This is a genomic window from Burkholderia sp. Ax-1724 (assembly GCF_011752995.1).
Classification (GTDB): Bacteria; Pseudomonadota; Gammaproteobacteria; order Burkholderiales; family Burkholderiaceae; genus Paraburkholderia.
The window spans coordinates 56,695-287,380 of the sequence record NZ_VWWL01000005.1 but is presented as its reverse complement, the minus strand read 5'-3'; the positions used below and the strand labels follow the sequence as shown (position 1 = coordinate 287,380).

The following is a 230,686-nucleotide window of genomic DNA, read 5'->3' as shown; positions in this document are numbered from 1 at the left end:
GCGTCGGGCTGATTTCCGCGCCGCTGCTCGGCACGACCGCAATCGGGGTCGGCGTGTTCCTGTGGTGGGACCTGATCGGCGCCACGCTGTGGGCCAGCGCATGGGTCATCGGCGGCGGCGCGCTGCACGATCAGATCGTGCAATTGATGCTGCTCGTGCGGCGCAACGGCGGCACGATCGTCGATACGTTCGCGGTGATCTTCGCGGTAGCTCTGCTCTATCGCTGGTTGCGCCGTTTGCAGTTTCGCCGCTGGCTCGCGCATACGCGCATTTCGCCCGACCAGCTCGACGAGATGATGAAGTCGAACGAGCCGCCGCTGATTCTCGACGCGCGTCCACACACCGTGCGCGAAAAAGAATCGCACCGGATTGCCGGCGCGCGGCCGCTCGACCTCGATTCACCCGATCCGATTCATCCGGACTTTCTGAAGCGGCCGATCGTCGTCTATTGCGTGTGTCCCAACGAGGCGACGGCCAAGCGCATCGTCAAGCAACTGCATCGCAAGAACATTCATCATGTGCGCGCGCTGAAGGGCGGCCTCGATGCATGGGAAAAGCGCGGCTATCCGGTCGAGCCGTTGCCGCCCGACTTCAATACGGCCATGGCGCATATGCTCGAAGACAAGGGCAACGAGGGCGAATATACGGTGCGCGCGCGACTCGCGGAATAGCTATTGACAGCCCATCACACCACTCCTGTCATCGAGCGTCACCCACGACATAACGCGCGCGCTCACGATTCCGGCTGAGCACCGCTCAGGAGGACTCGGCGCTCTCTGCATGGCGCGCCGCGCACCACCGCCACGCAGACCTCGGCGCGGCGACCGGCTCCACGACATCGCGCCACCAGCGTTCGCCGCGATGCACCGCGTTCAGATCGAGCCGCTCGCCCATGCGCGGGGTCGATAGCGCAACCCCGCGCGCCAGCGCCAGTCTTGTCACTCTTTCGAACGGCTCCTGCCAGCGATGCATCGCGAGGTCGAAGGTGCCGTTGTGAATCGGCACGAGCCAGCGGCCGCGCAGATCGATATGCGCCTGCACGGTTTCTTCGGGCTGCATATGAACGTACGGCCACATCGGATCGTAAGCGCCGGTTTCGACCAACGTGACGTCGAACGGTCCGAGGCGCTCGCCGATCATGCTGAAGCCGTCGAAGTAGCCGGTGTCGCCGCTGAAGAACACGCGCAGATCGTCATCGGCGATCACCCATGAAGCCCATAACGTGCTGTTGCCGTCGAACAGGCTGCGCCCGGAAAAGTGCTGGGCCGGCGTCGCGGTGAACTCGATGCCGTCGACCCGCGTACCCTGCCACCAGTCGAACTGCTGCACCCTGTCCGCGTCGATGCCCCATTCGATCAACCGGTCGCCGACGCCGAGCGGCGTCAGAAACACCCCGGTGCGCTGCGCCAGCGCGAGGACCGTTTCGCGGTCGAGATGGTCGTAGTGGTCGTGCGAGAGGATCACGCCGCGCAGCGGCGGCAAATCGTCGAGGGCGATCGGCGGCGCATGAAAGCGCTTCGGACCGAGCCTGCGAAACGGCGAGGCTCGCTCGGCGAACACCGGATCGGTCAGCCAGAACTGGCCGCGCAACTTCAGCAGCAGTGTCGAATGACCGAGCCGGTAGAGGCTGCGGTCGGGCGCCGCGTCGAGTTGCGCGCGCGTCAGCGTTTCGACGGGCAATACCGCTGCCGGCACGGTGCCGCGCGGCTTGTTGAACAGCACCGTCCACGCGAGCCCGAGCGTCTTGCGCAGGCTTTCCGCGGGACGCGGCCTGACGTTGCGAAAGCGCTCGCCGTCATGCTGCGGCGAGTGGCCGAACGTCGCGCGGCTATGTTGCGCGGCGCTCACGCCGAGCATACGGCCGACCAAAGCGGGAAGCGACATGATGAGTTGACCTTCAAAAAATGTACACTCGGCAGTGTAGTTTATTTTCGAGAAAAGTAAACTGGCCAGTGTAAAATCTTTCCATGGAATCGACTGCCCCACCCCAACGTCTGACGGACCGCAAGCGTGTCGCGATCGTCGGCGCCGCGATCGAGGAATTCCTCGCGGCCGGCTACGACGCGACCAGCATGGACCGTATCGCCGCCCGCGCGAACGTCTCGAAGCGTACGGTCTATAACCATTTTCCGAGCAAGGAGGCACTGTTCGCGGCGATTCTTCATCAGCTATGGGATGTGAGCCAGGGCGGCGATGCGCCCGCCTATCGGGCCGACAAGCCATTGCGCGGGCAGTTGCTCGATCTGTTGCAGCGCAAGCTGCGGCTGCTCAACGACGAGTCCTTCCTGTCGCTGGCACGGGTGGCGATCGCGGCGGGCATCCATTCGCCGGAGCGCGCCCGCGACATGGTCGCTCGCATGGGAGAGCGCGAGGAAGACCTGACGGCCTGGGTCCGCGCGGCGGCCGCCGACGGTCGCCTCAAGACCGGCGATCCCCTCTTCGCGGCGCTGCAGTTGCAGGTGCTCGTCAAGGGTTTTGCGTTCTGGCCGCAGGTGACGATGGGGCAAGTGCCGCTCGATGCCAAAGAGCAGAAGCGCATCGCGGAAGCAACGGCGGATATGTTCCTCGCGCGGTATGCGTGAGCCGGTTCGTCAGGCTCACGCGCAACGCCCGTGTCTCATGATGTGCCTCACGCGGCCATCGCGTGCAAGCCGCTCGCCGGCCTGTCGATTTTCAAGCGTATCGTTCGTCGTATCTGCGTACCAATCGTGTCCGTAGACCTGGAGAACATCATGCGCAAGCTCACCGTTTCCACGTTCATCAGTCTGGATGGCGTCACCCAATCCCCCGGGGCGCCAGCGGAAGACACCAGCGGCGGATTCCGTCTCGGCGGCTGGATGGTTCCCTATGCTGACGAAGCCATTGGCCAAAACTTGTGGGACATGCTCTCGCAGCCGTTCGAGCTGCTGCTCGGGCGCAACACCTACGACATCTTCGCCGGATACTGGCCGCACGTGCCGGCGGATTCGAACAGCCGCGCCATTGCCGACCTGTTCAATAGCGTCCCCAAGCACGTGGCCACGCATCGCGCCGATACGCTCGGCTGGCAAAACAGTCACGCGTTGCAGGGCGATCTCGCCGATGCGATACGCGCGCCTCTACGCGAAGACGGTGCCAATCTATTGACGTTCGGCAGCGGCGAGATGGTGCGCCAGTTGCTCGCGGCGGGCCTCGTGGATGAACTTCGCTTGCAGGTGTTCCCCGTCATGCTGGGACGCGGCAAGCGCCTGTTCGGCGACGACGCGTCCGCCTCCGCCTTCACGCTCGCGCACTCGGTCAGCACGCCGGGCGGCGTGTTGATTACGCGCTACCTGCGCGACGGCGAGGTGCGCACGGGCGAGTTCGAATAAGCCGATCGACTTCAGGTGCGTCGCCCGGCGCGCTCAATCGTCCGCCAGAAAATCCGGATGACTCGTGCGAATCTGGTCGATCTGGTTCAGCGTGCCCGATAGATGCTTGCGCAGCGCGGCCTGCGCGGCCGGCACATCGCCTTGGTCGATCGCATCGACAATTTCCGTGTGATCGCGCACCACCGCCGCCGTCTTGCCCGCCACCGGCAGATGCAGACGACGCAGCCGGTCGATATGGCCGCTGCGCCGGCGCACGAGGTCCCACAGTTGCGGCACGCCCGCCGCCTCGTACATCTGGCGATGAAACGCCTGATCGAACAGCGCGAAATGCTCGTAGTCCTTCAGATCGAGCAGTTCCGTCTGCTTCGCGATGGTGGCGCGCAACTGGGCGATCAGCCCCGCATCGCGTTGCTCCGCGAGCGTGCGCACGACTTCGAGCTCGATCGAGCGGCGCAGGAAATGCGCCTGCAAGGCCGAGGTCACGTCGATCTGGCTCACGACGGTCGCGTGCTGCGGAAAGATGTCGACGAGCCCTTCTTCGCCGAGCTTCATCAGCGCGTCGCGCACCGGCGTCTGGCTCAGACCGTAGCGGTTCGCGAGCTCGGTGCGCGAGAGCACCGTGCCGGGCGTCAGTTCGAGGGAAAGGATCATGTCGCGCAGTCGTTCGAACACTTGCGGCGCGGCGTGGCGGGACCGGTCGAGCCGGGTCACCCCTGACGAAATAGCGTGGTTTTTCATGACGGAAACTGAAGCGCTGAAACGTGGACGCAAACGCAACCGGCTGCGGCCGCGCACTGAAACATTAGAACTATAGCCGACGCGAGCCCCTTCCAGCGGGCTTCCCGGCCGCCTCGCACCGAACGGGGACTGGGTAGTTTCCCTACTGACGCACTAATATATTAGTGCTTTACTATGCCGCCATCGACCTTTTAACCTTTCATCGCCCATTTCCGACCATGACTCGCGACATCACGATCACGCAGGTTCGCATTACGCCGATAGCCTTCCGCGACGGCCCGCTGCTCAACGCCGCCGGCATTCACGAACCCTGGGCCTTGCGCGCCATCCTCGAACTGGAGACGAGCGACGGCCGCGTCGGTATCTCCGAGACTTATGGCGACGAACCCATGCTGCGCGTGCTCGACCAGGCGAAGTCGCTCGTGGTCGGCCTCTCGCCGTTCGACCTCAATCGCATGGAAGAACGCGTGCGCGGCACGATCAAGGCGAGCACCGGCGCGGTCGAATTCGAACTCGCGCCCGGCTCGCATTCGGCCAAGAACGCGCCGAAAGTCATCAGCGCCCTCGAAGTCGCGATGCTCGACCTGCAAGGGCAGATCGTCGGCGCGCCGATCGTCGACCTGCTCGGCGGCAAGGTGCGCGACGCGGTGCCCTACAGCGCCTACCTGTTCTTCAAGTACGCCGAACACATCGAGAAGCCCTATGCGCCCGACGCCTGGGGCGAAGGCCTGAGTCCCGAACAGATCGTCGCGCAGGCGCGCCGCATGATCGATCTCTACGGATTCCAAAGCATCAAGCTGAAGGGCGGCGTGTTCGAACCCGCGCATGAAATCTCCTGCATGAAAGCGCTCGCGAAGGCGTTCCCCGGTATGCCGCTGCGGCTCGACCCGAACGCGAACTGGACGCTCAAGACGAGCATCGAGGCCGCGCCCGAGCTCGACGAGATTCTCGAATACTACGAAGACCCGTGCCCGGGACTCGCAGGCATGGCCGAGTTGCAGAAGCATACGAAGCTGCCGCTCGCGACCAACATGGTGATTACGACCATGGACGATTTCCGCCGCGGCTGCGAAATGGGTTCGATCAAGGTATTGCTGTCGGATCACCACTACTGGGGCGGCCTGCGCGCGACGCAAACGCTCGCGCGCATGTGCAGGCTGTGGGACCTCGGCATGTCGATGCACTCGAACTCGCACCTCGGCATCAGCCTCATGGCGATGACGCACGTCGCGGCCAGCATCCCGAACCTGACCTACGCGTGCGACACGCACTATCCGTGGCAGGAAGAAGAAGTCATCCAGGGCGGCCGCGTGCAATTCGACGACGGCTCGGTCCGCGTGCCGACGACGCCGGGCCTCGGCGTCGAACTCGATCGCGCACGGCTCGCCGAACTGCACGCGCAGTACCTGTCGTGCGGCGTGCGCAATCGCGACGACCTCGCGCAGATGCGCAAGTACGACCCGGGCTTCAGCGGCAAGAACCCGCGCTTTTGATCCGCACTACTGATCCGTACTGCCGATCCACAACACACCGACCCGGCACGCCACACGCACTGCCACCGAAGGAGACAGGCTCATGAGTAGAACCATCCCGGACGCGCCGCGCCACGACCCGGCCGGCGTGCTGGCGAGCGCGGTACACAAGATCAAGTGGCGCGTGCTGCCGCTCTTCGTGGTGATGTTCATCGTCAACTATATCGACCGCGTGAACATCGGCTTCGTGCGCCAGCATCTGAGCGCCGATCTCGGCATCGGCGCGGCGGCGTATGGTCTCGGCGCGGGGCTCTTCTTCGTCAGCTATGCGATCTTCGAAGTGCCGTCGAACATGCTGCTGCAGCGCTTCGGCGCAAAGCTATGGCTGGCGCGCATCATGCTCACATGGGGGCTCGCCGCGGCCGGCATGGCCTTCGTGCGCGGCGAGATGTCGTTTTACGTGATGCGTCTCGTGCTCGGCGCGGCCGAAGCCGGCTTCTTTCCCGGCGTCATCTACTACTTTACGCAATGGCTGCCGGGCAAGGAGCGCGGCAAGGCGATGGCGATCTTCCTGAGCGGCTCGGCGCTCGCCTCGGTGCTGTCCGGGCCGATCTCGGGCGGGCTCATGCTGATCAATGGCGCGGGGCTGCGCGGCTGGCAATGGATGTTCCTGATCGAAGGCATGTTCTCGGTCGTGCTGGCCGGCTTCATCTGGCTATGGCTCGACTCGAAGCCGCGCGACGCCGCCTGGCTCACGCGCGCCGAGCAGGATGCGGTGATCGGCGACATCGAGGAAGAGCAGCGGCAACGCGAAGCGGTGCATGCGGTCAAGCCGTCGCTGTGGAGTCTGCTGCGCGATCCGCAGATTCTGATCTTCTGCGTCATCTATTTCGCGGTGTCGCTGACGATCTACGGCGCGACCTTCTGGCTGCCGAGCATCATTCGCAAGATGGGGCACTTCAACGACTTGCAGGTCGGGCTGTTCAATTCGATTCCGTGGCTGATCTCGATCGCGGCGATGTACTTCTTCGCGATGCTCGCGGCACGCTTCAAGTTCCAGCAAGCCTGGGTCGCGTGCGTGCTGCTGATCGCCGCACTCGGCATGTACGCGGCCGGCCAGGGCGGCCCGCTGTTCTCGTTCGTCGCGATCTGCTTTGCGGCAATCGGTTTCAAGGCCGCGTCGTCGCTCTTCTGGCCGATTCCGCAAGGCTATCTCGACGCGCGGATTTCCGCGGCGGTGCTCGCGCTGATCAATTCGATCGGCAACCTGGGCGGCTTCGTCGCGCCGGCCGCCTTCGGCTTTCTCGAACAGAAGACCGGCTCGATCGAAGGCGGCATGACCGGACTCGCGGTGATGTCGGTCGTGGCCGCCGGGGTCGTGTTCTTTTCCCGCATGGCGCCTCGCGAGGGCGTGCCGGCTTCCGCGCATTAGGGGGTGTAGGGAGAGCTCGCGCCAGGCGAGCCGCAATCGGGTCGAGACAAATGGACTATCTGAACGCGGCGGCTTCTCGCAACGACAGGCAATCCGCTTTCTTCATCCAACCCAACACAACTACCGACGCACCTTCGCCTCGCTCCACTCCGGCTCGCGCGCGGCCTTCACGAAGGCCGCCAGATAGTCGATCTCGTCGTCGGCCTCGCGGGTGCCGAGAAAAATCTGTTTGGCGATGCCCTTCCTGCCGAGTTGCAGCGGCGTGATCGGCATCCAGCCCGCGTACTCTTCCGCGAGCCAGCGCGGCAGCGCCGCGACGCCCCGGCCGCTCGCGACCATCTGCAGCATGATGTCCGTCGTCTCGATCACCTTGTGGCGCCTCGGCACGACGTTGGCCGGCGTCAGAAACTGCGTGTAAATGTCGAGCCGGTCGGTCTCGACGGGATAGGTAATCAGCACTTCGCTCGCGAGCTGTTCGGGCGTGACGTACGCTTCGTCCGCCAGCGCATGTCCGTCGGCGACGACCAGCACCTGTTCGTAGTCGAATACCGGCTGGAAACGCAACCCGGGCCGCTTCAGCGGATCGGGCGTAACGAGCACGTCGATTTCGTAGCCGATCAGCGCGCCGATGCCGCCGAACTGAAAGCGTTGCTTCACGTCGACATCGACGTCGGGCCAGCGCGCGAGATACGGCGACACCACCTTGAGCAGCCACTGATAGCACGGGTGGCATTCCATGCCGATGCGCAGTGTGCCGCGCTCGCCTTGCGCGTACTGCTTCATGCGTTCCTCGGCCAGCTCGAACTGCGGCAGCATGCGATTGGCGAGCCCGAGCAGGTACTGCCCGGCCTGCGTGAGCCGCATCGAGCGGCCCTCGCGCGTCCATACCGGCGTGCCTAGCTGCTGCTCCAGCTTCTTCACCGCGTGGCTCAGGGCCGACTGCGTGAGATTGAGCGTATTCGCGGCGGCGGTGAGCGACCCCAGACGCTCCACCTCGCGCACGACCATCAGGTGACTGCGCTCCAGCATGCCTCACTCCATGAACAAAATCGATCCTTGTATGAAATAAATCCATTTTTATTCATACACGGAAAATTCTATCATCGCTGCCAGTTACTTCTCCTTTGAACGGCACACGCAACATGGTCACTACGCACAACCTCGGTTTTCCGCGCATCGGCGCGCAACGCGAACTGAAATTCGCCCTCGAAAAATACTGGAAAAACGAATCGTCGCGCGACGAACTGAAAGCCGTGGGCGCGCAGCTTCGCGAGCGTCACTGGCAAGACCAGGCGCGTCTGGATTTCGTGCCCGTCGGCGATTTCGCGTTTTACGACCAGGTGCTCGACATGAGCTTCACGCTCGGCAACCTGCCCGAACGCGTGCGCGGTTTCCACGGCGACACGCTCGACAACTACTTCCGCGTCGCGCGCGGCCGCTCGGCGCAAAGCGCCGAAGATCACGGCGGATGCTGCGGCGGCGTGGCCGCCGGTGAAATGACGAAGTGGTTCGATACGAACTATCACTACATCGTCCCCGAGTTCGATGCGAACACGCAGTTCTCGCTCGACCCGTCGCGTCTGCTCGAACAGCTCAACCAGGCCCGCGCGCTCGGCGTGAATGCGAAGCCCGTGATCGTCGGTCCGGTCACCTATCTGTGGCTCGGCAAAGCGAAGGACGACTCCGACAAGCTCGCGCTGCTGCCGCGCCTCTTGCCCGTCTACGCCGCCCTGCTCGACTACTTCACGGCACAGGGCATCGAGTGGGTGCAGATCGACGAGCCGGTGCTCGTGACGGAACTCGACGCGACGTGGCGCCAGGCGTTCCGTACGGCGTACGAAGCGTTGTCGGAGCGCCGCGTCAAACTGCTGCTCGCCACCTACTTCGGCCAGTTGCAGGACAACCTCGAACTCGCCTGCAAGCTGCCCGTCGACGGCCTGCATATCGATGCGATCAACGCGCGCGATGAAATCGTCAAGGCCGTGGCGCAATTGCCCGCGACCTCGGTCGTCTCGGTCGGCGCAATCAATGGCCGCAACATCTGGAAGACCGATTTGAGCGCCGCGCTGGAATGGCTCGAACCGCTGCATCGCACGCTCGGCGAGCGGCTGTGGATCGCACCGTCGTGCTCGTTGCTGCACACCCCGGTCGATCTGAACAGCGAGCAGAAGCTCGACGCCGAAATCAGATCGTGGCTCGCGTTCGCGCTGCAAAAGCTCGACGAACTGAGCGTGCTGGCCGGCGCGCTGAACCACGGCCGCGCCTCGGTCGCCGATGCGCTCGCCGCCAACGCGAAGGCCATCGAGAGCCGCCGCACCTCGCCGCGCGTACACAACCCCGCCGTCAAGGCCGCCATCGCGCGCATCGATGCGTCGCTCGGCAAGCGCGCGAGCGCCTATCCGCAACGCGCGCAAAAGCAGTCCGCGATTCTCAACCTGCCCGCCTTCCCGACCACGACGATCGGCTCGTTCCCGCAGACCAGCGAAATCCGTCACGCACGCAGCCAGTTCAAGGCGGGCGCACTCGATCAGGCCGGCTACAAGGCCGCGATGGAGCGGGAAATCACGCGTGCCGTGAAGGAGCAGGAAGCGCTCGGTCTCGACGTGCTCGTGCACGGCGAAGCGGAACGCAACGATATGGTCGAATACTTCGGCGAGCAGCTGGACGGCTATGCGTTCAGCCAGTTCGGCTGGGTGCAGTCGTACGGTTCGCGCTGCGTGAAACCGCCGATCCTGTTCGGCGACATCAGCCGCCCGAAGGCGATGACCGTCGAGTGGATCCGCTACGCGCAGTCGCAAACGACGAAGCCGATGAAGGGCATGCTGACCGGCCCCGTGACGATCCTGAACTGGTCGTTCGTGCGCGACGACCAGCCGCGTTCGGTATCGTGCCATCAGCTTGCGCTGGCGATCCGCGAAGAAGTGCTGGACCTCGAAAAGGCCGGCGTGCGCGTGATCCAGATCGACGAAGCGGCGCTGCGCGAAGGGCTGCCGCTGCGTCGCGCGCAATGGAGCGAGTACCTGCAATGGGCCGTGGAATCGTTCCGCATCACCGCGAACGGCGTGCGGGACGAAACGCAGATCCATACGCATATGTGCTATTCGGAGTTCAACGACATCATCGCGTCGATCGCCGAGATGGATGCGGACGTCATCACGATCGAAACCTCGCGCTCCGACATGGAGCTGCTCGATGCCTTCGACGACTTCAGGTATCCGAATGAAATCGGCCCGGGCGTGTACGACATTCACTCGCCGAACATTCCGAGCGAGGAGCATATCGTGAACCTGATGAAGAAGGCCGCCGAGCGCATTCCGGCCGGGCGCCTGTGGGTCAATCCGGACTGTGGCCTGAAAACGCGCGCGTGGGCCGAAGTGATTCCCGCGCTGACCAACATGGTGGCGGCCGCGAAAACGCTGCGCCAGCCGGCCTGAGCGTAGTGGCCCGCGCCGCGTGAAGTGAGCGCGGCGCGGATTCGCTCGATGTCGTTCGCCACTGCACGAAACTCGCCTGCCACGGAAATTTCGTTTAGCGGGCCGCGATACGGAACACCCGGGCAGTTCGGTTAGCGCTCGGTCACCGGCCTGCCGGCAGCGTCACGCAGAAAGATCGACAACGCAACCGCATCGAGCGCAATCGACGGCCTCGCCGCGTTTCACTTTGCCGAGGCTTTCCGGCGCGGCGCGGGCTTCGACGCATGCGGCCCGACCGCCGGCGACAAACCGCCCGTCAGCAGTTGCAGCGCCGGCCGTCTGCGCGTGGAGCTTTCCGCATGCGGTGTCGGCATCGCCTCGGACTTCGGCGTCGCGCTGAGCCAGAAGGCGAGTTCGGCCGACTTCACCGTATTGTCGGCGGCGAAATAGGCGTCCTGCCACGTGTCGTCCGAGGCGAGGAAATGCCACGCTTTTTCCTTGCGCTTCTCGAGCCAGTAGCGCCACGCGTAATGATCGTAGACGTCGAGGCAATGCGCGGCATAAGCCTCGGCCGCGGCGCGGTGTCCCTTGATGATGTTCAGGTTCTCGTCGTTGTTGTACGAGGCCTTGTAACCATCGTTGTGACTGCCCGTTGCGACGATGCAGTTATCCGTGAACGGATCGATGACGACGATCTTGTCATGCACGACCGCATTGCCCGCCTTGTTCAACTCCTGCTTCCATTGCGAGAACGCATCGCCCTTGGTCACGCCCGCCGTATGAATCACGCGGAAATCCTCGGGCAGCGGCGAGTCGCCTTTTTTAGGTGCTTTCACGGGCACCTGGCCATCGTGAAGCGCCGCATAGAACTCGCCGGCCGCGTTCGCCGCCGTGACGGCGCCGCGCACGAACAGCGTGGGGCGCGCCTTTTGCGCGGCCGCGATCGCATCGACGATGCTCGGATAACCGGGCTCGAACACGAGAAAAATAATCGACTGCCGTGCCTTGCCGATCAGATCGAACAGTTCCTGCAGATCGGGCGGACACGCTTCATCGGCCGGCGGTTTGCTCGCTCTCGCCTTCGGCGTGTTCGGCGAGAACCAGATGTCGAGGGTGCCGCTGCCGTCTTCGAGATCGATCGTGACGGGGCCGCTCGCATCGGCGGAACGCAGGGGCTTGGCCTGCGGCCCGGTTACCTTGGGACCCGGCGCCAGGGTGTCTTTTTTCAGGCGCGTCCAGTAGCCGCTATAAGCATTCGCCACCGCCGGCGAGCGGGCGATGATCGTGTTGTTGGTCTGCGCGCACAGGCCATGCGCGGTCACGTTGGTCGAGCCGAACAGAGCGGCCGTCGGTTTGCCGTCTTGCAGCAGCACCTGAAACTTGTTGTGACCGATATGATTGCTCGCCATGAAGCGGTCGGTCACCTTGACGCCCGCCGCTTTCATGTCGGCGCGCTCGGCCGAATAGACGTCGTTGGTTTTCTGACCGTTCGCGTCCTTGCCCGGCATGTTCGAGAGAATCAGATTCAACGAGCGCTGCAAGGGCTTCAGACACGCAATCACTTCGGGATCGTCGAGCTCGTAGAACGCGCACTGCAAGGTGCCGCCCGTTTGCGCGGCTTCTTTCGGCAGCGTGGTCAGCGCCTCGATCATCTCGCCGGCCAGATCGTTGCGAAGCGGATCGCCGATCGTGTAGATATGCTTCTGCAGCTTGTCGACGAGCTTGCCGCCGCCCGGCGTCGCTTCGAGCACGCTCGCGGTGGATTGCGTCGCGAGAATGCCGCGATTGAAATAGACCGACAGCGCGCCGTAGTCGGCCGTCAGCTGAATCTGATTCGACAGCAGCGGACCATAGGGCAACGGTTTCAGATTGCCGGGCGTGCCGCCCATCGGCACGATCCGGTAGCGGTAGGTACGGCCGCGAATCGCGGTGACGTCCTTCCAGAAGAACTTCTGCACCGGGTCCACGAACGTGGTGCGCCCCGCGCCGGCCGTCTGCCCCTTGAACGTCGCCATCGCGGGAAGCGGCGTTTCCGTTCCGGTCTGTACGTCGATGCGGGAAATGGCGAAGCCGAGACAGTCCTTCAGCTTGCCGCCCAGGGTCCATGCAATGACCGCAATATCGTTGTTCGAAAAGGCAATCGCTTTCACCCACCCTCCGTGCTATTCGACTGGCATCTCTCGGTTCGGATAACGTCATGGAATCCGGATAAAAGCACCGGCGTGCGCGTTTCATCGCATCCTTGCGCGCCCTTCTCCACTTACGCTCCCGCGATCACGAAGGCCTCATCTAGCCTCGATAAACGTTGCAGGCGTGTGACACCGGATGCGCTTGTTTATCGTTCGGCGTCGCCTTATGCTTGCCGCTCAACTTCAGCAAGGTTCTTCAGCCATGAACGAATACTGCATGTTCAAAGGAACGCTGCTGCGCGCGGCGCCTTTCAAGGACACCTATGTCGGGAGTCCGCACTATGTGATTACCGTGTCGGGCAACGACGACAATCCATTCAATCTCGTCGTGAATTCGGCCTCGACCGACCCTGCCCCCAATGGCAGCGACGACGTGTATTTCTATGCCGACCTGAACTTCGACGACCCGCTGACCGCAAAATTGCAGGGGCTCGATCCGGGTCTGTACACGAGCGGTTTTCCGCGGCTCGACTACTGGCAGGACAGCAGCCTGCTCGACATCCATCGGATGCGGCCGGTTCCTTACGAAGATGAAGACGGCAATCGCTCCGATGTCAACGACATCATCAACGAGGTTCTAAGCATCGACGAAACCCAGACGCCGGAAAGCCTTCCGTACGACAACGGCAGCGGGCAATTGCACAACCGCGATTTCTGGACGCCGACCACGGCGGGCATCGTGGTCTACGGGTTCGGCTTCCTGTTCCTGCCGAAGAAAGACGGTCTGCACGAAACCCACATGAATCAGGGCAATCCGCCCGGCAAGCACTACAAGGAGAATGGCGCGTTCCAGGACGGCGCGGTCATCATTCAGCGCGCCGATGGCTTTGCCGCGCTGTTCACCGCGTTCCAGACGCAGCGTTTGCCAACCAATGCGAACGGCAATCCGACGCCGAACTCGCGCCCGTTGCCGGAGTTTATTCAGGGGAGCTGAGTGGCCTGATTAAACGTGCAGGCTGAGCGCGCAGCTTGAATGCACAAGTGCGCGCTCAGCGATTTTGCGTGGCGATTTTTTGCGGTCGTCGTCGCGCTCAGAACGGATAGTGACGCGGCGCCGTTTGCAGCGTGACCCAGCGCAGGTCGGTGAATTCTGCGATGCCCGCCTTGCCGCCGAAGTGGCCGAAGCCGCTTGCCTTCACGCCGCCGAACGGCATCTGCGCTTCGTCGTGCACGGTCGGGCCGTTCACGTGACAGATGCCCGACTCGATGCGCTTCGCCACATTGAGCGCGCGCGCCGTGTCGCGGCTGAACACCGCCGCCGAGAGCCCGTATTCGTTGTCGTTCGCGCAGGCGATGGCGGCCGCTTCGCCGTCCACGCGCACGATCGCCTTGACGGGGCCGAACGATTCGTCGCGATAGATGCGCATGGCTGGCGTCACATGGTCGAGCAGCGTGGCGGGCATCAGCGTGGTCTCGCTCCTGCCGCCGCACACGAGCGTCGCGCCTTTCGCGAGCGCATCGTCGATCAGCGCGTTGCAGCGCTCGACGGTGCTCATATCGACCACCGAGCCGAGCACGACCGGGCCCTTGCGCGGATCGCCGAGCGGCAAGGCGCACGCACGCGCGGCGAGCTGAGCGACGAACGCATCGGCAATGCGGGTGTCGACGATGATGCGCTCGGTCGACATGCAGATCTGCCCGGAATTCGCGAATGCGCCGAACACCGCCGCATCGACCGCCGCGCCGAGGTCCGCATCGTCGAGCACGACGAGCGGCGCCTTGCCGCCGAGTTCGAGCACGGACGGCTTCAGATGACGCGCGCAGGTTTCGGCGACGATGCGCCCCACGCGCGTCGAGCCCGTGAAATTCACGCGGCGCACGCGCGGATGCTCGATCATCGCCTCGACGATGCGCGCGGCGTCGGCCGGTGCGTTGGTCACGAAGTTCACGGTACCGCGCGGCAACCCCGCTTCCTGCATCGCCTCGATGATGAGCCCGTGCGTCGCGGGGCAAATCTCCGAGCCCTTCAGCACGACCGTGTTGCCGCAGGCGAGCGGCAAGGCGATCGCGCGGACCGCGAGAATCACCGGCGCATTCCACGGCGCGATGCCGAGCACGACGCCGGCCGGCTGGCGCACGCCCATCGCGAGACTGCCGGGCACGTCGGACGGAATCAGTTCGCCGGCGATCTGCGTCGTGAGCGCGGCCGCCTCGATCAGCCCCGCCGCCGCGAGGTGCACGTTGAAGCCGGCCCAGATGCCCGAGGCGCCGGTTTCGGCGGCCATCGCGGCGGCGAACGCGTCGGCCTTCGCTTCGAGCGCGTGCGCGGCCTTCGTCAGCAGCGCGCGGCGCTCGCCCGGCCCCAGCGCGGACCACACCGGAAAGGCGGCCGCGGCGGCATCGACGGCGGCCACCGCGTCTTCGACGGTCGCGGCCGGCGCGCGCGTCGCGACTTCGCCGTCGAGCGGGTTGCGGCGCTCGAAGATCGCACCGTTACGCGCCTGCACCTGTTCACCGCCGATCAGCATCGCTACGTTTTTCATCGCTTGTCTCTCTGTCTTTTGAATGGGAATTACATGTGATGTGACGCTCAGGTAACGCTCAGGCGGCGATCAGGCGACGCTCACTTCGACGAGCGTCGGGCCGCTTTTCACCTCATGCGTCGAGAGCGCCTTGCGCAACACGCCGGCGAGTTGCGCCGCCTCGCCGACGCGTTCTCCAGGGCAGCCCATGCCCGCCGCGATCGTCACGAAGTCGAGCCCCGGCAGATCGGTGCCCTGCACCGGCTCGTGCGGCGCGAAACCGAATACGGGTGCGAAGTCCTGCAACGCGGCATAGCGCGTGTTGTTCAGGATAACGAATGTAATCGGCAGGCGTAGCTGCACCGCGCTCCAGATCGCCTGGATCGAGTACATGCTCGAACCGTCGCCGATCAGCGCGATCACGCGCTCGCCGGGCCGCGCGAGCGCCACGCCGACTGCCGCGGGCATGCTGTAGCCGAGGCCGCCGCTGTCCATCGTCATGAAAGTGCCGGGACGCACGATCGGCAGATAGATTTGCATTGCCGGACGCGCGCTCGGTGCTTCCTCGACGATGATGCCGTCGGGATCGCGCACGTCGGCAAGCGTCTGCAACGCGAACGCGGCCGACATGCGCGCGCCGGCCACGGGCGGCAACGCGCGCGGCGGCACGGCGCGCGGCGCGGGGAATGCGCGTTCCCTCGGCGCGGCGCGCGCCAGCAGGTCCTGCACGCCGAGCCGCACGTTGCCGACCGCGGCGATGCCCTGCGGCGTCCATGCGGCCACACCCGGATCGTCGATCAGTTGACATAGCTGCGCGCCCGGCGGCACATGCGGGCCATGTCCTTCGATGTGATACGTGAACGCGGGCGCGCCGATCACGAAGATCGCATCGTGCCCGTCGAGCAGGTCGACGATGCGCTCGCGCATCGCGGGCAAAAAACCGCCGAACAGGCGATGCGTTTCGGGGAAGCTGCAACGTGCGCTCATCGGCGCGACATAGACGCGCGCGCGATGGCGCTCCGCCAGTTGCACGACGTCCGCCGCCGCATCGGCGCGATCGACCGCGCCGCCGACCACGAACGCGGGCCGCTCGCACGCGTCGAGCAACGCGCCGATGCGGGCGAGCATTGCCGCATCGGGGCGCATGACCTGCGCGACCTCGCGCTCCGGCAAGCGTTCGGCGGGCTGATCCCAGTCGTCGGCGGGAATCGACACGAACACCGGACCGCGCGGCTCCTGCATCGCAATCGCGTAGGCGCGCGCGATCGCGAGCGGCACGTCCTGCGCGCGCGCGGGCTCGATGCTCCACTTCACATAGGGCTTCGGCAATTCGGTCGCCTGGGTCGCGGCGAGAAACGGATCGAACGGCAGGATCGAGCGGGCCTGCTGGCCCGCCGTGACGACGAGCGGCGTGCGGTTGCGAAACGCCGTGAAGATGTTGCCCATCGCATTGCCGACGCCCGCCGCCGAATGCAGGTTCACGAGCGCCGCGTTGCCGGTGGCCTGCGCATAGCCGTCGGCCATGCCGACCACCACGGCTTCCTGCAGACCGAGCACATAGCGGAAATCGGCGGGGAAATCGCGAAACATCGGCAACTCGGTCGAGCCCGGGTTCGCGAAGATCGACGTCATGCCGACGCGGCGCGCGAAGTCGATGACCGCGTCGCGCACGGTCCATTGCGGGTGATTGCCGGGATTCTGCTGCGCAGCGTGGGCTGTCACGTGGGCTGTCATGCGATGTCTCCTGTTTTTTATAAGTACAACACGTCGGCGCGAAAAATCGGCGCAACAAAACGAACGGCCATTATCCCGACGGTATGGGTAGCCGGAAATTGCCTTATTTGGAAAAAGGCATTACCTTTTGGCATGACTTACAACCTGCAGCAACTTCAGGCGTTCGCGGCGATCGTCGCAAGCGGCAGCCTCGGCCGCGCGGCGGATGCGCTGCACGTCACGCAGCCCGCGCTGAGCCGGACCATTCGCCGTCTCGAGGAACAGGTCGGCGCCCCGCTGTTCGAGCGGCATTCGCGCGGCATGCATCTGACCGAGGTCGGCGCGGTGCTGCTGCCGCATGCGCTTCTGTTGCAACGCGAGGCCGAACAGGCGCGCGAGGAAATCGACGCGCTGCGCGGGCTCGCGCGCGGCACGATCCGCGTCGGCGCGGCAGGCAGCATCGCGAGCCTCGTGCTGCCGCTCGCGGTGGGCCGCGTGCTCGACAAGTGGCCGAATCTGCGCGTGGAGATCATCGAGGGCGTGTGGGACCGTCTCGCCGACGCGCTCGTCAGGCGCGAGATCGACCTCGCGCTCAGCGTAGCCGTGCCCGATAGCGACGAAATCACGGCGATCGCCGATTGCCGCTGGGAAGACGCGAGCTATGTGGTCGCCGCGCCCAATCATCCGCTGCGGCGCAAGCCCGACCTCACACTCGCCGATACGCTCGGCGAGCGCTGGGCGATTCCGCCGCGCGGCACCGGGCCGTTCGAGCAGATGCAGAGCGTGTTCGCCGAGCACGGGCTCGGGCTGCCGAACGTGGTCGTCGAAACGCGTTCGATCACGGTGCTGAAGAGCCTCGTCGCGCGTTCGGGTTTTCTGGGCTGGATGGCTGCGCCGATGTACGTGACCGAGAGCAAGGCCGGCGTGTTCGATACGCTCGGCCTGCCCGGCGTGGCCGGGCGCCGCACGCTGACCGCGTTTCGGCGCCGGCAAGGCATTCTGCCGAGTCCGGCCGTGAAGCTGCTCGAACAGTTGCGGCAACTGACGGCCGAGGAAATCGGCGTGGAGTGACGGTGGGGTTGGCGAATCTTGGCGTTTACCCTGTGAAAATATTTTCTCGCCTATTTATCGATAAATTATCGTGCTAGATTCCGTCGCCGTGCCGGCAGGCGCGCGGGCTCGCTGATCGCCGGGCCATCGTTCATCCGCCGCATCGTCATCGCGCAACGCGCCGGTAACCGGGCGTCGCCGCAACCAGAAGGAGAGCCGCATGTGGGTTTTGATTGGCGTGCCGATCGTGGTGCTCGGCTTCGCATTGCGCTTCAACGCGCTGCTGGTGGTCACGCTCGCGGGCATCGCGACCGGGGTGGCCGGCGGCCTGCACCCGGTCGAGATCGTCAGCGCGTTCGGCAAGGCCTTTGCCGATAACCGCTACATGGGCCTGATCTGGCTCACGCTGCCGGTGATCGCGCTGCTCGAACGCAACGGCTTGAAGGAACAGGCGCGGCATCTGATTTCACGCCTGCAGGCCGCCACCACCGGCCGCGTGCTGATGCTCTACTTCGTGATCCGCCAGATCACGGCGGCGCTCGGCCTCACCTCGCTCGGCGGCCACGCGCAAATGGTACGGCCGCTGATCGCGCCGATGGCCGAAGCCGCCGCCGCGAACCGTCACGGCGAATTGCCCGAGGCGGTGCGCCAGCAGATTCGCGCGAACGCATCGGCGGTCGACAATATCGCCGTGTTCTTCGGCGAGGACATCTTCATCGCGATCCAGTCGATCCTGCTCATCAAGGGCTTTCTCGAACAGAACGGCGTCTTCGTCGAACCGTTGCAGGTCTCGGTGTGGGCGATTCCGACCGCGATCGCCGCGCTCATCATTCACGTGATCCGCCTGATCCTGCTCGACCGCAATCTGTCGCACAAAATGAGCGCCTACAAACGGAGCGCCGCGCGATGATCAAGCTCGAATCCCTCTACGTCCTCGCCGGTTTGATGTTCGCCGCGTTCGCGCTGTTCAATCTGCGCGACCGCTCGAATCCGCGCCGCGTCATCAACTTTCTGTTCTGGGGCATTTATGCGGTCACGTTCCTGTTCGGCGCGGAATTGCCGCACTTCGTGACAGGCTGCCTCGCCATCGCGCTCGCCTTGATCGCGGGCTCCGGCAAGCTCGGCAAAAGCCACAGCGACAGCAACAGCGAAGCCGCCGCCGCGCGCCGCGAAGCGAACGCGCGGCGCTTCGGCAACAAGCTGTTCGTGCCGGCGCTGCTGATTCCGCTCATCACGCTGGCCGGCACGCTCACGCTCAAATACGTCCCCTTCGTCGAGACGAAGAACGTCACGCTGATCTCGCTCGTGCTCGGCACGCTGGTCGCATTCGGCGCGGCGCTCTTCATGCTGCGCGACTCGCCCGTGCATGCGCTGAAAGATGCGCGCCAAACGATGGACACGGTCGGCTGGGCCGCGATCCTGCCGCAGATGCTCGCCGCGCTCGGCGCGCTGTTCGCGGTCGCGGGCGTCGGTCACGTGGTGTCGGATCTCGTGAAGACGTGGATTCCGGTCGACTCGGCGTTCGCGGTGGTCGCGGCCTACACGTTCGGCATGGCGATCTTCACCATGATCATGGGCAACGCGTTCGCCGCGTTTCCGGTGATGACGGCCGGCATCGGCCTGCCGCTGATCGTGCATCAGTTCAACGGCAACCCCGCGATTCTCGGCGCGATCGGCATGCTGTCCGGCTTCTGCGGCACGCTGATGACGCCGATGGCCGCCAACTTCAACATCGTGCCCGCCGCGCTGCTCGAACTGAAAGACCAGAACGGCGTCATCAAGGCACAATGGCCGACCGCTTTACTCCTGTTGGTCGTCAACACCATACTGTTGTACCTGTTCGTATTCCGCTTCTGAGGAGCCGCCGATGACCGCGCCGTTGCCGCAACAACTCACCCGCGAATTCGCGTCGAAATTCGCCAACCTCGCGCTCGCCCACCTCACGCGCGAGTATCCGAACAAGCTCACGCACGCGCTTGCCGGCGCGCAGGACGTGCAGGGCCCGCGCGCGCTGCACCCGATCTTCTACGGCAGCTACGACTGGCATTCGTGCGTGCATGGCTACTGGCTGGTTCTGCATCTGCTCGAACGCTTCCCCGATCTGCCCGAGGCCGCACGCATCGTCGCGGTGGCCGACGAGCATTTCACCCACGCGAACGTGGCCGGCGAACTCGCGTATCTCGACCTGCCGCACAACCGCGGCTTCGAGCGTCCCTATGGCTGGGCATGGCTGCTCGCGCTGAGCGCGCAGCTCGAAGCGCTGAAGATCTCCGAGGCTGCGCGCTGGTCGAAGACGTTCGCGCCGCTCACGGCCACCTTCGTCGAACGCTTCGAGGAGTTTCTGCCGAAGGCGACTTATCCGCTGCGGGTCGGCACGCACTTCAACATGGCTTTCGCGCTGGCGCTGACACTCGATTTCGCGCGGCAAACCTCGCGCACGTCGCTCGAAGCGCTGATCGTCAGCACCGCCGAACGCTGGTTCCTCGACGACGTCGCCTGCCAGGCATGGGAGCCGTGCGGCGACGAATTTCTCTCCCCTTCGCTGATGGAAGCGGAACTGATGCGGCGCGTGCTGCCGTCCGCGCAATTCGTCGACTGGTTTGGCCGCTTTCTGCCGGACCTCGGCGCGAAGAAGCCCGCGACGCTGTTCGAGCCCGCCATCGTGACCGATCGCAGCGACGGCAAGATCGCCCACCTCGACGGTCTCAATCTGAGCCGCGCGTGGTGCCAGCGCTCGCTCGCGCGCGTGCTGCCGGCTGGCGACGTACGCCGCACGGTGCTGTTCGAAAGCGCCGAGCGCCATCTGCATAGCGCGCTCGCGCACGTGGCCGGCGACTATATGGGCGAGCATTGGCTCGGCACGTTCGCGACGCTCGCGCTCGAAGCCTGAGCGGGTTTTCCGTTCGACGTGCCTTGCGCAGGCGCGCCGCCTGGTCCGTTTGGTCCGTTTGATTCACCTGGTCCATTCAGGAGCGCCTTTTTTATTTCGCCCGTTTAACGCAGGCCGTTGCCTCACCTGCACGACTTCGTTTTACTGCGTCGCTCTACATCCGCACTCCGCGCCCTTCTTCGGCCATCGCGGCCAACGCTTGCGGCGGTAAAATCGCACAAGGCGATCAAGCCCGTCGAGAGGTAGAGCGAAGAGGCGTAAAAGAGGTGCGAGTTTGACTGAGTTCGAGCAGGGTTTCATTTTGACCCGGCATTGGCGGGACACGCCCGCCGGCACGGAAATCGAATTCTGGCTGGCCACGGATAGCGGGCCGCGCCATATCCGTTTGCGCCTTCAGCCTTCGGTCGCCTTCATTCCCGGCGAACATCGCGAGCGCGCCGAGACGATTCTGCGCGAGGACAAGCAGCACGAACTGCGGTCGCTCGAATTGCGCGACTTCCAGCAGCGTCCGGTGATGGGGCTTTACTGCCCGCAATACCGGCAGTTGAAGGGCCTCGAAAAACGCCTGAAACAAGGCGGTATCGACGTCTACGAAGCCGATATCCAGCCGCCCGAGCGCTACATGATGGAGCGCTTCATCACCGCGCCCGTGTGGTTCAGCGGCGAGCCGCAGCCCAAAGGCCCGCTTCTGAACGGCGAATTGAAACCGGCCAACGGTTATCGTCCGCCGTTGAAGCTCGTGTCGCTCGACATCGAAACGAGCGTGCATGCCGAGCTTTATTCGATCGCGCTCGAAGGTTGCGGCGAGCGCCAGGTGTATATGCTCGGCCCGCCTAATGGTAACGACAGCGACGGCGACGCGGGCGCGCTCGACTTCAGGCTCGAATACTGCGAAACGCGCGCCCAGCTGCTCGAAAAACTGATCGCGTGGATGGAGTTGCATGATCCCGATGCGATCATCGGCTGGAATCTCGTGCAGTTCGATCTGAAGGTGCTGCAACAGCATGCGCAACAGTATCGCGTGCCGTTGCGCATCGGCCGCGGCGGCGCCGTGATGGAGTGGCGCGAGCACAGCGTCACGCGCAATCACTTTTTTGCGGGCGTGGCGGGTCGTCTTGTCATCGACGGTATCGAGGCCTTGCGCTCGGCGACGTGGAGCTTTCCGTCGTTCAGCCTCGAATACGTGTCGCGCTCGGTGCTCGGCGAGGGCAAGGCGATCGACAACCCGTATCAGCGCATGGATGAAATCCAGCGCCGCTTCGACGAAGCCAAGCCAGAACTCGCACGCTACAACCTCAAGGATTGCGAACTGGTTACGCGCATCTTCGCGAAGACCGAACTGCTGTCGTTTCTGCTCGAACGCGCGAGCGTGACCGGCCTCGCCGCCGATCGCAGCGGCGGCTCGGTCGCGGCGTTCACGCATCTGTATATGCCGCGCATGCATCGGCAAGGCTATGTCGCGCCGAATCTCGGCGACGTCGCCGGTGCCGCGAGCCCCGGCGGTTTCGTGATGAATTCGCGGCCCGGCCTCTACGACTCCGTGCTCGTGCTCGACTACAAGAGCCTCTATCCGTCGATCATCCGCACGTTTCTGATCGACCCGCTCGGTCTCGTCGAAGGCCTGCTGCATCCCGACGACGCGCACTCGGTGCCGGGCTTTCTCGGCGCGCGCTTTTCGCGCACGCGCCACTGCCTGCCGTCGGTCGTCGCGCAGGTCTGGGACGCGCGCGAAGCGGCCAAGCGCGAGCACGACAAGCCGCTCTCGCAGGCCCTGAAGATCATCATGAACGCGTTCTACGGTGTGCTCGGTTCGACCGGCTGCCGCTTTTTCGATCCGCGTCTCGCATCGTCGATCACGATGCGCGGCCATGAAATCATGCACACGACGCGCGAATGGATCGAGGCGCAAGGCTACGAAGTGATCTACGGCGATACCGATTCGACCTTCGTGTGGCTCAAGCACGCGCGCGACGAGGACGCCGCCGCGCGCATCGGCCGCGCGCTCGTCGACCATATCAACGCGGCGTGGCGGCAGACCTTGCAGGCGCGCTTCGGACTCGACAGCGCGCTCGAACTGCAATTCGAGCGGCACTACCGGCGCTTTTTCATGCCGACCGTGCGCGGCACCGAAGAAGGCAGCAAGAAGCGCTATGCGGGTCTCAGCGTGGCCGCGGACGGCAGCGAGGAAGTGGTCTACAAGGGGCTCGAAACCGTGCGCACGGACTGGACACCGCTTGCGCAACAGTTTCAGCAGGAGCTGTACCGGCGCATTTTCAAACAGCAGCCGTATCAGGATTACGTGCGCGACTATGTGCGCGATACGCTCGCGGGCCGGCTCGACGATCAACTCGTGTATCGCAAGCAGTTACGCCGCCCGCTCGCCGCCTACGAGCGCAACGTGCCGCCGCACGTGCGCGCGGCACGCGTCGCCGATGACTTCAATCGCGCGCAGGGACGTCCGCTGCAATATCAGAACGGCGGCTGGATCAGCTACGTGATGACGATCGCCGGGCCCGAGCCGCTCGAAACGCTGCGCTCGGCGATCGACTACGAGCACTATCTGACGCGGCAATTGCAGCCGGTTGCCGACGCGATTCTGCCTTTGCTGCGCGACGATTTCACGAGGTTGATGTCGGGGCAAAGGGAGTTGTTCTGAGTGGCGATGTTGCGGATCTCGCGCGGCTGCGAGGCTATCGCACCGCGATCATAAGCCTCGCGCAATACGCTTTCCAGCTGGCGCCACCTGCGCCTCGCATTGCGCGAGATCGATCAGCGGCAACTGCCAGTCGTGCCGGTTGCCGAATGCGATCAGGTCATCGGCGATCACCGACTTCTGCCCGCCGCCGCTGCGCAGATGCGCCCACGCGCTCAATTCGGCCATGCTGTCGATCACTGCCATCAGACCTGCCCGTATTCGAAGGCCCTGCATCGAAGCTTGGATGTGCAGACCGCGCTGGTTTGATGCGCTTTTCAGAAAGCGCTGCCCTCAGGTCCACCTGAGGGGCCACCTAAGGATCGACCTGAAAGTCCACCCGAACCTCACAGCCCCTAAACCGGCATTGCGCAATCCTGACACCACCCGGATCGCGCAATCCGCCGCCACCCGGCACTCAACCTGCGTCCCGCGCCCCAAACTTGCGCCGGTACGCCCCCGGGCTCGTCAGCGCAATGCGCCGGAAATGCCGCCGCAGCGATTCTTCCGAGCCGAACCCCGCCAGCTCCGCGACGCGCGCCATCGGCAACGGCGACGGCGCCTCGAGCAGTTCGCGCGCAATCGCGACGCGCTCGCGCACGAGCCAGTCGTACGGCGCCATGCCGGTCGCGTCGCGAAATTGCCGTTGCAGCGTGCGCGTGCTCATCGCGGCACGCTCGGCGAGCGAGCGCAGCGTGTGCGGCTCGGTGGGATGGCGGCGCACCCAGTCCATCAGCTTCGCGAGACGCCCGCTTTCGTCGTGCGGCACCGGTCGCGGCACGAACTGCGCCTGCCCGCCCTCGCGATGCGGCGGCACCACGAGCCGTTGCGCGACGCGGTTCGCGATCGCGCTGCCGTGGTCGCGCCGCACGAGGTGCAGCAGCATGTCGAGCCCGGCCGCCGATCCCGCCGACGTGATGATCCGCCCTTCGTCGACATAGAGCGCGTCGGGTCGCACGCGCAGATGCGGATAGCGCTGCTGCAGTGTCTCCGCATAGCGCCAGTGCGTCGTGACAGTCTTGCCGTCGAGCACGCCCGCTGCCGCGAGCACGAACACACCCGAGCAGATCGAGCAGAGTCGCGCGCCACGCTCGTAGGCGGCGCGGATTGCGCTCAGCAGCGCGGCGGGCGGTGCTTCGTCCGCGTCGCGCCAGCCCGGAATCACAATCGTGTCGGCTTGTGCGAGCAGCGTCAGCGTATGCGGCGCGCCGATCGTAATGCCGCCCGCCGCGCGGATCGGCCCCGGCTCGGCCGCGCAAACCGCGAAGCGATACCAGGGCACGCCGAGTTCGGGACGTTCGAGCGCGAACAGTTCGGTCACGCAGCCGAATTCGAAGGTGCAGAGCCGATCGTAGGCCAGCGCGACAACGAGATGGTTTTGCATGGCGCGATGTTACCGAAGATTGACGATTACGCCACTTATCCGCGTACGGGCCGAGCGGCACAATCAAACCGCCTGATCGCACCGCAGCCCCGCCCGCCGACAGGCCATCCGCTCAACCCTGCCATCGCGCCTAGCCATGTCCGACACTTCCATGCCTTCCAGCCGCGCCGCCGACAGCGACGGCCCCAACGTCACCAACCGCGCCAACGCCGTCACCGCGATCCCCGCCGCCGACAGCACCGCCGCGCTCGCCCACTTCCAGGCGTCGCTGCAATTCGAAACCGATTGTTCCGACGTCCACGCCGCGCTCGCGAGCGGCACGCCCGGCTTCGTGCTGCTCGACGTGCGCAGTCCCGCGCTGTTCGCCCAGGGCCACGTGCCGGGCGCGCTCAATCTGCCGCATGGCAAGATCGTCGCGTCGAAGCTGGCCGGCTATCCCGCCGACACGCTCTTCGTCACCTATTGCGCGGGCCCGCACTGCAACGGCGCGGCGCGCGGTGCCCTGCGGCTCGCGCAACTCGCGCGCCCCGTCAAGCTGATGGCCGGCGGCGTCACCGGCTGGCTCGACGAAGGCTTCGCGCTGAGCCGTCCCGAGGCAGCCCTGCCATGACGCGCCGCCGGGGCTTGCTGCCATGGTCCGCCAGCGCGATCTGCGAGCGTGATTCGCCGCCGCGACTCGCCCCCGTGATCCACCGCTGAAACACGCCGCAAAGCCCGGCCCGGCCGTCATCCGCGCCCAATCGGGCCGGCTCGAGAATGCATCTCGATTTGTCTAAATAAAAGCCGCGAGCTGCCGATAACAGGTCAAACCGCCCCTCTCCCGACGGTTGGACCCCATATGCTGAGTTCCCACCTTTTCTGGTTCGTCGCTATTTCGTTCGTAGCCGTGGCGCTGGCGTCGTCCGGCGCGCCCGAACTGACGGACCGCATGTTTCTGCTTGCGCCGATGCCGCTGCGGCACGCGTGGCGGCTCGCCGACGCGCTCGCGGCGACGGCCTGCCCGCTCGCGCGCGCCACCTCGACGGCCACGCCGCGGATCGCGCGCGCGCCCGGCAAGCCCAACCCACTCGATCTTTCGCGCAAACGTTTCGCTGCCGCGCTCGCACATCCTTTCGAAATAGCAACACGGGCCGCGGACGTCGAGACGAAATCGCAGGCCGACCAGCCGCCCTCGACGACGCGCAACGCCAGCAACACATGCAACGCAATGCCAGGCGTCCTGCCCGGCCAGCCAGTCAACGCGGGCGACTTCGGCGCCATGCTCAGGGGGAGAACAATGGCCGCGTGAGCACGCCACGCGTTGAAACGAGCTTCGCAATGACTTTTCAGAATGATTTCCCCGAAACGACTTCGGGATGACATAAAAGCATGTTGTCGTCAGCGTTCATGACGATTGGGCAGACGCCCAGCCGCTACGACGGCAACGCACAAAACAAAACAGGCAAGGTGTTGGAGATTTCATGACTTTCGACGTAGCGACGTATACCTCGTTGTGGCTGATCACGTTCCTCTGCTGTGCGCTCATCACCACGGCGCTGTCGCGCATGTTCCCGCAGGTCGTCGCATTCCGTTTCTGGGCCATCGGGTTCTATCTGAACGGCGCGTCGTCGGCCTGCTTCGCGTTGCATCTGACGTGGCGGCACGGTGTGTTTCTCGTACTCGGCGCAACGTTCGCGCTGCAATGCCGGATCCTGATCTGGTGCGGCCTGCGCAAGCTGCTCGGCATTCGCGCGCCATGGCGCACCGGGCTCGCGCTGTCGCTGCTGTTCTGCGCGCTCTATGGCGGCGCGCTCGCGTATCCGCTGCCGATTCTCTTCCGCGCGGCGCTGCTCGCGCTGTTCTTCCTGCCGTGCCGCCTCGGCACGCTTTACGACATATGCCGGCCGCGCCGCACGCATCTCAGCCCGGCACGCTCTATCGCGGCGACCGGCGCCATGCTCGCGTCGCTCAATACAATCCTGCCGCTCGTGCTCGCGCTGCTGAACCGCACCAACCTGTCGCTCGTGCTCGCCAATCCACGCACGACGTCGGCGCTGTACGCCTTCGTCTTCGCCGGCGACCTGCTGCTCGCGAGCGGCCTGATCGTGCTCGCGTTCAAGCTGCTGAGCGTCGAGCGCAACATGCTTGCCACGCTCGATCGCAGCGCGTCGGCGCACCGCGCGGCACGCCGCGCCATGCGCGCGCTGCGTCAGTCGAAGGAGACGCTCGGGGCGGCCCGCGTGCATCACGACGATGTCGGATATGCGCCGACGGCGGCCGGCACGATTTGAGAAAGCACGGGCCGGGTGTGTGCCGGGTGTAGGCCGGCCAGCCCGTGTTTCGCGGCTTCGGATCACCGCTTTACGCCACGGCCGCGCGTCGCGGCTTCGTGCCGCGACCTCATGCCGCCACCTCGCCCCGCCGCTTTACTTCCGCTCGCCCTCTGCGCTCGCGACGAGCGCTTCGAGCCGCCGCGCCAATGCGTCGCTCGCAGGCGTCATCGGCATGCGCAACTCGTTGCGGATCCAGCCTTCGGCCGCAAGCATCGCCTTGACCGGCGACGGATTCGGCTCGACGAACGCAAGCTCGATCTGCGGCACGAGCGCCTGAAAAATCCGCCGCCCGTCGTCGAGCCGCCCATCGGCAAGCGCACGATGCAGCGCGACGAAACGCTCGGGCCGCACATGCGCGGCTGCCGCAATCGCCCCGCTGCCGCCAAGACACAGCGTACTGAAGATCTCGAGGTCGTTGCCGGCCAGCACCTGCAAGCGACCGTCGCGAATCAACGCAAGCGTTGTGTCGAGCGAGCCCGCGCAATCCTTGATCGCCCGAATCCGCGGATGTGCGGCCAGCGTGAGCAGCGTGTCGAGTTCGAGCCGCACACCGGTGCGCTGCGGAATGTCGTACAGCACGACGGGTTGCGCACTCGCGTCGGCCAGCGCGCTGAAATGGCCGACGATACCGGTTTGCGCAGGCCGCGTGTAATACGGCGCGGCAATCAGCACACCCGCGATCGGCAGCGGATTCAACTGTTCGATGCGCTCGCGCATGCTCGCCGTGCCATTACCCGACACGCCGACCAGTACCGGCAACGCGTGCCGCTGCGGGGTCGCGTCAGCGGCAACCTGCACCGCGTCGAGAATCGTCGCGAGCACGGCATCCTGTTCGGCGGCGTCGAGCGTGGCCGGCTCGCCGGTCGTGCCGAGCGCGACGAGACCGGCCACGCCGGCGTCGGCATAGCGGCGCACGAGCGCGCGCAAGGCGGCGTGATCGACCGCGCCGTCGGCGAACGGCGTAATCAGCGGAATCCAGATACCCGAGAAATCAGACATGTTTTCTACCTCGATGACGACCGTATCGAATCCGGTCAGCGGTGCGAGGAAGAAAGGAGAAAGCCGGGGGGCGGTCAACCGGTCGTTCCGTCGCACATCTGACGACGGAACAGCGTGCTCCGGTCAGATGAGCGGCTGTTTTTTGGCTTTGGCGTGCACGTTGAGCGAAGCGTCCATGCGTGCGAACGCCACGCTCGCGAAAGCGGTGCGGACGGAGGTCGACGGACGGAGTCGGAACGTGGAGCCGGAGTGCATGAACCGCAGTGTAACCGCGATAGCGCCACAGCAGGTGCAATCCGGCATGGCATGCGGGTTCGTCTTCGCCGGTGACCTGCTGCTCGCGAGCGGCTGGATCGTGCTCCCGTTCAGGCGGCCGAGCGTCGAGCGTGACATGCTCGCCACGCTCGGGCGCGGTGCGTCAGTGCATCGGTGCGTCAGTGCATCGGTGCATCGGTGCATCGGTGCATCGGTGCGTCAGTGCGTCGGCACACCGCGCCGTGCGCGTGCTGCGTCAGCCGAAGGAGACGCCCGGCGAGGCGTGCGGACACCAGGCCCGGCATCACCCCCGCTCAGCCTTCGACGGAGACGGTTTGAGTTCGGCGGGGCGAACTTCGCGAGGTTCGCTCTCGCGCAGCATGACCCGCACCGGTTCGCTGCCTGCGGCCGGACGTGCCAGCAGCGGCTGAGCCGGCTCGCATTTCTTGAGCTTGCCTTCGACCGAAGCGCCGCAATCCATCTGCAACTGCTGGTAATAGATATTGCCGGTCACATGCGCATTACCCTGCAGTTCGACGAAGTGATCGGCCGTCAGATCGCCCACGATCCGGCCATTGACCACCACGTCATAGCAGTGCACGTTGCCCTCGATCGAGCCTCGATCGCTCAGGACGAGCAAGGTCTGACTGCCGGCCGCGCCGCTGACGTTGCCTTTGATATGGCCGTCCATGCGCAACCCCTCGCTGAACTGAAGATCGCCGGTAATTCGCACGTCTTCTGCGATCAACGTGGCAAGCCTCGAGCGCTCGATACCTGCGTTTTTTTTCTTGCTGAACATCACGGTTTCCCCGAAAAAAGCCGCCGCTCAGGCTTTGGCGACGGCGACTCGACTCCACTACAGCACGGCATCATGGTCATGCCGCGCCTCTGCGGCAGCCGTGCATTGTTTCGCTCAGCGACGCGGCGCCGTCGCGCGGGCGGTGCCCTGCTCGCGCAGAAACGCCAGCTCGGCGCCGAGCCTCGCGACCTCGGCGGCGGCGCTGTCGGCCGTCTTCTGCACCGCGCCGCGCGCCGCCGACTCTTCGGCCAGCGCGAGCCTCAGGCGAAGCACTTCCGCCTGCCGGCTGCCGGCGTCCGCGCTCGCCACGGCGCATCGATCGCACGGCTCGTGCGGCCCGCGAGCCTGGCCCATCTGCCACGCCTTCAGCGCGAACGCGCCGGCACACGCGCTCAGCATGCAGACCACGGCCCAGACGGCCATGCGCCACGCCAGCGGCCGCGTGGGACGCAGCGTATAGCCGTGGCGGCTCAAACTCATCGTCACGCGCGAGGTGTGACCGCCCATGCGCCGCTTAACCATGAGCCGGCGGCGCAAACAGCGCGAGATAAGCGACGGGATTGACGACCTCGCCATTGACCCGTACTTCGAAATGCAGATGCGGACCGGTCGAGCGGCCGGTCGAGCCGACATCACCGATATGCTGTCGCGGCAGCACCAGTTCGCCCGCATGCACGACGAGCCGCGAGGCATGGCCGTAACGCGTGACGAACCCGTTGCCGTGATCGATGTCGATGGCGTTGCCGTAGCCCGATTTTTCGCCGGCGAAGATGACGCGGCCGCCGGCGGCCGCGAGGATCGGCGTCCCCGTGCCGGCGACCAGATCGACGCCGGGATGGAAACTCAAACGATGCGTGAACGGGTCGCTGCGATTGCCGAACGGCGAGCCGAAGCGCGCTCCGTCGACCGGCATGCGGCCGGGAAACGCGGCATAGACGACGGCATGCCGGGCCGTCTGCCGTTCCAGTTGCGACAGCGTCGCGTCGATGCAGCTCAGTTGCTCGCGCGTGCGCTGCGCATCGGCACGGCCGCGTGCCTGCCCGGCAAGTTCATCGCAGCGGCGCGGCGGCAATGCGGGACCGCCTTCGCCGTCGGTGGCGGACATGTCGGATTCGCCATCCGATGCGGCACTGGCCGGCGCGGCGGAGCGTGGCATGGCCGGGCGCCGGGTCGGCTGCAGCGTGCTCAAACGCGTTTCGAAGTCGCGCAGCGTATCGACCTCGGCGGTGAGCCGCGCAATCCGCGGTTCGATCTGCGCGACCGACGCGTTCAGTTCGCCGAGTTGCGCGATCCGGTAGTCGCGTTCGACGTGATTTTCCTGCGGGACGACAGCGGCCTCATGAACCGGCCAGTGCATGCCGATCGCGATACCCGCGCCAACGGCCACGACGGCGGTGCCGCACGCCGCGCCCAACGCGAGCGATAACGCGGTACGACGCGTGACGAATCGCAGCGAGCCGCTTGCCAGTCCGCTGCCCAGCCGGAACGGGGCGGCCATTAGCGACGCCCGGCGCGCGTGCGGCCTCGCGCGCGAAGCGGCGCATGCGCGAGACCTCGCATGCGCGGAAACAGCCCAGCGGCATTGGATTCATACGGTATCGGCCGAATAAAAACGGAGGCGATAAAAGACGAAGCTGGCGATTATCACCTGGGATTGCCAGGCTCTATCTCAAATACAGGACGGGGCCTGGAGAGGCATGCGCGATGCGCAGCGAATGGAGCAACGCGTGGCGTTCGAAGCGTGTGTTGCGCGCTGCGCCATGTCGCGCGGTACGAGCCGATGCGCGTTCGCGTCGGTCGGCACACGGGCATGACCGGCGATGCGCCGCTGCGCGTGCAAGGTGCAAGACCGCGCGGTAATCGGCGGCGCCGTTCGGGCGGCGGCCCGCCCCGCGAGAAAACGCTTGACTTCTGGCGCCCAGAAATTAATATACGCAACGCGTATATTTTTACCTCACCCTTCCCGCCGATTCCTTTTTCCGACAGGTGCCCTCATGAGCGTTCCGCAACAAGCCTTCCTACGCGATGCGATGCGTCGCCTGAACATGACGCGCGATACGTTCGCGAGCCGTATCGGCGTATCACGGCGGGCGCTCGATACGTGGCTGCTGCCGGACGACTCGCAGGAATCGCGTGCGATGCCGGAAATCGTCGAACGCTTCGTGTCGGAAATCGTCAACGCGGAGCCCGGTGAAAAATATACGCAAAGCGTAGACTCGCAATCGCTGGCGAGCCAGATGCTGTTCGAGGGCAGGCCGCAGTTGCTGTCGGTCGATCAGTTCTCGCGCGACTCGGTCGAGGCGCTCTTTCGCGTCGCCGACATCATGCAGCCCATCGCGCGACGCCGCAAAATCTCGCGCGTGCTCGAAGGCGCGGTGCTCGGCAATCTGTTCTTCGAAGCCAGCACGCGTACGCGCGTGAGTTTCGGCGCGGCGTTCTGCCGGCTCGGCGGCTCGGTCTGCGACACCACGGGCTTCACGTTTTCGTCGATGGCGAAGGGCGAATCGATCTACGACACGAGCCGCGTGATGAGCGGCTACGTCGACGCGCTCGTGATCCGCCATCCGGAGCAAGGCTCGGTGGCCGAATTCGCGCGCGCGACCAACGTGCCGGTCATCAACGGCGGCGACGGCCCCGGCGAGCATCCGAGCCAGGCCCTGCTCGACCTCTACACGATCCAGCGCGAGTTTTCGCGCCTGGGCAAGATCGTCGACGGCGCGCATATCGCGCTGGTCGGCGACCTCAAATACGGCCGCACCGTGCACTCGCTCGTGAAACTGCTCGCGCTGTACCGTGGCATCAAGTTCACGCTGATCTCGCCGCCGATGCTCGAAATGCCGGGCTACATCATCGAGCAGATTTCGCGCAACGGCCATGTGATCGAGCAGACGCACGACCTGCGCAACGGCCTCGCCGGCGCCGACGTCGTGTACGCGACGCGCATCCAGAAGGAACGCTTCACCGACGAATCGTTCGAAGGCTACACGCCCGACTTCCAGATCAACCAGGCGCTCGTCGACAGCATCTGCGGCGCCGACACGCTCATCATGCATCCGCTACCGCGCGACAGCCGGCCCGGCGCGAACGATCTGAGCGTCGACCTCAACCACGACTCGCGGCTCGCGATTTTCCGGCAAACCGACAACGGCATTCCGGTGCGGATGGCGATTTTCGCGGTGCTGCTCGGCGTCGAAAAGCAGGTTCAGCATTCGATGCGCGATGCCGCATGGCGCCCGCCCGTGTATCTCGGCCCGGATGACGCGGTGTTTCACGGCATCGACTGAGAGCGAGCCCGCTGCCGGTTCTGCTTACGGCATCATTGGCGAATCAGGCTGCTGCGCCCGCTTGCGCCGCGTGTCTGAACATGCCGGCAAAGAACAGCACCTGATACTGCACCGCGTTCGACCAGTACTGCCAGGTATGTCCGCCTGGCCGCTCGGCGTAATCGTGCGGCACGCCGAGTTCGACGAGCCGCTCGTGCAGCAGCCGGTTCGATTGCACCAGCGAATCGTTGACGCCGCAGTCGATCGTCAGCGCGATATGCTCGCGGCCGAAATCCTGCGCGCTCGCGACGATCGCTTCGCTGTTCCAGAAGTCGGCATCTTGCGACGGATCGCCGAAAACCTGGTCGATGCCGGGTTCGTCTTCGCAGCCGCGCGGGTCCACCGCGCCGCTGATGCTGCCCGCCGCACCGAATTCGCCGGGCCGGTCGAGCGCGATGCGCAGCGCGCCGAATCCGCCCATGCTCAGGCCCGTGATCGCGCGCGCCTGCTTCGCCGCGATCGTGCGGAAATGTCCGTCGATATAGCTCACCACTTCGGTGCCGACATAGGTCTCGTAACGGCTGCGAGGATCGACGGGACTATCGATGTACCAGCTCTCGTGCCCGCCGTCGGGCATCACGAGAATCACGTGATAGCGGTCGGCCAGTTTGCCGATATGCGAATTCGCGGTCCAGTCGGTATTGTCGCCGCCCGAACCGTGCAGCACGTAGACGACCGGAAAGCGCTTGTCCGCATTGCCGCGCGCGTACTGATCGGGCAGCACGACCGTCGCATCGAACGAACGATGCATCGCCACGCTCGGAATCGCGACGACGCGTGTCTGAAATGCCCATACCGGCGACGCGATCAGCATCAGAATGAGCCAGAACGCACGAACTGGATTCATGGTGGGTCGCTCTCCGCTTCGCTTTCATTCGTCAGGCATGCGAATAAAGTCATTGCGCATGCGTCGGCCAATGTCTCCCGACGACTTTAGCAAGAGCGACTTACAACCGTATTTCAGCGAAACATACGGTCCGTCAGGGGCGGGGCGTTGTGGGACAGGTCGTGCCAGAGATCTTCGGTGTTCGGCGTATTTCGGGCTTTGTGGACGGGCGGTGACGCTGCGCATCAAAATCGTCCCATTAAATGGAAACACGGCAAGACGACAGACACGCCCCTCATAAATAGGCATTTGAAATCGAGATAGACAGCGTTTTTGTCAGTCTTTGTGAAAATCGTTCTATCTCGATTTTTCCGTGTTGACCCGATCGTTTTTCCATGATGAGGTAGCGGACTTCTCAAGCTGCCTGGGAATCAAACTTGCGCAGCCGGATATCGATATTCACGGCTGTTGACGTTACCCATAGTGAGGCAAAGTGAAGCGCTACGTACTCAGGAAAGGAGACAAATCGACCAATGGCGGCATCGTTACGGAGGGAATTGAAAACTGCACCGATCATGGTGTGCCGATAACCTATCTTGGCGCCCAGGTCTGGTGTAACGGTTGCCAGTCTGTTGGTCATATTGAACCAACGGGGCCGCGCCACCGCGCAGTCAGATACGGCAAACAGGAAGCACTAGACGGGGACATTTGCCTGTGCAAATGCTGCCCGCCCCCCATCCTTCATGCATCGCAAAGCCACTCGTTGTACGGTTTCCAAGCTCATGGACTGGAGGCAGTGGAATATGACGCTCGCGGTCAGGCACTGCCAACCGATCCAACCGGCGATTTTGACGAGCGAGTACGCATCATCGACGCTAACGGTCGAGCACTCGTCGCGACGCCGTATCACATACGAACGGCGAGCGGCGCAGTCTACCAGGGTGTAACGGATTCTCTTGGCTACTGTCCACGCATCTATACCAACAACATATCGCGACTCGATATTGCAGTCGGGATTCGTGCGCTGGAGCGCTGGACAATCGCTTCATGACTAAAGTGCCGGAGCACTGAAGATAATGGGAAATTACGTTTATCAAACCAACACCAATCGGAGAGCAAACTCTCAATACGATGTGCTTGGGCATCCTATGCCCGCAAAGGTATTCATCTTTGTCGTCGTTGACGAACCTGGACAGGATGGTTTTCTCGTTCGCCAATGCTACGCTGACGTTGACAACCCCTATCTGCAAGAGTTGAAACTTGGTGAGTTGGGAAATTTGCGGGAGGTGTACCCGGAAAAATATGGGCTATGGGGAAAGGACCTGGCTCGGGTGCAACGATCGCAAAGCATGTAATGGGTGAAGAAAGAGTCACAAGCTTTTCCTCTACAAGCTCAGACTTTCCGGGTGGTGCAACCCGTTTTGATGGGAAAACAGTCTATATCGACATCGCAAAGGCGAAGCGCTCCGGCGCGCGACTTGTTACCGGTCAACAAATTCGTGCCGCACTGGACGAATACGCCCAACAGAATCCACATTTGAAGAAACGAATAGAGACGATACGCGGCTATTCGGAAGCCCTGGATAGGGAAATCCTGATACAACCCCATCCCAGCGTGCCGCCATCAGGCGTGTTCACACCGGAGGGATTGGGTGGGACGCGGGGCCTCGTGAAATACGTGCGCGTGGTACAGGTATTTTGCATTGCATTCACCGCTGATGATCTTTCGGTGGCAATCGGGCAATCGTTTAAGACAACGTCGGTTCGCCCCATCGAAAAGGAAGTTGTGCGACAGATGGGCGGCTGGGGTGGCGCGATAGCTGGTGCCAGGATCGGTGCAATTGCCGGGACCATGATTGGTGTCGAGACAGGACCGGGAACCGTGATTACGGGTCTGATTGGCGGAATAGTTTTCGGAACGATAGGCTATCTCGGCGGAAGCTTCGCCACCACGAAGATGCCGACGCATTAACAGGGAAATCAGCGTGTTCTCATTGCAACGAATAATCGACGATATCGGTCGCAAGCGGCAAGAGCGGCGCTTTGCTTCGCAGTCGCAAAACCGGCTGACGGAAGTCATCGAGCACGTCTTCGGAGCCGATATCGACAAACTGAAGGAGATATTTCCATCGTCCGGCATAGTCACGATTCTCGACGACTTCCCCGCTTACATCGAGATTCGCCCTCTTCGCGATATCGGCGTCAATGCCTTTCTCGTGAGTCAGACTATCGAGGTTGCCCAAATGCCGCGTTACGTCATGACTATTCGCAACGGTCGCGAGGAAACAGAGTGGCAACACTATAACAACGACCATCTGCATACTTTCCTCAAGCACGACCAGGAACTTGCGGGATTCAATATGCGGCTCCTGACCAACGACATTGCCTTGATCCGGCAACTCGCTGACGCACGATTCAATCCCCCTTGCCCATGGATCGCATTCTATGAGCTTGGCCCGATTGCAGGCTCCTTGCAGGGTAACGCCGAATACTGGTATCACCACGTCTGGGACCGGTACTGGGAAGCGCTCAGTCTCCACGAACAGTCTGAGTTTCTTGCAAGGAAGCGACAGGAAACCATTAGCTACATGTCCGAGAGTGAATGGCGGGATTGGATAAGCGGACTCAGATTCCGCGATCCAAGAACACGCGACTCACCATGAATGGCTCGGCAAGAACGTCAGGCACATCCCGCTTCCCGCATTCAACCGAACCCGCCCCATCATGCACGCCATGCATAGTCATCTTGCAAGAGTTTCCCTTCTTCGGCGCACACGCCTGTGGCATCGTCATATCGCGCTGCAACGTATCGAGCTTCGCACTTCCCCCAGGGAAGAGGTGAGCGCGCCGCGCTCCACATGTCGAATGCTCATGACGATCAATTCAAGGAGAAACCAGCATGTCCCACCCCCAACAATTCAGTGGCAAGGATGAACTTATCGCCCGTTGCATCCCCTTTCTGGAAGAGGTCAAAGACATCACGACGAGCACGGAAGTCGAACAATGGCTGAATACCCGCTATGGCGTGGATAGCGAGTTGTACCAGGATCTGTCGCGTCTGATCCGGCTCGGCGTGAAGGAAGGCTGGGCGGCCGACGTCGAAGTCGGCGGCCCACGCTATCGCCGTGCCCGGCTCGTCACGCCCTCCGCCGAGACGTTCTATTTCAGCATCACCGCGGTTCTGATAGACAGCTCGGACAACACCCAGAACAATCCCGAAGGCAGCTTTCGCGGCGACTACCACGCGCATCCGTATGGCGAGTTCAACATGGTCGTGCCGCTCGACGAAGGCGCCGCGCTGATGGGCCCGAACGGCTGGTGCCACGCCGGCTGGACAGCCCCGGCCCCGGGCAGCAGCCACTATCCGGAAGCGAGAGGCGGCGCCGTCATCGCCCTGTTCTTCCTGCCCTCGGGACGGATTTCCTACGATGCAAAGCCGCCGCAAGCTCGAACGTCAGACGCGCTTCACGTCTGAACCTCGCTGACCACGTCCTCGATCTGCCGCCTGAGCCACTGTAGTGCTGCGTCGTTGTCATTGCGCTCGTGCCAAACGACTCGTACCTCTTCGCTCGGGCACGCGTAGGGCGTCGCGTGCGTCGTCAATTCGCCCTGGCTCTCCATCTCGCGCCCGAGTGGCGATGGAACAAGCGCGAGCATGTTGCTGGAACGCAGGAGTGCCGGCATGGCCAGCGCGTGCGCGACCGCCACGCGCACGCGCGGCGACTCGCCGCGCGCCGCGTAGGCACGATCGAGTGCATCGCGGTTGAACATCTCGGACTGCCTGGCAAGACCGCGTTCGAGAATAAAGCCGCTTACCGCGCCCTCTTCTTCCCCGCCGAGCGAGATGGTCGCGAGCGGGTATTCGAGCAGATCATCGAGCGTAAGCGGCCGCCCGGCGAGCGGATGATCGCGATGCATCAGCAAAACATCGGTCTGCTCCCAGATCGTCATCCAGCGCAAGCGCGACGGAATCTCCGCGAAGATGCCGACCGCGATATCGATGCGGCCCACATCGATCTGGCCGGCGAGATCGAGGCGTGTCGACGGCCGGACGACGAGATCCGTCAGCGGCGCTTGCGCGCTCAGACGCTGGCTGAGTCGCCCGAGCAACAGCGAGGTGATGTAGTCGTTGGCCGCGACGACAAACTTGCGCTGCGCGTCGGCCGGTTCGAATGCGGCGACGCCCAGCGCCAGCTTGATCTGCTGAAGCGCACCGCGCAACGGGCCTGCCATGTCCATCGCGCGCGCGGTGGGCTGCATGCCCTTGCCGGTACGCACGAAAAGATCGTCGTTGAGGACCTGGCGCAGGCGTGCCAGTGCATGGCTCACTGCTGACTGGCTCAGGTGCAGGCGCTTGCCCGCAAGCGCGAGACTGCGCTCCTCGAATACCGCGTCGAAGACGCGCAGCAGGTTCAGGTCGATGTTATCCAGAGACATCATGCGGCTCCGTGCGCTGGCCGGCCGGTAGGCACTGCCCTAGCATCGTTGACGTTCGGCATGGATTCAATGCGGCACGCTGCGTCCAGCAGCGCCCTGTACGGCACGCAGGCAGCGCCGCCATCTGCGGCAGAAATCAACGCGTCGCTCGTGCGCGCGAGCACGTCGAGTTCGCCGCGCTCGCCATCGTGTGGCACGTAATTGACGATAGGCATGACATCTTTTCCTGGTCGACTGAAGCAAGCGCGTCAGCTTACCAGGATTCCATGCAAAGCGAGCGATGGGAACACCATCGGCATGTTTCGACATATCCCCGATGCTCCCACCCGGTAACGTCCAGACGAGATTGCGGCGGATGTCTATCTCGACGCGCACGGGCGCCCCGAGCCTCGGCACGAACTGCTGTCCCACACGTGCCTGCGCGGGCAATTCTCCGGCGGCGCGACGCCGACCTCATACCTCGAACGCGAGAGCGAACTGCTGCAATGGCATCCGGGCGGACCACTGCTCGTACAGCCGGGCGCGGCGATCGACCTCGCGGTCAGTTGCGCTCTCGCGGGTATTGGCATCATTCATCTGTTCGAGGAGATGCTGCGCGCACATATCGCCAGCGGCGCGCCCGAACCAACTCTCGAACCGTGGCGGCTGCGCTTTTCGGGGCCGTTTCTGTATTACCCGAGGGCATCGCCACGTGCCCGCGCCGCTGCGCGCATTCGTCGACTTTCTCAAAGACGACGCACAGGCATCCTGATGATTGATGCCGAGCCGGCCGGGACATGAGCAACATGCCGCCTCAGCGATCGCCCCTGCACAGACGCGCGATCATCGTCAGAAAATATTCCACGCCACTCGGCTTGCGCAGGTAAAAACTCCAGTTGCGCGCCTCGCCTTCGGACGGCGGCACGGCCGTGTGCAGCAGAATCGGCACATCGGCGAGTTGCGGCATCGCCTTGAGGCTGCGGCACAGCTCGGCCCCGTCCATGACCGGCATCGTCCAGTCGGTGACAATCAGGTCGGGAACATGGGCACGCGCGCACGCGAGCGCTTCGGCGCCGTTGTTCGCACAACTCACCTCATACCCCTCGCGTTCCAGCATCAGGCACCACGCGGCCAGAATTTCCGGCTCGTCGTCCACCAGCAGGATTGAGCGCGTCATCGTCTGCGAACTCGTTGCTTCGATTGCCCGACGAGATGGCGCAAGAGGTGTTCCACATGCGGCAATTGCGGCGATAATGGGCGCCATCTTCGGCTCTCTCCGGGCCCAGCCGGACACCGGGCGCCCGTGCATACGCTGCACAACGACGCGATGGCGCGATGGCACGACGCCAAGGCCCACGGAGCCGACGGGAGTAATGCGATCGGGCGAGTTCGTACGTTCGTATGTTGTAGAAATTTCCTGGGCGCATTCATCATGACCGACACACGCATCAGTCCGCTGCGCAATTTCGCCGACTACGTCCGGGCGGAACGCAGCCGTCTCACGCAGCAATGGATGGATGCCGTTGCCACCGACCTCGATCTCGTCGAAGCCGACAAGCTCACCTATCAGCAACTCGCCGATCATCTGCCGGAAATTATCGAAGGACTCTGCGCCGCGCTCGATGTGGAAGACCTCGAACAGGTCGAAACGTCGATCGAGCGCAACGCGAAAAAGCACGGCAAGATTCGCTGGGATCAGGGCTACCGCATCGAAGAACTCGTGCGCGAACTCGATCTTTTCCGGCGCGTGCTCGCCGAAGCGCTCGAGGAATTCGCCGCGCGCGAGAGCAGCTTCACGCGGCGTCACGAAAGCCGCGCGCGGCGGCTCATCGCCGAAGCATTCAGCATGGTCACGTACACGTCGATCAAGGAAGTGGTCAACGAGCGCGATCGCAAGATCGACGAGTACACGGGGCAGCTCGAACGCGCGAATCACGAGTTGATGCTCAAGCAGCAACTGGTCGGCGCGCTGCACGAGTCGCGCATGCAGATCACGCGCAGCGTCGTGCACGATCTGCGCAACTTCCTCAACGCGTTTTCGATCGCGCTGCAACTGATCGCGCGGGCGCCGTCGAAAGCCGAGACCGCCTTGACGCTCGCCAACCGCCAGGCCGCCGACATGAAGCAACTGGTCGACCAGATGGTCGAGTACTCGGTCGTGCTCGGCGACGCCACGCCGCTCGTGCCCGAAGCGGTCGATCTGCGCGAGCTTTACGAGGAGCTCGTCGCATCGTCGCGGCCGCTCGTCGAAGCCAAAGGGCTCAGGCTGCTCGCCTCGATCGATCCGGCGTTGTCGGTCGTCACGTCGAATCGCCTGAAGCTCAAGCAGATCGCGGTCAATCTGCTGTCCAATGCGATCAAGTACACGAAGTCGGGGCAGGTCGAATTGCAACTCGCGACCGCCGGCACCGACCACTGGACGATTCGCGTGACGGATACCGGCGTCGGCATCGCACCCGCGGATGCGGATCGCGTGTTCGACGAATTCGAGCGCGCCGCCGGCGAGGACATTCCGGGCACGGGGCTCGGGCTCGCGATCGTCTGCGAGCTATGCCGCGTGCTGAACGGCCACATCGGGTTTGCGTCGCGCGAAGGCGTCGGCACGACGTTCGAGATCCGCTTTCCGTTGCGAAGCGAGTGACCTTCGCGATTGCCGTGCGGCACGTTCGCACGATCCGCTACACTGCGCGGATCGATACATCTCCCCATCGACCCACAGCCTCATCGCCTTATCGACCGCGCATGATCCATCTGCAAACCGCCCGCTTTCCTGAACAACTCGACATCGTGCGGACCATTTTCCGCGAATATGCCGGGAGTCTCGGCATCGATCTCGGCTTCCAGCAGTTCGACTCCGAACTGGCCGGCTTGCCCGGCAAATTTGCCGAGCCTCGCGGCCGCGTGCTGCTCGCAAGCAACGACGCGGGCGAGATTGTCGGCTGCGTCGCAATGCGTCCGCTCGACGAAACGATCTGCGAAATGAAGCGCCTTTACGTGCGCCCCGCGGGACGCGGCCTGCATGTGGGCCGGCAGTTGGCTACGCGCATCTGTGCGCTGGCGAAACAGGCCGGCTATCGGCGCATGCGCCTCGACACGCTGCCGACGATGCAGGCCGCGCTCGGACTCTATGCGTCGCTCGGCTTCGAACCGATCGACGCTTACGTGTTCAATCCGATTCCCGGCGCGATCTTTCTCGAATGCGATCTGACGAAGCAGCACGAGCAATCGGCGTAGCCGGCGCCATCGCGCGCGCCGGTTCTGCTCAGCGCGCGGCATGAATGAGGTTAGCGCCGCCGTGGATGGCGTGGCCCGCGGGCAGGCATGCGCTCATCGCGCCGCCGCCCTGCCCGCTCAGACCGCGCACGATCACGTCCGCCGATTGGCCGTCGCGCCGCGCGAGTTCCGCGAGATCGAGCAACGCGGCATATCGCGCGGAACAGTCCTGCGATGCCGCGTCGAAGCGGTGGCCCGCGACATCGGCCGCCGATGCGACCCAGGTGTCGATGGCCGGCAGCGCCGCCACCACGAGCATCGCCAGTGCGGATACGGTGCAAATGGCGCGTATCGACGACACCCCGGTTCGCGCCCGACACCTCGCGGTTTCTCGCCCGGCACACGTTGCATCGCTCGCGACCTCATACGCCGCCTCGCATTTCCTGGCACGCCGGAAGCGCATGAATCCACCGCATTTGACGAGTCGCATCGCCACGTCCGTCACGCGCATCACGCCCAGTGCGCCGGCACCCAGACACGCCCGACCCAGTGGCCCGGCACCCACACGGCCGCACGCCGCACCGGCGCGACGTACACGGGACGCGGCGCGACATAGTAGACGGCACGCGGCGCGGGCCGCGCCACATAGACGACCGGGGGCGGCGGCACATAAGCCAGCGGCGGCGTCACCACTACGGGCTTCGGCGGCACATACACGACCGGCGGCGGCACGACGGCCGGTGCCGTCGCCACGACCACCGGTTTCGGCGCCACATACGCGACCGGCGCCGCAGCGACCACCGGGTTCGGCGCGACGACCACGGCCGCGCCGCCCACCGTCGTGCTGCTGACTGTCGCGCTGCCGGCCGTCGCACCGCCCGCGACCACGACGCCGCCCGTGACCACGGTCCCGCTCGACGTCACCGTGCTGCCGTGCGTGCCGGTCACGCTCGTCGACGTCGTCACGACACCCGGCGCGACGCGCGTCGCCGTGCCCGAGTGATAGACGCTGCCGTTATCGGGGCCCGTCACCGTACCGGAGCGCGAGCAGGTCGAGCCCGCGCAATTCGTCGCGGCCGAATGGTCGTAGGTATTGCCGTTCGCCCCCGTCACCGTACCCGACGACGAATACTGGCCCGGCCCGTTGCGCGTAACGTCGCCGGACGTGGTGGCCGTCTTGCCGTCCGGTCCGGTCAGCGTGCCGGTGTGCGCGCAGGTGCCGCCCGCGCAGCTGGTATCGCCCGAGTGCTGCACCGAGTTGCCGTAGCGCCCGGTCGCCGTGCCCGAATTCGAGAACTGGCCGGGCGCCGTGCGCGTCACCGTGCCGGTGTTGCTCGCGAAGCCGCCGTACGGACCGGCGACGCCGCCCGCGTGCGAACAGCTGCCGCCGCCACACGAACCATAATGCGCGCCGTTATAGACCCCGTGCGACGTGTAGGCCGTGCCATGCCCCGACCATGCGAACGCCGAGGCGCTGCCGAACTCGAAGACGGCAGCGGCCGCGCCGAGCAGGAATGTGCGCAGCACGCGGCGCATCGATGCGCCAGCCGGCGCGGCAACGGAAGCGAGGTCGGCGCGCTGCGCGCCCGTCTGAATTGAAGCTGCGAATAAACGATTTTTCACGAGATGTCCTTACTGGATTCGGGCCACTTGCGTCACTGCCGCGTGGCGACGAACGGACTATAGAAGGACATGCCGGGTAAATCATCGGCGAAGATATGTCGCGCCGTGTCACCGCGGCGACGCCCCGCCGCACAAGGCCTGGCAGGCGTTTCGCGGCGCGCGCGACATATTTCGACATAGTTTGCGTCGCCTCTTCGGGGCGCTCACTGCCCGAGCGGCGTCACCTGCACGGCCGCCGCCGAGACGAACACCGCGTACAGCGTATCGCCGACCTTCACGTCTTATAGGCGGCCGTGTGGATGGCTCGATCGCGTGATCTCGCGCAAAAAGAAACAGCCCCATCGCCAAAGCGAGGGGGCTGTCGCCAAACCACCGTGGTCATCGAAGCGCGAGCGGCCGGGGCTGGCCGTGGCCGAGCGCGCGCCGCGCTACCCGCGTTCGCTCATCACACGCGTTCGATCGCGATTGCGATACCCTGGCCGACGCCGATACACATCGTGCACAGCGCGAAGCGGCCTTGCGTGCGTTGCAGTTGATACGTCGCGGTCGTGACCAGACGCGCGCCGCTCATGCCGAGCGGGTGACCCAGCGCGATCGCGCCGCCGTTCGGGTTCACACGGGGATCGTCGTCGGCGACGCCGAGCGCGCGCAGCACCGCGATGCCTTGCGAGGCGAACGCTTCGTTCAGTTCGATCACGTCGAACTGGTCGATCGTCATGCCGAGGCGCGCGAGCAGTTTCTGCGTGGCGGGCGCCGGGCCGATGCCCATCACGCGCGGCTCGACGCCGGCGGCAGCGACGCCGAGCACGCGGGCGCGCGGCGTGAGGCCGAAGCGCTTCGCGGTTTCCGCGTTGGCGAGCAGCAGCGCGGCCGCGCCGTCGTTCACGCCCGAGGCGTTACCGGCCGTGACCGTGCCGTCCGGACGCACGACGCCCTTCAGCCTGGCGAGCGTTTCGAGGCTCGTTTCGCGCGGATGCTCGTCCTGCAGCACCGTGATCGGATCGCCCTTCTTCTGCGCGATCGTCACGCCGACGATTTCCTGCGCGAGCGTGCCGTCCTTCTGCGCGCGAGCCGCCTTCTGCTGGCTACGCAGCGCGAACGCGTCCTGGTCGGCGCGGCTGATGTTGTAGTCCGTCGCGACGTTTTCGCCGGTTTCCGGCATCGAGTCGACGCCGTACAGCTTCTTCATCAGCGGATTGACGAAGCGCCAGCCGATCGTCGTGTCGTGGATCTCGTTCTGACGCGTGAACGCGCTGGTCGCCTTGGGCATCACGAACGGCGCGCGGCTCATGCTTTCGACGCCGCCCGCCACCATCAGCGCGGCCTCGCCCGACTTGATCGCGCGCGCGGCGATGCCGATCGCGTCCATGCCCGAACCGCACAGACGGTTGACCGTCGAGCCCGGCACGTCCTTCGGCAGGCCTGCGAGCAGCAGCGACATGCGCGCGACGTTGCGGTTGTCGTCGCCGGCCTGGTTCGCGCAGCCGTAGATCACGTCGTCGATGGCGCTCCAGTCGACGTTCGGGTTACGCTCCATCAGCGCCTTGAGCGGCACCGCGCCGAGGTCGTCGGCGCGCACCGACGACAGCGAACCCGCATAGCGGCCAATGGGGGTGCGAATCGCGTCGCACAGGAATGCTTCGGTCATGTGATGTCTCCAGTTGAGATGCTACGTGCGCTGCGCCGCGCGCCGGTTTTCCGTGGATGACGCGAGCCCGATGCATCAGCACATCGACGCATCGGCCCGGCGGCCCTCACGGCAAATGGCGGCAAGCTGCGGGACGCCGCAGGAAAGCGGCGGCGCGGCGGTCACCACGGGCGGTCGCCACCTCAAGGCAGCTTAGCGCAGGATCGTGAACGATGGGCTTGGAATCGACGACAGTTGCCGCAACCGCGGCGTGCCTCGGCGTGGTTTCCTCACCCGGCCTTATGTTCTATATACGAACACAAGGTCATATATCGAACAAACAGGCTCGATGATAGGCGCGTGCGCGAAACCGTGTCAAGCACGGACGAAGCCGTGCCAGCGGATACCAGGGAATACGCGCAGGGAGTAGTTCTCAACTGGTCTTCAATGCAAGCCGATTCCTTGAGGAGTCGGCGGCACTGAAGAACGATCAGGTAAACGGCAGAACGAGAGGCAAAACGAACGATGAATCGCGACGCTCAACGCGCCGCGTCGAGATAAGGCCGCAGCCATCCGAGCCCCGCCGAGGTCGCCGCGCGCGGCCGGTATTCGCAGCCGATGTAGCCATCGTAGCCGAGCGAATCGATCAGATCGAACAGGTACGGATAGTTCAGCTCGCCGATGTCGGGTTCGTGACGCTCGGGCACGCCCGCGATCTGGATATGGCCGATGCCGGCCCTATCGCGCTTGAGCTTCATCGCCAGATCGCCCTCGACGATCTGGCAGTGATAGCAGTCGAACTGCACCTTCAGATTCGCGGCGCCGACTTCGGCGCAGATCGCCTGCGCGTCGTCCTGGCGATTGAGGAAATAGCCCGGCATGTCGCGCGCATTGATCGGCTCGATGACGATCATGATCTGCTCGGCTTGCGCGGTCTGCGCGGCGTAGGCGAGATTCTTCAGATACACGTCGCGCAGTCTTTCGCGCGGCTGGTCCTGCGGCGCGAGGCCCGCCATCACGTGCAGCTTGCGGTTGCCGAGCACGCGCGCGTAGTCGAGCGCGGTGTCGATGCTGCGGCGGAATTCGTCCTCGCGGCCCGGCAGGATCGCGATGCCGCGCTCGCCGCCGTTCCAGTCTCCCGGCGGCGCATTGAAGAGTGCCTGCGTGAGGCCGTGCGCATCGAGTTGCGCTTGCAGTTCGTCGGCGCGAAAGTCGTACGGAAACAGAAACTCGACCGCTTTGAAACCGTCGCGCGCGGCGGCGGCAAAACGGTCGAGAAAAGCGTGCTCGTTGTACATCATGGTCAGATTGGCGGCGAAGCGAGGCATGGCGACAACTCCTTGAAAACAGTGTGTAGGGCGCGCGATGCATGCGCTGAGCACGCGTGCGCCGATAAAAATAAACGAACGGACGGGAACGTCGACGGCAACGCAGGGTGCCGACTTCGCGGAGCCGAGCGGCGCGGCACATGCGTCTGCGCGAGACGCAAGCTATACCCGCATAATCAGCACCCGCGCCGCCTTACCAGCGCGCGCCGAACACCGCGCGCAGTTCTTCGAGCGCGGCTTCTTCGAGCGGCGCGGGACGCGGCTGCGTCATAAGCCACAGGCGCGCGGTCTCCTCGAGTTCTTCGAGCGCATACGACGCATGCGCGACCGAGCGCTCCCACACCACCGGCCCCAATCGGTCGAGCAACACCGCACGCACGCTGTCGGCGAGCGCGGCGATCTGCGCGGCCACTTGCGGATCGCCGGGGCGACGGTAGCGAATCAGCGGGACGTGTCCCACTTTCATCACGTAGTACGGCGTGATCGGCGGCAGCACGTCGGTCTCGCTCCAGACACCCGCGAGCGTCAGCGCGACGAGATGCGTCGAATGCGTATGGACGATGCCGCGCGCTTCGCGATTGCGCGCATAGATGCCCTGATGAAGCGCGAGCGTTTTCGACGGCTTGCCGCCCGACACCGCGCGCCCGTCGACGTCGACCTTCGCGATGTCCGTAGGGTCGAGCCGGCCGAGGCACGCATCGGTCGGCGTGATGAGCCAGCCGTCGTCGAGCCGCGCGCTGATGTTGCCGGCGGTGCCGACCGTATAGCCGCGCTGGTAGAGGCTCGCGCCGCAGGCGCAGATTTCCTCGCGCACGCGCGCTTCGTCAGTCGTGCGGAGTGCGGGGGTGGATACAGGTGCAGCGGTCATCGTAGGGTTCCATCCAGATGGCGTAATGCCTTGAAGAAATCGGTCATGGGCTAACTCATCCCCGCCTCGGCCAGCCGGCGCGCCGCGTTATACAGATGCGTCTGCGCAGCCTCGCGCGCCGCCTGCGGATCGCGCGCGCGGATCGCGGCGGCAATCGCCGCATGCTCGTCGCGCACCTGCCGCGAGAAATCCTCGCGCAGCGCCTCGTTGCGGCGCGTGACGACCACACCCGCTTCGAGATATTGATTGAGGAACGTCAGCGTCTTGAGGAAATACGGATTGCCGGTGGCCGCCGCGATCGCGCGATGAAACGCGACGTCTTCGGCGACGCCGTCGTCGCCCTCGGCCACCGCCTCGTCGATGCGCGCGAGCGCCGCCTCGATCGACGCCATCTCGGCGTCGCCGCGCCGCAGCGCGGCTTCGGCGGCGACCTCGGCCTCGATCGCGCGGCGCAGCGCGAGAATCCGCACGACCGAGCCCGGCTCGGCCGCTTCGGCGTAGTCGATGCGCAGCGGCCGGATCGCGCCGTGCCCGGCGACGAACACGCCGCTGCCCTGGCGCGGCTCGACCACGCCCTCGTTCTTCAGCCGCGAAATCGCCTCGCGGATCACCGTGCGGCTCACGCCGAACTGCTGCGCGAGCACGGCCTCGGTCGGCAGCTTGCCGCCGCGCACGAAAGCGCCTTTGTCGATCTGCACGAGCAGTTGCTGCGCGACCGTGTCGCTCAACGCCCGCGCGGGAATCTTGTCGAACATGAGGTATCGGATGGCTGCGGATGAGCCGAATTAGTCAGGTTATCGGGTCATCATACAAATTTCACGCGTTCAGCCCTATCCACGCAAACCCTGGCATTTTTGAGAGAACGCGCGTCATTTGGCGAAACAGAAGGCTTAAGCTATCGTCACGCCTTTGCGCCACAATGCGCGGCATCGAATGGCGCACGCCCGCGCGCCTTCATCCGCATCTTTTCCGAACGCACTTTTCAAGGCCCATGAGCAAAGCCCTGCCGTCGTCTTCCGCCGTTCCCGCCCACGCCGAGCCGGCCCCGGAGAAACCGGGCGACTCGTACGTGCAGTCGTTCGCGCGCGGTCTCGCGGTGATCCGCGCGTTCGACGCGACGCGCCCCGAGCAGACGCTCACCGACGTCGCCGCCGCGACCGGCCTCACGCGCGCGGGCGCGCGCCGGATTCTGCTGACGCTGCAGACGCTCGGCTACGTGGAAGCCGACGGCCGCCTGTTCCGCCTGACGCCGAAGATTCTCGACCTTGGCTTCGCCTACCTCACGTCGATGCCGTTCTGGAATCTCGCGGAACCGGTCATGGAAAATCTGTCGTCGCAGGTTCACGAAAGCTGCTCGGCGGCCGTGCTCGATCGCACCGAGATCGTCTACGTGCTGCGCGTGCCGACGCACAAGATCATGACGATCAACCTCTCGATCGGCAGCCGCCTGCCTGCGTATTGCACGTCGATGGGCCGCGTGCTGCTCGCCGCGCTCGACGACGACGAGCTCGACGTCACGCTGAACTCGGCGCCGCTCTACGCGCACACGCCGCGCACGGTCACCGACAAGGAAGAGCTGAAGAAGCTGATCGCGCAGGTGCGCCGCCAGGGCTGGGCGATCGTCGATCAGGAACTCGAAGGCGGCCTGATTTCGCTGTCCGCGCCGATCCGCAACCGCCAGGGGCGCGTGATCGCGGCGCTGAACATCAGCGGCAACGCGCAGCGCAATTCGGCGCGGCAAATGGTGAAAGCGTTTCTCGAACCGCTGCAGCAGGCCGCGCAGACGGTGTCGGATATGGTGGCGCGGCGCGGTTGAGGCGTGCGCTCAAGGGCTGCGCTTAAAAAACGCGCCTGAAGAACGCCCTTAAAGAACGCTCCCACGGAACGCCCCTAAGGCGCACAGATCACCGCGCGGCCGGCGGACGCGGCAACGGGCGCGAGGCAGCGCCCCTGCCTCGCCCGATCGTTCAATCGCCTAGCCGCCCAATCGCCCAATCACTCACTGCGCGAGATAACGCTCCACGAGCCGCGTCCAGAACGCCGCACCGATCGGCAGGTTGTGGTCGTTGAAGTCGTAATGCGGGTTGTGCACCATGCAGCCGTCCTCGCCGACGCCGTTGCCGATACGCAGGAACGTGCCCGGCCGCTGCTGCAGCATGAACGCGAAGTCCTCGCTGCCCATCAGGATATCGGTCTGCTCGACCACCTTGTCGTCGCCGACCAGTTCGCGCGCAACCTGCACCGCGAAATCCGTTTCGGCCTCCGTATTGACGACGACCGGATAGCCCTCGATGTACTCGACATACGCCTTGCCGCCGTAGCTCGCGGCCTGCGACTCGGCCAGTTCGGTGATGCGCCTCTTCAGCAACGCGCGTACCTCGGGGCTGAACGAGCGCACGCTCAGCTCGAGCCGCGCGCTGCTCGAAATCACGTTGTTCGCGGTGCCCGCGTGCATCGAGCCGATCGTCACCACGGCGGGCTGCGCCGGATCGACGTTGCGCGCGACGATGGTCTGCAAGGCCATCACGATGCTCGCGGCCACCACGACCGGATCGACGGTCAGATGCGGACGCGCCGCATGGCCGCCGACGCCCTCGATCGTGATGATCGCCTTGTCGCCCGCCGACATGAACGGCCCCTTGCGGAACAGCAGCATGCCCGGCTCCGCGCCCGGATGGTTATGCAGGCCGAACACGGCGTCGCACGGGAAGCGCTCGAACAGGCCGTCCTTGATCATCTTCAGCGCGCCGCTGTCGATGCCGCTTTCCTCGGCCGGCTGGAAGTACAGATGCACGGTGCCCGAGAAATTGCGCGTGGCCGCGAGCCGTTGCGCGGCGCCGAGCAGGATCGTCGTGTGGCCGTCGTGACCGCATGCGTGCATCTTGCCGTGCGTCGCGCTCGCGTAGGGCAAGCCGGTCTGCTCAAGAATCGGCAGCGCGTCCATGTCCGCGCGAATGCCGATGCGGCGCGCGCCGTCGCCCACTGTCAGCGTGCCGACCACGCCGGTCTTGCCGACCCCGCGCGTGACCTGCCAGCCCCATTGTTCGAGCCTCCCGGCCACGAGTTCGGCGGTCTGCACTTCCTCGTAGGCGAGTTCGGGATGGCGGTGAATGTGATGGCGAATTTCGCGCAGGCTCGCGACGGCGGGTTCCAGATCGGATACTTCGGTCAGACGCGGGGTCTCGTTCATTATCGTATTGCTCCATGAATTCGGGCCAGGCCGGCCAGGCGAGTCGGCAACGGAAATGGCCCAACGTACCGCAAAAATGGCCGCATAGGGTAACGCACGCGCTACAGGTTCGCATGCTCCCTCAGCACCGCGATCAACGCATGGCCGGCGTCTTCGAGCGCGCCGGAGTTGTCGATCGTCGTGCAACGCACGCCGTCGGGCAGCGAAAACGGCGCGCGCCGCGCGAGCCGCGCCGCGACCTGCTCGGCCGATTCGCGCGCCCGCGCGCCGAGCCGCGCTTCAAGAATATGTGCAGCCGCGTCGACGTGGACCACTTCCGCCTGCGGATAACGCGCGAGCGCATGCTGCACATACTGCCGCGAACCGTTGACGACCACCGTGCAGCCGCGCGCGAGCCACGCATCGAGTTCGATGCCGATGCCGTAGCGCAGCGAATGGCTCGACCATTCGAGCGCGAACAGCCCCAGCACCGAACGCGCGGCGAATTCCTCGACGCTCAGCGCGACATGCACTTCGCCATGGCCGCTCGGCCGCGTGATGTAGCGATGCGCGAACACGATCGGCTCGCCCATCAGATGCTCACGCGCGAAGCCGAGCAGCGAGTCCTTGCCCGCGCCCGACGGCCCCATCACATAAATCAGACGCCCGTTCATCGCCGCGTCACCTGCGGGACCGCGCCGTCGTTCGGCCCGTCGGCGCGAAACGGCAAACGCTGCCACAACACGAACGGCTCGTCCGGCGCCGGCTCGACGAACAGCGCGGCGTGATCGACGCTCAACGGGCCGAGCGCGGGCACACGCTGCCGCCACCAGGCGAGCAGCGCCGCGCGCTCGCCGGCATCGTCGAGCGAATTCGACAGCGTCATATGGAAACGGAATTCGTCGAACACGTAAGGATAGCCCCATTGCAACAGCAGGCTGCGTTGTCGTTCGCTCAGCGGCGCGGCGAGGCGGCGCGCGAGATCGGCCTCGGACGGTTGCGCGCGCAGCGCATCGAGCGCTTGCAGCGCGCTCGCCGCGACGTCGCGTATGCGGGCGTCGCCATGCTCATCGGCGGGACGCAGCGCGACGAAATCGCCGAGCGTCGCGGCTTCCACCGGCAGGTCGAACGCGTGTTGCGTGAGCGCCCACGTGCGCGCTGTGGCGAGCACGTCGTCCGGCGCGAGGCCGGGCGCGAGACGAAACGGCGCGACCAGCGTGCCGTGCCAACCATAGCGGCGCGGCGCTTCGGTCAACTCCGCAAGCGCACGCGCGAGGCTCGCCGGCTGCGGCGCCGCGCAATGCTCGCCGCTTTGCGCGTCGCGCCCGAGCCATGCCGAGCCGGCCTGCCACCACGCCGACTCCCGCGCGGGCGCGTAGTACACCGCGAAGCGCGTCCGCGCGTCCCATGCCGTGGCCGCTGCCGTGGCCGATGCAGTGCCGCTCACAGGTCGTGCTCCACGTACAGTTGCACGCGGTCCGCCGCGAAATGCGTGAAGCCGTATTTGATCGGCGTGCCTTGCAGGTCGACGTCGACGTTTTCGACCCACAGCACCGGCTGCTGCCGGTTGATGTTCAGACGCCGCGCGACTTCCGGCTCGGGCAGCACGCTGCCGATGCGGCTCCACTTGCGCAGATAATCGCTCACGCCGAATTCGGCGAGCGCCTTCGTCACGCCGCCGACGCGCTGCGCGACTTCCGGCAGATCGGCGAAACGCGTGGCCGGATACCAGCTGCGCGCGAACGTGAGCGGCACGCCGTCGGACTCGTTCAGCGATTCGATGCGATACACCGCCGCGCCGGCGCGCAGGCCCAGCGCCTTCGCGACGCCGGCCTCGGCCTTCACGCGCGTGGCCGCCAGCATCGTGCCGGCCGGCGCGTGATGCTGCTGGCGCAGGTTCTCGGTGAAGCGCGTGCGGCGGCCGATCGTATAGTCGATCGCGCCCGGCTGCACGAACGTGCCGCGGCCCTGCTCGACGCTGACGAGGCCGAGCGCGGCGAGGCCGAGCATCGCGCGGCGCACGGTGTGGCGGTTGACGTCGAAGCGCCTGGCGAGTTCGCCCTCGCTCGGCAGGCGCCCTTCCTCGCCGAAACCGCTGGCCGCGATCTCGGCGGCCAGAATCTGTTCGATCTGCCTCCAGACGGCCACGCCCGCGCCGCGCTCGAGCATCGTGGCCGGTGTCGCGCTGTCGTTCGATGTCATGGTGCTGTCATTCCCCTAGGTTCAAATGATCGCCGTGAGGTGCATTGTAGTGCGCGAGCCATGATGGAAATATGAAAACGTGCCTGCGTACAACGAATCCTTCAACTGCGCCTTTAAACGTCTAGACGTTTAGATGAATAGATGCTCAAATGTCCACTCGATGGATCGACAGGAAACCCGATGAGCGCCACTTCCCTTTCGCCCGGCATGCCGTCTTCCGCCGCGTCGCCGGCGCGGCGCGCCTGGATGGCCGTGCTGGCCCGCACGCCGCGCGCCGATCTCGAGGCCACGCTCGCGCAGGTGCTGCAAGAGCTTCCCCAGCCCGTCTACGACTGGCTGCGCCCGCCTGAAATCGGCCTTGCGATGGTGCGCGGGCGCGTCGGCGGCAGCGGCGATCCGTTCAATCTCGGCGAAGCAACGGTCACGCGCGCCACGCTGCGCCTGCGTGCCGATGGCGCGGCCCCGGCAATCGTCGGCGTGGCCTGTCATCTGGGACGCGACCGCCGCCGCGCCGAACTCGCCGCGCTCGCCGACGCGCTGCTGCAAATGCCGGAGCATCACGACGCGATGCAGCGCCGGCTGATCGGGCCGTTGGCCGCCCAACAGCAGGCACGCCGCGCACGCCGGCAGCAGGACGCCGACTCCACGCGCGTCGAATTCTTCACGATGGTCCGGGGCGACTGATGGAAACCTCACCGATTGCATTGTCCACGCTGACCCCGGGTTTCGCCGATCCGGTCCACGACACCCAGGCGGTGTTTCGCACGCTGCTCGATGCGCTGTCGCGGCCGGGCACGCCTGGCGTCGTCGGCGACCGCCTGCCCGGATCGAGCGAAGCGCACGAAACGCACGAAGCGCGTGCCGAGCCCGCCGCGTTCGCCGCGCTGCTCACGCTGTGCGACTACGCGACGCCGATCTGGCTCGCCCAGGCCGATATCGCGCTCGCTTCCGCGCTGCGCTTTCATACCGGCGCGCCGCTCGTCGAGACGCCCGCTGAAGCCGCGTTCGCCTATATCCACGATGCCGACGCCTTGCCGCCGCTCGACAGCTTCGCGCTCGGCAACGCCGAGTCGCCCGAGCAATCGGCCACGCTGCTGATCCGCGTCGCGTCGCTGACGGGCGGCGCGCCGGTCGTGCTGCGCGGCCCCGGCATTCGCGAGACCGCGACGATTGCGCCGGCCGGCCTGCCCGCGCGGTTCTGGCGCGAACGCGCGGCGCTCGCCCCGCTCTTTCCGTGCGGCATCGACTGTTATCTGGTTTGCGGCACGCGCCTCGTCGGCCTGCCGCGCACAACTGAAGCGAAGGTGAACTGATGTACGTTGCCGTCAAGGGTGGAGAACGCGCGATCGAAGCATCGTGGCGCATGCTCGACAAGGCGCGCCGCGGCGATACGCGCGTCGCCGAACTCAGCGTCGCGCAGATTCGCGAGCAGTTGCGTCTCGCGGTCGCGCGCGTGATGACCGAAGGCTCGGTCTACGACGAAGAACTCGCGGCGCTCGCGATCAAGCAGGCCGCCGGCGATCTCGTCGAAGCGATCTTCCTGCTGCGCGCTTATCGCACCACGTTGCCGCGTTTCGGCTATACGCGTGCGATCGATACCGAAGCGATGCAGGTCGAGCGCCGCATTTCGGCGACCTTCAAGGACGTGCCGGGCGGCCAGCTGCTCGGCGCGACTTACGATTACACGCAGCGTCTGCTCGATTTCGCGTTGCTCGCCGAGGGTCATGACGAAGGCAAGCATGACGCAGACGACATGGCGCACGGCGGCGCATCGGGTTCGGACGAAGCATCGACAAAGCAGCCGGCCGGGGAGCCCATGCCGCGCGTCGTCGCGCTGCTCGACAAGGAAGGGCTGATCGAGCAGGAACGTCCGTCGCCCGACGGCGCGGAACCCGGCGATCTGTCGCGCGAGCCGCTCGCGTTTCCGGCGAGCCGCGCGACGCGTCTGCAGAATCTCGCGCGCGGCGACGAAGGCTTTCTGCTCGCGATGGGTTATGCGACGCAGCGCGGCTACGCGCACTCGCATCCGTTCGCGGGCGAGATCCGCTTCGGCACGATCGCGGTCGAAATGGAACTCGACGAACTCGGCGCGGCGGTCGAGATCGGTGACCTCGACATCACCGAATGCCAGATGATCAACCAGTTCGCGGGCAGCGGCTCGGTGCCGCCCGCGTTCACGCAGGGCTATGGCCTCGCGTTCGGTCACTCGGAGCGCAAGGCGATGGCGATGGCGCTCGTCGATCGCGCGCTGCGTGCCGAGGAACTCGGCGAAACGCTCGCCTCGCCGACGCAGGACATCGAGTTCATGCTCTCGCATAGCGATAACGTGGAAGCGTCGGGCTTCGTGCAGCATCTGAAGCTGCCGCATTACGTCGACTTCCAGTCCGAACTGGAACTGGTGCGCAAGCTGCGCGCGCAACATCGCGCTCTGGACGAAAACGCGTCAAACCACGACGCGGCAACCGGGGCCCACCCCGCCACCGACAGGGAGCAAGCAGCATGAACGCGCCGGATACCGCTCTTTCGAACACCGCCGCCACGGGCACCTCGCACGACAGCGCCGCGCACGGCTACAACTTCGCGTATCTCGACGAGCAGACCAAGCGCATGCTGCGCCGCGCGCTGCTCAAGGCCGTCGCGGTGCCGGGCTACCAGGTGCCGTTCGCCTCGCGTGAAATGCCATTGCCGTTCGGCTGGGGCACGGGCGGCATTCAGGTGACGGCCGCGATCATCGGCAAGGCAGACACGCTGAAGGTCATCGATCAGGGCTCCGACGAAACCACCAACGCGGTCAACATCCGCCGCTTCTTCGCCCGCACGACCGGCGTCGCGACCACGCGCCGCACGGCCGAGGCGACGATCGTCCAGACCCGCCACCGGATTCCCGAAACGCCGCTGACCGAGAAGCAGATTCTGGTCTACCAGGTGCCGATGCCCGAGCCGCTGTACCGGCTCGAACCGCGCGTCGCCGAATGCAAGAAGCTGCATGCGCTGGCCGATTACGGCCTCATCAGCGTGAAGCTCTATGAAGACATCGTGCATCACGGCAGCATCGCGACGACCTACGACTATCCGGTGATCGTCAATCATCGCTATCTGACCTCGCCCTCGCCGATTCCGAAGTTCGACAATCCGAAGATGCATATGAACCCCGCGCTGCAACTGTTCGGCGCGGGCCGCGAACGGCGCATTCATGCGATTCCGCCCTATACGCCGGTGCGCAGCCTCGACTTCGACGATCATCCGTTCGAGGTGCAGAAGTGGCAGCATGCCTGCGCGCTGTGCGGATCGAAGGAGAGCTTTCTCGACGAGATGATCGTCGACGATGCGGGCACGCGCATGTTCGTCTGCTCCGATAGCGATTACTGTCACGAGCGGCGCGGCGACGGCGATATCGAATCGCCGGCCCCGCTGCTGCCCACCGCGCGCCAGGGAGAATCCGCATGACGCCGCTTCTGAGCGCCCGCGCGCTGACCAAACAATACGGCGGCCGCAACGGTTGCCGCAACGTGAGCTTCGATCTCTATCCGGGCGAGGTGCTGTGCATCGTCGGCGAATCGGGCTCGGGCAAGACCACGCTGCTCAACACGCTGGCGCTGAAAACCGAGGCCGATAGCGGCTCGCTTCACTACACCGCGACACATGGCGACACGCTCGATCTGCGCGCGCTCTCCGAGCCGCGCCGCCGGTTGCTGATGCGCACCGAGTGGGGCTTCGTGCAGCAGAATCCGCGCGATGGCCTGCGCAGCGGCGTGTCGGCCGGCGCGAATATCGGCGAGCCGCTGATGGCGGTCGGCGCGCGCCACTACGGCGAGATTCGCCGCGCCGCGACGCAGTGGATGGAGCGTGTCGAACTCGACGCGACGCGCATCGACGAATTCCCCGCCGCGTTTTCGGGCGGCATGCAGCAGCGTTTGCAGATCGCGCGCAATCTCGTCACCGGTCCGCGCCTCGTCTTCATGGACGAACCGACGGCTGGGCTCGACGTGTCCGTGCAGGCGCGTCTGCTCGATCTGCTGCGCACGTTGACGTCGACGCTGCATCTGTCGGTGCTGATCGTCACGCACGATATCGGCGTGGCGCGTCTGCTCGCGCATCGGCTGATGGTGATGCAGGCGGGTGAAGTCGTCGAGGCGGGCCTGACCGATCAGGTGCTCGACGATCCGCAGCATCCGTATACGCAAACGCTGGTTTCCTCGGTTCTGCCGGTTTGAGGCTCACGATGCAATCCATTGAAGCAGACCTGCAAGCAGGCAGCGCAGCGCGCAGCAGCGCCCCGGCTTTCGCCGCCCGCCCCGCGCTGATGCTGCGCGCGACCGGCATCGGCAAGACCTTTACGCTGCACGGCCAGGGCGGCGTGCAGATCGAAGCGCTCGCGGACGTGTCGCTCGACGTCGAACGCGGCGAATGCGTGGTGCTGGTCGGGCCCTCGGGCGCGGGCAAGAGCACGCTGCTGCGTTGTCTGTACGGCAACTATCTTGCGAGCACCGGCTCGATCGAGATTCGCGACATGACCGATCAGGGCCGGCCCGTGTCGATCGTCGGCGCCGAACCGCGCGACGTGCTGCGTCTGCGCCGCGGCGTGGTCGGCTACGTGAGCCAGTTCCTGCGCGTGATTCCGCGCGTGCCGACGCTCGCGCTCGTCGCCGAGCCGCTGGTGTCGCGCGGCGTCGCCGAAGACGAAGCCCGCGCGCGCGCCGCCCGCCTGCTCGCGCGGCTGAACGTGCCCGAGCGGCTCTGGACGCTGGCGCCCGCCACCTTTTCGGGCGGCGAACAGCAGCGCGTGAACATTGCGCGCGGCCTGATCGCGGAGCATCCGCTGTTGCTGCTCGACGAGCCGACCGCCTCGCTCGATGCGGAAAACCGCGACGTGGTGGCCGATCTGATCGTCGAGGCGCGCGAGCGCGGCGCGGCGATCGTCGGTATCTTTCATGACGAAGAGACGCGCAGCAAGGTCGCGACGCGCCGCGTGGAACTACAGCCGCCGCGGCGCCACGCCGTACTTGAGATCGCATGACAGGAAGCAGTGGCAGACTGCCAGGCACTACCCCTTCAGGCCCGACTGACTACGGAGCAAGTCGATGTTGATCAGGAACGCTCGCGTCGTGACGCGAGACGAAGTATTCACCGGCGTGGTGCGCGTCGAAGACGGCATGATTCGCGACGTCGAGCGCGGCTCGAGTTCGGCGCGCGAGGCCGAGGACTGGGACGGCGACTATCTGCTGCCCGGTCTGATCGAGCTGCATACCGACAATCTGGAGAAGCATCTCGTGCCGCGGCCGGGTGTCGAGTGGAATACCGACGCCGCCTTCGTGATTCACGACGCGCAGGTCGCGGCCGCCGGCATCACGACCGTGTTCGACGCGCTCGCGATCGGCTCGCGCTTTAACGTCGGCGTGCGCGGCCGCGATCTGCAGACGAAATGCGCCGACTCGCTGCTGCGGCTCGCCGCGCACCGGCTGCTGCGCGCCGAGCACTTTCTGCATTTGCGCTGCGAGATCGCGACCGCCGACGTCATCGACATTTTCGATTCGTTGTGCGCCCATCCGCTGCTGCGGCTCGCCTCGGTGATGGATCACACGCCGGGCCAGCGGCAATGGCACGACCGCGAGCAATGGCGCCGCTACCAGGAGCGCAACGGCAAGATGAGCGACGAGCGCGTCGCGACCGCGCTCGCCGAACTGGAAGTCGAACAGGAGCGTTATGCGGATACGCATCGCCACGAACTCGTCACGCGTTGCAAAACGCTCGGCATTCCGGTCGCGAGCCACGACGACACGCTGATCGAGCACGTCGAACAGGCCAAGGCCGAGGGCATCGTGCTCGCCGAATTCCCGACCACGCGCATTGCCGCGCAAGCCGCGCGCGAGCATGGCATCGCGACGATCATGGGCGCGCCGAACATCGTGCGCGGCGGCTCGCATTCGGGCAACGTGTCGGCGCTCGAGCTTGCACGCGCGGACCTGCTCGACATTCTCTCGTCCGATTACGTGCCGTCGAGCCTGCTGAGCGCCGTGTTCGAACTCGTCGACAAGGCGGACTGGACACTGCCGCGCGCCATGCAGACGGTCTCCGCCGAGCCGGCGCGCGCCGCCTGCCTCACCGACCGCGGCGCGATCGAGCCCGGCCTGCGCGCGGACTTCGTGCGCGTGACGATGCTCAACAAGTTGCCGGTGCCGCGCGCGACTTACCGGGGCGGCGTGCGGATCGTGTGAGGCAATCCGCACGATCGGGATCGAAGGCGCCTCGAACCACCTGCTCCGCCGCGCGCCCGATCGCACCTTCTACTGCGCTTTTTACTGTGCTTCCGCCGGATCCTCCGCGGCATTCTCGTCCGCCCGCGCCGGCGCGGGTCCGTTCTTCGCGGCCGTCCCGGCCTGCTCGTCGAGCAGGTCCCGGTAACGCAGGTACGCGCAACGTCCACCCGATTTCGCCGCGTACATCGCCGCGTCGGCATTCAGCAGCAGTTCCTCGGCATTGCCGCTGTCGTGCGGAAATTCGCTGATGCCGATACTCGCGCCGACCGTCATGCCGTGGCCGTCGATCACGAGCGTTTCGTTCAGCGCGTCCATGATGCGCGCGGCGATCTCGGTCGTGACGTCCGCCGCGCGCTGCCCCTCGATCAGCACGATGAATTCGTCGCCGCCCAGACGCGCGACGACATCGTCGGCACACAGCACGCCCTTGAGTCGCCCCGCCACCGCAGCCAGCACCTTGTCGCCGACCGAGTGGCCGAACTGGTCGTTGATCGGCTTGAAGCGGTCGAGATCGACGAACAGCACGGCCAGCCCCGCGCCTTGCTGCTTCGCGGCCTCAAGCGCGCTTTCGAGCTTCTGCATGAACAGCATGCGGTTCGGCAAACCGGTCAGCACGTCGTGCGTCGCGAGATGCGCAAGCTCGCTCTGCTTGCTGTGCAACGCATCCATCTGCGCGCGGATTTCGCGGCGCAAATGGTCGAAGCAGCGCGCAAGCACGCCGATTTCGTCGGTGCGCTTGAGCGGCAGCGGATTCATCGCGTGCTCGGCGAACAGGTGCGTCGCCGCCTGCGCGAGCAGATGCAAAGGCTTGGTCACCGCGCGCGCGGACAGAATAGCCAGTAGTACGGACAATGCGCTGAACACCAGCACCATGCGGATGATCCGCGTGCCGAGCTGATTCGCGCCGGCCAGCACGTCTTCCAGCGGCTTGGCGAGACCGAGCACGATGAAGCGGTTGCCTTCCGAGTCGCCGAACCGTCGGCGCACGAACGCGAGCACCTGGCCCGCCGCCTGGCGCGGCCGCATGAGACCGTTCGCGAGCACTTCGCCCTGCGTCTGCGCGAACAGCGGCTTCGTCACGGGGAAGCTGTCCTGCATCAGCACGCGCCGGCCACGATCGAAGCCAAAGGTTTTCGACGGGTCCGGATGCACCAGGAAGTCGCCCCATTCGTTCGCGAGATAGACCTGATAGTCGCTCGGCAGATCGCTTTGCAAACGCCTGAGCATGATGGCGAGATCGATGTCGATCACGACGACGCCCACCACGGTTCCATTCGCGTCCGCGACCGGCGTGCCGATCCGCAACGTCGGCTTGCCCTGCGCCGCGTGCGTGCCGTATTCGTGATTGACGACGATCGGCGACGTATAGATGCGTCCCGGCGCAAACGCGAGCGTCTCGAACACATAGGGAAACTGACCTTTCTCCTGCAGGTCCTCGCCGTCGACGCGCACGAGACCGTCGCTGTCGCGATCGAAGCGGATCAGTTCGAGCCCATGATGCCGGCGCGCAATCAGCCGCACCTGCAGATACTCCGGGTGATGCAGCATGAAGCTCGAATACACCTGCGCGAGCCGCTCGCGCGGCGCGTTCGCGCCCACGCCGTCGTCGGTTTCGGCGACGTTCGCCGACGAAGGCATGGTCGCGAGCACGAGCGCGTCGGACGCGGTGTCGTCGATCGAGAACGCGATGCGCTGGCCGAGCAGTTCCGTCGAGGTCAGCAGGCTGCGCTCCGCTTCGTTGACGAGCATCGTGCGGTTCGCGTGATACGCGTAGTAACCGGTCGCGCCCGACGCCAGCACGCCGATGCACGCGAGCAGCACGGACAGCTTGAAGGTCAGGCCGCGCCGTAGCATCAGAAGCGCTCCGAGCGATCGCCCGATTCGATTCGCGTCCACAGTGCCTCGCGCTGCTGGATATTCTCGACCGGGCCGATCCAGACGATATGCGCGTTCGGACTCGTTTCCGCGGGTTCGCTCAGCGTGTTCGCGAGTCCCTGGCGCCGCGTGAGCAACGCGCTCACGTCGGGCTCGAGCATGTAGTTGATCCACGCGAGCGCGAGCGGGCGGTCGCTCGCGAAACGCGTCATCGACCAGCAATCGAGCCACGCGAGCGCGCCTTCGTCGGGAATCACATAGCCGACGTCGGCGCCCGCGCGGCGCAGCAGCTCGACCTGCTGCGTGCCGTAGTTGCCGAACATCAGCGCGGCCTTGTGCTCGATGAAGTACGCGGTCGCCTCTTCGGGCAGCGTGTAATACGTGAGCAGATTGCGGCGCAGTTCGACGAGCTTGCGCGCGACCGTGCGCATCTGCTTGCGATCGAGCTGGAACGGATCGGGATAGCCGAGCGCGAGCGCGGTGAACGAGAAGTTGTGCTGCGCGCTGTTGAAGTCGAGCACCTTGCCTCGATAACGCGGGTTCCATAGTTCGAGCATCGAATGTGGCGCGACCGGAACCTGCTTGCGGTCGTAGATGAGTCCCATCGACGAATAGGTGAACGGAATCGCGTACACCTTGCCCGCCGACGTGAGCCCCTCGATCGAACCGAGCGCCCGGAAGCGCGGCAACTGCCTGCGCGTGTTCGGCAGACTCGCGAGGTCGAGCGGCGCGAGCAGATTCGCCTGCGTATAGCGGTGGATTTCGGCGGTGTTGGCCGCGAGCACGTCGAATTGCCCGGCATCCTTGCCGTGCATCTGCGACCACAGCGCCTCGTCGGAATCGACCAGCGTGACTTCGACCTTCGCGTTATAGCGCGCCTCGAATGCCTTGACGACGTCGGGGTCCGCGTAGCCGGGCCACGCAAGCACGTGCAGGACCTTGTCGGCGGCGCGGGCGGAGGTGGCCGCGCTCAAACCGATGCAGCACAGGGCGGCGATCAGCAACGCCGAAACGGGGGACCGGAAAACCGGCGATACCGCGACTAATGCAGAGGGAATAATCGTGCGGAAAAAACCGCGAAAAAGGTCGCCACGCATCGAGAACGCGCGGACCGGCGCGCCAACGCCCGCGACTTGCCGCTGAAAAAGCCGAATGCCACTGCCTGTTTCATCCGCCGTCGACATCGTGTGCATGAATAACACCGTTTAGCAGAAGGCCCTTTGAGCGAGCTCAAACATGCGGTATTGAAAGCCGGCGTGGCGCACGACGACTTGCAACGGACTGGCCCGCCCGTTGCGCCGGCAAGCCCTTCGAGAAAGGCCGCGACGAACGCAAGGAGCATCGATGATAGCGCCAAAGCAGCGTTTTTTGTCTCTGGCTCAAGCTGCATCGAAAAACAGTCTGATGACGGCAACGGATTCCAGCTATGCACAATGCGTTATCGGCAAATTGCGTGAAATCTTGAGCGCGCCGGCTCCCGTTCGGGAGCGGCGATGGCATGGCCGGCGGCATTGAAATCGCATGCGCAAATCGCATGCGGAAGTCGCGGCGCTCGCGGCCGTTTTGTCCCACAATCTGGACTCGCCCCGGCAGCCGGATTCGTCCGCGGGCCCCGCCGCGTGCGCCATCCGGTGTTTTACTAGCTTCCCAATCTTTTTGAACTGATAAGCTTGGCGCGCGTTGCAGGCCAGCCCGGCTTGCAACCTGGACCAGGCCCGGCCGCAAGTCGTGCCGGGCAGACCGCGGCGGCACAACCGCAGGCGGTCGTAATTGAACTACACCGAGGAGTAAAAACAGTGAAAAAACTGCTAGCGGCTTTGACGGTTGCTTTGCTTGCCACCGTCTCGATTGGCGCACACGCTAAAGATTGGTCGACGATCCGTTTTGGCGTTGACGCCAGCTATCCCCCGTTCGAGTCCAAGGGCGCGGACGGCAAGCTCGTTGGCTTCGATATCGACCTCGGCAACGAAATCTGCAAGCGCGTCGGCGCGAAGTGCGTGTGGGTCGAAAACGACTTCGACGGCATGATCCCGGCACTGAAGGCGAAGAAGTTCGACGGCGTGCTGTCGTCGATGTCGATGACGCCGCAGCGCGCCGAGCAGGTCGCGTTCTCGGCCAAGCTGTTCAACACGCCGACGCGCCTCGTCGCGAAGAAGGGTTCGAGCCTGCTGCCGACCGCCGATTCGCTGAAGGGCAAGTCGGTCGGCGTCGAACAGGGCACGATCCAGGAAACCTACGCGAAGACCTACTGGGAGCCGAAGGGCACCAAGGTCGTGCCGTATCAGAACCAGGACCAGGTGTATGCCGACCTGATCTCGGGCCGTCTCGACGCGGCGCTGCAGGACGCGGTGCAGGCTGAGCAGGGCTTCCTGAAGACGCCGCGCGGCGCGGGCTTCGTGTTCGTCGGCCAGAACCTCGACGATCCGAAGATTCTCGGCACCGGCGCCGGCATCGGCATGCGCAAGGAAGACACCGATCTGAAGACGAAGGTCGACAAGGCGATCGCCGACATGATCAAGGACGGCACCTACAAGAAGATCGAGCAGAAGTACTTCGACTTCGACGTGTACGGCAGCTAACGCCACGACGCGCGCCTCGCGGCGCGCCGGCCGGCTGGCTCTCGAACGGGCTCCGCGATGCGGAGCCCGTTCTGTTTTGTGCCGCGCCTGTATTCCGCCTGGGTTCTGCCTGGGTGCCGCCTTTATCCCGCCTGGGCCATGGTTGCACCGCGCTCATGCCACCGCCCCGCCCGCTCATCTGCGCTCTTCGAGCCACATCGTGTGGCATATCGGCTAAGATCGTGCACAAACGTGGCGCCGCCCGCAGTACCGCCGCCCGTGGTCCGCGCCCGCGGGCCGTCCCCCGGCAGCATGCTTTCTCCATTGCAACCAACCCCATCACGCGGCCTGCACCTGTGAGCCGCGGCTTTCGAAAATCATGCAAACGCAAACCCATCCGCTGATTGCCCCGTCGCTCGGCACCGCCCGCAGCCTCACGAGTTTTCACTACGGCCCGGCCGGCGGACAGAAGATCTACATCCAGTCGTCGCTGCATGCCGACGAACTGCCCGGCATGCTGGTGTCGTGGGCGCTGCGCCGAAAGCTGGCCGCGCTCGAAACCGCGGGCAAGCTGCGCGGCGAAGTCGTGATCGTGCCGGTGCCGAACCCGATCGGCCTGAACCAGCACCTGCTCGGCCATCTGATGGGCCGCTTCGAAACCGGCACCGCGCAGAACTTCAACCGCAATTTCCACGATCTCGCGGCGCTCGTGCTGCCGGACATCGAAGGCCGCCTGACCGGCGACATCGACGCGAACCGCACGGCGATCCGCGCCGCGATGCGCGAGGCGCTCGACGCGCAGCAGCCGGCCACCGAACTCGCCTCGCAGCGCCTCGCGCTGCAAAAGCTCTCGTACGACGCCGACGTCGTGCTCGATCTGCACTGCGACTGGGAGGCCGCGATGCACCTCTACACGAACCCCGATCTGTGGCCCGAAGTCGAACCGCTTGCGCGCTATCTCGACGCGAAGGCGTCGCTGCTCGCGCTGAACTCGGTCGGCAATCCGTTCGATGAAATCCACAGCTTCTGCTGGTCCGATCTGCGCGGCCGCTTCGGCGAGCGCTTCCCGATTCCGAACGGTTCGGTCTCGGTCACGATCGAGCTGCGCGGCCAGCGCGAGGTGTCGTACGAGTACGCGGAACACGACGCGCAGGCGATCGTCGAGTACCTGACCTCGCGCGGCGTGATCGACGGCGAGCCGGCCCCGCTGCCGCCGCTCGAATTCGCCGCCACGCCGCTCGCGGGCACGGAGCCGCTCGTCGCGCCGATCAGCGGCGTGCTCGTGTACCGCTGCGAAGTCGGCACCTGGGTCGACGCGGGCCACGAAATCGCCGACATCGTCGATCCGCTGACGGATCGCGTCGTCACGATCAAAAACAGCGTGGCCGGCGTGCTGTACGCGCGGCATCTCACGCGCTTCGCGACGGCCGGGCTCGAATTCGCCCGCATTGCCGGTGCCACGCCGTTCAGAAGCGGTTCGCTGCTGAGCAACTGATAACAGCGCCTTAGTCGCACCAACTCCCGATAAAAAAGGGGATCGCCTGCCGACACGGCAGGCGATCCCCTTTTTCTCTTTATCGGCCCGCACACGAGCAAAGTGTCGCGTCGATACGACAGATTGGCAAAAATTTTTCACTGTCACATAGCCTACTCAGCGCCCCCTTAAATTGCCGGCAATCGCGCGACTTTGCCGCAGAGCAGCGCGTCGCGATCATCCAATTTTCAACCGGAGAATGTTTTGAACAAGAAAATCCTGACCGCCGCTACCTTCGCCCTCTTCGCAAGCGCCGCTCACGCACAAAGCAGCGTCACGCTGTATGGCGTGATCGATGCGGGTATCAGCTACGTCAACAACTCGAAGACGTCGACTGGCCACGACAGCCTCACGAAGTTCGACGACGGCGTTGCGCAAGGCAGCCGCTGGGGCCTGCGTGGTACCGAAGACCTCGGTAACGGCCTGAAGGCACTGTTCGTGTTGGAGAACGGCTTCAGCAGCGCGAACGGCACGGCCGGCCAGGGCGGCGCGATGTTCGGCCGCCAGGCGTACGTCGGTCTGTCGCAAGACAACGTCGGCTCGCTGACGTTCGGCCGCCAGTACTCGTTCTCGACCGACGTGCTCGGCTCGAACTACTCGACCGGCGGCAACACCGTCGCGGGTAACTACGCGTACCACATCAACGACGTCGACCAGCTCACGTCGAGCCGTATCAACAACGCGGTGAAGTTCTCGAGCGCGAACTTCTCGGGCCTGACCTTCGGCGCGATGTACGGCTTCTCGAACACGGCAGGCGGCTTCGCCGGCACGCCGGCTGTGGGCACGACCGCAGGTTCGTCGCGTGCTTACAGCTTCGGCGCGAACTACGCAAACGGCCCGTTCGGCCTTGGCGCTGCTTACACGGACATCCGCTATCCGGGTCAGGCTTCGCCGGCTTTCTCGACCTCGCTGGCTAACGTGAGCTTCGCGACGACCGGCGTCGGCCAGATCCAGGATCTGCGCACGTTCGGCGTCGGCGGCCGCTACACGATCGGACCGGCCATGCTGTGGGCCCTGTACACGAACACGCGCCTCGCCCCGATCTCGGGCCAGTCGACGACGTTCGCCGCATACGAAGCAGGCGCGAAGTACGCGATCACGCCGGCTATCACGGCAGGCGCGGGCTACACGTACATGCACCTGAGCGGCGCGAACGTGGGTCACTGGAACCAGGTGGACCTGAGCGGCGACTACGCGCTGTCGAAGCGCACGGACGTCTACGTGCTCGGCATCTACCAGATCGCCTCGGGCCACAACGGCACGCAGGATCTGCAAGCTCAGATCGGTTCGAGCACGAGCTACTTCGGCACGTCGGGTACGGCCGACAACCAGCTGGCGTTCCGCGTCGGTCTGCGTCACAAGTTCTAAGCGGCTTGTTGCCGGCAAGGAGCGCATGCGCTCCTTGCCGGGTTGCTGCGATGAATGCTGTAGTGGGAAACGCCTCTCTGTGAGGCGTTTTTTGTTTGGGTGGGGGTGTTTGCGTGGAAGTTTGCGTGGAATCTGGCGGTGCCCGGTTATCGAGCGGATAGGTCAACGGTTCAACGACTCCTGCATCGCGCGGCACGGCAATGTACGGCCTATCCATCGACATACAAGCCGTTGTATTTTATTTTTCCGCACATGAAGGCAAATCCCACGGCATCTTGCAGACCTTCGTTGACCCCGCCCACTATCAATGCTGCCGGCGCGCTGCGAATTGCCATGCCGATCAGATCCGGCTTCACGATTGCCATGAGAAGAAGATCCGCGTGGATGCCGAGAAGCATGAATGAGCCTGTGCCGCCAAACAGATAACCGGCGGCCCCTTCCAGATAGATCGTTCCGCCTTCGAGGCTTTGCGGATTCGTCAAGTCATTGCCTTTAAACGAACGAATCCGTCAGATACAGTCCGCCCCTGCTGATGAAGTCGGCCGTCGAACCTGATCCGCTCAATTCGTCGCTTTTAACGAGGACCTTCGGCAGTGCGAGTCGCGGGATGCGAAGCAGCGTCGCAAGCCCACGGGATGTGCCGACTCCAAAACCGCTGTAAATATACTCGTACGTTTGACCCGACGGCGCATCGAGCGCAAACATACCGCTTTCTGAATTGAACGCGCCGAAACCAATTCCGATGCCCGCGCTAGTATTGAATCTCCAGTGACTCTCTCGCAAAACCATTATCGCAAGCCCTTTCCAAGTGCCTCGCCTCTAAACCCCGCATCGAGAAAACCCACGGCGAGAATCAACAGGAAAACGGATGGAGCCCATAGATCGAACGCACTATCGATCATGGCCGAGCGGCCCGGGTTCCCGGGGTTGTAGCGAATGAGAACAGCCTGGCCGACTTCGAACGACCTGATCGTGCCGGTCGGCAATTCATAGTGCTGCCCATTCTTTGCATCGAAGGCTATCCGCGGGTGATGCCCACCGGAATTCAGGCTGACGACAGTTCCCGCCGTCGCGACGGATGACAGACGAAATTCGATGGTTGAGTAAATGGAAAACGCGGCCGCAATGGATGCAGCCACCCCAACGGCGAGCGCGTAATAGTTAGGGCGCTTCACCGCTCGAGGTTCTCTCTGATGTCAAAACTGGCAGTAACCGCTCCCGCGCTTCCCCCCGTTGGACTTTGAAGCGTGTATTCGTTTTTGACCCGGGCGAATGACAGCGTGACGTGCTCGTAACAACTATCACCAAACACAATAGGCTCGACCGCGGTAACGACTACGTCGCCCAGCGCAATTTTCAGAAAATCCATCGGAATACCGCCTGACTTGCGCGTACTGAGTACCGCCTTGGGTATATGCCTTCCGGTAAGGCAGTAGCGCATCAGATTCGGACTCGCACGGTCGATTTGATGAACGAACTCCAGGTCGTCGACTGTTGCCTTGCCTACGCCACGACCAGAGCCCGTCATCACCTGGGATTGCTGCGACATTTTCCACCGCCAACTGCTGACCTGTATTTCCCCAAGATGCAGTTCATCACGAGACTCTCCTGCAATCCCATCGATCTTGATAAAAATATCTTGCGCCGCCCTTCTTACCTTTTCGGACCAGACAACGTTGAAGTAAACGCGCGTGCAGCGCGTGGACTACGAAACCGCAAACAGGATTCGTATCGTGAATACTCAACGCTACAGTGGATTTCCTCTCGATACAGTCAAACAACGCTTAAATCTGCTTGCAGAGCAGACGAAAAAGGTCATGCACCATTTCTGCACTTTCTTTTATTTCGAATGTGTGCGGACAAAGCACCCGGCGAGACGTTGAATGTCGGAGTTCGTAGTGGGATTTGAGCTACTCGATCATTCCGAAGAGAATAAAAGATTCGGGATGCCAGGAGAAACCGGCATCGACAACGGCAAATACCTGCGGGCACTCATGCGTATCACGTAGCCGAACCACAGATAGGGAGCGTCGCACACGACTGCTCAACAGGAAGACGAGCGCCGCCCGTGTTGAAAGCCTCAATGCGAATGCCGCGGCACCACCGCCCCCCGGCACCCGACGAGAAAGTCGAGGTCACAGCCCTCATCGGCCTGCAGCACGTGATCGATATAAAGACGCCGATACCCGCCGCCCTCGGGCGGCTGCGGCGGCAGGTGCTGCGCGAGACGGCGCGCGAGTTCCGCGTCGCTGATGTCGAGATGCAGCGTGCCCGCGTCGCAATCGAGTTCGATCCAGTCGCCGTCCTGCACCGCCGCAAGCGGACCGCCGGCCGCCGCTTCCGGCGTCACGTGCAACACGACCGTGCCGTACGCGGTGCCGCTCATGCGCGCATCGGAAATCCGCACCATGTCTTTCACGCCCTGCTTCAGCAGCTTCGGCGGCAATCCCATGTTGCCGACTTCGGCCATGCCCGGATAACCCTTCGGCCCGCAGTTCTTCATCACCAGCACGGAGTTCGCATCGACGTCGAGCGTTTCGTCGACGATGCGCGCCTTGTAGTGCTCCAGGTTCTCGAATACGACCGCGCGTCCGCGATGCCTGAGCAAGCCGGACGTCGCCGCCGACGGCTTGAGCACGGCACCGCGCGGCGCGAGATTGCCGCGCAGCACGCGGATGCCGCCATCGGCGACGAGCGGTTTGTCGAGCGGACGGATCACCTCGTCGTTAGTGCTCGGCGCATCCTTCACGTTGTCCCATAACGATTTGCCGTTGACCGTCAACGCGCCCGGATGCGGCAGCAGGTTCGCTTCGCCGAGCCGGCGCAGCACCGCCGGCAGGCCGCCCGCGTAATAGAACTCTTCCATCAGGAAGCGGCCAGAAGGCTGAAGATCGACGATGGTCGGCGTATCGCGGCCGATGCGCACCCAGTCGTCGAGTTCGAGATCGATGCCGATGCGCCCCGCGATCGCCTTCAGATGAATCACTGCATTGGTCGAGCCGCCGATCGCCGCGTTGGTGCGGATCGCGTTCATGAACGCTTCGCGTGTGAGGATCTTCGAGAGCATCAGGTCTTCGAGCGCCATTTCGACGATACGGATTCCTGACATATGTGCGAGCACGTAGCGGCGCGAGTCGACGGCGGGAATCGCCGCGTTGTGCGGCAATGACACGCCGAGCGCTTCGGCCATGCAGGCCATCGTCGACGCGGTGCCCATGGTGTTGCAGGTGCCCGCCGAGCGCGACATGCCCGCTTCGGCCGCGAGGAATTGATGCAGGTCGATCTCGCCCGCCTTCAGCGATTCGTGCAACTGCCACACCGCGGTGCCCGAGCCGATGTTCTTGCCGTCGAGCTTGCCGTTCAGCATCGGGCCGCCCGTCACGACGATGGCCGGCACGTCGCAACTCGCCGCGCCCATCAGCAGCGCGGGCGTGGTCTTGTCGCAGCCGCATAGCAGCACGACCGCGTCGATCGGGTTGCCGCGAATCGCTTCTTCCACGTCCATCGCCGCGAGATTGCGCGTGAGCATTGCGGTCGGCCGCAGGTTCGATTCGCCATTCGAGAACACCGGGAATTCGACCGGAAAACCGCCCGCCTCGTACACGCCGCGCTTCACGTGTCCCGCAAGCTTGCGGAAATGCGCGTTGCACGGCGTCAGCTCCGACCATGTATTGCAGATGCCGATCAGCGGACGGCCGTCGAATTCGTGCTCGGGAATGCCCTGGTTCTTCATCCAGCTTCGATACATGAAGCCGTTCTTGTCAGCTGTACCGAACCACTCGGCTGAGCGCAATTTCCGCTTTTTTTCCGACATGCTCTGTCCTTGATGCATGTGCCGGGACACCGCGCCGGCCGGTTTGACCGAACCAGCGCCACGCGACCGGCACGATGACGGAAGGCCTCTCTCAGGCTCTGGGGATGGTGAAGTGTACGGAGCGGGTTGATATCTTTCCAATTATATTTTTGGCGATATCGATATCAATTCCGGTATTCGATCGATGACGACACGGTAGTGCGCCGCCCGCCTTGCCCCGCCTCGTTTATCGCCCGAGGCCTGCTTAGCCGGCGCGTTCGGTCGGGCTATGCATCCTCGCCCTTCTTGCCCCGCGTATTCTTCTTCAGATGCGCCCGGTTGTACTCGATCGCCGCGCGCACCAGCGCCTTGAGCGCCCGTTCATCGACCTTGTCGCCTTCCAGAAAGTCGATCGCGCGCCGCGCATTGCCTTCGAGACCCGCGTTGAAGAGCCGGTCCGGATCGGCGAGTCCCGCTCCGTGCGCGAACGTCACCTTCACCTTGCCCTTGTGCGCATTGGCGACCGCGATCATGCCGTCGCGCGACCAGACCGGGCTGCCCATCCACTTCCATTCCTCGACGATGCCGCGATCCGCCGCGAGCATCGTCTTGCGGATGCGTGCGAAGGTTTCACCGCGCCAGTCGGTGAGAGCCGCGATCATCTGGTCGATACGTTCGGACGGGTTCGATGGATTCATGGGATTCTCGTGCCTCGCGAATAGTAGGATGCCGTATCAATCGGACCATTGTAATCCCGTGCCCCTCACAGCCAGCCTTCGCATCGAGCGGGTCGGCACTCACCCGGTGGCGTCGAAATGGGTCGCATCGCTACCGTCCTTTTGCGTGAAGAGAGGCGTCCCCCGTCAATGACTGATCGTACGGGTCTTCATGGATTAGGGTCTCGTGTGGTTTCGACTCGATAGAAACACTCAGCCCCACGCACGGCCTCGCATGACGCGCGAACAACTCGAGAAGCTCCGGGCGCAGTCCATCACCACGTTGCGCCGCGAGAGCATGAAGCGAGAGAAGCGGCATCGGCATTGTTCGACTCCTTGCTATCGATGAGCGACGCAGCGGAATGGCCGCGTCTGGAGTGAACGATATGAAGCGGAAAATGTACTCGCCATCCGCTTCTTGCGCTGACATTCGCGCGAAGTATTGCGTCGTCGCCCGGTATGCAAAACGAACTCGATTTCGCCGATAATCGTTCATCGGCAACCCCGGAGGTGACGATGAACACGATTCACGAGGTCTATCCGTATCTGCGCGTGCGCAGCGCCGCGCAGGCCATCGAGTTCTACGCGCAGGCGTTCGGCGGCGTCGAACAGTTTCGTCTGACCGAACCGGGCGGCCGGATCGGCCATGCGGAAGTGAAAATCGGCCCGGCGATCGTGATGCTGTCGGACGAATATCCCGAGCACGGCATGCTCGGGCCGAGCGCCGAGAGCAGAACGAGCGTGCTGCTGCATATCCATTGCGACGACGTCGACCCGCTTTTCGAGCAGGCGGTCAAAGCGGGTGCAACCGTGGTTCGCCCGCCGACCGATCAATTCTATGGCGAACGCTCGGCAACCGTACGCGATCCGTTCGGCCACGAATGGATGCTCGGCTCGCAGATCGAAGCGGTGGCGCCCGAAGAAATGCAGCGCCGGTATACGGCGCTGTTCGACAAGTAGCGGCGCGCAGCATCTACATCGCAGCGCGCCCTTCGCCGACCCCGAGCCCGAGAACGCTCTGCACCGCTTCGATGCGCGAACTCACGTTGAGCTTCTCGAAGATATTCCTCAAGTGCCACTTGACGGTCTCGGGCGCGAGCTTCAACGAGCGTCCGATTTCCTTGTTCGACAACCCGAGCGCCACGCAATTGACGATCTCCAGTTCCCGCACGCTGAGGATCTCCGACGACGACGTCATCACTCTGAGCGGCCTCGCGGCACCTGATCGCGACGAGCTATCGAGTTCATCGAACGCGGCGAGCAATCGGTCGGCATAGGCCACCTCCGTGCTTGCAGCGTCGCCCGCGTTCTGGCGAAACTGCTGTAACAGCGCGCGAATCGGCGCTCCTTCGTCGACGAAACTGTTGACGAGCCCAATCTCGACGCCGATGCGCAGCGCGCGATTCAATGCGTCGAACGATTTTTCGGCGGCATCGCATTGCGCGCACGCTCGCGCCAGCAGCAGCGCGACGAGCGCTTCCAGAGCACGCCAGCCCATTTTGACGAGCGTGTCGAGCTGGCGTTCGAGAATGGCAGCGGCTTTATCGGCGAGATTCTCGGCAAGCAGAACCCGTGCCTGCAGAACGCAATAACTCGCCCACGTCTCCAGCACGGACCCGCCCCGCCCTTCGCATAGCGCCGGTACGCTCGTGCTTAGTTCGTCGGCGATCTGCCTTGCTTCCGCCAACTTGCCGTCGTCGATAAGCAGTCGTACCGTTTCGGCGTCGCACGCGAGCTTCAGACGCAACCAGTGCCGGTTGATCGCCACCTGGCGGCCGTCTTCGAGCACGGCCAGCGCCGAACCCATCTCGCCGTCACGCCACAGCAGACGTGCCGCCGAAATCGTGTGCCGCACGAGCGAACCGAGCGGCGCAGTCTCCAATGCAATGTTCGTGCGGCCCGCAATCGCTCTGCGGGCCTTGTCCAGTTCGTTGCACTCATAGTAGATGCTGGCAAGGCAACTCGCCACGCCGGTCACGCCCGCGGATAAAGGACTCAACGCGGGTTCGGCGAGTTGCAGCGTGGCTTCGAACGTGCGTTTCGCCTCGGGCAACTCGCCATGGATCAGCGCGGCGAGACCGTACATCGCGTCGCGCAGCAAGACCGAGTAATGCCGCGCGGGCCCCGTCGTTTCCACGCGGTTCTTCATGCGCTCCCGGATGAGAGCGATCTGATCGAATCTGCCGCGATACAGAAGCCCGAAGAATTGCGCCGACTGCGCATAACGCGAGATCCACGGCGCCACCTCTACGCCCGACGCCCCGACCGTGCTTCCGAGTTCCAGCGCGCGTTCGCTGTCGTCCGAAATACCGGCAGTCAGTGCGCCGACCGCGTTGATTTCTTCCAGTACGACTGCGTCGATCACGCGGCCCTCTTCGCGACGCATGCGATCGAATTCGTCGATGACTGCGCCAATCTCCTTCGACGCCCGCGTCGTCTGCAGCGAAAACGCGAGCCCCCATACTTTGGCGAGACGCAAACTCAAGCGTCCCAGCACCACATCGGGCGGCAATCTGTTGATCCAGCCCAGCAACGTGTACGGATCACCGCGCTCGATCATATCGCTCGCACAGTTCTCGACCCATTGAGCCGCGAGATCGAGATCGCCGGCGGCAAGAGCATGCCGGACCGCTTCGGGCCACAAGCGCTCGCGTGCAAACCATTGGCATGCGCGAAGATGCAGCACGGGCACCTCCTGCGGCATCTGGCGCATGAGACGCTGCCGCAGCGCATCGGACAGCAGTGCGTGATAGCGATACCAGTCCCGCTTTTCGTCGAGTGGTCGAATGAATACGTTGTGCCGTTCGAGCCAGTCGAGCTTCTCTCCGCTTTCGCCGGCCTCGTCCATGATCGCATCGCACACGCCAGGCCCGAGCCGTTCGAGAATCGACGTGCAGAGCAGAAACTTCAGCATCGGCGGCGGCAAATGCGCGAGCACCGTATCGTTCAGATAGCGGTCGATTCCCGAACTCGGCCCCGCGAGATTGCGCGCAAGCTTGGTCGCATCGCCCACCTGACTCAAGGCGAGCGAAGCAAGCTGCAAACCCGCGACCCATCCTTCGGTCGCCTCGTTCAGCAGTTCTACGCTGTCCCGATCGAGCGGCACGGTACCCGCGCGATGGAAGAACGCTTGTGCATCGTCGATGGAAAAGCGCAGATCGTCGGCATTGACGCGCATCAGTTTGTCCGGCGAGCGAAGCTGTGCGAGCATCAACCCGGGTTCGCCCCGCGCGCCGAGCAGGACGTGCATGTTATCGGGCGCATAGCGCAGCAGGCGCGAGACCACGTCGAGAACCGGTTTTGCGGTGAGGCGATCGACGTCGTCGAGCACGAGAAAAACGTTCCGGCCGCACGCGGCGATTCCATTCAACAGCACGGAAAGAACGGTTCTGATAGGGGTCAGCGCGTCGTTGTTCAGGAGTTGCTGCGCTTGCGACGCGATGTCTTCCGACGCACGCGAAAACGCCGCGACAAGATACGCGCCGAACTGCTGCGGGTCGTCGTCCTCTCCGTCGACGCTAAGCCACGCAACCGGATGCTTGCTGCCCGACAGCGCCTCGCTCCAGCCCGCCAGCAGCGTCGTCTTGCCGAAACCGGCAGGCGCGGTCACGACAACGATGCTGTTCGGCCGGCGCGTATCGATCCGGCCGAGCAAGGCGAGCCGTTGCACGCAGCCGGGCGGCAGGCGTGGCGCCATCATCTTGGTCTGGATCAGCGACACGCTCCACTCGCGACCGGTACTGCCCGAAGATGCTTCCATGATCGTTCCTCTCCCTGAATTGCCGCTTGCAGGAGGTTGCCATTATCTCAACGAGATATTTTGATGTATATGTTGAACCTATCCGATGTTCAACGCGGATTGCCATGACTCTGTTCGCTACGAACAGGCACGTTTGCTCAGGTTCGCCAACTATTCGAATGGCCGCTGACATTGGTCGTGCGGTACTGCACGTGCAATATCCATGCACGGAATGACGACGCTTCCGCACACACGCCAATGACGTCGGAACCTGAACGAAACGGGGAAATTGGAGCAAGGGAATCACGTATGAGCAACCGATTTCTCGACAGCCCGGATCGCGACTAAAGACCTTCTGCTACTCGCCACTTTTCATCGAGCACCGGCATTCGTGGCTCATAGGTATTGCACCGGATTGAATTGCCTCTCATCGAGCGTATTTCGAATACAGCGGCGTATTGCTTTGGCATGCACATGAACTCAAAGTCTGGGATAAGAGCCGCGAATGCGGACGGTTGCCCTTGGGACGCAACGTCCGCCTTCGCAAATACTGAAACAGGAGAAAGTCGGGAGTCCCGCAGAGAATCATCGGCCGGCAGCCGTGCGTCCAGAGTTCGCGCAAACGTCACCATCACGTTCGGCAAACATCGCGGATCGCGCGGCTACCTGTGCTTCGCTCATGCGTTCGCCGCACACGCCGTTGCTTCCGGTGCCGGGGCAGGCGCGTCGGCTGCCTCAACCGTGTCGGTCACCGCCACCTCGTCGAGCCGGTATCCGTGCGTATAGACGGTACTCAAACGCACACCGTTGCGGGGATGCAGGGCCAGCTTGCGGCGCAGCCGGTAGATATGGGTATCGACCGTTCGGGACGTGGCCTCCAGTTCACGTCCCCATGCGAGTTTCACCAGCAGGTCTCTCGATACCGCTCGTCCGGCATTGGCGAAGATAAATGACGCAACGTCGAATTCCTTCGCGGTCAGTTCTATCGCATTGCCATGCAGCGTGACGCTGCGGCGGGCCGGATCGAAAACATAGGGCCCGACCGAGATCACACTTTCAGTCTTTTCATTGGGGTTCGTGCGGCGCAGCAATGCACCGACTCGTGCAACAAGTTCGATCGCGCGGAACGGCTTGACGATGTACTCGTCGGCTCCGGCATCGAGCGCACGCAAGATGTCGACTTCAAGAACCCTGCTTGTGAGGAACAGGACCGCCGGCTCCCGCCCCAGATTGTCGCGTATCCAGTGCAGTACCTCGAACCCGGCTACACCGGCCAATTGCCAGTCGAGCACCACGAGATCGACTTCATGGGTCATGAGATAACGTATGGCACTCTCGCCTGAGTTGGCTTTGCTTATTGTGTGCCTCGACTGCTGCATGGTCTTTTCGACAGCCACGGCTTGCGCAGGATCATCTTCCACCAACAGGATATTCATATATCACCTCGCTCTTTCGGGCCAACCGGACAGCAAATCCGGCACCACGGAAAACGGAACGAATGGACGACACGAACCGGACCGCAATGCCGCGAATTGCGAGGTCAGACTGGCGCGAAACCCTCATCCTGAACGATTGTGTGGCGCATGGAAGGATTGATGCCCCCAACAGGCGCCGTCGTTCGCCTCGTTTTGTGAACTGCGGGAAATCAAGATAGACTGTGCCAGGCGGCAACATAGCCCCCCATTCGGGGGGGCGAGAGGTGTATTCGATGGGGTGGCTGCAATCATATGCAAACGGCATAGCGCGTGTGCACGATGATCGAGCCTGTCCCCATCGATTCATCCATGAATGATAGGGAGCATCGCAACGCAATACGTCAACAAACGTGAACGGAAGGGATCGCGGTAAAGACGGTGAAGTATTCGCGACAGCCGAGTCAGCAATGACCGGCTACGGAAATACCAGGATGAGAATCAGATGAAGGAAGCCCCACACGAACAGCAATGACAGCGGAATCGCGCCGAGTGCCAGCAACATGAGCCAGCGCTTGCGATAAGGTGGTTGGTTGTCCACATCATCGGACCGGCGCGTAAGTGCCTTTGCATCGAGCAGCCCGCGCTGGATGGTCACTTCTCGTCGCATGGATGAACGTCCCCGTGAAAACATCTGGATTGATTGGCGCCTGGCACGCACTCCGTGCCAGGCGGCGAACGCAGGCACTCTATCCGCGAGATGCGAAATAGTCTGTCAAGCTTTGTCAATCCATGAAGCGGGGATCAGAAAACCACGATTCGCGACAGGCATCATTCGCTGCGTCTGCCTGGAGGCGCGAGGCGCGATAACACCGCAGAGTGCAAAGAAGCACGTTCGGCGAGAACGCCGATAAGTACCACCCCGGTTCAACAGAACATCACTGCCCGTTGGCGTGCGCCCTGAGAAACGCCACATAGCCGTTCTGGGTCTTCAGGATCTTATCGGCGCATTCGTCATAGTCAGAGCCTTTCTCGCTATCCTGACCATACATGTCCCGGCACTGAGCGAAGAGCGAGAGCGTCGCGCCGCCGCTGCTCTTTGCGGCGCGAGTCGCCGAGAAGGCGACCTTGCCCGAATCGTCCGGCACGTCGGTATCGATTGCGATTGCATCGGCACGCGTGATGTGGGTATCGGAATGCTGCTCGATATAGCGCTTCGTCAGCGCCCATGCAACATCGCAATTGTCCGGCGAGCAATCGACAACCGCGTTGCGTTGCGCCGCGGCGAGGTTCGGTTCGCTATGAAGGATGTCCTGCTGGGCGCGCTTGACCTGCTTTTCTTCCGACGAGCAGGCAGCGAGGGCAAACGCAACGAGTGCAAGGGCGGCGATCTTTTTCACGATTCAATTTCCTGGCCATATTCGTGCGCGATTATAGCCGTGCGGAGAAGAGGCTCGCAGATTCGGCGGCATACCGTCCCTTTAACGACGACTACGTACGCGCCACCAGCAACTCCTCCGCATTCTCGGGCGGCCGCAGCCCATCCGTCCTGCCCGCGAAATAACGCTGCGTCAGATCAACCGCCGACACATGCCGCGCCTCGCCAAATCCGGCTTCGAGCGCCATCGCCTGGATCTGTTGCGGTGTGAAGAAGCTGATGAAAGGCGTACCACTTGCGCGCGCCCCCTTCTCCGCCATGTCGAGTCCGGGGCGTACGTCGGGACTCGCCATCTCGAGCGGCAGCAGAAACGTCATCGCAAACGTCGACCCACGCGCGAGCGCCGCCACTTCGCGCAGCGTGGCCGCATTCGCCTCCTTCGTCAGATACATGCTGACGCCGGTCGAGACGACGACAGCCGGCTTGCTCTCGTCGAACCCCGCGGCAACGAGCCGTTGCCGCCAGCTCTCGCCCGCTTCGAAATCGACGGAAACGAAACGCAGCCAGTCGGGCACGCCGAAACCCAGTTCGATCAGACGCTGCCGCTTCCACGCTTGCGGTCCGGGCGGATCGACCTCGAACACCGTAAGCCGCGACGCCACCTCCGGCCTGCGCTGGGCAAAGCTATCGAGACCGGCACCGAGAATCACATACTGACCGACGCCGAGCCCTATCTGCTCGATGACCAGATCTTCGATAAAACGCGCGCGCGCGACGATCGACGCACGAAACGGCCGCGTGAATTGCGGGTCCATGTCCCCGCGATTACGCCAGCTTGCATCCGGTGCCAGCAGTTGCAGGCCGACCTCGTCTTCGAGCACGTGCGGCACCGCGTCGACATGCACATGCAATGCGCGCCACAGCGCGACACGCGCGGCCGTGCTATCGGGCGCGACTTCCTGTTGATCGTTCATGACTCTCCTGATCCTTGCTTGAGAAATCGGCAATCGCATCCCTCGCTTGCCGGTGAAGCCAATGGAATTGCTCTTTCGTGGAGCATCGCATAACCACGCTTCGCAAGCATTCCCTCACAAACTACCTCAAACTGCCTCAATGAAAGAACGGCAACGCGAGAAACAGCTTGATGACGATGGCATTGACGATGTCCATGAAAAACGCGCCCGTCATCGGGACGACGAGGAACGCGATATGAGAATGGCCGAACCGGTTCGTGATGGCCTGCATGTTCGCGATGGCGGTCGGCGTCGCGCCGAGCCCGAGTCCGCAATGCGCCGCGCTCAGCACGACCGCGTCATAGCTGCGGCCCATCAGCGGGAACGTCACGAATACCGCATAGAGAGCCATAAGCAGCGTCTGTGCCGCGAGAATCGTGATGACCGGCACCGCGAGCGCGGCCAGCTCCCACAGGTCGAGCCGCATCAACGCCATCGCGAGAAAGAGCGCAAGGCTCACATTGCCGACGAGCGCGACCGCATGCTGGTCGAGCCGCACGCGCACGAGCGAAAGCACGTTGTTGAGGATCACGCCGACAAACAGCACGCACACAAAGGTCGGCAATTCGAATACGGTTCCCGCGAGGCAGTCGCCCAACGCTTCGCCGCCCGCGAGGCAGAGGGAAATCAGCGTGAGAGTCGTGATGAGCGCCGCGGGCGTGGTCGGCTGCTCGGCTTTCGGCGCTTCGAAAACCAGTGTGTCGTCATCGTGATTCTCGATGTGCCGCATATCGGCACCACCGATCTTGCGCATCAGCAGACGCGCGATCGGACCTCCGAGCACACCGCCCATCACGAGCCCGAACGTCGCGCAGCCGATGGCGATTTCGGTCGCCGACTGTAGCCCATGATGTTCGCTGAAGACCTGACTCCACGCCGCGCCCGTACCGTGGCCGCCCGACATCGTGACCGAGCCGCCGAGAATGCCGTACAGCGGATCGACGCCGAGCGCGAACGCCAGCAGAATCCCGATGACGTTCTGCAGGATCAACAGCCCGCTCACGAGCGCGAGAAAGCGGATCAGTACCGGACCGCCCGCCTTGAGGTTCGAGATGTGCGCATTGAGGCCGATCGTCGAAAAGAACGCGAGCATGAGCGGCGCCTGCAACGTGGAGTCGAACCGGACCTCGACGTGCGTCGCGACGCGGATCAACAGCACGCATACGGCAACGACGAGCCCGCCCGCCACCGGCGCCGGAATCGAATAGGTACGCAGCACGCCGATCCACTGAATGAGCTTTTCTCCGAGCAGCAGCACGAGCGACGTCGCGACCAGCGTTGCGTATACGCCGATAGTCATGAGTAGCCTCCCGGCCGGAGCGCGATCAACTGCCATCTTAGTCAATCCGTCCGCGCAAAGTATGATTTTCCCTGGCCCGATGCCATCCGCACATGACATCGCGTCACTGCCGGGCGTCGAAGTCTGCTACGCTGCGCCCTTCACCACCCTTGCTCTCAATCGATGGAAACCCCTTTCAACGATCGCGGCGTGTCCGTGACGCGCAATGCGCTCTCGTCAGCCGGCCAGGTCTTTCCGCTGCGCGACATCGTCGGCGTGCAGGTCGTCACCGTACGCAAGAACAGGGTCGTGCCGCTCGCGATCTCGATCGTCGGCGTGATCGGCGCGATTGCCGGCGCCATCCTGCACTCGGCGGCGGGCCTCGTGTGCGGGATCATGCTCGCGGTGGTCGGCTGGCTCACCTGGGCGACCCAGGACGTCACGCATCGGCTCATCGTGCAAACGGCCAATGGCGAGCGCGAGGCACTGATGAGCACCGACCGCGAATTCGTCGAGCGCGTGAATGTGGCCGTGCAACAGGCAAAATCGACGGCCGCGAGCGCGGCACAGGCGTAAAGCCGGGTCTGCCTGCGTTGACATGAGCGTAACGTCAGTGGTCAATGCGCGACCGGCAGTAAGAAAAGCCGTGCGCGGCTCCCCGAGCCGGCACGGCTTTTCATTCGCTTGGCGAACCCGAGATTGAACGTGCCGATTGAACACGCTCATCGAACACGTTTAGCGAACCCTCACCCCGAACCCGACGGCTACGGCACCACGCCGCCGCTCACTCGATATCGAGCGGATTCACGCGCCAGATATTGCGTGCGTATTCGCCAATCGTGCGGTCCGACGAGAACTGCCCCATTCCCGCGATGTTCTCGATCGCGCTTTCGGTCCATGCGCGCCGGTCGAGAAAACGCGCATCCACTTCGTCCTGCGCCTTCGCGAACGCGGCGAAATCGGCCAGCACCATGTAGTGATCGCCCCAATCGACGAGCGTGTGGAAAATCTCGGAGAAGCGCAACGGATCGTCCGGCGAGAAGAAGCCCGAACGAATCTGATCGAGCGCGATGCGCAGTTCTTCGTTCTCCTCGTAAATCTGCCGGGGGCGGTAGCCGCTTGCGCGCAGATGGTCCACCTCGTCCGCGGTATGGCCGAAGATGAAGATGTTCTCGCGGCCCACCGCGTCGCAGATCTCGATGTTCGCGCCGTCCATCGTGCCGATCGTCAGCGCGCCGTTGAGCGCGAGCTTCATGTTGCCGGTGCCCGACGCCTCGGTGCCGGCCGTCGAAATCTGCTCCGACAGATCGGCCGCCGGAATAATCAGCTCGGCCACGCTCACGCCGTAGTTCGGCACGAACACGACCTTCAGCCGATCGCCGATCAGCGGATCGTGATTGACCTTCTGGCTCACGTCGCCGATCAGCTTGATGATCGTCTTCGCCATCCGGTAGGCGGACGCGGCCTTGCCCGCGAACAGCACGACGCGCGGCACCCAGTCGCGTTCGGGATTCTCGCGAATCCGGTTGTAGCGCACGATCACGTGCAGCACGTTCAGCAACTGCCGTTTGTATTCGTGAATGCGCTTGACCTGCAGATCGAACAGCGCATCGGGATCGAACGCCAGCTTCGTGTGATGCGCGAGCCGCTGCACGAGCCGCAATTTGTTCTGCCGCTTCGCCTCGCGGAAAGCCTCGATGAATTCCTCGTCCTTGCGCAGATTGCGCAGCTGTTCGAGTTCGAACAGATTGCTGCGCCAGTGCGTGCCGATGCGCGCGTCGATCAGCGAGGCCATCGACGGGCTCGCCTGCGCGAGCCAGCGGCGCGGCGTGATGCCGTTGGTCACGTTCGTGAAGCGGTCCGGATAGACGCGCGCGAAATCGGCAAAGATATTGCGCGTCATCAGTTGCGAATGCAGCTTCGAGACGCCGTTCACCTTGTGACTCGCGACGATCGCCAGATATGCCATGCGCACGCGCCGCTGCCCGTATTCGTCGACGAGCGAAATGCGGCGAATCATGTCGCCATCGTGGCCCGACTGCTCGCTGACGTGCTTCAAGAACTGCGCGTTGATCTCGAAGATGATTTCGAGGTGCCGCGGCAATAGCCGCGCCAACATTTCGACATCCCAGGTTTCGAGCGCCTCGGGCATCAGCGTGTGATTCGTGTACGAGAAGATTCGCGTGACGTGTTGCCACGCCTTGTCCCACGGCAGATGATGCACGTCGACGAGCAGACGCATCAGCTCGGGAATCGCCAGCACCGGGTGCGTGTCGTTCAGATGCACCGCGACTTTCTCGGAGAAGCGCCCGAACGTGCTGTGGGTGCGCTGATAGCGGCGGATCAGGTCCTGCATCGTCGCCGAGACGAAAAAGTACTCCTGGCGCAGCCGCAATTCGCGGCCAGCCTGCGTCGAGTCGTCCGGATAGAGCAGCCGCGAAACGTTCTCCGACATGTTCTTCGTGTCGACCGCGTTGCGATAGTCGCCGCGATTGAACGCATCGAGGTCCAGTTCCTCGGTCGCGCGCGCGGACCACAGTCGCAGCGTGTTGGTCGCGTCGGTCGCGTAGCCGGGAATCACGGTGTCGTAGGCGGTCGCGTTCACATGCTCGGTGTCGATCCACTCGACCCGGTCGCCGTGCTGCACGGTACGGCCGCCGAAATGCACCATGTACTTGATCTCGGGACGCGGAAATTCCCACGGGTTGCCGGCGCGCAGCCAGTAATCGGGCGCCTCGACCTGCTCGCCGTTGACGATCTGCTGGCGGAACATGCCGTACTCGTAGCGAATGCCGTAGCCGAAACCCGGAATGCCGAGCGTCGCCATCGAATCGAGAAAACACGCGGCCAGCCGGCCGAGACCGCCGTTGCCGAGCGCCGCATCGGGTTCGATCCCGGTCAGCATCTCCATGTCGACGCCGAGGCTCGCGAGCGCCTCCTTCATCGGGTCGTGAATGCCGAGCGCGAGCAGCGCGTTGGTAAAGGTTCTACCGATCAGAAACTCCATCGACAGGTAGTAGACCCGCTTCACGTCCTGCTCGTATTGCAGGCGCGTGGTTTTCATCCAGCGCGCGACGAGCCGGTCGCGCACGGCCAGTGCGGCTGCATGCAGCCAGTCATGGGGGTGCGCGGTGACGGCATCCTTGCCGACGCCGTACATCATGCGATTGGAAATTGAGCGCCGTAGCGCGTCGACGGTACTGTTGAGCTGGTCGAATTCCAGATCGACGGCTGTCATCGAAGCCTCCGGGAAAGTCGACATGGCATACGCGAACCGCACGGTCGACGGACGGGAGGCGCGTGCCTGTCAGGCGGATTAAGAAAACAGAGTAGGACATTTTACGGCTCGCGCACACCGGCTCGCGCGAGCGGGCTCTGTCGCACATGCCGTGCCTGGCGCGCGCGGCGAAAGCCCCAAGTCTTCCCGAGCCATCCGCTTCGATTATTTTTTCGGTACGTGACCGGAGCGTGACGCCTCGATGCATCGGCGTAAATGCATGTCGGCGTGAATGGATGCGAACCGGCGGAATCGGCAGATCGGCTCGATGCATGGTCGAATCGGCGGGTTTGCATGCGAAACGGATGGATCGCGAGATACAACTGGACTAAGCCAACGCGAAGGTATCGTCAACGTGAAGATACCGCGGCAGATTGACCGTTAGTTGCGTTAAAAATAAAGACGATGGATGACCCTCAGCCAATCGTCACTCCTCTTCCCCTTTCTTCCTGCCCGCGTCCCTGCACGATTTCCACGTCTCTGCAACAATCGCGACATTGCGCCGCGCCAACCGCCTCGCCACAGCGGCGAACCGGACCGCGCGCGCCTCATTCCCACGCAACCCCGCCGCCCGTGCCGCGTCGTCCGACCGGCCGCCGCATCGGCATGCATAACCCGACGAGCCGCGCCTTGTCCGATAAGCTCAGCAACCCCATCAGCGCCGCCGCGCCCACCTTTCCGGCGGACGGCCCGATGTCCGCCGCCAACCGCCGCGCGATGGCCGCGATCATGCTCGCCGTCGCGCTCGCCACGATCGACACCGCCATCGCCAACACCGCCTTGCCCGCGATCGCCGCCGATCTGCACGCGGCGCCCGCGGCATCGGTATGGATCATCAACGCCTATCAGCTCGCGATGGTCGCGACGCTGCTGCCGCTCGCCGCGCTCGGCGACATCGTCGGACACCGGCGCATTTATATCAGCGGCATTGCGCTGTTCACGCTCAGTTCGCTCGGCTGCGCGATGGCGCCGACCCTGCCGCTGCTCGCCGCCGCGCGCATCGTGCAGGGCCTCGGCGCGAGCGCGATCATGAGCGTGAACACCGCGCTGATCCGCTATCTGTACCCGCCGCACCGGCTCGGGCGCGGCCTCGGCACCAATGCGCTGATCGTCGGCGTGTCGTTCGCGGTCGGGCCGACGGTGGCCTCGCTGATCCTCTCCGTGGCGACGTGGCCGTGGCTGTTCGCGGTCAACGTGCCGCTCGGCGTGCTCGCGCTGAGCTTTGCACTACCGGCGCTGCCGCATACCGCGCAGGGCCGACATCAGCTCGATCCGGTCGCGGCGCTGCTCAACGTCGTCACGTTCGCCGCGCTGATCTTCGCGCTCGGCGAGGCGGCGCAGCGCGCCTCGCTGCAGATCGTGCTCAGTGCGGCGGCGCTCGCCGTCGTGTTCGGGCTGCTGCTGATTCGCCGCGAAGCGGGTCATCCCGCGCCGATGCTGCCCGTCGATCTGTTCAGACGGCCGGTGTTCGCGCTGTCGGCGGTCACGGCGGTGTGCTCGTTCGCGGCGCAAGGGCTCGCGTTCGTGTCGCTGCCGTTCTATTTCGAAGACGTGCTGCTGCGCAGCCAGGTCGAAACCGGCTTTCTGATGACGCCATGGCCCGTGGTGGTCGCGCTGGCCGCGCCGCTCGCGGGCGGCCTGTCGGACCACTATCCGCCGGGGCTGCTCGGCGCGATCGGGCTTGCGGTGCTGTCGGCGGGAATGGCCTCGCTCGCGCTCCTGCCCGCGCATCCGCACATACTCGACATCGGCATTCGTATGGCGATTTGCGGCGCGGGCTTCGGCTTTTTCCAGTCGCCGAACCTGAAGGCGCTGATGGCAAGCGCGCCGCCGGAGCGCAGCGGCGGCGCGAGCGGCATCGTCGCGACGGCGCGGCTGCTCGGGCAGGCCACCGGTGCGGCATTGGTCGCGCTGTGTTTCGGAATTTCGGGACGGCAGCACGGGCCGACGCTCGCGCTCGCCACCGGCGCGTTCTTTGCCGGCGCGGCGAGTCTCGCAAGCGGCTTGCGGCTGCTTGCGCCGTCGCATCGCGCGGGCACGCAGGCGCCGGCGGCGGCGAAAGCGAAGTAAGGCCGTGGGCGGCGCGGGCTTGAAGCCGCGCGCCGATCAGCGCGCCGCGAAATACCCCTTCACCGCAGCGATAAACGTATCGATATCGGCGCGCGACACATCCCTGTGCGTGACGAAGCGCGACGAGTACAGCATCTGCGTGAGGATGCCGCGCGCCTTGAGCCACGCTTCGAGCGGCGCGCAATGCGCTTGCGGGAACTGCGCGAACACCATGTTCGTCGCGACCGACTGCAGCGTTACCTGTTCGATCGCTTCCAGCCCTGCGGCCAGATGCGCGGCGTTGGCGTGGTCGTCGGCGAGACGCTCGACGTTGTGTTCGAGCGCGTACAGGCAGGCCGCCGCGAGCACGCCCGACTGGCGCATGCCGCCGCCGAGCACCTTGCGCCAGCGGTGCGCGAGATCGATCAGCGCGCGGCTGCCGACCAGCACCGAGCCGACCGGCGCACCGAGCCCCTTCGAAAAGCAGATCGACACGGAATCGAACGGCTCGCACAGCGCCGCGAGCGGCTTGCCCGACGCGACCGCCGCGTTGCATACGCGCGCGCCGTCGAGGTGCGTCGACAGACCGTGCCGGCGCGCGAGCTGCGTCGCCTCGGTCACGTAGCCGGCCGGCAGCACCTTGCCGCCGATCGTGTTCTCCAGCACGAGCAGGCGCGTGCGCGCGAAGTGATCGTCGATCGGCTTGATCGCGGCGGCGATCCGCTCGAGCGGGATCGAGCCGTCGGCGGCATTGTCGAGCGGCTGCGGCTGGATGCTGCCGAGCACCGCCGCGCCGCCGCCTTCGTATTGGTAGGTGTGCGCCTGCTGGCCAACAAGGTATTCGTCGCCGCGGCCGCAGTGCGCCATCAACGCGGCGAGGTTGCTTTGCGTGCCGCTCGGGAAGAACAGGCCCGCTTCCTTGCCAGCGCGCTCGGCAAGCGTCGCTTGTAGACGCAGCACGGTGGGGTCGTCACCCCAGACGTCGTCGCCGACTTCGGCCGCCGACATCGCCGCGAGCATCGGCGGAGTCGGACGGGTGACGGTATCGCTGCGCAAATCGATCATGGTGTGTCCCTGTGCGTCCATTGAATGCGGCCTACGGTGCCGCCCTACTTCGGCAACCACGCGAGCGGATCGACCGGCTGGCCGTTCTGGCGCACCTCGAACTGGATCGACGCGACGCCGCGGCTATCGACGCCGACCTGGCCGATCGTCTGCCCTTGCGCGACCGCGTCGCCTTCCTTGACGAACAGCTGGCTGTTCTGGCCGTACGCGGTAATCAACGAATCGTCGTGCTTGATGATGATGAGCGGGCCATACGCCTCGATGCCGGTGCCGGCGTAGACCACCCGGCCGGTCGCGGCGGCCTTGACCGGATCGCCGGGACGCCCGCCGATCACGATGCCGTTGGACTTGCCCGCCGAGAACGTCTTGAGAATCGGCCCGCGCAACGGCCATTGCAGCACGCCCTGCTGCGGCGCGGCCGACATGCCCGGCGCGGTGGGCAGCGCGCCCGGCGCCGCCGGCATCACGGCAACAGGCGGCGTCACCACGCTGCCGGACGCCATCGGCGGAGACACGCGCAGCACCTGCCCCGGCACGACCTGCGCATTGACCACGAGACCGTTCCACGCCGCGACATCCTGTAGCCTGTGGCCATAGGCCGAGGCGATGCCGGCGAGCGTGTCGCCCGGGTTGACGCGATAGAAGCCGGCGGGCACCGGGACCGTGGAGAGGCTCGTCGCATTGGGCGGCGTGCTGCTGTAGAACGGCGTGCTGTCCCACGGCATCGTCGTACAGCCCGCGACCATCGCGCCAAGCGCCGCCGCCGTCAGCAGACGAACCCCCGTCAGTTGCCATTGTCCTGTCATGTGATTTTCCTCGACTTGTTCTCAATCGGATTCAATCGACGCCCGAGCATGTGCCGTGCCGCCGCCGTTCGCGGTCCGCCATGTTCCGCCATGTTCCGCCATGTTCCGCCGTTGCCGGCGCGCCGATGCGCGCCACGGTGACGCGCCGCGGTAAAGCTCCCGCTACGGATCGGATGCTCTTCAGCGTCGACGAGCAGTTGGAAAGCGCGAAAAAACCGCGGCTCGTGGACCTGAGCCTCTGGCGACAACGCTCGCGCGGCTGGCCCTATTATAGGTCTGATGGCCCGCGAGCCTTCTTCAGCAAGGCACGCCGGCCGATTCGTCCGATTGGCGAGACCGCCAGGGCGTCGCCTATACTCAGTCAAGCCGCGCGCAGCACGCCTCGCGACAATGCGACAACGTCTGGTTTCTGGGAGGAATCGAGGATGAACAAAGCCACCTTTCTGGCCGTGCAACTCAACGTCGACGATATCGCGGCGTCCCCTGGCCTCGTCGAATTGCTGAACACGCATCTCGTCTTCGCCGCCGACGTGGCCGAAGCCGCCGATGCGCTCGTGCAGCTGGCAAGCATCGCGGGGCTGTCGAGCGGCATCGAGGCGAGCGTCGAGATTCCCGCGCTGGCGGTCGAACGACTGCGCGAAGCGCTCGACAATCTGAGCGGCTACGACGAATCCTGGCTTCTGGCGCTGGAACCGAGCCGCGCGCTCTTCGACGAAATCGGCCGGCGGCATCGCACGCTGCATTGATACGGATCGCATGGCGAATGTGCCGTAAACGACAAAACGCCACCCGAACCAGCCGGATGGCGTTTTTTCTTGCCCGCCGCCTTCGCACTGTTTCGCGAGACGGCGTCTGCTTCGTTACTTCTACTTCTACCGCAAACTTCTGCTGCAACCTCTACTTCAAACTTCAGTGCAACCCGTAGCGGCGCCTGGCTGGCAAATTAGTTGCCGAAGTACACCGAGTTACGGTCGACCTGGAACGGGGTCACTGCGTGTCCGGCTTGCGAGGTACCGGCAGCCGGGGCGCCGTAGCCGCTCGTGTTCGCGGTGCTGGCCACGACGGCCGTACCGTTTTGCGCCGCGACGCGCGCTTGCGCAGCCTGGATGTTCTCCGGATAGTTCGCGTAGTCGCCGACCGGGCTGTAGCCGGCCTTTTCGAGTTGCACCAGTTCAGCGCGAACCTGAGCGCGGGTCACCGGCTGGCTGGCTTGAGCAAACGAAGCAACCGGAGCAACGAGGGCGGCGGCGATAGCAACTGCGGAAATCAGGGTCTTCATGATTAACCTCCAAATGACTTGTTTGTAATGCGCTTCGGGGGTTTTCTGTTTCTCCCTCAGCGCTTGGAAGCAAGTTTAGGAGGGTCACGATCTAGGGTAAACCCTTAAAATAAGGAAACTCCATTTCGACTTTTGCAACAATCCGCACAAATTGCCGACCGAGAACCTAATGTGCCGATAGTTTTTAGTAATAATTTTGTCAGCCACCCACGCATTCAAACAAAAAAAGCCCGGCGGTGCCTTCGGTAAGGCGCACGCCGGGCCATCATTCAAACGCCCGGGGAAACGCTCAGGCCCACTGTGCGTGGAAGCTGCCCGGCTTGTCGACGCGCTCGAACGTATGCGCGCCGAAGAAATCGCGCTGCGCCTGCACGAGGTTCGCGGGCAGACGCTCGGAGCGGTAGGCGTCGAAATACGCGATTGCCGAGGCGAACACCGGCACCGGCACGCCCGCGTTGACCGCGACCACCACGACTTCGCGCAGCGCCGCCTGGTAGTGCTTCGCGATGTCGCGGAAGTACGGGTCGAGCAGCAGGTTTGCGAGCGCCTTGTCGTTCGCATAGGCGTCGGTGATTTTCTGCAGGAAGCGCGCGCGGATGATGCAGCCGGCGCGGAAAATCTTCGCGATTTCGCCGTAGTCGAGGTCCCACTTGTACTCTTCCGAGGCCGCGCGCAATTGCGCGAAGCCCTGCGCGTACGAAATCACCTTGCTGAAATAGAGCGCGCGGCGCACCGATTCGACGAACGCCTCCTTCGCGGCGTCGAGCGGCTTCGCGGCCGGCCCTTCGAGCACCTTGCTCGCGGCCACGCGCTGCGTCTTCAGCGACGACAGCACGCGTGCGAACACCGCCTCGGTGATGAGCGGCAGCGGCGCGCCGAGGTCGAGCGCATTCTGGCTGGTCCACTTGCCGGTGCCCTTCTGCGCGGCACGGTCGAGAATCACGTCGACGAGGTCCTTGCCGGTTTCGTCGTCCTTCTTGCCGAAGATCTTCGAGGTGATCTCGATCAGGTAGCTGTCGAGCTCGCCCCGGTTCCACTCAGTGTAGACCTTGCCGAGTTCCTCGTTCGACAGGCCGACCACCTGCTTCAACACCGCATAGCTCTCGGCGATCAGCTGCATGTCGCCGTATTCGATGCCGTTATGCACCATCTTCACGAAGTGGCCCGCGCCATCGGGGCCCATGTAGGCGACGCACGGCTCGCCGTCCGGCGCCTTCGCGGCGATTTCGGTGAGGATCGGCGCAACCAGGTCGTAGGCGTCGCGCTGGCCGCCCGGCATGATCGACGGGCCTTTCAGCGCGCCTTCCTCGCCGCCCGACACGCCGGTACCGATGAAGTGCAGGCCCGCCTTCGCGAGTTCCTGGTTGCGGCGGATCGTGTCGGTGAAATGCGTATTGCCGCCGTCGATCAGGATGTCGCCCTGGTCGAGCAGCGGCTTGAGTTGCGCGATGGTCGCGTCGGTCGGCTCGCCGGCCTTGACCATCAGCAGAATGCGGCGCGGCTTTTCGAGCGAGTCGACGAACTCTTCCAGCGTGAAAGCCGGCACCAGTTTGCGGTCCGGATATTCGGCGATGAGTTCGTCGGTTTTCTCGCGGCTACGGTTGTAGACCGACACCGCGTGGCCGCGGCTTTCGATGTTGAGCGCCAGATTGCGGCCCATGACCGCCAGCCCTACCACGCCGATTGCCTGTTTGCCCATGTTGAATTCTCCAGAGTCCAAAAAATGTCGTGTCGCCGCGCAGCAGGAACACCGGGGGCGGCGTCGAGGGTGAAAGGATAAAAGAAATGCGCGCCGGCCGCTTGGCGGCAGGCACCGGGACGCGGGCCGCGGGCGGCGGGTTCAGGTCGCCGCGTCCGCCTTGCCACGCCCCGCCGGCTTCCTGAACACGAGGCTGAAGTTGTTCGCCGGCATCGCGATCGGTTCGTCGCACGCGAGGCCCAGCGCGGCGCCCAGGGCCACGACCGCTGCCATGTCGCGCACGCCCCATTCGAGGTTGCGGCTCTTCAGCCACTGATCGAACGCCTCGTTGCTCGGCGCCGTATGCGCGCCGCCGCGTTTGTACGGACCGTACAGATACAGCACGCCGCCCTCGGCGAGGCGGCGGCTCGCGCCCACGAATAGCGCCTGCGTCGCGCTCCACGGCGCGATGTGAATCATGTTGATGCAAACCACCGCGTCGAGCGTCTCGACGCCCCAGTCCGGCCGATGGACGTCGAGCGCGAGCGGCGCGCGCAGGTTCGGCAGCCCGGCATGTGCGCTCCATGAGGCAATCGACGCGCGCGCTTCGGGGTCGGCATCGCTCGGCTGCCAGTCGAGTCCGGGCAGCGCGCCGGCGAAGAGAACCGCATGCTCGCCGGTGCCGCTCGCGATTTCGAGCACGCGGCCGGTGGCCGGCAGCGCCTCGCGCAGCACGGCGAGGATCGGTGCGCCGTTGCGTTCGGCGGATGGCGAGTGTTGCCGGGCGTCTGTCATGGTGAGGCGTGCGAGAGGTTCGTTCGGGTTAAGGCTTCGGGCTTCGGGCTTCGTATCAAGTATCAATACAGCGTCGCGCGCACGCGGGCCGGCAGGTCGCGGTCGTAAGCGGCGGCGTCGAACTGCTCGCCGTCGTTCGCGGCGATGATGCGCCGCAGGATCTCGCCCGCGCTCGGCAGTTGCGCGCGTTCGAGGTGCCGCGCCGGATCCCACAGGTTCGAGCGCGCCATCGCCTTCGAGCAATGGAAGTACACGGCGTCGACGTCGATCAGTAGCACGGTGCGCGGCCGTTTACCGTCGACAGCGAAACTGTCCAGCCAAGCCGCGTCGGCCGAAATCCGCCCGCGGCCATTCACGCGCAGGCTCTCGCCGATGCCCGGAACGACGAACAGCAGCGCGAGCCGCGGGTCCGCGATGATATTGCGCAAACTGTCGAGCCGATTGTTGCCGGGCCGGTCGGGCAACGCGAGCGTGCGCTCGTCGACGATCCGCACGAAGCCCGGCGCGTCGCCGCGCGGCGAGCAGTCGAGGCCGTCGGGGCCGCTCGTCGCCAGCACGGCGAACGGCGCGGCCTCGATGAACGCGCGATAGTCTTCGTTGACGTGCGCGATTTCTTTGCGCAGCGCGCGCTCGCCCGGCTGGCCGTAGAGCGCTTCGAGTTGGTCGATCGTCGTCAGCATGGACATTCCTGAAAAGTGCGAGAGTGGTTCGGCGCACGGACCCGGATGCGTCACGCGCTCGCCAGCCGCGCGGCGAGCGCGGCGAGCGTGTCGCCGCACGGCGCGGCTACCTTCAGCGACAGCAGCGCATCGGCACGCGTGCGGCCCAGGTTGATCGCCGCGATCGGCTTGCCCTGGCGCTGCGCCCACACGCAGAAGCGATAGCCGGAGTAGACCATCAGCGACGAACCGGCGACGAGCACCGCGTCGGCCGCATCGAGCGCATGCGAGGCTGCTTCGACGCGCGTCTTCGGCACGTTCTCGCCGAAAAACACCACCGATGGCTTCAGCATGCCACCGCAGTTCGAACAGGCCGGCACGCGAAAGCCGCCGAGATCGTGCCACTCCAGGTGAGCATCGCCATCGGCGGCGGCTTCGGCGGTCACGTCGAGCAGCGCGGGGTTGTCCGCTTCGAGCGTTTGCTGGATCGAGGCGCGCGCGTGCTGCATGCCGCAGTCGAGACAGGTCACGCCGTCGATGCCCCCATGCAGCTCGATCACGTCGCGGCTGCCCGCGCGCTGATGCAAACCATCGACGTTCTGCGTCACGAGCGTCGGCACGTGCCCCGCGGCTTCGAGCCGCGCGAGCGCGACGTGCGCGGCATTCGGCTGCGCCCGCGCGACGAGCGGCCAGCCGACCATGCTGCGCGCCCAGTAGCGCTGACGCATCGCGAGCGTGCCGAGAAATTCCTGCAGCGTGATCGGCGGCGAACGTTTCCATGCGCCGTTGTCGTCGCGATAGCCGGGGATGCCGGAATCGGTGCTGATGCCCGCGCCGGTCAGCACGAAAAGGCGCGGATGGCGCTGCACGAAACGATGCAGATCGTCGAGCGTGTGCGAGTCGGTCTGCTGGTCGGGCGGCGTGAGCTGAAGTTCGGTCATGACGGAGACAGTGGAAGATCGTGCGTGCTTCAGCGGCGCGGGCGCGGTTTGCTGCGCGGGGTTGTCGAGCGTGAGGGCCCGGCTTGCCGTTCGGCTTGTGATTCGGCTTGCGGCACGCTTTGCGGATTCGGTCGCGGCTCGCGCTCCGGCTTTTTTTGCGGCTTCTTTCGCGCTTCCTTTAGCGGCTCCTCACGCGCTTCTGTTCGCACTTCCTTTCGTGCAGCCAGCCGCGCGTCCTGCCTGTCCGCCTGGCGCTCGCGCCACACCGACAACGCGATCTCATAGCGTTCGAGCGCCTCGTCGTACAGATCGAACACACACTGCGTGCAGCCGCTATGGCAACAGTCTTCGAGATCGGGTTGCGCGGGCGGCTGCGGCGGCGGATCGTCGTCGCGTGAGGTGGCTCGGGGCACGGCGCGTGGCTTTCGCGTGATGACGGAAAGCGCTCAGTATAAGTTGATCGCGCGCGCCGCGCTCCTGTGCGCGGCGCGGCTTCGTCCGGTTCCGCGCCGCCTGTCCGCGCTCATCTGCCACCTATCCGCCACCTATCCGCCGCTGATACCCTCACCCTCGCCCGACGAACGGCATCTTGCTCGCCATGATCGTCATGAACTGCACGTTCGCCGAGAGCGGCAGGCTCGCCATATGCAGCACCGCATCGGCGACGTGCTGCACGTCCATCAGCGGCTCGATCGCGATTTCGCCGTTCGCCTGCGGCACGCCGCGCGCCATCCGCGCGGCCATGTCGGTACCCGCGTTGCCGATGTCGATCTGGCCGCACACGATGTCGTACTTGCGGCCGTCGAGCGAGACGGCTTTGGTCAGGCCGGTGATAGCGTGCTTCGTCGCGGTATAGCCGATGCTGTTCGGCCGCGGCGCATGCGCCGAGATCGAACCGTTGTTGATGATGCGGCCGCCGCGCGGGTTTTGCGTCTTCATCAGGCCGAATGCCGCGCGCGTGCAGAGGAACACGCCGGTCAGATTGGTATCGACGATCGAGCGCCATTCGCTGATCTCGAGTTCGTCGATATCGACCGGCGAGCCGTTGCGGCCCGCGTTGTTGAACAGCACGTCGAGCCGGCCGAAGCGCGCACGCAGCGTGTCGAACAGCTGCGCGACGCTGTCGGCATCGGTCACGTCGCACGGCACCGCGAGCGCCTCGCCGCGCAGCGACTGCGCTTCCTGCGCGACTGCGTCGAGCGCAGCCTGACGGCGCCCCGCCAGCACGACGTTGTAGCCGTGCTCGAGCAGTCTGAGCGCGCAGGCGCGGCCGATGCCGCTGCCCGCGCCCGTCACCAGCGCCACTTTTCCGTTTTCCGTGTCCGACATCGCGCATCTCCTGTTGTGCTGGGTTGGGTGGCGGCGCATGACTTGCCGGGGCCGGTTCGCCGGACGAAGGCCGGTGTCCGCTGCGCCGCTTATCGCCCGGCACCATACAACAGCGGATCGGCGATCGCAAATGCGGCGGCTTGCCGTGGTGCGATTGCCGTCGCGCCGTGCCGGATCGAGGGTGAGGATAATAAGGATGAGCGCGATGAATCGCCCAGGGCGTGACGGCGAATTGCCGCTGCGCGCTCGCATCGGCACCGCCGCATCGCGAGCGGCGTCATCAGCCGCACCCTCGGCCGCATCACCCGCCGTATTACCCGAATCAGCACGCAAGCATGCGACTTTCAGCCCGCTTTCATCGGCCACGATTACCGCTTCACACGCATTCGGGCGCGGCCAACAATGGTATCGTTCGCGCTTGCGCGACGCGCACGATTCACAGCCTTACCGTGACGAAGGCGCACAGGAAGCATGTTTGATGAATGAATGCCCCAACCCGTCGCACGGCGCCGAGCCCGCGCCGCCGCGCCGCTGGCCGCGTACCGGCAATTCCGCGATGCTCAACGGCACGATCGCATGGCACGTCGTGGTGCTCGCCGGCTGGCTGCTCGCGCCGGCCGCGTGGCCGTGGTGGCTCGCCGCGATCTTCGTGAACCATGCGATGTTTACGATCACCGGACTCCTGCCGCGCACGGCGCTGCTCGGGCCGAACTGGACGCGCCTGCCCGCGAGCCCGCACAACCAGAACGCGATTGCCTTGACCATCGACGACGGTCCCGACCCCGTCGTCACGCCGCAGGTGCTCGATCTGCTCGACGCGTTCGGGGTCCGCGCGACGTTCTTCTGCATCGGCGCGCAAGTGGAGCGCCATCCGCGAATTGCACGCGACATCGTCGCGCGCGGCCATGCGCTCGAAAATCACTCGCAGGTTCACGTACATACGTTTTCGGTGACGCTGCCGGGCGCGCTCACGCGTGAAATCGCCGCCGCGCAGCGCACGCTCGAAAACGTGAGCGGCGCGCGGCCGATGTTCTTCCGCGCGCCCGCCGGCCTGCGCAACATCTTTCTCGAACCGGTGCTGCGCAAGCTCGACCTGCGCCTCGCCGCATGGACGCGGCGCGGCTACGACACGCGCGAGCGCAATCCGCACGTCGTCGCGCGCCGCCTGCTCGACGGTCTCGCCGCGCGCGACATCCTGCTGCTGCACGACGGCAATGCCGCGCTCACGATCGAAGGCAAACCGCTGATTCTCGCCGTGCTGCCGAGCGTGATCGAAGCGGCGCGCGAAAAGCATCTGCGTTTCGTGACGCTGCGCGAAGCGCGCGTCGGGGCGTGATGCCCCGATGCGTGATGCGATTGATGCGTCCGGTGCCATCAAGACGGCTAAAGCAACACCACCCAAGCGGCGCATGCGATAGGCGGCATAACGTGCCGCACCCGCTGCCCTTTCACGTCGAACGTTGAAGGCCAAACACCGAAGGCCCAACGCCGAACACCCGCCGCCGAACGCACCCTTCCCCCACACTACACGCGGAAATCCGCCGCCATATCCTCGTCGGTGCGTGCGTCAAGCTCGCCGCTGCGGCACGCCTTGAGAAACACGTCGTAGTCGCGCTCCACCTGGTCCGCGTAGCCGGTCGCATAACCGGTCAACGCTTCGGCAAACTGATCGCCGCGGCCGATATACGAGCTGATCTCGATCGCCTGGCCGCTCGCTTTCGCATGCGCGCGCGCCATGATCCAGCCGCACAGCCGCGCGTAGCCATCGAGCAGATCGCTGTCGAACAGTTCGATATTCGCGGACAGCTTCATGTCGCGCAACTGGCGGAAATAGAAATGCCGGCCGAGCGGCCCCGTCGCCCAGCCGAGGAAGATATCGCTCGCGGCCTGCAGCATGCGCTGCCCGTACACGACGCGCTCGCCCTCGTGTTTGACGGCCGGCGCCTTGTAGAACTGCGCGATGACCGAAGGCCGCGCTTCCTTCAATTGCAGAAACAAGGGCTTGTCCCTGTGATCGACGAGCAGCACCGCGAGGCAGCGCGTACCGACACTGCCGACGCCCACCACCTTGAACACGATGTCCTGCATCGTGAAGTGATCGAGCAGTTCGCGGCGGTCGTGCGACATCGTCTTGCGGTAATCGGCCCAGACGTGCTCGACCATTTTGTCGATGTTGCCCTTGCGGTAGGTGTCGGCGTCTTCCGCCGTGAACAGCGTATTCGCGCCGAGCACGTGAAAAAGTGCGGGCGGCGCATCGTGGACCTTCCAGCGCTCGCCGTCGAACGAGGCCATTTTTTCGAGCAGGCTCTCGTTCGTGCGGCTCGCGGCTTTTTCCATGCCGCGCCGTATCGCGCGCCGGCGCTCGGGCGTCAAGGCGGTTTCCGCCATCAGGTCGAAGGTGACGCGGTCGTACCAGAGTTCGAGCGCGCCGCACTGCGCATACTGGGCCATGCGATCGCGGTACGAACGGACCGCCGTCATCACGAGGCTTTCCGCCGTGCCGCGGCTCAGGCGCATCTGGCGCGCGGCCACCACGAAGCTCGCGGTCAGGCGTTTCAGGTCCCATTCGAAGGGACCGACCGAGACTTCGTCGAAGTCGTTCAGATCGAAGACCAGTTGCCGCTCGGGCGTCGCGAACCCGCCGAAGTTCATCAGATGGCCGTCGCCGCAGATCGGCATGCTGAGGCTCGTATCGGGCACCTTGCTCAGGTCGTGCGCCTGCAGAATCGCGCTGCCGCGAAAGAACGCGAAGGGCGACGCGGCCATGCGCCCGTAGCGCAGCGGCACGAGATTTTCGATCCGGCCGGCGCTGCTCTGCTTCAGAAGCGCGAGCGGATCGCGGTGCAACTCGCCGACCGCGCGATGGCTCGAGCGTTTCGAATGCTCGCGGGCGGCGCGCCCGCGCGCTTCCCGCTCGGCAATGGTGCTGGCTTTCATGCTGTTTCTCCGTTTGCGTCCTGATCTGGCGATGACGGGGACTGCATAGATCGCGGCGACTGCCCCTGCGATCATAGCGGGTCGGAACAGGTCATCGGTAAAAATGTTGCCCCGGCGATTCGCCCCGAGCGAACGAATGCGGCAACGCGCCCCGCCTCCTCATTCATTGCGAATATCGACCTGCGTTAATTGCGCAGATCGGCTTTGCTCTCCCCATCAATTTTTAATACCGTTGTACCTGCAACGGCACCGAATTTGCTGCGCACGGTTTGTTTCGACGCGATGCGTTGAATCTCGACGCATCGTCAGCCTGCATTGGCCTTTCAATGGAGTCAACGGAACGTCATGTCCACGCACACCGAATGCCCGGATTCGGGCGACCCCGCCCTTCCGGAACAACGCCCGGAACCCGCCCACCTCGCCCACCCCTCGCAACCCTCGCAACCTTCTCAACCCTCTCACCCCTCTCAACCGTCACGCCGCCGCTTTCTCCAGTCGGCCGCCGCCGCCGCGACGATCGGCGCGGCACCGCCTCTGCGCGCGCAAACTGAGGCACCAGCCCCAGCCACGGCCACGCCGCCAGCCAATCCGGCCGTGCCGCCGCGCCCGGTCGCGTTGAACGTCAACGGCCGCGCCTACTCGCTGCAACTCGAACCGCGCGTGACGCTGCTCGACGCGCTGCGCGAATACGCCGGCCTGATGGGCACGAAAAAAGGTTGCGACCGCGGCCAGTGCGGCGCCTGCACGGTGCTCGCCGACGGCCGCCGCATCAATTCGTGTCTGACGCTCGCGGTCATGCACGAAGGCGAAAACATCACGACCGTCGAAGGACTCGCGACCAACGGCGTGTTGAGTCCGCTGCAACGCGCGTTCATCGAGCACGACGCGTTCCAGTGCGGCTACTGCACGCCCGGGCAGTTGTGCTCCGCGACGGCCCTGCTCGGCGAGTTCCGCAACGGTGCGGCGAGCGCCGCGAGCGCCGACGTGCGCACGCGTCCCGCCGCGCTTTCCGACGCGGAGATCCGCGAGCGCATGAGCGGCAACCTCTGCCGCTGCGGCGCCTACGCGAACATCGTCGCCGCGGTGCGCGCCGCGCACGGCAACGCGTAACGGAGACCGGCATGGATGCGATCTCCTACGAACGCGCCGGCGACGTCGCGAGCGCGCTGCGCGCCGCGCAACAACCGGGCGCGGTATTTATCGGCGGCGGCACGAATCTGCTCGATCTGATGAAGGGCGGCGTCGCGCGGCCCGTGCGGCTCATCGACATCACGCATATCGACGGGCTCGATGCGATCACGGCGCTGCCCGGCGGCGGCATCCGCATCGGCGCGCTCGTGCGCAACAGCGATGCGGCCAATCACGCGCTCGTGCGCGAATCCTACCCGCTGCTATCGCAAGCGCTGCTCGCGGGCGCGTCGGCGCAGTTGCGCAATATGGCGACGGTCGGCGGCAATCTGCTGCAACGCACGCGCTGCGGCTATTTCTACGACACGGCCTTCACCCAGTGCAACAAGCGCCTGCCCGGCAGCGGCTGCGCGGCGCTCGGCGGACACAACCGCATGCACGCGATTCTCGGCGCGAGTCCGCAATGCATCGCGGTCAATCCGTCCGATATGAGCGTCGCGCTGGCCGCGCTCGACGCGACCGTGCGGGTGAGCGGCGCGAACGGCGAGCGCACGATCGCGTTCGCCGATTTTCATCGGCTGCCCGCCGAGCGGCCCGACGTCGATACGACCCTGCTGCCCGGCGAGCTGATCACCGCCGTCGATCTGCCGCCGCCGCTCTTCAGCGCGCACTCGCACTATCTGAAAGTGCGTGACCGCGCCAGTTACGCATTCGCGCTGGTCTCGGTGGCCGCCGCGTTGCAGATGGACGGCGCGCGCGTAGAGACCGCGCGCATCGCGCTCGGCGGTGTCGCGCCTAAACCGTGGCGCGCGAGCGCGGCCGAACGGATGCTGGCCGGCCAGCCGCTCACGCAGAGCACGCTCAGGAACGCCGCCGCAGCCGCGCTCGACGGCGCGCGGCCGCAGCGCGACAACGGCTTCAAGGTGCAGCTCGCGCAACGCGCGATCGTGCGCGCGATCAACGAGGCGGCCGGTTACGCGGGAGGTGTCGCATGAATCTGATCGGCCAGCCGCTCGATCGCGTCGACGGCCTGCTCAAGGTCACCGGCGATGCGCGTTATGCGGCCGAATTCCCCGAAGCGCGACTCGCGCATGCGGTGCTCGTGACCAGCACGATTGCGCGCGGCACGATCGCGTCGATCGATGCGAGCCATGCCGAGGCCGTACCCGGCGTGCTGCTCGTGATGACCTGCCGGAACGCCCCGCGCCTGCCGAACGGCGGTCAGCCCGCGCTCGCGCCGCCGGCCGGGCGGCGTCTGTCGCTCCTGCAGGACAACGAAGTGCATTACAGCAACGAGCCGGTCGCGGTGGTGGTCGCCGATACGCTCGAACATGCGACCGATGCCGCGCGCCAGCTGCGCATCGTCTATCGGGCCGAGGCCGCGGCGCTCGACTTCGCGCAGGCGAAGCCGAACGCGCATGCGCCCATCAAGCCGCAAGGCCGTCAGACCGACACGCAGCGCGGCAGCTTCGAGGACGGCATGCGCGGCGGCGCGGTGCATATCGAGGCGACCTATACGACGCCGATCGAGCATCACAATCCGATGGAGCCGCACGCGACGATGGCGCGCTGGGACGGCCCGCAACTGACGCTCTACGATTCGACCCAGGGCGTGAGCAACGCGGCGCAGGCGGTCGCCAGGGTGTTCGGCATGCCGGCCGGCGACGTGCGCGTGATCTCGCCGTTCATCGGCGGTGGCTTCGGCGGCAAGGGCTCGTCGTGGTCGCACGTATCGCTGTGCGCGATGGCCGCGCGGCAAACCGGACGGCCGGTGCGGCTCGTGCTCGAACGTCCGCAGATGTTCGGCCCGGTCGGCGCGCGCCCGCGCACCGAGCAGCACTTCGTCATCGCGGCGCGGCGCGACGGCACGCTGACCGCGATGCGCCACGACAGCTTCTCGAACACCTCGACGATCGAGGACTGGACCGAGACCTGCTGCATGGTCACGCGCATGCTCTATGCGGTGCCCAATCAGGTAACGACGCACCGGCTCGTGCCGCTCAATCTCGGCACGCCGACCTTCATGCGCGCGCCCGGCGAAACCACGGGCTCGTTCGCGCTCGAATCGGCGATGGACGAACTCGCCGCCGCGCTCAAGATGGACCCGCTCGCGCTGCGCCTCAGGAACTACGCCGAGCGCGATCCGCAGGAGAACAAACCGTGGTCGGGCAAGTCGCTGCGCGAGTGCTACCAGATCGGCGCGGAGAAATTCGGCTGGTCGCGCCGCTCGCCCGCGCCGCGCTCGATGCGCGACGGCAACACGCTGATCGGCATGGGCATGGCGACCGCCACCTATCCGGCCAACCGCAGCGAGGCGGCGGCGCTCGCGCGCATTCTGCCGGACGGCACCGCGATGGTCGCCTCGGGCACCCAGGACCTCGGCACCGGCACCTATACCGTGATGACCCAGGTCGCCGCCGATGCGCTCGGCTTCGCGCCCGAAAACATCCACTTCGCGCTCGGCGATTCGACCCTGCCGCGCGCGCCGGGCTCGGGCGGCTCGCAATCGGCGGCAAGCGTGTCGCCGGCCGTGCGCGAGGCGGCAAGCGCGGCGCGCGGCCAGTTGATCGCGCTCGCGCTCGCCGATCAGGCGTCGCCCGTGCATGGCCTCGCGCCCGAGGACGTCACCGTCGCCGACGGCTGGGTCGTGAGCCGCTCGCAGCCGGACCGGCGCGATCCGGCCGCGGCGATCATCGCGCGCGCGGGCGGCAAGCCGATCGAGGCGACCTCGACGGTCAGGCCCGGCAACGAGAAGCAGCAGTACGCGTTCCACTCGTTCGGCGCGGTGTTCGTCGAGGTGCATGTCGACGCGGACCTCGGCACGATCCGCGTGCCGCGCGTAGTGGCCGTCTACGACGTGGGGCGCGTGCTCAACGAGAAGACCGCGCGCAGCCAGATGATGGGCGGCATCGTGTGGGGCATCGGCGCGGCGCTGCAGGAAGAGTCGTCGCTCGATACGCGCTACGGGCGCTTCACGAACGCGAATCTGGCCGAGTATCACGTGCCCGTGAATGCCGATATCGACACGCTCGACATCGCCTTCATCGGCCGGCCCGACCCGTATATCAACTCGCTCGGCGTGCGCGGGATTGGCGAGATCGGCATTACGGGCGTGCCGGCCGCGATCGCGAATGCGGTGTATCACGCGACCGGCGTGCGGGTGCGGGATCTGCCGATTACGCTCGATAAGGTGATGCGGGTTTAGTGGTGTGTGTCGGAGTGTTGGCGGTGAGGTGTTGGTGGTGAGGTGTTGGTGGTGAGGTGTTGGTGGTGAGGTGTTGGTGGTGGGGTGTTGGTGGTGAGGTGCTGGCCGTGCGGTGCTGGCCGTGCGGTGCTGGCCGTGAGGTGCCGGCCATGAGGTGCTGGCCATGAGGTGCTGGCGGTGGGAGATTGGCAGCGCGCGATTGCGTTACGGTGTCGAAAAGCGGCGCGGCGAACGCCATATGCCGGCATTCGCGCTTGCCTGACGTGGCCTTGCATCGCACAATCGGTCTCGTTCCTTCTATTGGGATTCGCCGATGGCCTACGCCTCGCTCGCCACAGGTGTCTTGCTCGCCGCCGGGTTCGGCTCGCGTTTCGATCCGGACGGGCTGCGCAACAAACTGCTCGCACGCCTGCCCGACGGCACGCCCGTCGCTCATGAATCGGCGCATCGGCTGCTGCTCGTCGTGCCGCATGTGATCGCGGTGGTGCGGCTCGGCTCGGATGCGCTCGCCCGCGTGCTCAACGATGCCGGCTGCGACGTCGTGTTCGCGGCCGGCGCCGAACGCGGCATGGGCGCGAGCCTCGCGGCGGGCATCGCAGCGAGCGACGACGCCGAGGGCTGGATCGTCGCGCTCGCGGACATGCCGCGCATCTCGATTCCGACGATCGAAACGGTGGCCCGCACGCTCGACGACGGCGCCGCGCTCGTCGCGCCGTTTTACGACGGACAGCGCGGCCATCCGGTCGGCTTCGGCGTCGAGCATTGCGAGGCGCTGCTCGCGCTCGACGGCGACGCGGGCGCCAGATCGCTGCTGATGACCCAACGTTTGACGCGCGTGGATGTCGACGATCCGGGCATCCTGCGCGACGTCGATACGCCGGAGGATTTGCGCGGGATTTAGGGGCGGTTTTTGCGGTTTTGCCGTTCTGCGGGTTTGCGGGTTTGTCACCCGCCGGCGGCGAACCCGGCATGCGCTTGCCTCGTTCTCACGGCCATTCTCAGAGCCATTTCGCCGCAGTCATCCCGAGCCTCGACCGCGCGGCATCTCCCGGCAAAAGCATCGGACTCGCCCAACCCGTCGCCCCCGCTTGCCCCAATCCCCCTTTGCGCACATACTGTATATTTATACAGTATTTTGCCGTCGTGAAACGCATCCTGATCGAACCGACTTTTGCCGCCTGGCGCCGTGCGGCGCGCGAAGCGCTGCGCGAAGGCATCGAGCCTTTATCGGTCGAATGGATTGAAGCCGAGGGCGAGGGCAAGGGCGAAGCGGAAAAAACCGCAACGCCACGAACCCGACCGTTCCTGGATAAAACCACCCTCGGCGCCGAAACGCCGCTCCTCGCTCGCCCCACACCCGCCATCCCCCGCGAGCTGCTCATGCAGCTAAAAACCGCCGCGTGCCATCGCTCGGACGATCGCTGGACTCTGCTCTACCGCATCCTGTGGCGCTGGATGCAGGGCGAACGCGGCGTCATCGAACTGCACGACCCCGACGGCGCGCTGCTCGCGCAACGCGCCGAGGCGATCGAGCGGGCCACCGCCGAACTCGTGCTCGGCACGCTGTTCAGACGGCGCGATCCGTCGATGGGGCCACCGGAATTCGTCGGCTGGTACGAGCCGCATCACGACCTGCTCGAACGCGCCGCCACGGAGTTCGCCGCGGACATGGGCAACTCCACGTGGATGCTCGCGACCCCGCGAGGCGCGGCGTTCTGGAACGGCATGCTGTTGCGCATCGGCCGTCCCGCAGCGGAAGAACGCCGCGAGGCCGGGCATGCTTTGCCGGCGAGCGCGATGACCGGCGAAGCCGTCACGAGCGAACCGGCCGAAGCACTATGGCTTGCCTGGTACGCGAACGTCGTCAACGCGCAACCCGCGCCGGTGCCGCTGCGCTACTGGCGCACGCCGCCCGCCGGTCCGCCGCTGCCCGCGCATCTCGCACGCGAGCGCACGCGTCTTGGCGCGCGGGGTGCCGCCGTTCACGTGGCGCAGCCACCGCCCATTGAGATTTCCGCGCTCACGCCGCCGTTGCGCGAGCCGAACGGCCCGCTCGCCACCTGCCGGCGCTGCGGACTGTGGCGCAGTGCGAAGCAGGCTGTCGCCGGAATCGGTCCCACGCACGCGGCGATCATGGCGCTCGGCGAGCAGCCCGGCGAATACGAGAACCAGCACGGCGAACCGTTCGGCGGCGCGACCGGGAAGTTGCTCGATACGGTGCTTGCGCGCGCCGGTGTCGAGCGCGCGGCGTTGTATCTGACCTATGCGGTCAAGCATTACAAGTGGGAGATAGCGACCGAGGCGCGCGCTATTCCACGGCAGCCGGGCCCGCAGCGCGAGAGCGGGCAGCGCGTCCATCGCGCGCCGGAACGCAGCGAAGTCGAGGCTTGCGGATACTGGCTGGACGAGGAGCTGACGCAAGTCGCCCCGCGCGTCGTCGTCACGCTCGGGCCGACCGCGCTGAAAGCGTTGACCGGCGCGCACGTCAATCTGTCCGAATACCTCGGGCTCACGATCGCGCATCGCGGACGCCTGATCGTGCCGACGTGGCATCCGTCGTACGCGCTCAGAACCGCCGACGCGCGGCTGCGCGAGGATATCGTCGCGAACCTCGTGGCGGCGTTCAGGCACGCGGCGGTGTTGGCGGCTCAGACGGCTCAGACGGCTCAGGCAACTCAAGCAATTTAGACTGCTTAGGCGCTACGCCGCGCGATCAGTCATACAAACAGCAACGGCAAACATCCGCGACAAACGGCTTCGCCCCACCACGTCACTACGTCACCACACAGCCACACCACCACCCGACAGCAAGTCCGAACCTCCCGACATCGTCGCTTCGTCATACGCGGCGATCCGCTCTTCGGGCACACCGCTTGCGCGTCAGGAAACCGAGCGCAATCCGCGACGATTCCGCCTAAGCTGAGTTGACGCCGCGTTTTTCGCGCGCATCCGCATCTGCCTCGCAATCACACGCTTCGCTACACCCTGGCCGCGCCTTGCATCGCGCCGTGCATGGCGTCCCGAATCGCACCTCGAATTGCGCCCCGAATCGCACCCCGAATCGCACCCCGAATTGCATCCCCCAAACACGCCTTGACCCGCCCCGCACGCCATGAGCGAAACCACCCCACGCCTGTTCATCGTCTCGCCCCATTTCGACGACGCCGTCTTCAGCTGCGGCGCGCTGCTCGCCGCGCATCCCGACGCCGCCGTCTGCACGGTGTTCGCCGCGTCGCCCGAGCACGACATGCGCACCGAGTGGGATAAAAAAGCGGGCTTCGCGAGCGCGCGCGAGGCGATCCGCGAACGCACGCGCGAAGACAATCGCGCGCTCGACGTGCTCGACGCGATTCCGCTGCGCATGCCGTTTCGCGACGGCCAGTACGCCGATTCGCCGTCGATCGGCCAGATGGCGGCCGCGCTCGAGGAAACGATCTATCGCACGACCGCCAACACGCTGCTGATGCCGCTCGGCCTGCAGCACGACGACCACGCGCGCGTGTTCGAAGCCTGCTGCGAAATCCTGCCGCGGCTCACGCATCTGCACTGGTTCGGCTACGAGGAAGCGATTCACCGGCTCACGCCGGGCGCGCTGCAGGCGCGGCTCGCCGATCTCGCGCGGCGCGGCATCGTCGCGACGCCGGCGCACCCGAGCGCGGACCATACGATCGACATGCAACGCCGCGCGCAGCTCAAGCGCGAAGCCGTCAACGCCTACGCGAGCCAGTTGCGCGCGTTCGGCGCCGGCCATTACGACGACGTATTCGCAACCGAGCGCTACTGGCAACTGAGCGTCGGCCGCCGCGCGAAAAAATAGGGAAAAGTAGCCGACAGGAAGCGTGGCCAGCGCCTACGCTTGAATACAAAACGACGGAGACGGGCAGCGCATTTCGGCAGCGGTCCGCATGCATGGACCGTGTTGGCCCGCACTGGCCCTTACTGGCCCGCGGCAACCCCTCTCCGCCCGATTTCGCGCATTCCAACCGCAAAGGTGACGCCATGAGCGACGACCTGCACACGAGCCCGATTCCCGACCCGAACGCCGATCCGAACCGCGACCCCGAGGCCGATCCGCTCGTGCCGCCCGCGCCCGGCCATCATGTCGAGGAGCCGCAGCGGCCCGACGGACCGCCGGACAAAGACCCCGTATGAGCAATGCCGCTCACGGCGCCCCGGCATCGCACGCAGCGCGGGCCGCTCAGCGCATCAGGTCGGTAAAGCCTTGCAGCAGGCGGTCGATATCGGCCGCATGGATGTTGCCCATCGTCGAAATGCGGAACAGCTCCGCCGACAGACCACCCTGCCCCGCGTAGATGACGAAGCCGTGCGCCTTCAGCGCGTCGTGCAGTTGCGGATACGCGATGCCGTCCGGCAAGCGGTACGCGCGCAGCACCACCGACGACTGATCCGGCGGCAACACGCTACCGATGCCGCGCTCGGCGAGCCCCGCGCGCGCCTGCCCGGCGAGCCCCGCATAGCGCGCGTGACGCGCGCGCCAGCCGCCTTCGTCGGCGAGTTCGCGCAGCGCTTCGACGAGCGCGTAGTACGCGTGAACCGAGGGCGTGAACGGCGTATTGCGCTGATCCTGCAAGCGCGCGAGACGGCCGAGATCGAGGTAGTACGTGCGGCTCGCCGCCCGCGCGAGCGCCGCGCGCCGCACCAGCACGAACGACGCGCCCGGCACGCCGTGCAGACATTTGTTCGCGGTGGCGGCGACCGCATCGAGACTCGCGTCGGCGAAATCGATCGCCTCGGCGCCGAAGCTGCTCACGCCGTCCACCAGCAGACGCAGGCCGCGCGCGCGGCACAGGGCGCCGAGCGCGGCGATGTCGTTCAGACGCCCCGTGGTCGTCTCGTGGTGGATCACCGCGACGTGCGTGAACAACTTGTCGGCGTCGAGCCGCCCGGCGATCTTGGCGAGATCGGGCGCGTCCATCCAGTCGTGCTTCAGCGCTTCGTGCGCGATGCCGTACTGCGTCGCGATCTGCGCGATGCGCTCGCCGTACACGCCGTTTTCGACGACGAGCAGCTTGCCGTTCTGCGGCACGAGCGCGGCCATCATGCTTTCGACGGCGGCCGTGCCGGAGCCCGTCATCAGCACGGCCTGCCATTCGTTCGGGTCGAGCCCGTACACGTCGACAAGACGCGTGCGCGCCTCTTCCTGCAAATCGAAAAACTCGCTTTCGCGATGGCACAGGTCCGTCTGCAACAGGCTGTTGCGGACACGCTCGGTGAGCGTCACCGGGCCGGGGTTAAGCAGCAGCATGGGGGTTCCTTCAATTGCGATAGGTTCAGGCGGCGCCGATGTGGCGCATCAGGCGCGTCTTCACATCGGGCGGCGTGATGGTCGGGCGCGGCAGGCCGTCGAGCGTGCCGCGGCGGATCGTCAGGCGTGCGAAGCGCGGACCGTCGAGCGGCGGCGCGGCAAACAGCGCGTCGAGCACGGCCGGATCGTCGCTCTCGACCGCCGACGCATAACCGCACGCGGCCGCCACGCCCGCGAACGACACCTGCGCCGACACCGTCGCCTGGCCGCCGGTCGAATCGTGCGCGCCGTTGTCGAGCAGCACGTGCGTGAGGTTCGCCGGACCGTATGCGCCGAGCGTCGCGAACACGCCCATGCGCATCAGCGCGGCGCCGTCGCCGTCGAGCGCGACCACGCGCAGGTCCGGCCGCGCGAGCGCAAGACCGAGCGCGAACGGCGTCACGCAGCCCATCGAGCCGACCATGTAGAGCTGGTTCGCGCGATCGTCGATGGCATAGAGTTCGCGGCCGCAGAAGCCGGTCGAGGCGAGCACCACGGTCGAGTCGAGCGGCGTATGCGCGATGACCTTTTGCAGCGCATCGTGACGCGTCGCAAGTTCGTTGGCGGCGACGCCGCGGAACTCAGCGCGCGGCGCCACCGGCGTCTTGCGCGCGGGCGCGCCGCCGTCCTTCAGTTCGTACGGCGCGACGCTGCCCTTTTGCATCACGAGCGCATACGGGCGGCCGGTCGCGTCCATGTGCGCGACCGCGCGGTCGAGCGCCGGGCCAATCGCATCCGCCTCGGTCGGGAAGGTCTCCCATGGGATTTCCATCGTGTCGAGCATCGCCGGCGTGATCGGGCCCATCAGCGCGTGCTGCGGCTCGTCGGCGACGCCGGGCTGGCCGCGCCACGTGACGATCAGCAGTTGCGGCAAACGGAAGGTCCATGTCAACGAGGTCAGCGGACTCACCGCGTTGCCGAGCCCCGAGTTCTGCATCATCGTGATGCCGCGCCGGCCGTTGCGCGCGCCGAGCGTGACGCCCGCGATCAGCGCGACCGCGTCGCCCTCGTTGGCCGCCGATACGTAGTGCAGCGAGTCGTCCTGCAACACGTAGTTGATGAACGGCGTCAGATATGAGCACGGCACGCCCGCGTACCAGTCGAAACCGCGCTCGCGCGCCGCCTCGACGAACTGTGCGGCTTCGATCATCGCGCGTCTCCGTGTGCTTCCTGCTGTGCTTCATGCTTCGCTACCGCGCCCGCCGCCGTCGCGAACGGCGCCTGCGCGTGGGCGAAATCGCCCGCGCGGCGAAAGTCGTCGAGATCGTTGACACCGCGCCAGTGACCATGCACGTACTGCACCTCGATCGATTCGCCGGCTTCGATCAGCGCATTGAGCAGCGCGGGCATGTCGAGCGAGGCGAAATCCGCCCGTGCCTGCAACTGCGCCATCACGGCCTGCAAGCGCTCGCGCCCCGCGCCGCGCACGTTCAGCAGACCGACCCAGCGGCCATGCGGTGCCTGTGCGGCGCTCGCCGCCGCCGACTCAGCCTGAGCCTGCCCGCTCGCGACATGCCGCAGCACGACCTTCGTGCCGAACAGGCCGCGGTCGTCGACCGCCGAGCACCACGCGAAATCGCGCACGCTCGCGTTTTCCGCGTCGGTCAGCGACGAATCGACGACCACGCTGAAGGCCGCCTCGCTCTCCACCAGATCGCGCAGGATATAGCTGCGGAACAGCAGGTCGCCATACGAGATCACGGTATCGCCGCTCAGCGTGTCGAGCGCGCACGCGAGCGACGCGAGTTCGCCAGTCTGCGCATGTTGTTCGTTGACGACGAGCTTGATGCCGGCCGTTTCGATCGCGTCGGCGCGATAGCCGCCGACCACCGTGATGTCGTTGACGCCCTGCTTCTTGAACGCATCGACGAGCCAGCGCAGCAGCGGCTTGCCCGCGATCGGCAGCATGACTTTCGGACGATCCTCCGTGACGGCTTCAAGCCCCTTGCCTCGGCCCGCGGCAAGCACGACGGCGGAGCCGGCCGCGCGACCGCTCGACAGATAGCGGTCTTCGGCTTCCGAGTATTCGTCCGCATCCTGCAGGCGGAAGATTTCGTTGACAGCGGCGATGCTGTCCTCGACGTTGACGAGCGTTTCGCTCGCATGGATGTCCTTCGCGACCGCCTGCATCGCCGAGGTGGACGCGCGGATCAGATGGTTCGCCCAGATCACGGCGCTGATGCCCGCCTCGCGGAACACGTCGGTCGGCGTGCTGTAGTACTTGGTCGGCACGATCACGAGCGGCGCGCGGCCGGCCCATTCGCGCGCGAATTCGAGAATCTCGTCGGGGCGCGACAGCTTGCTGTGAATCAGGATCGCATCGGCGCCGGCCTGGCGGTAGGCTTCGGCGCGGCGCAGCGCTTCGTCCATGCCCCAGCCCGCGATCAGCGCCTCGACGCGTGCGACGATCGAGAAATGCTCGTCGTTCTGCGAGTCCTTGCCGGCCTTGATCTTGCCGCAGAATTCGTCGATCCCGGCAAGCGGCTGCGCCTCGCCGTTGATAAAGCTGTTGGTCTTCGGAAACTGCTTGTCTTCGATACACACGCCGGCGATGCCGCGCTGTTCGAGCTTGCGCACGAGGCGGCGCACATTGTTGAAGTTGCCGTAGCCGGTGTCGCCGTCGAGCAGGATCGGCAGATCGCTCGCGTCGGCCATGAATTCGAGCGTGTCGACCACCTGAGTCCAGCTCGCCTCGTTGTTGTCGCGCACGCCGAATTGCGCGGAGATCGCGAGGCCCGAGCCCCAGATCGCCTTGAAGCCGGCTTCGCGAACGATGCGCGCGGACAGGCCGTTATGGGCCTCCATCATGAATTCGAGCTCGTTGCTGAGCAGCATCTGGCGCAGACGCGCACTGCGGGATTGGGAAACAAAAACGGGTTCGCGGGCGTTCATTTTCAATACTCCTGATGGCGGGCTTATTGGTGTTTTTCTATGCCCGGCTGGCGACGGGAAAAGCGCGACTATAACGGAATTCTTTATGGCGGGTTTTCTGGAATACACACGCATTTCCGGTGTTGCGATTAAGTGGAGAAATGTGCTGTTTTTTGCGCCTGCGGTCGAATAAAGGAGTTCTGTGTTTGTTTGGTGTTTTGTGGAGTCTTGATGCGATGGCTTACTGTGTGTTTTTCCATGAGCCTTTCTGGGTATGGCTCAGATGGGTATCTGGCTTACACGGTGGTTTTCTGGCGCCTATATTTACTCATGCTTTGAATCGTTATTTTTCACGGAGAATTGCTATTTAATTAAAATTCGCAAATATTATTTTTAAATACATATCAAATAACACACCAATAACAGCACCAGAATCGCCACCACAATCATCGGCTAAACCGTTTATAAACAGACACACAAGCCAGCGAATTGGCACACAAAACGGCAGATTTTCCTGCTGGTAATCAAACCGAATTGCGCCGTCAACACAGCGAGCGGTGCATAAACAGCAATCCAATAGACGCTCGTGGTCCAAGCCCCGCTGCACCGGCTCCCGATCACAGTGACGCCCGGCGCGCTCGCGCCGGGCGTGATGCTGCTCGTGCAGCGGGCCACCCTATGCCATCGGTGCACGAGCGGGCTAGTTGTCGGCTAACTTCCGCGAGACAACGTAGACATCCACGCTACCCATGGAACATTCGGCAGACGATGCTTCGCTTGACGTGATGACCTCGATCACGCGCCCCGACTTGTCATGGAACGTCATGTCGTACACATCGCGATAAAGGTCCTGGCCGACTTTCTGCGATGCGATGCGCACCGCTTGCGTTTTCGACGCGTCGAGCTTTGTGGGATCGATGATGCCTGCATTCCGCAGCTTCACTTCGACGATGCTCCTGGGCCAGCTAACGCACTGCGCAGGTGAGCCCACCATGGCAAAGGCGGGAGCAGTGAGAAGGATAGATGCGGAGATGGCGATTGCTTTCATTCATGGCGTTGCAGCGTATAGGCGTCCGCGTGCTGGTCATTTCTCAAGCGCTCCTTCCCGTTGGTGAAAGCGTTCACCGTAGACGCACGGGCCGATAGCGTGCAATCGGACGACTCCTAAATGCGAGCGACAAGCCGGCGAGCAGACAAAAAGAAGGCGCTCCACAGGCCGGGAGCGCCTCTTCAACACGCCGCGTCGGAGTTGACGCATCAATCGAACGAGCCAGCCGCGCCGATTTTGCAAGTCCGCGCGTTTTTTTATCTGGCCGGAACTGCCCCCACCTCTTTGCGCCTCGACCGCTCGCTCAGCCATCCTTGCATAAGCCTCGCGATTAAATTACGTTTTATTTACAATCATGCGACAGCGACGGTCCTCCCCATGCGCCCGCAGCGCCTTGCAATCGCGCAGCCGGCAATGACCGTCGCCTCGCGCCGCCGGCCACGCCGCCCTTGCGTCCTGGCGTACCGGCGGCCTCGTTCAATCGAGAGTCCCGTTATTCGCGCCCATGATCCACAAGAAGAAACCGCCGTCGCACGATCCCTACGCGCCCGTCGCGAAGAACCCGCTGCTCGCCGCGCGCCTGCCCGCGTGGCGCTCGACATTCGTCGTGCTGCTCGTGTTCGGCGCGTTCGCGGCGCTCGCGGGCCGCGCGTTCTGGGTGCAGATCGTGAACCAGGACTTCTACGCCGGCGAGGGGCAAAAGCGCTATCAGCGCGTGCTCGAGCTCGATGCGACGCGCGGACGGATCGTCGATCGCCACGGCTCGATGCTCGCGGTCAGCCTCGCAACCTACGAAATCTGGGCCTCGCCGAAGCTGCTCGAAGAGGGCGCGCTCGCGCCGCTCGCGAAGCTGCTCGACCTGCCGCTCGCGGAGTTGCGCAGACGCGTCGGCGGCGAGCACAGCTTCGTGCTGCTCAAGCGCCAGGTCGATGCCGACACCGCCGCGCATCTGTCGCGGCTCGGGCTCGCCGGCATCACGCAGATCGCCGATTCGAAGCGCTTCTATCCCGAAGGCGAATCGGCCGCGCACGTGGTCGGCTTTACCGACATCGAGGACAACGGCCAGGAGGGCGTCGAGCTCGCCGCCAACGAACGGCTACTCGGCGTGCCGGGCCAGCGCGAGGTGATCCGCGACCGGCTCGGCCGCGTCGTGTCGGAGACCCGGCCGCTCGTGCCCGCGCGCAACGGCGACACGATCCACCTGACGATCGACCGGCGCATCCAGCAACTCGCGTACGCGCAACTGAAGGCCGCGATCGCGCAGCACAAGGCCGAAGCGGGCAGCGTGGTCGTGCTCGATGCGCGCAACGGCGAGATTCTCGCGCTCGCCAACTATCCGAGCTTCGATCCGAACAACCGCGCGCGCCTCTCCGGCCGGCAACTGCGCAATCGCGCGGTGATCGATACGTTCGAGCCCGGCTCGACGATCAAGCCGCTCGTCGTCGCGCTGTCGATCGACGAGGGCAAGGTGCGGCCGCACAGCGTCATCGACACGGCGCCGGGCTGGTACCGGATCGGCCCGGCCGTGATCCACGACACGTCGAATCACGGCGCGATGACGGTCGCCGAGGCGGTGCAGAAGTCGAGCAACATCGCGCTCGCGAAGCTCGCGCTGAACCTGCCGGCCGAAACCATCTGGACCAAGTACCGGCAATACGGGCTCGGCGCGAAGCCCGAGCTGACCTTTCCGGGCGTGGCCGCCGGCAAGGTGCGTCCGTACAAGCGCTGGCGTCCGATCGAACAGGCGACGATGGCGTACGGCTACGGGTTGTCGGTATCGCTGCTGCAGATCGCGCAGGTCTACACCGCCTATGCGGGCGACGGCACGATGCAGCGCGTGAGCCTGTTGCGCGATCCCGATGGCGCGGACAGCGCGGCCGGCGTGAACATGAACGCGGCCATGAACGCAAACGCCGACGATGCGCTGCTGGCCGCCGAACGCGGCGTGCCCGTGACGACGCCGGCGACCGCGCGCGCGATCCGCAACATGCTCGAAATGGCGACCGGCGCGGGCGGCACGGGCCGCGCGGCGACGGTGGACGGCTACCGCGTCGGCGGCAAGACCGGCACCGCGCGCAAACAGATCGGCGCGGGCTATGCGAAAAACCGCTATCGCGCGCTCTTCGTCGGCATGGCGCCGATGAGCGACCCGCGCCTGATCGTCGCCGTGATGATCGACGATCCGGCCGGCAAGGCGTTCTATGGCGGCACGGTGGCGGGGCCAGTGTTCAGCGGCGTGACGGGCGGCGCGCTGCAACTGCTCGGCGTGCCGCCCGATGCGGCGCAATCGCTCTGAGCGTCGGTGGGAGCGTCGGCGGACAGGTCAACGCGGCAAGGGTCGTGCTCACCTTCGCGAGACCGCACACGCGCCCGCACATCTGCGCGGCAGTGGCGCATCTTTTAAGTCTCGCTTAATTCTTCCCTGCAACTATCACGCAAACCATCCCCTGTTGAGCCGCCAGAACATCGGCGGCGCTTTTTCTCTCAACGGGTATCAAAGACGCGAGGCGAACGAGCCGATGGCCGCGAAGAAAAAGGAGGCACCCATGGTTGAAGAGATGGTTTTCGAACACCTGCGCGCCATGCCCGATCACGAATGGACTCGCCAGATCCACTCCTGCAAGGTCTCCGATCCGCTGCAACCGCCGTGGGGCCGCTCCTACCGGCTCGTCGAATGGACGATGAAGCACACGCCCGAAGCCAGCCGCCGCGTCGTTCCCGCCGAAAGTACTCCGCTCGAAATCGCACAGGCCGTGGTATCCCACGTGCCGGGCCGGCGCTTCTGCCAGCACGGCGATTGATCTCCGCCTTCACGACACGCAGCGCGTTACCGCGTTGGCTGCGGCCTTGATTCCAGCCTTGATCCCGGCCTTGACTCGCACATCAACTCGCGCATTCACCCCGTCAGTTCCGCTCACCACTCGCCGGCATCGACACGCAGTAGTCCAACGCATCGTCCAGCCGGTCGTTACCCCAGAACATTTCCGCGCCGACAAAAAACATCGGCGCACCGAAAATGCCTCTCGCGATCGCCTCATCGGTCTGCTCGCGCAGGCGCAGCTTGTTGGCGTCGCTTTGCGCATCGGCGATCAGTTGCTGCGCCGGCAAGCCGAGCACATCGAGGGCTTCGCTCACGACGTCGGGCGAACCGATGTCGCGGTCGTCGGCGAAATTCAGCTGCATGATCTTGCGGCAGTACGCGGCGATCCACGGCTCGTTCGCACCGAGCAGCGCCACGCGCATGGCCAGTAGCGCGGCGCGCGGAAACGTGCCCGGACGCGTGAGCGCGATGCCGTATTTGCGGCATTGCCGCTCCATGTCCTTCCACACGTACGCGCCTTTTTCCTTCTGCAGCACGAACGGCGAGTTGTCGTAGCCGAGCCTGCGAAACACGGGGCCGAGCAGGAACGGGCGCCATAGAACCCGCACGCCGCGCGCAGCCGCCAGCGCCTCGATGCGCATCATGCTCAGATAGCTGTAGTTGCTGCCGAAGTCGAACCAGAACTCGATGGCGCGCGGCGCCGTGACAGACGACGCCGACGCGGCAACCGGTGAAGACGCAACCTCATTCATGACTGTCTCCCGAATCATGAGCGATGCAACTCGCGCGTACCGCGGCATCGCTGCCTTGCAAAGCTTAACAGTTGCATGCAGCGCTTCTGCCTATGATGGCTTTTTGCGCTTCACACGAGACGGCCACGCCATGAATTATCCGTACGACATGCTCACCGCAACCTGTCTGTTCATCATCGTCGTTTCGTCGCTGATTCTGCTCGCGTTGTCCTAAGCTCACTGAGCTCACGGCAGTCCGCTTACGCGGCTTCAACAATCCCTATCTTTACGGCGCATCCCCATCCGCGGGACAGATTATACTGTACGCATATACAGTACTTTACGTCTGAACAATGCGTCTTCCTCCCTTCGAGCCACCCACGCTCGTCGAACTGCGCAGCTGGTGGCGCACACGTGACGAGCAGGCCGTTCAACGGCTTATCCTCGAGATTCAGCGGCACAGGCTCGCGCTGCTGGAACTGCGCAGCCTGATCGACAACGGCGTTCAGCAGGCACGAGCCGCCGACCGCTCGCTCGTCGAGCACGGCCAGCCGCTGATGGCGCTACGCATCCGGATCGCGCAGGAAGTGCTGCGCGTCGGCGACATCGACGATACGCGGCAAAAAAGCCGCACCGAGCAGGAACGGCGCGCGCTTAGCACGCAAAACCAGATGGAGTACGCGCGCGAGGGCCGTTTGCGCAGACAGCGCCGCAATGTCTAGCGTGAAACGTGGCCCAGTCTCGATCGCGAAACGCCCTCGAAGCAGCCTCGCAGCGACCGCGAAACGTCCAGGACGCGTCCAGGAAGCGACCGAAGAAAAACGACCGGCTCGCCTCAGCGCGTCTGCACGGCCACGCGCAGCCCGAGCGAAATGAACAGCACGCCGATCAGCTTGTTCTGCCAGCGGGTCAGCCAGGTCAGGCGCTTGACGAGCTTGCCGAGCGGCCGCATGGTCAGCACGATCGACGTCGTATAGAGCGCGCTCATGCCGACGAAAATCAGCCCGAGCGTCACGAACTGCAGAAACGTCGAGCCGTGTTCGGGCCGTACGAATTGCGGCAGGAAGGCGAGGAAAAACAGCGCCGTTTTCGGATTCAGCACCTCGGCGGGAATCGCCTGAAAAAACGCTTTCGAGCCCGATACCGGTACGACGGCCGGCCTATGCGGACTCGCCTGCTTCTCGCGCAATGCGCGAATGCCCAGATAGACGAGATACGCGGCGCCGACGAATTTCACCGCGTTGAACGCGAGAGCGGATGTCATCAGCAGCGCGGAAAGACCCACTGCCGCGCCGAGCGTATGCACGAAATCGCCCGTTGCGATACCGAGGCCGGTGAGAATGCCGGCCTTGCGTCCGCCGTGCAGGGTGCGCGTCAAAACCAGCAGCACGGCCGGGCCGGGAATCAGAAAGAGCCCGAGCACGACGGCAACGAAAGTCCCCAACGTGGATAGATCAAGCATGTGGTCTCCTTGCGCGCGCTGAAGCGGGTCAATGGATGCGCGTTTAACGGGCCATTGTAGACGAAGCGCTCGCCCGCGCATCGTGCCTGCCCACGTGCCTCGCCTGCATCGCCTGCATCGCTTGCATCGCTTGCTTCGCCTGCCTCACCTGCCTCACTTGCCCCGCCTGCCTCGCCTGCCCCGTGCTCCCCACGCGCCCGATGCATGGGCGATCCGTTACCATGGCGGGCACGGCCCCGCGCGCGGCCGCCTCTTTTCATCCACCGAAGTCTTTGCCTTGCCCACCTATACCCTGCCCGCGCCGCTGAGCGCGGAACTCGAGATTCGCAAGAGCCGCTTCATCGCCCACGCGATACCGGTCGCCGATCGCGACGCCGCGATGGCCGAATTGCAGCGTCTGCGCGAACAGCATCCGGCCGCGACGCATGTCTGCTGGGCGCTGCTGGCGGGCGGCCAATCGGGCATGTCCGACGACGGCGAGCCGTCCGGCACCGCGGGCCGGCCGATTCTCGAAGTGTTGCGGCATCACGATCTCGACGGCGTGCTGGCCGCCGTGGTGCGCTATTACGGCGGCGTGAAACTCGGCGCGGGCGGCCTCGTTCGCGCGTACACCGACGCAATCGCATCGGCCCTGCTCGACGCGCCGCGCGTCGAGCGGATTGCTCAGGTGTCGTTGAGCGTCGAAGTGACTTATGCCGATGAAGCGAAGGTACGCAGATGGATGGACGCCGAGGGCTACGCGCTCGTGGAAAGCGCATACGGCATGCTCGTGAAAATGACGATGCGCGTGCCCGCCAATGCGCTCGACGAGGCGAAGCGAACGCTGATCGATATGACGCAGGGCAAGGCGGGTTTCTTCTAACAGCGCTGCCGGTTCAGCGCTTCCACCGTTGAAAAGGCGAGGAAGCGCGGCAAGCGGTTTCACGCTGCCAGCAGGCATCACGACTGGCGATGTTCGCTCACGCCGCGCGCAAGCGCCATCCGCGCATATTCCCCGGTATCCATTGCAAACACGGCCAGGTATGATGGGCGCGTTTGTCGACTCGATGCGGTCGGCTCGATACGGCCGGCCCGCCAGGCGAATCAGCCACGGGACCGGTACGCGGGCCGGCAGTCCGGCCCATTGCTACCCTGCTGATTGTTCTCCAGCGCGATGACTTCATTTAAACGGGCAACTTCCCTCGCTTCGCTCGCATCCGTCTCCCGCATGGCTCGCGCGCATTCGCCGCTAGGAGCCGTCGTGCTCAGGGGTTGCGGCGTCATGATGCTGCCGCTGATGCTGTCCGCCTGCTCGTGGTCGTGGTTCGGTCTCAACAGCAGTGCCACGCACGCCAAAGCCCATGGCACAGGGTCGCTCAGCGTGGCACCCGCCGACGACTTCGCCTACCTGCCCGCCCGCGCCGACCATATTTCGCCGAACCGCATCGAAAATACGGCGATGACCGGCATCGTGCTCAAGGACGATATCAACGAAGTCGTGCGCAAGCGCATCGCCTACAGTCTGCGTAGCGCCGGTTTTCGTATCGACGACAGGCGCCGCGTACTCAGCGGCAGCATTGAAACGTTTACGGTGGACGACACGCGTTCGCCGGCATTGTGGACGCTGAAGATACGCTACATGGTCATCGATACGGCCACGCAGAGGGTCATGTTCACGACCGCCTGCACCGTCAAGCGAAAGGCGCCGAAGTTCACGAGCAATACGATCGCGATCGAAGACACGGTGCAACTGAGCATCGATACCTTGATCGGCGATCCGGGCTTTATCAAGGCGGTGAACTGAGGACGGCCCGCGAAAGTGCGCGGCGGCGTCGCTACCATGCCTCTGCGAGCGCCGCGCGATCCGCCGCCGCGCGCTGCACCGTCACCTCACGTTCGGAGTGCGAGCCGTCATGTCCCTCACCGCCTGGCTGTTCTTCCTGCCCGCCTGTTTCGCCATCAACCTCGCGCCCGGACCCAATAACCTGCTATCCATCAACGTGGCCGCGCGCCATGGTTTCGTGAAAGCGTTCGTCGGCGGCACCGGTCGCCTGCTCGCTTTCGCGATGATGCTGGTGCTGGCCGCCACCGGTCTCGCGGTCGTGCTGCACGCCTCCGAATGGATCTTTCTCGCGATCAAACTGGCAGGCGCGGCCTATCTGATCTGGCTTGCCATTCAATTGTGGCGCAGCGACGCACCCGCTATCGATACGTCGCAACCTCAGGACGCGGCGCTCATTCGCCTCGCGCGCCAGGAATTTCTCGTGGCCGCCGGCAACCCGAAAGCGATTCTGGTTTTCACCGCGTTTCTGCCGCAATTCGTCGACGTCTCGCAGCCGATACTCCCGCAGTTTGCCGTGCTCGGCGCGAGTTTTCTCGTGCTCGAATGGGTCGCGATCGCGCTGTACTCGTGGGCCGGCATGTATCTCGGCAAATGGCTCGGGCGCGCAAAAGTCCGCCGCTGGTTCAATCGCTGCTGCGGTGGATTTCTGGCGGCGATCGGAGTGAGTTTTCTGCTGGTTCGGCGTGGGTGAGGGACTGAAGTCAGGACGACTGTTCATGCTCGTTGACCTTTATATTTCCGAATCATGAACGGCGGAACGTTCGGCGATTCGATTCGTTATCTTTCCGGTTGGTCAGCCGAATGAAAAACACACATCCGTATAGCGGCAGATATTGACCGACGAGTCGGCTTCGTGGGTAGCTCGCGGCATCCGGTCTCGGCGTATCTGGCGCCCGACTGTCCGATCCCGGTATTCGTCGCGATGGGCCGATCCGGCACCCATACCACACCGGCCCATTCGTTTTTGCGTACGCATTTTTTGCATGTCCCGCCCGCCTCGGCCCGGTAAAACCGCCACGGCAAACATCCCTCATTGCACGCCCATCCACGTCAAACCGCACCGGTTTTCCCACGATTTGCGCAAAAGCGTACCTGACAGCCGCTTTTCACCAGGATGACACCTTATGCCATCGCATCTCATATTGCGAAGCCGCGACACACGTCCTATTGTCGTGCAAGGCGGGAATCCCGGAGCGGCGGGCCCAGGCTATATGAAATAAAAATACATATAGGAACGGCGCGATGACCTGTGCACGCTATACTCCGCCGCTTGAAGAAAATGTATGAAGCGCCGATAACAGAAGAATCTCACACACAACTACGTTGATGGGAGCGGGTCATCGCGCAAGCCTCGACCCCGCGCGCCAGCCCCGCCCCCAGTCCATAGGAGACTGACTATGAGCAGCATCAGCGAGCCTGACGGCCAGCAAAATTCCGCCCCATTCTTTTCCAAACAGGCCACCGTCGCCCAACCCGGTTTTTCACGCTGGATGGTGCCGCCCGCCGCGCTCGCCGTGCATCTGTGCATCGGCCAGGCGTATGCGTTCTCGGTGTTCAACGGCCCGCTCACGAAAGTGATCGGCATCACGCAGTCCGCCCCCGATGACTGGTCGCTGACCGCGCTCGGCTGGATCTTTTCGCTCGCGATCGTGTTCCTCGGTTTGTCGGCGGCATTCGCCGGCAAATGGCTCGAACACGTCGGTCCGCGCCGCACGATGTTCACGGCCGCCTGCTGCTTCGGCGGCGGCTTTCTCGTCTCCGCGCTCGGCGTGTATCTGCATCAGATCGTGCTGCTCTATCTCGGCTATGGCGTGATCGGCGGCATCGGGCTCGGCCTCGGCTACGTGTCGCCGGTGTCGACGCTGATCCGCTGGTTCCCGGACCGCCGCGGCATGGCGACCGGCATGGCGATCATGGGCTTCGGCGGCGGCGCGATGATCGCCGCGCCGCTCTCGGTCGCGCTGATGAACCACTTCCACAGCGCGACGAGCGTCGGCGTGGCCGAGACGTTCATCGTGCTCGGCATCGTCTATTTCATCTCGATGTCGATCGGCGCACTCGCCATCCGCGTGCCGCCGGCAGACTGGAAACCGGCCGGCTGGACGCCGCCTGAAACGACGCAGAACCGCCTGATCTCGCGCAATCACGTGCATATCGACCAGGCATTGAAGACACCGCAGTTCTATCTGATCTGGCTCGTGCTGTTCCTCAACGTGACGGCCGGCATCGGCATTCTCGGCCAGGCCTCGGTGATGATCCAGGAGAGCTTCAAGAACTCGGTGACGGCGGCCGCCGCGGCCGGCTTCGTCGGCCTGCTGTCGCTGTTCAACATGGGCGGGCGTTTCGTGTGGGCGTCGGCGTCGGACTGGATCGGCCGCAAGAACACCTATGCGATTTTCTTCGTGCTTGGCGCGGTGCTCTATTACCTCGTGCCGAGCTTTGCCGCGAACGGGCAGATCGCGCTGTTCGTGCTCACGTACTGCATCATTCTGTCGATGTACGGCGGCGGCTTTTCGACAGTGCCGGCCTATCTCGCCGACATGTTCGGCACGGCGTTCGTCGGCGGCATTCATGGGCGTTTGCTGACGGCGTGGGCCGCGGCGGGCGTTGCGGGCCCGGTGCTCGTCAACTACATTCGCGCCTATGAAGTCGCGAACGGCGTCGCGAAAGCGGACGCCTACACGATGACCGTGCACATCATGGCCGTGCTGCTCGTGATCGGCTTTATCTGCAACCTGCTGGTCAAGCGCGTGGATGCAAAGCACCACATGACCGATGCACAAGTCGCCAAGGGCGCGTAAGGAGACCCGTATGTCGAACGTTCAAACCACTCATCCGACCAACAAGGCGATGCTCGCCGTGTTCTGGCTCTACGTGATGATTCCGCTCGCGTGGGGCGTGATCAATACGCTGTCGCAGGCGATGAAGCTGTTCAGGTGAAGTCGCGCGCACCCCGTCCGTTCATGCGGTGGGGTGCGCGCAGTGCCTTGAGTCGTGCCTTGAGTCGTGCTTTGTCATGAGGCCGCGATGCGGCCTCTTTTCATTGGCCCGGCGAGCGGCGATGAGTTGCCGGCGAGCGTCGGCAGGCCGCCATCGCGCCGTGCCCGTCAGCCCTCAGATCTTCTCGAACACCACGTCCTGCGCGCCTTCCCACAGCACCTTGACGCCGAGTTCGCGCAGCTTCTCCTTGCCCTCGACGATCGTCAGGAAGTGATTGCCGGCAAGCTGTCCCAGCTTGCTTGCGAAGCAGCACGAACCATAGGCGAGGATGATCTCGGTTTCGCTATAGCCGCCCGGATAGAACAGGATGTCGCCGACCGACGGATGGCTCGTGTGATTCTCGAAGCCGACCGCGACGCCGTCGTTCTCGAGCCTGAAATCGCCGAGCGGCACCCAGCAGCCCTCGCCGCTCCAGCGCACGTGAATGAGCTTCTGCCGATACGGCAGCAGCTTCAGGAACGCGGCCACCGTCTGCGGCGCATCGGGATGGGTTTCGGCGATAAAGGTGTGGCCGCAGGCGGTCATTCGGAGTCGGGTCATCGCGGGGTATCCGGTAGGGCGGGTTGAAGGGCGAGTCTGCAAGACAGCGGCGAACGGCGCGGTCGAGGCGGCATGCTGAAGCGCGTTCAGTAAGATTACGCGAACTTCATTCTCCCTTTCGATACGGGATTTCGACAGATACAGTTGCCCACGCACTGGTCAGGCCAGTTAGACCTGTCCGGTTCGACCGGTTGCGGCCACACGGCAACGCGCCGCCCCGCGAAGGTTGTCGCATCGCGAAGCGGCGCGCCCCGGCCGACGTCGTCAGCTCTTGAGCCGGTAACCCGTCCTGAAGATCCAGCCGACGATCACGAGAAACACCGCGAGAAACAGCAGCGTCATGCCGAGGCTCAGGCCCACATCGACGTCGCCGAGCTCGAAGAAGCTCCAGCGAAAGCCGCTCACCAGATAGACGATCGGATTGAACAGCGTCACGCCGCGCCAGAACGGCGGCAGCATGTTCACCGAGTAGAAGCTGCCGCCGAGAAACGTGAGCGGCGTGACGATCAGAAGCGGCACCAGTTGCAGCTTCTCGAAGCCGTCCGCCCAGATGCCGATGATGAAGCCGAGCAGACTGAACGTGACCGCGGTCAGCACGAGAAACAGCACCATCCAGAACGGATGCATGATCTGCAACGGCACGAAGAATCCCGCCGTCGCGAGAATGATGAGGCCGAGCAGGATCGACTTGCTGGCCGCCGCGCCAACATAGCTCACGACAATCTCGAGATACGACACCGGCGCCGACAATAGTTCGTAGATCGTGCCCGTGAAGCGCGGAAAGTAAATCCCGAACGACGCGTTCGCGATGCTCTGCGACAGCAACGACAGCATGATGAGCCCCGGCACGATGAACGCGCCATAACTGATGCCGTCCACTTCCTTGATGCGCGAACCGATCGCCGAGCCGAACACGACGAAATACAGCGACGTGGAAATGACCGGCGCGATGATGCTTTGCATCAGCGTGCGCCACGTGCGCGCCATTTCGAACTTGTAGATCGCGCGCATTGCGTAGATGTTCATTGATCCCCCCGCAGCAGATTGACGAAAATGTCTTCGAGCGAACTCTGCGTGGTGTGCAGGTCCTTGAAGCGGATGCCCGAATCGTCGAGCGATTTGAGTAGCGCGATGATGTCGGTACGCCCGCCCTCGCCTTCATAGGTGTAGATCAACTCGTTGCCGCCCTTCGCGAGCGCGAGCGTGTAACCCGCGAGCGAGCCCGGCACCGCGTCGAGCGGGCTCTCCAGTTGCAGCGTCAACTGCTTCTTGCCAAGCTTGCGCATCAACTCGGTCTTCTCTTCGACGAGCATGATCTCGCCCGCGTTGATGACGCCGATGCGGTCGGCCATCTCCTCGGCCTCGTCGATGTAGTGCGTGGTGAGAATGATCGTCACGCCGCTGCCCGTGAGCGAGCGCACGAGCTTCCACATGTCGCGCCGCAGTTCGACGTCGACGCCGGCGGTCGGCTCGTCGAGAAACAGCACGCGCGGTTCGTGCGACAACGCTTTTGCGATCAGCACGCGGCGCTTCATGCCGCCCGAGAGCGTCATGATCTTGTTGTTGCGCTTCTCCCATAGCGACAGGTCGCGCAACACTTTCTCGATGTAGGCCGGGTTCTTCGGCTTGCCGAACAGACCGCGGCTGAACGAGACGGTGGCCCAGACGGTTTCGAACGAGTCGGTGGTCAGCTCCTGCGGCACGAGGCCGATCAGCGAGCGGGCCGCGCGATAGTCGGCGCCGATGTCGCGGCCGTCGACCGTCACGCGGCCTTCGCTCGCATTGACGATGCCGCAAATGATGCTGATGAGCGTGGTCTTGCCCGCGCCGTTCGGGCCGAGCAAGGCGAAGATTTCACCACGGTTGATCGCCAGATTGATGTTCTTCAGTGCCTGAAAACCACTGGCATAGGTTTTCGACAGATTCGTGACGGAGACGATTGGCTGCATGGATTCGTTGATGGCCGACACCGATAACTGAGTGGAAGAAACGACGCGAGCGCGTCGCCGCTTCCGCAATGTAATGGAAAGTGCGAAAGCGTGCAGAGCAGGTGGACGAAGCGATGGCCGGTTGCCCCGCTGCGCATGCGTGGTCGACAAGCGGGTTCGAGGCAAGTCGATCGCTGACCGCCGCGCCGTTCCGGTTTGCCGAACCATCGGAATCGAGCCATGAAGCGCTCCCGAAGAAACCGGCGCATGGTGCCGTGGGCAGGCGTTATCGGTCCTCTCCTCAGGCACGGTATCATTCGCCCTCACTCACCGGCCGCTTCCCGCTCCGCGCGAGACGCGCAACCGAAGCGGCCACACGATACCAGCAGACCACGCGCGACATCGCCCTGCCGATTCGCGCGCCTCATTCACGGATTGCCACCATGCCTCATTTCGACCTCGCCAGCGGCATACTGGGCTCAAGCCTGCAAACGCTCGATCTCTATGCGCTCATCGGCATCGTCGCCGCGCTGTTGATCGGCGGCATGGTCAAGGGCGTGGTCAGCATCGGCGTGCCGCTCGTCGCGATGCCGATCCTGAGCCACTTCCTGCCGATCAAGGCGGCCGTGCTGCTGCTGTCGATGCCGATCATCCTCGGCAATATTCCGCAGGCGCTCGAAGGCGGCGAACTGCTGCCGACGATGAAGCGCATCGCCGCACCGCTGATCGGCACGGTCATCGGCAATCTGGTCGGCGTGATGGTGCTGATCTCGCTTGCGCCGCATCGCGCGCAAGCGGCGGCCGGCGCCTTGCTGATGATCGCGGCCGTGCTGCTGCTCGCGGCGCCGCGGCTTACGTTGTCACCGGCATGGGCGAAGCCCGCTGGGCTCGCGCTCGGCTTTGGCGCGGCGTTGATGGAGAGCATCGCGTCGGTGCCCGGGCCGTTGCTCGCGATGTACCTGATCGCGACGGGCGCGACCGGCAAGGCGTTCACGAAGCAGATCGCGATCATCCTCGTGGTGTCGATCATCACGCTCGTCGCCGCGTTCAGCGGTGGCGCGCATGCAAGCTGGAGCGATCTGGCGATTTCGGTGTGCGCGAGCGTGCCCGTGATCGCGGGCATCCTGCTCGTGCGGCCGTTGCGCGACCGCCTGCCGCCGGCAGTGTTTCGTGTGCTGGTGCTGCTGTTCGTGCTGGTCGCCGCCGCGCAGATGATCTGGAAATCGGGGGTTTTGCAGGCGTTGGTCGGCGGGCAATGAGCCGCTATGCGGGGTCTTTTGGCCTCTCCACATTCTTTCTGCTTGCCGTCTGCATCGTCGCCATCATCGTGGTGATTTCAACGTTCCGCGCCTTGTGCTTCATCTTTTCAGGCCAGAACGACCGTATGCAGCGTGCGAAGCAAATGCTCCGTGTATCGACACGACGCACGCTCATCAGCGTCGTCGCCGTGAGCGCAACAGGCCGTCTCTGGAGTGATGGGCAGAGGACATACGAACCCGCTCGTTTATCCGGCCGATCGATTGCACCGTTGAACGGTCGCCTGATAAAAGCTACGTAGTGCGCAGTTGTTATGCGGGTGAAAAAAGAATGATCAGAGTCTATGACCGGAATGGCTCACGACTCCTTGCCGAGCGAACCTACGTCGATCTATCGGACGACCCGGTCATCGCTGCAATACCCGGAGAACGACAATCTCGGCACGATAAAACTTCCGCCCTCGCTCTACGACCGCTTCATGGCGAAACTGCCCTGAAGCACGCATGACGCGATTCGTCGCCACTCCCGGGCTCGCTCATGCCGCGAGCTTTTTTTCCGCCAGGCACTCTGATCGGTAAAAGTGATCGCGATAGGCCAATACGAGCTATTCCCCCGCATAAAGGCATCCTACTATCGGCTGGACCGGAGACACCCCATTTTTCCCGACCATCCGATATGAAAAAAATACCGTCGATTCTGCTTTCCATCGCATTGGCTTTCAGCAGCAGCGCCTTCGCGCGCGAGGGCGACACCGTGCGCCTCGGCATCGATCCGACCTATCCGCCCATGGACGCCAAGGCGCCCGACGGCTCGCTCAAGGGCTTCGACGTGGACCTCGGCAACGAAATCTGCCGCCGCATTCACGCGCATTGCCAGTGGGTCGAACTGGAGTTCTCCGGCATGATTCCGGCACTGCAGGCGCGCAAGATCGACGCGATCATGTCTTCGATGGCGATCACGGCAAAACGCGAGCAACAGATTCTCTTCACATCCAAGCTGTACCAGTTCAAGTCGCGGCTCGTCGCGCGCAAGGGCGCCACGTTCGGCACCACCGGTCAGTCGCTGGCCGGCAAGTCGATCGGGGTGCAGTCGGGCACGCAGTTCGAAAGCTATGCGCTCGCGAACTGGGCGCCGGCCGGCGCGAACGTCGTCCCCTACAAGAGCCAGGAAGAAGTGTTCGCCGACCTGCTCAACGGGCGCCTCGACGCGGCGCTGCTCGGCTATGTCGAAGCCGATTATGGCTTCCTGCGCACGCCGCAGGGCAACGGCTTCGCGTTCGTCGGCGGTCCGCTCTCGATGGGCGACCGCGGCACGGGAATGGGCCTGCGCAAGGATGAAACCGCGTTGCAGGCGCAGATGAACGATGCGATCGCAGCGATGCTCAAGGACGGCACCTATGCGCAGATCGCACGCCGGTATTTCGATTTCGATCCGTACGGAAACTGAAAACTGGGGAAGGGAGCACTGGGCGCTGCGATTAGCGCCGCGCTTTGCGGCGCCGGTCATAACATGAGGATGGTCCTCACTGTCGCGGACAAAACGCCAACGGGTCGATGAGCGACGGGCCTCTGCGGGCCCGTTCGCATCATCGCCACTTTCTCTCAGGTCCTGCTTTTTTCGCCGATGCCGGCCCGCATCGGCGGTTCCTCGCCGCTTTACTTACCTGGGTCCTCGCGTCTAACTCCGTCCTACCGCATCCGGATTGGGCGCCTTGCTTCGCTGCGCCGCTTCTCTGTGCCGCTTCGACTCACTCTTCACGCAGGCGGCTCAAGCCTCCAAGCCCGACTCCACCGTCAGCCTGCCGCGCAATCTCGCGATACGGCTGCGCTGACTCGCAATCAGTTCATGCGTTTCTTCGAGTGCGCCAATGCGCTGCGCCCAATAGCCCTGATCGAACTTCGGCGGCGTGGCGCCTTCGCGCGTCACGTAGCCGATCATGTTCTCGATATGCCGTCATTCGCTGTCCGCCAGATTGGCCGGACGCCGCCCGCCACGCTGCGCGGCTCGCGGCCTGCTCGTACCGTTCATCGTCGCTACCCCGTACCTTTCCTGCTGGCCGTCGATAGTCGTCGCATCGATCGCTCAACTGAAAGCGATCTGCAATCTAATCGTATGACCATAACGCACGTTTCCGGCACGGCTTGACCGTGTGTCTCAAAATTGGCCGCCGACACGCAAAATTCCGGCTTTCCGGGTCTTTCCGGGTATTCCCTCACCCTGCCCCGGGCTTTGCCGATGCGCTGGCCGCCCTCGCTTGCCCCATGCCGCCAGCCTCACCTCGCTTGCCCCACCTCGCTCTACTGACAACATTCCGCCGGACTGCCATCGCCCCAACGCGCGGGCCACGAGGCGAATGGCTCACTCGACGCGCGCTGCTACACTGGCGCGCATCCGTCATTCCCGCCCTCAACCCATGCTTCGATTCGACAACCTCAGCAAGCGCTACGGCGAACGCGTCCTCTTCGAGGGGCTGCATTACGACGCGTCGTCCGGATGCTTCGCGTTGAACGACGAGTCCGGCAGCGGCAAGTCGACGCTGCTCGGCATTCTTGCCGGCGCGCTCGAAGCCGATAGCGGCGACGTATGGCTCGGCGGCCATTCGCTGCGCGGCGCGCGAGCCGCCGCGCAGGCCGTGCTCACCTATGTGCCCGAGGACAGCATGAGCTGGCCGGCGCAGACGGGCCGCGCGTATCTGGCGCAGGTCGCGTCGACGAGAAAGACCGTGCTCGACGACGAGGTGCTTGCGCTCGCCGGGCGCTTCGGTCTCGCGCCTCATCTCGACAAGCGTTTCGAACAGATGTCCTACGGCAGCCGCAAGAAGGTGTTTCTGAGCGCGGCCATGCTGGGCGACACGCGCGTGCTGATCGCCGACGAACCGGCCGGCGGCCTCGATGCATCGGCGCGTGGCGTGTTGGCCGAGCTGTTCAGAACGCTCGGCCAAACCCGCACGGTGTTTTTCACGAGCTACGACGAGGCCTTCACGCAAGCCTGCGAGGCGACGCGCATCGGCTTCGCCGATCTCTCCAGGGCTGCGTGAAAAAGGCCATCTGAAAAGGCCGCTTGAAACGGACGACTTCAAACAGGCCGCCTGAACAGGCTGCATGAACAGCGCTTGCCTGAAAAAAAGCGACCCGAGCCGCACCGGAACCGCCAGGCGGCACGTCACCGCGCACCGCTCAGATCGCGACGCAGATCTTGCCGAAGTGCGCGCCCGACGCTTCGTGACGGAACGCATCGGCCAGCTTGTCCAGTTCGAACGTGCTATCGATCACAGGCTTGATGCCCGTCGTTTCGAGCGCGCGAATCATCTCGATCTGATCGTGGCGGCTGCCGACGATCAGCCCTTGCAAACGCTGTTGCCGCGCCATCAGATGCGCGGTCGGCACCGGACCTTCGCGGCCGGTCAGCACGCCGATCAGCGCGATATGGCCGCCGATCCGGCAAGCCGTGATCGATTGCGGCAACGTGCCGGGGCCGCCCACTTCGATCACGTGATCGACACCGCGCCCGCCGGTCAGTTGACGCACCTGCTTGCCCCACTCGGGATTCTCGCGATAGTTGATCGTATGGTCGGCGCCGAGTTCGCGCAGCTTCGCGAGCTTCCCGTCCGACGACGACGTCGCGATCACCGAGGCGCCCATCGCCTTCGCCAGTTGCAAGCCGAAGATCGACACGCCGCCGGTGCCGAGCACGAGCACCGTGCTGCCCGCCTTCAACTGACCATCGACGACGAGCGCGCGCCATGCGGTCAAACCGGCCGTGGTCAGCGTCGCGGCCTCGGCGTGACTGTAGCCGGCGGGCGCATGCGTGAAGTAATGGCTCGGCAGCACGACGGCCTCGCGCGCATAACCGTCGACGCCATCGCCCGGAGTCGTCGAAAAATCGGCGATCGGTGCGGGCCCGTTTTCCCACAGCGGGAAGAAGCACGACACGACGTGATCGCCTGGCTTGAATTCGCGCACGCCGTCGCCCACCGCTTCGACAACGCCCGCGCCATCGGCCATCGGAATGCGCCCGGCTTCGGCGGGCAGTACGCCGCTCACCACGCCGTAGTCGTGAAAATTCAGCGAGCTGGCGCGAATGCGCACGCGAATCTGTCCCGCGGCGGGTTGACCGGGATCGGCGAGATCGACGACCTGAAGATGATCGACAGTGGCGGGCGAACCGATTCTGACGGCTTTCATGTTGCGTTCCTTGGTGAGTTGCGCAGGCGTTTCATGCAGCATTGCAAGCACTCGGCGCATGCCAGGTGCCTGAATACCTGAAGCAGTTGCCCGCATCGGGCATACCGGCCTTATCCGTGCATCGGCACGTTGGCGAGAGCAGTTCGTCAAAGAATACCGCAAGCGGTTTTTATGCGTCGGCATCCATGCACACATTCATGTCAGGTGCATGTCAGATGCATGAGATTGCGCTTGACCTTGCCACTGCGGGAAGGTCCACGATGCATAAATCATTGCTGACCGGAGAGAGTCAATGGAATTCGTCATCCCCGACATGGCCTGCGGCAGCTGTGCGAAAGCCGTCGCGCATGCGCTGAACCGCATCGATCCCACGGCGAGAATCGACATCGACGTGGCCGTTAAAATCGCGAGAGTCACATCGGCCTTGCCCGCGCAACGGTTCGCCGATGCGATCGAGGCGGCGGGCTTTCATCCTTCGCACCGAAGCTGATTAACAGATTAAGCGATTCAACGTGTGCATCGCAGTAGCAGCGTGACCGAGGCTTCCCCCTATCAACAGGACACCACTATGAAAAACCTTCGCGCTTTCCGCGCTCTCTGTTTGTTCAGCGGTTTGGCCTTCGCGGTGGCGGCCATGCCGGCTCACGCGCAGCATCAGGGCATGCCCGGCATGGAGATGGAGGATTCGGAGCACGCCGGCGCGGGCGATTCGACGCAGGCCTTCAAGGCCGCCGACGAGCGCATGATGCACGACATGAGCGCCCCCGAATACACAGGCGACGCCGACCGCGACTTCGTCGCGCATATGATCCCGCATCATCAGGGCGCGATCGAGATGGCGCAGGCGGAACTGAAATACGGCAAGGACCCGGAGATCAAGCGGCTCGCGCGCAACATCATCAAGGCGCAGCACGATGAAATCGCGTTGATGAAACGCTGGCAGGACAAGCACGGCGACAAGTGAGCCGGTGAGATTCGACGGCGAGGCGCGCGCTTCGCTGTCGAATCTCCGTCGAATTGAAGTCGAACCGCTCAATACCGCATGAACGACTGCCATTGTGTGTCGAGCGGAATGCGCGAGCATTCCACTCGGCCCCTTCGATCACGCGTGAAAAATCACCAGCGCGGCCGCTTGCGCAACAGCGGCGTCATCGCGATCAAACCGACAATCGGACCCGGCAGCAACAGCCAGGCCACGTGTACGTCGAGCGCGTGATAAACGCTCGTCGACCACAAGATCGAGCAGGCCGACAGAAAGAAGCCGAAGCTGTTCTGCAACGTCAGCGCGCCGCCGATCTTGTCGGCGGGACAGGCCTTGACCGACAGCGCTGAAAACTGCGGCGAATCGGCGATCACGCTGATGCCCCACACGAGCAGCAGCGCAAGCTGCGCGGCGGTGCCGAGCGAACTCGTCAGCGGATAGATCGCGCACAGCGTGCCCGATATCGTCAGCGCGAGTGCCGCCGTGCGCGCGCTGCCTACCGATTTGCTGAGCCTGCCGCCCGCGAGGCAACCAAGCGCGCCGATGGCGATAATCAGAAACGACCACCATGCCACTGTACTCGCGGGCGCTAGCACACCGCCCGTTGCGAAGGCCCGTTGCACGAGCAGCGGCGTGAGCGTCCAGAACGCGTACAGCTCCCACATGTGGCCGAAATAGCCGAGCGCGGCAGCGCGAAACTCGCCGATTCGCACCACCTGCCCGATGCCCGCCGACAAACCGAAGCGGCGATTGCCCGAGCGTCGCGCGTGCGGCCCTTCGCCGAGCGAAACGACCAGCAGCGCGCCGAGCACCGCGAGCACCGACGATGTCAGCACCACCGTTTGCCACGGCACCGTCGACAGCAACGCGCGAATCGCATGCACCGACGCCGTGCCGAGCGTCAGCATCGCGACGAGCAGCGCGAGCGTCTGCGCGGCGCGCTGCGGAGCCCACGTGACGAGCAGCTTCATGCCGAGCGGATAGATGCCCGCAAGCGCGACGCCCACGCCGAAGCGGAACGCGAGCGCCGAGGCGAGCCCGCCGCTGCACAGCGCGAACAGCGCATTCAGCGTCGCGCCGAGCACGCCGCAGACGGCGAACACCTTGCTGGCCGACACGCGATCGGCGAGTCCGGTCGTAGCGGACAGCAGCGTGCCGACGATAAAACCGGCCTGCACCGCATTCGTAAGCCAGCCGATACCCGATGCGCTCAGTTGCCACGCGACCTGCAAATCGCGCATCGCGCCGTTCGCGCTGAACCACAGCGAAGTGCCGAGCAGTTGCGCAATCGCAATAACGATAACCGCGCGATTCGCGCGCGCGGCCCTACGCGCCGCGTCTTCGGGATTGCCGGCGTCCGCCGCATCCAGCCTGTCCTGCATCGTGTCTCCTCTGCCTCCCGATTCTGATGCGCGTGCCGTGAGCCTTAAGCCGTCAGCCGCAATCGGCCGGTCACGCACGAGCGTGCTGCTCATTGTAGACGAGCGGCCGATTCGCTTTGCCGCGCAGCGGCGCGAACGGACTACGGCCAGCCCGGCGGAACCGACTTCTCGAACACGAGCCGGGTCCACGTCACGCCGTGATCGCGATTGGCCTGCTGCACCGATGAGGTCTGCAACTCGCACACGAGCCGCAAGCCCTGCATGCTCGCGAGGCGAATCGTTTCTTCCGGCGTGACGTCGAACATGCGGCGGCCCTCGGGCACCGGCCCGTGCCGTAGCGACATGATCGACACGCCGCCAGCGCGCAGCAACGACGCGATGCGAGGCATCGCGCGATGGCGCTGCTCTTCGTCGAGGTGCATCCACACGGCGGTCAGCATCACCGCATCGAAGGTCCCGCGCCGCGCCAGCAGAACGGCGAGATCGGGCAGGCTGTCGTCGAGCCATTCGACCGGCGCCGATGGATGCAACTCGCGCGCCGCCTCGCGTAGTTCATCGACCGGTTCGATGGCGACCACCGCATGCCCGAGCGCCGCGAGCGCGGCCGCATCGGTGCCGATGCCGCAACCGATATCGACGATTTTCGCGGGCGCGTCCGGCATGAAATGCAGGATCGGGCCATGCTGCCCGGCAAACGAAATCGCGCGCCATTGCTCGCGCAGCGCCGGCGCGCGCTCCGCGTAACCCTCGGTGCCGCTGACGTTGATGGACATCGGTTGCGCGCGATGCCTCAGCCCTGCTGCGGCACCCTCACCCAGCCTTCCATCAGCACGCGCGCGCTGCGGCTCATCAGCGCCTTCGTCACGACCCACTCGCCGTTTTCGAGGCTCGCCTGCGCGCCCACGCGCAGCGTGCCCGACGGATGCCCGAAGCGCACCGACTCGCGCTCGCCGCCGCCCGCGGCCAGATTGACAAGCGTGCCCGAAATCGCCGCGGCCGTGCCGATCGCGACGGCCGCCGTGCCCATCATCGCGTGATGCAGCTTGCCCATCGACAGCGCGCGCACCAGCAGATCGACGTCGCCCGCCTCGACCGGCTTACCGCTCGACGCCACATAGCTGGCCGGCTTCGCGACGAACGCGACCTTCGGCGTGTGCTGGCGCGTCGCGATCTCGTCGAGATGCCTGATGAGACCCATGCGCAGCGCGCCGTGCGCGCGAATCGTCTCGAACATCGCGAGCGCCTTTTCGTCGCTGTTGATCGCGTCCTGCAACTCGGTGCCCTTGTAGCCGATGTCCTCGGCGTTGAGGAAGATCGTCGGAATGCCCGCGTTGATCATCGTGGCCTTCAGCGTGCCGACGCCGGGCACGTCGAGATCGTCGACGAGCTTGCCGGTCGGGAACATCGCGCCGCCCGCGCCGTCTTCCTCGGCGGCCGGGTCCATGAATTCGAGCTGCACTTCGGCGGCCGGGAACGTTACGCCGTCGAGTTCGAAGTCGCCGGTTTCCTGCACCGCGCCGTCGGTCATCGGCACGTGCGCGACGATCGTCTTGCCGATGTTGGCCTGCCAGATGTGCACGGTCGCGAGGCCGTCGCGCGGCACGCGGCTCGCCTCGACGAGACCCGCGCCGATCGCGAACGGCCCGACCGCCGCCGACAGATTGCCGCAATTGCCGCTCCAGTCGACGAACGCCTTATCGATCGATACCTGGCCGAACAGATAGTCGACGTCGTGATCGGGCCGGCTGCTGCGCGCCACGATCACAGTCTTGCTCGTGCTCGACGTCGCGGCGCCCATGCCGTCGATCTGCTTGCCGTACGGGTCGGGGCTGCCGATCACGCGCATCAGCAGCGCGTCGCGCGCGGCGCCCGGCTGTTGCGCGGCCTCGGGCAAGTCCTGCAAGCGGAAAAACACGCCCTTGCTGGTGCCGCCGCGCATATAGGTGGCCGGAATCTTGATCTGGGGAAGGTGGGCCATGAGAGTGTCCTGAGATGAAATCGTCTTCGATGGGAGGCGATGCGGCATCGTCGGGCCGCATCGCATTGTTCTGCTTCGTGTTCGCCGCAATCACGCTTGCGGCGCAAACCGCCGGTACCGGTCGTAAAACCCAGCGGCGTCAAACCATCAAACCATCAGGCCGCCGCTTGCGTCGATTCGAGAAAGTCCTGCGCGAAACGCTGCAACACGCCGCCCGCTTCGTAGATCGACACTTCCTCGGCCGTATCGAGCCGGCACGTGACGGGCACCTCGACACGTTCGCCGTCCTTGCGATGAATCACGAGCGTGAGGTCCGCGCGCGGCTTGCGCTCGCCGGTCACGTCGAAGGTTTCGGTGCCGTCGATGCCGAGCGTCAAACGGTTCACGCCGTGCTTGAATTCGAGCGGCAACACGCCCATGCCGACGAGGTTCGTGCGGTGAATCCGCTCGAAGCCTTCCGCAACGATCGCTTCGGTGCCGGCAAGACGCACGCCCTTCGCGGCCCAGTCGCGCGACGAGCCCTGGCCGTAGTCGGCGCCCGCGATCACGATCAGCGGCTGCTTGCGCTCCATGTAGGTTTCGATCGCTTCCCACATGCGCGTGACCTGGCCTTCGGGTTCGATGCGCGCGAGCGACCCGGCCTTCACCTGGCCGTTGTCGAGCACCATCTCGTTCTTCAGCGTCGGGTTCGCGAAGGTCGCGCGCTGCGCGGTCAGATGATCGCCGCGATGCGTCGCGTAGGAATTGAAGTCCTCTTCGGGCAGGCCCATTTTCGTCAGGTATTCGCCGGCCGCGCTGTCCGGCAGAATCGCATTCGACGGCGAAAGATGGTCCGTCGTGATGTTGTCGCCGAGTACGGCCAGTGCGCGCATGCCCCTGAGCGTGCGCTCGCCCGCGAGCGCGCCTTCCCAATACGGCGGACGGCGAATATAGGTGCTCGTCTCGCGCCACTCGTAAAGCGGATTCGCCTGCTCGCCGCTCTCGGCAGCGAGCGCGAACATCGGTTCATACACCTTGCGGAATTGCTCGGGCTTCACGCTCGCGGCGACGATCGCATCGATCTCCGCATCCGACGGCCAGATGTCTTTCAGCGTGACCGCATTTCCATCGGCATCGATACCGAGCACGTCCTTCTCGATGTCGAAGCGGATCGTGCCCGCAATCGCATAGGCGACGACGAGCGGCGGCGAGGCCAGAAACGCCTGCTTCGCGTACGGATGAATGCGCCCGTCGAAATTGCGGTTGCCCGACAGCACGGCGGTCGCATACAGATCGCGCTCGATCACTTCCTTCTGGATTGCCGGGTCCAACGCGCCGGACATGCCGTTGCACGACGTGCAGGCATAGGCGACCACGCCGAAGCCGAGCTGTTCGAGTTCCGGCAGCAGCCCCGCCTCTTCGAGGTACAGCGTGACCGCCTTCGAGCCCGGTGCGAGCGAGGTCTTCGCCCACGGCTTGCGCGTGAGTCCGCGACGGTTCGCGTTGCGCGCGAGCAGACCCGCCGCGATCATGTTGCGCGGGTTGTTCGTATTCGTGCAGCTCGTGATCGCGGCGATGATGACCGCGCCGTCCGGCATCAAGCCGGGCTCGTTCTCGACCTTGCCGCTGATGCCGCGCGCGGCGAGGTCCGCCACCGGCAAACGGCGATGCGGATTCGAGGGGCCCGCGAGCGTGCGCACGACCGTCGAGAGATCGAACTTCAGCACGCGCTCGTATTCGGCATGCCTGAGCGTATCGGCCCACAAGCCGGTTTGCTTCGCATAGGTTTCGACGAGCGCAACGAGCGCGTCGTCGCGGCCGGTCAGCTTCAGATACCTGATCGTCTGTTCGTCGATATAGAACATCGCGGCGGTCGCGCCGAATTCGGGAGCCATGTTCGCGATGGTCGCGCGATCGCCCAGGGTCAGGTTCGCCGCGCCCTCGCCGTAGAACTCGAGGTAGGCGCCGACCACTTTTTCCTTGCGCAGGAATTCGGTCAGCGACAGCACCACGTCGGTCGCGGTGATGCCCTCGCCCGGCTTGCCCGTCAACTCCACGCCGACGATATCGGGCAGCCGCATATACGACGCGCGGCCAAGCATCACGCTCTCCGCTTCGAGGCCGCCCACGCCGATCGCGATCACGCCGAGCGCATCGACCATCGGCGTATGCGAGTCGGTGCCGACGAGCGTATCGGGAAACGCGACGCCGTCCTTCACCTGCACGACCGGGCTCATGCGTTCGAGGTTGATCTGATGCAGGATGCCGTTGCCGGGCGGAATCACGTCGACGTTGCGAAACGCGCGCTTGGTCCAGTTGATAAAGTCGAAGCGGTCTTCGTTGCGGCGGTCTTCGATCGCGCGGTTCTTCGCGAACGCATCAGGATCGAAGCCGCCGCATTCGACGGCCAGCGAGTGATCGACCACGAGCTGCGTCGGCACGACCGGATTGACGAGCGACGGGTCGCCGCCTTGCGCCGCAATCGCATCGCGCAGGCCGGCGAGATCGACGAGCGCGGTCTGCCCGAGAATGTCGTGACAGACAACGCGCGCCGGAAACCATGGGAAATCGAGTTCGCGCTTGCGGCCGATGATCTGCCTGAGCGATGCCGCGAGCGTCGCCGGATCGCAGCGGCGCACGAGATTTTCGGCAAGCACGCGCGACGTGTACGGCAGCTTGTCGTAAGCGCCGGGTTCGAGCGCATCGACCTCGGCACGCGTATCGAAGAAGTCGAGTTCGGTGCCGGGAAGGCGTTTGCGATTGGCAGTATTCATGGCGTAGGGGACAGGACAGTTATCGGCCGCCGAGGGAAAGTCCGGCTGCGGCCGGCGCGTCGAGCGCGCGGCCGGCCGGACAGTGCGGGTAGTTTAGCTCGCTGCTGGCGTGTTGCTGAATTGCGGGTGTTTTGATGCGTGTTTTGCTGCGTGCTTTGACATGTGCTTCGCGGCTTATTTCGCTCAATACCGGGCGGCACGCGTGACACAGGCCGCCCGGGACTGGCCTCAAACGCGCTTCGCAAGCGGCACGAACGGCAGGTCGTCCGGGCCGGTGTAATTCGCGCTCGGCCGGATGATCTTGTTGTCGATGCGCTGCTCGATGATGTGCGCGCTCCAGCCCGCCGTGCGCGCGATCACGAAGATCGGCGTGAACATCGCGGTCGGCACGCCCATCATGTGATACGACACCGCACTGAACCAGTCCAGATTCGGGAACATCTTCTTCGCTTCCCACATCACCGCTTCGAGCCGCTCCGCAATCGAGAACAGCTTCGTGTTGCCTGCTTCCTTCGAGAGCTTCTGCGCCACATCCTTGATGACCTTGTTGCGCGGGTCCGAGATCGTGTACACCGGATGACCGAAGCCGATCACGACTTCTTTGTTCTCCACGCGGCGACGGATGTCCGCCTCGGCTTCGTCGGGCGTCGGGTAGCGCGACTGGATCTCGAAGGCGACCTCGTTGGCGCCGCCATGCTTCGGCCCGCGCAGCGCGCCGATGGCACCGGTGATCGCCGAATACATGTCCGAACCCGTGCCCGCGATCACGCGGCCCGTGAACGTCGAGGCATTGAACTCGTGTTCGGCGTAGAGATTAAGCGAGACGTGCATCGCATCGACCCACGACTTCGACGGCTCGACGCCATGCAGCAGATGCAGGAAGTGGCCGCCGATCGAATCGTCATCGGTTTCGACCTCGATGCGTCTGCCGTTGTGCGAGTAGTGATACCAGTAGAGCAGCATCGAGCCGAGCGAGGCCATCAGCTTATCGGCGATATCGCGCGCGCCGGGCAGGTTGTGGTCGTCCTTCTCGGGCAGCACGGTGCCGAGTACGGAAACGCCGGTACGCATCACGTCCATCGGATGCGCGGCGGCCGGAATCCATTCGAGCGCGGCCTTGACGTTGGCGGGCAGTCCGCGCAGGCCCTTGAGCTTTGTTTTATAGGCTTTCAGTTCGGCGGCGGTCGGCAGCTTTTCGTGGACCAGCAGATAGGCGATCTCCTCGAATTCGCAGGCACCGGCGATGTCGAGAATGTCGTAGCCGCGATAGTGAAGGTCATTGCCGGTCTTGCCGACCGTGCACAGCGCGGTATTGCCCGCGGTCACGCCCGACAGCGCGACGGATTTCTTCGGTTTGAATGCGCCCGCGTTCGGCGTGCTGTTGTCTGCTTCGCTCATCGATTGTCTCCAGATACGGGTGGGGCGTTGGACTTGGAACCGTGGACCGCAGCTTCAAACGCAAAGAATGGGCCAGCCCCTGCCCGGCTCGCCAGGTGCCGGCTAAGTGCCTGATTTAACGGGCGACTGCCGCCACCGACCGCGTACGGCTCATCGTATTTCATTTCAGAAATGAAATGCTAATTTCAAATCAGCAATGAATGCTCGCATAATAGGTACTTTAGGCACTCCCACTCTCCCGCGAGCCGACCGCCTTGAGCACGCCACTTTACGAACCGGCGCAGCGCCCGCGCATCTGGGCGCTCTCCATCAGCCGCCTGCGCGACCTGTTCTTCGAGATCGCCGGCGAATACGTCGAGCGCGCGGATCTGCGCATCGTCTCGCACGGCTTCGAGGACGCGGTGCGCGAGATCGAAGGCGCGGGCGCCGCGCGGCCCGACGTCGTGATCGCGGGCGGCTCGAACGGCGCGTATCTGAAGACGCGCGTGTCGGTGCCGGTCGTGCGGATCAACGCGACCGGCTTCGACGTGATGCATGCGCTCGCGCGCGCGCGTCGCGAGGGCAAGCGTGTCGCGCTCGTCACGCACGGCGACACGCCCGACGAAGTGCGCCGCTTCATGGCCGCCTACACGCTCGACGTGACGTTCGCGTCGTATCAATCGGCGCAGGACGCGGAAAGCGTCGTGCTCGACCTCAGCGATCGCGGCATCGACGTCGTGGTCGGCCCCGGCCTCGTCACCGATCTGGCCGCGAACGCGGGCATGGGCGCGGTGTTTCTCTATTCGCGCGCCTCGATACGCGCCGGCTTCGCGACCGCGCTCGAAGTCGCACAGGCGACGCGCCGCGAAACCGTGCGCCGCCAGCGGCTCGACACGCTGCTGCAACATCTGCGCGACGGCGTCGTCGCGCTCGACGCGCAAGGCCGCGTCGAGGTGATGAACCAGCGGCTGGCCGGCGTGCTCGGCATCGATCCCGCGAAGGCGGTCGGGCGCACGCTGCTCGAACTCGCGCCCGACCTCGCCGGCAGCCTGCCCGATGCGGACGGCGACAGCTTCTGCACCGTGCGCGGCGCGAGCTACGTCGTGCATCGCGGACCGCTCGCGAGCAATAGCGCGGCAGGCGGCACCGTACTCACGTTTCAGGAATCGCGCGCGCTCGAGCGGCTCGACCGCACGCTGCGCTCGCGCCAGCGCGTGCAGCAGTTCACCGCGCGCTACCGGCTCGACGATATCGTCGGCGTGTCCGAGCCGATCCAGCGCGTGCGCGCGCTCGTCGCGCGTTATGCGAAGTCGGACGCAACCGTGCTGATTCTCGGCGAGAGCGGCACCGGCAAGGAAATGGTCGCGCAGAGCATGCATCAACTGAGCGCGCGGCGCGACTTCGCGTTCGTCGCGATCAATTGCGGCGCGTTTCCCGAAGCGCTGCTCGAAAGCGAGCTGTTCGGCTACGAGGAAGGGGCGTTTACGGGGGCGCGCAAGGGCGGCAAGGCGGGGCTCATCGAGGTCGCGCATCGCGGCACCCTGTTTCTCGACGAGATCGGCGAGATGCCGTTGTCGCTGCAAAGCCGCCTGCTGCGCGTGCTGCAGGAGCGCGAGGTGGTGCGGCTCGGCTCGACGGAGCCGGTGCGCGTCGATATTCGCGTCATCGCGGCGACGCATCGCGCGCTGACCGAAAGCGTCGCGAACGGCAGTTTTCGCGCGGACCTGTACTACCGGCTCAATATCCTCAGCATTGCGCTGCCGCCGCTGCGCGAACGGCCCGGTGATCTACTGCCGCTCGCGGCCGAACTGCTGCGCCAGGCCGCCGCGCGCGAACCGAGGCTGGCGGCGCGCTTGCCCGACACGGAGACCGCCGCGCGCATGCTCGCGGGACTCGGCGCGACATTGCGGCGCTATGGGTGGCCGGGTAATGTGCGCGAATTGCAGAATGTGATCGAGCGGATTGCGGTGGAGCTTGCGGATGCGGGTGCCTGTGCGTATGCAGAAAGCGATGCTGATTTCGCGGCAGGCAGCGGTGCGAACGCAAATACGAGTGCGAACGCCCTGCCGAAAGACTCGGCCATCGTTACGCGCGAGATGTTGCGTTCGGTCGCACCGGAAATCGTCGAACCCGTCGCGCGCGCGAAGCCCGCCGTGCTGACGCTGCGCGAACGCAGCCGTCATGTCGAAGCCGATGAAATCCGCGCGGCGCTCGCGGCGCATGGCGGTGATCGCGATGCGGTGTGTGCGGCGCTCGGCATCAGCAAGACGACGTTGTGGCGCAGGCTGAATGCGGCGGGTCGTTAGGCAAGGTATCGACGGTGCGCACGTTGAAACCGCTGTGCGGATGACAACGCTTGCCCGCTAATTCGATCTGCTCTGCCGATAGGTGCAAAGCCTTGTCTAGTAGCCTTTTTATTTCGGGTATGTGGCTGGAAACATCGCTGTAGCCGAGCGCGTCGGTCTCTGCCGCCAAATCATCTCTTCGAAGAAAAATACATAAATCAGCGTTGCAGACAACCTGCTCGCCGCTTCAGAGCGAAGGAGAATCTACCACCGTTAATCGACACGAAGATTCGATTTCTCGACAGGCGCGAGCACGAAATTACCGGCGGTGATCTACGAGCAACACGATTTATTAGCGAAACATTGGATTCAATTGAAGTCGAGCCACGCGAAGATCGATAGATAGCTCTGTTCGTCGCACATAGCGTGACAATGGCAATGCTGCGACTGCTCTAACTATTGTTTTGCAGTCAAAATATGCCCCGCCTCAGCGAGGCCCTACACAGCACAGCAACGCAGCAACACAACAAGCGTCATACCGCAAAGCCCCCTAAAACCCCGCCTCCCTCTGCAAAATCGCCACAACATACCGCACACCGCGCCCGATAAAACTCTCGCGCCCCGCTCCCAACTGCACCATCCCGCTCACCTCGCGCCCGATCGCCGGCACACCATCGCACGCATCGAAGCGCACCTGCCACGTCGCCTGCAACGGCACCAACTGATGCGTCTTCGCATCGTACTCGGCCGGAATCGGCCCGCCGTAAGTACTCGCGACCGAAGGCTGATCGAGCGTCGTCACGTTGACCTCGTCGATCGCCTCGATACGGCACGCGCGACGCGGCAGCTCCGCGACGTTCGCCACGAACACCGCACGCTGCCCCGCCCTCAGGCGCGCCACGTCGCTCTCGCCGACAAACGCAAAACCCTTCACGCCAGTCGGCGCGATCAGATCGAACAAGCGCTCGCCGCGCGGCAGCCACATGCCCGCGGCCAGCGCATCGCCGGCAATCTGCACGTGGCCGTCGAACGGCGCGCGGATCGTCAGTTGCGCGATCTGCGCCTGCAAGCCCGTCACCGTCTCGCGCGCAGCGTCCCAACGGCGCGCGAGCGCCGTGCCCTGGCGTTGCAAGCGCTCGTCAAACGGTTGCTGTTCGACTTCCCAGCGCAATTGCGCTTCGTCGGCCTGCGCGGCCTTCAGCCGATAGTCGAGATCGGGCGACACCAGCACCGCCAGCGTCTCGCCCGCATGCACGAACTGGCCGTCGCGCGCGGGCGGCGGCTCGGCGGCGAGGTAGCCGGGTCCGACCGCGTAGAGTCCCTGCGCGCGTTGCGGCCCAAGCACTGCGGGCGCGCTCACGCCCGCGTGCCACGGCACCGCGAAAAAGATCAGCAGCGCCGCGCCGAGCAGAACACTCCTGCGTGTCTCGCGCCGCCAGCGCAATTCACCGCGCCGCTGCCAGCTCGCGGCGGCCTCGCGCCAGATCGGCCGCACGATGAACCAGCCGAATTCGACGAAGAACAGCAGCATGCCGAGCAGCTTGAAAAACGCGTGATAGACGACGAGCGCAATCGACATGAACACGACGAGCCGGTACAGCCATGTCGCAAACGAAAAGCCGATCAGAAAGCGCCGCCGCGCGGCCGAACACGGCTCGGGCTGCGGATCGCCGAGGCCGAACAGCCCTTCGCGCAGCCACCAGCGGCCGAGCGCGAACGCGCGGTCGTGCAGGTTCGGCATGTCGAGCCAGTCCGACAGCAGGAAGTAGCCGTCGAAGCGCATGAACGGACTCGCGTTGATCGCGAGCGTCGCGATCCAGGTCGTGGTCGCGAGCAGGAACGCGCCGGCGCGCAGCGGTCCGTCGGGCAGCACGCTCCACGCCAGTGTCGCGAACGCGGCGAGCGCGATTTCGCTCAGCATGCCGGCCGCGCCGATCCACAAGCGGTTCTTGCGCTCGGGCACTTTCCACGCTTCGGTCGTATCGGTGTAGAGCACGGGCAGCATCACGAGCAGCGCGACGCCCATCGTCGGCACGCGGCAGCCGTAACGCTGCGCGGTAAACGCATGGCCGAATTCGTGCAGCACCTTCGCGCAGCCGAGCGCGATGCCCACGCCGATCAGGCCGCGCCAGTCGGCGTAACCGTGGAACGTGTGCAGGAACTCGTCCCAGCGGCGCGAGGCGAGAAACAGCCCGGCCAGCGCGCACACCGCCACCACGCACCAGAACGCGGGCCGGTACGCGAACCCGGCGAAGCGCGCGGCGCGGCGCAGAAACGGCATCGGGTGCCAGAGCGGAATGCGGATCATCAGATAGTGCTTGAGCAGCCACATCGCCCGCGTCGTGCGATGCGCGTCGGCGTGCTGTTGCAGGCGCGCGGTGTCGGCGGCGCTCGCGGCGATCAGCAGATTCTGCTGACGCAGCATGCGCACGAGCAGGTCGAGATCGTCGGATGTGACGGTAAGCGTCGTGTCGCGATTCACGCTGTCGACGATCGCGCGCGGATCGTCGAGCGGCCAGCGCGACAGCAGTTCGAACGCGGGCCAGCCGAGCTGGAAAAAGCGGTTCGCGGCGGGATCGTGCAGCATCCAGGTCGGCGCACCCTCGGGGGTCGCGGCGCCTCGTGTGAGCGTCAGTTCCTGACGCAGTTGCGGAAGTCGGGCCATGATGCGATGAATTGACGCTGTCGAACGGGCGCGCCGCGCCTCACCAGCCGAGCCACTGACGCGCGAGCGTCAACGGGCGGCGCAGCACGTAGTAGATCGCCGGCACCCACGGGCCGCGAATGCGCGCGGTGCCCATCGCGCCGAGCGGCGCATTGGCGTCGGCCGCGACGAAGCTCGCGCGCACACGGTACGCGAGCACGCCGTCGGGCGTCGGCTCCGCGCGGTACGCGATCGAATCGATACGCGCCTCGTAGCTCGACAGCGGCGAACTCTTCGGATACAGCGTGAGCGTCGCGCCCGGCTTCACGTCGATGTTGTCGGCAACCGGCAGCCACGCGGTCAGCTCAACGCGCGCAGGGTCGGCCAGCAGCAGGATCTTTTCGCCGACCGCGACCGCCTTGCCGGTCCATTCGTTCGGATCGCTGAACACTGCCACCCCCGCGCGCTCGGCGTTCACCTTCACGCGCGCCAGCTGCTGCGCGGTGTAGTCGAGCTGCACCTGGCTCTGGTCGAGCTTGCCTTTGCGCTCGGCCATGTCGAGCCGCGTGCGGTCGTCGGTGACGGCAAGCTGCGCGGTCTGGCGGAACTCTTCCTGCTCGGCGTCGAAGTCCTTGCGCGCGAGCGCGTAGCGCGATTGCAGCGCGGTCGCGTCGAGGCCGAGCAGCGGCGTGCCGCGCTGCACCGGCTGATTCGGCTTCACGTAGAGACGGTCGATCACGCCGTCGAGCGGCGCGCGCACGACGAACGGATCTTTCGGTGTGACCTCGGCGGGCGCGAGCACGGTGAGGCGCAACGGAATCACGCAGGCCACCGCGAGCCCGATCAGCACGCGGCGCTGCTGACGGCCGGGCCGCAGCACGGCGCGCGCGCGTTCGAGCCACGAGGCGCGCGGCGCGAACGCCTCGAAGGCATGCGCCCAAACCTGGCCCAGTTCGGTGAGCAGCGCGCAGTCGGTCGCGCTCCAGGCTGCTTCGCGTGCGAACACGACGCCGCCGAGCGCATGCCCCGCGCGGTCGGTGAGCGGCAGCCACGCACCGTGTGCGGGCCACCATGCGGACCAGTCGCTCGCGACGTGCGGCGCGTCCGCTTCGAGATCGGCGGCCGTGAACGTACGCACCTGCGCGCGCGCCGGCAGCACCGGCGCGACGTGGCCTTCGACGCGCGCCGCCGCGTCGGCAGGCGCGCTCGGCGCGCCGCGCGCGAGCGCCTTGCACAGCGCGTTGAGCCACTGCACGTAAGGCGCGTTCGGATCGCTTTGCGGCAAGCCCGAGACCGCCGCCACCGTGCCGGGCGCGCTGCCGCGCCACCAGGCCGACTGCCGGTACGGCACCAGCGAAAGCGTTTCGTTGACGATCGTAAAGCCGAGCGCCGCCTCGCTGTGAGCGGCCCGCGCGCGCGCCGCGAGCTGCCACAGCAACGCAAGCTGCTGGCCGTCGATGCGGACCTGCTGCGCCGCCTCTTCCGGCATGCCTGATTCGCTCATGGCCTCACCGCGCCGCGAAAGTGGCCCAGCCGCTCATGCCGGGCAGCAGTTCGGGCGCGCTGCCGGTCAGCATGCCCGTCACGTCGACGGTCTGCGTGACCGGATCGACGCGCGCGCCGATGCGCGCGACCTTCGCCGGATAGCTCCTGCCGACCTCGTCGACCTGCACGTTCAGCGCATGACCGGGCTTGAGCCATAGCAGCCACTTCGACGGCACGATCATCTTCAGTTCGAGATGGCTCGTATCGACGATCGTCAGGAGCGGCTTGCCGGCTTCGGCGAACTGCTGCGGCGCTGCGCTGCGCTTCGACACGCGGCCGTCGAACGGCGCCGCGATCGTGCATTTGTGCACGGTCGCCTGCATGTACGCGACGTCGGCCGCGCTCGCCCTCTGCTTCGCCTCGGCCTGCTGCACCTCGAGTTCGCCGACCGAATGCAGCGCGACGAGCTTCTGGTTCACGCTGAGCAGTTCGCGCGCGCCGTCGGCGTCGGCCTGCGCCTTGCGCAATTGCGCGCTGTAGAGCGAGCAGTCGAGCGACACGAGCGTCTGCCCGGCGCGAAACGCGTCGCCGTCGCGAAACGGCAGCGAGGCGATCTTCGCCGAGATTTCGCTCGATATGTCGACCTGATCGCGCGACACCAGTTGGATGCGGATCTTGCCGTCGGGCGAGTCTTGCGGCACGGGTTGGGCCGCGGCTCCTGCTGCTGCCGCTGCCATTGCTGTGGGCATCGTTGCTGCCACCGCCGGCATCCCACCCGCCGCCGACCGCGCCGGCGCAGTCGTCGTCGCATTCGGAGACGCAACGACCTGCGCCGTCATCAGTAAAGCAATACCGCTGCCTGCACACACCTTCAACCACGGTTTCATTGCGGCTGTGCTCCCGCTGCGAGCGCTGCCGCCGCCGTTTTCGTCGGCCCCGGCTGCGCGGCCGCGACCGTGCTGCCCGCGTGACCGAGCGCGTCCCAGTGCTGCTGCTCCTCGCCGATCGATTGCGTCAGCGACGCGAGATCGTGACCACGCACCGCGTCCGGCACCGGATCGAGCCCCAGCGTCGCGAGCATCTGCCCATACGCGCTTTCGAGTTCGCCGTAGCTTTGATAAAGGCGCAGTTCCGACATCATCGCGCTCGTCGCCACGCGAATCTCTTCGAGCTTGCCTTGCGCGTTGGCCTGCGTCGCGTTGTGCGTGTGTTCGAGAATCTGCTGGTCGACGTCGTTCATCTGCCTGAACAGATCGAACTGGCGCTGCTTCGCCGAGAGTTCGCTGCGCGCGACGTGCACCTGCGTGAGCACCGCCATGCTGAGCGCCATGCGCTGCGTCTTCGCGACTTCGAGTTGCGCGTCGGCGGTGCCGCGAATCGTCTTGACGTTGAGCAGATTCAGCAGGTTCCAGCTGATGCTGATACCGGCCGCGCGCCATGCGTTATAGACGAGAAAGCTGTTGCTGTCGTAATGGCCGCCCAGTTCGAGTTCGATGCCCGGCAGCAGCTTCGCCATCGCCTTGTGCGTTTCGTTGACGCTGATGCGCTCGTTATAGCTCGCCTCGACCAGTTCGGGACGGCGCTGCAACGCGGTGTCTTCCATCTGCGGCATCGGCATGTCGAAGTCCGGCACCGGAAAGTCCTCGCTCGCGGCGAGCGTGTAGTCCTTGCCCGGTTCGAGGTTCATCAGCGCGGCAAGGCGCGGCTTCGCTTCCTCGAGCTGGTCGCGCACCGCTTCGAGCTGCCGCATCAGATCGAGCAGCGAGTGCTGGTAGTTGAGCGTATCGATCGGTGCGCGCAGACCCTGCTTCTGCGCCGCGCGCGAATCGTCGAGCGCGGCGCGCGCCGCATCGAGCAGCGGGCCGATGCGATCGTGCAGCCGCTGCGCGCCGAGCGCCTGCCAGTACGCCTCGCGCACCTGCTGCATCATCAGCTGCACGACCTTGCGGCGGCGCTGTTCGAGCACGAGCACGTGATCGGCCTGCTCCTTCGCCTCGTAATAGCTGACGCCGAAGTCGAGCAGGTTCCACGACAGGTTCAGGTCCGCGGTGCGCGAGTTCTGATCGGTCGAGAACGACGGAATCAGCGACTCCTCCTGCGTGTACAGACCTTCCGACGACGACGCGAGCGGATGGTTGCGGTTCGTATAGCCGGCCTGCGCGGTGAGCTTCGGCAACAGATCGAAGTTCGACAGATCGAGTTGCTTCTGCGCGAGCGCTTCTTCCATCATCTTCAGACGATGGTCGAGGTTGTAGCGGATCGCGCGCGCCATCGCCTCGTCGAGCGTGATCGGACCGCTCACCGGCTGCTGGCTCGCGAACATCGACGTGCGATCGGCCTGGGCCGTCTGCACGCGTTCGGCGTCGGTAAACGGCACGGGTTTGACCGCGCAGCCGGACAGCCACAACACGGCGGCCGACAGCGCAATGAGCGTGGGACGCGGTGCGCGCACCGCAAGCGACAAGGATTTCACGTCGGCTGATCTCTTATGGAAAAAGTGGAAAGCGGAACAGGAATGCGAGGAAAAGAGGCTCATGCGCGCGGCTCCAGCGAATGCGTCGCGCGGTTGTCGACGGCTTCGGCATGCGCGACCTTTGCGCCGGCTACGCCCGCGCGCGTGACATGCAAGGCCGCGTGCGCGCTCGCGAACTGCGCGCTCAGCGAAGGCTTCGCGGGCGGCAGCGCGGCATGCGGCGGCGCGCTTTTCACCGGCTTCGGCGCGGGCGCGTGCGGGGCCTGACGGTGCGCCGCGTCGAGCGACACGACCACTTCGCGATGCGTCACGCGGCCGAACGCGTCGCGCACGGCCAGCGTCACGCGCACTTCGTGCACGCCCGCGGGCGGCACGCCGGAGAGTTCGCCGCGTGCCGCGTCGTAGTGGAGCCACGACGGCAGCGGTTCGCCATCGGCGAGCGTGATGCTCACGTCGTTGGCGATGCTGGTTGCGCGCGTGTCCGGCGAGTTCGGCAGAAGCGCGGCCGTCAGCAGCGCGAACGAGCCGTCCGCGTGACGCTGCGGATGCACGTCGAGCGACGCCAGCACCTGCAGGCTCGCGGTTTCGTCGCCGAGGTCGGGCGGCGCGATCGAATCGAGCGGACTCACGTGCGTGTCGCCGAGCGAGCTGTTGTGCTGGTCGTCCTGCGTGAACGTGCGAGTCGGCGGCAACACTATCGTGCCGAGTTCGGCCGGCGGCTTCAGCGCTTCGAGCACGATCAGCGGATTCGACACGCCGTCGCTATAACCGGTGGTGCCGCTGACGATCAGCGGATTCGTGCGCGACGGATTGAAGACCGGCGGCGCGACGATCGTGGGCGTCGCCAGCGGCTCGCCCTTGTGCTCCGGCAGGATCGGCGTGCCGGACGGCTGCGTCGTGGCGACGACCTGCACCGTGCGCGTCGCGGGCGCGCTCGACGCGACGCCGTCGCTGATCGCGAAGGCGATCGTGCGGCTGCTGCCGGTGCTCTCGAACTGCGTGTCGCGATACGAGACCGCGGCGAACGCGGCCTGCCATTGCGCGAGCGTCGCCGTGCCGCTCGCCGAGGTGAGCCTGAGCACGCCGCTCGCGGCATCGTAGGCGGCGCTGATGTCGCCGGTCGCCGTGCCACCGCTCGTGAACGCGAGCACGTCGTGCTGCGGATCGAACGTACCGCTGAACGACACCGTGGCCGAGGTCAGCGGCGTCGGGTTGCGGTCGGTCAGCGTGATGCCGTCGCCGACCGCAAGCGCGTCGGCGGCATTGCCGTTGGCGGTATAGCTCAGCGTGACGCCGCCGCCATCGACGATCAGCGTCTGATGCGTGGCCGTCACGCCGACTGCGCGCGCGAGTGCGATGCTCGCCTTGGTGCCGTCGTTGACTGTGAAGCTGATCGTGCGCGTCGCGGTGTTGGGCGTGATCGCCGTGTCGGTGTAGGTGATCGAGCGCAACGCCGTTTGCCATTGTGCGAGCGTGGCGCTTGCGCCGGTCGAAGTCAGCGTCAACACACCGGTCGCAGCGTTGTAGCTCGCGGCGATGTTGCCCATCGTCGCGCCGTCGTTCGTGAACGCCAGAACGTCTTCGCCTGCGTGGAAGCCTGTGCCGATCTGTACCGTCGCCGAGGCCAGCGTCGTGTTGTCTCGATCGCCGACCGCGATACCGCCATCCACCACGACCGGCGTCGATACCGTGTTATCGCCCGACACGAACGCTGCACTACCTGTGCTGGTGGTCGAGACGAGCGGCGTCTGATCGGTATCGGCCACCGTCACCGTGCGCGACAGCGCCACGCTGGTTTCGATCCCATCGTTGACCGCGAAGCTGATCGTGCGCATCGCGGTATTCGGCGTGATCGCCGTATCGGTGTAGGTGATCGAGCGCAGCGCGGCCTGCCACTGCGCGAGCGTCGCGTTCGCGCTGGACGAAGTCAACGTCAGCACACCGGTCGCGGCGTCGTAGCTCGCGGCGATGTTACCCATCGTCGCGCCATCGTTCGTGAACGACAGGACATCTTCACCAGCATGGAAACCCGAACCGATCGCGACCGTCGCCGAGGCGAGCGTCGTGTTGTCGAGATCGCTGACCGCGATGCCGCCATCCACCACGACCGGTGTCGACGCCACGTTATCGCCCGCCACGAACGCTGCACTGCCCGTGCTGCTCGTCGACAGCACCGGCGTCTGATCCGTATCGGTCACCGTCACGTCGCGCGACAGCGCGGTGCTGGTTTCGATCCCGTCGTTGACCGTGAAGCTGATCGTGCGCGTGGTGTTATTCGGCGTGATCGCCGTGTCGGTGTAGGTGACCGAGCGCAACGCGGCCTGCCATTGCGCGAGCGTTGCGCTCGCGTTGAACGAAGTCAACGTCAGCACACCGGTCGCGGCATCGTAGCTCGCGACGATGTTGCCCATCATCACGCCGTCGTTCGTGAACGCCAGCACGTCTTCGCCGGCATGAAAGCCCGAGCCGACCTGCACCGTCGCCGAGGCGAGCGTCGTGTTGTCGAGGTCGCTGAGCACGATGCCGCCATCGACCACGACCGGTATCGACACCGTGTTATCGCCCGACACGAACGATGCGCTGCCCGTGCTGGTGGTCGCGATAAGCGGCGTCTGGTCGACGTCGGTCACCGTCACGTCGCGCGACAGCGCCACGCTGGTTTCGATCCCATCGTTGACCGTGAAGCCGATCGTGCGCGTGGTGTTGTCCGGTGTGATCGCCGTGTCGGTGTAGGTGACCGAGCGCAACGCGGCCTGCCACTGCGCGAGCGTCGCGTTCGCGCTGGCCGAGGTCAGCGTCAACACACCGGTCGCAGCGTTGTAGCTCGCGGTGATGTTGCCCATCGTCGCACCGTCGTTCGTGAACGACAGGACATCCTCGCCCGCATGAAAGCCCGAGCCGATCTGCACCGTCGCCGAGGCGAGCGTCGCATTGTCGAGATCGCTGACCACGATGCCGCTATCGATCACCACCGGCGTCGAGGCCACGTTATCGCCCGCCACGAACGATGCGCTGCCCGTGCTGCTCGTCGACAGCAACGGCGTCTGATCGGTATCGGCCACCGTCACCGTGCGCGACAGCGCGGCGCTCGTCTTCGTGCCATCGTTGACCGCAAAGCCGATCGTACGTGTGGTGGTGTCCGGCGTGATCGCCGTGTCGGTGTAGGTGACCGAGCGCAAGGCGGCTTGCCACTGCGCGAGCGTCGCGTTCGCGCTGGCCGAAGTCAGCGTCAACGTACCGTGCACGGCATCGTAGCTCGCGGTAATGTTGCCCATCGTCGTACCGTCGTTCGTGAACGACAGGACATCCTCGCCCGCATGAAAGCCCGAGCCGATCTGCACCGTCGCCGAGGCAAGCGTCGTGTTGTCGAGATCGCTGACCACGATGCCGCCATCGACCACCACCGGCGTCGACGCGACGTTGTCGCCCGCCACGAACGATGCGCTGCCCGTGCTGCTGGTCGACAGCAACGGCGTCTGATCGGTGTCGGTCACCGTCACCGTGCGCGACAGCGCCGTGCTGAACTGCGAGCCGGCGTCGAGCACGAAGCTGATCGTGCGCATGGCGGGGTTCGGCGTGACCGCCGTATCGGTGTACGTGATCGAGCGCAGCGCGTCCTGCCATTGCTGGTTCGTCGCGCCGCTGCCCGTGAGCGTGAGCACGCCCGTCAGGGCGTTGTAGTTGCCGTAGATGCCGTTCTGGCTCGTGAACAGCAGCACGTCTTCGCCCGCATGCAGGTTGCCGGTAATCTCAACCGTCGCGCTCGTAATCACGTCGCCGAGCGGATCGGCCACCACGAGGTTGCCGTCGACCGTGACCGGCGTCGATACCGTGTTGTCGCCCGCGACGAACGTGGCGCTGCCGGTGCTCGTCGTCGTCAGCGAAGGGGCGGAGCTGGTCACGTCGATCGTGTAGGCGACCGGCGCGCTCGTCTTCGTGCCGTCGTTCGCGGTGAGTTGCAGCGTGCGCGCGCCGAGCGGCGCGCTCGAAGCCGTCGAGAACTGCAAACCCTCGAGGATCGCCTGGTACTGCGCGACCGTCATACCGTTCGAGTTGAGCGTGTACGTGCCGGTCGCCGCGTTGAAGGAATCCGAGAAACCAGCCCCCATCGTTGCCGCGTTGTAGTTGAGCGTGATCGTGTCGCCGGACTGGAAACCGGACGCGATCTGCAACGTGAAAGTCATCGGCAGGGACGGCGTTACCGTACTGTCGCGATCGCTGAACGTCACGCCGCTGTCGATCGTGAGCGGCGCGCCGCCCGCCGGATACGTGACGCTGCTCGTCGAGGCGGTCACCACCGGCGTCTGATCGGTCGCGCTCACCAGGACGACTTTGATGACCGGCATGCTCGTCTTGATGCCGTCGCTAACCGTGAAGCTGATCGTGCGGACAATGCCGCTCGGCACGATCGCGGTATCGGTGTAGGTAATCGAGCGCAAGGCAGCCTGCCACTGCGCGAGCGTCGCGCGGCCTGCTGAACTCAGCTCCAGTGCGCCGGCCGCGCCGGTGTACGTGGCGGTGATATCGCCGAACGCGGCGCCGCCCGTGAACGCGAGCACGTCCTCGCCCACATAGAAGGTGCTGTTAAATATCACCTCGGCGGTGCGTATCGTCGCGCCGCCGCTATCCGACAGCGTGATGCCCGGATCGACCACGACCGGCGTCGAGGCCACGTTGTCGCCCGCGACGAAGCTCGTCGTGCCGTTGGACAAGGTCAGCACCGGCGTCTGGTCGGTCAGCGTCACGTCGACCGTGCGGGTCCACACGCTGCTGCTCTTCACGCCGTCGTTGACGACGAAGCCGATCGTGCGCGCGGCGCCGCTCGGCGCGGCCGCGGTATCGGTGAACTGCACCGAGCGCAGCGCCGCCTGCCACTGCGCGAGCGTCGCGATGCCGCCCGAGGACGTGAGCGTCAGCACACCGCTGGCGTACACGCCAGTGATGTTGCCCATCGTCGCGCCGTCGTTGGTGAAAAGCAGCGCGTCGCCATTGCTGTCGTAGTTGCCGATCGTTACGGAAGCCGACACGAGCGTCGTGTTGTCGCGGTCGGACACCGTAATGCCGCCATCCACCGTGACGGGCGACGCCGCCGTGTTGTCGCCTTGCACCCAGCTCGCATCGCCGGACGTGCCGGTCACGATCGGCGTCTGATCGGTATCGCTTACGTCGATCTGCGCGGTGGCCGCCGCCGACGACTTCGTGCCGTCGTTGACCGTGAAGCTGATCGTGCGCGTCGTGGTATCGGGCGTGATGGCCGTATCGGTGTACGTCACCGCGCTCAACGCGGCCTGCCATTGCGTGAGCGTCGCGCTGGCGCCCACCGAATTCAGCATCAACGTGCCGTGCACGGCATCGTAGGTCGCGGTGATGTTGCCCATCGTCGTGCCGTCGTTGACGAACGACAGGACATCCTCGCCCGCGTGAAAGCCCGTGCCGATCTGCACCGTCGCCGAAGCGAGCGTCGTGTTGTCCAGATCGCTCACGGCGATGCCGCTGTCGATCACGACCGGCGTCGAGGCCACGTTGTCGCCGGCGACGAAGTTCGCGGTCGTGCCGCTCGTCGTAATGATCGGCGTCTGGTCGGTGTCGGTCACGGTCACCGTGCGCGTCGCGACCGCGCTCATGGTCGTGCCGTCGTTGATCTGGTAGCTGATCGTGCGCATGGCGCTCGCAGGCGTCGTCAGATAGTTCGCGTACTGGACCGAACTCAGCGCCGCCTGCCATTGCGCGAGCGTCGCGCCGCCCGAGGCCGTCAGCGTGAGCGTGCCGGTGCCCGAGTTGTAGGCGCCGACGATGTCGCCCATCGTCGCCGGATTGGCAACGAACAGCAGCGAGTCCTGATCGGCCGTGAAGTTGCCGGTGATCTGCACGGTCGCGCTTTCGAGCGTCGTGCTCTGACCGTCGGCCACGCTCAGTCCCGAGTCGATCAGCACCGGCATCGAGGCCGTATTGTCGCCGGCGACGAATGCGGCCGAACCGGGGTCGGTGGTGATCGTCGGGCCACTCGTCACGTTCACCGTGTGCAGCGCGAGCGAGCTCGAAGCTACACCGTCGTTGACCGAGATCGTGAAGTTGCGCGCGCCCGATACCGCCGCAGCCGACGTCGAAAACGTGACTGCATCGAGCGCGTGCTGCCATTGCACGAGCGTCGCGCTCGCGCCCACCGAAGTCAGCGTCAGCGTGCCGTTCGCGTTCGCCGTGATGCCGATGTTGCCGAACTGCGTCGAGTCGGTGTTATCGAACGAGAGCGTATCTCCGCTGTGGTAGCCGCTCGCGATCGAGATCGTCGCCGAGGCGAGCGTCGTGTTGTCCGCGTCGCTGACGGAAAAGGTGGAGATCGCCGTCGGTGTCGAGCCGGCCTGATAGCTCGACATGCTGCTGCCGCCGTCGACGACGATCGGCGACTGGTCGGTCGCGGTCACGTTCACGCTGCGCGAGGCGACGTTGCTCGTCGAGGTGCCGTCGTTGAACGAGAAGTCGACCGTACGCGTAACGGTGGAGGGCGTCACCAGCGTATTCGCGAACGTCACCGATTCGAGCGCCGCCTGCCATTGGGCGAGCGTCGGCGTGCCGCTGGCGGTCAGCGTCAGCGTGCCCGTGCCGCTCGAATAGCTGCCGCTGATGCCGTTGACCGACACAAAGCCGAGCACGTCGCCCGCCTGCACGTTGGCGATCGTCACGGTCGCGGACTGCGCCGTCGACGAACCGCCGTCGGAAAGCTGCAGGCCGCTGTCCACCGCGACCGGCGCGCCGCCCACGCCGTTGTTCGCCGACGCCCATGACGCGTTGCCGCTGCTCGTCGTGACGGCGGGCCCCGTGTCGGTATAGGTCACGTTGTCGATATACAGCGAGAGCGGACCGTACGGGTCGTTCACGTCGATCAGCGTGACCGATCGGGTGTTCTGGAAGTCGGGGTCGTTGGCGATCAGGCTCTTGATGCTGCCGACGAAGCCGCCTGCCGCCTCGGTCGCAATCTGCACGCGCGTCGCGGCATTGCCGTTCGCCTCGATATAGAAGTTGCCGTTGACCGAGCTGATGTCGAGATCCGACAGCGTGAAGGTATGGCCGTTCGCGAGCGAGATCGTGAACTCCGTCATCGGATCGTTGTTGACGTTGACTTCGAGGAAGCCGTCGTTGGGGGCCCCGGAATTGACGTCGCTCGGACCGGTCGGCGCATTGCCGTTGTTCCACACGCCTTCCTCGACGGAGCCGTCCGTCGTGTATACGACGCCGTCGAGCGTATAGCTCGTCCGATAGCCGAGGTCCTGGCCCGTGTCGTTGTTGGCCTCGGCGGCCGTGTCGAAGGTTTCGACCGTCACGCCGAGCAGCTCGTTGAACTGCGCCTGCGCGCTCGCCGATTCGATCACGGCCGTGTGCACGTGCCCGGCCTGGTATTCGAGCGTCCAGTTGCCGCCGAGCGCGCTCGCGCCGGTGTCGTCGGTCGATGCCGCGACGTTCAGGTGCGTGAGTGCCGCGATCTGCTGCACGAGCGCCTGGCCGTCGGCTTTTTGCGCGACGTCGCAGCCGTAGATCAGGAAGTCGCCGCCCGGCTTCATCGCCGCGCCGATCTGCGCGAGCTCGGCGCTGTAGGCCGAAAAATCCGCGCCGGTGAGCCACGTCGAGCCGGCCTGGATCGCGCCGTCCGTGCCGTGCGAAATCAGATGGATCGACTCGATGCCGTGATGGGTTTGCAGGTACTGCGCGATCTGCGCGAAGCCGTCGCTGTTCGCGTCGAGCACGACGTACTGCGTGCCGGCCGGCAAACCGGCGATCAATATCTGATAGTTCTCGACGCTCGGGTCGATGAAGACGACCTGATGCGAGGCGTCCGGTGTGGTGACGCTCGTGTCCTTGAGCGCGTGCGTGGTGGTGCTGGTGTCCTTGCTGCCCGTGCTCGTGTTCGTGCCGGCGCCCTCGCCGTTCGTTCCCGCATCGCGTTGTGCCGCATTGGACGTACCCGACGCCGACGCGGAAGACGTCGCTTGCGAAGCCCCCTGGCCCGACGAACTCGCTGCGGCCGGATCGTTATGCGTTGGCTCCGCACGATGCGCGTGTTCGTGCGCATGCGTTTCCGCGTGCGGTTTGGCCGCGACAGCGGCGACCGACGCGTCGTACACGACGCGCGGTTCGAGCGCGAGCAACAGGGGCGAAGCCGCGACACGCGGACGCGGCATTTCGCTTTCGGTACTCAAACGCTTGAGCCACTGCCTGACGATCTTCATGACGATACTCTCCCGGCCGCCGCGCGTTCCAAACGCGCGGCGCCGCAAAACGGGACTGGACGAAAACGCTTTAGCCGCGCGACGGGAAAATCCCCGTCAACGCGACGATGAAGTTGATGCCGAGATACGGATTGCGCGTGTTGAACGGCAAGCCGCTGCCCGCATTCGCGTTGACGACGTTCGGCAGGCTGGCCGGCACCGTGAGGTTGAACGGCTTGAGCGTGGTGTCGGCGTTGGCGGTGTTGTAGACCGTCGCCGGATGGCCCGACGACAACGCGCCGCCGAGCACCGTCGTCGGTCCGGGAATATTGGTCACGCTGGTCGCGGGGGGCCCCGACGTGGCCGTCGTGCCCGTCGCGGCGGGAATCGCCACGGCAACCGTGGTCGGCTGCGTCGCACCGGTAACTTGCGTCGCGTGCGTGTGAACGGGCAATTGCGCCTGCGTCAGCGTGATGTTTTCGGCTCCGGCCTGCTCGCCGGTCACCACCGGCGCGAGACCCAGCCCCGTCCCCACGCCGACCGGCGAGCGGCCCTGCAGGTTCGGCAGACCGAACGTGGTTTGGCCGTTGCCGCCGTAGTACGTGCCGAGCAGCGCGAACAGCGGGCTGTTTTGCGCAATCGACATGAGCTGCCCCTGGCACAACGCCCAGCCGTTGGGTGCGAAGTCGAAGCCCACCATGCGGATTTCACCGAGGTATTGATCGGACATGCTGCCTCCAGAAGAGAGAAAACGAAAACGACGGAAGAGCCGTGCGGCTGAGCGGAACGCAGCACGCGACGGCATGCGAAATGCGATGGGGAAAAAGGTGCAAGGCGGAATGCGAGGCTGCGTACAAGGCGCCGCGTGCAACGGCGTGCGGCGCGCCGCACCGCATGTCGTTGCACGTGCGCCGAATGGAACGCCGCGAAGAATGGAATGCGCGACTCATCACACCGCATCCGCCGCGCAAGCCGAACGCTTGCGATGAATCACCGCGCACAGCGTCCGCGCGCCCGATTCGAGCGGTCTGCCCGGCGAGACGAACAGCAGCCATGCACGGCCGTCGGGTGCGATGAAGCGATAGGTGTCCTGAGGTAACGCAACCGCCGGCGGCAACTCGAAGCTCGCCGAATAGCACTCGTGCTCGCCATTCATGGCGAGGCCCGTCCATGCGTCCAGCAAACGCGTCTGCACGAGCGGCAACGCCGCCGCGTCCGCGCTCGCGAGCGTGAAGACCTGCCCAAGCGACGCCCTCAGCGCATCGTAGGCCGGCAAATCCGAAACCGCGTTCGACACTGGTCCCCCTCGATCGCAACGCGCGCGCCGTGGTGCTGCCGATGCAGCGCGCCGGTTGCCGTCATTCTTGTCATGCTCTCAGTTCGCGCGCATTTGCCGTGATGCATCGCCGTGGCTTACAGCCCGGTTGCGCGTCGCTTTAATACGGGTCTACGGAATGACTCTTTTTCTCTATCGTTAGGCTTACGACATATTTCTGGAAAGCTTTAATGAATTCCACGGTGGTCCAATTCGATCATGCCGCGCCCTGCTTATTACTTGCTTGTGGTTTGCTTATCGTTTGCTTATTGTTTATTTATTGCCTGTTCATTATGTGCTTAATACTCTCTCATGCGCACACCGTCCGTGCATCGTCCCGCGACGTGACGGATGAAACGGCACGCGCGTCGAGTTGTATATCGAGCGGCGCGCATTCGCGGCGCATCAACCCGTAGACGCCGCCGTCCTGCTCGCTGCTCTGCTTCACGAAACCCAGACGCCGGTACAACGACTGCACCGGGTTGTCGGCCTCGACGTTCAGGGTAACGGGCAAGCCTTCGCGCACCGCCCCGGCGATCAACGCGCGCAATAGCCGCGTGCCGATGCCCTTGCCACGCCATGCGGGCAGCAAGGCGATATCGATGATGCGGGCTTCGTCGCCGAGTTGCGCGGGCCGCCATGCGTGATACAGACGCCCGACCGGCTCCGCGCCGGCCAACACGACGTCGAAAAAAGCGTGTGGATAGTGCTCGCGGTAATACGTGTGTTGAAGCTGCGATTGATGCCGCAGAAACGCGTCGATGCGAGACGGCTCCCAACCGGTGCGTGCGAATTCATCCCAACGCGTGCTCACGAAAACGTCACAAAGAAACGCTTCGTCGGCGACACTGGCGGTGCGCAAGCTCACGATGCCGGCATGGCTTGCCGGACTTTCTAGCGGCGCTGCGGAATGAGTGAATTCGATCTTCATGCGAAAATCATTGGTAAGCCGCTGAGCTGACGAATACGCGATAACGCCGAATCCTAACTAATTGTTACTTGCGCAGCAATAGAAACTGTGAAGAGTCAGAGAGCCGGTAATTTCCCTGATTGCCCGCGCATTTTTACCCGCTATGGTGACGCTAAAACGACAATGAATCGAAAGCATTTCGAGTGGAATTTGCGCAATTATTTAGTAAGGCATCTAAAGCACTTCGTCAGCCATGCAAGCGGCTGCGCAAATCGCGGAGTACCCCGCCTCAACGATCCGCCGGCGTGCTGCCGAACTGCGCGAATTCCTCGCTGAGAAAATCCACGCATACCCTCACCTTCGCGGACTGCGCGAGCCGCTCCGGATACACGGCCCAAACGTTGGCGGGTTGAGTCGCCTCGGGTAACAGCTGGCGTAACTGGCCGCTGTCGATGAGTCCGCGCACGTCCCACAGCGAACGCAGCACGATGCCGCGGCCGGCCAGCGCCCATTGCACGGCGACTTCGCCATGATTGGTCGACAGCGGTCCGGTGACCTTGATCGATACCGCTTCGCCGCGCACCGTGAGCCGCCACAAGCCGAACGGATGATCGCGCTCCTTGATGGCGAGACACGCATGCGAGGACAGTTCCGCGAGTTGCCGCGGCGTGCCATGCCGCGCGAGATAATCGGGCGACGCGCACAGCACGCGATGATTCGAGGCGAGCCGCCGCGCGATCAGATGCGGCGCGATGTCGTCGCCGATGCGGATGTCGAGATCGATGCCCTCGCCTGCGACGTCGACAAGACGATCGAACAGATCGAGCCGCACGCTCAGTTGCGCATAGCGTTCCGAAAAGCGTGCGAGCGCGGGTGCGACGAAGCGCCGGCCGAAACCGAAGCTGCTCGAAATGCGCAGCTTGCCGCCCGGAATGCGGCGCGTGGTGGAGACGTCCTCGACCAGTTGATCGACGTCGTCGAGAATTTTTTCGGCCCATGCATAGACGCGCTCGCCCGCTTCGGTAATCGCGACACGACGCGTGGAGCGATGCAGAAGGCGCGTGCCGAGCGTCGCCTCGAGCACGCCGATGCGTTTGCTGACATAGGCGGCCGAGACCGATAGCGCCTCGGCCGCCGCGCTGAAACTGCACTTGCGCGCAACTTCGCAGAACACGCGCAGATCGCCGAGATCGGGAGACGGGACGCTATTCATGGCGGCGCTCTTTATACACGAATCGTGTACAGTGGTTTAACCAAAGCGCGCATTGTAGACGCAATTAGCGAGAATAGAATAAGCGCCATTGAAACGTCGATACCCGTTGGGTACTCCGCTGAATACCCCGTTGCACACCCATTACACAGAAGGAGCACAGCATGTCGAACAGATATCGGATTGCCGTCATACCGGGCGACGGCATCGGCGTCGAAGTGATGCCGGAAGCGCTGCGCGTGCTGGACGTCGCGACGAAACGCTTCGGCATCGAACTCGAGTATCGGCATATCGAGTGGGCAAGCTGCGACTACTACGCGAAGCACGGCAAGATGATGCCCGACGACTGGAAAACGCAACTGCAATCGATGGATGCGATCCTGTTCGGCGCGGTCGGCTGGCCCGACACCGTGCCCGATCATATTTCGCTGTGGGGGTCGCTGCTCAAATTCCGCCGCGAATTCGATCAATACGTGAATCTGCGCCCCGCGCGTCTTTTCGCGGGCGTGCCGTCGCCGCTCGCGGGACGCAAGGCCGGCGACATCGACTTCTGGATCGTGCGCGAGAACACCGAGGGCGAGTATTCGTCGGTCGGCGGCGTGATGTTCGAAGGCACCGAGCGCGAATTCGTGCTGCAGGAATCGGTGTTCACACGGCACGGCAGCGAGCGCGTGCTGAAGTTCGCATTCGATCTCGCGCAGCGGCGCGAACGCAAGAAGATCACGGTCGCGACGAAGAGCAACGGCATCGCGATCAGCATGCCGTGGTGGGACAAATGCGCGGCCGGCATCGCCGCGCACTATCCGGACGTCGAATGGGACAAGCAGCACATCGACATCCTTTCCGCGCGCTTCGTGCTGAACCCGGACCGCTTCGACGTGGTGGTCGCGACCAACCTGTTCGGCGACATCCTTTCCGATCTCGGCCCTGCCTGTACCGGCACGATCGGCCTCGCGCCGTCGGGCAATCTGAATCCGGACCGCACGTTCCCGTCGCTGTTCGAACCGGTGCACGGCTCGGCACCCGACATCGCCGGCAAGCACATCGCCAATCCGATCGCGATGATCTGGTCGGCCGCGATGATGCTCGACTTCCTCGGCCGCTCCACCGGCAAGGAACGCGAAGCGCACGACGCGATCCTGCGCGCGATCGAGGCGACGCTCGCCGAAGGCCCGCATACCGGCGACCTCGGCGGCAGCGCAAGCACGAGCGAGGTCGGCGCGGCGATTGCGGCGAAGCTCGCGTGACCTGACAGAGCGTGTTGCCTGGGGCTGCCAATCGAATGCGGATTGCAGCCTCGGCATGCGGATACGCTGCCCTTCGGGCAAAGCAAATTCGACTTCGCTGAAGCGATGCGCGTGTTCCATCACATCGATCATGCCGGGCAGATTCATTTGCCATGCGAACTAATGCGCATCGTGAGATAAAAAGCACCGCCGTCGCCTTCGCGCACACTCCGTTGAACCCGTTGAACATCCGCGCCGTCGATACCTGTGAATTCGACGTCAACGCGAAATAGATCGCCGCACGCGCACGCTGAAGCCGCGCATCCGCACCTCAGGTTCGGCCCGCTCGACGACTCCGGAATCAGCCCCATCGCGAAGTCCTATCGCACCTTCGCGAGGCGCGTTTCTCATCTCGGGTAATCCCCCGTTGCCCGCTGCCATCAAATTACTTACAGTGGCGCGCGTTCGCGTGAAGAATCACCGTTCTTCACGCGAACAAAACGCCGATCCCGGCGACGCTCCCGCACGCGAACCGCAGCGGGTATGATTCATTGCCTAAGCCCAGCAGTTCGCCGCAGGTGCAGGCATCGTGCGCCGCTACCCGACGGCACACGGTCTTAAGAAAAAACGCCCGTTATGTCGGGCTTTTTCGCAGTCAGGAGACCATCATGAACCGCAGCACCGCTGTGAACGTTCAAACCTTTATCAACGAGCACCCGTTTTCGCCGTTCCAGTGGCTGATCTTCTTCATGTGCTTCATCATCGTCCTGATGGACGGTTTTGACACCGCCGCGATCGGCTTCATCGCCCCCTCGCTCATCACCGAATGGGGCATCGACAAACCCGCGCTCGCGCCCGTGCTGAGCGCGGCGCTGTTCGGCCTCGCGTGCGGCGCGCTCGGTTCCGGCCCGCTGTCCGACCGCCTCGGCCGTCGCGGCATGCTGCTCGGCTCGGTGCTGCTGTTCGGGCTCGCGTGCCTCGCGTCGGCATTCTCGACCGGCATCGAGCAACTGACCGTGCTGCGCTTCATCACCGGCGTCGGCCTCGGCGCCGCGATGCCGAACGCCGTCACGATGATGGGCGAGTACTGCCCGGACAACCGCCGCGCCACCGTCATCAACCTGATGTTCTGCGGCTTTCCGCTCGGTGCGGCATTCGGCGGCTTCCTCGCCGCATGGATGATTCCGCATTTCGGCTGGCGCAGCGTCCTGCTGCTCGGCGGCGTCACGCCGCTCCTGCTGTCGGTCCTGCTGCTCACGAAGATGCCCGAGTCGGTGCGCTACATGGTCGCGAACCAGAAGCCGGTCGAGCGGATTCGCGCGGCACTCGCGCGCATTTCCGGCGACGCCGTGCAGGCGGGCGCATTCACGATGACCGAAACCGCGCCGCAAACCGGCAGCAAGGGTCTCGGCGTCGTGCTGTCGCGCTCGTACATCGTCGGCTCGGTGATGCTGTGGCTCGCGTATTTCATGGGCCTCGTGATCTTCTACGCGTCGATCAACTGGATGCCGATCCTGCTGAAAGACGCCGGCCTCACGCCGCAACGCGCAACGCTGATCTCCGCGCTGTTCCCGCTCGGCGGCGTCGGTGCGGTGCTGGCCGGCGTGCTGATGGACCGCTTCAACGCCAATCGCGTTATCGCGGTCTGCTATGCGCTGACCGCGCTCAGCGTGTACTTCATCGGCCAGGCAGCCGGCAACGTCGGCGCGCTCGTGCTGATCGTATTCATCGCCGGCGTGCTGATGAACACCGCGCAATCGTCGATGCCGGCACTCGCCGCCGCGTTCTATCCGACCGCGGGCCGCGGCACCGGCGTCGCGTGGATGCTCGGCGTGGGCCGCTTCGGCGGCATCGCGGGCTCGTTCCTCGTGGCCGAACTGACGCGCCGCCACTTCTCGTTCAGCGGCATCTTCGCGACGATCGCGGTTGCCGGTCTGTTGTCGTGTGTCGCGCTGCTGATCAAACAGGCAGCACGTCCGCAAGTAGCGGAAGCGAATGCGTCGAAGGCGGAATCATTCGGGCATTGAGCTTTTTCGGCGATGCGGCCCGATGATGGGCCGCGAGCCTGGTGGTTTTTCGAAGCCGCTCTGCGAATTGCAGAGCGGCTTTTTCTTTGGGGGTGTCGCAAGTCGAGGTGGGGTTCGGGGCGTGGAGCAATGGATATGTGATTGAGAGTTAGGACTCGATTCGCAACGCTTTGCAACACTTTTGATTAAGCCGACTTCTCGCCATCGGCACAAGGTTTGCGCGTTCTTCCTTCGTCAGTTCCAGACACGGCTGTTTGTCCCCTCTTTGAGATTACGTTAGCTTCGGAAACCCTTCCAGCTACGCAGAAACCAGCAGGATGGTCATACTACAGCTTACGCCAGGATGTAAAAATAATTGCTGTGAAGAGGATCAATAACCGTCATTCAGGACACGCGCATCCTGCTTCTATTCATCGCGTCATCCCTATGCATCGCGGCGATCTGAACTGCCCCGGGAATCGTGAAGGCTGTTTGGTTTAAGTCGATACCTGCACTACAGCGGGATTGCTGAGTTGCCGATAGTAGTTATCCTGAGTTACAGGGGCAACTCCAGTCAGTCTCAATCAATCTGTGACTATTTTTAACTCTTATCAGAAGAGAAAAACAATACGGCATAGCCTTGGACTTCAAGGACGAGTTGTCGCCATCTCCCATTATCCACACTCAAAATAGATGGTAAGCACAGGTATTTTTCGCTCAAATTCTGACATGAACGAAGTGACGAGTACCGAGATTCACGGATCGATACCCCCGTGCACTTGCCGACGGTCGCAAATATCGACAGGCTATTAGAGTCGCCGAATCGCTAGCCGTTGTGCAACGAGTGTGCATCTGTGGCCACCGTCACACACCGAGATCTGTGTTGCGTCTGCGACGTTTACTCGTCTAATTTCTGTAGCCGGAGAAGAAATGTCTGTATTCTGTACCTTTGCACTCAATAATCGTGAAACTTCGGGCCTCTATTGTTTGGGACTTGGAATGATCGAAGCCTATTCGGGTCATGGTAAGGGTCGGGACAATCCCAACGCAGTTTCGATCCCCATGACTGGAGCTATTCCACCTGGCACGTACTTTATTGTTGATCGTCAATCGGGTGGAAGATTGGGATGGTTGCACGATCTGAGTGACACATACCTTGGTAGCACCGACCGAACAAAATGGTTCATGCTATGGAACGCTCACGGAGGCGATACCACAATGATTGACGGAATACGTCGTGGTAATTTTCGCCTTCACGCTGAAGGCCCGATGCGCGAAAGTGACGGCTGCATCACTGTGAAAAACGGCAACGACTTCGAACGACTGCAGCGCTACATTCGCTCTCACAAGCCGAATATCGCCATTCCGGGTAGCGATCATCTGAAAGCATACGGCCGCCTGGAAGTCCGATGAAACGTCTCACACTTATCGGCGGGTGTCTCGCCGGACTCGCGCTGTCCTGCCTGGGCGGCATGCAGCTAACCCGGTTCCTTCTGCAACACTTCACGTTCGACATACCATCGTGGCTTTCAGCAATCGTTCGGCACGCAATAGGTTTGATATATGCCGACTACCAGCCCGACGCCCTCGACATTCAGGACACATGCATCCTGCTTCTCTTCATCGCGTCATCCCTATGCATCGCGGCGATCATCGCCCTGCTCAGCTTTATCGCGCGGCGTCGATTCGTCGCACGCAATAGGCTCAATCAACCCGATTGAACGCGCCCCGCCGTCCGCCTAAAAGCGCGCCGCCCCACTTCCCGATACACTACGTCTTTCTTCACCCCATACGAACGCGGCAACGGCGATCACCGTCGCCGCGCCGTCGCCCGTCTCATCTCAGGATTCCGGTAATGAAACGCGTAGTCGTATCCGCGCTTGTCGCGCTGTGTGTGGCACAGCCGGCCGCTCAGGCCGTCGCGCAGACCGTCAGCGATCAATGCTTCGCGCTCGGCGATATCGCCGGCCAGGTCGCCTCGTGGCGCGCGCACAAAAAGACCCAGGCTCAGGCGCTCAAGCAGGCCGCCTATTACTACAAAGACCCGTCCGATCGCGAGGCCGTCAACGCGATCATCGCCAAGATCTACGCCCCCGACGCGCCGCACATGACGCCCGATCAGGCGAGCATGGCGTTCACGTCGGAGTGCGCGAACCGGCACAAGGGACAGGCCTCATCCACGCAGTGATGCCTGTGTTCCCCCCGATGTGGTGCGGTGTTTCGCGAGCGGAGACGCTCATGCCCGCCTATTCGACGATGTTGAAATCGGCGAGGTACTTGCCCGCTCAGCGTGATGCCGCCGATGCGATTTCTCGCCTCGTCGAAGATTTATCCACGGCCCATGGACTACATCCTCAAAAATATATAACTTCCGGAGACCCAACCATCCGGTAACACAGAAAGACATGAAGATCCGCCCATTGGCCCTGAGCCTGCTGCTCACCGCCGCGCATGCCACGGCATCGGCACGCGCGATTACCACAGCGGATGAAGCCGCGGACAAAGCCGCAAGCGTTACCCAGACCCATCACCTATCAACCCACACCACACCATGCCTGCTATTCGACGTGTCGGACAGCAAGCGCTATTTCATCGTCGGTGTTCACGAAAAACACTCGCGCGAATGTGGCGGCGATCCCGATACCGCACCTGCGCTTTTCTTCATGAAGATACGCAAGCGCGACGGCTACATCGTCACGAACCGTAGCGACGGCGAGCACTTCAAACCGCTTACGCCCAATACCCACGCGCCATAGCACCCGCCGCAACAACACCGGTTATCCTTCCCCACTGGAGACAGGAATACCGACATGAACCTCAGAGCCCTGCAATGCTTCGTGATTCTCGCTGAAGAACTCAATTTCAGCCGTGCCGCCGAGCGCCTGCATATCGCGCAACCCGCACTGAGCCAGCAGATCCGCTCGCTCGAAGAGAGGCTCGGCACGCAACTCGTCGACCGCGCGCGGCGGCCGTTGATGCTGACCGAAGCGGGACACTATCTGTGCACCGAAGCGCGCCAGCTACTCGGCTCGCTGGACCAGATGACGCTCGCCACGCAGGAAATCGGCATTGGCCGGCGCGGCTGGCTCAGCATCGGCTTCACGCGTTCGTCGATGTATAGCGTGCTGCCGCCCGCGCTGAAGCAATTCCACACGGCATATCCGCAAGTCGAACTCAAGCTCTTCGAAATGCTCACCGAGGAGCAAACCGATGCCTTGCGCGACATGCGCATTCATATCGGCATCGGCCGCCAGCCGCTGACCGTCGAAGGCTGCACGTCGTATTCGCTGCTGCGCGAGCGGGTCATGGTCGCACTCGAAGCGGGACATCCGCTCGCCGCGCGCAAAACCGTGCGGATTGCCGATCTCGCCGATACGCCGTTGATTCTCTACCCCAAGCATCAGACCGCGCAGTTCAAGCACTCGGTGCAATCGCTCTATCGCGATGCCGGTGTAACGCCGCTTGTCGCCCATGAGGCTTACGAAATACAAACGGCCATTGCACTCGTCGCGGCCGGCCTCGGCGTAACGTTCATCGGCGAATCGGTAGCTCGGCACGGACGCACCGACGTGATCTTCCGCCATTTGTCCGGCCCCGGCTCGGCGTACCGCTCCACGCTCGCGGCCACCTTTCGCAGCGACGACACCTCGCCGCATCTGTGCGCCTTTCTCGGCTGCTTGCCGCCACCGCTCGCCGACCCGACACTATAAGCAAAAGCCTATACAAGCATAAGCAAGCACTCTTGGACTCCTGATCGATGCGTTTCTATCATTGGCGAAAGCCATTGCTTGAACACATACGACAAACGCAACGACGGCCGCGCCCGCCGTTGCATGGCAGGAGACAGCATGACCGCATTCGACGAAACCGCAACGATGCGCAAAGTGTATGGGCGATTGATGCCCCTGCTCTTCGCGATGATGTTCGTCAACTACCTGGACCGGATCAATATCGGTTTCGCCGCGCTCGACATGAACAAGCAGCTGGGCTTCAGCCCGGCCGTGTTCGGCTTTGCGGGCAGTATTTTCTTTGTCGGCTATATGCTGCTCGAAGTGCCGAGCAACCTGCTTTTGCATCGCGTCGGCGCGCGCATCTGGATTGCGCGCATTCTGCTGACATGGGGCGCGGTGGCCGCCGCTACGGCATTCGTATTCAACGACGTCAGCTTCTACGTGTTGCGTTTTCTGCTCGGCGTCATGGAAGCCGGCTTTCTGCCCGGCGTCGCCGTTTATCTGACCCAATGGTTTCCGGTGCGTTATCGGGCGCGCGCGGTCGGCGGCTATATCGTCGCGGGCTCGTTTCCGCCGTGCTGGGCGGGCCCATTTCGACCCTGCTGATGACCTACGCGAACGGTATTTGGGGTCTCGCGGGCTGGCAATGGATGTTCATTCTCGAAGGCGTGCCTGCGATGCTCCTGGGTCTCGTCACGCTGCGCATCATGACCGAGCGCCCCGCGGATGCCGACTGGCTCTCCAGCGAGGAAAAGAACTGGCTCGAATCGACGCTCGCGGCGGAACGCGCAGCGCTCGGCGGTAACCGGCATTTTCCGCTGCTGCGCGTGGCGAGCGACATCCGCGTCTGGAGTCTTGCCTGTCTGTTCGGTTGCGCCCTGGTCGGTATTTATGGGCTCTTCCTCTGGCTGCCGCAAATCGTCAAGAGCCTTGGCGAATTGAGCAATATCGAAGTCGGCTTTCTGTCGGCCGCCCCGCCGCTGCTCGGTGTATTGGGCACGTTCATCATCAGCCGCAGTTCCGATCGCACGGGCGACCGCAAGAAACATCTCGCGTTCGTGTATGGCATGAGTGCGCTCGCCATTGCCGGCAGCGCCTATGCGCCGAGCCCCGCGATCGCTTATGCGCTGCTGTGCGTAACTGGCCTCTTCATCTATGCGGGCAATCCGCTGTTCTGGAGTCTCGCGTCGTCGTTCCGAACCGGCGCGGCGGGCGCCGCGACCATCGCGCTCATCAACACGATCGCGCAATTCGGCGGCCTCGTCGGACCGTGGAGCATCGGAATCGTGCGTAACGCGACCGGCAATTTCAAGCTCGCCTTGCTGACGATCGCGGCGTTTCTCGTCGTCGCGACGATCATCGCCCTCGTGATGCGCGTGACACCGGCCGACGACGAAGACGCATCGCTCGCGGCCGGCAATGCCGCGCCGTGAACCTGAATCGCCTCTGAATCGCATGCAACCGCAAGGGTACTGCCCACTATGATTATCGATTGCCACGGTCATTACACGACCTCTCCGCCGCAACACGAAGCGTGGCGCGCGCAGCAGATCGCTGCGCTCAAGGACGGCGCCGCGCCGCCGCCCCGGCCGTTTATCGGCGACGACGAGATTCGAGAAAGCATCGAAAACGGCCAATTGCGCGTGCAACGCGAACGCGGCACCGATCTGACGATTTTCTCGCCGCGCGCGGCGGGCATGGGCCATCATCTCGCCGGCGCCGAAGCGAACGCGCAGTGGTCGAGCGAATGCAACGATCTCGTGCATCGCGTCTGCGAACTGTTCCCGCGTCACTTCGTCGGCGTGTGCCAGTTGCCACAAACACCGGATGTATCACCGCTGAACTGCGTCGGCGAATTGCGGCGCTGCGTCGAAGAACTCGGCTTTATCGGCTGCAATCTGAACCCCGATCCGTCAGGCGGACACTGGAGCGGCCTGCCACTCACGGACCGCCACTGGTATCCGCTTTACGAAGCGATGGTGGACCTCGACGTGCCGGCGATGATTCACGTATCGTCGTCATGCAATCCGAATTTCCATGCCACCGGCGCGCATTACCTCAATGGCGATACGTCGGCATTCATGCAATTGCTGCAAGGCGATCTGTTCGCGGACTTCCCCACGCTGCGCTTCGTCATTCCGCACGGCGGCGGCGCTGTGCCCTATCACTGGGGGCGTTATCGCGGACTCGCTCAGGACATGAAACGGCCGTTGCTCGAAGAGCATCTGCTGAAGAACGTGTTCTTCGATACCTGCGTGTACCACCAGCCCGGTGCCGAATTGCTCGCGAAAGTGATTCCGGTCGAGAACATTCTGTTTGCGTCGGAAACGATCGGCGCGGTGCAAGGCATCGATCCGCGCACGGGCCACTACTATGACGATACGCGCCGCTATATCGATGCGATCGAATGGCTCAGCGACGCCGACCGGCAACGTATTTACGAAGACAACGCGCGCAGTGTGTATGCACGGCTGTCGCGGCAACTCGATCGACAATTTCAACCATTCGCAGCACAGGGAGCAAGCGCATGAATCCAGCAGGATGGCGAGAATACGAAGGCGCGCCGCAAGCGAGTCCGGCCACGCTCGCGGCTTTGCGCGAACTCGCGGTATCGCTGCTCAGCGACAACATGGCGCGCGCGAGCGGCGCGATCGGCTTGCGGCCGTTTCATCGGCCGAAGCCGCTGGCCGGCACGGCGCTCACGATCCATACCCGCCCCGGCGATAATCTCGCGATTCACCGTGCGTTCGAGTTCTGCCGGCCCGGCGACGTGCTCGTTATCGACGGCGCCGGCGATCTCACGCAGGCGCTGATGGGCGAAATCATGGCGACGTACGCGGAAAGCCTCGGCGTGCAGGGGCTCGTGATCGACGGCGCGATTCGCGACGTCGGCGCGCTGCAGCAACGCGACTTTCCGGTGTACGCGCGCGGCGTCACCCATCGCGGTCCCTACAAGAACGGCCCCGGAGAAATCAACGTGCCGGTCACGATAGGTGGCATGGTGGTGCATCCAGGCGATATCATTGTCGGCGACGAAGACGGCCTGCTTGCCATTTCGCCCGCCGACGTCGACGCCGTCATAGAAGGCGCGCGACAACAGCAGGCGAAAGAAGCGGCCGCACTCGCGTCGATTGCGAACGGTACTTTCGACCGCGCATGGGTCGCCGCGCAACGGGACCGGATGATGACCGGATCATGAACCACCTGCCAACCGCCACATGGTGCAACAACTGAACGCCGCCGCCCTGCTCGCCCTCGCGCGCGCCGCGCAACAACAGCCGCGCGCCGGCGAGCCTTGCGAATGCACCCGTACGCCGCTCGACGGCTGGCAATCGCAGCCGCTCTCGCTCGACGAAACGCTATTCGAGGAAGTCGGCACGCTGATGCCGGAAGACGATCCCGAGCCGACCTTCAGCGAGTACCTGCCGAATAAAACCACTTACTGGTCCGCGGACGCGCCTATCGCCCCGCGCTATTTCCCCTACAACCGCTGCGGTGTGTGGCAATGCTCGTTGTGCGCGCGTCTTTATCTACGCTATGTCGAAGGCGGCGGGTACTTTGTCGACCGCAGGATTCGCGTGGTCAAGGCCGAATTGATCGAGGACGTGCCGCTTTCCGCATGACACGCTTTCCCCGCCTACCGACTAGGGCGTTCTGCCCTGGCTGCCCGCCCGCGGTGAAAACCCGGGCACGGCGTGCAGCTTCTCCCAGTTCAGCCCCATAAAACAGGGCCCTTGCGTGGTCTCGCTGAACTTCACGTCGTTGTGCTCGCCGTTCCACTCCATGACCTGCACGCGATCGTCGGCATCGACGGTCACGTCCCATCCGACACAACGCGCAAACGGAATCTTTCCGTGCAGCCTCAACACGGTCGCGACGCACTGCGCAAATTCAGGCAGCTTGACGTCCGCAAAACGCACGCCCGAATCCGGATGCGCCTCGACCGCGCCCCAGTCGCCCAGATAACCTTCGTCGCACAACTCGCCCGTTTCGATTTTGACGGGCACGCAGACTTCGCGATCGATCAGGATATGCGTATCGTCCGCTCTTCCAAGCCGCAGGAAAGCCGCGCGAAGCGAAATACGGCCAGCATCGTCCACCACGGTAGTCAGACGCAGCGTTGCCACCGGTTTCGATGCGAACGCCCTGAATAACGGGTGTTGAATGATGAACTTCTGGATCACGCCATTGCCGAGCGAGCGGATAACCTCGGGGTCGAAATTCGTCCTGTCGAAGATATGCACGCCATTACCCTGCATCGAACCGTCGAGCTTGAAGACCACGCGCTCGGTGTGCTCGAAGACGATGTCCTTCAATTCATGAGCGGGCACGACTACGCTTTGGTCCGTGAAAAACAAGCCATTGACGAAATATGCGATGTCCGGTAATACGTCGCCGCCGAAGATCAGCTGCGATATCGGCTTCAGGTTCGAAATCTTGCCGTACCCGCCCTTCATATACGGCATCACCACGGTCGCATAGTAGTTGTCGGGAATCCAGCCTTCCTTGAATGCGCCGTTGAATGCCGTGTAGACACGCAGCCAAGGCGCGTAGATCGCGTCGCCGAACACGTCGCATGCATAGGCGTCCGCGAGCTTCAGGTTCGCCGGATCGGCGCGGCCGTACTTTTCTTCGAGTAGCTGCAATACCCGTTTCGCCTGCGCGGCATGGTCGAGGTGAAAACGGTATTGCGCGACCCGCTTGGCGGACCGCCTCACTACACTCTCAACGTCGGATAGCATCACGTTATGTCCGCCAATGTCCGGGTGTTGTTCCTACCTATTATTCCCACCCGTTATCTCGCCCAGTGCCCTGTATTGACCGCTCATGCCGAGCGCTCAATACGCGTTCGAATGATGAAGTCCCTTGAAAATCGTCGCCAGAATGATCCTGACGTCGAGCCAGAACGACCAGTTCCTCAGGTAGTACAGATCGTGCGCGACACGGCCTTCCATTTTTTCGAGCCGATCCGTTTCACCGCGAAAGCCGTTGATCTGCGCCCAGCCGGTAATGCCGGGCTTGATCCGATAGCGATGAATGTAGCCGGACACGATGTTCTGATAGAGATCGTCGTGTTCGAGCGCATGAGGACGCGGCCCCACTACGGACATATCGCCGCGCAATACGTTGAAGAACTGCGGCAGTTCATCGAGACTGGTCCGGCGCAGGAAAGCACCCACCGCCGTAATGCGCGGATCGCCACGCGTGGCCTGTTCGAGCACACCGGCCTTCTGCTCATGCAAGCGCATCGTGCGGAACTTGTAGATCGTAAAGACACGCCCGTCCGCGCCTTTGCGGCGTTGCCTGAAAAACACCGGTCCATGCGAACTCAGTTTGACCGCAATTGCGCAGCCAAGCAGAATCGGCGAAACCGCAATCAATGCAAAGAGCGCAAAGAGACGATCGAACAGGTCTTTCTGCACCAGCGCATTCGGCGGCAACGGCGACGCGGCAAGATTGATCGTCGGCAGACCGAGCAGATCGGACATGCTGCCTTCGAAAAGCGCGAGCGTGCGCACGTCGGGCATGAAGCGGATATTGATCAGATCGTTACGAAACTCCGCGACGAGCCGGAGAATCGCGCGCTCTTCCGAAAGCGGCAGTGCAAGCCATACTTCGCCGATGTTCTGCTCGCGCACGTAGCGGGCAAACGCCTCATGCCGTTCGAACACGCGCACGGACGAACCCGTCGGGAGCCCGCAACCGGCGCTCAGGTTATAGAGCGCATTCGCGCGAAACCCCGCGGCCGGCGACTGCTCTATCTTGCGGATGATTTCGTCGCAATGATCTCCGCAGGCGGCCACCGCGACCTGCTGCAAGTTCATTCCCGCCACGCGCACGTGGCCGAGCAGCGCATGCGTCAGCATGCGGCCCGCCATCATCGCGGCCCCGGAAATGCCGGTCCAGTACGCGAACCAGAGCCGCGACACCAGATCGATCCGGTGCAGCGAGAACATCAGCACCATCGCGCAGGCCTGCACGACGAGCCAGCTCAACGCGATATGTCCGGCGAGTGCTCTCTTCGAGCGGCCGCGCCATGAGTCATAGACGCCGAGCGCCGGAAATACGGCAAGAGAAAACGCTGCGGCAAACGCGACGAACGCGAAGTAGAAACTCCGTTGCGAGCCGTCGTCGAAGCGAATCTGCGAGGCCGCGAAAGCGCCCGCAACGATCATCGCCACGTCGAAACATCTCGCCAGTAGACCAGTCAGCAATCGCATTGCAGCCTCCTGAGGGTGCGGTTCCATTCGACTCCAGCGCATTAGCCGCAACGCCCATACTTGTCGTCGAAGCGAACGATGTCGTCTTCGCCGAGATAGGTACCGGACTGAACCTCGATGATCTGCAGCGGCACGCGGCCCGGATTTTCGAGCCGATGACGAATACCGAGCGGAATATAGGTCGACTCGTTTTCGCCGAGCAGAAACTGCTCGTCTCCGCGCGTGACCAATGCCGTTCCGCTCACCACCACCCAGTGCTCCGCGCGATGATGGTGCATTTGCAGCGACAGACGCGCCCCCGGGCTGACGACGATGCGCTTCACCTGAAAGCGCTCGCCTTGATCGATGGAATCGTAAAAGCCCCATGGACGACGGACTTTTCTGTGCGTGTCCGCTTCCGGCGACTTCTCGCGCCGGATACGCGACACAAGCTCCTTGACGTCCTGCACGTGCGCGCGATCCGCGACGAGCACCGCGTCGTCGGTTTCGATCACGACCAGGTTGTCCGTGCCGACACAGGCGACCAGCCGGCCGCCCTGGGAGCGCGCATAGGTCGCGGTCGCGCCTTCGAACAGCACGCGGCCATTCGAAGCGTTGCCGCATTCGTCCTTCTCCATCGCTTGCCATACCGCATCCCACGAGCCGAGATCGGACCAGCCCGCTTCGAGCGGCACCACGACACCGGTGAATGTCGAGCCGGGCTTGCCGAGTTGCTCCATCACCGCGTAATCGATCGAATCGGCGGGCGAGCGCAAGAACTCGGCCGCTTCCGGCATCAGGCATTCGTCGGTCTGTTTGGCATTGCGATAGGCCTGCACGCAGGCGGCATGCATTTCCGGCTGGCATTGCCCGATGACCTTGAGCCAGATCGAAGCACGCACGACGAAAATACCGCTATTCCACCAGTAATTGCCGGAGCCGACATACTGCGCCGCAAGTTCCACCGCAGGCTTCTCGACGAATCGTTCGATATGGCGCGCGCCATCCTTCAGGGCACCGCCGAGACGGATATAGCCGAACCCCGTATCGGGACGCTCAGGCGGCACACCGAGCGTGACGATGGCGCCCTCCTGCGCGTGAGTCGCCGCGATGCCAATCGCGTGGTGAAGCGCATCGAGATTCGCTATGGCATGGTCCGCGGGCATGGCGACCAGAATCGCGTCCTCGTTGTCGGCGCATGCGGCCAGTGCCGCGAGCGTCAGTGCGGGCGCGGTGTCGCGCCGCGCGGGTTCGACCACGATGCGTGCATTCACGCCGATTTCGCGCGCCTGCTCGCACGTAGCGAAATAATGCTCGGCACCACAGACGATCACCGGATCGTCCGCGACATCCCATGCGCCCTCGAAGCCGGCCATGCGTCCCATCGTGGCCTGCAGCAAGGTCTGATTGCCGATCACATCGATCAACTGCTTCGGAAACTGTTCTCGCGACACAGGCCACAGCCGCGTGCCCGAACCGCCGGCCAGAATCACCGGCACGAGAGGCGGAATATCGACCTCGTGCTGCAGCGTCGCATCGGTATCTCTTGTAGCTGCCACCGCGCCAACCTTACTCATCTGTAACTCCTCGCCATCGAAGCCGGCTCGCGCACGATTATCTGTCGACGCCAACGCCTGACGCGCTGCGACGTGAATCGTCTCGATGCCTTCTTGTGTGATTAATGACAGGACGTCCGCGTCGGACAGACCCGACCAGCCGCTCAGTTCGCAGTGAAAGACAGATGCCGGTATGGAGTCCGGCTCGTTCGGGAAATACGCAGAACCGCGTGGCCGGATCGCTGCCGTCTGTTCGACGACGACCGGATAACGAAAAAACCGAAAGAACAAGTGAGGCAACGATGTTCGCGATACTGATCGCGACATTCGCGACACATCGCGCCCCGATGTGTCCCATCATAGTCAGCCGATACTGAAATAAGCCGTTCTGGCGCGAACCGTGGAAGTTTTGGCTCTGGCTGCGGTCTCCGATTGCGAGGAATACGAACGAGCTTGCATTCCTGTTGCAGACAGCACGTTGAAGATTGGAAATCATCACCTACACGTGCTACCGTTCAGATGAACGTCTCGACACATTCGTGTCAAAGTTCATGTCAAAGACGGACACCTATCGTGTCTTTCGCCGGTGCAACACCAGCATCCTGCTTCATGTTCACGCCGTCATCCAGCGTATCGCCAGCTCATCGAACGGCGCGCTACTGTTTTCCGGAGTTGCAATGGCCTATATCTCACTGCTCGCACTTTTTCTGACCGTCACCAATTTCGTGCCGATCAGTGCAATTGGCTTCGTGCCCCTTATCTTCTGCTCATGGCGCTTCTATGGGCGTAGCTATCCTGCGTTTATGGCACCGTTTACCGCGTTCACGCTTTTCGTCATTGCCTCGACGCTGCTTTACGATCCGCGGTCCTTTCTGGAGTTCGATTTTTACCGCCGCGACGGCAATTTCTTCATTTCGTATGCACCCATTTTTGCCGGTTGTCTGTATGCGCACCGTTGGGATCTGAACAAAGTACTGCGCACGTTCTTCACGTTCGCGGTTCTCATCAATCTGCCGCTCTACGCTTACTACATTGTCGAAAACGGCCTGATCGGCATTTTCACGCATCCCGCCGATACGTTCGGCAGCTACTTCATCGCCCGTAATGCGGCTGGCGGCTTCTTCGCCATGCTGTTCTGCCTCGGTGTCGCGTGCTACCTGCAAAAGCGCAGCAAGCTGCTCGTCGCGCTGCTCGCCTGCAATGCGCTCATGCTGTTTTCCACCTACAGCCGGGGCTCGCTGCTCGGTGCGGCAGCGATCCTTCCGTATCTGTACTTTGGCCGCAAACGCTGGATTCTGGCTTCGCTGGTCGCCGCCATGCTGGCCGGTTCGCTCGCGATGGCGATCCACCATACCGATCCGACCGTCGATTACATGGGCTACACGTTCTCGATCCACAATCAGGACGAAAAGGTCGCCAATCTGGACATTCGCTACGAATGGCTGTGGCCGCGCGCACTCGCCTATTTCGAACAGAGCCCGATTGTCGGTCTCGGCTTCGGCTCGTTCGACGACCATATCGGCAGCGTCGCCTCGTACTTTCATCTACTCGGCGTTCCGTCCGACGTCATCATCGAACATAGCGACTCCCACGCCCACAACTCTTATCTGAACATCCTCGCCGAACTCGGCGTGGTGGGCCTGACGCTGATACTGGCGTTCTACTGGAAGCTGGTCGAGTGGAGCAAACAGGGCGCGGCGTTCGCGGCCCTTGTCGATGGCGGGCGTAATTTCGCGGCTTTCCGCTTCGTCGAAATATCGTCGGTGTGCCTGCTCGTGATGTCGGCCACCGAACATCGGCTGGTGTCGCCGTCGAATGTTCTGATTCTTTCTCTGGTGATCTCACTGCTGCTTGCGGCACGCCCGCTCACTGCTTCCGTGTTCGCGTTCGATCCGCGTACGCGCCGCAGGGCGAGCGTCGTGCAGCAACGCCCGGCTCAATCTCAGGGCGTAGTAACGTCGGCGAGGTCGGCGAGATGACGTTCTTCGACGGGGCGCGGCGCGCTCGGTGCAGGTGGCAAAGCCTGTTCGACACAGGCACCCGGAAGCCGCGACTCGACAAAACCCTTGAGCGATTTCTTGAAGTTCTCCGATGAGAAACGCTCGGCGTTCCTGCGGCACCGACGAGGGTCGAATACGCCCGCGTTGTCTTCAAACCGGCTGACCGCTTCGAGCAACGATTCCACCGTTTGTGCGTTGAAGAACACGCCGGTGGCCCGCTCGAGCGGCAAGCCCACCACCGATTCGAGTGCTCCGCCCCGGCCGAATGCGATAACCGGTGTACCGCATGCCTGTGCTTCCACGACGGAAATACCGAAGTCTTCCTCGGCCGCGAACACGAATGCGCGAGCGCGCTGCAAATGGTCGATCAGAACATCGGATGGCTGATGGCCGAGAATCTCCACGTTTTCTCCGGCCACAGCCTTGATCTTCTTCATCTCGGGGCCATCGCCGATCACCACGAGCCTGCGCTCGGGCGTTTGCGAAAACGCCTGCACGATCAGATCGATGCGCTTGTAAGGCACCATGCGCGAAGCCGTGACGTAGAAGTCGTCCTTCTGCATGCGAACCTTCATATTGGCGAGATCGACCGGTGGATAAATGACCGTGGCATCGCGCTGATAGGCCTTTCTGATTCGCCGCGCAATGAACTGCGAATTGGCGACGAGATAATCGACGCCGTTCGCGGAACGCGAATCCCAGCCGCGAATGTAATGCAGCAGCACGCGCGCCAGCATCGAGCGAACGCCCGTGTCGAGGTGCGATTCACGCAGATACTGGTGCTGCAAATCCCACGCGTAGCGGATCGGCGAATGGACGTAGCTGATATGCACCTGGTTCGGTCCGGTCAACACGCCCTTTGCCACCGCGTGCGAACTCGAAATCACGAGATCGTAGCCGGACAGATCGACCTGCTCGATCGCGAGCGGCATCAGCGGCAGATAAGCGCGGTAACGTCTCTTCGCGAACGGCATTCTCTGGATAAACGACGTGTTGACCGATTTCCCCTTTACGCACTCGCGGTCTTCGAGAAAATCGACAATCGAGAAGATGTCCGCATTCGGGAAGCACTCGATGATGTTCTTCAATACTTTCTCGGCGCCGCCCGAGACCACCAGCCAATCGTGAACAATAGCGACTTTCACTTCGACCTCCTGTGACTTTCCAATCGAACCCCCAGACATCCTTCACCACATCAATCTTCTTTGCCCGCCTGCGCCTGTGTGTGCAAACCGAATGCAATCCGCACCCGCTCCATGGCACGCTCGGCGCCGGGCAACAGGCTAACCAGTTCAAGACGGATCAATACGCCCATCAGAATCACGGACAATGTCGACTCGCCGATCACGCGCGCGGTCGCCATGCCCATCGCGCCATAGCGCGGTGCAAGAATCAGTGCCGCGCAGAGATTGGCGAGCCCGGATAAGGCACCGACAACGGCGAGCAAGCGGTCTTTTTTGCGCGGCACGAATACGTAGAACGCGACGAATTCGTTGAAAGCCGCGAAGGGAAACATCCACGCGAACACCTGAAGCACGTGAGCGCTGGGCTCGAACGCCTGGCCCAGGATGAGCGGCAGAACAAAAGGCGAAAGCGTCAAGGCGCCGCACAGCACGAGCATGCCGTAGCCCATCAGCAGGAACGCGCCGCGACGCGTCGTAACGCGCGCGCCTTCCTTGTCGCCGTTCGCGAGTTGCCGCGATATCGTCGGAATGAATACCTGCGAAGCCGGCCCCATCAGGCTCAGTCCGATCGTCGCAAAGCGTTCCGCCGCACCGAAATAGCCGACCTGTGCAGGCGTCGACAGGAGCGTCATCAGATAGGTCGAGGATGCCGTGAGCACCACGGAGCCGGACGAATAGCAGAACAGCATCGTCGAGCTGCGCACGAGCGGCACGACACCCGAGAGCTTGAGGCGCGGCCAGCCCAATTGACGAGTCGCGAGGCCATAGGCAACGAGCGACGACGCAATGCCTGAAATCAGCAGGCTCGCCAGGACCCACACGGCGTCGCCGGGTCCTTTGACCAGGCTCAGCACCAGTACGAGGCTCAATGCAAAACCGAACACCTCGATCATGATCGGCGTACGGAAGTGCTGGCGGCCCTGAAACAGCCAGCCGAGATTCAACGCCGAGACGATGCCGAGCAGCGTCGCCAGCAGGCCGATAAGCGGCCGCTCGGACAATACCGGCGAGCTCATCGTCGCCACGACGCCGATCGCCGCGCCGATTACGCCCAGAATCAGCCGCGCGCTGACATGCAGCGAATAGATCGAATTGCATTCGGCCGCCGAATGCGCTTTCGACACCTCGCGCATGCCGACGAAAGTGAATCCGTAGCTCACGAGCATCCAGATCACGTTCATCAGCGACATCGACGCGAGCACCCTGCCGTACTCGGCAACGCCTAGAACCCGGCCATAAAACGGCACGACGATGATGAGATAGACGTACCTCATCAGATACCCGCCGTACACAAACGCGATTACATTGGCGCTCGCCCGTTTATCCATTCCCGTCTCCTTCCCGGCCTTCAACGCCCGGTCGCACGCCGGCGTGCGAGCGGGTTGGCGATATAGCGCACGGCAAAATCGGACAGCGGCGAATAAGGCAGGAGACACAGGCTCGACAGCACGAGCGTGCCGAGCTTTTTCTTCACGCCCCAGAATGGATTCGCAATGATCGTATGCAGATAACCGCTCGAATCGTGGAGCATCCAGCGCCAGCGCGAGAGGAGCTTCGCGCGATAGAGGGTCGAGCAGAACGTCGCCTTCTCGTGCGAGAAGTCATGGAAAGTCGGCGGGAGCTCCAGATTCAGCCGGTCCTTGGCGATGTTTCTCAGTATCGCCCATCGCATGTTGAATGCCCTCGGCGCTTTGTTCAGTTGCTCCGAGTTCGCGAACGATACTGTTTCGCCTCCCGCGTTATGCACGCGATAGCCGCCGAGCGACTTCGGCACGGTTCCAATCGGCCCGGTCAGCGCAACGCCGTAAATCGCGTAAAAGTCCGCGCCATAGCGATTCACGCCCTCTTCCGGAACCGGAAAGATCTGCCTGAGCGCGCTGACCCGGTAGGCATTGCCCGATGCGGGCGGTGACGGATAGAGCCAGCCGCCCTGCAATAGCTTCGTGCAGTCGTGAGGCGGCACGGTGTGCGGCACGTAAGCGCCGGTCAAGGCCCCCTGACGATCCATGACGTCGAGACGGAATTGCACCTTCGACCATGCACCGCTATCGAACAGGCGCATCACTTCGGAAACCGCTTCGGGATACAGAACGTCATCGGAGTCGAGAAGGATCACGTACTCGGTGTCGAGCAAGCTGATGGCGTAGTTGTATGCCGATACCTGTCCGCCGTTTTTCTTGAAGACGGCGGTGATACGGTCGCCATAGCTTTCCAGGATCGCACGCGAGCTGTCGGTCGAGCCATCGTCGATGACCATCACGCGCGTATCCGGATAGTCCTGCGCGAGCGCCGAGTCGATTGCCGCACGCAGATAGCGCTCGTAGTTGTAGTTGCAGATTGCAATGGTGACGTGTTTCATGATGTTTCGACTCTATTCGTCAGGTTCGGGACACCGACAACCGGCATCCGGGATACTCGCGACAGGCGACCGGGCCATGACTACGCTCAGGCGGCACCGCGCACCACCAGATAAGCCAGATGTCTGGGCGGGTTATTGCCGGCACCATTCATCTGGCTCGGTACTTTGAATCGCACTTTCATCTGCCCGTTTTCCCAGTTCGATGCAACATCTTCCGCGGCACTCGTAGTGCCGGTGAGCGCATCGATAAAATCGACCTGTGCTTCGCGCAGACGCGCACTGTCGAGCCCGCCAATGGCGACGGTCTGCCAGCCTGTACTCGCACTCACCTGCATGACGAGATCGCTACCGGAGAACAGTGCGCTGCCGCTCACGCCCTGGCCGAACTGCACGGGCTTCGAGAAACTGCCGAGATGGCCGCCCGCGGTCTTGCGCAGCACGATCAGGCTGCGCCCCGAGACGTTGTAGGTTCGCGCCGGCGGCCCGCGATGCGTCAGACGGAAAGGCTCATAGCCATCCCAGTGATAGATCATCGATACATACTTGTCCGCATCGTCCCAATCCCTCTCCAGCGCCCATACCGCAAACTCGAAGAAATAGCGCGGCAGATAATGCGGGTCCTTCATGTACTCGTCGCCGATTTCCGTTTGCCAGATACCGCGCGCGGGGCCGTTCTTCACGTACCGCTGATACAGCGCATCGAGATCGGAAACGGCGAGATAGTGCGTGTCGATATAGTCGACCCAGTCGAGCATCCGCTCGTTCAGTACCGGGCTGCGATACGCCAGCCATTGCTGGAAATTCGCGAGACCGCCCTGATCCGGCCAGCCTCCATAGACCACGTACGCGTGGTAATTGCGGATAATCCGCGCCGCCGGAATATGAATTCGCTCCACGTAGTCCTGCATCGCGCGCTCGTAGGGCTTCGAGCGCTTCTCATTCTTGCTGAAGTCCGGGCCGTGCCAGAACGTGGCCTGCGGCAGGCCGCCCGACAACTGGCCGGCAGCCTCGTTCCAGATCTGGAAATAACGCAGGTTATAAGGCGGCGCAGAGTACTTGCGGACCACCGCCTCGACATACTGTTTCCATGCGTCCACGTCGACGGGCGCCGAATTCGAATCGCCCGGCACGCTCGCATTCCATCGCGGCGTATAGCCGAGTATCAACAACGAGCCGATGCCGCTGCGTTCATTGCGAATCAGCACCGGCGGCAGGTCGCTATCGAACGCGGCGCCTGTCCTGTCGATGCGCATGGTTTCACCAGGCCGATCGGGCTGACCGGGGCCCACCGAACCGCGCCCCCAACTGATGCCCATCGCGCGCCACATTTCTATGTCGGCGGCCGAGCCGGCCCAGCCGTTGGTGCCGATCAGGTTCGTCATAAGACGGGCCTGCGCACGTTGGCGCTGGGCATCCTGTGTCAGTGCCAGAGCGGGCTGGGTCCGTGCCAACGGAACGACCGCTCCCGCCGCAAGCGCGGCAAATGTGCGCAGCGCCCGCCTTCGGCCTCGATGGACTTTGACGCGATTCATTTCCGTGCCCGTCCATGTCAGTCAACTCGCCGACGCGCGCGGCGTCAGGTCGGGCAAGCGGTCGCCGGTGTGCTCGTAAAGTATTTCGAGCACTTTCTTCGCCGTGCGATCCCAACGAAATTCGCGGGCACGCAATTGCCCCGCCACGCGGTATTGCTGGCGCAGATCCGCGTCGCTCATCATCTGCGAGATCTTCGCCGCGATATCGTCCGCCGAGGTCGCTTCGCAGTACATCGCGGCATCACCGCACACTTCCGGTATCGACGTCCGTGCCGATGCGATGACGGGGCAACCGCAGTACATCGCTTCGAGAGGCGGAAGACCGAATCCCTCGTAGAGCGATGGGAAAATGAGGCAGCCGGCGTTCTCGTATAGCGACTTCAACTCGTTATCCGATACGAAGCCCGCCCACACGATCCGCTTCGAATCCACGGCATGTTCGGCGCCATCGCTGCTAAAGATGCGCGAATTCCGTCCCCCTACGATAACGAATTTGACCGTGGTCAGATGTTCGAGCTCCGCAATCGCATCGAGCACGCGCTGCAGGTTCTTGCGCGGATCGAGACTGCCGACGATCACGCAGTACGCGTCCCTGCCCAGTTCGAGACGTTCGAGCACGGCCGGGTCCGCTACGACGCGATCGAGATGGTCCGCGCCGGGCGTCACCACTTTCACGCGCGACGGATCGATCTTCAGGTGGTGGCAGATACGCGTCTTCGAGAACCGCGACACCGTGAGGATCATGGGACGCGTTCGCCGCAGAAACGCGAAACAGATCCGGTACCAGAGCCGGAATTTTCTCGAGAAGCCTTGCGGCACGTCATAGACCGCCATGTCATGCACCATGACGATCTGCCCGCGTTTGAAAAGCGGATTGGTATTGCACAAATTCAGCAGCGTGATTCCGCGCGCCGCGATGGGCAGCGTAATCTGCTCCCACAGCGTGCCGCGCAGCCACGGAAAGCGCCGCTGGTTATCGAGCAGCGCGCCTGGCGCGACGGCATTCTGCGGCACGAAAACTTCGAGTTCGTCGCCCGGCATCGCGTACATCTGCATCGCTCTCGTGAGTTCATACGCGACGCGTTGAACCCCCGTCATGGTCTGCGAAGTAAACTTTCCGTTGATTGCAAAGACCATCCGCTTCTCCGTTTAACGCGCTGTCGCACATGCAACTATTCCTGTGCCGGTTCAGTGCGCGGCTCGATGCGCCATGTCGGCGTCGCCGAAATCGCTCGCGTAATTCGTCTCGTAGTCGTAATTCTTCGTGCTGCGGCGCAACGGAATACCGTTGAAGACCGCGCCCGAAATACGCCCTTCCGCGCGCTCCATCTTCCTGACCGTGTCCTCGATTTCCTCCTCGCTTTGCATGCCCGAACGCAACACGAGCAACGACGCGCCCGCCTCGTTCGCAATGATCGAAGCATCGGTCACGGCGAGAAATGGCGGCGTGTCGACGATCACGAGATCGAACTGGGTCGACAGACGCTCCAGCATTTCCCTGAACCGCGGCTTCATCAGCAGCGCCGCCGGGTTCTCGGGGCGTACGCCGCACGACAGGAACGTCAATCCGTCGATACCGGTCGAGCGCAAGGCATTGCGCAGCGGTATCCGTTCCGACAGTACTTCGGAGAGCCCGCCGCGATTGCTCTCGTTGAATAGCGAGGCGAGATGGCCGCGCCGCATATCGGCATCGATCAGCACGACGCGCGAGCCGATTTCCGCGTGCAGAATCGCGAGATTCGCGGCAATGAAGCTCTTTCCCGCCGAGGGCGTCGGCCCGGTAATCATCACGATGTTGTTGCGCGCGTGCGCCAGATCGCGAGTCAGTGCGGTACGTACGCCTCGCAGCGCTTCGACCGAGGAATCGTGCGGAAAGCGCGCGGCGAGAATTCTGTTGTTGTGACCGGCGCTGAACTGGATCTCCTGCACGCTTCTCTCCAGCGGCGGATCGGCGCGCCCGGCAGACGCCGGCAAGGACTTGTGCCCCACGCTGGCCGCATTGCGATCGATCAACACCTGCTGCTGGCTGAACAGAATCTCGCCGAACATCGGCACGCTCATGCGGCGCTCGACGAATCTCGGGTCGGTCACGCCCGTCATCACATGACGGCGCACGAAAACCAGCATGACGCCGGACACGATACCGAGTACCAGCCCGCCGCCGAGCACGAGTACCGGCTGCGGCATGACCGGGCGATGCGGGCTGATAGCCGGATCGAGAATATGCGCGCCGCCCGTCGTACTGGCGCGCCGAACCTGCAATTGCTGGGCCTTCTGAACCATGCCGAGATAAATCGTTTCCGCAACCTTCTGCGCGCGGATCAGATCGACGCTTTCGCGTTCGGACGCCGGCATGCCGTTGAAATGAGTATCGAACTTCCCTTTCGCGTCCTTCAATTGCGCCAGTTGCTCGTCGATGCTCTGCACCCAGCGGCTCTGCGGGGTAAAGCGCTCGAGCATTTGCGTGCGCTGCAATTGCAGTGTCGCGATCTGCTTGTCGAGATCGAGACCGCCTTGCAAATAAGCCTGGGCTTCGTTGGTCGGCTGCATCGACTGCGAACTGGAACGGAAGTTCTTCAGCGATTCCTCGGTTTTCTTCAGATCGGCGAGCAGGCGCGGCAATTCGCCGTTGATAAACGCGAGCGTTTTCGTATCGTTGAGTTGCCGGCTCGCAATCGCGGACGCGAGATATTGCTGCCCCAGGGCATTGGCAACGTCGGCGGCTTTTTCCGGACTCTGATCGCGGTACTGGATTTGCAGCAGCCCCGAGTCCTTGACCTTGTCGCCTACCTTGACGAGATTCAGGAAGCGTTTGGTTGCATCGAGTTCATTCCAGCGGATCACCTCGAATTTCGTACCCGGCCGCGCATCGAGTTCCTTGATGAGCATCGACACGCCATTTGCTTTCGCTTCCGCGCCCACCGTACCCGTCAGCAGAATCTGACCGGACGGACCGAGCAACTCGTAGGCGCCGTTCTGAAGTGCAATCAGCGTGAGCTTTTCTTCTTCGAGTTCATGCGGCACATCGAGTGCACCCACTTTCACGCGCTCGCCGCCCCAGGCAAACGATTTCAAGCCCAGCCACGGGGCCGCGGGCTCGCCCGGCGTCGCGAACTTCTCCGCGATATTGCCGAGTATCGGAATGCGATGCGGCGTCACCGAGACGTCGAAGCGGAATTGATCGATCACCGGCTGCACGACCGAGCGGCTCTCCATCACAGCCGCTTCCGTCACCGGCGATGGCGCGGGCGGCGGCAGCATGTCCTGATTCTGCAACGCGAGGCCGAGCGCGTTCGGCTCGGGCGGGTCTACCCGCACGACCACATCGGCGGAATAGATCGGCTGTGCAATCAGCAGATACGTGACGGCCAGCGTGAGGACGACGACCGTCGTCACCACGATTTCCCAGATATGGTCACGCATCAGCGTGAGCATCGCGCCCGCACTGAGCTGCCTGCGCTCAGTGTCGATGGCGGGATAGAGCGAATTTTGCGGGTAGTAATCCACCGGTCTGATCCTTACAGGTTGATAAGCAGAACGATCAACGACACGCTCTGCGTCGTCACGTTGCAAATGACGCCGCTGCCGGCCGGAAAGGCCCTGAATTGGCTGGCGCACGGCGAAGCGACGTGCTGGGTCGGGTTAGGTCGGGGAACCGCACTCGGGACCTCTCGAGCGACGGAAGGCTACACAGCTATTGCGTTGTCCACTGCGGCATTGCCAATCGCGCTTCTCGGGAATTCGAAATACGAAGTCCCGATTCCCCCGAATCGCAATGGGCAACTTCTCTATGGATGTTGCGGTGAAGCATAGCCCGCAAAAAGAAGTACTCAATCGCCGGAGGCATAAATTCGGGTGTTATTGGCCGAATGTGCGGAGCGTTTTACATTTGCAGACGCTGTTGTTGCGATCTGCAATTGGTGTAACAGAGTTATACGATTCTCACGAAACATCGCGACAGAACGCGTGTTGCGCGCTTCGAGTGCGAGGCATCGGGCTTTGAACGGACTCATATCGCCTCATCCTTTACCACGCCGCGTATTTGACGATTTCGGCACAAAGTGAGGTACCGAAATCGCGCCAATTGAATGAGAAAAAACTTCACTGAGAGACAGGTAATAGAAAGCGTTCGAACGGAGTTCAAGGTAAGAATTTCCCAGATCATGACGATTACGCCAAAACACCCGCGCATGCCGGCCAAGTTCGTCTTGATCACCTCGATGCGCTAATCTCAATGCGTAGTTTTTCCCGTCTGGAGAATCCCGCGTGATGAAGCACATTGGTCTTTTCGTCTTCCAGAACTGTTCGGTGGCCAGTACCGGCGCGATAGGCGACGCGTTCCGGCTTGCCAACGAGTTCAAAAGATCCGCTGGTGAACAACCGGCCTATCGGCTCTCCGTACTGTCGGATGGCGGCGGTCTCGTGACCAGTTCTTCCGGCATTTCGATCTGGACCCAAGGACTCGATCGCTACTGCCTCGCCGATTTCCATGCATTCTTCGTGGCCTGCCGCGACGTCACCGAAGTGGCGGAATCGAATGACCGCTTTCTGTCGTGGATCTCATTGCAGGGCTCGATCGCATCGTTCGGCATGCAGCAAGGCGCAAACCTGGCCGTGATATGCAACGACCCGCTGCAATCCACGGTGCCGATCTATCTGTTCGACGACAGCGGCGACGCGTCGCGAGCGCCCAGCAACGTTACGCCGACCGATCTGGCGATCGCGCAGATAGAGCGCGACGTCAATTCGGATACGGCCCGAAAAATCGGCCGCATTCTGCAAACGGGCTACGCCGAAAAGAGCCGCACCGAAATCGACGATGCGAACATCACGACCACGACCGAGAAGATTCGCGAGTCGGCGCGCTGGATCAAGGAGAACTACAGCAAGGCGATCTCGGTTGCTCAGGCCGCGGAGTCGGTCGCGATGAGCAAGCGCAATTTTCAACGCCGCTTCAAATGCGAATTCGGGATGACCCCGCTCGAATACCTGCTGCGCACGCGCTTCGAAATCGTGCGCTCGATGTTGAAGAACACCGATTTGCCGGTCGACAAGATTGCGCGCCGGTGCGGCATGGGGGACGGCAATCGCCTCGGGCGGCTCTTCAAGGAGCGCTATGGCATGTCGCCGACGCAATTCCGCGCGCAACAGCAGATAGAAGCCGAGGAGCGCTGGCAGACGGCCGAGGAAAGTTGGGGCACCACGGCCGAGATGCTGCGGCAGGTTCCCGCCACTCTTTGATGCTTCGGGACGAGCGCTTCGCGACCCATATATTCATGGATAAGAACATGACGATCACCGAACCCACCGCGTTCGATGAAGAAGATACGGTGGACGCCACGCAGGACACGGCGTCCGAACACGGGGCTGTTGCCCTCTCTGACGCGGTATCTGGCGAGCAGACGAGGCAAAATGAGGAACCGCTTCATCATTACCGGCAAGCGCCTTCCAGAGTGAGAGCGATCAAGGAAGCCGCGAAATCATTGCTGCCGGACTCCATCTTCGTGAGTCTGCTGCATCACAAATGCATTGGCCGCTATCCGAATCTTCTTCATCCCGCCACGTTCAATGAGAAGATCCTGCAACGTAATCTGAGGCCCGATCCGCGTTACATCGATCTGGCCGATAAACTCAAGGTGCGGGAATATATTGCAGCAAAGATCGGCGAGCAGTATTTAATACCGCTTCTCGCCGCGCCGGAGGTGTTGACGCGCAAGGTCTTCGACTCGCTGCCGGATGCCTTCGTCATGAAGGCCAATCACGGCAGCAATTTCGTCGAAGTGGTGAGAGACAAATCGAAGACGTCTTTCGAGAAATTGCGGATGCTCGCCGAGCAATGGCTGGCGACCGACTTCTACCACATCGCGCGCGAGCGGCATTATCGGATGATCAAGCCGCGCGTCTTCTTCGAGCACCTGCTGCTCGACCAGCACGACCAGATTCCCGCCGATCTCAAGGTGCACTGCTTTGGCGGCCGTCCCGGTGGGCCGATCATCTATATCCTCGTGATAGCGGACCGGTTCGGCGACTGCCATGGCGACGTATACGACGCCGACTGGAATCATCTCGACATCGCCATCGGCCCCTATAAACGCAGCGCCGCACCCTCTGCGCCCCCGCGGAATCTGCAAGCGGTACTGGACGTCGCGGTGCGATTGGCCGAAGACTTCGACTATGTTCGCGTCGATCTATATGCACCGGATAACGAAATTTATTTCGGCGAATTGACGTTCACGCCGGGCGCGGGCGTATTACCCTTCACACCCGACAGCGTCGATTACGAGTGGGGCAAGCTGCTTGCGTGAACCGGCGGCTCAGGCAAGCGAAGCAGTCAAGCTCATTCACGGGAGCTTCGACTCCACCGCTGATTCCCGCTGCTTTCCGCCGATTCCCACTGCCAGTCAGACCGCTGAACCATCACGCCGGCATCATGCCGTTCTCCATCTTCGCGCCGTTGGCCTCGCGCGAAATCAGAGACGACAGCCATGCCCGCGCGGCTTCACGCCGACGAGCCGCCGTGCAGATCGCAGCGGTAAAAGTCGTGATGGATTGAAGGCTGCCCGGGAGTGCCCCGAGCACGTCGATACCGGCTACGTGAATCAACTCGCTCAACTGCTGAAATCCCAGCGCGACCTCTCCGCGCGCCACCAGCGCACCCACCGGCACGCCCGGCGGCGCCTTCACGAGACGCGGCGCAATACTCCCGGCAATGCCGAGGCGTTCGAGCAGCCAGAGCAGATGCGTGCCGCTCGGTCCCGTCGAATAACCGATGCTGCGTGCGCCGAGCATTGCCTCACGCAGCGCCGCTTCGGTGCCGATGTCCGGATGCGGCTCACCGGTGGCCACCGCGACCGCGACGCCCGAGCGCGCAAATGCGACCCGGCTCGCGGAATCGACATGACCGGCCAGCGCGAGCCGTTCGATCGCGTTCTCCGCCAGCACGACGATATCGAATACTTCGCCATCCTCTACACGACGCGCCGCGTCGACACCGCCAACCGATTCGATCGCCACCGGCTGTCCCGTGCGGCGCTCATACGATGCGGCGAGTTTGGCCAGAACCTGGCGCGTCGCCATCGACGAAATGCCTGTGATCGGCTCAAGCACGCTGTTCAATCCTTGTAGCGCAGTCCGGCCTGCTCGAGCGGCCCGCGCATGTTGTACATGTCGAGACCGAGCACGCCCGAGGCGAGCTTCGCCCGCTTATCGCTCTCGAGCGCTTCGCGCTCGGCCGCTTTTTCGAGTACCGCTGGCGCCGCCGCGGCGGGCACGACGACCACACCGTCGTCATCCGCGACGACGACATCGCCCGGCGTCACCAGTGCGCCCGCGCAGACGACCGGAATATTCACCGAGCCGAGCGTCGCCTTGACGGTGCCCTTCGCGGAAATCGCCTTGCTCCAGACCGGGAACTGCATCCCGGTCAATACGCTCACGTCGCGCACGCCGGCATCGATAATCAAGCCGCGCGCGCCACGCGCCTTGAAGCTCGTCGCGAGCAGATCGCCGAAATAGCCATCGGTGCAATCGGCGGTAACGCCTGCCACAACGACATCGCCGGGCCGGATCTGCTCGGCCGCGACGTGCAGCATCCAGTTGTCGCCGGGATGCAGCAGCACGGTGACGGCCGTGCCGGCCGCCGTCGCGCCCGCATAGATCGGGCGCATATAAGGCTTGAGCAGGCCCACGCGGCCCATGGCCTCATGCACGGTTGCCGAACCGAGCGCGCCGAGTTTTTCGGCCACGCCGGCATCCGCGCGCTCGATGTTGCGATAAACCACTCCGAGTTCATACATGATTACAGCCCCTTCGATTTGAGCAAGGCATCGAGGCGCGGATAAACACGCCGTGCATTTCCTTCATAGATCTTCTGGCGTTCCTGCGCATCGACATGCGCCGCTTCGATATAGCGCTTCGTATCGTCAAAATAGTGGCCTGTCTCCGGATCGATGCCGCGCACCGCGCCGATCATCTCGCTCGCGAACAGGATGTTGTCGACGGGGATCACGCGCGTCAGCAGATCGATACCGGGTTGGTGATAGACGCAGGTGTCGAAGAAAATATTGTTGAGCAGATGGTCCTTCAACACAGGCTTTTTCAACTCCTGCGCGAGACCGCGAAAGCGTCCCCAGTGGTACGGCACTGCGCCACCACCGTGCGGAATCACGAAACGCAGCGTGGGGAAATCGCGGAACAGGTCCGAGGTCAGGCATTGCATGAAGGCGGTCGTATCCGCATTCAGATAATGCGCGCCGGTCGTGTGGAAGCACGCATTGCAGCTCGTGCTCACGTGAACCATGGCGGGAATGTCGTACTCCACCATCTTCTCGTAGATCGGGTACCAGTAGCGATCCGACAGCGGCGGACTGGTCCAGTGACCGCCCGACGGATCGGGATTCAGATTGATCGCGACATTGCCGTATTGCTCGACACATTTGACGAGTTCAGGAATGCAGGTGGCCGTATCCACGCCCGGACTTTGCGGCAGCATCGCGGCCGGCACGAAATGCCCGGGGAACAACTGGCTCACGCGATAGCACAGTTCGTTGCAGATCGCGGCCCATGTTGCCGAGATGGCGGCATCGCCAATGTGATGCGCCATGAAGCTCGCGCGCGGACTGAAGATCGTCAGATCAAGGCCGCGCGCGAGCATGAGCCTCAACTGATTGTTCTCGATCGACTCGCGCAGTTCGTCGTCGCTGATCTGCAACTCCGATACCTTGGGCATCGCCGACGGATTCGCAATGCCTGCGATCTGGCGGTTACGCCACGTCTCCAATGCTTTCGGCGCAGTCGTGTAGTGGCCGTGAATGTCGATGATCACCGTAATTCCCCGGAAAATAAATTTAACCGGCGACGCGCGCGAAACTCGCGCGCCGCATGTTTCGTGCTGGCTAGTGCGCGGTATTCGGCTGAACCGCCGCTGCGCTGCCGCTCACGCGCTGGCTCACGAGAATAGCGATGGCAGCCAGTGTAGCGGGAACAGCGAGCATCGCCAGAATCGCGCCGAATTGCCAGCCGAGACCGAGCAACGCGCCGCCGATCGCCGAACCGAAGATGCTGCCGAAGCGGCCCATGCCGAGCATCCAGCTCACGCCGGTCGCGCGTGCCACGGTCGGGTAGCGGCCCGGTGCGAATGCATTGAGGCCGGTTTGCGCGCCGCTCATACAAAAACCCGCAGCAAACACGAGTACCGCCAGCGACGAAGACAACGCACCGATATAGCCGAGTGCGAGCACGCACAGCGCACCGCCGACATACGCCGCGCTGATCACCGGAGCGGGACGTGCGTGGTCCATGATCCAGCCGACCAGAATCGCGCCGATCGTGCCGCCGATCTGGAACATCGCCGTGATGTTCGCCGCGGTCGTGACGGACAGGCCTGCATCTTTCATCAGCGTCGGCAGCCAGCCGGTCAGCAGATAGATCACGAGCAGGCCCATGAAATACGTGACCCACAGCGCGATGGTCATCGAACCATAGCCTTGCGAGAACAGTACGCCGATCGGCTTGCGCGTCGGCAGCGGCGGTTCGTTGGAAACGAAAACTTCGTCACCGGCAAAGCGCGCGCCGCACACACGGCCGAGCACTGCACCGATGCGTTGCGACGGCGCGCCACGCACTGCGAGCAGACGGGCCGACTCGGGCAACAGCCAGACCTGGAGCGGAATCAGCACGAGCGGCAACGCGCCGCCGAAGATCAGTACCGAGCGCCAGCCGTGAACCGGAATCAGCCAGCCGGCCGCGAAGCCGATCAAAGCCGAGCCGAGATTGAAGCCCGTGAACATCACCGTAATCAGCAAGGCGCGCTTGCGCTGCGGTGCATATTCGGACAGCAGCGTGGTCGAGTTCGGCATCGCGGCGCCAAGACCGATACCGGTCAGCACGCGCAGCGTCGCCATCGCCATCGGCGTTTGCGTGAATGCCGTGGCAATCGTGAATACGCCGAACAGAAACACCGAGGTAATCAGCACCCACTTGCGGCCGATGCGATCCGAAGCCGGACCCGCGGCCAATGCACCGATCACGAGACCGATCGGCGCCGCGCTCATCACGAGCCCGAAGGCGGGACGCGAAATCGCCCAGTCGTGAATGATCGACGGCGCGACGAAACCCATGATCGCGACGTCCATGCCGTCGGCCGTCACGACCAGAAAGCACAGCACTACCAGCAGCCACTGGTAGGCGGAAATCGGCCGTTCGTCGATGAACGCCTTGATATCGATTCTTTTACCGCTCGTGGTACTCGTCATTTGAATTCTCCTGTCTCCTTCATGGGTCTTGTCGCACGGCACGAAGCACATGGCTTCGTGCTGTTCGTCGATCCCGCAAGCGTCATGTCGATGTGTTCCTGAATGTCTTGCCCGGGTCATTGGCGTGAAGGTAGCGTTTGGCCGCTCGGGTTCCAAAGCGCGGGTTAACCATATGGCTGTGGTGAATATCCGCGTTTTTTCTATTCCGCATGGCCTGCGCAAAGCCGGGTGAATTCACACGAAGCCCCGCTGGATAAGCGCTAAACGCAAATACACAGCCTCTGAAAGTGAGCCTTTTCCGCACCGGCTTCAGAGCACACGCATAAACAGAACAGATGACACGGGAACGAAGTCGCATAGAACGGTCACTTAAGCCGCTAACGGCGCCGCTTTTCCCGTTCTTCACGATTGCGTCTGGGTTGCGCCTTGAATCAGGCATCCAAAACAAAAAGCGGAACGACCGTGACAACGGTCATTCCGCTTCGCAAGCGAGCCGGCCTCGCCAGGCCAGCCATCTAATCGACGCCTACAGGTACGGCTTAAGGTGCGGCAACGCCCTGCGTTTTCGCCGTATAAGGCGTGTAGAAGCTTGAGCCGGCCCACGCACGCGAGGCCGCCGTATAGAGCGGCGCGCCTTGCGCATAGTTCGCGCCGTCGTGCCAGTCGCCCGAACCGGTGTATTTCGCAACCGCCGGATACGGATAGACAGGACGCGAAGCCGTGACGTTGTTCGACGCATCGGTCTGATACGTCATCACGGCATCCGGCGCCTTCGCCTGCTCGGCCCAATCCGTGATCTTCGATACGAGGTCGATGTTCGGGAAGCCTTCGCCACCGCCGCAATGCGCCACGCCCGGCACCAGATAGAGTCGCGCGAACTGGCTCACGTTCGAATCGCCCATCGTCTTCTGCATGGCTTCGTAGTACTGGATCGTGAAGAGCGGCGAGATGTGCTGATCCGCCCAGCCGTGCCACAGAATCAGCTTGCCGCCGGCGGCCTGGAATGCGGAGAGGTCCGGGTTCGTCGCGTCGATGAACGGATGGTTCGCCTGCAGATAGGTCGGGTAGAAGCTCGCATCCTGATAGCCGAAGGTGTCGATGGTCGGCATTGTCGGCGAACCGGTGAAGATCAGGTTGTACGCGCCCGTCACGATCGAATAGCTGAACAACTGCTTGACGGACACGGCCGGATCGGTCGAATTCGAATTCGGCACTTCGACGCCGATCCAGTTCGCTTCCGAACCATACTGCGGCGAACCCGCCAGCATGTACTCGCCGGTCGTCGCATCGGTCGGACCATTGAGGATGTTCTTCGCCGTCGTGACTTCCGCCGCGGTCAGGCAGTTGCTCGTGCTGGTCGCGCCGTTGGCGCATTGGATCGTCGCCGGATCGAAATGACAGGTACGCGGATCGGCAATCAGACCGTCGGCCGCGCCGCTGCCGCCTCCGCACGCGGCGATAACGGCCTTGTGCAGTACTTGCGCCTTATCGGCATAGAGCACCGCGTTGCCCGTGCTCGTGCCCGTCGTGCTCTGCGACTTCACGCTCCAGCCGTGATACAGCGAGTTCTGGATCTGGAAATGAGCGGCCGGCGCGCCCGCCACGATGCCGTTGTAGTCGGCCGGATAACGTTGCGCGGCCATCAGTGCCTCGCGGCCGCCGTCGGAGCAGCCGATGAAGTACGAGTACTTCTGCGCCTGTCCGTAATAAGCCTTGATCAGCTTCTTCGCCGTAAGCGTCGTGATGTGCTGGCCGCGATAGGCGAAATCGGCCTGCTTTTGCGGGTCCGTCGTCCAGGTCTGATCCTGGCCCGTGTGGCCCATGTCGGTCGCTGCCGTTACGAAACCGCCCTGCTGCACGAGCGGGCACGTATAGCTGAAGCTGAACGAACTTTGCTGCGTCGGGTCGCTGAGATTGCCGCACAAACCACCGCAGCCGAGTTCCGCGAAACGCTGCGTCCAGGTGCTGACCGGCAGCGCGACCTCGAACGTGTTCGACGGGGCGAGCGTGCCCTTCACCGTGCAGAACGCGACCGTCGCGCCATTGATCGTGGCATTGGTTACGCTCGCCGAGGTAATCGAGCTGCCCGCGCCGCCGATGTCGGTGATATCGACCGAAGCGAGCTTCGAACAATCGACGCTCGGCGTCACGACCGACAGCGGCGTGTATGTGCTGATACTGCCACCGCTGCCACTACCGCCTCCGCATGCGGCGACAATCGCGGCCGTCGCGCAAACGCTCAATAAAGTCAGCAGTGAAACCGCACGCGCCTTGATGCTCACGAATGGATTGAGAGAGTGCAGTGTTCTCATACGTGTTCTCCCGCGTTGTTTGTTCTGGCGAGTATTGGAACCGGATGTGCAGGCGCAGAGCGCATTACGCGTCCACGCTGGGTTACGCATTGCTTCACGTTCATGGATTCATCTCTCCTCTTTGAGTACTTCGGTTCTCAGAAACGTCTCAATCCTTCTGCCGCGGCGAAGTTGCGGTAGAGACACGCTGGCCGGATTTGGACGCGACGTTAGCCAGAGCGGGAATCACCGGAAATCACGGGTTAACCACAGGGATTGGCGATGTGCGTGAACGATTCGCATGCGGGCAAACACGTCGCGATGGCGCTCGATATCGCGCACAAGCCCGCTGCATAAGGACTCGTTCAGGGTGGCAGGCGCCGGATCAGATGGCATCCGGTGCAGCGCGCGACAACCCGCCATAATTTTTTTAGATGCCAAAAGAAAGAGATTGAAATGCGCTCAAGCGGGGCCGCGATCGACAACCGTCGCCACGCTGTAGCGTGGCACCAACGCTATTTGAAATCGCGTTGCGAAATAGCGTGAAGAGCTTTCTCTTTTATTTATCGCGCCGCCTTCGAGATCTTTCATCGTTTTACAAATTCCCGCTTCGGCACTTACGCAAAACGAGCATCGCTTGTATCGCACACGGGTACAAAACTTTTATTTTTCAAAGAACTACGGCGTAGACGAAGAAATCTCGCCACACACCTGCAATCCCGTCAGTTCGCGTAAACCCCGGAATTTTCGACGGCAACGCGCTCGATCGAATGCGTTCTTCAGCCCTTTCGCACCACTTCCTCAGAAACATCGTGCCGACTATATTGAGCCCCGTTCGGTGGACTTCGGATTGGCTTCTCATCCATCGACGCTCACCATATACGACACCACCTACATCTGCATGACTAAATAAAACAGGAGATCATTTCGATGAACAGGACAAAAATCGCGCTCGCCATTCTTGCGAGCATCTTGATGTCGGCGACAGCACATGCCCAGAGCAGCGTCACGCTCTTCGGTCTTATCGATACCGGTGTTACGTATGTGAGCAACCAGTCGGGCAGCCACAATATCAAGATGGACGACGGCGTCAACGGCCCTAACCTGTGGGGTATGAGAGGCGTGGAAGATCTCGGTGGCGGCACCAAGGCCCTCTTCGAGCTTGTCAACCAGTTCCAGGTGAACAATGGCCAATTCATGCCCAATGCGAGCCTGTTCAGCCGCACGTCGCTGGTGGGGCTCGTCAACGAGCGCACCGGCAAGCTCACGCTCGGCAACCAGTACGACTTCATGACGGACGCGCTCTATTTCGGCGGCAACGATCCCGCCGAAATTTCCGGGCACTTCTACGCATTCCGCGCCGGCCCGTTCCAGAAGCTCGCCCTGCCGCAAAACCCGACTGGCGCATTCGACTGGGACCGCATGGCCGGCGAGCGTATTGCCAACTCGGTCAAGTACGTGACGCCGGTATTCGACGGATTCAGCGCAGGCGTAATGTATGGCTTCGGCAATGTAGCGGGCTCGGTCGGCGCGGGAAATTCGACGAGTTTCGCGCTTAACTACGCGGCGAACTCATTCGGCGCGAATGCCGCATACACGAATATCAAGTACTACACCGCGGGTTCACCGCAAGTGAGCGTGCGCAACTGGGGGATCGGCGCGCACTACCGGTTCGGCTCGTGGTTCACCAATGCGCTTTTCACGACCGTACGCAATTCCGCGAACGGCGGCTCGGTCTATGAAGGTTCCGTGGGCGCGCAGTACCAGATCACGCCGGCACTCGCGACCGGTGCTTCGTATATGTATATGAAAGGCAATTCGGTCGTCGACAATAACCACGCTCACCAGGTCGCGGCAATCGTCGATTATTCGCTGTCGAAGCGCACGAGCGTTTACGTGCTCGGCCTCTATCAGCGCGCCAGCTCCGGGGGTTTCGCGCAGATCAACGGCATGAACAGTGCGGATGGCGCGTCGAGCGGGCAAACTCAGGCTGTCGCGCGAGTAGGCTTGCATACGCGGTTCTAAAGCCGCGTAAAACCGCGCTTAGGCTGGGCGTGTTCGTTTGTGGAGCATCTAGTCGGTATGCGGACGGTGAACGGGAACGGCGAATGGAGATGTATCGCCGTCTTCCTTGGCTGCGAACTTGAATCGACTAATTGGATGCCAGGATTTTTTTAATCCAATTCCCGACATTCCCATCAATTCGCTCGTATATTCCGCCGTAGCCGCATTGCAAATTCGAATCGGTATCTGGTCGATCTGCGATGCCGGCCAAAAAGATGCCATTGCCACTCATGATGTAGAGCGGACCACCACTGTCCCCTGGACACTGATCTCCCGGAAGAGCGGCCGAAACTGGGCCCGCGACAAATTCAAAGCCACTGTTGCATCCATACTTCCTGGAATCCTGCGCGGAACAACTCGTACTTATGATGGCGACACTTGCGTAACCGCGTTGACCGTCCATTGCTGCACCGCCGTTGCCAAGATCGCGATTTCCGTATCCAACTGCGATGCCAGCCTTTGCCTTGTCGAGTTCGGCGGTTGTTGAAAATATGGTTGGCGAATTCGAATCGTAGATGTCCTGTGCCGTTTCCACCACGGCAATATCCGGCCCATTGCTATCACCGCATTCTGACATTTTGTTGACGCTCACTATGTTGGTAAAACTCATGTCCCTCCCCAACGCAACGCCAACACCGACCTTTTTCATATTGTGCAGACATACGCAGTGGCGTGCAGTCAGTATCTTTTTCTTTCCGATTGCCACGCCAGAACAAAATCCGTTCTGAGCATCCTGGATAAAAACGACGTTGGGATAATGAGTTGTGGCATTGTAGGACCGGCCTGGTGTGTTTGATGCGGGTGGTCCACCTGGTATGCGTGGCGGCAAACCCGATCCCGCTGTTCCACGAGGCGTATCCGGGCCGTCCGATGTGCCGGAAAGGATTTTTTCGGGATCGCCTAGTGCGGCCTGGTGGACGATCAATGACAAAGCATTGCGGTATCGTGAGTCAGTGTCGAGATTTGTCACCGTCAGTGTTTTTATTTTGTTCAGTATATTTTGAGGCTTGGCGTCGCTCTTTTGCTTTGCATTTAGCGCCCCAATGCTGGCACGAAGCATCGCGCTATATTCTGGCGTATTTTCGTCGAATAAATTCCCGGATATTGCGAGGGCATGCGTGGCAATAGCGCTGTTGGACCCGGTGTTGCCTGTTTCGCCGGGCGCTTGTGCTGAGGCGGTGAAAGACAGGAGTGAAAACAATAGCAATCCAGGATATATTATTCGACATGAAACTTTATCCATTTCAATATACCCCTGAATCATTATATTCAATCGATTCAAATGATGCCTGGCGATGCCTCTGATGTCTGCACTAATATTGCGTCAAGGGCATGTGAGGGTTTGCTGAGCCGGCAATGTCTCTACGGTACTCTGCAGAGCGGAAGCCGAAGCTGCTGTATAGGCACTTTGTACATTATATTGTGCCGATTCGAGACTGGATTTGTCTGCAGGAATTTTGCTCGCGTTTGTAGGGTTGTTTTTGTCGGACTGAAGGGTGGCACAGGCAGTCTGGTAAGAGCTGACTGCCGCATAATATTTGCCGATGTTGCTTTGAAGGGTTGAATCGTTTTGCTTTTGAGCCAGCTGGCCCTGCGGAAGAACCGCGTTGCCTAGCGCCGTAGTAATGCCGCTAGTCGATGACGTCGACGCAAAAGAGAGTGCAAGCGCTTGCAGGAAAACATTGGGATCACCTAATTCGTGAACCGTTGCGGTTATATTGATCGGCCTGAATGGTCCGCCTATTGAAACGCCGTCATTATTCTTATATTGGACTCCCGCCGGCACTTTCTCGATCGGGACCAGAGTCCAGGCCGTTTGCGTATTATTGGATACATCGGAAATGGAAATTGTTTTTCCTGGCTTTATATTATAAATCAGCATCCCCACGGTCGATGCTTTATAGTAATCCGTTGCCGTCGATGGCGTCGGGTTGATAAAATTTATCGTTATACTGATCTGCTTACTCCTCCCCTCTTCGAAAACTCCCCCTAGCAAAGAGTGAGGGTAGTAAATTGCTGCAATCTGCGGTTTCACCACAAAATAATTTGCCGTTGCGTCTGCTGCGCTGCTTTGCAATTCTATTTCGGCATAAAACGACGGCACGGTGAGAGGCAGCGTGCCATCCGGCGGATTAAATAATCCCTGGTTCTTCGACAGCGAAGTGATTAGACCAGGGCTATTGGTACAGGAGGCGCCGAGAGAGCTTTTGAAATCCGGGTCCGTGCACCAGTCTGTTCCTTGAGTAGCACTCGGCTTCGCCAGTGCGATTACGTAACAAAATGGCGCTTGGGGCTGATAGGTTTTTTTGGCCGGATCCCAAAGCGCACTTTGATAGAAGGTCGCGCTATTCGAACTCACCTGATACCCCGCCTTATCTGCAGCGGCTGCGGCAGTTAGCGAGGAAGCAATGGCGCCGACCGCCGCGCCGATCAAGTCGCCCCCCAGCAGATTTTCTCCCGCTACGGCGAGCGCACCTGCGTTCACATTGAGAGACGGGCAGCGCGATTCCGGCCAAACGTAAAGCGTCGGCGGGTCAGAGACTGATGCGGCATGAGGCAGCAACGAGCATCCCATTGTGGGCAGGCAGATGACGACCGCGAGCCTCGCCCCCATACGGCGCCATAGATTGACTCTATCCGCAGTCGCGTTATCCATGATTTACCTTTTTCTGTTTGGAGCATGAACTTACAACTGCGGCGAATGCCGTCGACCAGCCAGGTGCTTTCTAGAAAATAGGAAGTGTGTCCTGGTTGGTCAAGCTGTTTGATGCCGCTGCCTGTAGCCTCTGCCAATCGCCAATGGGTTGGCCGCTTGTTGGGCAAATGTCTCTTCGTGGCCGGTAGTATGCGTTTACGCAGATTGTCCGAAAGCTGCTGGAGGTATTCCAACGTCCACTCCGGGGAATGCTCTACGGTCTGGTGCTGTCGGCCACAACCGACCGTATACAGCAGACGTGTCGCGGCCATTCGAGTGGCGCCTTCCTCGTTTACATCGTTCGATCGGGAGCTCAGTTGTTCAACAATTTCTAAAACCGCGGCTGGCGATCCACGCTTACTAGCGCCGATACGCCAGTTCGAGCGTCGCCTTTCGGCCAGCGCGGACACTCTGCCGGAGGCTAAAGACTTTTTGAGCAATACGTTGGGCGATCATTTCCCGATGCTGTTGGCAATCGCACGAAATGCTTGCATGTCCTGCTCGGACAAGCTTTGCTTTAAGGGGGCTACTCTCTTTACCTCTGGGACGTGCTCATAAATGTAATGATAGACAACCCCGCCATTGCCGTGAGGGTCTTGCCAAATTTCGAATGAGCCTTCCCGGCCGCCCGCATATTTCACGTCGAGAGAGATCGACGGTGGAGGCGGCGTTTCCATTAGCCCCTTCCAACCAGTACGGTGCGCGTCTATCCAGTGTGACAAAGCGAGAATTTGCTCTCGCTCCAGGGATACAGACTGCCCGTGGAGATAGCCGGTTGCCGACACGATCGGCGGCGTATCGATATTCTCCGTGCAGCTCGCGCTGGCCAGAATCAATGGCGCGGCAATCAAAAGGTGAAGACAAAAGAGCAAAGGACCTTTTGTTTTTTTGCCTCGCGCATACTCGGTATCAGAGAGCCCTTGGTGCTTGATGAAAGTGATCAAAGCAAACTCCTCAAATATGTCGAAGCAAAGGCAGCCACACTGCGGAATTTGTCCGAAGCCGACCACCTGGAGCGTGCGGGTCCGTCAAACGTCCACGCCGTTGCAGTTGCGCATGGTCCCCGCCCCAAGTTGCCGCTGAGGTTTAAATAGATCATACAATCGAATGGTCGCTGCACCTCAGAAGCAGATATGGCGACTCGATGGGACTGAACGGCGGCAACGGGTCGGAAAACCCATTCATCCACGACATAGCCGACACTCATCGGCACCGGGTTACAAAACTCAGCAAAACAACCTGCTGCAGCCGCAGGCAACCAGAACAGCGAACGTCCGCTCAGGCCGAATCCCACCCACCACCGAGCCTCCCGAACCCACCTTTGCCATGAACGGCAAATGGCCGCACATGTCACGTTTCCATCGTGCAGACTGTCTATCCTCCACTCAAGCTACCGCCGGATTACCTGCAATAGCCCGACTCCACCAGCGTGGAGCTGCTTATCTAACTTTGAGGAGATTGTCATGATGCAAATGCTCATAGTCAGAGATGTGCGGTTAGAGGGCTCGAAGCCCAAGGGTAATGAGGTTCTCGAGGTCGACGCTAGCACGCCTATCAGCTGGCCAATCGCCTGGATACTCAGCAGGGCAAAATTTTATAACTCGCAGTATGTATGGTTGAAGATCCTGGCTCATGGCTATGAGACGCCCGGGCTGCCTCTGGCGACAGGATTCTCTACGCGAACGGAATCAATGCAAGGCAACAGTCAGGGAGGCTATGGTATCCAGTTCTGCAATGAGGGATTGAATCTGCATACCATCCACAAGTTCAGAGTGCTTTTTGAATGGCTCGACTGGACTGATCTTTACTCCTGCGGGACGGCCTTCATCACGCCTGGCCACGAAGGCCGCTACGGCGACGGCAATACATTTTGCTCGAGGCTAGCCCAGACACTCGGCTCACCTGTTCGAGCATCAACTGCGGCTCAGCATTACGACCCCAAAGGAATGGACTTCGGCGCCTGGGAAGGAACCGTTCTGACATATGGGCCCAAAGGTAATGTTATAAATCTTGAGTACAATCCGAAGACTTGAATAAGGGGTGCAGGATCTACTCGGCCATGGAAGTCACCCGCTCTGAAGCCGCGCATGAATACGCCAGCTTCGAGTGTCATGGCCTTGTAGCGCATGCGCCCTTTGGCACTGTCGTCGCGCCAGCAAAGCCTCACGTCGTGCTCATCGAACACGATAAGACACTGGCTGGAGATAGCGACACGGTGCTGTAGCGCGAGAGGTATACGAGCGCAGCCTCAGGTCCGGCAAAGCAGCGCTTGGCATGGACGCCCCGCCCCACTCGCCGGCTCGCAGCACTGAATAGATGCCTTTACAGACGACGGCAAGCGAGTTGCCATCTATACTTCATGGCACGAGCGGAGCATGACAGATAGACCGATCAATCAACGCGCTTCTCGTAGATCTCGTACTCGACGCCATTCGTTACCTCCGTACCGGGCTCCGCCGGATACACCGTGCCAAACAGGTAGTCCAGCGCCGAGCTGACCGACTTATTGCCAGCGAGCCGCTCGTAGACAAACATGCCATAGTTCGGCTCCAGCACGACGAACACGTCTCTCGGGTGCCAATGGATAGCGGCGGCGTGCCCGGAGTTGTCTCCGGCTTTCCGCATGCCGAACCCGACTATCATCGCACGGCCGCTCGAGAAGTCCGTCGGTGCCGGGGCCGTCACCGCGTCGATCGCCGCTGACAGCGAAGCGTACTGCGTTTTCGGGCTCGACTGCAGCAGCGCGATGCCGCCGAACGTCCTCTTCTTCGGGAATTTCGCGTCCATATGTCCCGTGAAGAGTGCGAAGCTGTTCTGGTCGATGTCCTGGCGACGCGGCGCAGTTGCTCTTACCGGCGCCTGCAGTGACCTGTATTTATCCTCGACCTTCGGATAAAGTCCGCCGATCTGACGCACGGAGAGCTCCGTGGGCGTGTTTTGCAGTTGCGGAAAGATCCGCTTCAGCTTGTCGCCGTAGTCGATCCCCACGACATGCGCCTCACCGAGCTGCAGGTTGCGGTTGTAGTCGTCAACCAGTTGCGAGTTCACTTCCTGCAGGAACCTCTTCGCTCTGAGGTACTTGTCGTAAGCCTGATCGTAGTCGGCCTGGTTGCGATCAATCAGCGCATTGTTGGCTTCAAGATTGCGGTCGCTGATCGCGTTGAAGCTGGCCCAGGCATACCCCTGCCGCTTGGCCTGCTCCTGCATCCGCGTGTAGTAGTCGTAGCCTTCCTCAGCATTACGCTGCGGGTTGGCGCCGAAGCACGGCCGCCCGTTCTGCAGCACACGCCGGATCCAGTCCAGGCAGACGCCGTGGCAGTAGCCGGTGTCGGGCGAGTAGCCTTCGACCGGCAATGCACTGGCGTGCGCGAGCCGTTCCGGATCGGCCATATTGAAGTTCTCGAGCTTGCCACGGCCGAGGGTCGTGAGCTCCGAGATGATTGTTTCACGGTCGGGCATGGTCGGAGTTCCTGAGGAGAGGGCCTTTCACGAAAGTCAGTGGGATCTGCAGGTACATGAAATTCGATTTCATGTGGTTTCTTCCACAACGGCTCAACAAGGAGACTGACCTGCTTTACGTAACGAGATGCGGCTCTTCGGTGATGCCCGGAACGCACTCCTGATAAGTTCATTCAATCCCGAACGGCCAGCCTTCCGAAGGTTAATTTGCAAAGACGAAAAAGCAAGGTCGACGGCGGTGGGGTTTTCAGTGAGCTAAATGACGTGTGTTGTGTGGGATATCGCGCAGACAAATACATCCTCAGCAGCAGAGCCCAACATGGTCCGTGCATGAGGAGCATGCATGTTTGACGCGGAGCAGTCGCGCGAATGAACGTGTGACAGCGAGGGCGAACGACTGCAACCGGCTTTTCGGAAGTATCAGCGTGGCTGCCGCGAACCCCGCCGATACGCCACACCACGCGCCCAGGGAAACCACCAAGCGCCCACCACTCAACTTTGCATACAATGTATCCGCCTGATTCGTGAATTCCCTCACTATGGTCATGAAAGACGGTGTTTTGCATACAACGTACGCCGCACCGGCCCGCTCACCGGACGACGTCTACCTCACGATCAAACAGTCTCTCGCCGAAAACCGCTACGGCGCGGGTCAATACCTGCGCGAAGAACAACTGGCAAAAAGCCTCGGCGTGAGCCGCACGCCGGTGCGCGAAGCACTGCGCCGCCTCGGCGCCGAAGGTTGGGTCGAGATTCGCCCGAACTATGGCGTGCGGGTCAAAGCGTGGTCCTTGCAGGACGCGCGCGAAATATTCGAAGCGCGTATTCTGATCGAACCGTTCCTCGCCGGGCGTGCCGCATTGAAAATCGGCACCGCCGAAATCGAGCGGCTCGGCACGCTCGCCGAACAGATGTCCGCCATCACGCGGCGCACGTCCACACCCGAAACGACCGATGCATGGTTCGCCGCCAACGGCGAATTCCATTCGATCATCACCTCGGCCGCCGGCAACTCGCAGCTCGAGCGATCGTTGACGTCGATGAAGGAAACGCCGCTCATCAAGTGGACGTTCGACTCTTACGACGACGAACACCGAGCGAATAGCGCACGCCAGCATGTCGAAATCGTTCAGGCACTCGAGAACCGCCATGCCGCCTGGGCCGAAGCGATCACCCGCTGTCATATTCTGGCCGCCGAAAAAGCGGTGCTCGACCGTTATCAACGGGAACACCCTTTGCCGTAGTCCGTTGCCGCAACACGAATAGCCGTCGAATAACGACGCAGGAGACGTGAAATGCCGAGCACAGTGAATGCGGGTCCGAGACTGGACCGATTGCCCATCTCCGGTTTTCATCGGCGCATTCTCTGGCTGATCGGCGGCGGCATGTTTCTCGATTCGTTCGATATCTACCTGGCCGGCGGCGTGCTCGGTGCGCTGGCAAAAAGCGGCTGGTCGACGATGCAACTGAATGCGGCATTTCTCTCGTCGACCTTCGTCGGCATGCTATTGGGTGCGTTCACCGCCGGTTTGCTCGGCGACGCAAAAGGCCGCAAGTTCACCTATCAATTCAATCTCGCGATCTTCGGTCTTGCCTCGATCGCCGGCGCGCTCGCACCGAACATGATGTGGCTGATCGTCTGCCGCTTTTTCATGGGCCTCGGGCTCGGTGCGGAGATCGTCGTCGGTTATGGTTCGGTCGGCGAGTTCATTCCCCCCGCCGTGCGCGGCAAGTGGTCCGCGTATCTCTCGCTGATTACGAACTCGGCGCTGTTCTTCTCGACGTTCATCGGCTATCTGATCATTCCGACGATCGGCTGGCGCGCGATGTTTGCTCTCGTCGGCGCGGGCGCGCTCGTTGTGTGGGTGATCCGCAAGAAGATGCCCGAGTCGCCGCGCTGGCTCGAATCCCAAGGCCGCGACGCGGAAGCCGAGGCGATTCTTCGCGCGGCGGAGGCGGAATCGTCGCGAGGCGAGGCACTGCCTCCCATCGCGCCATCGCTCGAAGCGCTCGGCGCGCCGCCACGTTCCACAACACTTTTCGACCTGTTCAAAGCCGCGCAGATTCGCCGCACGCTACTCGCGATCTGCGTGCAGATCGGCGTGAATGTGGTGATCTACGGCTTTATCGTCTGGGTGCCGACATTCCTGATCAAACAGGGGCTCGGCATGGCTTCGTCGCTCGGCTATACCACGCTGATGTCGCTCGGCGGTCCCACCGGCGCCTTCCTCGGCGTGCTGGTTGCCGACAGAATCGGCCGTAAAAACGGGCTCATTGCCGTGGCGCTGATCGCCGCGCTGGTGGGCTGGCTCTATGGACATTCGACGAGCGTCGCGACGGCCACCGTGCTCGGCTTTCTGCTTTTCACGCTCACGTATCTGCTGGTCGCGCTCGGTATTGCCACGTATATTCCCGAGCTTTTCGCCACGGAGAACCGCATGCGCGCGAACGGTATCGCCGGTTGCGCGGGGCGCATCGCCGGTATTCTCGCGCCGCAGCTCGTGGTCGTCCTGTATGCGACGGGCGGCGTCAAGGACGTGCTCTCGGTCATCGTCGGCGTGCTCGTCGTCATGGCTGCGATGCTCGCGCTCTTCGGTATCGAAACGAACCGGCGCTCGCTCGAAGACATCGCGCCACCGCCCACCCTCGATACCGATGCCGAGCTCGCCGGCGCAGCGGTCGCCCCCGAGTCACGTCATTGACTCGGATCATTGAATCGACACATCACGGACACTCATCGTCATCAACGGAACCAGCATGAACGCACAGAGCAAACGTCAACAACTGAAGAGCCGTCTTGCACAACCGGAAATCGTCGCCGCGCCCGGCATCTTCGATCTGATCTCCGCGAAGATGGCGGACTCGATGGACTTCGACTGCCTGTACATGACGGGCTTCGGCACCGTCGCGTCCTATCTCGGCGTGCCCGACGCGGGTCTCGCCACTTACACGGACATGGTCGATCGCGTCACCGCGTTTTGCGGCGCAACCGGCACGCCGCTGATCTGCGACGGCGACACCGGTTACGGCGGTCTGCTCAACGTCGCGCACACGGTACGCGGCTACGAACGCGCCGGCGCCGCAGGCATTCAACTCGAAGACCAGGAGTTTCCGAAGAAATGCGGACACACGCCGGGCCGCAAGGTGATTGCGCTCGACGACATGGTGAAGAAGATCAAGGTTGCAGCCGAAACACGCGAGGACGCGAACTTCCAGATCGTCGCGCGCACCGACGCACGCACCTCGCTCGGACTCGACGAAGCATTGAGGCGCGGCGAAGCGTTCGCGAAAGCCGGCGCCGACGTGCTGTTCATCGAATCGCCGGAAACCGTCGAGGAACTGGAGACGATCGCGCGCACGTTCGATACGCCGCTGCTCGTCAATATCGTCGAAGGCGGACGCACGCCGCAACTGACACCCGCCGAATTGCAGAAGCTCGGCTTTTCGATTGCGATCTATCCGGCATCGGGATTTCTTGCTGCCGCGCAGGCACTGCGGGACGTCTACGGCCAGATCAAGGCACTCAAGGGCACCGTGCAGGCACAGAACAGCATGTATCCGTTCTCGCAGATGTGCGAGCTGATGGGCTTTCCCGCGATCTGGCAATTCGATCGTGAGCATGCCGAATAAATATACACAGAGATGTGCTAGCAACCACGGCTCATTGCCGTTGCCGATAGCCGGCACTAACAATCGCTGACAAAAATTCACGCTCCTCATTTCCGCGGATCGCGTAGCATAGCGAAGGCATGTCCTGCGAGCGCCACGCGCTCGCATTTGTCATTCAACTGTGGAGATTCTGGAAATGAGTATTTTTGGCGACATCGTGCATAAGCTGTTCGGCAAGGCCAAGCCGGACCAACCTGCCCCCGCCGCGGAACCGACACCGGACCCGGCTGCCGCGCAAGCCGCCGCGCCTGACACCCCCGCACCGCTCGCCGACGTCGACGTGGCCGCCGTGATGGATCAGCTCGTCAGCGAAAGCGGACAGACGCTGAACTGGCGCACCTCGATTGTCGACACGATGAAAGCGCTCGGCATCGACAGCAGCCTCGACCACCGCAAGCAGCTGGCTCAGGAACTGAAGTACAGCGGTGATATGAACGACTCGGCCAGCATGAACATCTGGCTGCACAAGCAGGTCATGCAGGCGCTCGCGGCCAACGGCGGCAAGCTGCCGGCCGATCTGGCAAGTTAAACGCCCGTCATTCGGGCGCGATTGCCCGGCGCAAACCATGGCTCGTGCAAGATGAAACGCGGCCGCTCATGAAGCCTGCACGAAGCCATGCATCAAGCCTCGCGCAAGAACCTCTGAGCGGTCGCGCCACTCCCCTACCCTGCGTACTGAACGAGGGTATCCCAACCTGCCGCGACTGAGAACGGCCCGATATCTCACCCGGCTATTGCGCCGCGGTAAGCTTGAGCCCGGGCTTCAGTGGCTGGGTCGTTTCCTGCGGACCTTTGCGTTCGTCCGACACCTGTTCAATACCTTTTCTCGTCACTTCTTCGAGAAAGGTCAGGCGAGCCCGGTAATAATCGGCGCGCAATTGTGCATCGAGCACGAGCTGCTCGGCCTGAAACAGCTCCATACGCAAGTTGTTCAACGCACGCTCGGCCTGTTTCTCGGGAGTAGGAGCATGTTGTGAAGCCCAGTTAGCAAGCCACCGCATCATGGTGAAGCCCTCCTTGAGTTCAATGCTCTGCTACAACACAGGCTATCAAATTCCGGGCACAACGTGTGTTAAATCCTCTCAAGCGTTGCGTATTGTGCAAGCCACGGCGCGTGGGCGCACCATGAACGCCCGTTCATTTCATGCCCGCTATGCGCCATGAGCGGCTATCGAACCCGATGCGCCGCGCTTTGCATGCCGCAATAGCGATGAAAAGAAAAAAGCCCGCACAGGGGAGGCGGGCGAAAACAACGCTCCATTAAAGCGTGTCATGACGATGACACGCAGGCAGTCTACTGCTGCTGCGGTGCGAATCTCTGTGGGGTTACCGGCAATTCATCGCACATCGGACAATCGCTAACGGTAACTGCGGACCCTGACTGTTATTCCAAGCGCAAACGTCAACGCCAACCTCAACGAAGCATTTCCACGTTCTTCACGATGGCACGCGCAAACTGTGCGACCTGCCGGCCCTGTTCGATCAGGTCCATCGCGAGCCGGAATGTCACCACGTCGGCCTTATCCGCGAGTTGAAGCCTGGCGAGTACGACCTGGCGCGCGGTCGTGGCCAATTGTTCGATTTCGCTTTTCGCGCCGATCACCTTCGCGCCTTCTTCGGCATCGGGTTCCTCGATCGTGCGAATCGCCTGTTCGAGATTGCGGATCACGGCATCGCTAAAGCGCGCGGTCGCCTCGTCGCGCAGGCGCACGAGATCGATCTGCTGCGTGAGTCTTTGCTGGCCGATCGTGATGAGTGTCGTGCTGACCACGCCGCTAATGCTCTCGAGATTGCTCGCCACCTGCGTGAAGCCGACCATCTGCTGACCTTCGTCTTCCGAATGCTGAACCTGCGAGAGCTGGCCGATATAGTGAAGAATCTCCGCAGCAAGCCGGTCGGCTTCCTTGTCCTGATCCAGCAGCAGATTGATCTCCTCGATCGTTCCGGTTGAAATCGTCTGCGAGCCTCGTCGCACGATATCGAGCACCTGTCCGCCGAGCCGCGTCAGTTCGATGCGCACGCGCTGCAATCCGAGCGACGGCACCGTCAGCGAAGACGCGTCGAGATAGAGCGGGTCACCGGCCGGCTTGGCCGCCTGCGCGCGTGTCGGCACGATCAGTTGCGCAAGCCGCGCGATCGGTCCGGTAAACCAGATCAGCACCAGCGTGCTCGCCACGCTGAAGATCGTATGAGCGTTCGCGACCTGACGCGGCGCTTCGGCCGCGAGCCGGGCGACGCCCTGCAACTCCGGATGCGACGGCGAAACGTAGCGCACCAGCTCCGCCATCTGTGGAATCACGAAAATCCCCACCGCCACGCCGAGCAGATTGAACACCAGATGCACGACGCCTACCTGCACCGCTTCGGGCGTTTTGCCGATCGACGCGAGCAGCGCGGTGCCGCAAGTACCGACCTTCGCGCCGAGAATCAGCGTGATCGCCGCCTCGAGCGGCATCAACCCTTGCCCGCTCAGCGCGATGACGATCGCGAGCGTCGCCGCCGAGCTTTGCACGATCGCCGTGAAGACCGCGCCGACCACGATGCCGACGATCGGGTTGCGCATATCCTGCATCGCGTCGATAAACGGCTGAAACGTGCGCAGCGGATGCGTCGCCTCGCCCATCAACTGGATGCCCATGAAGAGCAGGCCGAGCCCGAGCACCACGCGGCCGATCTCGCGCAGCAGTTCGCGCTTGCCGAACGCATGCAGCACGAAGCCGGCCGCGAGCATGAACGGCGTGAGCCGCGATACATCGAATGCGATGATCTGCGCGGTGATGGTCGAGCCGATGTTCGCGCCCATAATCATCGGCACGGACTGCGCCAGGGTCATCAATCCGGCGGAAACGAAGCCGACCATCAGCACGGTCGTGATCGTCGACGAATTGAGCAAGGCGGTCACGACCGCGCCGGCCACGACACCGCGAAAGCGGCTCGCGGTCAGCACGCCGAGCAACGCCTGCAATCTCGATCCCGCGATCGCCTTCAGGCCGCCGGTCATGAACTCGAGACCGAGAAGAAAAAGAGCGAGGCCACCGATCAACAGCCCGAATATCCCGACCCAGTTCAGCCCGACCGGGTTGATGTCCGTCAGGTAGTCAGTCATCCTGCGAGGCCCTTGTGAGGAAGCAGATGCACGAAATTACAGCGCGCGCGCTGGCATGTAAAGCGAGTTAAGCAACGCCTGATTTCCTTGTGCCGCGATGCGCATCCCCCTGCGCCCGGTCCGGACACCGTTTCATTACAGTTGAAAGCCATGCCGATGAGGCTGCTGAGGGCACCGCCGGTGTCACCGCCAATGTCACATTAATGACAGGATCGAGCCGCGCTCCGGCCGTGCGATTGGCAGTTAACCCGTAGGTAAAAATGCCCATCGTCCGGCCTGCGGGCGGCTGCCAATAATATCCCCATCCTCCGAATCGACTCGCTGCACACCACCCCAGAAAGAAGGAGGACTTATGGCAAATCGTATTGCCTACGTAACCGGCGGCATGGGCGGTATCGGTACCGCAATCTGCCAGCGCCTGCACAAGGAAAATTACACGGTCATCGCGGGCTGCGGCCCGAATTCGGCACGCAAGACCCGATGGCTCGAAGAACAGAAAGCGCTAGGTTATAACTTCGTCGCATCGGAAGGTAACGTCGCCGATTGGGAATCCACCGCGAAAGCGTTCGAAAAGGTCAAGAAGGAAGTCGGCGAAGTCGACGTGCTCGTCAATAACGCGGGTATTACGCGCGACGGCGTATTCCGCAAGATGACGCATGAAGACTGGAACACGGTGATCGACACCAATCTCACGAGCCTGTTCAACGTGACCAAGCAGGTCATCGACAGCATGGTCGAGCGAGGCTGGGGCCGCATCATCAACATCTCGTCGGTCAACGGCCAGAAAGGCCAGTTCGGGCAAACCAACTATTCCACCGCGAAAGCCGGCATTCACGGCTTCTCGATGGCATTGGCGCAGGAAGTCGCAACCAAGGGCGTGACGGTCAACACCGTATCGCCCGGCTATATCGGCACGGACATGGTGCGCGCGGTCAAGCCCGAAGTACTCGCGAAGATCGTCGAGAGCATTCCGGTCAAGCGCCTCGGCGAACCGGAAGAAATCGCCTCGATCGTCGCGTGGATCGCCTCGGAAAGCGCGGGCTTCGCGACGGGTGCCGACTTCTCGCTGAACGGCGGTCTGCATATGAGCTAACGGAAACGGCAGCGCATTTCACGCGGCGTGAGCGTGTCCCGCTTCAATGGACACTTCATCAGGTTCCAGATGATGTCGCGGCCCGGCGCGAGCCGGCCGCGTCAGTGAGCTTATGGCCAGAAAAGCCAGCCCTCCTCACGAAGCACACGCGAAATCGGCCCCGTCGCGCTCGAAGGCGATGCTGCAACCGATCGTGCCGGCCAAAGCGGGCGAAATCTCGCTCGACTATCACATGACGCTCGAAGCATTGCGCAGCGGCGTCGGCAATCAGTATCACGTCGGCAGCATGGCGCAAGCCATCTATATGACGATGCTGCTCAATCAACGCGGCTATGGCGCCGCGATGCCCGATCTGTTTCGCGACGCCGAAAGCGTCATTTTGCGTTGCCGTCAGGCGGGACTCGAAACAGGCGTCTGTGCCGTCGATAGCGATGCCTATGCCCTGCTCGGCCAGGTGCTCACGCTCTTCGATCAGCAACTCGCGGCCGCGCCCGTGCAGGAACTGATTGCCGTCAACGCGAGGCTGAAGCAGTTGTTCAGCACGGCCAATGCACAGCGCGACGGTAAAGAGCTGGCGCCGTAACGCGCGAGTGTGCTGTTGCTATTCATGCAATGCGCGTCGCGCTTACCCCGAGTACTCACACAGAGCGTTCACCCGGAACGTACAGCGGCATCGCGCGACCATGCGATACAGCCGCAATAACCTGGCGACACGGCAAGCCAAACCGCATCGAGCCCGGTAATCAGGCTTGCCCTACGCGCGCTCGCATCGCTGACCTCGACACGCGGCTCATGCTGTGCTTCGCCGAGCACCGAAAACCACGTCATGCCATCGCCGATGCCGACGCCAAGCGCTTTCAACAACGCTTCCTTCGCGGTCCAGACGCTGAAGAACGCATCGCCCCGCTGCTCCACCGGCAACGCCGCCACGCACGCCTCGTCGCCGGGCGCGAATACCGCGGGCACCAGCGCCTGCCAGTTCATGTCCGTGCGCGCGACCTCGATGTCGACACCAACCCTGCCCCGCGCGGCAATCGCGATCAAGGCATGCCGGCCTGAATGCGATACGTTGAAGTCGGGCTGCGGCTCCTGAGCCGGCACGAGTCGCGGCCGGCCCGCGGCATCCCGCTCGAAACGCAATTCAGCAGCCGCCACACCGGTTCTTTCGGCGAGCAGGCGGCGCAATACGACGCGTGTCGCCGCATGGCGCAGCGTATCTTCGTGGCGCTGGAAACGCGCGGCTTTCGCGCGCTCGTCGGCGGAAAGCACGGCGAAACAGGGGTGGTCGAGCGTCGCGTCAAAGTCGAACGTAAGACAGAAGACTTCGATACCGGCTGCGCGCGCACGTGGCACGTCGAGCAGGTGAACGTCGAAATTCGGTGCAGCAGTGGCGGTCGTCGAATCCATTCGAACGGGATGGTGAGGCATGCCAGTAATGGCCAATGCGGGTTTGCATCATTTACCTGAAACGAACGCGGGCGGCAAGCTCGCGGCATGAGGCAAGGCAGGTACTCGCCCATTCATGGCGCCGGCTATCGGCCACGCCTTGCCGCCCGTCGCCCTGTACTCAACGAAGGCGAACGCTCAGTCAGCGGCGGCACGGTTTCGTCTTCCGCCTGCCGTGTTCCCGTGAATTGCTGCCGGTATGCGGCCGGTGTCAGTGCCTTCGCTGTCTTGAACTGTCGGTTGAAATTGGCGACGTTCGCAAATCCCGAGCGTGTCGCGATCACCGAGACCGGCAAGCCCGTGCCGGTCAGCAGCCGACATGCATGACCGATCCGCACGCGCGCGATATAGCGCCCCACGCTCTCGCCGAGATGCTGTGTGAAGTGGCGCGTCAGCGAACGCTCCGAGAGACCCGATGCTTTTGCCAGCGTCGCCAGCCGCAACGGATGCGCGAACTGCGTGTCGATCAGCGCCAGCACGCGATTGAGCTGATCGGGCTGATAACCGGACGGCGCCCCCGTATGCGCATCGAATGCACCCGGCGACGCGAGCGGCGCCCCCGGCGTTTGCGCGAGCCAGTCCAGCACGTCGAGCACGGCCTTCAGACGTTCGCGCGGATCGGCCGACAGCAGCCGCTCGAGTTCGCCGCGCAAACGCGTTCCCGCGCCGTTTTCAAAAGCGAGCCCGCAGGCCGCGCGCCGCAGCAGATTGCATAAACCGTTGTACTCGGGACAGACGTCGGCGAGACGGCGTACCCAGGCGCCGTCGAACCAGATCACGATTGCGACCTGCGGCGCCGCTGCATCGATCGAACGATTCGACGCCCACGTATGCGGCAGATTCGGCGGCACGAGCACGAGATCGTCGTCGCCGTACACGGCCACCGAATCGCCGATGAACCGTTTGCCGCGACTGTTCATCGTCAGCGTCAATTCGTATTCCGGGTGATGGTGCCATTCGAACGGGATTCGCGGCAGACGCCGGTGGTACACCCGCACCGAACAGCTCGCACCGAAATCGACGCGCTCGTAGGCTGCCTTCATGACCGGATTCGCAAAAAGATTGGCCCGATCATATCACTGGCATGAGCTGCGCCGCAGTACGCTTTCGACATCGCCATCACCATCGATAACGGAGACGACGCCATGGCATTACAGATTGACGACCTGCCGGCAGCCATCGGAAAAGCCAAACGGGAACTGCGCGACAGGCTGCCCAATTACCGCGAGGTATTCGCCGAAGTCGAAGCGGCGATGACCCGCGAAGCGCAACAGATCGCGGCGCTGCGCGAACGCGGCGAAGCCGTGATTCCCGAGATCCGCTTCGCGGACATCGCGGCGAATCGCGTGAGCGCCGACCAGATCTCACTCGTCAAAGCGCGCGGCGCGTGCGTGATTCGCCAGGTGTTCGAGCGCGAACTCGTCGAGCAATGGGATCGAGATATCGCTCACTACGTCGAGAGCAACAACCTCGATGCGAAGCTGCTCAACCGCGCGGAAGACAAGTACTTCGGCCAACTCGCGTCGAGCAAGCCGCAGATTTACGGCGTGTACTGGTCGAAGCCGCAGGTACTCGCGCGGCAGTCTCCCGCGCTCACGCAGGCGCGCGTGTTTCTGAACCGCCTATGGCGCAGCGAAAGCGAAGGCCGCGTGCATTTCGACCCTGAGCGCGTGCCCGTTTACGCGGACCGTCTGCGCCGCCGGCCGCCCGGCTCGGCATCGCTGGGACTGTCCGCGCATTGCGACGGCGGCTCGGTCGAGCGCTGGATCGAAGCAAATTTCCGCGAGGTGTATCGACATGTGTTCTCGGGCAACTGGCGCGCCTACGATCCGTTCGATGCCGCCTGGCGAACCGAGGTCGAGGAAATTCCGTCGCCCGCGGTATGCTCGATGTTCCGCACCTTCCAGAGTTGGACCGCGCTCACGCCGCAAGGTCCCGGCGACGGCACGCTTCAGCTCGTACCGATCGCGAACGCGATGGCTTATATCCTGCTGCGCGCGTTGCAGGACGACGTCGCCGACGACGACCTCTGCGGCGCGATGCCGGGCCGCGCGCTGTCGATCAAACCTGAGTACCACGCGCCGCTATTTCAGGCCCTTTCGTCGATTCCGCTGATGCAGGCCGGCGACACGGTCTTCTGGCACAGCGACGTGATTCACGCGGTCGAGGACGCGCATCGCGGCAAGGGCTATAGCAACGTGATGTACATCGCGTCGGCGCCGTCGTGCGCGAAGAACGATGCCTATCTGAAGCGGCAACTGGCGAGCTTTTGTGACGGCACGAGCCCGCCCGACTTTCCGGCCGACCATTTCGAAGCCGATTTCGTCGGACGTGCAACGGCGGCTGACCTGACGCTGATGGGCCGCGAACAGATGGGCTTCGATCTGTAGCCCGAATCTATTCAGCCGCCGATGCCCGACATACCGGACACGCCGGGCATGCTACCCATACCCGCATTCAGGATCAACGACAACGCGCCAACCAGAATCAGACTCGACGCCCACAGCGCATCGAGATTGAACCAGCTGCGCGAGACGAACCGGAGCCCGAGGTAGCGATAGACGAGCCATGCAAGCCATCCACCGGCCATCATCATCGCGGCCGCGTGAATGACGGAGACCGATACCGCCATGCGTAGACTCGTTGCAATCAGCGTTCGCGCGGCCCGATGCGCAGCGTCGGGATCGTCGGCACGGCACAGACCGAGGTAGATCGGCACGAGCATGAGCCCGGCGCCATGCGCGAGCGCCACCGCGAACGACCAGAGCGCAAGACGCGACGGCGGAATTCTCGCGAGCACGCGCGGATGACGGCGCCGAATCAGCAAAACGATGCCGAAGCCGATCACGAGCACACTCGCGCCAACCTGTATTTCATGCTGCCACGCGAGCACGCCGAGCAGCATCGCGAATGGCAGCATCATCAGCAGAATCGCGAGGACGTGCCCCACGGCGAGATAGACGAGCGCGCTCCACAGTGCCTGGATGCGCCGCTCCATTAACGCATTCGACACGGCGAGCGGCCACCCCATCGCGGGATTGAGCCCGTGATACACACCACTCGCGAGGACGGCCAGCCACAGGCCGGTTTGCGGCGAAACGACGCCGCTCAAACGCCCACCGACGGGTAGCAGAACGAATCGGTCGAACAGTCGCCGCCTTCGAGCCGGATCTGATGCGCGCGGTAGCCGTCGGGAAACGTGACCCAGTAGTCGTCGGACAGCGTGAGGCCGCCGTTCGGCGCCGCGTGCGCCATCACCTGTACGCCGGGCACGCCGTCGGGATAGAACTGGTCGTCCCACGTCGAATAGAGCGAATTGGTCCAATAGACGCGTTGGCCGTCGCGACTGATCTCGACCATTTGCGGTCCGCCCGAGAAAGTTTTGCCGTTCGGATGCGGTGTGCGCCGCTCGATTCCGCCGATACGCACCGAGCCCGTCAGCTTCGTCTTGCGCGGTTCGCTCACGTCGTATTGGCGCATCTCGCCGGTTCCCCAGCAGGCAACGTAGAGGAATTTGTCGTCGATGGACAGATCGATGTCGGTGACGAGCGGCGGCACCGCGCCGAAGCCTCGCAGCAGCGGCGGCAATTCGTCGGCGGGCGCGGGTTCGGGCGGAATCGTCGCGGTCTTCTCGATGTGGAATGTCCCGCCTTCGCGCCACCACGTCCAGATCGAACCTTCGAGATTGGTCGTATCGACCACGACGCCGACAAAGCCGTACTCGCGGCTCGGATCGTGCGCGGGCCGCACTTCGAGCGCCATCTGATGATGCGCGCCGAGATCGAGTGTCTGCACGTTGCGCCGCGCGCGCAGATCCCAGAAGTGCACGCGGTGTCCGTACTTATTCGCGAGCAGATCTTCCGGCACGATACCGTTTTCGAATTGCGGCGGCAGTGCCCATTCGCTCGACACCATATAGTCGCGCGGCAGATTCCACCAGAAATCGTAGTGCTTTTCCTGCGCGCCGCGTTCGATCTCCCAGCGGCCGAGCACCTCGAACGTCTGACAGTCGATGATAAAAATCCCCGGCGGCCCTTCGGTGCCGTCCTTGCCCGCGCCACCGAGCGTGCTGACGTAAATGCCTTCCGGTCCGCAATGCACGGTGTGCGGACGCGAATAGCCGGTCTTGCGGAAGATTTCCTCGGGCTCGATGATCTTGTGGATCTTCGCCTGGGTCGGATGCGGCTTCGTATCGACGATATAGATGCGCGAAGAACGCATGCCCGGCACGATCAGATAGCGCCGTTCGAGAAACGCATGGCCGGTCAACGGCGAAAGCGCGGACGAACACGCGTTCCAGCCGAAATGATGAAACTCGTCGCCCTTGTACGGCACCTGCACCGTATGAACGACCTGGCTATACGTCGGCGAACCGGGCTTCACGTCGATCACGGCAAGCGCATCGGGCTGCGAAAAATCGGGACTCAGCAACGCCGTGTAGGCGTATTCCTCCGCTGGCGCGTCCATCGCGAGTTTCGGCGAGGCATGAAAAGTGGGATCGGGGCGCATTCCCATGGCGGCACTCTCCTTCTCCGTTAAGCGGGGGCATAACCTTAAATTTGTAGTCCAAGGCGCAGCCGGGGGCAACCGGAAATTTGCCCGTGCCGCCTTGTGCGCGGCGAACGGCGCGATGGTATGCCGCTTGCTCGCAGCAGATACATACAACGGCACGCGCAGCCGCTCAGAACGGTCACGCCCGCGTCAGGTTCTCGCCATCTGTCGTGCGTATGCTGTGAACGATGAATGCTCAGGATGACATATGGACTCTTCCCCGCTTTTCATCGTCGGTTCGCCGCGATCCGGCACGACCTTTCTCTGCTCCGTCCTCAACGTTCATCCGCTCATTCAATTGACCAACGAATGCCGGATTTTCGCGTTGCTCAAGAACACGCTCGAAGCGGGCGGCACTCGGCCCGATCTGCTCGGCGTGGCCCAGCGCGAGCACTTTCGCCATTTCTGCCGTCGCACGCTGGGGCCGTGGGTCGAGCGTTTCTATCGCGAAGAACTCGGCATGACTGCACCGATCTGGGGCGACAAGCATCCGTCCTATGCCGACCCGACCGTGCTGTCGGGACACGCCGGTTCGATCGAACGTCTGCCGCGTTCGGGGTCGTGTCTGCGCTTGATACGCGAATTGCTGCCGCAGGCGCGCTTCATTCATATTCACCGCGATCCGCGCCACGTCGCCAATTCGCTGCTGCGCAAGCACTGGATCGGCTCGATCGAAGACGGCATCCGCGTCTGGGAGCAATACGTGAACGAGATCATCGGCTTCTTCGCCGAGATTCCCGCGGACCGCGCGCTCAACGTGTCGTATCGCCGGGTGATCGAAGACCCGCGCACGACGGCGGCAAGCATCGGCACGTTTCTCGACGTGGCCGATGCGTCGCCGATCAGCGACTTTCTCGTCTCGCAGCACCGTTGTCCGACGCCATTCAGCGATCCGGTGACCGATATCGCCGATCTGTACGTGGTCCCCGACGAACCCGCCGACGACGACAAACTGCTCGCACTGGCGGGCACGGCGGCGACGCATCTGGGCTATGCGGCGGCGTGAGATAGCGGCGTGAGGCAGTAGGCAGTGGCCTAAGACAGCGACATAAGACGGCAGAATAAGCCGCCGACGCGCGGCCCACTCACGACACACCGCCCCCCTGCGCGCCCCTTACTGCTGCACACCCCAGCGCCGCACTGTCACGCGTTCGAGCGTATCGAACACGAGATGCTCGACCAGCAAACCAATCACGATCACGGCGGCCAGCCCCGCGAAAACACGATCCGTGTACAACTCGTTGCGATTCTGGAAAATGTACCAGCCGAGCCCGCCGCTGCCGGAACTGGCGCCGAACACGAGTTCGGCCGCGATCAGCGTGCGCCACGCAAACGCCCAGCCCACGCGCAGGCCGGCCAGAATCGACGGCAAGGCGGCCGGCACCAGAATCAGCAGCACGTGGCGCATGCCCGTCAAACCATAGTTGCGCCCGGTCATGCGCAGCGTGGCCGGCACCGCCTGAAAGCCCGAGTACGTATTGAGCGCGAGCGGCCACAGCACAGAATGCACGAGCACGAACAGCAGGCTGCCGGTGCCGAGGCCGAACCAGAGCAACGCGAGCGGCAGCAAGGCGATCGACGGCAACGGGTTGAACATCGCGGTCAGCATCGACAGCAGATCGCGCCCCACGCGGGTCGACACCGCGAGCGACGTAAGCACGAAAGCGAGCGCGGCCCCGAGCAGATAGCCGCGCAGCAGCACGGATAGCGACACCGCAGTCTTCACGAGCAGTTCGCCCGACCACACGCCCTGCACGAATGCGCTGAACGTCGCGCCGAAGGTCGGCAGCAGCAGATCGTTGTCGATGATGCGCGCGGCAACTTCCCATGCGCCGATCAGCACCAGCGCAATCAGCGTCTTGCGCAACCAGCCCTGCGCGAACAGACGCGTTGCCGGCGACAACGGCGCTTCGGGCGCGAGCGAGTCAGGCAGTGCAAGCGATTCGAGCGGCCGCTCATATTCGTCGCGAACCGGCGGCCATAGCGTAGCGGGCGTACTCATTGCACGATCTCCGTCGTCTCGTTCTGTTCGGTCGCTTCGGTTTGCTCGAACAGCAGGTGATGAATGCGCGCGACGCTGCGCTGAAAATCGGCACGCCCGAAGCTGTCCTGCGAATACTGATGGCTATTGAGCTCGGCACGCACGCGGCCCGGATGCGGCGACAACAACAGAATCCGGTTGCCGACCACGAGCGCCTCCTCGATCGAATGCGTGACGAACAGCAGCGTGAAATTCACCTCTTCCCACAGCCGCAGCAGTTCTTCCTGCATCTTGCGGCGCGTGAGCGCATCGAGCGCGGCGAACGGTTCGTCCATCAGCAGCACGCGCGGCTGCATCGCGAGCGCGCGGGCAATCGCGACGCGCTGCTTCATGCCGCCCGACAACGTATGCGGATAAGCCTGCGCAAACGCGGCAAGCCCGACCTTGTCGAGATAGTGCAACGCGCGCTCGTGGGCTTCGGCTTTCGAGAGCTTCCGCGCGACGCGCAGCGGAAACGCGACGTTCTGCGCGACCGTCTTCCACGGCGGCAACTGATCGAACTCCTGGAACACGACGATGCGATCGGCGCCGGGGCCGCGCACGCGTTGACCGTCGAGCGTGATCGCACCCGCGCTCGGCTCGATAAAGCCGGCCACCGCCTTGAGCAGCGTGGACTTGCCGCAGCCGGACGGCCCCAGCAGCACGAAGCGGTCGCCGCCGTAGACGTCGAAGCTCACGTCGTGGGTCGCGCGCACGAGCCGCTCGCGCGTGCGGTATTCGAGGCTCACGTTTTCGACCGTGAGCAGCTTGCCGCTGGTCGCCGGCGCGGCGTGCTCGGGAAACAGCAGGGTAGGATTGGCCGCCATCAGAGCCCCCCCTGCGAGAGCGTCGGATCGATAAGCGGTGTCGTGCCTGATTTCATGTTCAACCTCGATTCAACTTCCGGCGGCCGTCGCCGGATCGTCGAAGAAATAGTCCTTCCAGGAAGCCGGTTCGTTCTTGATAACACCGACGCGATGCATGAACTGCGCGAGCCCGAACGTGTTCTGCGGCGCGACCTTGAACTGCACCTGCGGATTCGTGATGATCTTCACGAGCAGATTGCGATCGATCTTCGACTGGTTCGTGCGGATATAGATATCGGCCGCGGCCTGCGGATTCGCGTTGATAAATTGCGCGGCGTCGGCCAACGCGGCGACGAACGCGCGATACGTCTTCGGATTCCCGTTGCGGAATTTTTCGGTGGCGTAGAGCACCGTCGCCGAACTCGGCCCGCCGAGCACGTCGTACGAATTGAGCACGATATGCGCCTTCGGATTGCCGGCCAGTTCCTGCTCCTGAAACGGCGGGTTGCCGAAATGCCCGGTGATTTCCGTGCCGCCCGCGATGATCGCCGCGGCCGCGTCGGGATGCGGCAACGCCTGCGTGTAGGGGTCGAGCCGGTTGTAGTCCTTGTCGCCCCACCGTTTGGCCGCCGCGTATTGCAGCACGCGCGCTTGCACGGAAACGTTCACGGCCGGCAATGCGATGCGGTCCTTCTCCGTGAAATCGGCAATCGTCTTCACGTTGGGGTTGTTGCTCACGAGGTAGTACGGCAGATTGCCGAGCGACGCGACGCCCTTCACGTTCTGCCGGCCGCGCGTGCGGTCCCAGATCGTCAGCAACGGGCCGACGCCGGCCCCGGCGATATCGACCGCGCCCGACAGCAGCGCGTCGTTGATCGCCGAGCCGCCCGAGAGCTGGACCCAGTCGACCTTGATGTCGAGCCCTTCCTTGCGCCCTTCCTTCTCGACGAACTGCTGGTCGCGCGCCACGTTGAGCAGCAGATAAACGATGCCGAACTGCTCGGCGACACGAATCCGGCCTTCGGCATGCGCGGGCGCAGACACAGAGAAACCCGCGGCGCCCATCGACAGGCTCAGCAATAACGCCGTGCAACGGCGGGCAAACGACGGCCGCGCGGCGGTCGAACGAAAACGGAACGGCATTGAAACTCCAGTCGGCGTGCGGTGCGATCGGTGTTGGGGTGATGAAAGACGTGACGCTCAGAACGGCGCATCGCCCTCGATCGTCGTGCGATACAGCTTGCGGCGCAGATGATCGGGCGTGCCGGCCGCGAGATGCATGAGCGAGCGGTTGTCCCAGAACACCATGTCGTGCTCGGCCCAGCGATGCCGGTACAGATGCTCGGGGCGCACGCTGTGCGCGAACAGTTCCGCGAGCAAGGCTTCGCTCTCGTCTTCGGGCATGCCGATGACGCGCGTCGTGAAGTGCTCGCTGACGAACAGCGCCTTGCGGCCCGTCTCCGGATGCGTGCGCACGATCGGATGCACGACCGGCTTCACCTGGGCGATCTGCTCGGCGGACAGATTTGGCCGCCACGGGCTGCGCTGCTGCAATTCCGCGTATTTCGCGAGGTAGGTGTGTTCGGCCGCGCGCCCTTCTACCGCCTCACGCAGATGCGCGGGCAACGTGTCCCACGCGAGGTGCATGTTCGCGAACAGCGTGTCGCCGCCTTCCGCGGGCAACTCCTGCGCATGCAGCAGCGAGCCGAGGCTCGGCTTGTCCTTGTACGACAGATCGGAGTGCCAGTAGTGACCGGCGTCGCCGAGGCCGATCGGCTTGCCGTTCTCGACGATGTTCGACACCACCAGCACCTCGGGGTGGCCCGGCAACCCGAACTGATGCAGCACATGAATCTGCAGCGGACCGAAGCGGCGGCTGAAGGCGATCTGCTGCTCGGGCGTGATGCGTTGCTCGCGAAACACGAGGACGTGGTGTTCGAGATGCGCGCGGTGAATGCGCGCGAAGTCGTCGGCGGCAAGCGGCTGGGCGAGATCGAGACCGAGCACTTCGGCGCCGAGCGGGCCGTCGAACGCGCGAATCTCGATGTGCTGGCTGGCATGGAAACGGGCGGCGGCGCCGGCCGGCGGGGTAGCAAAGGTGCCGCGCGCGGCGGAAGCGGTAGTCGTCACGGGAAGCTCGTCGTCGGAACTGTTCAGCGGACACCAGGGGAGCGAAGCCCCCAAGGCGCGTTCAGTCAGACGAATTTACCGGCCCGCGCACGCAAAGCCAACGAAGCAAATCCGATACGGTTATCTGCTGGAGTGATAAACCCGATGCTGCAACGCGTCGCGGGCCGTCGGCGCCATTTGCGCGCGTTCGTTTTTTACCGCCAGGAGCGTCGGCAACCGCGCCGCGCGTCCCAACGCGGCGGCCTCGTGCCGCGCGAGCCTCACCCGCTGCTCACCCGTTATTCACCCCAGCCCCACGCCATAGCGCCAAACCTGCTTTGATTCTGAACTTTTATTGGTTCGCTTCGGCGTGCCCGCTCGCTACATTGAACAATCGTCGGCGCGGGTCCCACGGCTCCTGACAGGCTCGTTACAGGTCCTGTCCGATCCCATCCATCACAACGCACCGCGCGCCGCCCGCACCGTTCCATCACTTCATGAGGTAATTCGCATGAGCCATTCCCTCTCGCATGACGACGCCGTGAAGTTCGCCTACTGGGTGCCCAACGTGAGCGGCGGCCTCGTCGTCAGCACGATCGAGCAGCGCACCGACTGGCGCCTCGAATACAACCAGAAGCTCGCGCAAACCGCCGAGCGGGCCGGCTTCGACTACGCGCTGAGCCAGATCCGCTTCACGGCCGGCTACAACGCCGAGTATCAGCACGAGTCGGTATCGTTCAGCCAGGCCTTGCTGCACGCGACCACGAAGCTCAAGGTGCTGGCGGCGATCCTGCCCGGTCCGTGGAATCCGGCCGTGGTCGCCAAGCAGATCGCCACGATCGATCACATCTCGAACGGCCGCATCGGCATCAACGTCGTGAGCGGCTGGTTCAAGGGCGAGTTCACCGCGATCGGCGAGCCGTGGCTCGAACACGACGAACGCTATCGCCGCTCGCACGAATTCATCGAGGCGCTCAAAGGCATCTGGACACAGGACAACTTCACGTTCAAGGGCGACTTCTATCGCTTCAACCAGTACACGCTGAGTCCCAAGCCGGTGCAGAAGCCGCACCCCGAGATTTTCCAGGGCGGCAGTTCGCGCGCCGCGCGCGACAACGCCGCGAGCGTGTCGGACTGGTACTTCACGAACGGCAACACGCCGGACAACCTCAAGGCGCAGATCAACGACATTCAGGCGAAGGCGGCGAAAAACCATCACACGGTACGCATCGGCGTAAACGCATTCGTGATTGCACGCGATACCGAGGAAGAAGCGCGGGCCGTGCTCGACGACATCATCCGCCACGCTCACGTCGAGGCGGTCGATGCGTTCGGCGATGCGGTCCGGCAGGCCGGCAAGGCGTCGCCCGAAGGCGAAGGCAACTGGGCCAAATCCACTTTCGAAGACCTCGTGCAATACAACGACGGCTTCCGCACGAATCTGATCGGTACCCCGCAGCAGATTGCCGAGCGCATCGTCGAACTGAAGTCGGTCGGCGTCGATCTCGTGCTCGCCGGCTTTCTGCACTTCATCGAGGAAGTGGAGTACTTCGGCAAGCGCGTGCTGCCGCTCGTGCGCGAACTCGAAGAGAAGCAGCGCGTGAAGCAGGCTGCGTAAGCACGGCCGCGTGGTCCCACCCATGCCGAACGACAGGTGTCGCGCGCGACGTTCAGCGCGGCACTCAGCTCAGCGCAGCACAGTGCTCATTCAACCCGAGGCTTGCGCGCCCCCGCTGCCGCCCCAAAGCGCCAAACGGTCGTCCCGATGCGTTGACGGCCCGCGCGCAGCCGTTGCCAGGCCACATCGGGCACGAACCGCACGACCAGCAGCACCAACGCGAGGAGCGCCGGAATCCAGCGCAAATCGCTCGGCACCGGTTCGCGGCGGGCGAAGCGCGGGTCGAGCAGCGCATCGCCCAACGAAGCCGTGGTCCAAAGCCGGTGATAGTCGAGGCCCGTTTGCCCGGCCACCGACGCTAGGTACTGGCCGCGCAGTTCGGACAACTCCTCGTGCGTCTGCGCGTTCGTGGCAGACCCCGGCGTGTCCGGCACCTGGATCACGTCGTCGGCCTGCCAGTAGCCGATGCGGTTGCCGTCGGCGTCGCTCTTCGGAATCGCCGCTGGCTGATCGCCGCCCACGCCGATCAGCCAGCCCCGGATGCGCGCGGGATTGATACCCGGCATCAACGCGCGCGATGCCGACACGGGCGGCGCTTCCTGCCCGTCGGTCACGAAGACGATCGCCGCGTTTTCGCCGACGTCCTGCGCAACGCGCACGGCCGAGTAAACGCCGCCTTCGGCAATACGGCTCCAGTTGGTCCAGCGCATGCGCCCGTCGATACCGTCGAGCGAGACAAGCAGTGCGTCATAGTTCGCGCACACCTCGACGGGCGGCAGCAACAGCAAACTGCGCTGCCCCGTGAACACGCTCCAGCCGATCTTCGAGCCGCACGGCAGGCGGCCGAGCGCGTCGCGCATCGCGGCCTGCGCGAACCTCAGTCGGCTCACCGGTTCGCCGTTCAGGCTGACGTCCTCGACATTCATGCTCTGCGTGATGTCGAACGTCACGATATAGCTGAACGCGGCGCGCGGCAGCGTCACGTCCGGCATCGCCACCGCCGCGATCAGCGCGACGAGCGCGAGCGGCGTCAGGCCGTGGCGCAGTCTCGCGAAACCGCGCTCGCGCATGGCGCCGCTCATGGCAAATCCTGGCTCTGCGGGTCGCGCAGCTTGATGTTGTGCTGCTCTTTCACATCGGGCAGCGTGGGCGCGGACTGCGTCTCCGGTGCGAGCCAGAGCGCGCGTTCGAGGTTGTAGCGCACATCCCAGTCGTCGGGCGCGGCGCGCAGCGCCATCCGGTAGCGCGCCTTCGCCTCGCCGATCATCGCCAGCGATCTGACTGCTCGCGCCTCGCCGTCGCCACCGCTGCCTTCGCGCAGATACATATTGCCGAGATCGAACAGCGCCGCAAGACCGATCCCGTCGAGCCGCCCCTCGTGGATCAGGCCGTTGTAGAGCCGTCCCGCCGCGTCGTAGGCGCCCGCTTTCGAGAGCGCCATCGCACGCGCGAGCTGCACCTGCGGCGGCTCATCACCGCCACGGCCGCCATCCGCGCCCGCATTCGCGGCCTGCGCGACGCCCGGCGCCTGCGTCACAGCCGCGATCGCCTGCTCGACCTGCCCGGCATGCCGAAGCCGCATGCCGCCATACGCGGCCCACGCGGCACAGCAGATCGCGACAGTGCCGAACGCGGCGTGAATCCATCTGCGTTTCATGCCCAGCTCCTGACCTGAAAGAGACGCAGCCCGACCAGAACCGCCACGCACACCAGCGCGACCGCGAAGCAATACGGACTCCAGTCCTGCCTCGGCAAATGTTCGATAAACGTCGTCGGCGCGTTCTGCTGCCGGTTGATCTCGGCGATGGCCGCCATCATGCCCTTCGCGTCCTCGGCCTGAAACAGCCGGTAAGGCGTCTTGAGCGAAAGGAAATAGCGATGCAACTCCGCTTCCGCCGACGACTCGCCGGCGGGCAGCCGCGCATTCAGATCGGGGCTGAACACGCTGCTGCGCAGATAGATGAAGTACAGCGCGAGCTGGTTGCGTTGCAGGCCCTCGCGAATGCGCCGCTGCACGGTTTCGTCGAGCCGTGCGCCGCCATCGGAAACGAGCACGATCGCGCGGCGCCCCGAGGTGGGCCGGCCCTCGAACTGGGCGATGGCCGCGAGCATGCCGCGATCGAGCTGCGTATCCGGCATGCCGCGACCGATCGCGGTCGCGGCAACCGCCTGCTCGATCACGCGATGGTTGTACGTGAACGGCATCGCGAGAATCGGGCTCGTGCCGAACATCATGAACGCGAGCCGGTCGTTGGGACGCTGCCCGATAAAGCTCGTCAGCGAGGCGCGCGCCACCTTGTTCTTCGACTCGCCGCGCGGCGACTCGACGCCCTTGCTGCCCATCGGCTCGTCCATGCTCGCGCTGCGATCCATCAGGATCAGAATCTGCGCGCCGCTGCCGGTGCGCTGCACCTGTAGCTGCGAACGACCCGGCCCGGCGAGCCCGACCACGATCGCCGCGATCGCAAGCACGCCGCAAGCGCGCGCGAGCCGGCCGGCCCAGCGTCCGACGCGATCGACCGGCAGCCATGCGACGCTCGAAAACACGAGCGTATCGCTGCGCCGCGGCAGCAACGGCAGCACGGCGAGCGGCAGCAGAACCAGCAGCCACGGCCAGTCGAAATCGAGCGCCATGGTCATCGCTGATGGCGCCGTTCGGCCCGATACAGCGCGCGGCACAGCGCCTGCAACGGAAACTCGGCGGCAGGCGGCGCGGGCGCGAAGAAACGCTCCGCCGACACCTGATAGAAGCGTTCGAGCTGCGCGCGCAGCGGTTGCAGATGCGGCGCGCGCGCGAAGAGGCCAGGTAGCGAGCCCGCATGCACGACCTGCCCGGCCGTTTCGTTGAGCGCCTGATGCAGACAGAACCAGGCATCGCTCGAAGCCGCCGCCTGCGGGTCCGCGAGTCCCTGCATGCGCCGCCATGCGCGCGCGAACGGCAACCGCGCCGACTCGCGCCGATTGCGCCAGCCCCACCAGCCGGCCCACGCGAGCAGCGTCGCCAGCAACAGGCCGAGCGCCCACGCGATCTGGCGGCGCAGGCCGGCCGTCGTCGGCAAGGGTGCCGCGCGATCGGGCCGCAACGGCAGCAGATCGCCGCCGGCAAACGGATTCGCGGGCGTCAGCGGGCCGATGCTCGCGGGCCATTCGGCCACCTGCAGTTGCTGGCCGGCGGCCGAACTCAGCGTCAACGCGGGCAGCGCGATTTGCGTGAGCGTCTGCGGCGCGTTGACGACCTGATACGCGATCACCATCCACTGGCGGCCGTCCGCATCGGTTTCGAGCGACACGGGCCGGCGTTCGAGCCAGAGACCAGTGCGGCCGACCGAAGGCGGCGTGACCACGCCGAGGTCCTGGCCGTTGGCCTGCAATAGCACGCGTTGCGTCAGCACGTCGCCGAGTACGTAGCCGAATGCGCGGGGCTCCTGCACGGTGGCGATGACGGTCGCGGTCGTGGCGGCTGTGGCTGTGGCGGCCGTCGCCGCGTTGCCGCTCAGCGCAAACGCGGCATACACGGCAAACGCAGCAAACACAGCACATGCAACACTTGCAACACCGGCTGCCACCAGCCGCGACGCGCGCCGCGCCGGCTCCTTCAACGCACGGATGAAGCCGCATCGAAGCGCACGCCGAAGCCCGCACGATCTCATGCCGTCATCTCCAGAAAGTAGCGCGACATCGCTTCGGGATCGAACCCGCCTTCGACATAGAACGGCCGGATGCCGCGCGCGCCGAACACGCCGGCCAGTTCCTCTCGGCGGCGCGCGACCCCATCGCGCCAGCGCTCGCGCATATCGCCGCGCAGCCACACCATGCGCTCCTCGCCCGACTCGGCATCGTTGACGGCCAGCAGCGACGCATGACGCGGCGGCGCGATCTCCGCCTCGTCCCACACGACCATCGGCACCACGCAGGCATGTACGAGCATGTCGAGCACCGGCGACAGTTGCGCGAGCGGCCAATGAAAGTCGGACACCACGAACACGAGCGCCTGGCGTCCGGCAAGACGCGTCACGCAGCGGTGCAATCCTTCGCGCGCGCCGCGCCCGGCCGCATGGCTCGTACACTCGCGCAGCATCGTCGCGAGCAGATGGCCCATGCCGCGGCCATTGCGCGCGGGCACGAAGAGATCGTCGCGCTCGCTCGCATCGAATGCGAGCATGCCGAGCCGGTCGCCGACGCGAAACGCGCTGTAGCCGAGCGCCTCGACGAAATCGGCGGCCACGTGCAGCTTGGTCTGACGCGAGCCGAACCGCATCGACGCCGAGACGTCGACGATCACGATCACCTGCACCGCCACGCGTTGCAGATGGACCCGCACGAGCCATTCCGAGCGCGCCGCGCGCAGGCTCGCACGCAGATCGAGACGGCGCGGGTCGGGATAGTCGAACAGCCGCCCGTGCATCGCGAACTGCTGCCCCGAGCCGAAGCTCGCGCCTTGATGCGAACCGGGCCGCGCGCCGCCCGCGCGTATCGGCAAACGGTAGTGGAATTCCGCGGTGCCGTTCATGATCCGGATCGGTTCCAGGGCCCGTGCGTTCAGCGCGGCACCGCGACCTTGGCCATGATCTGCAAGATCAGCGCCTCGGCGAGTTCCTGGCGGCGCAACTCGTAGATCGGCGTGAAGAACACGCGATGCCCGAGCGCCGGCAGCAGCACTTCGTGAATGTCCTCCGGTATCAGATGCGAGCGGCCCGCGAGCCATGCGACCACGCGCGCGGCGCGCAATAGCGCGCTCATGCCGCGCGGGCTCGCGCCCGCGAGAATCAGTTGCTGCATGTCGACGCCGTCGAGCGTGATGCCGAAGCGCAGCGGCGTTTCCGTCGCCTGCCAGATGTCGAGCACGTAGCGCTCGATCGCCTCGCTCGCCTGCACGCCCTGCTGGATCGCCGCGCCGATCGCGTTCAACTGCTGCCACGGCACGACCGACGCCGTCAGTTGCGAGAGCAGGCGGTCGACGTCATGAAACGCCGTGTCGAATACGAGCGCGCGCCGCGCGTCCTCGTCGGCGGGCGTCGGCATGTTCAGCTCGAACAGGAAGCGGTCGCGCGCGGCCGAAGCCAGTTCGAAGGTTTCTTCCTTCTCGACCTTGTTGCGGTCCGCGAACACGGTCATGTGCGGAAAACGGTGCTCGCGGCCGAACGCGAGCACCGAACGCTCGGCCATCGCGCGCAGCAGGAGCGACTGCACCTGCGGACGCGCGCGGTTGATCTCGTTGAAGAAGAAGGTGGTCAACTGCTCGCCGTGCCGCAAGAGCGGGCCCGGTTCGATGCGCGGCTTGCCGTCGGCGTCGACATAGGTGTGATAGACGAGGTCGCCCGGCATCAGGTCGATCGTGCCTTCGACGCGCTCGAACTCGCCGCCGACCACGTGCGCGAACGCCCGCAACACCGTGGTCTTGCCGACCCCGACCCCGCCTTCGAGCAGCACGTGACCCCGGGCGAACAGCGCAACGTTGATGAGCCTCAGGGTCTGCTGCTGGCCGATGACGACCTTGGCGACTTCGTTTTCGATCTGCTGGGCGTGAGAGCGCCAGTCCTGAAGCTGCTCGCCGGAACTCATCGCTGCGATCTCCTCCGGGTGGATGGTGGGCTTGCCTGTGCCTGCGCGCAGGCCTTGCTCGCGTGCCTGTGCGTGTAACTGTTCGCGATCCTGCCGGCCTCGCCGCGTGCCGCGCTCGCAGCTCGCCGGCATCGGGTCAAGCACGGTTTGTGCCGATCGCGCCCATGCGCGGCACGAGGTATGTCGCTTGCGAATATCTGTCAGGAATACTTGTCAGCCTGTCACGGCATGCGGGTACACACTGTGCCATCGGCGATAGCGGCGCACGTGAAGCTCATACGCGCTGAACAAAGCCGGCACCTATCCCCGCCCCGTGCCGGCCGCAGGCTTCGCCAACCGGTTCGCGAATTCCGCGTACTCGCGCTCCAGATGCGTCGCCGCATGGTCGAGCAGAAACTGGCGGAACATCGTCGTGGTCGGCGAAAGCGGCTTCGTGCGCAGATGCACGATCTGCCAGGTGCGCTCGATGGGTGTGCCGTTCACGTCGAGCAGCGCGATCTCGCCGGTGCGCAGTTCGAGCAGCAGCGTATGCAGCGAGATCAGGCTCACGCCCATGCCCGCCATCACGGCCTGCTTGATCGTTTCGTTGCTGCCGAGCGTAACGACCTTCGCGGGCGTGAAGAGGTGCTGGCGAAACATCGTCTCGGCGGCCATGCGCGTGCCCGAGCCCGGTTCGCGCAGCAGGAACGTATCGCCGCGCAGCTCCTGAAGATCGAAACGGCGCGCGCCGCACAAGGGATGATCGAGCGGCGCGATCACGACCTGCGGATGGCTCGCGAGCGGCTCCGTGGTCGTGTCGAGTTCGGGCGGCGGGCGGCCCATGATCGCGAGGTCGATCGCGTTGTCCTGTAGAAGCCGCAGCAGCGCATCGCGATTGCCGACCGAAAAGTGCACGTCGACCTTCGGGTACAGATGCGAATAGAGCGCGAGCAGTTTCGGCGCGAAGTAGGTCGCGGAACTGACGATGCCGACGTTGATCGAGCCGCTGTCGGCCTGCTTGAGCGACATCATCGCGTCTTCGGCGTCCTTGATTTCGCCGAGGATGCGGCTCGCTCGATGCGTGAGCACCTCGCCCGCCTCGGTGAGCGTGAGCTTGCGCGCGACGCGTTCAAACAGACGCAGCCCGACCGCGTCCTCGAGTTGGCGGATCTGCATCGACACGGCCGGCTGCGTCAGATGCAGTTCCTCGGCCGCGCGCGCGAAACTCGTGTAGCGGCTCGCCACGACGAAAATCTGCAACTGCCGCAGGGTCAGCGTGCGAATGAAATTCAGCTTGACCCGGTTCGTCGCGAAGCGCCCGCCCGGCATCGGAACTAGCCGCTCTGCTGGCCGAACGCGTCGAGCGCGCGCGCCGAATAGACGAGCGCCGCGCCCGCATTCATGGCGATCGCCACCGAGAGCGCTTCGGCCACCTCTTCGCGGCTCGCCCCGGCGCGCGCGGCCGCCGCGCTATGCACGGCGATGCAGCCGTCGCAACGGGTCGTCACGGCGACCGCGAGCGAGATCAGCTCGCGCGTTTTCGCATCGAGCTTGCCGCCCTTGGCGGCGGCGCCGTCGAGCGCCTGGTAGCCCGCCAGGGTGGCCGGCGTGGCGGTGCCGAGTTGGCCGATGGCCGCCATCAGCTTCGGTGTGTAGTCCTTGGTGTCGATCAGCATGCGTAGGCTCCAATGCGAGGATCAAACGGGGTGAGGGTGGTGGCGGAAAAACGCCGCGAACCGCGCATGCATGCGTAAGCACAGGCAAACGCGTGAGCACGTGCGAACACACATGCGCATGCGAACCCGCCCGGCACGCGTACAGCACGATCACGCGGCAACGCAGCGGCGCGTGCCGCACCCGTTCAACGGCTCGCCCTCGGCGCGTTCGACGGCTTGACCGGCGCCTGCCCCGGCGGCAACTTGCGCAGCACCGACTGGAAGCTCAGCGTCTCCGTGTGCGCCGGATGCGCGAAGTCGTTGTTCGGCCCCGGCACGTCGGTGCGAATCTGCATGACCTGGCCGGGCACGTCGTCGGCGAGCAGGAATGTGTAGCGCTTTCCGGTGTATTGCGCGAAACGCTCGGCGTTCGGATCGTTCAGATAAGGCTGCACGACGATGCGCCGCGCTCGGACCTGCTTGCCGCCGACCTCGCCCGGCACGGTCTCGATGCGCGGCCCCGCCGCGAGTGCAAGGCGCAGGCGCTGCTGGAAATAGCGGCGCTGGCCGCCTGTCAGGCCCTGCATCTCCGCGATGTCGTGCTCCAGAAAATAGATGATCGCCGGATTGCACTGCAGCCCGCCGATCGGCAACGCGACGCTGCCGCTATGGTCCGAGACCTGCGCGTCGCCCTTCGCGTTGTCCTCGCTCACCACGAGCACCTTGATGGTGTCGGCGCTATGCGACGGCTGCCTGGAATCGATCAGCGCGTAATCGAGTTCGGTCTGCGCGGCGACGCCATGCAGATGATCGGTCAGGAAGATCAGACGCTCGGCCGGCGTGATGTCGTCGCCGGCCGCCGCCCATGCCGCGGACGGCATGACCGCCAGCACCCCCGCCATCCCCAGCGCCACGGCGCCGAGCGCGCGCAGCCACGCGCGCCGCGGCGGCCTCACTGGGTCGCGTCGCCCGGCTTCGGCGCCGGCACGTCGACCGGTTTGAGCATCGGCACCTCGTAGGTGGCGAGGATGCCGTCGATCTTCTCGTGATTCGCGCCGATCCATTGATCCACCTTGTCCTTCCATGCCTTCTCGCCGTAACGCACGCCCATCGAGATCGTATAGTCGAAGCGGATGCCGGGCCCCGCCGGGAACGGCACGAGCCGGACTGAATCGCCGGCGCGCTTCGCAAAGTAGCCGGCAATCGGCCCCCACAGGAACACCACGTCGACGTTGCCCGCGCGCAGGTCCTGCTCGATCATCTGCCCCGGGTATTCGGCCGGATCGCCGCTTTGTACGCGGTACGACACGGCCTGGTCGATCAGGTTATGGCCGAGCAGCCAGTCCACGGCTGGCGTCTGCGTAAAGATGCCGAAGCGCAGCTTGTGCAGCACGTCGGGCGGCAGCTTGAGCAGATCGTCAGGTGTCTTGATGTTCGCGAACTCGGGACGGTTCGGCAGCACCATCGCATAGGTCGAGCGCAGATACGGCTGCGTCGTCGAGGTCATGTCGTAGCCCTTCGGCACGCCGATGATCAGGTCGCACTTGAAGCGCTCGCTGCCCTCCTCCTTCTCGCGCAGCGTGTGGCGCACGAAGCCCATGCGCTGCGGAAAATACGTGTATTCGAGCTTGTAGCCGAAATCGCTCGCCATCTGACTCGCGATGCGGTTCTCGTAGCCCTCGCCCTTGTTGTTCGACAACGGCATGTTGTTCGGGTCCGCGCACACTCTGAGCACGCCGTCCGCGCCGTCGTTGTTCGGCAGCGCCGGGCCGTCCGCCCGGACCGCGGCGCTGGCGAGCGCCGCGCAACAGAGCGCGCCGGCGATAACGGCGACATGCACGGACATGCTTCTCTTATCACGCATCGTGAGCCTCCGGAAGAATGACAGCGCCACGCGTTATTTGGCGTCGATGGCTTGCAGATCGCCCGGCTTGATCTGCCCATCGGAGCGACCCTTCAGATACGCATACAGGTTTTCCCAGTTCTTCTGCATCATCTGGCTCGAACTGAAATCGGGCATGCCCTTGGCCACCCGTCCGCCGAACACCGTGCGGTGAAACTCGTCCTTGTCGAGCGTCTTGAACGCGTCGATCAGCGACGGCCCGACCATGCCCTGTTGCTGCGCGCCGTGGCAGCGTTCGCAAGCGAGCGCGCGCCAGGTTTTCCATCCCAGCAGCGTCGCGCTGTCGACCTTGTTGCCGTCGACCACCTTGTACGCAACCTGCTGCGCACTCGGGGCATTGTTCTGGGCGTATCCGGCGGGCAGCAGAACGAACGCGGCGGGCAACGCCGCGAGCAACAGGATTGATCGGCCTTTCATGCATCTGTCTCCTGGTTGGGCGCGCCCCCGGTTTCATCGACTCATCCGCAAACGGGGCGCGCGGGGTAATGCGTGGGTCCAGCAAGGCTGACGAAACGGCCGGTGCACTGTATCGAATACAACCCATGCGCCGGCCGTGCCCGTGCAGATGGCCCCGCTCGTTCAACGCCTCATTCAGCTCTTTTCGTTAGGAATCGCGAACACGAACAGCGTGCCGCCGAGCGCCGTGTACTTCGCCAGCTCACGATAGCCGCCGACCGCGCCGAGACCTTCGTTCGACTTTTCCAGACCGGCTGCCATGCCGATGCCGGCCCAGCCGCCGATGCCCGAGTACACGCCGACATACTGCTTGCCCTGGTACTCGTAGGTGAAGACGTTGCCGATGATTCCCGACGGCGTCTTGAAGCGCCACAGTTCCTTGCCGTCCTTGATGCGGACCGCCTTCAGGTAGCCTTCGAGCGTGCCGTAGAAGGCGATGCCGCCGCCGGTGGCGAGCACGCCCGACCATACCGAGAACTTCTCCGGCTTCGAGTAGAGGATCTTGCCCTTGCTCGCGTCCCACGCGATGAAGTTGCCCATCGCATTGTTCTCGTTCGGGCCCGGATACATCGACAGCGTCGCGCCGACATACGGCTGGCCCGACACGTAATCGACATCGAACGGTTCGTAGTCCATGCAGACATGGTTGGTCGGCACGAGGAACATGTTCGTGTTCGGATCGAACGCGGCCGGCTGCTGGTCTTTCGAGCCGAGCGCGGCCGGACAGATGCCCTTCACGTTGTGGTCGGAACCGGCCGCCTGGGTCGAGTAGGCCGCGTTGCGAATCGGCAGGCCGCTATGCAGATCGACGCGATCGGCCCAGTTCACCGCCGGGTCGTACTTCTGCGCGACCAGCAGCTGTCCGGTTTCGCGATTGAGCGTATAGCTGAAGCCGTTGCGGTCGAAGTGAACGATCGCGGGCACCTTCTTGCCGTCGATGGTGAGGTCCGACAGGATCATCTCGTTGACGCCGTCATAGTCCCATTCGTCGTGCGGGGTCATCTGGTAGACCCAGCGGGCCATGCCGGTATTCAGGTCGCGCGCGAAGATCGACATCGACCACTTGTTGTCGCCCGGGCGTTGCGTCGGGTTCCACGTGCCCGGATTGCCGGTGCCGTAGTAGACAAGGTTCAGCTTCGGGTCCCACGCATACCAGCCCCACGTGGTGCCGCCGCCGAGCTTCCACTGGTCGCCCTTCCACGACTTCAGCGACGAATCCGCGCCCACCGGCACCATCTTGCCGTCGGCATACGTCATCGTCTTTTGCGGGTCGAGCAGCATTTCGTTGTCGGGGCCGGTGCTGTACGCGGTCCAGACCGGCTTGCCGGTCTTGATGTCGTAAGCGATCAGACGCCCGCGCACGCCGAACTCGCCGCCCGAGATGCCGGTCAGCACCTTGTCGCCGAATACGTGCGGCGCGTTGGTGTTGGTTTCGCCCGCTTTCGGGTTGCCGTTCTGCGCGGTCCACACCACCTCGCCGGTCTTCGCGTTGAGCGCGACGAGCTTGGTGTCGGCCTGTTGCAGGAAGATCTTGCCGTCACCGTAGGCGAGGCCGCGATTCACGGTATCGCAGCACATCACGGAGATGACCTGGTCGTCCTGTTTCGGTTGATACTGCCAGAGGAAGGTCTGATCCTTCAGGTTGATCGCGATCACCTTGTTGGGGAACGGCGAGTGGATGTACATCGTGTCGCCGATCACGAGCGGCGCGCCTTCGTGGCCGCGCAGCACGCCGGTCGACATGGTCCATGCGACCTGCAGCTTACCGACGTTGCTCTCGTTGATCTGCTTGAGCGGACTATAGCGGTGATTCGCATAGTCGCCCGCCTGGGCCGCCCAGTTGGCGGGGTTTTTCATCAGTCCGTCAAGCTGCGAATCGGCCTGTGCAGCCAGCGAGCTAAAGGCTGCCGATGCGAGGATCGCGAGCCCAAGAACCACAGTGCGTAAGTTCATGTCTCCTCCAGAATTGTCCTGCTGTTCAACTCACGAATGACCCACGCTACCTCGTCGCATCGTGCGCGCCTTCTCGAGTACAGGTAACGATCGGAACGCCCTATCCCGATTCGATGTCGGGCTTCGCGGCGCATGAACGGCCAACGCATATTCCATGCCGGAAATGCGCCGGGGTGGCGCGGCATGCCGGCCGCGAGCGCGAATGCGCGGCGTGCGGGTCGCGTCACGGCGGGTCTCACGGCAGGTGTCGTGGCGCTTGTCACGGCGTGTGTCATGGCACTTGCGCCGCTCGCGCGCCACCCGTTTGCGCGCGCCGCGGAGCAACCCTGGGGTGGTTGCGTCACGGAAAGCGGCACATACTGTGTCACTTCCGGGATGCGCAACGTGTCCTTTGCCCGGCAACGGGCGACCGAGGAGCAAACAGT

At 63.8% G+C, this 230,686-nt stretch carries 201 protein-coding genes and 4 pseudogenes (1 of these 205 cut by a window edge); 88 read left to right on the top strand and 117 right to left on the bottom strand.

Annotation, left to right across the window (positions count from 1 at the left end):
* Positions 1-671 carry the 3' portion of a DedA family protein/thiosulfate sulfurtransferase GlpE gene (locus F3J19_RS08760; protein WP_167039826.1) on the top strand. 349 nt of this gene lie to the left of the window's left edge, so 671 of the gene's 1,020 nt are visible here — the last part of the coding sequence; its start codon lies off the left edge, out of view; it ends in the stop codon at positions 669-671.
* A gap of 85 nt (positions 672-756) precedes the next feature.
* Here F3J19_RS08760 and F3J19_RS08755 read toward each other — a convergent pair whose 3' ends face one another.
* On the bottom strand, positions 757-1,884 hold the full coding sequence (locus F3J19_RS08755) for an MBL fold metallo-hydrolase (protein WP_167039824.1): 1,128 nt from the start codon (positions 1,882-1,884) through the stop codon (positions 757-759).
* Positions 1,885-1,967: 83 nt separating this feature from the next.
* Between F3J19_RS08755 and F3J19_RS08750 the strand changes: the two genes are divergently transcribed.
* Both F3J19_RS08750 and F3J19_RS08745 read left to right on the top strand, forming a co-directional pair.
* On the top strand, positions 1,968-2,582 hold the full coding sequence (locus F3J19_RS08750; protein ID WP_167039821.1) for a TetR/AcrR family transcriptional regulator: 615 nt from the start codon (positions 1,968-1,970) through the stop codon (positions 2,580-2,582).
* A gap of 150 nt (positions 2,583-2,732) precedes the next feature.
* Positions 2,733-3,350 carry a dihydrofolate reductase family protein gene (locus tag F3J19_RS08745; RefSeq protein ID WP_167039819.1) on the top strand — a complete coding sequence of 206 codons (618 nt, stop codon included), beginning with the start codon at positions 2,733-2,735 and terminating at the stop codon, positions 3,348-3,350.
* 33 nt (positions 3,351-3,383) lie between these two features.
* Here the strand turns inward: F3J19_RS08745 and F3J19_RS08740 are convergent, their stop codons facing one another.
* Entirely contained in the window at positions 3,384-4,088 is a 705-nt protein-coding gene (locus tag F3J19_RS08740; protein ID WP_167039817.1) for a GntR family transcriptional regulator, read from the bottom strand.
* Between the two features lie 218 nt (positions 4,089-4,306).
* Here F3J19_RS08740 and F3J19_RS08735 point away from each other — a divergent pair, with 218 nt between their 5' ends.
* Complete coding sequence (locus tag F3J19_RS08735; RefSeq protein ID WP_167039815.1) at positions 4,307-5,581, top strand: glucarate dehydratase family protein; 1,275 nt, start codon at positions 4,307-4,309, stop codon at positions 5,579-5,581.
* Between the two features lie 82 nt (positions 5,582-5,663).
* Complete coding sequence (locus tag F3J19_RS08730) at positions 5,664-6,992, top strand: MFS transporter (protein ID WP_167039813.1); 1,329 nt, start codon at positions 5,664-5,666, stop codon at positions 6,990-6,992.
* 120 nt (positions 6,993-7,112) lie between these two features.
* Here the strand turns inward: F3J19_RS08730 and F3J19_RS08725 are convergent, their stop codons facing one another.
* On the bottom strand, positions 7,113-8,021 hold the full coding sequence (locus F3J19_RS08725; RefSeq protein WP_167039811.1) for a LysR family transcriptional regulator: 909 nt from the start codon (positions 8,019-8,021) through the stop codon (positions 7,113-7,115).
* Between the two features lie 113 nt (positions 8,022-8,134).
* On the opposite strand from F3J19_RS08725, the gene metE reads away from it, so the two are divergent.
* Complete coding sequence (metE, locus tag F3J19_RS08720) at positions 8,135-10,426, top strand: 5-methyltetrahydropteroyltriglutamate--homocysteine S-methyltransferase (protein WP_167039809.1); 2,292 nt, start codon at positions 8,135-8,137, stop codon at positions 10,424-10,426.
* A gap of 221 nt (positions 10,427-10,647) precedes the next feature.
* Here metE and F3J19_RS08715 read toward each other — a convergent pair whose 3' ends face one another.
* Complete coding sequence (locus F3J19_RS08715; RefSeq protein WP_167039807.1) at positions 10,648-12,555, bottom strand: hypothetical protein; 1,908 nt, start codon at positions 12,553-12,555, stop codon at positions 10,648-10,650.
* 241 nt (positions 12,556-12,796) lie between these two features.
* On the opposite strand from F3J19_RS08715, the gene F3J19_RS08710 reads away from it, so the two are divergent.
* On the top strand, positions 12,797-13,528 hold the full coding sequence (locus F3J19_RS08710) for a YukJ family protein (RefSeq protein WP_167039805.1): 732 nt from the start codon (positions 12,797-12,799) through the stop codon (positions 13,526-13,528).
* A gap of 97 nt (positions 13,529-13,625) precedes the next feature.
* Here the strand turns inward: F3J19_RS08710 and F3J19_RS08705 are convergent, their stop codons facing one another.
* Positions 13,626-15,077 carry an aldehyde dehydrogenase gene (locus tag F3J19_RS08705; RefSeq protein ID WP_167039803.1) on the bottom strand — a complete coding sequence of 484 codons (1,452 nt, stop codon included), beginning with the start codon at positions 15,075-15,077 and terminating at the stop codon, positions 13,626-13,628.
* 69 nt (positions 15,078-15,146) lie between these two features.
* Positions 15,147-16,790 carry a benzoylformate decarboxylase gene (mdlC, locus tag F3J19_RS08700; RefSeq protein WP_167039801.1) on the bottom strand — a complete coding sequence of 548 codons (1,644 nt, stop codon included), beginning with the start codon at positions 16,788-16,790 and terminating at the stop codon, positions 15,147-15,149.
* Between the two features lie 132 nt (positions 16,791-16,922).
* On the opposite strand from mdlC, the gene F3J19_RS08695 reads away from it, so the two are divergent.
* From F3J19_RS08695 to F3J19_RS08675, 5 genes are all read left to right on the top strand, one after another.
* A complete protein-coding gene (locus tag F3J19_RS08695; RefSeq protein ID WP_167039799.1) occupies positions 16,923-17,840 on the top strand; it encodes a LysR family transcriptional regulator in 918 nt (305 codons plus the stop codon).
* Between the two features lie 199 nt (positions 17,841-18,039).
* Positions 18,040-18,729 carry a DUF969 domain-containing protein gene (locus tag F3J19_RS08690; protein WP_167039796.1) on the top strand — a complete coding sequence of 230 codons (690 nt, stop codon included), beginning with the start codon at positions 18,040-18,042 and terminating at the stop codon, positions 18,727-18,729.
* Positions 18,726-19,676: a DUF979 domain-containing protein gene (locus tag F3J19_RS08685; RefSeq protein WP_167039794.1), complete on the top strand. Its 951-nt coding sequence runs from the start codon at positions 18,726-18,728 to the stop codon at positions 19,674-19,676. Before F3J19_RS08690 ends, F3J19_RS08685 begins: the two co-directional genes overlap by 4 nt.
* A gap of 22 nt (positions 19,677-19,698) precedes the next feature.
* Entirely contained in the window at positions 19,699-20,709 is a 1,011-nt protein-coding gene (locus F3J19_RS08680) for a DUF2891 domain-containing protein (RefSeq protein WP_167039940.1), read from the top strand.
* Between the two features lie 274 nt (positions 20,710-20,983).
* Entirely contained in the window at positions 20,984-23,365 is a 2,382-nt protein-coding gene (locus F3J19_RS08675) for a DNA polymerase II (RefSeq protein ID WP_167039792.1), read from the top strand.
* Positions 23,366-23,400: 35 nt separating this feature from the next.
* Here the strand turns inward: F3J19_RS08675 and F3J19_RS08670 are convergent.
* Positions 23,401-23,605, bottom strand: a pseudogene (locus F3J19_RS08670) (DUF2252 domain-containing protein); the annotation flags it as partial.
* A 214-nt stretch (positions 23,606-23,819) separates the two neighbouring features.
* Positions 23,820-24,785: a transcriptional regulator FtrA gene (gene ftrA, locus F3J19_RS08665; RefSeq protein ID WP_167039790.1), complete on the bottom strand. Its 966-nt coding sequence runs from the start codon at positions 24,783-24,785 to the stop codon at positions 23,820-23,822.
* A gap of 151 nt (positions 24,786-24,936) precedes the next feature.
* Here ftrA and F3J19_RS08660 point away from each other — a divergent pair, with 151 nt between their 5' ends.
* The 3 genes from F3J19_RS08660 (at position 24,937) to F3J19_RS08650 (ending at position 27,055) form a co-directional block, all read left to right on the top strand.
* Positions 24,937-25,395 carry a rhodanese-like domain-containing protein gene (locus F3J19_RS08660; protein WP_167039938.1) on the top strand — a complete coding sequence of 153 codons (459 nt, stop codon included), beginning with the start codon at positions 24,937-24,939 and terminating at the stop codon, positions 25,393-25,395.
* A 228-nt stretch (positions 25,396-25,623) separates the two neighbouring features.
* The gene (locus F3J19_RS08655; protein WP_167039788.1) at positions 25,624-26,073 is read left to right on the top strand and encodes a hypothetical protein; all 450 of its coding nucleotides are present in this window, start codon (positions 25,624-25,626) and stop codon (positions 26,071-26,073) included.
* A 172-nt stretch (positions 26,074-26,245) separates the two neighbouring features.
* On the top strand, positions 26,246-27,055 hold the full coding sequence (locus tag F3J19_RS08650) for a hypothetical protein (protein ID WP_205192665.1): 810 nt from the start codon (positions 26,246-26,248) through the stop codon (positions 27,053-27,055).
* A 135-nt stretch (positions 27,056-27,190) separates the two neighbouring features.
* On the opposite strand, the gene dapA is transcribed toward F3J19_RS08650, so the two are convergent.
* The 5 genes from dapA to F3J19_RS08625 all read right to left on the bottom strand — a co-directional run bounded on the left by dapA (position 27,191) and on the right by F3J19_RS08625 (position 30,648).
* On the bottom strand, positions 27,191-28,096 hold the full coding sequence (dapA, locus tag F3J19_RS08645) for a 4-hydroxy-tetrahydrodipicolinate synthase (RefSeq protein ID WP_167039786.1): 906 nt from the start codon (positions 28,094-28,096) through the stop codon (positions 27,191-27,193).
* 123 nt (positions 28,097-28,219) lie between these two features.
* Positions 28,220-28,489, bottom strand: coding sequence for a hypothetical protein (locus F3J19_RS08640; RefSeq protein ID WP_167039784.1), 270 nt, complete (start codon positions 28,487-28,489; stop codon positions 28,220-28,222).
* A gap of 166 nt (positions 28,490-28,655) precedes the next feature.
* Entirely contained in the window at positions 28,656-29,150 is a 495-nt protein-coding gene (locus F3J19_RS08635; RefSeq protein WP_167039782.1) for a polymer-forming cytoskeletal protein, read from the bottom strand.
* A gap of 114 nt (positions 29,151-29,264) precedes the next feature.
* Entirely contained in the window at positions 29,265-29,657 is a 393-nt protein-coding gene (locus F3J19_RS08630; protein WP_167039780.1) for a hypothetical protein, read from the bottom strand.
* Between the two features lie 7 nt (positions 29,658-29,664).
* The gene (locus tag F3J19_RS08625) at positions 29,665-30,648 is read right to left on the bottom strand and encodes a M23 family metallopeptidase (protein WP_167039778.1); all 984 of its coding nucleotides are present in this window, start codon (positions 30,646-30,648) and stop codon (positions 29,665-29,667) included.
* Positions 30,649-31,144: 496 nt separating this feature from the next.
* Between F3J19_RS08625 and F3J19_RS08620 the strand changes: the two genes are divergently transcribed.
* Positions 31,145-32,434, top strand: a complete 1,290-nt coding sequence (locus F3J19_RS08620) for an aspartate carbamoyltransferase (protein WP_167039776.1) — start codon at positions 31,145-31,147, stop codon at positions 32,432-32,434.
* A gap of 43 nt (positions 32,435-32,477) precedes the next feature.
* Here F3J19_RS08620 and F3J19_RS08615 read toward each other — a convergent pair whose 3' ends face one another.
* Complete coding sequence (locus F3J19_RS08615; RefSeq protein ID WP_167039774.1) at positions 32,478-33,320, bottom strand: alpha/beta hydrolase family protein; 843 nt, start codon at positions 33,318-33,320, stop codon at positions 32,478-32,480.
* A gap of 472 nt (positions 33,321-33,792) precedes the next feature.
* Between F3J19_RS08615 and F3J19_RS08610 the strand changes: the two genes are divergently transcribed.
* The 4 genes from F3J19_RS08610 (at position 33,793) to F3J19_RS08595 (ending at position 36,774) form a co-directional block, all read left to right on the top strand.
* Positions 33,793-34,350, top strand: a complete 558-nt coding sequence (locus F3J19_RS08610) for a PAAR domain-containing protein (protein ID WP_167039772.1) — start codon at positions 33,793-33,795, stop codon at positions 34,348-34,350.
* A gap of 303 nt (positions 34,351-34,653) precedes the next feature.
* Positions 34,654-35,271, top strand: a complete 618-nt coding sequence (locus F3J19_RS08605) for a hypothetical protein (protein ID WP_240158826.1) — start codon at positions 34,654-34,656, stop codon at positions 35,269-35,271.
* Positions 35,272-35,284: 13 nt separating this feature from the next.
* Entirely contained in the window at positions 35,285-35,962 is a 678-nt protein-coding gene (locus tag F3J19_RS08600; protein WP_167039771.1) for a hypothetical protein, read from the top strand.
* A 236-nt stretch (positions 35,963-36,198) separates the two neighbouring features.
* On the top strand, positions 36,199-36,774 hold the full coding sequence (locus F3J19_RS08595; RefSeq protein ID WP_167039769.1) for a DUF4863 family protein: 576 nt from the start codon (positions 36,199-36,201) through the stop codon (positions 36,772-36,774).
* Here F3J19_RS08595 and F3J19_RS08590 read toward each other — a convergent pair.
* Positions 36,765-37,736: a LysR substrate-binding domain-containing protein gene (locus tag F3J19_RS08590; protein WP_167039936.1), complete on the bottom strand. Its 972-nt coding sequence runs from the start codon at positions 37,734-37,736 to the stop codon at positions 36,765-36,767. The genes F3J19_RS08595 and F3J19_RS08590 overlap by 10 nt on opposite strands.
* A complete protein-coding gene (locus F3J19_RS08585) occupies positions 37,736-37,951 on the bottom strand; it encodes a hypothetical protein (RefSeq protein WP_167039767.1) in 216 nt (71 codons plus the stop codon). The genes F3J19_RS08590 and F3J19_RS08585 overlap by 1 nt, the downstream gene beginning before the upstream one ends.
* Before the next feature lie 133 nt (positions 37,952-38,084).
* Here F3J19_RS08585 and F3J19_RS32575 point away from each other — a divergent pair.
* Positions 38,085-38,487 (top strand): annotated as a pseudogene (locus F3J19_RS32575) (LysR substrate-binding domain-containing protein); the annotation flags it as partial.
* A 42-nt stretch (positions 38,488-38,529) separates the two neighbouring features.
* Here F3J19_RS32575 and F3J19_RS08575 read toward each other — a convergent pair.
* On the bottom strand, positions 38,530-38,892 hold the full coding sequence (locus F3J19_RS08575; protein ID WP_167039765.1) for a response regulator: 363 nt from the start codon (positions 38,890-38,892) through the stop codon (positions 38,530-38,532).
* Positions 38,893-39,147: 255 nt separating this feature from the next.
* Here F3J19_RS08575 and F3J19_RS08570 point away from each other — a divergent pair, with 255 nt between their 5' ends.
* The gene (locus F3J19_RS08570; RefSeq protein ID WP_167039764.1) at positions 39,148-40,356 is read left to right on the top strand and encodes a sensor histidine kinase; all 1,209 of its coding nucleotides are present in this window, start codon (positions 39,148-39,150) and stop codon (positions 40,354-40,356) included.
* A 101-nt stretch (positions 40,357-40,457) separates the two neighbouring features.
* A complete protein-coding gene (locus F3J19_RS08565; RefSeq protein WP_167039762.1) occupies positions 40,458-40,949 on the top strand; it encodes a GNAT family N-acetyltransferase in 492 nt (163 codons plus the stop codon).
* 28 nt (positions 40,950-40,977) lie between these two features.
* Here F3J19_RS08565 and F3J19_RS08560 read toward each other — a convergent pair whose 3' ends face one another.
* From F3J19_RS08560 to F3J19_RS08535, 6 genes are all read right to left on the bottom strand, one after another.
* Complete coding sequence (locus F3J19_RS08560) at positions 40,978-41,289, bottom strand: hypothetical protein (RefSeq protein WP_167039760.1); 312 nt, start codon at positions 41,287-41,289, stop codon at positions 40,978-40,980.
* A gap of 149 nt (positions 41,290-41,438) precedes the next feature.
* Positions 41,439-42,464: a hypothetical protein gene (locus tag F3J19_RS08555; RefSeq protein ID WP_167039934.1), complete on the bottom strand. Its 1,026-nt coding sequence runs from the start codon at positions 42,462-42,464 to the stop codon at positions 41,439-41,441.
* 532 nt (positions 42,465-42,996) lie between these two features.
* Positions 42,997-44,199, bottom strand: coding sequence for a 3-oxoadipyl-CoA thiolase (gene pcaF / locus F3J19_RS08550; RefSeq protein ID WP_167039758.1), 1,203 nt, complete (start codon positions 44,197-44,199; stop codon positions 42,997-42,999).
* A 518-nt stretch (positions 44,200-44,717) separates the two neighbouring features.
* Complete coding sequence (otnI, locus tag F3J19_RS08545) at positions 44,718-45,506, bottom strand: 2-oxo-tetronate isomerase (protein WP_167039756.1); 789 nt, start codon at positions 45,504-45,506, stop codon at positions 44,718-44,720.
* A gap of 193 nt (positions 45,507-45,699) precedes the next feature.
* Entirely contained in the window at positions 45,700-46,374 is a 675-nt protein-coding gene (locus F3J19_RS08540) for an aldolase (protein WP_167039754.1), read from the bottom strand.
* A gap of 50 nt (positions 46,375-46,424) precedes the next feature.
* Positions 46,425-47,129: a FadR/GntR family transcriptional regulator gene (locus F3J19_RS08535; protein ID WP_167039752.1), complete on the bottom strand. Its 705-nt coding sequence runs from the start codon at positions 47,127-47,129 to the stop codon at positions 46,425-46,427.
* A 236-nt stretch (positions 47,130-47,365) separates the two neighbouring features.
* On the opposite strand from F3J19_RS08535, the gene F3J19_RS08530 reads away from it, so the two are divergent.
* Positions 47,366-48,190 (top strand): IclR family transcriptional regulator, encoded by an 825-nt coding sequence (locus tag F3J19_RS08530; RefSeq protein WP_167039749.1) that lies wholly within the window; start codon positions 47,366-47,368, stop codon positions 48,188-48,190.
* 183 nt (positions 48,191-48,373) lie between these two features.
* Here the strand turns inward: F3J19_RS08530 and F3J19_RS08525 are convergent, their stop codons facing one another.
* The 4 genes from F3J19_RS08525 to phnF form a co-directional block, all read right to left on the bottom strand.
* Positions 48,374-49,564, bottom strand: a complete 1,191-nt coding sequence (locus tag F3J19_RS08525; protein ID WP_167039747.1) for a M20 aminoacylase family protein — start codon at positions 49,562-49,564, stop codon at positions 48,374-48,376.
* 101 nt (positions 49,565-49,665) lie between these two features.
* Positions 49,666-50,217 carry a phosphonate metabolism protein/1,5-bisphosphokinase (PRPP-forming) PhnN gene (gene phnN, locus F3J19_RS08520; protein WP_167039745.1) on the bottom strand — a complete coding sequence of 184 codons (552 nt, stop codon included), beginning with the start codon at positions 50,215-50,217 and terminating at the stop codon, positions 49,666-49,668.
* A complete protein-coding gene (locus tag F3J19_RS08515) occupies positions 50,214-50,990 on the bottom strand; it encodes a DUF1045 domain-containing protein (RefSeq protein ID WP_167039743.1) in 777 nt (258 codons plus the stop codon). Before F3J19_RS08515 ends, phnN begins: the two co-directional genes overlap by 4 nt.
* A complete protein-coding gene (gene phnF, locus F3J19_RS08510) occupies positions 50,987-51,745 on the bottom strand; it encodes a phosphonate metabolism transcriptional regulator PhnF (protein WP_167039741.1) in 759 nt (252 codons plus the stop codon). The genes F3J19_RS08515 and phnF overlap by 4 nt, the downstream gene beginning before the upstream one ends.
* 180 nt (positions 51,746-51,925) lie before the next feature.
* Here phnF and phnG point away from each other — a divergent pair, with 180 nt between their 5' ends.
* The 7 genes from phnG to F3J19_RS08475 all read left to right on the top strand — a co-directional run bounded on the left by phnG (position 51,926) and on the right by F3J19_RS08475 (position 57,960).
* Positions 51,926-52,429, top strand: a complete 504-nt coding sequence (phnG, locus tag F3J19_RS08505) for a phosphonate C-P lyase system protein PhnG (RefSeq protein ID WP_167039739.1) — start codon at positions 51,926-51,928, stop codon at positions 52,427-52,429.
* A complete protein-coding gene (phnH, locus tag F3J19_RS08500; RefSeq protein WP_167039737.1) occupies positions 52,429-53,058 on the top strand; it encodes a phosphonate C-P lyase system protein PhnH in 630 nt (209 codons plus the stop codon). The genes phnG and phnH overlap by 1 nt, the downstream gene beginning before the upstream one ends.
* A complete protein-coding gene (locus tag F3J19_RS08495) occupies positions 53,058-54,248 on the top strand; it encodes a carbon-phosphorus lyase complex subunit PhnI (protein WP_167039735.1) in 1,191 nt (396 codons plus the stop codon). The genes phnH and F3J19_RS08495 overlap by 1 nt, the downstream gene beginning before the upstream one ends.
* Complete coding sequence (locus F3J19_RS08490; RefSeq protein ID WP_167039733.1) at positions 54,245-55,192, top strand: alpha-D-ribose 1-methylphosphonate 5-phosphate C-P-lyase PhnJ; 948 nt, start codon at positions 54,245-54,247, stop codon at positions 55,190-55,192. Before F3J19_RS08495 ends, F3J19_RS08490 begins: the two co-directional genes overlap by 4 nt.
* Complete coding sequence (phnK, locus tag F3J19_RS08485) at positions 55,189-55,959, top strand: phosphonate C-P lyase system protein PhnK (RefSeq protein WP_167039731.1); 771 nt, start codon at positions 55,189-55,191, stop codon at positions 55,957-55,959. Before F3J19_RS08490 ends, phnK begins: the two co-directional genes overlap by 4 nt.
* A gap of 8 nt (positions 55,960-55,967) precedes the next feature.
* Positions 55,968-56,762, top strand: coding sequence for a phosphonate C-P lyase system protein PhnL (gene phnL / locus F3J19_RS08480; protein WP_167039729.1), 795 nt, complete (start codon positions 55,968-55,970; stop codon positions 56,760-56,762).
* 64 nt (positions 56,763-56,826) lie between these two features.
* On the top strand, positions 56,827-57,960 hold the full coding sequence (locus tag F3J19_RS08475) for an alpha-D-ribose 1-methylphosphonate 5-triphosphate diphosphatase (RefSeq protein WP_167039727.1): 1,134 nt from the start codon (positions 56,827-56,829) through the stop codon (positions 57,958-57,960).
* An 81-nt stretch (positions 57,961-58,041) separates the two neighbouring features.
* Here F3J19_RS08475 and F3J19_RS08470 read toward each other — a convergent pair whose 3' ends face one another.
* Together F3J19_RS08470 and F3J19_RS08465 are read right to left on the bottom strand one after the other, a co-directional pair.
* Positions 58,042-59,856, bottom strand: a complete 1,815-nt coding sequence (locus F3J19_RS08470; RefSeq protein WP_167039725.1) for a diguanylate cyclase — start codon at positions 59,854-59,856, stop codon at positions 58,042-58,044.
* On the bottom strand, positions 59,856-60,974 hold the full coding sequence (locus F3J19_RS08465; RefSeq protein ID WP_167039723.1) for an extracellular solute-binding protein: 1,119 nt from the start codon (positions 60,972-60,974) through the stop codon (positions 59,856-59,858). The genes F3J19_RS08470 and F3J19_RS08465 overlap by 1 nt, the downstream gene beginning before the upstream one ends.
* A 123-nt stretch (positions 60,975-61,097) precedes the next feature.
* On the opposite strand from F3J19_RS08465, the gene F3J19_RS08460 reads away from it, so the two are divergent.
* From F3J19_RS08460 to F3J19_RS08445, 4 genes are all read left to right on the top strand, one after another.
* A complete protein-coding gene (locus F3J19_RS08460; protein ID WP_167039721.1) occupies positions 61,098-61,334 on the top strand; it encodes a hypothetical protein in 237 nt (78 codons plus the stop codon).
* Positions 61,335-61,673: 339 nt separating this feature from the next.
* A complete protein-coding gene (locus F3J19_RS08455) occupies positions 61,674-62,456 on the top strand; it encodes an ABC transporter substrate-binding protein (protein WP_167039719.1) in 783 nt (260 codons plus the stop codon).
* 358 nt (positions 62,457-62,814) lie between these two features.
* Positions 62,815-63,930 (top strand): succinylglutamate desuccinylase/aspartoacylase family protein, encoded by a 1,116-nt coding sequence (locus tag F3J19_RS08450; protein ID WP_167039717.1) that lies wholly within the window; start codon positions 62,815-62,817, stop codon positions 63,928-63,930.
* A gap of 243 nt (positions 63,931-64,173) precedes the next feature.
* Positions 64,174-65,337, top strand: a complete 1,164-nt coding sequence (locus tag F3J19_RS08445; RefSeq protein WP_167039715.1) for a porin — start codon at positions 64,174-64,176, stop codon at positions 65,335-65,337.
* Between the two features lie 209 nt (positions 65,338-65,546).
* Here the strand turns inward: F3J19_RS08445 and F3J19_RS08440 are convergent, their stop codons facing one another.
* The 5 genes from F3J19_RS08440 to F3J19_RS08420 all read right to left on the bottom strand — a co-directional run bounded on the left by F3J19_RS08440 (position 65,547) and on the right by F3J19_RS08420 (position 69,828).
* Positions 65,547-65,819: a hypothetical protein gene (locus tag F3J19_RS08440; protein WP_167039713.1), complete on the bottom strand. Its 273-nt coding sequence runs from the start codon at positions 65,817-65,819 to the stop codon at positions 65,547-65,549.
* A 306-nt stretch (positions 65,820-66,125) separates the two neighbouring features.
* Positions 66,126-66,512 (bottom strand): DUF3592 domain-containing protein, encoded by a 387-nt coding sequence (locus F3J19_RS08435; protein WP_167039711.1) that lies wholly within the window; start codon positions 66,510-66,512, stop codon positions 66,126-66,128.
* On the bottom strand, positions 66,509-66,973 hold the full coding sequence (locus F3J19_RS08430; protein WP_167039932.1) for a type VI secretion system tube protein Hcp: 465 nt from the start codon (positions 66,971-66,973) through the stop codon (positions 66,509-66,511). The genes F3J19_RS08435 and F3J19_RS08430 overlap by 4 nt, the downstream gene beginning before the upstream one ends.
* 444 nt (positions 66,974-67,417) lie before the next feature.
* Positions 67,418-69,151: an IlvD/Edd family dehydratase gene (locus F3J19_RS08425; protein ID WP_167039709.1), complete on the bottom strand. Its 1,734-nt coding sequence runs from the start codon at positions 69,149-69,151 to the stop codon at positions 67,418-67,420.
* A 266-nt stretch (positions 69,152-69,417) separates the two neighbouring features.
* Positions 69,418-69,828: a DUF1801 domain-containing protein gene (locus F3J19_RS08420; RefSeq protein WP_167039707.1), complete on the bottom strand. Its 411-nt coding sequence runs from the start codon at positions 69,826-69,828 to the stop codon at positions 69,418-69,420.
* Positions 69,829-70,362: 534 nt separating this feature from the next.
* On the opposite strand from F3J19_RS08420, the gene F3J19_RS08415 reads away from it, so the two are divergent.
* Entirely contained in the window at positions 70,363-70,806 is a 444-nt protein-coding gene (locus F3J19_RS08415) for a VOC family protein (RefSeq protein WP_167039705.1), read from the top strand.
* Between the two features lie 13 nt (positions 70,807-70,819).
* Here the strand turns inward: F3J19_RS08415 and F3J19_RS08410 are convergent, their stop codons facing one another.
* The 6 genes from F3J19_RS08410 to gltS all read right to left on the bottom strand — a co-directional run bounded on the left by F3J19_RS08410 (position 70,820) and on the right by gltS (position 78,688).
* Entirely contained in the window at positions 70,820-73,606 is a 2,787-nt protein-coding gene (locus F3J19_RS08410; RefSeq protein ID WP_167039704.1) for a LuxR C-terminal-related transcriptional regulator, read from the bottom strand.
* Between the two features lie 656 nt (positions 73,607-74,262).
* Positions 74,263-75,021: a response regulator transcription factor gene (locus F3J19_RS08405; protein WP_167039702.1), complete on the bottom strand. Its 759-nt coding sequence runs from the start codon at positions 75,019-75,021 to the stop codon at positions 74,263-74,265.
* Between the two features lie 454 nt (positions 75,022-75,475).
* The gene (locus tag F3J19_RS08400; protein WP_167039700.1) at positions 75,476-75,655 is read right to left on the bottom strand and encodes a hypothetical protein; all 180 of its coding nucleotides are present in this window, start codon (positions 75,653-75,655) and stop codon (positions 75,476-75,478) included.
* Positions 75,656-75,935: 280 nt separating this feature from the next.
* A complete protein-coding gene (locus F3J19_RS08395) occupies positions 75,936-76,397 on the bottom strand; it encodes a hypothetical protein (protein ID WP_167039698.1) in 462 nt (153 codons plus the stop codon).
* Positions 76,398-76,488: 91 nt separating this feature from the next.
* On the bottom strand, positions 76,489-77,349 hold the full coding sequence (locus F3J19_RS08390; protein WP_167039696.1) for a class I SAM-dependent methyltransferase: 861 nt from the start codon (positions 77,347-77,349) through the stop codon (positions 76,489-76,491).
* Positions 77,350-77,485: 136 nt separating this feature from the next.
* Positions 77,486-78,688 (bottom strand): sodium/glutamate symporter, encoded by a 1,203-nt coding sequence (gene gltS / locus F3J19_RS08385; protein ID WP_167039694.1) that lies wholly within the window; start codon positions 78,686-78,688, stop codon positions 77,486-77,488.
* 162 nt (positions 78,689-78,850) lie between these two features.
* Here gltS and F3J19_RS08380 point away from each other — a divergent pair, with 162 nt between their 5' ends.
* Positions 78,851-79,243, top strand: coding sequence for a DUF6232 family protein (locus F3J19_RS08380; protein ID WP_167039692.1), 393 nt, complete (start codon positions 78,851-78,853; stop codon positions 79,241-79,243).
* Positions 79,244-79,451: 208 nt separating this feature from the next.
* On the opposite strand, the gene F3J19_RS08375 is transcribed toward F3J19_RS08380, so the two are convergent.
* Positions 79,452-81,905: a glycogen/starch/alpha-glucan phosphorylase gene (locus F3J19_RS08375; protein ID WP_167039690.1), complete on the bottom strand. Its 2,454-nt coding sequence runs from the start codon at positions 81,903-81,905 to the stop codon at positions 79,452-79,454.
* Positions 81,906-82,550: 645 nt separating this feature from the next.
* Between F3J19_RS08375 and F3J19_RS08370 the strand changes: the two genes are divergently transcribed.
* Entirely contained in the window at positions 82,551-84,014 is a 1,464-nt protein-coding gene (locus tag F3J19_RS08370) for an MFS transporter (protein WP_167039930.1), read from the top strand.
* 36 nt (positions 84,015-84,050) lie between these two features.
* On the opposite strand, the gene ltaE is transcribed toward F3J19_RS08370, so the two are convergent.
* Positions 84,051-85,058: a low-specificity L-threonine aldolase gene (ltaE, locus tag F3J19_RS08365; protein ID WP_167039688.1), complete on the bottom strand. Its 1,008-nt coding sequence runs from the start codon at positions 85,056-85,058 to the stop codon at positions 84,051-84,053.
* A 44-nt stretch (positions 85,059-85,102) separates the two neighbouring features.
* Positions 85,103-85,864, bottom strand: a complete 762-nt coding sequence (locus F3J19_RS08360; RefSeq protein WP_167039686.1) for a peptidoglycan DD-metalloendopeptidase family protein — start codon at positions 85,862-85,864, stop codon at positions 85,103-85,105.
* A 425-nt stretch (positions 85,865-86,289) separates the two neighbouring features.
* Between F3J19_RS08360 and F3J19_RS08355 the strand changes: the two genes are divergently transcribed.
* Complete coding sequence (locus F3J19_RS08355) at positions 86,290-86,610, top strand: hypothetical protein (protein WP_167039928.1); 321 nt, start codon at positions 86,290-86,292, stop codon at positions 86,608-86,610.
* 197 nt (positions 86,611-86,807) lie between these two features.
* On the opposite strand, the gene F3J19_RS08350 is transcribed toward F3J19_RS08355, so the two are convergent.
* The 7 genes from F3J19_RS08350 to F3J19_RS08320 all read right to left on the bottom strand — a co-directional run bounded on the left by F3J19_RS08350 (position 86,808) and on the right by F3J19_RS08320 (position 92,545).
* On the bottom strand, positions 86,808-87,143 hold the full coding sequence (locus F3J19_RS08350) for a DUF4148 domain-containing protein (protein ID WP_167039684.1): 336 nt from the start codon (positions 87,141-87,143) through the stop codon (positions 86,808-86,810).
* 289 nt (positions 87,144-87,432) lie between these two features.
* Positions 87,433-88,842, bottom strand: a complete 1,410-nt coding sequence (gndA, locus tag F3J19_RS08345; protein WP_167039682.1) for an NADP-dependent phosphogluconate dehydrogenase — start codon at positions 88,840-88,842, stop codon at positions 87,433-87,435.
* A 141-nt stretch (positions 88,843-88,983) separates the two neighbouring features.
* Positions 88,984-89,616: a DUF938 domain-containing protein gene (locus F3J19_RS08340; protein WP_167039680.1), complete on the bottom strand. Its 633-nt coding sequence runs from the start codon at positions 89,614-89,616 to the stop codon at positions 88,984-88,986.
* Positions 89,617-89,678: 62 nt separating this feature from the next.
* The gene (locus F3J19_RS08335; protein ID WP_167039678.1) at positions 89,679-90,296 is read right to left on the bottom strand and encodes a pyridoxamine 5'-phosphate oxidase family protein; all 618 of its coding nucleotides are present in this window, start codon (positions 90,294-90,296) and stop codon (positions 89,679-89,681) included.
* A gap of 50 nt (positions 90,297-90,346) precedes the next feature.
* Positions 90,347-91,216, bottom strand: coding sequence for an NAD-dependent protein deacetylase (locus tag F3J19_RS08330; RefSeq protein WP_167039676.1), 870 nt, complete (start codon positions 91,214-91,216; stop codon positions 90,347-90,349).
* Positions 91,217-91,245: 29 nt separating this feature from the next.
* Positions 91,246-91,629 (bottom strand): oxidoreductase-like domain-containing protein, encoded by a 384-nt coding sequence (locus F3J19_RS08325; RefSeq protein WP_167039674.1) that lies wholly within the window; start codon positions 91,627-91,629, stop codon positions 91,246-91,248.
* Between the two features lie 151 nt (positions 91,630-91,780).
* Complete coding sequence (locus tag F3J19_RS08320) at positions 91,781-92,545, bottom strand: SDR family oxidoreductase (protein WP_167039672.1); 765 nt, start codon at positions 92,543-92,545, stop codon at positions 91,781-91,783.
* Between the two features lie 478 nt (positions 92,546-93,023).
* Between F3J19_RS08320 and F3J19_RS08315 the strand changes: the two genes are divergently transcribed.
* Positions 93,024-93,881 carry a polysaccharide deacetylase family protein gene (locus F3J19_RS08315; RefSeq protein ID WP_167039670.1) on the top strand — a complete coding sequence of 286 codons (858 nt, stop codon included), beginning with the start codon at positions 93,024-93,026 and terminating at the stop codon, positions 93,879-93,881.
* 188 nt (positions 93,882-94,069) lie between these two features.
* Here the strand turns inward: F3J19_RS08315 and F3J19_RS08310 are convergent, their stop codons facing one another.
* Positions 94,070-95,482: a DUF2252 domain-containing protein gene (locus F3J19_RS08310; RefSeq protein ID WP_167039668.1), complete on the bottom strand. Its 1,413-nt coding sequence runs from the start codon at positions 95,480-95,482 to the stop codon at positions 94,070-94,072.
* Between the two features lie 345 nt (positions 95,483-95,827).
* On the opposite strand from F3J19_RS08310, the gene F3J19_RS08305 reads away from it, so the two are divergent.
* The 7 genes from F3J19_RS08305 (at position 95,828) to F3J19_RS08275 (ending at position 103,967) form a co-directional block, all read left to right on the top strand.
* The gene (locus tag F3J19_RS08305) at positions 95,828-96,592 is read left to right on the top strand and encodes a 2Fe-2S iron-sulfur cluster-binding protein (protein WP_167039666.1); all 765 of its coding nucleotides are present in this window, start codon (positions 95,828-95,830) and stop codon (positions 96,590-96,592) included.
* An 11-nt stretch (positions 96,593-96,603) separates the two neighbouring features.
* Complete coding sequence (locus F3J19_RS08300; protein ID WP_167039664.1) at positions 96,604-97,605, top strand: xanthine dehydrogenase family protein subunit M; 1,002 nt, start codon at positions 96,604-96,606, stop codon at positions 97,603-97,605.
* Positions 97,602-99,815, top strand: coding sequence for a xanthine dehydrogenase family protein molybdopterin-binding subunit (locus F3J19_RS08295; protein ID WP_167039662.1), 2,214 nt, complete (start codon positions 97,602-97,604; stop codon positions 99,813-99,815). The genes F3J19_RS08300 and F3J19_RS08295 overlap by 4 nt, the downstream gene beginning before the upstream one ends.
* Before the next feature lie 313 nt (positions 99,816-100,128).
* On the top strand, positions 100,129-100,716 hold the full coding sequence (locus F3J19_RS08290; protein WP_167039660.1) for a nucleotidyltransferase family protein: 588 nt from the start codon (positions 100,129-100,131) through the stop codon (positions 100,714-100,716).
* 242 nt (positions 100,717-100,958) lie between these two features.
* Positions 100,959-102,503 carry a DUF4130 domain-containing protein gene (locus F3J19_RS08285; RefSeq protein ID WP_167039658.1) on the top strand — a complete coding sequence of 515 codons (1,545 nt, stop codon included), beginning with the start codon at positions 100,959-100,961 and terminating at the stop codon, positions 102,501-102,503.
* Positions 102,504-102,927: 424 nt separating this feature from the next.
* Positions 102,928-103,632 (top strand): PIG-L family deacetylase, encoded by a 705-nt coding sequence (locus F3J19_RS08280; RefSeq protein ID WP_167039656.1) that lies wholly within the window; start codon positions 102,928-102,930, stop codon positions 103,630-103,632.
* Between the two features lie 182 nt (positions 103,633-103,814).
* Positions 103,815-103,967 (top strand): hypothetical protein, encoded by a 153-nt coding sequence (locus tag F3J19_RS08275; RefSeq protein WP_167039654.1) that lies wholly within the window; start codon positions 103,815-103,817, stop codon positions 103,965-103,967.
* Between the two features lie 46 nt (positions 103,968-104,013).
* Here the strand turns inward: F3J19_RS08275 and F3J19_RS08270 are convergent, their stop codons facing one another.
* From F3J19_RS08270 to F3J19_RS08255, 4 genes are all read right to left on the bottom strand, one after another.
* Positions 104,014-105,081: a 2-aminoethylphosphonate aminotransferase gene (locus F3J19_RS08270; RefSeq protein WP_167039652.1), complete on the bottom strand. Its 1,068-nt coding sequence runs from the start codon at positions 105,079-105,081 to the stop codon at positions 104,014-104,016.
* 25 nt (positions 105,082-105,106) lie between these two features.
* On the bottom strand, positions 105,107-106,270 hold the full coding sequence (gene aepY, locus F3J19_RS08265) for a phosphonopyruvate decarboxylase (protein WP_167039650.1): 1,164 nt from the start codon (positions 106,268-106,270) through the stop codon (positions 105,107-105,109).
* A complete protein-coding gene (aepX, locus tag F3J19_RS08260) occupies positions 106,267-108,012 on the bottom strand; it encodes a phosphoenolpyruvate mutase (RefSeq protein WP_167039648.1) in 1,746 nt (581 codons plus the stop codon). Before aepX ends, aepY begins: the two co-directional genes overlap by 4 nt.
* A 679-nt stretch (positions 108,013-108,691) precedes the next feature.
* A complete protein-coding gene (locus F3J19_RS08255) occupies positions 108,692-109,039 on the bottom strand; it encodes a hypothetical protein (RefSeq protein WP_167039646.1) in 348 nt (115 codons plus the stop codon).
* 505 nt (positions 109,040-109,544) lie between these two features.
* On the opposite strand from F3J19_RS08255, the gene F3J19_RS08250 reads away from it, so the two are divergent.
* A complete protein-coding gene (locus F3J19_RS08250) occupies positions 109,545-111,335 on the top strand; it encodes a penicillin-binding protein 2 (RefSeq protein ID WP_167039644.1) in 1,791 nt (596 codons plus the stop codon).
* Positions 111,336-111,585: 250 nt separating this feature from the next.
* Complete coding sequence (locus F3J19_RS08245; RefSeq protein WP_167039926.1) at positions 111,586-111,840, top strand: DUF2866 domain-containing protein; 255 nt, start codon at positions 111,586-111,588, stop codon at positions 111,838-111,840.
* A gap of 103 nt (positions 111,841-111,943) precedes the next feature.
* Here F3J19_RS08245 and F3J19_RS08240 read toward each other — a convergent pair whose 3' ends face one another.
* Complete coding sequence (locus F3J19_RS08240) at positions 111,944-112,612, bottom strand: 2-hydroxychromene-2-carboxylate isomerase (RefSeq protein WP_167039642.1); 669 nt, start codon at positions 112,610-112,612, stop codon at positions 111,944-111,946.
* 16 nt (positions 112,613-112,628) lie between these two features.
* Here F3J19_RS08240 and F3J19_RS08235 point away from each other — a divergent pair, with 16 nt between their 5' ends.
* Positions 112,629-112,826, top strand: a complete 198-nt coding sequence (locus tag F3J19_RS08235; RefSeq protein ID WP_167039639.1) for a hypothetical protein — start codon at positions 112,629-112,631, stop codon at positions 112,824-112,826.
* Between the two features lie 118 nt (positions 112,827-112,944).
* Positions 112,945-113,313, top strand: coding sequence for a hypothetical protein (locus F3J19_RS08230; protein ID WP_167039637.1), 369 nt, complete (start codon positions 112,945-112,947; stop codon positions 113,311-113,313).
* 113 nt (positions 113,314-113,426) lie between these two features.
* Here the strand turns inward: F3J19_RS08230 and F3J19_RS08225 are convergent, their stop codons facing one another.
* A complete protein-coding gene (locus F3J19_RS08225) occupies positions 113,427-114,053 on the bottom strand; it encodes a LysE family translocator (RefSeq protein ID WP_167039635.1) in 627 nt (208 codons plus the stop codon).
* 277 nt (positions 114,054-114,330) lie between these two features.
* Between F3J19_RS08225 and F3J19_RS08220 the strand changes: the two genes are divergently transcribed.
* The 5 genes from F3J19_RS08220 to F3J19_RS08200 all read left to right on the top strand — a co-directional run bounded on the left by F3J19_RS08220 (position 114,331) and on the right by F3J19_RS08200 (position 118,815).
* Positions 114,331-114,915 carry a YigZ family protein gene (locus F3J19_RS08220; protein ID WP_167039633.1) on the top strand — a complete coding sequence of 195 codons (585 nt, stop codon included), beginning with the start codon at positions 114,331-114,333 and terminating at the stop codon, positions 114,913-114,915.
* 345 nt (positions 114,916-115,260) lie between these two features.
* Positions 115,261-115,836, top strand: coding sequence for a hypothetical protein (locus F3J19_RS08215; RefSeq protein ID WP_167039631.1), 576 nt, complete (start codon positions 115,261-115,263; stop codon positions 115,834-115,836).
* A gap of 109 nt (positions 115,837-115,945) precedes the next feature.
* The gene (locus F3J19_RS08210; protein WP_167039629.1) at positions 115,946-116,566 is read left to right on the top strand and encodes a LysE family translocator; all 621 of its coding nucleotides are present in this window, start codon (positions 115,946-115,948) and stop codon (positions 116,564-116,566) included.
* A 706-nt stretch (positions 116,567-117,272) separates the two neighbouring features.
* Positions 117,273-118,676, top strand: coding sequence for an OFA family MFS transporter (locus F3J19_RS08205; RefSeq protein WP_167039627.1), 1,404 nt, complete (start codon positions 117,273-117,275; stop codon positions 118,674-118,676).
* A gap of 10 nt (positions 118,677-118,686) precedes the next feature.
* A complete protein-coding gene (locus tag F3J19_RS08200) occupies positions 118,687-118,815 on the top strand; it encodes an oxalate:formate antiporter (RefSeq protein WP_167039625.1) in 129 nt (42 codons plus the stop codon).
* A 174-nt stretch (positions 118,816-118,989) separates the two neighbouring features.
* On the opposite strand, the gene F3J19_RS08195 is transcribed toward F3J19_RS08200, so the two are convergent.
* The 3 genes from F3J19_RS08195 to F3J19_RS08185 form a co-directional block, all read right to left on the bottom strand.
* The gene (locus F3J19_RS08195; RefSeq protein ID WP_167039623.1) at positions 118,990-119,415 is read right to left on the bottom strand and encodes a DUF3830 family protein; all 426 of its coding nucleotides are present in this window, start codon (positions 119,413-119,415) and stop codon (positions 118,990-118,992) included.
* Positions 119,416-119,679: 264 nt separating this feature from the next.
* Positions 119,680-120,441, bottom strand: a complete 762-nt coding sequence (locus tag F3J19_RS08190; RefSeq protein ID WP_167039621.1) for an ABC transporter permease — start codon at positions 120,439-120,441, stop codon at positions 119,680-119,682.
* The gene (locus F3J19_RS08185; RefSeq protein WP_167039619.1) at positions 120,438-121,364 is read right to left on the bottom strand and encodes an ABC transporter ATP-binding protein; all 927 of its coding nucleotides are present in this window, start codon (positions 121,362-121,364) and stop codon (positions 120,438-120,440) included. The genes F3J19_RS08190 and F3J19_RS08185 overlap by 4 nt, the downstream gene beginning before the upstream one ends.
* 422 nt (positions 121,365-121,786) lie before the next feature.
* Here F3J19_RS08185 and F3J19_RS08180 point away from each other — a divergent pair, with 422 nt between their 5' ends.
* From F3J19_RS08180 to F3J19_RS08170, 3 genes are all read left to right on the top strand, one after another.
* Entirely contained in the window at positions 121,787-122,602 is an 816-nt protein-coding gene (locus F3J19_RS08180; RefSeq protein WP_167039617.1) for a sulfite exporter TauE/SafE family protein, read from the top strand.
* Positions 122,599-122,901, top strand: coding sequence for a hypothetical protein (locus tag F3J19_RS08175; RefSeq protein WP_167039615.1), 303 nt, complete (start codon positions 122,599-122,601; stop codon positions 122,899-122,901). Before F3J19_RS08180 ends, F3J19_RS08175 begins: the two co-directional genes overlap by 4 nt.
* 374 nt (positions 122,902-123,275) lie before the next feature.
* Positions 123,276-124,046 (top strand): transporter substrate-binding domain-containing protein, encoded by a 771-nt coding sequence (locus tag F3J19_RS08170; RefSeq protein ID WP_167039613.1) that lies wholly within the window; start codon positions 123,276-123,278, stop codon positions 124,044-124,046.
* Between the two features lie 321 nt (positions 124,047-124,367).
* Here the strand turns inward: F3J19_RS08170 and F3J19_RS08165 are convergent, their stop codons facing one another.
* Positions 124,368-124,538: a hypothetical protein gene (locus F3J19_RS08165; protein ID WP_240158822.1), complete on the bottom strand. Its 171-nt coding sequence runs from the start codon at positions 124,536-124,538 to the stop codon at positions 124,368-124,370.
* A gap of 475 nt (positions 124,539-125,013) precedes the next feature.
* Between F3J19_RS08165 and F3J19_RS08160 the strand changes: the two genes are divergently transcribed.
* Complete coding sequence (locus tag F3J19_RS08160) at positions 125,014-125,637, top strand: ATP-binding cassette domain-containing protein (protein ID WP_167039611.1); 624 nt, start codon at positions 125,014-125,016, stop codon at positions 125,635-125,637.
* Between the two features lie 139 nt (positions 125,638-125,776).
* Here F3J19_RS08160 and F3J19_RS08155 read toward each other — a convergent pair whose 3' ends face one another.
* On the bottom strand, positions 125,777-126,784 hold the full coding sequence (locus F3J19_RS08155; protein WP_167039609.1) for an NAD(P)-dependent alcohol dehydrogenase: 1,008 nt from the start codon (positions 126,782-126,784) through the stop codon (positions 125,777-125,779).
* 292 nt (positions 126,785-127,076) lie between these two features.
* On the opposite strand from F3J19_RS08155, the gene F3J19_RS08150 reads away from it, so the two are divergent.
* The gene (locus tag F3J19_RS08150) at positions 127,077-127,274 is read left to right on the top strand and encodes a heavy-metal-associated domain-containing protein (RefSeq protein ID WP_167039607.1); all 198 of its coding nucleotides are present in this window, start codon (positions 127,077-127,079) and stop codon (positions 127,272-127,274) included.
* Between the two features lie 78 nt (positions 127,275-127,352).
* Complete coding sequence (locus F3J19_RS08145) at positions 127,353-127,748, top strand: DUF305 domain-containing protein (RefSeq protein ID WP_167039605.1); 396 nt, start codon at positions 127,353-127,355, stop codon at positions 127,746-127,748.
* Between the two features lie 152 nt (positions 127,749-127,900).
* On the opposite strand, the gene F3J19_RS08140 is transcribed toward F3J19_RS08145, so the two are convergent.
* The 5 genes from F3J19_RS08140 to prpC all read right to left on the bottom strand — a co-directional run bounded on the left by F3J19_RS08140 (position 127,901) and on the right by prpC (position 135,277).
* On the bottom strand, positions 127,901-129,148 hold the full coding sequence (locus F3J19_RS08140; protein ID WP_167039603.1) for an MFS transporter: 1,248 nt from the start codon (positions 129,146-129,148) through the stop codon (positions 127,901-127,903).
* A 140-nt stretch (positions 129,149-129,288) separates the two neighbouring features.
* Positions 129,289-129,921, bottom strand: coding sequence for a class I SAM-dependent methyltransferase (locus F3J19_RS08135; RefSeq protein ID WP_167039601.1), 633 nt, complete (start codon positions 129,919-129,921; stop codon positions 129,289-129,291).
* Positions 129,922-129,938: 17 nt separating this feature from the next.
* Positions 129,939-131,126 carry a 2-methylaconitate cis-trans isomerase PrpF gene (prpF, locus tag F3J19_RS08130; protein ID WP_167039599.1) on the bottom strand — a complete coding sequence of 396 codons (1,188 nt, stop codon included), beginning with the start codon at positions 131,124-131,126 and terminating at the stop codon, positions 129,939-129,941.
* 155 nt (positions 131,127-131,281) lie between these two features.
* Positions 131,282-133,879, bottom strand: coding sequence for a Fe/S-dependent 2-methylisocitrate dehydratase AcnD (gene acnD / locus F3J19_RS08125; RefSeq protein ID WP_167039597.1), 2,598 nt, complete (start codon positions 133,877-133,879; stop codon positions 131,282-131,284).
* A 228-nt stretch (positions 133,880-134,107) separates the two neighbouring features.
* Positions 134,108-135,277, bottom strand: coding sequence for a 2-methylcitrate synthase (gene prpC, locus F3J19_RS08120; protein WP_167039595.1), 1,170 nt, complete (start codon positions 135,275-135,277; stop codon positions 134,108-134,110).
* Between the two features lie 254 nt (positions 135,278-135,531).
* Between prpC and prpR the strand changes: the two genes are divergently transcribed.
* Positions 135,532-137,562 carry a propionate catabolism operon regulatory protein PrpR gene (gene prpR, locus F3J19_RS08115; RefSeq protein ID WP_167039593.1) on the top strand — a complete coding sequence of 677 codons (2,031 nt, stop codon included), beginning with the start codon at positions 135,532-135,534 and terminating at the stop codon, positions 137,560-137,562.
* 529 nt (positions 137,563-138,091) lie between these two features.
* Here the strand turns inward: prpR and F3J19_RS08110 are convergent.
* The 9 genes from F3J19_RS08110 to F3J19_RS08070 form a co-directional block, all read right to left on the bottom strand.
* On the bottom strand, positions 138,092-140,206 hold the full coding sequence (locus tag F3J19_RS08110; RefSeq protein WP_167039591.1) for an HlyD family efflux transporter periplasmic adaptor subunit: 2,115 nt from the start codon (positions 140,204-140,206) through the stop codon (positions 138,092-138,094).
* Positions 140,207-140,246: 40 nt separating this feature from the next.
* Positions 140,247-141,689, bottom strand: a complete 1,443-nt coding sequence (locus F3J19_RS08105; RefSeq protein WP_167039589.1) for an HlyD family efflux transporter periplasmic adaptor subunit — start codon at positions 141,687-141,689, stop codon at positions 140,247-140,249.
* Between the two features lie 4 nt (positions 141,690-141,693).
* Positions 141,694-142,419: an efflux RND transporter periplasmic adaptor subunit gene (locus F3J19_RS08100; protein WP_240158820.1), complete on the bottom strand. Its 726-nt coding sequence runs from the start codon at positions 142,417-142,419 to the stop codon at positions 141,694-141,696.
* A 134-nt stretch (positions 142,420-142,553) separates the two neighbouring features.
* Positions 142,554-143,993, bottom strand: coding sequence for a TolC family protein (locus F3J19_RS08095; RefSeq protein ID WP_240158836.1), 1,440 nt, complete (start codon positions 143,991-143,993; stop codon positions 142,554-142,556).
* Positions 143,994-144,202: 209 nt separating this feature from the next.
* On the bottom strand, positions 144,203-152,365 hold the full coding sequence (locus F3J19_RS08090; protein ID WP_167039585.1) for a DUF4347 domain-containing protein: 8,163 nt from the start codon (positions 152,363-152,365) through the stop codon (positions 144,203-144,205).
* A 70-nt stretch (positions 152,366-152,435) separates the two neighbouring features.
* The gene (locus F3J19_RS08085) at positions 152,436-153,074 is read right to left on the bottom strand and encodes a tail fiber protein (protein WP_167039583.1); all 639 of its coding nucleotides are present in this window, start codon (positions 153,072-153,074) and stop codon (positions 152,436-152,438) included.
* A 219-nt stretch (positions 153,075-153,293) separates the two neighbouring features.
* On the bottom strand, positions 153,294-153,641 hold the full coding sequence (locus tag F3J19_RS08080; RefSeq protein ID WP_167039581.1) for a hypothetical protein: 348 nt from the start codon (positions 153,639-153,641) through the stop codon (positions 153,294-153,296).
* Between the two features lie 328 nt (positions 153,642-153,969).
* Positions 153,970-154,590 carry a GNAT family N-acetyltransferase gene (locus F3J19_RS08075; protein ID WP_167039579.1) on the bottom strand — a complete coding sequence of 207 codons (621 nt, stop codon included), beginning with the start codon at positions 154,588-154,590 and terminating at the stop codon, positions 153,970-153,972.
* 268 nt (positions 154,591-154,858) lie between these two features.
* Positions 154,859-155,782 carry a LysR substrate-binding domain-containing protein gene (locus tag F3J19_RS08070; protein ID WP_167039577.1) on the bottom strand — a complete coding sequence of 308 codons (924 nt, stop codon included), beginning with the start codon at positions 155,780-155,782 and terminating at the stop codon, positions 154,859-154,861.
* Between the two features lie 161 nt (positions 155,783-155,943).
* Here F3J19_RS08070 and F3J19_RS08065 point away from each other — a divergent pair, with 161 nt between their 5' ends.
* From F3J19_RS08065 to F3J19_RS08015, 11 genes and pseudogenes are all read left to right on the top strand, one after another.
* On the top strand, positions 155,944-157,026 hold the full coding sequence (locus F3J19_RS08065) for a tartrate dehydrogenase (protein ID WP_167039575.1): 1,083 nt from the start codon (positions 155,944-155,946) through the stop codon (positions 157,024-157,026).
* A 647-nt stretch (positions 157,027-157,673) separates the two neighbouring features.
* Entirely contained in the window at positions 157,674-159,032 is a 1,359-nt protein-coding gene (locus F3J19_RS08060) for an MFS transporter (protein WP_167039573.1), read from the top strand.
* Between the two features lie 909 nt (positions 159,033-159,941).
* Complete coding sequence (locus F3J19_RS08055; RefSeq protein WP_167039571.1) at positions 159,942-160,424, top strand: DUF2778 domain-containing protein; 483 nt, start codon at positions 159,942-159,944, stop codon at positions 160,422-160,424.
* The gene (locus tag F3J19_RS08050; RefSeq protein WP_167039569.1) at positions 160,421-160,732 is read left to right on the top strand and encodes a hypothetical protein; all 312 of its coding nucleotides are present in this window, start codon (positions 160,421-160,423) and stop codon (positions 160,730-160,732) included. The genes F3J19_RS08055 and F3J19_RS08050 overlap by 4 nt, the downstream gene beginning before the upstream one ends.
* A gap of 134 nt (positions 160,733-160,866) precedes the next feature.
* Complete coding sequence (locus F3J19_RS08045; RefSeq protein WP_167039567.1) at positions 160,867-161,199, top strand: hypothetical protein; 333 nt, start codon at positions 160,867-160,869, stop codon at positions 161,197-161,199.
* A gap of 217 nt (positions 161,200-161,416) precedes the next feature.
* A complete protein-coding gene (locus tag F3J19_RS08040; RefSeq protein WP_167039565.1) occupies positions 161,417-161,767 on the top strand; it encodes a hypothetical protein in 351 nt (116 codons plus the stop codon).
* Positions 161,768-161,821: 54 nt separating this feature from the next.
* Entirely contained in the window at positions 161,822-162,721 is a 900-nt protein-coding gene (locus F3J19_RS08035; protein WP_167039563.1) for a LysR family transcriptional regulator, read from the top strand.
* A gap of 138 nt (positions 162,722-162,859) precedes the next feature.
* Positions 162,860-164,175: pseudogene (locus F3J19_RS08030) on the top strand (MFS transporter).
* A gap of 48 nt (positions 164,176-164,223) precedes the next feature.
* The gene (locus F3J19_RS08025; RefSeq protein WP_167039561.1) at positions 164,224-165,273 is read left to right on the top strand and encodes an amidohydrolase family protein; all 1,050 of its coding nucleotides are present in this window, start codon (positions 164,224-164,226) and stop codon (positions 165,271-165,273) included.
* Positions 165,270-165,941, top strand: a complete 672-nt coding sequence (locus tag F3J19_RS08020) for an RraA family protein (protein WP_167039560.1) — start codon at positions 165,270-165,272, stop codon at positions 165,939-165,941. Before F3J19_RS08025 ends, F3J19_RS08020 begins: the two co-directional genes overlap by 4 nt.
* Positions 165,942-165,960: 19 nt before the next feature.
* Positions 165,961-166,365 (top strand): hypothetical protein, encoded by a 405-nt coding sequence (locus F3J19_RS08015; RefSeq protein ID WP_167039558.1) that lies wholly within the window; start codon positions 165,961-165,963, stop codon positions 166,363-166,365.
* Between the two features lie 21 nt (positions 166,366-166,386).
* Here the strand turns inward: F3J19_RS08015 and F3J19_RS08010 are convergent, their stop codons facing one another.
* The 3 genes from F3J19_RS08010 to F3J19_RS08000 all read right to left on the bottom strand — a co-directional run bounded on the left by F3J19_RS08010 (position 166,387) and on the right by F3J19_RS08000 (position 170,519).
* Complete coding sequence (locus tag F3J19_RS08010; protein WP_167039556.1) at positions 166,387-167,484, bottom strand: sugar-transfer associated ATP-grasp domain-containing protein; 1,098 nt, start codon at positions 167,482-167,484, stop codon at positions 166,387-166,389.
* A 96-nt stretch (positions 167,485-167,580) separates the two neighbouring features.
* Entirely contained in the window at positions 167,581-168,963 is a 1,383-nt protein-coding gene (locus F3J19_RS08005; protein WP_167039554.1) for an undecaprenyl-phosphate glucose phosphotransferase, read from the bottom strand.
* Between the two features lie 41 nt (positions 168,964-169,004).
* Positions 169,005-170,519: a mannose-1-phosphate guanylyltransferase/mannose-6-phosphate isomerase gene (locus F3J19_RS08000; RefSeq protein ID WP_167039552.1), complete on the bottom strand. Its 1,515-nt coding sequence runs from the start codon at positions 170,517-170,519 to the stop codon at positions 169,005-169,007.
* 656 nt (positions 170,520-171,175) lie between these two features.
* On the opposite strand from F3J19_RS08000, the gene F3J19_RS07995 reads away from it, so the two are divergent.
* Positions 171,176-172,477, top strand: a complete 1,302-nt coding sequence (locus F3J19_RS07995; protein ID WP_167039550.1) for an O-antigen ligase family protein — start codon at positions 171,176-171,178, stop codon at positions 172,475-172,477.
* Here F3J19_RS07995 and F3J19_RS07990 read toward each other — a convergent pair.
* From F3J19_RS07990 to F3J19_RS07965, 6 genes are all read right to left on the bottom strand, one after another.
* Positions 172,441-173,643 (bottom strand): glycosyltransferase family 4 protein, encoded by a 1,203-nt coding sequence (locus tag F3J19_RS07990; protein ID WP_167039548.1) that lies wholly within the window; start codon positions 173,641-173,643, stop codon positions 172,441-172,443. The genes F3J19_RS07995 and F3J19_RS07990 overlap by 37 nt on opposite strands.
* Positions 173,644-173,693: 50 nt before the next feature.
* Positions 173,694-175,010 carry an oligosaccharide flippase family protein gene (locus F3J19_RS07985; protein ID WP_167039546.1) on the bottom strand — a complete coding sequence of 439 codons (1,317 nt, stop codon included), beginning with the start codon at positions 175,008-175,010 and terminating at the stop codon, positions 173,694-173,696.
* A gap of 20 nt (positions 175,011-175,030) precedes the next feature.
* Positions 175,031-176,041: a glycosyltransferase family A protein gene (locus F3J19_RS07980; RefSeq protein WP_167039544.1), complete on the bottom strand. Its 1,011-nt coding sequence runs from the start codon at positions 176,039-176,041 to the stop codon at positions 175,031-175,033.
* 86 nt (positions 176,042-176,127) lie between these two features.
* Complete coding sequence (locus tag F3J19_RS07975) at positions 176,128-177,573, bottom strand: hypothetical protein (RefSeq protein WP_167039542.1); 1,446 nt, start codon at positions 177,571-177,573, stop codon at positions 176,128-176,130.
* Positions 177,574-177,594: 21 nt separating this feature from the next.
* The gene (locus F3J19_RS07970; protein ID WP_167039540.1) at positions 177,595-178,710 is read right to left on the bottom strand and encodes a glycosyltransferase family 1 protein; all 1,116 of its coding nucleotides are present in this window, start codon (positions 178,708-178,710) and stop codon (positions 177,595-177,597) included.
* A gap of 51 nt (positions 178,711-178,761) precedes the next feature.
* On the bottom strand, positions 178,762-181,080 hold the full coding sequence (locus F3J19_RS07965; RefSeq protein WP_345891011.1) for a polysaccharide biosynthesis tyrosine autokinase: 2,319 nt from the start codon (positions 181,078-181,080) through the stop codon (positions 178,762-178,764).
* 762 nt (positions 181,081-181,842) lie between these two features.
* Between F3J19_RS07965 and F3J19_RS07960 the strand changes: the two genes are divergently transcribed.
* On the top strand, positions 181,843-182,814 hold the full coding sequence (locus tag F3J19_RS07960) for a helix-turn-helix domain-containing protein (protein WP_167039920.1): 972 nt from the start codon (positions 181,843-181,845) through the stop codon (positions 182,812-182,814).
* A 47-nt stretch (positions 182,815-182,861) separates the two neighbouring features.
* Complete coding sequence (locus tag F3J19_RS07955) at positions 182,862-183,878, top strand: ATP-grasp fold amidoligase family protein (RefSeq protein ID WP_167039538.1); 1,017 nt, start codon at positions 182,862-182,864, stop codon at positions 183,876-183,878.
* 112 nt (positions 183,879-183,990) lie between these two features.
* On the opposite strand, the gene F3J19_RS07950 is transcribed toward F3J19_RS07955, so the two are convergent.
* The 5 genes from F3J19_RS07950 to F3J19_RS07930 form a co-directional block, all read right to left on the bottom strand.
* Entirely contained in the window at positions 183,991-184,650 is a 660-nt protein-coding gene (locus F3J19_RS07950; RefSeq protein WP_167039918.1) for a substrate-binding domain-containing protein, read from the bottom strand.
* Positions 184,651-184,685: 35 nt separating this feature from the next.
* Positions 184,686-185,369, bottom strand: coding sequence for a 4-carboxy-4-hydroxy-2-oxoadipate aldolase/oxaloacetate decarboxylase (gene ligK / locus F3J19_RS07945; protein WP_167039536.1), 684 nt, complete (start codon positions 185,367-185,369; stop codon positions 184,686-184,688).
* Between the two features lie 2 nt (positions 185,370-185,371).
* Positions 185,372-186,397: an amidohydrolase family protein gene (locus tag F3J19_RS07940; RefSeq protein ID WP_167039534.1), complete on the bottom strand. Its 1,026-nt coding sequence runs from the start codon at positions 186,395-186,397 to the stop codon at positions 185,372-185,374.
* Positions 186,398-186,467: 70 nt separating this feature from the next.
* Positions 186,468-187,826 carry an aromatic acid/H+ symport family MFS transporter gene (locus F3J19_RS07935; protein WP_167039532.1) on the bottom strand — a complete coding sequence of 453 codons (1,359 nt, stop codon included), beginning with the start codon at positions 187,824-187,826 and terminating at the stop codon, positions 186,468-186,470.
* 539 nt (positions 187,827-188,365) lie between these two features.
* Positions 188,366-190,138, bottom strand: coding sequence for a tannase/feruloyl esterase family alpha/beta hydrolase (locus F3J19_RS07930; protein WP_167039530.1), 1,773 nt, complete (start codon positions 190,136-190,138; stop codon positions 188,366-188,368).
* A 909-nt stretch (positions 190,139-191,047) separates the two neighbouring features.
* Here F3J19_RS07930 and F3J19_RS07925 point away from each other — a divergent pair.
* Complete coding sequence (locus F3J19_RS07925; protein ID WP_167039528.1) at positions 191,048-192,142, top strand: porin; 1,095 nt, start codon at positions 191,048-191,050, stop codon at positions 192,140-192,142.
* Positions 192,143-192,269: 127 nt separating this feature from the next.
* On the opposite strand, the gene F3J19_RS07920 is transcribed toward F3J19_RS07925, so the two are convergent.
* The 3 genes from F3J19_RS07920 to F3J19_RS07910 form a co-directional block, all read right to left on the bottom strand.
* Complete coding sequence (locus tag F3J19_RS07920; protein WP_167039526.1) at positions 192,270-193,445, bottom strand: trypsin-like serine protease; 1,176 nt, start codon at positions 193,443-193,445, stop codon at positions 192,270-192,272.
* A 60-nt stretch (positions 193,446-193,505) separates the two neighbouring features.
* Positions 193,506-194,837, bottom strand: coding sequence for a hypothetical protein (locus tag F3J19_RS07915; RefSeq protein WP_167039524.1), 1,332 nt, complete (start codon positions 194,835-194,837; stop codon positions 193,506-193,508).
* 491 nt (positions 194,838-195,328) lie between these two features.
* Positions 195,329-195,820, bottom strand: coding sequence for a hypothetical protein (locus tag F3J19_RS07910; RefSeq protein ID WP_167039522.1), 492 nt, complete (start codon positions 195,818-195,820; stop codon positions 195,329-195,331).
* A gap of 519 nt (positions 195,821-196,339) precedes the next feature.
* On the opposite strand from F3J19_RS07910, the gene F3J19_RS07905 reads away from it, so the two are divergent.
* Complete coding sequence (locus F3J19_RS07905; protein ID WP_167039520.1) at positions 196,340-196,909, top strand: hypothetical protein; 570 nt, start codon at positions 196,340-196,342, stop codon at positions 196,907-196,909.
* A gap of 71 nt (positions 196,910-196,980) precedes the next feature.
* On the opposite strand, the pseudogene F3J19_RS32570 reads toward F3J19_RS07905, so the two are convergent.
* Both F3J19_RS32570 and F3J19_RS07895 read right to left on the bottom strand, forming a co-directional pair.
* Positions 196,981-197,156, bottom strand: a pseudogene (locus tag F3J19_RS32570) (transposase); the annotation flags it as partial.
* 111 nt (positions 197,157-197,267) lie between these two features.
* Positions 197,268-198,335, bottom strand: coding sequence for a hypothetical protein (locus F3J19_RS07895; protein WP_167039516.1), 1,068 nt, complete (start codon positions 198,333-198,335; stop codon positions 197,268-197,270).
* 539 nt (positions 198,336-198,874) lie between these two features.
* On the opposite strand from F3J19_RS07895, the gene F3J19_RS07890 reads away from it, so the two are divergent.
* The 4 genes from F3J19_RS07890 to F3J19_RS07875 all read left to right on the top strand — a co-directional run bounded on the left by F3J19_RS07890 (position 198,875) and on the right by F3J19_RS07875 (position 202,533).
* On the top strand, positions 198,875-199,579 hold the full coding sequence (locus F3J19_RS07890) for a GntR family transcriptional regulator (RefSeq protein ID WP_167039916.1): 705 nt from the start codon (positions 198,875-198,877) through the stop codon (positions 199,577-199,579).
* Positions 199,580-199,630: 51 nt separating this feature from the next.
* On the top strand, positions 199,631-201,037 hold the full coding sequence (locus tag F3J19_RS07885; RefSeq protein WP_167039514.1) for an MFS transporter: 1,407 nt from the start codon (positions 199,631-199,633) through the stop codon (positions 201,035-201,037).
* A gap of 55 nt (positions 201,038-201,092) precedes the next feature.
* Positions 201,093-201,965 (top strand): isocitrate lyase/PEP mutase family protein, encoded by an 873-nt coding sequence (locus F3J19_RS07880; protein WP_167039512.1) that lies wholly within the window; start codon positions 201,093-201,095, stop codon positions 201,963-201,965.
* 175 nt (positions 201,966-202,140) lie between these two features.
* A complete protein-coding gene (locus tag F3J19_RS07875) occupies positions 202,141-202,533 on the top strand; it encodes a DUF3597 domain-containing protein (protein WP_167039510.1) in 393 nt (130 codons plus the stop codon).
* A gap of 202 nt (positions 202,534-202,735) precedes the next feature.
* Here F3J19_RS07875 and F3J19_RS07870 read toward each other — a convergent pair whose 3' ends face one another.
* Complete coding sequence (locus tag F3J19_RS07870) at positions 202,736-203,008, bottom strand: hypothetical protein (RefSeq protein WP_167039508.1); 273 nt, start codon at positions 203,006-203,008, stop codon at positions 202,736-202,738.
* A 410-nt stretch (positions 203,009-203,418) separates the two neighbouring features.
* Positions 203,419-205,110: a Na/Pi cotransporter family protein gene (locus F3J19_RS07865; protein WP_167039507.1), complete on the bottom strand. Its 1,692-nt coding sequence runs from the start codon at positions 205,108-205,110 to the stop codon at positions 203,419-203,421.
* A gap of 352 nt (positions 205,111-205,462) precedes the next feature.
* Between F3J19_RS07865 and F3J19_RS07860 the strand changes: the two genes are divergently transcribed.
* Both F3J19_RS07860 and F3J19_RS07855 read left to right on the top strand, forming a co-directional pair.
* Positions 205,463-206,203 (top strand): 3-ketoacyl-ACP reductase, encoded by a 741-nt coding sequence (locus tag F3J19_RS07860; protein ID WP_167039505.1) that lies wholly within the window; start codon positions 205,463-205,465, stop codon positions 206,201-206,203.
* A gap of 178 nt (positions 206,204-206,381) precedes the next feature.
* Positions 206,382-206,786, top strand: coding sequence for a Fis family transcriptional regulator (locus F3J19_RS07855; RefSeq protein WP_167039503.1), 405 nt, complete (start codon positions 206,382-206,384; stop codon positions 206,784-206,786).
* A 68-nt stretch (positions 206,787-206,854) separates the two neighbouring features.
* On the opposite strand, the gene F3J19_RS07850 is transcribed toward F3J19_RS07855, so the two are convergent.
* Together F3J19_RS07850 and F3J19_RS07845 are read right to left on the bottom strand one after the other, a co-directional pair.
* A complete protein-coding gene (locus F3J19_RS07850; RefSeq protein ID WP_167039501.1) occupies positions 206,855-207,610 on the bottom strand; it encodes a 4'-phosphopantetheinyl transferase superfamily protein in 756 nt (251 codons plus the stop codon).
* A 125-nt stretch (positions 207,611-207,735) separates the two neighbouring features.
* A complete protein-coding gene (locus F3J19_RS07845) occupies positions 207,736-208,692 on the bottom strand; it encodes an AraC family transcriptional regulator (protein WP_167039499.1) in 957 nt (318 codons plus the stop codon).
* 102 nt (positions 208,693-208,794) lie between these two features.
* Between F3J19_RS07845 and F3J19_RS07840 the strand changes: the two genes are divergently transcribed.
* Positions 208,795-210,039: a DUF1479 domain-containing protein gene (locus tag F3J19_RS07840; protein WP_167039497.1), complete on the top strand. Its 1,245-nt coding sequence runs from the start codon at positions 208,795-208,797 to the stop codon at positions 210,037-210,039.
* An 11-nt stretch (positions 210,040-210,050) separates the two neighbouring features.
* Here the strand turns inward: F3J19_RS07840 and F3J19_RS07835 are convergent, their stop codons facing one another.
* Positions 210,051-210,761, bottom strand: a complete 711-nt coding sequence (locus tag F3J19_RS07835; RefSeq protein ID WP_167039495.1) for a hypothetical protein — start codon at positions 210,759-210,761, stop codon at positions 210,051-210,053.
* Positions 210,758-212,164 (bottom strand): selenium-binding protein SBP56-related protein, encoded by a 1,407-nt coding sequence (locus F3J19_RS07830; protein WP_167039493.1) that lies wholly within the window; start codon positions 212,162-212,164, stop codon positions 210,758-210,760. Before F3J19_RS07830 ends, F3J19_RS07835 begins: the two co-directional genes overlap by 4 nt.
* 244 nt (positions 212,165-212,408) lie before the next feature.
* Between F3J19_RS07830 and F3J19_RS07825 the strand changes: the two genes are divergently transcribed.
* On the top strand, positions 212,409-213,206 hold the full coding sequence (locus tag F3J19_RS07825; RefSeq protein ID WP_167039491.1) for a sulfotransferase: 798 nt from the start codon (positions 212,409-212,411) through the stop codon (positions 213,204-213,206).
* 108 nt (positions 213,207-213,314) lie between these two features.
* On the opposite strand, the gene F3J19_RS07820 is transcribed toward F3J19_RS07825, so the two are convergent.
* The 4 genes from F3J19_RS07820 to F3J19_RS07805 all read right to left on the bottom strand — a co-directional run bounded on the left by F3J19_RS07820 (position 213,315) and on the right by F3J19_RS07805 (position 217,072).
* Positions 213,315-214,202: an ABC transporter permease gene (locus tag F3J19_RS07820; RefSeq protein ID WP_167039489.1), complete on the bottom strand. Its 888-nt coding sequence runs from the start codon at positions 214,200-214,202 to the stop codon at positions 213,315-213,317.
* Entirely contained in the window at positions 214,199-215,047 is an 849-nt protein-coding gene (locus F3J19_RS07815; RefSeq protein WP_167039487.1) for an ABC transporter ATP-binding protein, read from the bottom strand. Before F3J19_RS07815 ends, F3J19_RS07820 begins: the two co-directional genes overlap by 4 nt.
* Positions 215,048-215,116: 69 nt before the next feature.
* The gene (locus F3J19_RS07810) at positions 215,117-216,169 is read right to left on the bottom strand and encodes an ABC transporter substrate-binding protein (protein ID WP_167039485.1); all 1,053 of its coding nucleotides are present in this window, start codon (positions 216,167-216,169) and stop codon (positions 215,117-215,119) included.
* A 57-nt stretch (positions 216,170-216,226) separates the two neighbouring features.
* Positions 216,227-217,072, bottom strand: a complete 846-nt coding sequence (locus F3J19_RS07805; protein WP_167039914.1) for a TauD/TfdA family dioxygenase — start codon at positions 217,070-217,072, stop codon at positions 216,227-216,229.
* 574 nt (positions 217,073-217,646) lie between these two features.
* Here F3J19_RS07805 and sfnG point away from each other — a divergent pair.
* Positions 217,647-218,753: a dimethylsulfone monooxygenase SfnG gene (sfnG, locus tag F3J19_RS07800; protein WP_167039483.1), complete on the top strand. Its 1,107-nt coding sequence runs from the start codon at positions 217,647-217,649 to the stop codon at positions 218,751-218,753.
* 86 nt (positions 218,754-218,839) lie between these two features.
* On the opposite strand, the gene F3J19_RS07795 is transcribed toward sfnG, so the two are convergent.
* The 12 genes from F3J19_RS07795 to F3J19_RS07740 form a co-directional block, all read right to left on the bottom strand.
* The gene (locus F3J19_RS07795; protein WP_167039481.1) at positions 218,840-219,835 is read right to left on the bottom strand and encodes an MxaL protein; all 996 of its coding nucleotides are present in this window, start codon (positions 219,833-219,835) and stop codon (positions 218,840-218,842) included.
* A complete protein-coding gene (locus F3J19_RS07790; RefSeq protein WP_167039479.1) occupies positions 219,832-220,410 on the bottom strand; it encodes a tetratricopeptide repeat protein in 579 nt (192 codons plus the stop codon). The genes F3J19_RS07795 and F3J19_RS07790 overlap by 4 nt, the downstream gene beginning before the upstream one ends.
* Positions 220,407-221,393 (bottom strand): vWA domain-containing protein, encoded by a 987-nt coding sequence (locus tag F3J19_RS07785; RefSeq protein WP_167039477.1) that lies wholly within the window; start codon positions 221,391-221,393, stop codon positions 220,407-220,409. The genes F3J19_RS07790 and F3J19_RS07785 overlap by 4 nt, the downstream gene beginning before the upstream one ends.
* Complete coding sequence (locus F3J19_RS07780; protein ID WP_345891010.1) at positions 221,390-222,286, bottom strand: calcium incorporation protein MxaA; 897 nt, start codon at positions 222,284-222,286, stop codon at positions 221,390-221,392. Before F3J19_RS07780 ends, F3J19_RS07785 begins: the two co-directional genes overlap by 4 nt.
* Positions 222,287-222,399: 113 nt before the next feature.
* The gene (locus F3J19_RS07775; RefSeq protein WP_167039475.1) at positions 222,400-223,263 is read right to left on the bottom strand and encodes a VWA domain-containing protein; all 864 of its coding nucleotides are present in this window, start codon (positions 223,261-223,263) and stop codon (positions 222,400-222,402) included.
* 29 nt (positions 223,264-223,292) lie between these two features.
* Positions 223,293-224,315 (bottom strand): MoxR family ATPase, encoded by a 1,023-nt coding sequence (locus F3J19_RS07770; RefSeq protein WP_167039473.1) that lies wholly within the window; start codon positions 224,313-224,315, stop codon positions 223,293-223,295.
* 300 nt (positions 224,316-224,615) lie between these two features.
* Positions 224,616-225,587 carry a LysR family transcriptional regulator gene (locus F3J19_RS07765; RefSeq protein ID WP_205192684.1) on the bottom strand — a complete coding sequence of 324 codons (972 nt, stop codon included), beginning with the start codon at positions 225,585-225,587 and terminating at the stop codon, positions 224,616-224,618.
* Between the two features lie 41 nt (positions 225,588-225,628).
* Positions 225,629-225,934 (bottom strand): carboxymuconolactone decarboxylase family protein, encoded by a 306-nt coding sequence (locus tag F3J19_RS07760; RefSeq protein WP_240158832.1) that lies wholly within the window; start codon positions 225,932-225,934, stop codon positions 225,629-225,631.
* A gap of 221 nt (positions 225,935-226,155) precedes the next feature.
* Positions 226,156-226,851 (bottom strand): hypothetical protein, encoded by a 696-nt coding sequence (locus tag F3J19_RS07755; RefSeq protein WP_205192682.1) that lies wholly within the window; start codon positions 226,849-226,851, stop codon positions 226,156-226,158.
* Between the two features lie 50 nt (positions 226,852-226,901).
* Complete coding sequence (locus F3J19_RS07750) at positions 226,902-227,813, bottom strand: substrate-binding domain-containing protein (RefSeq protein ID WP_167039466.1); 912 nt, start codon at positions 227,811-227,813, stop codon at positions 226,902-226,904.
* 33 nt (positions 227,814-227,846) lie between these two features.
* Positions 227,847-228,269 (bottom strand): c-type cytochrome, encoded by a 423-nt coding sequence (locus F3J19_RS07745; protein ID WP_167039464.1) that lies wholly within the window; start codon positions 228,267-228,269, stop codon positions 227,847-227,849.
* A gap of 174 nt (positions 228,270-228,443) precedes the next feature.
* Entirely contained in the window at positions 228,444-230,261 is a 1,818-nt protein-coding gene (locus F3J19_RS07740; RefSeq protein ID WP_167039462.1) for a methanol/ethanol family PQQ-dependent dehydrogenase, read from the bottom strand.
* Positions 230,262-230,686 lie beyond the last annotated feature (425 nt).

What these genes read in the sequence shown, in the direction of transcription:
- F3J19_RS08575 (WP_167039765.1), bottom strand. Translation starts at nt 38,892, where the DNA reads ATGACGCGCTCAATCCTGCTGGTGGACGACGAGCCGGAAATTCTGGCC.
- F3J19_RS08565 (WP_167039762.1), top strand. Translation starts at nt 40,458, where the DNA reads ATGATCCATCTGCAAACCGCCCGCTTTCCTGAACAACTCGACATCGTG.
- F3J19_RS08170 (WP_167039613.1), top strand. Translation starts at nt 123,276, where the DNA reads ATGAAAAAAATACCGTCGATTCTGCTTTCCATCGCATTGGCTTTCAGC.
- F3J19_RS08635 (WP_167039782.1), bottom strand. Translation starts at nt 29,150, where the DNA reads ATGTTCAGCAAGAAAAAAAACGCAGGTATCGAGCGCTCGAGGCTTGCC.
- F3J19_RS08190 (WP_167039621.1), bottom strand. Translation starts at nt 120,441, where the DNA reads ATGAACATCTACGCAATGCGCGCGATCTACAAGTTCGAAATGGCGCGC.
- F3J19_RS07920 (WP_167039526.1), bottom strand. Translation starts at nt 193,445, where the DNA reads ATGATTCAGGGGTATATTGAAATGGATAAAGTTTCATGTCGAATAATA.
- F3J19_RS08245 (WP_167039926.1), top strand. Translation starts at nt 111,586, where the DNA reads ATGGTTGAAGAGATGGTTTTCGAACACCTGCGCGCCATGCCCGATCAC.
- F3J19_RS08210 (WP_167039629.1), top strand. Translation starts at nt 115,946, where the DNA reads ATGTCCCTCACCGCCTGGCTGTTCTTCCTGCCCGCCTGTTTCGCCATC.
- F3J19_RS07995 (WP_167039550.1), top strand. Translation starts at nt 171,176, where the DNA reads ATGGCCTATATCTCACTGCTCGCACTTTTTCTGACCGTCACCAATTTC.
- F3J19_RS08625 (WP_167039778.1), bottom strand. Translation starts at nt 30,648, where the DNA reads ATGGCCGCCCCGTTCCGGCTGGGCAGCGGACTGGCAAGCGGCTCGCTG.
- F3J19_RS08555 (WP_167039934.1), bottom strand. Translation starts at nt 42,464, where the DNA reads ATGCGCCGCGTGCTGCGCACATTCCTGCTCGGCGCGGCCGCTGCCGTC.
- F3J19_RS08640 (WP_167039784.1), bottom strand. Translation starts at nt 28,489, where the DNA reads ATGTCACGCTCGACGCTCGGCCGCCTGAACGGGAGCACGATCCAGCCG.
- F3J19_RS07755 (WP_205192682.1), bottom strand. Translation starts at nt 226,851, where the DNA reads ATGGCGGGGGTGCTGGCGGTCATGCCGTCCGCGGCATGGGCGGCGGCC.
- F3J19_RS08310 (WP_167039668.1), bottom strand. Translation starts at nt 95,482, where the DNA reads ATGAAAGCCAGCACCATTGCCGAGCGGGAAGCGCGCGGGCGCGCCGCC.
- F3J19_RS08710 (WP_167039805.1), top strand. Translation starts at nt 12,797, where the DNA reads ATGAACGAATACTGCATGTTCAAAGGAACGCTGCTGCGCGCGGCGCCT.
- prpC (WP_167039595.1), bottom strand. Translation starts at nt 135,277, where the DNA reads ATGAGCGAAGCAGACAACAGCACGCCGAACGCGGGCGCATTCAAACCG.
- F3J19_RS08075 (WP_167039579.1), bottom strand. Translation starts at nt 154,590, where the DNA reads ATGAAGATCGAATTCACTCATTCCGCAGCGCCGCTAGAAAGTCCGGCA.
- F3J19_RS07750 (WP_167039466.1), bottom strand. Translation starts at nt 227,813, where the DNA reads ATGCGTGATAAGAGAAGCATGTCCGTGCATGTCGCCGTTATCGCCGGC.
- F3J19_RS07885 (WP_167039514.1), top strand. Translation starts at nt 199,631, where the DNA reads ATGCCGAGCACAGTGAATGCGGGTCCGAGACTGGACCGATTGCCCATC.
- phnK (WP_167039731.1), top strand. Translation starts at nt 55,189, where the DNA reads ATGACGCCGCTTCTGAGCGCCCGCGCGCTGACCAAACAATACGGCGGC.
- F3J19_RS08655 (WP_167039788.1), top strand. Translation starts at nt 25,624, where the DNA reads ATGCTGAGTTCCCACCTTTTCTGGTTCGTCGCTATTTCGTTCGTAGCC.
- F3J19_RS08360 (WP_167039686.1), bottom strand. Translation starts at nt 85,864, where the DNA reads ATGACAGGACAATGGCAACTGACGGGGGTTCGTCTGCTGACGGCGGCG.
- F3J19_RS07890 (WP_167039916.1), top strand. Translation starts at nt 198,875, where the DNA reads ATGGTCATGAAAGACGGTGTTTTGCATACAACGTACGCCGCACCGGCC.
- F3J19_RS07880 (WP_167039512.1), top strand. Translation starts at nt 201,093, where the DNA reads ATGAACGCACAGAGCAAACGTCAACAACTGAAGAGCCGTCTTGCACAA.
- F3J19_RS08105 (WP_167039589.1), bottom strand. Translation starts at nt 141,689, where the DNA reads ATGAGCGAATCAGGCATGCCGGAAGAGGCGGCGCAGCAGGTCCGCATC.
- ligK (WP_167039536.1), bottom strand. Translation starts at nt 185,369, where the DNA reads ATGTATGAACTCGGAGTGGTTTATCGCAACATCGAGCGCGCGGATGCC.
- F3J19_RS08415 (WP_167039705.1), top strand. Translation starts at nt 70,363, where the DNA reads ATGAACACGATTCACGAGGTCTATCCGTATCTGCGCGTGCGCAGCGCC.
- F3J19_RS08530 (WP_167039749.1), top strand. Translation starts at nt 47,366, where the DNA reads ATGAGCAAAGCCCTGCCGTCGTCTTCCGCCGTTCCCGCCCACGCCGAG.
- F3J19_RS08230 (WP_167039637.1), top strand. Translation starts at nt 112,945, where the DNA reads ATGCGTCTTCCTCCCTTCGAGCCACCCACGCTCGTCGAACTGCGCAGC.
- F3J19_RS07950 (WP_167039918.1), bottom strand. Translation starts at nt 184,650, where the DNA reads ATGGCGACGCGCCAGGTTCTGGCCAAACTCGCCGCATCGTATGAGCGC.
- F3J19_RS08240 (WP_167039642.1), bottom strand. Translation starts at nt 112,612, where the DNA reads ATGAATGAGGTTGCGTCTTCACCGGTTGCCGCGTCGGCGTCGTCTGTC.
- F3J19_RS08495 (WP_167039735.1), top strand. Translation starts at nt 53,058, where the DNA reads ATGTACGTTGCCGTCAAGGGTGGAGAACGCGCGATCGAAGCATCGTGG.
- F3J19_RS08060 (WP_167039573.1), top strand. Translation starts at nt 157,674, where the DNA reads ATGAACCGCAGCACCGCTGTGAACGTTCAAACCTTTATCAACGAGCAC.
- F3J19_RS08535 (WP_167039752.1), bottom strand. Translation starts at nt 47,129, where the DNA reads ATGTTCGACAAGATTCCCGCGCGGGCGTTGAGCGACACGGTCGCGCAG.
- F3J19_RS08750 (WP_167039821.1), top strand. Translation starts at nt 1,968, where the DNA reads ATGGAATCGACTGCCCCACCCCAACGTCTGACGGACCGCAAGCGTGTC.
- F3J19_RS08280 (WP_167039656.1), top strand. Translation starts at nt 102,928, where the DNA reads ATGAGCGAAACCACCCCACGCCTGTTCATCGTCTCGCCCCATTTCGAC.
- F3J19_RS08035 (WP_167039563.1), top strand. Translation starts at nt 161,822, where the DNA reads ATGAACCTCAGAGCCCTGCAATGCTTCGTGATTCTCGCTGAAGAACTC.
- F3J19_RS07810 (WP_167039485.1), bottom strand. Translation starts at nt 216,169, where the DNA reads ATGCCGTTCCGTTTTCGTTCGACCGCCGCGCGGCCGTCGTTTGCCCGC.
- F3J19_RS08340 (WP_167039680.1), bottom strand. Translation starts at nt 89,616, where the DNA reads ATGACAGACGCCCGGCAACACTCGCCATCCGCCGAACGCAACGGCGCA.
- phnH (WP_167039737.1), top strand. Translation starts at nt 52,429, where the DNA reads ATGGAAACCTCACCGATTGCATTGTCCACGCTGACCCCGGGTTTCGCC.
- F3J19_RS08295 (WP_167039662.1), top strand. Translation starts at nt 97,602, where the DNA reads ATGAATCTGATCGGCCAGCCGCTCGATCGCGTCGACGGCCTGCTCAAG.
- F3J19_RS08290 (WP_167039660.1), top strand. Translation starts at nt 100,129, where the DNA reads ATGGCCTACGCCTCGCTCGCCACAGGTGTCTTGCTCGCCGCCGGGTTC.
- ltaE (WP_167039688.1), bottom strand. Translation starts at nt 85,058, where the DNA reads ATGATCGATTTGCGCAGCGATACCGTCACCCGTCCGACTCCGCCGATG.
- F3J19_RS08215 (WP_167039631.1), top strand. Translation starts at nt 115,261, where the DNA reads ATGGCTCGCGCGCATTCGCCGCTAGGAGCCGTCGTGCTCAGGGGTTGC.
- F3J19_RS08335 (WP_167039678.1), bottom strand. Translation starts at nt 90,296, where the DNA reads ATGCTGACGACGATCGACCAACTCGAAGCGCTCTACGGCCAGCCGGGC.
- F3J19_RS08450 (WP_167039717.1), top strand. Translation starts at nt 62,815, where the DNA reads ATGCAAACGCAAACCCATCCGCTGATTGCCCCGTCGCTCGGCACCGCC.
- sfnG (WP_167039483.1), top strand. Translation starts at nt 217,647, where the DNA reads ATGAGCCATTCCCTCTCGCATGACGACGCCGTGAAGTTCGCCTACTGG.
- F3J19_RS08250 (WP_167039644.1), top strand. Translation starts at nt 109,545, where the DNA reads ATGATCCACAAGAAGAAACCGCCGTCGCACGATCCCTACGCGCCCGTC.
- F3J19_RS08585 (WP_167039767.1), bottom strand. Translation starts at nt 37,951, where the DNA reads ATGCCTATCGTCAATTACGTGCCACACGATGGCGAGCGCGGCGAACTC.
- F3J19_RS08095 (WP_240158836.1), bottom strand. Translation starts at nt 143,993, where the DNA reads ATGTTCGCGAGCCAGCAGCCGGTGAGCGGTCCGATCACGCTCGACGAG.
- F3J19_RS08730 (WP_167039813.1), top strand. Translation starts at nt 5,664, where the DNA reads ATGAGTAGAACCATCCCGGACGCGCCGCGCCACGACCCGGCCGGCGTG.
- F3J19_RS07790 (WP_167039479.1), bottom strand. Translation starts at nt 220,410, where the DNA reads ATGAAACGCAGATGGATTCACGCCGCGTTCGGCACTGTCGCGATCTGC.
- F3J19_RS08475 (WP_167039727.1), top strand. Translation starts at nt 56,827, where the DNA reads ATGTTGATCAGGAACGCTCGCGTCGTGACGCGAGACGAAGTATTCACC.
- phnG (WP_167039739.1), top strand. Translation starts at nt 51,926, where the DNA reads ATGAGCGCCACTTCCCTTTCGCCCGGCATGCCGTCTTCCGCCGCGTCG.
- F3J19_RS08150 (WP_167039607.1), top strand. Translation starts at nt 127,077, where the DNA reads ATGGAATTCGTCATCCCCGACATGGCCTGCGGCAGCTGTGCGAAAGCC.
- F3J19_RS08390 (WP_167039696.1), bottom strand. Translation starts at nt 77,349, where the DNA reads ATGAACGATCAACAGGAAGTCGCGCCCGATAGCACGGCCGCGCGTGTC.
- F3J19_RS07905 (WP_167039520.1), top strand. Translation starts at nt 196,340, where the DNA reads ATGATGCAAATGCTCATAGTCAGAGATGTGCGGTTAGAGGGCTCGAAG.
- F3J19_RS07870 (WP_167039508.1), bottom strand. Translation starts at nt 203,008, where the DNA reads ATGATGCGGTGGCTTGCTAACTGGGCTTCACAACATGCTCCTACTCCC.
- F3J19_RS07740 (WP_167039462.1), bottom strand. Translation starts at nt 230,261, where the DNA reads ATGAACTTACGCACTGTGGTTCTTGGGCTCGCGATCCTCGCATCGGCA.
- F3J19_RS08685 (WP_167039794.1), top strand. Translation starts at nt 18,726, where the DNA reads ATGATCAAGCTCGAATCCCTCTACGTCCTCGCCGGTTTGATGTTCGCC.
- F3J19_RS08000 (WP_167039552.1), bottom strand. Translation starts at nt 170,519, where the DNA reads ATGAGTAAGGTTGGCGCGGTGGCAGCTACAAGAGATACCGATGCGACG.
- metE (WP_167039809.1), top strand. Translation starts at nt 8,135, where the DNA reads ATGGTCACTACGCACAACCTCGGTTTTCCGCGCATCGGCGCGCAACGC.
- F3J19_RS07980 (WP_167039544.1), bottom strand. Translation starts at nt 176,041, where the DNA reads ATGAAACACGTCACCATTGCAATCTGCAACTACAACTACGAGCGCTAT.
- F3J19_RS07820 (WP_167039489.1), bottom strand. Translation starts at nt 214,202, where the DNA reads ATGAGTACGCCCGCTACGCTATGGCCGCCGGTTCGCGACGAATATGAG.
- phnF (WP_167039741.1), bottom strand. Translation starts at nt 51,745, where the DNA reads ATGACATCGAACGACAGCGCGACACCGGCCACGATGCTCGAGCGCGGC.
- F3J19_RS08355 (WP_167039928.1), top strand. Translation starts at nt 86,290, where the DNA reads ATGAACAAAGCCACCTTTCTGGCCGTGCAACTCAACGTCGACGATATC.
- F3J19_RS08605 (WP_240158826.1), top strand. Translation starts at nt 34,654, where the DNA reads ATGGGTGAAGAAAGAGTCACAAGCTTTTCCTCTACAAGCTCAGACTTT.
- F3J19_RS07935 (WP_167039532.1), bottom strand. Translation starts at nt 187,826, where the DNA reads ATGACGAGTACCACGAGCGGTAAAAGAATCGATATCAAGGCGTTCATC.
- F3J19_RS08725 (WP_167039811.1), bottom strand. Translation starts at nt 8,021, where the DNA reads ATGCTGGAGCGCAGTCACCTGATGGTCGTGCGCGAGGTGGAGCGTCTG.
- F3J19_RS07775 (WP_167039475.1), bottom strand. Translation starts at nt 223,263, where the DNA reads ATGAACGGCACCGCGGAATTCCACTACCGTTTGCCGATACGCGCGGGC.
- dapA (WP_167039786.1), bottom strand. Translation starts at nt 28,096, where the DNA reads ATGTCTGATTTCTCGGGTATCTGGATTCCGCTGATTACGCCGTTCGCC.
- F3J19_RS08195 (WP_167039623.1), bottom strand. Translation starts at nt 119,415, where the DNA reads ATGACCCGACTCCGAATGACCGCCTGCGGCCACACCTTTATCGCCGAA.
- F3J19_RS07770 (WP_167039473.1), bottom strand. Translation starts at nt 224,315, where the DNA reads ATGAGTTCCGGCGAGCAGCTTCAGGACTGGCGCTCTCACGCCCAGCAG.
- F3J19_RS08690 (WP_167039796.1), top strand. Translation starts at nt 18,040, where the DNA reads ATGTGGGTTTTGATTGGCGTGCCGATCGTGGTGCTCGGCTTCGCATTG.
- acnD (WP_167039597.1), bottom strand. Translation starts at nt 133,879, where the DNA reads ATGAATACTGCCAATCGCAAACGCCTTCCCGGCACCGAACTCGACTTC.
- F3J19_RS07855 (WP_167039503.1), top strand. Translation starts at nt 206,382, where the DNA reads ATGCTGCAACCGATCGTGCCGGCCAAAGCGGGCGAAATCTCGCTCGAC.
- F3J19_RS08465 (WP_167039723.1), bottom strand. Translation starts at nt 60,974, where the DNA reads ATGCGTGGCGACCTTTTTCGCGGTTTTTTCCGCACGATTATTCCCTCT.
- F3J19_RS08370 (WP_167039930.1), top strand. Translation starts at nt 82,551, where the DNA reads ATGCATAACCCGACGAGCCGCGCCTTGTCCGATAAGCTCAGCAACCCC.
- F3J19_RS08025 (WP_167039561.1), top strand. Translation starts at nt 164,224, where the DNA reads ATGATTATCGATTGCCACGGTCATTACACGACCTCTCCGCCGCAACAC.
- F3J19_RS08620 (WP_167039776.1), top strand. Translation starts at nt 31,145, where the DNA reads ATGAGCGTTCCGCAACAAGCCTTCCTACGCGATGCGATGCGTCGCCTG.
- F3J19_RS08380 (WP_167039692.1), top strand. Translation starts at nt 78,851, where the DNA reads ATGGAAACCCCTTTCAACGATCGCGGCGTGTCCGTGACGCGCAATGCG.
- F3J19_RS08235 (WP_167039639.1), top strand. Translation starts at nt 112,629, where the DNA reads ATGAGCGATGCAACTCGCGCGTACCGCGGCATCGCTGCCTTGCAAAGC.
- F3J19_RS07930 (WP_167039530.1), bottom strand. Translation starts at nt 190,138, where the DNA reads ATGAGAACACTGCACTCTCTCAATCCATTCGTGAGCATCAAGGCGCGT.
- F3J19_RS08470 (WP_167039725.1), bottom strand. Translation starts at nt 59,856, where the DNA reads ATGCTACGGCGCGGCCTGACCTTCAAGCTGTCCGTGCTGCTCGCGTGC.
- mdlC (WP_167039801.1), bottom strand. Translation starts at nt 16,790, where the DNA reads ATGACAGCCCACGTGACAGCCCACGCTGCGCAGCAGAATCCCGGCAAT.
- F3J19_RS08070 (WP_167039577.1), bottom strand. Translation starts at nt 155,782, where the DNA reads ATGAATAGCGTCCCGTCTCCCGATCTCGGCGATCTGCGCGTGTTCTGC.
- F3J19_RS07925 (WP_167039528.1), top strand. Translation starts at nt 191,048, where the DNA reads ATGAACAGGACAAAAATCGCGCTCGCCATTCTTGCGAGCATCTTGATG.
- F3J19_RS07915 (WP_167039524.1), bottom strand. Translation starts at nt 194,837, where the DNA reads ATGGATAACGCGACTGCGGATAGAGTCAATCTATGGCGCCGTATGGGG.
- F3J19_RS08005 (WP_167039554.1), bottom strand. Translation starts at nt 168,963, where the DNA reads ATGCGATTGCTGACTGGTCTACTGGCGAGATGTTTCGACGTGGCGATG.
- F3J19_RS07895 (WP_167039516.1), bottom strand. Translation starts at nt 198,335, where the DNA reads ATGCCCGACCGTGAAACAATCATCTCGGAGCTCACGACCCTCGGCCGT.
- F3J19_RS07975 (WP_167039542.1), bottom strand. Translation starts at nt 177,573, where the DNA reads ATGAATCGCGTCAAAGTCCATCGAGGCCGAAGGCGGGCGCTGCGCACA.
- F3J19_RS08155 (WP_167039609.1), bottom strand. Translation starts at nt 126,784, where the DNA reads ATGAAAGCCGTCAGAATCGGTTCGCCCGCCACTGTCGATCATCTTCAG.
- pcaF (WP_167039758.1), bottom strand. Translation starts at nt 44,199, where the DNA reads ATGACCGAAGCATTCCTGTGCGACGCGATTCGCACCCCCATTGGCCGC.
- F3J19_RS08490 (WP_167039733.1), top strand. Translation starts at nt 54,245, where the DNA reads ATGAACGCGCCGGATACCGCTCTTTCGAACACCGCCGCCACGGGCACC.
- F3J19_RS08010 (WP_167039556.1), bottom strand. Translation starts at nt 167,484, where the DNA reads ATGCTATCCGACGTTGAGAGTGTAGTGAGGCGGTCCGCCAAGCGGGTC.
- F3J19_RS08050 (WP_167039569.1), top strand. Translation starts at nt 160,421, where the DNA reads ATGAAACGTCTCACACTTATCGGCGGGTGTCTCGCCGGACTCGCGCTG.
- F3J19_RS08330 (WP_167039676.1), bottom strand. Translation starts at nt 91,216, where the DNA reads ATGACCGAACTTCAGCTCACGCCGCCCGACCAGCAGACCGACTCGCAC.
- F3J19_RS08140 (WP_167039603.1), bottom strand. Translation starts at nt 129,148, where the DNA reads ATGCAGGACAGGCTGGATGCGGCGGACGCCGGCAATCCCGAAGACGCG.
- prpF (WP_167039599.1), bottom strand. Translation starts at nt 131,126, where the DNA reads ATGGCCCACCTTCCCCAGATCAAGATTCCGGCCACCTATATGCGCGGC.
- F3J19_RS08020 (WP_167039560.1), top strand. Translation starts at nt 165,270, where the DNA reads ATGAATCCAGCAGGATGGCGAGAATACGAAGGCGCGCCGCAAGCGAGT.
- F3J19_RS08255 (WP_167039646.1), bottom strand. Translation starts at nt 109,039, where the DNA reads ATGAAAGCAATCGCCATCTCCGCATCTATCCTTCTCACTGCTCCCGCC.
- F3J19_RS08650 (WP_205192665.1), top strand. Translation starts at nt 26,246, where the DNA reads ATGACTTTCGACGTAGCGACGTATACCTCGTTGTGGCTGATCACGTTC.
- F3J19_RS08315 (WP_167039670.1), top strand. Translation starts at nt 93,024, where the DNA reads ATGAATGAATGCCCCAACCCGTCGCACGGCGCCGAGCCCGCGCCGCCG.
- F3J19_RS08740 (WP_167039817.1), bottom strand. Translation starts at nt 4,088, where the DNA reads ATGAAAAACCACGCTATTTCGTCAGGGGTGACCCGGCTCGACCGGTCC.
- F3J19_RS08145 (WP_167039605.1), top strand. Translation starts at nt 127,353, where the DNA reads ATGAAAAACCTTCGCGCTTTCCGCGCTCTCTGTTTGTTCAGCGGTTTG.
- F3J19_RS08205 (WP_167039627.1), top strand. Translation starts at nt 117,273, where the DNA reads ATGAGCAGCATCAGCGAGCCTGACGGCCAGCAAAATTCCGCCCCATTC.
- F3J19_RS07875 (WP_167039510.1), top strand. Translation starts at nt 202,141, where the DNA reads ATGAGTATTTTTGGCGACATCGTGCATAAGCTGTTCGGCAAGGCCAAG.
- F3J19_RS07785 (WP_167039477.1), bottom strand. Translation starts at nt 221,393, where the DNA reads ATGACCATGGCGCTCGATTTCGACTGGCCGTGGCTGCTGGTTCTGCTG.
- F3J19_RS07850 (WP_167039501.1), bottom strand. Translation starts at nt 207,610, where the DNA reads ATGGATTCGACGACCGCCACTGCTGCACCGAATTTCGACGTTCACCTG.
- F3J19_RS07840 (WP_167039497.1), top strand. Translation starts at nt 208,795, where the DNA reads ATGGCATTACAGATTGACGACCTGCCGGCAGCCATCGGAAAAGCCAAA.
- F3J19_RS07865 (WP_167039507.1), bottom strand. Translation starts at nt 205,110, where the DNA reads ATGACTGACTACCTGACGGACATCAACCCGGTCGGGCTGAACTGGGTC.
- F3J19_RS07970 (WP_167039540.1), bottom strand. Translation starts at nt 178,710, where the DNA reads ATGGTCTTTGCAATCAACGGAAAGTTTACTTCGCAGACCATGACGGGG.
- F3J19_RS08085 (WP_167039583.1), bottom strand. Translation starts at nt 153,074, where the DNA reads ATGTCCGATCAATACCTCGGTGAAATCCGCATGGTGGGCTTCGACTTC.
- F3J19_RS08200 (WP_167039625.1), top strand. Translation starts at nt 118,687, where the DNA reads ATGTCGAACGTTCAAACCACTCATCCGACCAACAAGGCGATGCTCGCC.
- F3J19_RS08175 (WP_167039615.1), top strand. Translation starts at nt 122,599, where the DNA reads ATGAGCCGCTATGCGGGGTCTTTTGGCCTCTCCACATTCTTTCTGCTT.
- F3J19_RS07795 (WP_167039481.1), bottom strand. Translation starts at nt 219,835, where the DNA reads ATGAGCGGCGCCATGCGCGAGCGCGGTTTCGCGAGACTGCGCCACGGC.
- F3J19_RS08695 (WP_167039799.1), top strand. Translation starts at nt 16,923, where the DNA reads ATGACTTACAACCTGCAGCAACTTCAGGCGTTCGCGGCGATCGTCGCA.
- F3J19_RS08015 (WP_167039558.1), top strand. Translation starts at nt 165,961, where the DNA reads ATGGTGCAACAACTGAACGCCGCCGCCCTGCTCGCCCTCGCGCGCGCC.
- F3J19_RS08045 (WP_167039567.1), top strand. Translation starts at nt 160,867, where the DNA reads ATGAAACGCGTAGTCGTATCCGCGCTTGTCGCGCTGTGTGTGGCACAG.
- F3J19_RS08350 (WP_167039684.1), bottom strand. Translation starts at nt 87,143, where the DNA reads ATGAAGACCCTGATTTCCGCAGTTGCTATCGCCGCCGCCCTCGTTGCT.
- F3J19_RS08065 (WP_167039575.1), top strand. Translation starts at nt 155,944, where the DNA reads ATGTCGAACAGATATCGGATTGCCGTCATACCGGGCGACGGCATCGGC.
- F3J19_RS07815 (WP_167039487.1), bottom strand. Translation starts at nt 215,047, where the DNA reads ATGGCGGCCAATCCTACCCTGCTGTTTCCCGAGCACGCCGCGCCGGCG.
- F3J19_RS08540 (WP_167039754.1), bottom strand. Translation starts at nt 46,374, where the DNA reads ATGACCGCTGCACCTGTATCCACCCCCGCACTCCGCACGACTGACGAA.
- F3J19_RS08745 (WP_167039819.1), top strand. Translation starts at nt 2,733, where the DNA reads ATGCGCAAGCTCACCGTTTCCACGTTCATCAGTCTGGATGGCGTCACC.
- F3J19_RS08320 (WP_167039672.1), bottom strand. Translation starts at nt 92,545, where the DNA reads ATGTCGGACACGGAAAACGGAAAAGTGGCGCTGGTGACGGGCGCGGGC.
- F3J19_RS08595 (WP_167039769.1), top strand. Translation starts at nt 36,199, where the DNA reads ATGTCCCACCCCCAACAATTCAGTGGCAAGGATGAACTTATCGCCCGT.
- F3J19_RS08420 (WP_167039707.1), bottom strand. Translation starts at nt 69,828, where the DNA reads ATGAATCCATCGAACCCGTCCGAACGTATCGACCAGATGATCGCGGCT.
- F3J19_RS08570 (WP_167039764.1), top strand. Translation starts at nt 39,148, where the DNA reads ATGACCGACACACGCATCAGTCCGCTGCGCAATTTCGCCGACTACGTC.
- aepY (WP_167039650.1), bottom strand. Translation starts at nt 106,270, where the DNA reads ATGATCGAAGCCGCACAGTTCGTCGAGGCGGCGCGCGAGCGCGGTTTC.
- F3J19_RS08100 (WP_240158820.1), bottom strand. Translation starts at nt 142,419, where the DNA reads ATGCCCACAGCAATGGCAGCGGCAGCAGCAGGAGCCGCGGCCCAACCC.
- F3J19_RS08040 (WP_167039565.1), top strand. Translation starts at nt 161,417, where the DNA reads ATGAAGATCCGCCCATTGGCCCTGAGCCTGCTGCTCACCGCCGCGCAT.
- F3J19_RS07825 (WP_167039491.1), top strand. Translation starts at nt 212,409, where the DNA reads ATGGACTCTTCCCCGCTTTTCATCGTCGGTTCGCCGCGATCCGGCACG.
- F3J19_RS08405 (WP_167039702.1), bottom strand. Translation starts at nt 75,021, where the DNA reads ATGAATATCCTGTTGGTGGAAGATGATCCTGCGCAAGCCGTGGCTGTC.
- F3J19_RS08615 (WP_167039774.1), bottom strand. Translation starts at nt 33,320, where the DNA reads ATGAATCCAGTTCGTGCGTTCTGGCTCATTCTGATGCTGATCGCGTCG.
- F3J19_RS08660 (WP_167039938.1), top strand. Translation starts at nt 24,937, where the DNA reads ATGCCTTCCAGCCGCGCCGCCGACAGCGACGGCCCCAACGTCACCAAC.
- phnN (WP_167039745.1), bottom strand. Translation starts at nt 50,217, where the DNA reads ATGAACGGGCGTCTGATTTATGTGATGGGGCCGTCGGGCGCGGGCAAG.
- F3J19_RS08055 (WP_167039571.1), top strand. Translation starts at nt 159,942, where the DNA reads ATGTCTGTATTCTGTACCTTTGCACTCAATAATCGTGAAACTTCGGGC.
- F3J19_RS08165 (WP_240158822.1), bottom strand. Translation starts at nt 124,538, where the DNA reads ATGATCGGCTACGTGACGCGCGAAGGCGCCACGCCGCCGAAGTTCGAT.
- F3J19_RS07845 (WP_167039499.1), bottom strand. Translation starts at nt 208,692, where the DNA reads ATGAAGGCAGCCTACGAGCGCGTCGATTTCGGTGCGAGCTGTTCGGTG.
- F3J19_RS07955 (WP_167039538.1), top strand. Translation starts at nt 182,862, where the DNA reads ATGACGATCACCGAACCCACCGCGTTCGATGAAGAAGATACGGTGGAC.
- F3J19_RS08270 (WP_167039652.1), bottom strand. Translation starts at nt 105,081, where the DNA reads ATGCTGCTGCTTAACCCCGGCCCGGTGACGCTCACCGAGCGTGTCCGC.
- F3J19_RS08300 (WP_167039664.1), top strand. Translation starts at nt 96,604, where the DNA reads ATGGATGCGATCTCCTACGAACGCGCCGGCGACGTCGCGAGCGCGCTG.
- F3J19_RS08305 (WP_167039666.1), top strand. Translation starts at nt 95,828, where the DNA reads ATGTCCACGCACACCGAATGCCCGGATTCGGGCGACCCCGCCCTTCCG.
- gndA (WP_167039682.1), bottom strand. Translation starts at nt 88,842, where the DNA reads ATGGGCAAACAGGCAATCGGCGTGGTAGGGCTGGCGGTCATGGGCCGC.
- F3J19_RS08135 (WP_167039601.1), bottom strand. Translation starts at nt 129,921, where the DNA reads ATGTCCATCAACGTCAGCGGCACCGAGGGTTACGCGGAGCGCGCGCCG.
- F3J19_RS08225 (WP_167039635.1), bottom strand. Translation starts at nt 114,053, where the DNA reads ATGCTTGATCTATCCACGTTGGGGACTTTCGTTGCCGTCGTGCTCGGG.
- F3J19_RS08160 (WP_167039611.1), top strand. Translation starts at nt 125,014, where the DNA reads ATGCTTCGATTCGACAACCTCAGCAAGCGCTACGGCGAACGCGTCCTC.
- aepX (WP_167039648.1), bottom strand. Translation starts at nt 108,012, where the DNA reads ATGAACGCCCGCGAACCCGTTTTTGTTTCCCAATCCCGCAGTGCGCGT.
- F3J19_RS08410 (WP_167039704.1), bottom strand. Translation starts at nt 73,606, where the DNA reads ATGGAAGCATCTTCGGGCAGTACCGGTCGCGAGTGGAGCGTGTCGCTG.
- F3J19_RS08180 (WP_167039617.1), top strand. Translation starts at nt 121,787, where the DNA reads ATGCCTCATTTCGACCTCGCCAGCGGCATACTGGGCTCAAGCCTGCAA.
- F3J19_RS08185 (WP_167039619.1), bottom strand. Translation starts at nt 121,364, where the DNA reads ATGCAGCCAATCGTCTCCGTCACGAATCTGTCGAAAACCTATGCCAGT.
- ftrA (WP_167039790.1), bottom strand. Translation starts at nt 24,785, where the DNA reads ATGCAAAACCATCTCGTTGTCGCGCTGGCCTACGATCGGCTCTGCACC.
- F3J19_RS08735 (WP_167039815.1), top strand. Translation starts at nt 4,307, where the DNA reads ATGACTCGCGACATCACGATCACGCAGGTTCGCATTACGCCGATAGCC.
- gltS (WP_167039694.1), bottom strand. Translation starts at nt 78,688, where the DNA reads ATGACTATCGGCGTATACGCAACGCTGGTCGCGACGTCGCTCGTGCTG.
- F3J19_RS08755 (WP_167039824.1), bottom strand. Translation starts at nt 1,884, where the DNA reads ATGTCGCTTCCCGCTTTGGTCGGCCGTATGCTCGGCGTGAGCGCCGCG.
- F3J19_RS08425 (WP_167039709.1), bottom strand. Translation starts at nt 69,151, where the DNA reads ATGTCGGAAAAAAAGCGGAAATTGCGCTCAGCCGAGTGGTTCGGTACA.
- F3J19_RS08630 (WP_167039780.1), bottom strand. Translation starts at nt 29,657, where the DNA reads ATGGGCGGTCACACCTCGCGCGTGACGATGAGTTTGAGCCGCCACGGC.
- F3J19_RS08590 (WP_167039936.1), bottom strand. Translation starts at nt 37,736, where the DNA reads ATGTCTCTGGATAACATCGACCTGAACCTGCTGCGCGTCTTCGACGCG.
- F3J19_RS07960 (WP_167039920.1), top strand. Translation starts at nt 181,843, where the DNA reads ATGAAGCACATTGGTCTTTTCGTCTTCCAGAACTGTTCGGTGGCCAGT.
- phnL (WP_167039729.1), top strand. Translation starts at nt 55,968, where the DNA reads ATGCAATCCATTGAAGCAGACCTGCAAGCAGGCAGCGCAGCGCGCAGC.
- F3J19_RS07760 (WP_240158832.1), bottom strand. Translation starts at nt 225,934, where the DNA reads ATGGCGGCCATCGGCCAACTCGGCACCGCCACGCCGGCCACCCTGGCG.
- F3J19_RS07985 (WP_167039546.1), bottom strand. Translation starts at nt 175,010, where the DNA reads ATGGATAAACGGGCGAGCGCCAATGTAATCGCGTTTGTGTACGGCGGG.
- F3J19_RS08275 (WP_167039654.1), top strand. Translation starts at nt 103,815, where the DNA reads ATGAGCGACGACCTGCACACGAGCCCGATTCCCGACCCGAACGCCGAT.
- F3J19_RS07745 (WP_167039464.1), bottom strand. Translation starts at nt 228,269, where the DNA reads ATGAAAGGCCGATCAATCCTGTTGCTCGCGGCGTTGCCCGCCGCGTTC.
- otnI (WP_167039756.1), bottom strand. Translation starts at nt 45,506, where the DNA reads ATGCCTCGCTTCGCCGCCAATCTGACCATGATGTACAACGAGCACGCT.
- F3J19_RS08705 (WP_167039803.1), bottom strand. Translation starts at nt 15,077, where the DNA reads ATGAAAAACGTAGCGATGCTGATCGGCGGTGAACAGGTGCAGGCGCGT.
- F3J19_RS08525 (WP_167039747.1), bottom strand. Translation starts at nt 49,564, where the DNA reads ATGAACGAGACCCCGCGTCTGACCGAAGTATCCGATCTGGAACCCGCC.
- F3J19_RS08090 (WP_167039585.1), bottom strand. Translation starts at nt 152,365, where the DNA reads ATGAAGATCGTCAGGCAGTGGCTCAAGCGTTTGAGTACCGAAAGCGAA.
- F3J19_RS07830 (WP_167039493.1), bottom strand. Translation starts at nt 212,164, where the DNA reads ATGGGAATGCGCCCCGATCCCACTTTTCATGCCTCGCCGAAACTCGCG.
- F3J19_RS08375 (WP_167039690.1), bottom strand. Translation starts at nt 81,905, where the DNA reads ATGACAGCCGTCGATCTGGAATTCGACCAGCTCAACAGTACCGTCGAC.
- F3J19_RS08110 (WP_167039591.1), bottom strand. Translation starts at nt 140,206, where the DNA reads ATGGCCCGACTTCCGCAACTGCGTCAGGAACTGACGCTCACACGAGGC.
- F3J19_RS07860 (WP_167039505.1), top strand. Translation starts at nt 205,463, where the DNA reads ATGGCAAATCGTATTGCCTACGTAACCGGCGGCATGGGCGGTATCGGT.